The following is a 169,772-nucleotide window of genomic DNA, read 5'->3' as shown; positions in this document are numbered from 1 at the left end:
TGCCCTGGAGACGGGGTGGGAGAGTAGGTCGCCGCCGGACAACCATTCACCAAAGGCCCACCCCACACGGGGTGGGCCTTTGGCATACCCCCAAAATCCAGCCCCGAGCACACCTGTGCCCGGGGCATCTCCATGCTCAGGCGTTCTCACGACCAACAGGCTCGCCTTCGCCGCCCGGGTGTGACCAGCGTTTCGAGGCTCGTCGAGCGCCCGGGTGCGGCCGGCATCACCGAAGGCGCTCAGCTCCACCCGTACCCCGCGAGCCACCTCGTGATCTCGCGGTAGAAATGTGCCCGTGGCGCGGGACCTGACAGCGTGAGGTCATGGATCCCGCCGGCGATCCGCGCGATCGTCACCACGGGACCGAGGTGTGGAGCGCGTCGGGCGAGGAGCTCGACGTCGAGCACGATGTCCGCTTGGCGCATGTCCTCGCTCCAGCGAGGGCTGATGATGGTCCGGTCGGACATGAGGACGATGATCGGACAGCTCACGGCGAGTCCCGCCGCCACCGTCGCGTGCCCCTCGATGATCCCTCGGAGCCATCCCGCCCGCACCGGGAAGGACGGGACGGGGCGCCACTCGGGGTTGAACTCCCACCCGCCGCTCTCGAGATCCCGGAGCGTCCTGGCGTAGTAGCCCGCGTCGATGTTCGGCAGCGGCGCCTTGGGCTGGAAGCGTGCGAGCTGCCGGATCGCCGGCGCCGACACGGTCCGTACGGTCGACGAGCCCTGCAGCTCGAGCCACGGGCTGTTGAGGACGAGCCCACGGAGCCGTCCGGGGTTCCGGTTCGCCCAGAGGACGCCCGTCAGTCCGCCGGTCGAGTGCCCCAGCAGCATGACCGCCGCATGGGCCCCGAGCTCGGCATGGATCGTCGCGAGCGCCGTCTCGAGGTCCTCGTCGTACTCGGCGAGGTGCTCCATGTACCCAGGGGTCTGGTGGGGGCGCAGGCTGCGCCCGTACTTGCGCAGGTCGACGGCATAGAAGGCGGCTCCCTGGCCGTGCCAGTACTCGGCGAGCTCGGTCTGGAAGAAGTAGTCGCTCCATCCGTGCACGTACAGCACGGCGCGCGCAGGGCGCACGGCCTCCTCGGTCGGTGGGTCGTAACGGACCAGGGTCGCGACGACCTCGCCCTCGTCGTCGGGCGTGAGCTGGAGGGTGAGCTGCCTGTAGTCCGGCCCGAGGACGTCCTCCTGCCAGCGTCCGCGCTGCGGCCGGAAGCGCGGCTTCCGTGCTGCCGCGCCGCCGCGGCCGGCCAGGGGGGCAGGAGGTGAGGCGACGACCTCCGCCGCCTGGCGGAGCGCACCCAGGGAGACGGTCCGAGAGCTCACCGCCCGGGTGCGGCGTCGGACCGCGGCGATGCGTGGAGACCCTGTCCAGGCCTGGTCGCCGGCCGACCCGGACACCGGCCGTGCGGACCCCGCGCGCCCCTCGGCGGGCGTCCCGCCCCCCGACGTCGCGCTCGCGTCGCCGCTCGGACCGCCGCCCGAGCCCGCGCCTCCGGCCTCGTCGCTCATGTCGTCAGCACGATCTTCCCGTACTGCTCCCCGGCGTCGAGCCGCGCGAGGCCGGCAGCGGCCTGCGCCAGGGGAAGGACCTCGTCGATCGTCGGACGCACGTCGGTCCGCGCGAGGAACCGCAGCAGGGCGGCGAGGTCCTCGCGCGAGCCCATCGTGACGCCTCGGACGGTGATCTCCTGGAAGAAGATGCGCGAGAGCTCGGCAGGGCTCGCGTCGCCGGAGGTGGCCCCCGCGACGACGACCGTCCCGCCCGGTCGGACCGAACGCATCGAGTGCGACCACGTGGCCTGGCCGACGGTCTCGATCACGGCGTCGACCCGCGCGGGGAGCCGTGCCCCGGGTTCGAAGACCGCAGAAGCACCGTTCTGCAGGGCTCGCGCCCGCTTGGCCGACGAGCGCGAGGTCACGAACACCTCGACCCCGGCCGCGCTCGCGAGACGCGTCGCCGCGCTCGCGACGCCGCCGCCCGCTCCTTGCACGAGCACCCGGTCGCCCGGCGCGAGCCCCGCGACCGTGAAGAGCATGCGGTACGCGGTGAGCCACGCCGTCGGGAGGCACGCCGCCTCGACGAACGTGAGCTCGGGCGGCTTGGGGACCAGGTTCTTGGTGGGGACCGCGACCTGCTCGGCGAGCGTCCCCGCGTACTTCTCCGACAGGAGCGTCCGGGACTCGGACGGCCCCACACCGTGACCGTCGGCGCCGATCACGCCGTGGACGACGACCTCGGTCCCGTCGGGTGCGATGCCTGCGGCGTCGGTGCCGAGGATCATGGGCAGCTGCTCGGCCCGGAGCCCGACGCCCCGCAGGGACCACAGGTCGTGGTGGTTGAGGCTCGCGGCCCGGACGTCCACCACGGACCAGTTCTCCCGCGCCTCGGGGGCGGGCAGGTCTCCCACGGTCAGTCCTGCGAGCGGGTCCTGCTGGTCGAAGTGCGTCACGTAGGCGGCAAGCATGTGTCCAACCTACGGTCTCCCCGCGTGGAGCGCGTCCGAGCCCGGGGCGGGTCCGCTCCCCGTCCGCCCCGTGAGAAGGCGGGGCCCCGCGCGGCGTGGCGCGAGGCGGCGGTGCAGGTCAGCGGTGGATGCCGCCCGGCACAGGATGCCACCGGGGCCCGTAGCGCCGGGTGAAGACCGCGCCGCTCACCTCGACGAGAGCCCCCGCCGCTGCCCGCACGGCGCGGGCGGTCTCGGCGGCCTCGTCGTCGTCCTCGGCGAGGTAGCGCACCGTGACGCGGGCCTCGCCGCTCACGATCCCCAGGTCGTAGGACTCGACCTCGGTCCGCTCGCGCGCAGCGGCGGCGGCCGCCGGCAGCACGGCTTCCGGGGACGCGCCTGGACGCAGCATCCCGACGACGAGGCTCACCCGGTACGAAGTCACCGCTGCACCTTCGCACAGGCGGGGCCCGGGGGCCGAACCCGCGGCCGGTGGCGTCGCGCACGTCACTTCACCCGATAATCCTGCGGGATCGGAAACACGGCCTCGGCATACTGTGCCCATGCGCATCACCGCCAAGATCGACTACGCCGTCCGTGCGTGCGTGGAGCTCGCCGTCGCCTACGACGAGGGTTTCGTGACCGCCGAGCGGGTCGGGAAGGCGCAGGGCATCCCGGGGTCGTTCCTCCTGGGCATCCTCAACCAGCTGCGCAGGTCGGGGCTGGTCGAGAGTCGCCGCGGTGCGGACGGCGGCTTCCATCTCGCGGCGGACCCGGCGCGGATCGCGGTCGCGGACGTGATCCGCGCGATCGACGGTCCGCTCGCGAACATCGCGGGGGTCCAGCCCGAGGACACGTCGTACGCGCCGTCCGCGGCGACGCTCCAGCAGACGTGGGTCGCGCTGCGCGTCGCGATGCGTTCGGTCCTGGAGCACGTCACCATCGCGGACATCGCGTCGGGCGAGCTGCCCGACGACGTCGCGCGCCTCGTGGGGGACTCGGAGGCCTGGGTCACGCGCCCGTTCGGTGACGAGGTCGAGCTGCGTGGTGGGGGAGACGCCGAGCATCGTGGGTGATGCACGCGCCTGCCGGGGGTGACGGGCCAGGCCGCCGGCGGTTCGCGCGTTAACACTGCGCAACCTTGTCTCAGCCACCAGCCCAATCTGGACCGTTTCGGTCTAGTTCAGCTACCGTCGCTCTCATGCACACCGAGCTGACGCACCGCGCGCTCCGCGCCGCCGCGCCGGGCTGTTGCTGTCGTCCCGTCTGACCCGACGACACAGCCCCCGCGCCGACCCCACCGGCGCCCCGTGCACCCGCGACCACGTCGCGGCCCCCGAAAGCGACCCTCATGGTTGTGCCCTCTTCCGCACCCGCCACCGTGCACGCCACCGCGCCCACCGCGTCCACAGCGCCCACAGCACCCACCGGCTCACCGTCTCCCCGGCCCCGAGCGACCCGGCGCGCCCCCCGTCCCACGCTCGTCGAGGACTCGGCCGAGCACCTGCTCCTGCACGCCGACGTCCTCGTGATCGGCGGCGGCCCGGCAGCGACCTGGTCCGCGATCGCCGCGACCGAGCAGGGGGCGAGCGTCGTCCTGGTCGACAAGGGCTACTGCGGCACGAGCGGCGTCGCGGCGACGGCCGGCGTCGGGCACTGGCTCGTCCCGCCCGACGCCGACCGCCGCGACGAGGAGATCACGCCGCGCGAGGAGCAGGGCGGCTACCTCACCGACCGCGACTGGACCAACGACGTCCTCGACGAGGCCTGGTACCGCACCGCACTCATCGACGGCTGGGGGTACGAGCGCACGCGCCGCTCGCGCCCGGCAAGCACCGGCACCCGCGGCGGAGCCGGCGGTCCCGCACCCGCCCCGAACCCCTTCGCGCGCCGCCCCGGCGAGCGGTCCTTCTCGGGATCGTCGCCCGACTACCTGCGCTTCCTGCGCGGCAAGGTCAAGAAGAACGGCGTCACGGTCCTCGACCACAGCCCCGCGCTCGAGCTCCTGGTCGACGGCGCGGGCGTCGTCTCGGGCGCCCAGGGCTACCAGCGCCAGACCGGACGCGCCTGGCGGGTGGCGAGCGGCGCCGTCGTGCTCGCGACGGGCGGCACCACCTGGAAGTCCCACTCCTTGGGCGGCGACGTCGACACGGGCGAGGGCCACCTGATGGCCGCCGAGGTGGGCGCTCACCTGTCGAGCATGGAGTTCTCCAACTTCTACGGCATGGTCCCGTTCGGGACCTCGATGGACAAGAACGGCTTCTTCGTCACGGCCTCCTACTGGGACCACGAGGGGGTGCCCATCGCCTACGAGAACCTGCACAAGAGCCGCGCCGAGCTGCTCGGCGCCTCGCTGCGCGGCACGATCACGGCCCAGTTCACCCAGTTCCCGCCCGAGGTCCGCCCGACCCTGCGCGCGGCCATGCCCAACTTCTTCATGGTCACGGACAAGCTGGGGGTCGACCCGTTCACCGAGCGCTTCCCCATGGACTGGGTCCAGGAAGGCACGGTGCGTGGCACGGGCGGGGTCCACGTGCTCGACCGCGACGCGTGGACGGGCGTCCCGGGCCTGTTCGCGGCGGGCGACGTCGCGGCGCGAGACCGTGTGGTCGGTGCGGCGACCGGCGCGGGCGGACCCAACCTGGCGTGGGCCGTGGCGTCGGGCACGTGGTCCGGTCGGGCGGCGGCCGCCCTGGCGGCGGACCGCGGCCCGTCGTCCCGCGGGCAGCGCCTCGAGCCCACGGGCACGGTGGGGCTGCGGCCCGACGGCGGAGCGCACCTCCCACGGTCCGCCCCGGCCGGGGAGGGGGCATGGCGCGAGATCACGGCCGCGGTCCGCGACGAGATGCTCCCGATCGACAAGTCGGTCTTCCGTCACCACCAGGGGCTCGTGCGGTCGCTCGACACGCTCGACGACCTGTGGGACCGCGCGGGCACCGAGCTCGTCCCTCCGGACGTGCGGGGCGCCACGGCGATCCGCACGCGCGAGACCGCGGGGATGCTCGCGATGGCGCGCTGGGCCAACCGCACCGCATTGCACCGCACGGAGACCCGCGGCATGCACACGCGCACCGACTTCCCCGACACCGACCCGCAGCAGGCCCGACGCCTGCTCACGGGAGGGCTGCGCGACCTGTGGGTGCTGCCGGACCCGGAGCCGCCCGTGACGGGCGCCGCCGGGGCGCCCTACCCGGGCAGCACGAGCGCCGGGGCGCCCGGGAGCGCGGTCGGCGCCGGTGCGCCCGGCCGGACCACCCCACCGACCAGGACCGAGGAGGCGTCATGATCGAGATCCTCAACGCCGCGCGCTGCACGTCGTGCGACATCTGCGTGCGGATCTGCCCGACCAACGTCTTCGAGTCCGTCGACGGCGGGGTGCCGACGATCGCGCGGCACTCGGACTGCCAGACCTGCTTCCAGTGCGAGGCGTACTGCCCCGAGGACGCGATCTTCGTGTCCCCGTCGCGCACACCCGAGCCGGCCGGGTCGCCGTTCCTCGACGAGGCCGACCTGCTCGACCGCGACCTCCTGGGTCTCTACCGGGACCGGGTCGGGTGGCGGCGGGCGCCGCGTGGGAGCAGCTCCGGTGCCGGAGAGAGCACCGACGCGCCGACCGACACCGTGGCCGGCGCCACCGCGCAGACCGTCCTGTCCTCCGACGTCGACTACCACCGCGCGGCCGCGCTCGCCCCGACCTCGGGATCGCGCGACCACGCCGACGGCACGACACCGGCCGGCACCCCCGCCGACGGTGCACGCCCCCACACCTCCGTCCACACCGACAGCACCACGACCCACCTCCAAGGAGCCCCCTCATGAGCCGGAACCGCACCTTCGCCGCCCTGGCGTCCGTCGCCCTCGTCGCCGCGCTCGCGGCCTGCTCCACGTCCGAGGCCGCGACGCCGTCGGGCGACGGGGCGAGCGCGGGCGCCGAGCTCGCACCCCTCACGACGGGCGGCCCCTGGAACGGCGTGGCAGGCAAGACGCCCGTCGCGACCGGGCCGTTCGGGTACGCGGTCGAGACCGGGATCGCCGACGCGATCCTCGCCGAGCACGGGTACGAGTACGAGGGGTTCGTCGGTTTCAACAACGGGCCGCCCGTGGTCCAGGCCCTCCAGACGGGCGACATCCAGGTCGGCTTCATCGGCGACACCCCGGCGACGCAGGCCAAGGCGAGCGGCCTCGACGTCCCGGCGCTCGTCATCGCCAAGCCGTCCTCCGACATCTGGTTCCTCACCCGGACCGGCGGCGTCACGACGATCGACCAGCTCGCGGGCAAGAAGGTCGGGCTCCAGTTCGGCTCCAACTTCGACAAGTACGGCCGCGCGGTCCTCGAGCGCGCCGGGGTCCTGGGCGACGTCGAGCTCGTCAACCTCCTGTTCGCCGACGCCCTGCCCGCTCTCCAGCGCGGCGACATCGACGCCGTGCCGGTGCCCGCGACCACGGCCGGGATCTGGCGCCTGCAGAACGACTTCCCGGTCCTGTCCAAGGCGAGCGTCGACGACCCCGACCTGCTCGCGACGAGCGTCTCGCTCACCTCGCGCGAGACCTACGAGGCGAACCCCGAGCTCGCCGCGGCGGTCTGGGAGGTCACCGAGGCCGGCGTGGCCAAGATCGAGGCCGACCACGACGCCTACGCCCAGTGGGTCTTCGAGGCCACGGGCTCGCCCGTCGAGGTCGTCAAGGAGGCCGAGCTCTGGCAGTACGGCACGCAGGCGATCGACCCGGACGGGCTCAAGACCGTGCAGTCGACGCTCGACTTCCTCGTCGGCTCCGGCGCCGCCCCGAAGGCGTTCGACGTCAGCACGTGGGGTGTCGAGTGACCACCGGCACGACGACGTCGCGCGCCCGCGCGGAGGCGTCCCCGGTCGGTGCAGCGACAGCCGTCGGTACGGTGCCGACCACGGCGCCGGGGGCGGCCGGGGCGCGGACCGGTGCGACGTCGTCGGGCAGGAAGCGGCGCTCGCCGCGCGACGTCCTGCTGCGCGCCTCGGTGCCCACCGCGATCCTCGCGCTCTGGTTCCTCGGCTCGGCCCAGGGGTGGATCGACGAGAAACAGTTCCCCGCGCCCTGGCAGGTCGCCGACGCGTTCGTCGAGCTCGTGAGCACCGGCGTGCTGTGGGAGAACCTGTCGGTCTCGCTCGGGCGCGTGGCCGTGGGCTTCGCGATCGGCGGGCTGCTGGGGCTCACGCTCGGCGTCGTCGCCGGGTTGTTCCGCCTGGGCGACCAGCTCCTCGACCCCACGCTCCAGATGCTGCGGACGATCCCGTTCCTCGCGATCGCGCCGCTGCTCATCCTCTGGTTCGGGATCGACGAACGGCCCAAGATCATCATCATCGCGGCCGCTGCGCTGTTCCCGCTCTACCTCAACACCCACAGCGGCGTGCGCAACGTCGACCGCAAGATCCTGGAGGCGGGCAAGGTGTTCGGGCTGCGCGGGCTGGGGCTCGTGCGGCACCTGATCCTGCCCGAGGCCATCCCGTCGGTCCTCGTCGGGCTGCGGGTGTCCCTGTCGGTGTCGCTGCTCGCGCTGATCGTCGCGGAGATGTCCAACGCGCCGCGCGGCATCGGGTTCCTCATGGTCTCCGCGCAGCAGTACTTCCAGATGGACGTGCTCGTCGTGTGCGTGCTGATCTACGCGGTGTGGGGGCTGTCGGTCGACCTGGTCGTGCGGCTCCTCGAACGCGTCCTGCTGCCCTACAAGCGACTCGGGAGAAAGCCATGAGCGTCCGGACCGTGCACGACCCTGCCGCGCCGGCCGTCCGGGTGCAGGACGTCACCAAGTCGTACGGCGACCGGACCATCCTCGAGGACTTCTCCCTGACGCTGCGTCCGGGCGAGTTCGTCGCGCTGCTCGGGGCCAGCGGCTCCGGCAAGACGACGCTGCTGCGCATCCTCGCCGGGCTCGAGGAGCACGACACCGGGACCGTCGAGGCCCCCGCCGAGCGGACCGTGGTCTTCCAGGAGCCGCGGCTCGTCGCGTCGAAGCGGGTCGGGTCCAACGTGATCCTCGGGCAGCGCTCCACGCGCGACCGGCGCGCCGCGGCCTCGGCCGCGCTCGCCGAGGTGGGCCTCGGGGGCCGTGAGGCCGCCTGGCCCACGACGCTCTCCGGAGGAGAGGCGCAGCGCGTCGCGCTCGCCCGGGCCCTCGTGCGCAACCCGCGCCTGCTCCTGCTCGACGAGCCGTTCGCGGCGCTCGACGCCCTGACCCGCATCAGGATGCAGGCGCTCGTGGCCGAGCTGTGCCACGAGCACCAGCCCGCCGTGCTGCTCGTGACGCACGACGTCGACGAGGCGATCCTGCTCGCCGACCGCGTGGCCGTGCTCCAGGACGGGAAGGTCGGGGTCGAGCTCGAGGTGCCGTTCGACCGGCCGCGACGGCGTGGGGTGCCGGGGTTCGGGGACTTCCGGCGCCGGCTGCTGCTCGAGCTGGGCGTCGAGGAGGCGATCGGGGCGGCGTGAGCCCGGTGCCCCGGGCCTGGCGCCCGGGCCTGGCGCCCAGGTGCCGGGCCCCCGGTCCCCCGGCCCAGGCCCGTGTCGCCCGGCCGTCCTCGAGGTCCGCCGCAGGGCGCTCGAGGGGGTGCTCAGGGGCGTGCGTCCGCAGTACCCAGGGCGCTACTCAGGCGGTGCGTCCACCGGGCTGGGGGTCGGGTGAGAAATTGCTCAGCACCTCATCCTTACCGCGTGGTGAGTATTCAGTGCACTCCTAGCGTCGTCGTCATCAGCCCCCGGGACACCTCCCGGGACGACCCACGGGTCGACTGGCGACCACCCCGTTCCTGGAGGAGCACCCCTCGTGAGCACCACGGCCAAGAGCAGCACCCGGAAGAAGACCCTCTACTCGATCGGCGCCCTCGTCGGTATCGGCGCGCTCGCCACCACGGCGGCCTTCACCGACTTCGCGAACCTGAACCTCGGCGGTGGCACGGACGGCTCCGGGATCGGCGCCGGTGCGTTCAACATCCAGGTCGTCGGGACCGACGTGGACGGCATCCCCGTCCCGGGCACCTGGCAGGAGGCCGACACGGCCGAGGGCGTCGACATCGCCGTGCCCGGCGCCGACACCATCACCCCGGGCGACACGATCTCCGTCGCGCTGCCCTACAGGAACGACTCGGAGAAGCTCGGCGCCGACCTCCGGCTCTGGATCAACGAGGTCCCGGGCAAGACGTCCGACCCCGCCTACCTCGCCGCGCTCCGCTTCTCGGTCGCGGGAAGCGACGGCGTCGCGATCGTCAGCGGCCTGACGTTCGACCAGTTCGACGAGCTGGCCGAGTCCGCGGCCCTCACCCCCGTGACCCTGGCACCGGGCGCGTCCGACCAGCTGACGCTCTCGATCACGCTGGCCGACCAGGGCACGGAGGGCAACGCCGCGCTCAACGGCGGCGTGGCCTACGTGCAGGCGCACTTCGACGCCGCATCCGTCGTCCTCCCGTAGCGAGCCCGCACGACCGGCCGGTGGCGCAGGCCACCGGCCGGTCCGCTCTCGGAAGGAGGGTCACGATGCACCGCAAGATCTGGTCCTGGGGCGCGCTGCTCGGCGTGGTGACCCTCGCGACGTCCGCCATGGTCGTCGACTCCGACACGGTCGACGTCCGGTTCGCCCAGGGCGACGACTTCGACATCATGGTCGCGGGTTCGCTCGAGCCCGGCTGGACGCCCCACCCGGCAAGCTGGGGGCACGGCAACCCCGACGCGTACGACGTGGTCCTGGGGGCCGACCCCGGCTCCGACGCACGTCCCGGTGGCCCGCAGGTCATCGGGCCGGGCGGGCAGCTGACGTTCCGCGTCGCAGCGCTCAACACGTCTCCCGGCCTGCCGGCCCGTGTCGCTCTCACGGTCACCGACCCCGACGACCGCTCGGGCACGACGGACCCGGCGACGGGCCGCCCGGTCGAGCTCTTCGGCCAGCTCCGCTTCACGATCGTCGAGGACGGCGAGGTGCTGGTCGACGACCTCGACGGTCCCGCCCTGGCGGCCGCCACCCACGAGTGGACCGAGCCTTGGGCCCCCGACGAGATGCACCTCCTGGAGGTGACGGTCGCGCTGCCCGCCGACCTCGACAACCAGTGGCAGGACGCGACGTCCGCCATCCAGCTCCGATTCGAGGCCCAGAATGACTGACCGGAACGCATCAGGCGCGCACCGGGCCGCCGGTCGTCCGACCCGTCGTCCGCGTCCCGCCCTGATCGCGTTCGTGGGGGCCGGAGCCGGCGCGGTCCTCGTGGGCTCGATCGGCGGGACCGTCGCGGGCTTCACGGACGAGGCCTCGGCCGTGATCGAGACCGGCGGCTCCTACGACATCTCGCTCGAGACCCTCAGCCCCACGGGCGACGTGACCACCGGCCAGGGCAGCCCCGACGCGCTCGTGGTCGAGACCACGCACGGCACGTTGAGCCGGACGGTCCCTGTCGAGTGGCGCGTCGACGTCGTGAACGACGCGGCGCCCGGCGCGGTGCACCTCACGCTGTACGACCCCCTCGACGAGCCGTTCGTGCTGGGCGCCCAGCAGTACCCGGACGTGTACTCCCGCCTGCTCGTGACCGTCGCCGTCGCGGGGGCCGTCGTGGCTCGCGACGTCCCTGCGGCCGACCTCGCGGTCGACCTGGGAGCGCTCGGGACCGACGAGCACCGCACCGTGCACGTCTCCGCAGTCCTGTCCCCCGACACCCGATCGGTCTACCACGGTAGGTCGACCAGCGTGGGCATGGCCTTCACCGGGAGCACCTCATGACCGGCAGGCCTCACCGCACGATCCTCCTCGCCGTGCTCGCGTTCGTCCTCACCACACTGTGCCTCGCCGTGACGTCGCAGCCCGCGGCCGCAGCTGGCGACCTGATCGAGGTCGACCCGGACAGCGTGGTCGTCGAGGCCCCCGCTCCGGGCCGCTCGGTCGAGTGGACCATGACCGCCAGGAACGTGACCGACCGCGCCGTACCGCTGACCCTCACGGCGGCCGGCCTCGGGGGAGCGCTCTTCGAGGGCGAGCACCCGCTCGACGTCCTCGTGGTCGGGCCCGAGGGCGACGTGCTCCTCGAAGGAGGCGACGTCGTCGGGCAGGGCGACCTGACCGTCGACCTGCCCGAGCTGCCCGCCGGGGGCGAGTACGTCGTCCACGGGCGGGCCGCCATGCCCGCCGAGGCGGGCGACGAGTACCGCGGCGCGGAAGGGGGCGTCACGCTCCGCTTCGTCGCGACCGCCCAGAGCGAGGGAGAGCCCGGGGCACCCGGCATCCCCGGTGGCGGCCTGGCCGCGACCGGAGCGGGCGTCATGCTCCTCGCCACGCTCGCCGTCGTCCTGATCGGTGCAGGAACCACCGCCTACGTCTCCACCCGGAAGAGGAGGACCCCATGAACGCCGCCACCCGCCGCGTCGCCGCCGCCACCGGCGCGCTGACCCTGGTCGCGACCGCACTGCTCGGGACCGTCCAGCTCACCACGGCCGCCTACACCGACGAGGCCCGGGCCGAGACCGCCGTGCTCACCGCGGACGTGCCGCCCGTGGTCGCCGCGATCCGTCAGGCCAACGCGGTCGACACGACGGCCGCGATCGTCGAGGGACGGCTCTACCTGTGGGGCTTCTTCGGGGCAGGTGCGAACCCTGGGGGCGGTGCGCTCGGTGCAGGTGAGGGGGCCGTCCGGACGCCCTCGCTCTTCAGGCCGTTGACCGACGTGGTCGACGTGAGCGCCAACGCGTACGGCTACAAGGCGATCGACGCGAGCGGCCGGCTCTGGACGTGGGGCACGAACGGCTACAACGAGAACGGCGGGCTCCCGGGCGCCGTGCCCGCGTCGTGGACGCCGCTCGACACCGACGTCCGGTCCGTGGCGTCGAGCGAGTACGCCAACGCCTGGCTCAAGGCCGACGGCTCGGTGTGGACCACCGGGACGCCCGCGTTCGGCCAGCGCGGGAACGGCAACAGCCTGCCTCAGGTGAACCCGACGCGCGTGACCTTCCCGGCCGGAACGGGCGCGCTCGTCTACGTCGGTGCCGCCTACGAGGGCTTCTACGCGGTCGACGACGCGTCGCGCGTCTACTTCTGGGGTCGCGACTACCGCGGCGGGGCCGGCAACGGGCTCCACGGGGACCGCTACGTGACCACGCCCGTCGAGGTGCCCGCGCTCACCGCGCTGGTCGCCTCGGAGGGGCTCGCCTACCTGGGCGGTGGCTACGCGTTCGGGACCCTGCTCACCGAGAAGGGCGACGTCTACACCTGGGGCTCCGCCGAGAACAACGCGCACGGCGGCGCGCCAGGGAGCTGGACCGCGCTCGACGGTCGCGACCTGGGTGCCCCCAAGCTCCTCCTGACAGGTGTCGAGGACGTCGCGGTGAGCTTCCAGACGGGCCGCGCCCTCATGGCCGACGGCACCGTCCAGGCCTGGGGGGCTCGGCTGTGGGGCGGAGCGTTCCGGCTCCCGAGCGGTGCGATCAACTCGACCAACGCCCTCGCGGTGGTCTACGACGGCGGCAAGGGCCCAGCGGTCGAGGTCGGCGGGTCCAAGGACGTCGGCTCGTACACGCTCGCGGACGGCACGCTGTGGACCTGGGGCGAGAACGGGTTCGGCGCCGCGTGCGGTGGGCTGACCTACGCCGCGTGCGCTCGCTCGGTCACGTCGACCGGAGCGACCAACGGCCTCTACGTCTGGCCCGCGCACCAGGTCGAGGTGACACCGTGACCGGCGTCGGGCGCACTGCGCGCACCTCGGTCGCCGGTGCGGCGACACGTGCCGACCTCCGTGCCACGCGCGGTCGACGCCGTCGGGCCGCCCGCACGCTCGGCGCGCTCGCCGTCGTCGGTGTCGCCGGTGCTGGTGCCTTCCTCGTGGGTGGCTCGGTGGGGGCGACGGGCGCCTCGTTCCAGGACGTGGCGAACGTGAACGTCGAGTCGCGCGGTGTCGGCAACCCCGAGGCGTTCGACATCGCGCTCGTCCGCGACGGCGTGCTGCGTCAGGCCGACGGTGACGGGCTCGCGTGGGCCGTCGACGGGGCCGGGACGTTCCTCCCGGGCACCGTCCTGGAGACGGTGGTCCCCGTGGTCAACAACGGGCCGTACGACGCTCTGGTCTCGTTCCGGGTCGAGGACCTGCACGACGAGGCCGCGACCGGGGGCAAGGACCCGATCGGCCTGTACCGCTGGACCGTGCTCGATGCCGACACAGGCGAGGTCCTCGCAGGCGACGGTGCGGACCCGATGGCCAGCGAGGTCACGGCGGACGGCCTCGCGGCGGCGACGGCCCCGTTCGCCCTGGCCGCCCGTGGCACGTCCGCTCTCGCGGACGGCTCGCCGTGGGCTCCGGGCGTCGACGGCAGCGTGCGCACACTGCGCGTGCTCGTCGCGTACCCGGACACGCCGGAGAGCGAGGGCTACAACGGCGGGACGTCCCGGATGCGCCTTGCGTTCGGCGCCGAGTCGGTCCCGGCCACAGGTGCGGCCGGCCAGGAGGTCGCGCCATGAGAGCACTCGTGTGGTTGCGCGACGCGGTCCTGAGCGTCACCGCGGTGATCGGCGTCGTGTGCGTCCTGCTGCTGGGCGCGTCCTTCGCGTTCGACGTGAAGTCGCTCGTGGTCGTCTCGGGCTCGATGGAGCCCGGCATCCCGACCGGCTCCCTCATCCTCAGCCGGATGACCCCGGCGAGCGAGATCGTGGTGGGCGACGTCGTCACGGTCCCCAAGCGCACGGGCGCCGAGCTCGTCACGCACCGCGTGGTCGAGGTCGCCCCCGTCGAGGGCGTGCCCGAGGGGCGCGAGCTCACGCTCCGCGGCGACGCCAACGACGTCGACGACCCGTACACCTACGGCGTCACGGTGGCCGGCAAGCACCTCCTGACGATCCCTGGCGGCGGCTACGTCGTGAGCTTCTTCCAGTCGCGGGACGGTGTGGTCGCCACGGGCGCCGCGATCCTCGTGGTCGTCGTCCTGCTCGTCGGGACGCGGGGCGAGACGCGGCAGTCGGTGCGGCGCGCGCGCCGGGGAACCCCCCTGCCCGACGGCGCTGCTCACCCCTCGGTACCGGCGTCCGGCCGCGCAGCTCACCAGGGTGAGGACGCGCGGTGCGCGTCCGACGACCCCGAGCGCGTGGAGTCACGGTAGTGCCGCTCGCCTCGCCCGAGGCGCGTTCCGGGGGCATAGTCCGAAGGGTGGCGGTATCGACCCGTGCGCCCGCCGGGTTGGGGGCCGTCACGTCGTGACGGACCTGATCCCGAGGAGAGCCACCGTGTTCGACGACGAGGTGCAGAGCGCTGTCGACCACCTGCGGAGCGGGATGTCCGTCGAGGTCGTGGGTCAGCGCGGGATCGGCCGCACGACCCTCACCCGCCGGGTCGTGGCCGAGCTCGAGCGGACCGGTGCGAGCGTCCTGTCGCTGACCGGGCTGACGGGCACCGTGCCCGAGCCGTACGTCTCGCTCCGGCTCGCCGGTGTCGAGACACCCAAGGACGGTCCGACGCTCTACGGGTTCGTCGACCGTGTGGCGCGCGAGCTCGCGCGCGGGTCGAGCGCGTACGTCGTCCTCGACGACGTCCTGACGATCGACGAGGACTCCCTCGCGGTGGTGACGGTCGCGCGCGAGCGCTTGGACGCTCCCGTGCTGGTGACGTCGCTGCCGTTCCGTCGCGGTCTGACCTCGGCGCAGCGCTGGTTCCCTGCCGAGAAGGGGGTGCGGATCACGCTGGGCCCGCTGTCCTACGAGGAGACGAGCGCGCTGGTCCACCGTCTGCTGGGCGGCCGCGTCGCGTCCGACGTCGTGGCGCACGTCTACGCGAAGTCCTCCGGGATCACGAGTCTCGTCCGCTCGATCGTGCACACCGCGACGTTGAGCCGAAGGATCGAGGAGAGCGACGGCGTGTGGCGCATGGCCGGGGACACCTTGTGGAACCCGCACCTGCAGACCGTGATCGAACAGCTGCTCGCGGGGCTCGACGACGAGGACTTCCGGACCGTCTACGAGCTCGCGCTCCTCGGCTCGGCCACGATGGAGCAGATCACGGTCATCGACCGTGTCGCCTCGGTCGAGAGGCTCGAGGAGCGCGGGCTCGTGAGCGTCGTGGGGCAGCAGCCCCTCAAGGCGCTCGTCTCGCTCAACCCGCTCGCGATCGTCGACTACTTCCGGAAGCGCCCCCTCGACGTGGCGGGCATGGTGCACTCCCGGCGGCTCAGCGAGCTGCTCCAGGTGCCTGAGTCGAAGCTCTTCCAGGCGGCGCGGCAACGCATCCAGAGCGCGGCGGTCTCGGCGCTCCCCGCACCGCCCGAACCCGGCGGCTTCCCGGTGCTCGCGCGCTACTTCACCGACCGGATGGCCCTGGAACGGGTGGCGCACGAGGAACGGGTCGCGACCGACCCGTCGCTCGCGAACATCCTGTCCTACCTCGGCGCGCTCCTGGAGTGGCAGGACGACCCCCAGCGCATCGAGGCGCTGTTCGAGCAGACGGACCATCGCAGCGACGGCGCGACGCGCGGCGACCTGGTGCTCTACGGGGTGGTCAAGGCCCTCTGGTACGGGCTCGCCCGTCACGACGCCCGCGCCGTCGCACGCGCGCTCACGTGGATGGTCCAGGCCACGGGCGATGCCGACGGGGAGGCGCAAGCGATCAAGGTCTTCCTGCGGGTGGTCAGCACAGGTGTCCGGCCAGACGACCTGGACTGGCTTCACCAGGAGGTCCGGCGTCGTCAGGACTGCTGGGTCTCGCACGTCGTCCTCGCCGCCACCCTGACGATCCACGGCGACCCCCGGGGGGCGCTCGCGGCGATGGAGGACAGGCCCGCCACCACGCCGGCCATCATCGAGCGGTACCTCGACTTCTTCCGAGCCGTCGCGCTGGTCGACGGAGAGGACGGGGCTCTCGCGACACGCACGACCACCCGGTACCTCCGGGAGTCGCAGCTCGAGCTCGACCGTCCTCGGGTGACGTTGTTCGCGTACGCAGCCGCGCTCCGGACCTTCGTCGAGGGGAGGTGGGAGGAGGGGGTCAACCTGCTGAGCGAGATCTTCACGCTCGGAGCGCCCGGTGAGATCTCCCGTGGTGTGCACGGAGCGATGCTCCGGCTCGGTGCGGACCTGATGTTCCGGACGGGCCGGGGAGACGTCGCCTCGTCGTTCCTGATGGAGACCGAGGGCGTCCCGGACGGGCCGCTGCCGTGGATGCAGCGCCGTGTCGACGACGCGATCCGTGCGCTCATGGCGGGCGACGTCGGGCAGGCTGCGGACATCCTCACGACCATCGGACGAGAGGCCGAGCCCAAGGGCTACTGGTCCGTCGTCCGGGCCGCGCTCCAGGTCGCGACGGCGCTCGACCCGACGCTCGTCCGTCTCGACGTGCTGGACCGGGCTTGCGGGCTGTCGCCCGAACCGCAGGCACTCTTCGGGTATCGGGCCACGGTGAGGCGGGTGCTGACGGACCCGCTCGGCATCGAGCAGCACCTGGCCACGTACGAGCACGGCCGGGACGACTACTTCCTGCTGCGGACCCTGGTGTCCTTCGCCCAGCGCAGCGACCCGGGGCTGAGCGAGCACGTCACCGCGGCCGCTCGGCAGCTCGAGGTCCGTCTCGGGCGGACGCCGCTCGTCGTGCGGCAGGTCGAGGACACGAGCCCGTCGCTCACGGCTCGTGAGCTGGAGGTAGCCCTGCTGGTGGGCGCGCACACGAGCGCCGAGGTCGCGTCGGCGCTCGGGATCAGCCGGCGGACGGTCGAGAACCACATCTTCCGCGCGCTCAAGAAGACCGGTGCGTCGTCTCGGGCAGAGCTCGCCGAGATCGCGGTCAGAGCGCGGGTCGAGGTCGCCGGGTAGGCGCTGCGCTACCTGCTCGACGTACCCGAGGGGGTGCGTCCGGCCTCGGGCCGGAAGTCCCCGTAGCGTGCCCACGTCACCGTGACCCGGACGAGGACGATCCCGTCCTGCGCGAGCGAGCCGGCGAACTCGGGGAACCTCGCGGCGTACGCCGCCGCGCAGCGCTCACGCTCGCGCCCCTCGGGCAGGTCGGCGACCCCTTCGCACTGCAGTGTCGTCCCGTCGGCGCCTCCGACGGCCACCGCGATGCGCGGGTCACGGCGAAGGTTGGCGATCTTGCGTGAGCTCTCGCGGGCGTCGAGCACGAGCTCGCCTCGATCGGTCGCGGTGAGAGAGAGGTAGGCCGCCTGAGGGCTGCCGTCCGGGCCGAGCGTTGCGACGACTCCTGCCCCCTGAGCGCGGACGTACTCGACGAGCTGCTGGTCCATGGGGAGATCCTGGGGTGCTGTCGGGGCGTTGTCCAGGATCAGCGGTTCGCGAGCTCCGCACGTCGTGGCGGGTTCGCACCAGCGCGCGACACGGTGATCGCGGCCGCTGCGACGCACTGCTCGAGCACCTCGCTCAGCGAGGCGAGGTCGATCGCACGCAGCGCCTCGCGCCGGTCGGCACCCAGGAGGTCCTGCTCCCAGAGCCCGTCGATGAGCGCTCCCATGAAGGTGTCGCCTGCACCGACCGTGTCGACGACCTCGACGCGCGGCGCAGCGACGCGGACCTCGCCCGCAGGGCACACCGCGACCGCACCCTCCCCGCCGAACGTCACGACCACGATCGCGGGCCCTCGTGCAGCCCACGTCCGGGCGACCTCGACCGGGTCGGTGCCGGGATGGAGCCACTCGACGTCCTCGTCGCTCACCTTGACGACGTCGGCGGCCGCGACGAGCGGCTCGATCCGGGCGAGCGCGGCCTCGGCCGTCCCCATGAGGCTGGGCCGGGCGTTGGGGTCGTACGTGATGGTCGAGCGCTCGCGCGCTGCGAGCACCAGGTCGTGGACCGCGCTCGCACCGGGCTCGAGCACGGCGGCGATCGACCCGGTGTGGACGGCGATCGTCGAGTCGTCGGCCCCGGTCCCGGGGGCCACGTCCCAGGTGATCGCGAAGTCGTACGTCGCGGCCCCCGACCCGTCGAGGACCGCTCGCGCCACGCTCGTGGCGGCTGCGCCGTCGGACCCCGGGGTGAGGGTGACGCCCGAGTCGGCGAGCCAGGCGCGCAGCGTCTCGCCGTGCGCGTCCTGACCGAGGTGGGCCGCGAGCAGCGTCTCGCGCCCCAGGCGGCCGAGCGTCAGGGCGACGTTGGCCGGGCTGCCGCCGGGGTGCTCGTCGGTCGTGCCGTCGGGGCGTCGGACCTCGTCGATGAGGGCTTCGCCGACGACGAGGACGTGGGGGGACCGGTGCGGCATGAGAGCTCCAGAGCAGGTGAGAGGTTGCGACGGTGCAGCGTCGTGAAGAACGATCCTGCACCGATGACAGCGTTGTCAACCGCACGGGCGTGCGGCTGGTGGCACGCGACGAGCGGGTGCCGCCTCAGGGAGGTGGCACCCGCTCGTCGACCGCTACCTCAGGTACGGACCTGCTTCACCGACCTTGCCCGGCGCCGGGTTGCCGGGCAGCTCGAGCACGTAGGCGCGCATGTTGCCCTTGCCGCTCACGGACACCGCGAGCGATCCGCCGGTGACGACCTTGCGGTCGCCCGTCACGGCGTCGACGTAGGTGCCGTTCGGGATGCCCGAGAACGTCGCCGAGCCGCTCACCGCGACCAGGACGAACGAGTCCACGGGCCCCTCGGTGAACCGCTTCTTGTATGCGATCCCACCCGAGACCCCCTCGGTCGAGTACTGGCCCTTCTGGAGCGCCGGGATCGCCCGGCGGATCTGGTTGAGGCGCTGGACGTGCTTGACCAACGGCTGCTGGAGCGTCGTCGCGACGGCCCCGGTGGCCGACGTGACGACGCCGAAGTCGTTCGCCACCACTGTCCCCGCGAGGTGGTCGCCGTAGTAGGCGCGCCCCGTGGTGGCGAGCGGGCAGGTCGGACCGCAGTCGATCTTCTTGCCCGCCTGGAACTCGATCTCCGAGCCGTAGTAGAGCGTCGGGATGCCGCGGAACGTCCACATGAGGCTCATGTTCTCGGCCCACGCGTCGGTGCCCCCGGCGAACCGCGTCTGGGACTTGCCGGGCCCGTAGTCGTGGCTGTCCACGTAGACCGTGTTGTACGTCGCGTCGTTCGTGACGTCGTCGGAGTCCTTGCCGGACCAGAAGGCGTTCGAGGCGTCGTCGAAGTTCATGTGCATGCGCATGTCGATGATGTTCATGCCCGACGCCTTGGAGTGGTCGGGCGCGTGGTACGTGTTCCCGAGCAGGGTCGCGTTGGTGCTCGTCGGCTGGTTCGCCGGCCCCATGAGGTTCTCGTACTGGAACTGCTCGGCCGCGGCGACGACGTCGTCGAGCGAGTACTCCTTGCGCTCGTCCCAGGTGTAGAACGGTGCGGAGTGGTTCACGGACCCGCGGTTCCACTTGTCGTGCACGAACTGCGCGACCTCCCCGAACACGTAGAAGTCCTTGCCCTTCTCGCCGTGCGTCGCGACCGCGTGCTCCTGGATCGCGGGCAGGAAGACCCGGTTCCACGTGACGCGGGGGATGTGGACCGCAGTGTCGATCCGGAACCCGTCGACGCCCATGTCGATGTACTTGTTGTACGCGCCGATCAGGTAGTCCTGCACCTGCTCGTTCTCGGTGTTGAAGTCCGCGAGGTCCTCGTGGATCCAGCAGTCCTGGGCGTCCTTGCCCTCCCAGTTCCCGATCCAGCAGGGGTGGTAGAGGTTCGAGGGGAACATGCCCGACGTCGCGTTGGGCCACTGGCAGCTGTACGTCCTGTAGCCCTCGGCCGAGTAGCCGACCGGGACACCCCAGCCGGCACAGTTCTGGCCCGCGGGCTGCGTCGAGGACCACAGGTCACCGTTGTACGTCGAGCCGTCGGCGTCCTCCTCGAGCGGGTCGTACTCCTTGCCCGCGACGGGCTGGTCGTAGTACCAGCTCCACTGCGCGTCGCGCGCGCCATACACGGTCGGGGTGAACAGCCCCTCTGCTCCCCAGCGGGACGAGTGGTTGTACACGACGTCCTGGTAGATCTTGATGCCCTTGGCGTGCGCCGCGTCGATCAGGTCCTGATAGCTCGCGCCCTCCGACTCGAGCCGCGGGTCCACGCGGTAGAAGTCCCACCCGTGGTAGCCGTGGAAGTCGTAGTCGGACCGGTTGAGCACGACGGGCGTGATCCAGATCGCCGAGAACCCGAGGCCCTTGATGTAGTCGAGCTTGTCGACGATGCCCTCGAAGTCGCCCCGGAACATGGGGTCGTCGTTCGCGGCGTTGCCCGACTTCACGTCCATCGAGCCACCGCGGTTGTTGGTCGCGTCGCCGTCGTTGAAGCGTGCGGTCATGACGAAGTAGATCGAGTCCTCGCGCGGGTCGCCGCCGAGCGGCTCACCGGTCGTGGCGGGGGGCGTCGTCGGCTTGGTACCGGTCGTCCTCGAGGCCGTCGTGCTCGCCGCGGAGCGGTTCCCGGCCGCGTCGAACGCGGTCACGGAGTACGAGTACGCCGTGTTCTCGAGGAGGTTCGCGTCGGTCGCGGACGTGCCCGTGACGTCACGCGTGACGGTGCCCGCGCCGCCCGTGCGCGTCACGGTGTAGCCCGCGACGGCCGTGTCGTCGGTCGACGCGGTCCAGCTCGCGGTGAGGCCGATGCCCGTACCGGTCACGGCCAGGCCCGAGGGGACCGACGGGGCCGTGGTGTCGGGGACCTCGGGGACGACGGGCGGGCACGGGTCGGTCGCGTTCGCCGTGAGCGCCCCGTTCTTCACGGTCGAGATCCCGGGGCCGTAGGCGTAGTCCTTGCCGCCGTTGTTGTCCCACGTGCCCGAGCCGTTGGTGAAGACGACCTTGCCGCCGCTGGCGGCTCCCAGGTCGACGGTGAACCGGAACCACCCGGTGCACGCGGCCTCCATGGCCTTGCCCGGCGCCGTGGTCCAGGCCGCGGTCGTGGTGTTGAAGTGGATCTTCGGGGCGGTCCACGTCGTCGAGTAGTAGAGGGTCGCCGAGCTCGTGGGGGTCTCGGTCGGCGTGGGTTCGGGCGTGGGCTCAGGGTCCGGCGTGGTGGCGCAGGGAGACGTCCCGGTCGTGACGGCGCCGTCCTTGACGACCACGATGCCCGAGCCGACCGTGTAGTTGCGGCCGCCGTTGTTGTCCCAGGTGCCCGACCCGTTGTTGAACGTGAGCTGGGCCCCGGCGGCCGTCCCGAGCGGGATGGTCCGGCTGAGCCAGCCGTCGCACGCGGGCGCCATGGCGACGCCGGGGACCGTGGTCCACGCGCCGCCCGTGACGCCGTAGTGGACGTTGGTCGTGGTCCAGCCGGCTCGGGCCGGGTAGTAGACCGTGGTCGAGGCCTCGCCGCTGGTCGCGCCGGCGGCCGACGTGGCCACCGAGGTGACGGCGAGCGGGCCCAGGAGCCCGAGGCCGAGGAGGAGGGCGACGGGTCGTCTCCACCGTGCGAACGTCGTTGATCGCATGATCTTCCTTCATCAAGGGGGCACCGCCGAGAGTCACGACGGTGTGACTTCTGCAAGGTTGCGTAACGTTGCAGCCTTCCTTGCGGGAACATACAGGACATCCACAGGACTGACCAGAGGTGTGGGAGGCTCGACTCCGGCGCGCGGACGCGCGACGAAGCGACCCGGCGCACTGGCGCCGAGCGGGGTGGACGATGGACATGATCAAGCCGTGGCACGTCGTCACGCTCGTCTGCGTGCTGGCCCTCGTGGTCTACGTGGTGGTCGTCGCCAGGGCGTTCCTGAGCGGGGTGCGTGGCGAGGAGCGCGGCCTGCGGCGTCGTCGCCGCCCCCGCACCTGAGCTCCGAGGTCGGCACGGCGCTGCTGACGCCTCAGCGCACGGACGCGAACGCCGCTCAGCGCACGGACGCGAACGCCGCTCAGCGCACGGACGCGAACGCCTCTCAGCGCACGGACGCGAACGCCTCTCAGCGCACGGACGCGAACGCCTCCAGGACCCGGTCGACGCTCGACCGCAGTCCCCAGCGCGAGGCGAGCGCGTCGAGGGCCGCAGCGTCCGCGGGGGCGGACGGGACGTCGTCGGGCACTGCGGGCAGGGGGGCGTCGCGCGCGACCTGGACCACGAGCGGGGCGACGTCCAGATAGTCCGCGGCCTCGGACAGGCGGCGTCGCTGCGTGGGGCTCAGGCCGGGGTCGCCCTCGTCGCGTGCGCGCAGGATGCCCGCAAGGTCGCCGTAGCGGGCGAGCAGTCCCGCGGCCGTCTTCTCGCCGATGCCCGCGACGCCCGGCAGGCCGTCGCTCGGGTCGCCGCGCAGCGCGGCCATGTCGGCGTACGCCTGGCCCGACGCCACGCCGTAGCGCTCGGCCAGACGCTCGACGTCCACGACGTCGAGCTTCTTGAGACCCCGAGCGGTGTACAGCACGCGCACTGGCACGTCGTCGTCGACGAGCTGGAACAGGTCGCGGTCTCCCGTGACGACCTCGACGGGCCCGACATCAGGCCCACGGGAGTCGCTCGCACCGATCCCTTCGCCCGCCTCGCGCAGGGCGCGCCGCCGGGCCGACTCGCGCTCGACGAGCGTGCCGATCACGTCGTCGGCCTCGTAGCCCGGGCAGCCGACGCGCGCGATCCCGAGGGCCGCGAGAACCTCGACGATGACGGGGACCTGGGTCGTCAGGGCCTCGGGGACCTCCTCGATGCCCGTGGTCCCGGGCACCTCGGTCGCGACCCGGTGGGCCTTGTAGGACGGGATCGCGTCGACGCGGAACGCGGGGCGCCAGTCGTCGTCCCAGCACGCCACGAGGCGCGCGGGCCGGCGCTCGGTGACGAGCACCGCGATGGTGTCGAGGAAGCCGCGCACGGCGTTGACGGGCGTGCCGTCAGGGGCCCTGACCGAGTCCGGGACCCCGAAGAACGCACGGAAGTACTGCGACGCGGAGTCGAGCAGCAGCAGGCCGCCGTGGCCGGGGAGCTGGGTGTCGCGCAGGGGAGCGGGCGTCGCCGGGTCCGTCATGCCACCCAACGTACCGGCGGCCGCCCACGCGGGCCGGTCCACGGCCCGGGTGCCGCGCGCCCCGACCGGTGCGACGCCCCGACACCCGGCCGCGGAGGTCCCTGATCTGACGCTGCGAGGAGGGATGTGTCACATCCGATTCGGGACCTTTGGCCGGGCTCTTCCGCAGGTCACGTGCCTAGGGTGGAAGTTGCCCCGGGCATCGAGGCGACCCGTCCGGGGTCGCCTGTCAGGAACCCAGCGACCAACGAGAGAAGGCGTGGCGAGGATCATGAAGGCTGCACGTTTCCACGGACGAGAAGACATCCGCATCGAGGACGTCCCGGCCCCCGAGCTGCGGCCGGGCGCGGTCGCGATCGACATCGCCTGGTGCGGGATCTGCGGTTCGGACCTGCACGAATACCTCGACGGCCCCATCTTCACGCCCGCCAAGGGCCGCCCGCACCCCCTGTCGCACGAGGAGATCCCCGTGACCATGGGCCACGAGTTCTCCGGGACCGTGACCGCGCTGGGCGAGGGCGTCGACGACCTGACGATCGGCGAGTCCGTGGTCGTCGAGCCCTACTTCGTGTGCGGCGAGTGCGCGCAGTGCGAGGCCGGCAACTACCACCTGTGCGTCAAGATGGGCTTCATCGGCCTGGCCGGTGGCGGCGGCGGGCTCTCCGAGAAGGTCGTCGTCGACCGTCGTTGGGTCCACCCCGTGGGCGACATCCCCCTCGACCAGGCCGCGCTCATCGAGCCGCTCTCGGTCGGCCACCACGCGGTCGTCCGCTCGGGCGCCCAGGCCGGCGACGTCGCGCTCGTCGGAGGGGCGGGACCCATCGGGCTGCTCACGGCCGCGGTCCTCAAGGCGCGCGGCGTCACGGTCATCATGTCCGAGGTCTCCGAGGCCCGGAAGACCAAGGCTCGCGAGACGCACGTCGCCGACCACGTCGTCGACCCCACGCAGGACAACCTCATCGCCCGCGTCCGCGAGATCACGGACGGTCGCGGCGTCGACGTGGCCTTCGAGTGCACGAGCGTCAACGCGGTCCTCGACCAGCTCTTCGACGCGGTCCGCCCCGCGGGCGTGATCGTGGTCGTGTCGATCTGGGGCAAGGCCGCCGCGGTCGACATGCAGAAGCTCGTCCTCAAGGAGATCGACCTGCGCGGGACCATCGCCTACGTGCGCGACCACGCCGAGACGATCAAGCTCGTCCAGGAGGGCAAGATCGACCTCGCCCCGTTCATCACGGCGAAGATCCCGCTCGAGGACCTCGTGACCGAGGGCTTCGACACCCTGATCCACCGCAACGAGACCGCGGTGAAGATCCTCGTCCACCCGTGACGGGCTCCCGGCCCGACGCCGGAGCGCACCCTCGACGCGGAAGGTGCGCTCCGCCGTCGGGCCGGGTTCTTGGGCGCTGAGTGCATGGTTGCGCTGCGAAACGCCCGGCGAGTCGCAGCGCAATCATGCACTCGGCGGAGACCGGACGGCCTGCCGCCGCTCAGCGGACCGTCGCGAAGAACTCCCGCACGTCGGCGACGAACGCCTCTGGTTCCTCCATCGCCGCGAAGTGGCCCCCGCGACCCTCGACGTCGGTCCACCGTGTGATCCGGTGCTGGGCCTCGGCGTACCGGCGGATGCCGACGTCGTGCGCGAACACGATGACGGCCGTCGGGACGCCGGTCGGGGGCTTGGGCGCGTCCCACGCGCTCTCGCTCGCGTACGCCATGTACGCCGACGACCCGGCCGTGCCGGTCAGCCAGTAGATCATCACGTCGGTGAGCATCCGGTCCCAGCCGAGCACCTCGTGCGGCAGCTCGTCCGCGGGGAACGTCCAGGCCTTGAGCTTGTCGAGGATCCACGCGAGCTGCCCGACGGGCGAGTCCGTGAGCGCCGCGCCGATCAGCCCGGGGCGCGTGCCCTGGATCGAGACGTAACCGAGCTCCTCGGTCATGAAGCGCCCGATCCGGCTCAGACGGTCGCGCTCGAGCTCCGTGAGGCTCGCGAGCTCGTCCTCGCCGATCTCGTGGAACGCCATGCCGATGTTGCCGTTGAGGTGCACGCCCACGACCGGTCCTGTGGTGCCGTCGCTCCCGGTCGCGCGCGCGACCTCGGGCGAGACCCCCGCGCCCACGTCGCCGCCCTGCACGCCGTAGCGCTCGTAGCCGAGCCGGCGCATGAGCTCGGCCCACGCGACCGCGATGCGAGCACTGTTCCAGCCGGCCTCGGTGGGTCCTGAGAAGCCGAAGCCCGGGAGCGAGGGGATCACGACGTGGAAGGCCTGCGCGGGGTCGCCGCCGTGCGCGCGCGGGTCCGTGAGCGGCCCGATCACGTCGAGGAACTCGGCGAACGACCCCGGCCAGCCGTGCGTGAGCAGCAGCGGGAGCGCGTCGGGCTCGGGCGAGCGGACGTGCAGGAAGTGGACCCGCTGCCCGTCGATCTCGGTGAGGAACTGCGGATGGGCGTTGATGGCGGCCTCCTGCGCGCGCCAGTCGTAGGACGCGCGCCAGTGCTCGACGACCTCGCGCAGGTAGGAGACAGGGACTCCCGTGTCCCAGCCGTCGCCCGGCAGCGGGGCGGGGAACCGGGTCCGCGCGAGACGGTCGGCCAGGTCGTCGAGGTCCGCCTGCGGGATCTCGAGGCGGAAGGGGCGGATCGTGGAGCTCGTCGTCGTGTCCATGTCCTCGACGCTACGCGCGGTAGCGGTCAGCCTCTGTCCGCTATTCCTGCCCGACGCCGGAGCGCACCCTCGACGCGGAAGGTGCGCTCCGCCGTCGGGCTGGGTTCGTGGGCGCTGAGTGCATGATTGCGCTGCGAAACGCCCGGCGAGTCGCAGCCGAATCATGCACTCAGCGGGGCTGCCAGACTCACCCCATGACCGACCTGCGCTGGAGCGACGTGATCGATGCCCTCGACCCGGAGTGGAACGGGTACCTGCCGGACGTCGTGGTCGGCGAGATCGGCCTCGAGGACTGGCAGTCCCTCCTGGACCTCGTCGAGGAGCAGGGGTGGCCCCACGAGGTGGCGCACGCCAAGGGGGCTCCCTGGCCCCGCGCGGCAGCGCTGTTCCCCGACGGGCGCCCGCTGGACGAACCCCCGACCCTGAGTGTGCGGCCGTTCGCGGGCGTCCAGGTCAACGTCTACCCGCACGCGGTCGACGAGATCGCGTTCGACGTCGACCTGCGCGAGCTCGAGGGGCAGGTGGGGATCGACCGGTTGTGCGGGCTGCTGCGGCTCGTCGGCAGTCGGCTGTCGCGCGACGTCCCGCTGTACGCGGAGGGGGACCCTGCTGCTCCCGTCCTGCGCTACGACCTCGCGACCGACACGTTCTGGCACGTCGAGGTGCGGTGAGTGCGGAGCAGTTGTCGTCGATCGGGCCCATCGGCGACAACTGCTCCGCACTCAGCGGGAGGCCGCCGCGCGCGCCGACGACCCGTCGTCGTCCACCAGGCCCTCCTCGCGCGCCCGCACGATCGCCGCCGCCCGGTCGCGCAACGACAGCTTGGCGAGCACGCCCGCGACGTAGTTGCGGACCGTCTTGGTGCTCAGGGACAGCCGCCGCGAGATCGCGGTGTTGTCGAGCCCCGCGGCGACGAGCGCGAGCACCTCGCGCTCCCGGTCGGTGAGCTGGGGGAACGGCACGGCCGTCCGCGAGCCGCCCAGGACGTTGGCCACGGCGCGTGCCGCGACCCCCGGTGCGAGGATCAGCTCGCCGTTCGCGACGGCCCGCACCGCCCGCTCGACCTCGTGCGGCGACGCCGACTTCACGAGGTACCCGCGCGCCCCGGCGCGCAGGCAGGCCGCGACCGAGTCGTCGTCCTCGTGCATCGACATGACGAGCACGGGCACGTCCGGGCGGTCTCGCGCCAGGTCCCGCGTGAGCTCGACGCCCGACCCGTCACCCAGGTCGAGGTCCATGACCACGACGTCGAGCCCCTCCGGTGCGCCCAGCACGGCTCGGGCCTCCGCGGCGCTCGCGGCCTGGGCCACGACGTTCACGCCCTCGAGCGAGTCGAGCAGCGCCGCCATCCCGATGCGGAAGACGGGGTGGTCGTCGACGAGGGCCACGCGGATGGGGCTCACAGCACGACCTTCCGGGGGAGGACGGCCCGCACGCGCGTGCCGCGCGGTGCGAGCGGGGTGATCTCCAGCGTCCCACCGAGCTCCTCGGCGCGCTCCCGCATGGACCGCGTCCCGACACCGGCCTGCGCGTCCTGCCCGACGCCGGAGCCCGCGTCGTCGCACGTCACGACCAGGTGCGTCCCCGGCTCGGGGACACCGGGCGGGTGCGCGGCGACCTCGACGCGACAGCCCGCGGCCCCGCTGTGACGGGACGCGTTGATGACCGCCTCGCTCGCGATCGCGTAGGCAGCGGCGGCGATGCGCGTGTCGAGGTCGTCGCACGGCCCGCACAGGAGCTCGACCGCGAAGCCGTCGGCGTCGTGGTGGTCGGCGAGGTCGTGCAGCGCGGCCTCGAGACCGGCCTCGTCGAGCGCGGGGGGCAGCAGGCTGCGCGAGAGAGTGCGCACGTCCCCGACCCGTTGCTCGACCTCGTGCTGGAGAGCCTCGAGCACCGCGGCCGCGGCGGCGGGGTCGGTCGCGAGCGTGTTGCGCGCACCCTGCAGCCCGAGCCGCAGCCCGTTCAACCACGGCCCGACGCCGTCGTGCAGCTCCCGACGGATCAGTCGCCGTTCGGCGAGACGCGCCCGGGTCACGGCGTCCTTGGCACGCTCGAGGTCGCGCGCGCCGCTCGCCAGGGCGAGGCCTGCGGCGACGACCGGCACGAGCTGGGCGAGCGCGTCCCGGGTGCGTGCGTCGAGGCGCTCGCCGGCGCGGGGTGTCACGGCGAGGTCCCCGAGGACCTGGCCGCCGTGCTCGACGGGCACGTGGGTCACGTGGACCGAGGTGGGGGAGCCCCACGACGCCTCGACCGTCCCGGGTGGCGCCCCGGGGACCGTGCTCGCCGACCCGGAGCCCGTTCGTGCGGCCGGGGCGCCGCCCGCGAGCGAGGCGGTGCGGGAGGACGCCGCCGCGCCCGCTAGGCCCCCACCGCTCGTGAGCGTGACCGACTCGAGCCTGAGCGACTCGCCCGTCGAGGCGACCAGTCCGTGGAGCAGCTCGTCCGCGGTCGCGGCGACCCCGAGCTGGCGTCCCATGCGCAGCACGGCCCGTCCCGGGTCGGTCGTCTCGCCGTAGACGAGGGTGCGGACGCGCCGCCGGAGCCAGGTGCGGGCGGGCTGGACCGCGAGCACGACACCGACCGCGGCGAGCACCTGGGCGAGCGGCCGGTTGCCGACGAGAGCCGTCACGGCGACGACGAGCGCGACGTAGACGACGACCAGCGCGAGGGTCAGGAGCGCGCCGATCGTCGCGCGGCTCAGCGCGAGGTCCAGGCCCCAGAGCCGGTTGCGCAGGACCGAGACGAGCAGCGCGGCAGGGAACAGGGCCTGGCACGCGAGATGGGTCAAGGGCAGCGCGAGGATCGCGTCCGGCGAGTCCCACGTCCCGAGAAGAGGGAGGAACGACAGCGCCATGATCGCGGCGCCCAGGGCCAGGAGCCCCAGGCCGCGGCGTTCCTCGGGAGGCCCGTGCCGGTGCCGCCACCACGTCGCGGCCGCGGTCACGAGCCCCATGACGACGACGCCGAGGATCGCCGGCCGTGGGTCGTCGACCGGTGCGAGCAGGAAGAAGAGGATCGAGCCGACGCCGCCCGCGACCCCGAGCCACGCGCCCACGGACAACGGGTGGTCGCGCACGAACCACGGCACGAGCACGAACAGCCCGATCGTCCCCGGGACCCACGCGAGACCGTATGCCGCGGCGAGCGGTTCGAGCGGCGGCAGGTCCGGGTGCGTGCTCGCGAAGCTGCGCCACGCCCCGCCGAGCGCGGCCAACCCTCCGCCGATCCCCGCGAGCGAGACGAGCCAGCCGACGACGTGCCGCCGGCGCGACAGGATGATCGCCCCGACCGAGCCGTAGACGATCGCGACCATGGCGTCGACGACCACGAACAGCAGGTCGCCGAGCAGCACGCCCACACCCGAGGTGAGCTGGAGCACGAGCGCCGCGATGCCCAGGAGCCACGAGACGATCGCGATGGCGAGCGCCGTCCGCGGCAGTCCCGCGCTACCTAGGCTCGCGCGACCGAACGCCGATCTGCGCGAGGGCACGGCAGGACCGCCGGAGGACTCCGGTGGAACGTCCCCTGCGTCTGCGCCCACAGCGCCACGGTAGGGGGCGGGACCGGCCGCGCGACAGAGGGCGGGAACGATTCCACCCGCACGCCGGGCTGCACGGCCGCGACCGGCCCCGCCCCCGGAGAGGGGGACGGGGCCGGTCGCGCTGCCCGGGACGACCCGGGCGCTCGGTGACGTGAACCCGACGGTGCCGTGCGCCGTCGGGCAGGTCAGCGACGGTCGCCCAGCGCGAAGCCGAGCGCTGCGACCGTGAGCCACAGCGGACCCACGAACCCTGCCATGTACTGCAGGGGCGAGACGCCCACGAGCAGCGTGAGCCCGCCCAGGAGCAGGCTCACGACCCCGATCCAGCGCGGTGCGGCGCCGTGCCGCAGCGACGCCACGGCCACGGCGACCGCGGTCAGGCCCGCGCCGACCCACAGCCAGGGGATGGTCGCGGTCCAGTCGGCGTAGAACGCGCCCGACTCGGGGACGATCTTGTCGAGCTCGGCGAACCCGAACATGAACTGGGTGTCGAGCCCCGAGCCCATGAGCGCCGCGACCGAGGTCAGGACGAGTCCCGAGCCTGCGACCGTCGGCAGGAGGCTGCCCGCCGGGGCCTGGACGTCGAGGCGTCGCTTGAGCCCTGCCGCGAAGACCAGGACGAGGATCGCGACCAGGACGGTCGCGGTGTGGAAGACGAGGAGCGTGGACGTCTTGCCCGCGAGGTCGGCGACGATCGCGTCGGCGTCGCCTGCCGTCTGCTCCCAGTCGGCGCCGAGCGCCATGGAGGCCTGGATCGAGACGATGCCCAGGACGCCGGCCGCGACGCCGGTCCACGCCCAGGCGCGGGACGTGCGGGCGGGGTGCCCGTGGGCGAGGGCGGCGTCGGACGTGACGGGTGCTGTCGGTCGTGCGGTCATGGTGGACCCCTGCGTGTCGGAGGGCCGGCCCGGCGGGCGGCGGCCGTGGGTGGTTGACACGACGAGCGTGGGGCGGGAGGCGTCCCGGGCGGCAGGGGCGGATGTCCTGGGAGGCTGGGCGGTTCGGCGGGCGCCGAGTGCATGTTCGTGCTGCGACACGCCCGGCGAGTCGCGGCCGAATCATGCACTCAGCGGGCGACCGCCTGGCTCAGCCCGACGTGTGCTTCGCCAGGAACTCCAGGCTCCGGTCGAGCGCGACCTGCCCGGCCTCGGTCGAGAGGTCGAACTGGTACTCGTGGCCCAGGCCGGGCTCCTCGCCGTCGGGCTGGAAGATCGCGTCGACCTCGACGCCCTCCTCCGCGAGCCGCGCGACCAGAGCCCTGCCCTGCGGCGTGAGCGGGTCGGCGTTGCCGCCCGTGAGGAACGCGGGCGGGAAGTCCGCGGTCACGTGGTCCGTGACCGACGCGGCCGCGAAGCGCGGGTCGTCGGCGAAGTCCTTGGTCCCCGAGTACGACCACAGCACGGTCTCGAGGAACCAGGCGCTCGCGCCGCCCTTCGAGGTGTCGACGAGCCCGATGTCGTACGCACCGCAGTGCAGCACCACGGCTGCGAGCTGGTCGGGCCCGATCGCAGGTTCGAGACCCAGCTCCCGCGCGTACGCCGGGCTCGTGACCGCGCCCGCGACCTGCGCGCTGATCTGGGACCCGGCCGAGTCTCCCGCGAGGACGATCCGCCCGGGGTCCACGCCCAGCTCGTCGGCGTGCTCGGTCACGTAGGCGAGCGCGTCGTTGAGCTCGAACAGCGGCGTGGGGTAGGTCGCGCCGGGCGCGATCGAGTAGTCGATCGCGACGACCGTGTACCCGTGGCTCGCGACGATCTTCGCGTAGCTCGCGACCTGCTCCTTGGTGCCCGAGACCCACCCGCCGCCGTGCGTCCACACGACCGTGGGCAGCGGACCCTCGGCGCTCGCGGGACGGTGCACGTCGAGGAGCGCGTCGGGGTCGTCGGCGCGGTAGGCGACGTCGGTCGTGCTCACGACGCCGGACGGCACGAGCGCCGAGAGCTTCTGGTCGGTCTCGTGGCCGCCCTTGTCGAACGCGTACCGGATGAGGAGGGCCGACGGCCACGGGCTGACCTGGAACGCGACGAACGTCCCGATCGCCACGACCCCGAGCGACGCGCCGACCCAGGCGAGCACCCGGGGCCAGCGGCGACGCCGCACCGCGGGGCTGTCGGCTGGGGACGCCGGGGACGTCGGGGAGGGGGAGACCATGCCCGGAGCCTAGCCAGGGGGACGGGTCGCAGCGCGGCAGCGCACGTGCCGTCCCGGGTGGCCCGGGCGTCCGCCGCTGCCTGCAGCCGGGGACGGTTCAGTCCCCGGCGGTGTCCTCGGTGCTCTCCTGGCTGGGCGGCGGGAGCACGGGCAGCACGACCACGGGCCGGTGCTGCAGGTGGGAGAGCCGGCCGGCGACCGAGCCGCCGAGGGCCTCGTTGCGCCACCCGTCGGCCCCCGAACGATGGGCGCCGACCACGACGATCGCGGCGTCGTGCGTCACTGCGGCCTCGTCGAGCTGCCGGGCCACGTCGCCGTCGCCCGCGACCACGAGGCTCCACGCGACGCCGGTCCCGCGCAGCGCGCGGTCGAGCTCGGTCGTCAGGCGTCGCTCTCCGGAGCCGTCGTCCGCCACGGGCCCGACGTCGACCCACACGCACACGAGCGACGTCCCCAACGCGTGGGCGAAGCCGGCGGCACGCTGGACGATGTCCGGGTGCTGGCCCGGGTGCACTCCGACGAGCAGGGGTCGGATCATCTGTCCATCGTGCCACGGGCGCGCGTGACCGTCGTGCCACGGGCGCGCGGATCGGTCGTGCGGTGTGCACAGGCCCGACGGCGCCGCTCACCTCGCGCTCCCGGGCCCGCCCGGGCGCGACGTCAGCCGAGCGAGCGTTGGAGCAGCACGGTGTCGAGCCACCGGCCGTGCTTGAAGCCGACCCGTTCGAGCCGACCGACCTGTCGGAAGCCCAGCTTCTCGTGAAGGACCACCGACGCGGGGGACTCGGCGTCGCTCACGACCGCGACGACCTCTCGGACCCCGGCCGCACGCGCCTCGTCGAGGAGCCTGGACAGCAGCGCTCGGCCCAGGCCTCGACCTTCGCTGCCCGGAGCGAGGTAGATGGTGTCCTCGGCCGTGGCCGCGTAGGCGGGCCGCTCGCGCCAGGCGCCCACGTACGCGAACCCGGCGACGTCGTCGGGCAGGCCGGAGCCGTCCGCGACCGTGACGACCAGGAAGGGACGGCCCGCCGCCCGCAGCGACTCCCACCGCTCCTCCCAGCCCGCGAGCGTGAGCGGCTCGGTCTGGAAGGTCGTGACCGTGTGCAGGACGTAGTGCGCCGCGATCTCGGCGATCGCGGGCAGGTCCTCACGGGTCGCGCGGCGGACGGTCACGGTGGGTGCGTGGGTCATCCCGGCACGGTACAGCGTGCACCACGACGCACAAGGCCCCGCCCGTCCACGCGGCACCGCTGCCGAGCCTGCCGGTCACGGAGCCGACGTCGTCGGGATCCTCACCGGCCCGTCCCGTGCGAGGGCTACTCGATGCCGTCGGCGTGGCGCTCGTCGACCGTGCGCGCGGCCTCGCGCGCGGCCTTCCGGTTGGCCCGACGACGTCGCGCGAGCCCGCCGCCCCCGTCGCCCTCGTCGTCGGTCGGCTCGTCCTTCTCGCGGCCCGGGTCGTGCAGCATGTGCGAGTCGACGAGCTCGTGCCGCTGGAGGTAGGTGTTGGCGACGGCCTGGATGGTCGCGGCGATCGGGAGCGAGAGGAACGCGCCCAGGGCACCGAACACCGCGCCGAACGCGAGGACCACGACGAACGACACCGCGGGGTTCATCTCGAGGGCACGGGCCGAGACCTTGGGCGAGAAGTAGAGGTTCTCGAGCTGCTGGTACGCCACGATGAAGATCAGGACGGCCAGCGCCTGGGGAAGCCCCTGCGACGTGAGGGCCACGATCACGGGCAGCGCGCCACCGATGTACGTACCGATCGTGGGGACGAACTGGGACACGACGCCCACGAACACCGAGAGCGGCAGCGCGTAGTCGGTGCCGAGGATCAGCAGGAACACGAACGTGAAGACGCTCGAGAGCGCCGCGAGGACGATGCGCGAGTTGATGAAGTCGGAGACCTTGACCTGGGTGATCTCCCAGAGCCGCAGGACCTCCTGCTGGCGGTTCGGGGTCAGCCACCGGCAGATCGCGGCACGGAACTTGGGTCCTGCGGCCAGGAGGTAGTAGGTCACGAGCATGATCGTGAGGAACGCGAAGATCCCGCCGACGATCGTCGTCCCCACGACGAGCGCGCCCGACGCGACGTCCTCGCCGAACTCGTTGAAGCCCTGCTTGAGCAGGACGTCCGAGCTCGGCATGTCGATGTCGAACCGCTCCTGGACGAACTCCTGGATGTTCGTGTAGAGCGCCGGGATCGACTGGACGAGCTGGACGAGCTGCTGCACGAACAGGTTGCCGAAGAGCGCGAAGATCCCGATCACGACGACCAGGCCACCCAGCAGAGCCGTGGCCGCTGCCCCGCCGCGCTTCCAACCGTGGCGGACGAGCCAGACGACGATCGGCTCGAGCGCGAGCGCGATGAAGAACGCGATGAGGACGTTGACGCCCAGGCTCTTCAGGGTGCCGAGCGCGTACCAGACGAAGATGCCGACGAAGATCGTGACCACGATCATGAACAGCGCACGGGGGAGCCATCGCGGGGGCTTGCGCGGGTCGTCGGGGGCGAGCGCGACGAAGTCACGGGGCGCGACCGTGTCGGCGCTCGGGGGCGGCGGGGAGTGCGGGCCGGCGTGGTCGCCCGGCGTGGTCGCGTCGCTCGTCATGCGCCGAACGTAGCGAACGCCTGGACGTGCGAGGTGAGCCCACGCCGTCGGGCCCGAAGGTGCACGTCACACGCCGGCGCCGCGCCCGGGCCCACCGGTCACCCGGACGTGCGCTGCTCGGCGAGCGGGACCCCGTCGTCGTCCAGGTGCTCGGGGCCCTCGGACCGCACGCCCAGCCGCGCGGCGACCCACGGACCCGTCAGCCCGTAGATCACGGCCGTCAGGAGGATGACGCCGAACACGACCGGCACGAGCTGCTCGAACGGCTGGCCGTCCTGCTCGAACCGCAGCGCGAAGACCGACGCGGTCGAGGCCGCGACGATCCCGCGTGGCGCCATCCAGCCGACCATGACCCGTTCTCGGCTCGACAGCACGCTGCCCGTGGTCGCGATCGACGCGACGAGCGGGCGCAGGACCAGGACGAGCAGCGCCACGATCGCGAGCGTCGCCAGGGCGTAGGTCGCGAGCGCGTCGAGGTCGACCCGGGCCGTGAGCAGGATGAAGAGAGTGCCGATGAGCAGGAGCCCGACGTGGCTGCCGAACTCGTGCAGGGGCTCGATCCGGGCCCACCGCTGGTTGGCCAGGACGATCCCGAGCGTCGTCGTCGCGAAGAGCCCGGCCTCCTCGTGGAACGCCTCGGCGATCGCGTACGTGGCCAGTGCCGTCGCGAACGCGAGCGAGACCTCGGCCGCGGCGGGCACCCTGCCCCAGCGCACGGCCACGACGTAGACGGCAGCGGCGACCGCTCCCGTGAGGATCCCGGACAACGCGGTCGCGCCCAGGTGCTCGGGGGCCGCGTGCAGCGCGACGTTCGCCATGGCGAGCGCGACCGTCGCGCCGATCGGGTCGATGAAGATCCCCTCGAACGCGAGCACCGACTCGAGGGGCTGCTTGGGACGGATGATCGCGAGCAGCGGCCCGACGACGGTCGGTCCCGACACGATGAGGATCGCCCCGATCACGGCCGCCCGGGACAGCGGCAGGTCGAGGACCCACCAGCAGATGGCCGTGGCACCGATACCGGTCAGGACCGCACCGACCGTCACCAGCAGCGCGACCGGTCGCCGCGCCCCGCCCTTGAGCCGGGTCATGTCGAGCTTGAGGGACTCCTCGAACAGCAGGATGCCCACGGCCATCGAGACCAGGGGGAACAGGTCCTTGCCCAGGAGCGCGTCGGGGTCGACCAGGCCCGTCACGGGCCCGGCGACCAGCCCGAGAGCGAGCAGCAGCAGGATCGACGGCACCTTGAGCGCCTTGGCCGCGACCTGACCGACGACCCCGAGCAGCACGACCAGGGCGATCCCACCCGTGAATCCCAGTTCCATGGACCCATAGTGGTGCGGCCCGCGCCTTCGCGCAGCGGATGCCGTGACGAGCGGGCGGTGCCACGATCAGGGGAGCACGACTTCCGGGACGGCTCCGGGCCGACGACGACGTCGGGCGATGCCGTCCGTCCACCGCGCGCGAGGAGAGAACATGGCACGGTCATCGCAGGTCACGGCATGGGTCGGCTGGGTGTGGTTCGCGGGCGTCGTCCTGCTGGTGCTCGGGCTGTTCAACGCGATCAGCGGCCTGGTCGCGGCGTTCTCCCCGGAGAAGCTCGTCGGGCTGGGAGAGCAGGGGATCGTCGTCCTCGACGTGTCGACCTGGGGATGGGTCCACCTCGTGGTCGGGATCCTGCTCGTGATCGTGGGCTTCTCGGTGCTCTCCGGCCGGGGTTGGGCGCGCCTCGTCGCGATCGTCCTGGTCGTGCTCAACGTCCTGACCCAGTTCGTCGCCCTGCCCGCCAGCCCGTGGTGGTCGGTCGTCACGATCATCCTGGGGCTGTTCGTGCTGTGGGCGCTCGTCGTCCACGGCGACGAGGCCGAGCGCGCGTCCGCCTCGGCGTCCCACCTGCCCTGACCTCACCCACCAGCAAGGAGCGCCACACATGCCTTCAACCACCTTCGGTCCGGTCGAGTTCGTCGCGATCGCCTTCCCCGAGGAGCGCGTCCCCGACGCGGTCAAGATCGCGATTGCGGACCTCCTCGGGTCCGACGTCGTCAGGCTCCTCGACCTCACGGTCGTCCGCAAGGGCCTGGGCGGGGAGATCGACGTCGTCGAGGTCGAGGACCTCGGTGACGAGCTCGACATCACCGAGACCCAGCTCGGCAGCTCGGGCCTCGCCGGTCAGGAGGACATCGACGACGTCGCCGCGAACCTCGAGCCCGGGACGTCGGCGCTCGTGCTGATCGTCGAGCACTCCTGGGCCCGCGAGTTCGTGGGGGCGGTGCGCGACGCGGGGGCCGCGGTGATCGCCCAGGAGCGGATCCCGGCCGAGGTCGTCAACGAGATCGTCGAGCTCGCGGAGCTCGTCTGAGCCGACACGAGTCACGTCGCACCGCACTTCCCAGCACAGCACGCACACGGACTGCACGACGAACGGAGAACACCATGCCACTACGACGCGTAGGACGCCCCGGCCTCCTGGGGACGATGGCCCGCACCGCGGTCATCGCCGGGACGGCATCTGCCACGGCGGGCGCCGTCCAGCGACACCAGCAGGGAAAGGCCGAGCAGCAGGCCGAGGCCCAGCAGTACCAGGCTCAGCAGCAGGCCGAGCAGCAGCAGATGTACGCGGCCCAGGCCGCCCAGGCGCAGGCTCCGGCCGCCGCGGCACCCGCAGGCGGCGAGAACGATCTCCTGGCCCAGCTCGAGAAGCTCGGTCAGCTCAAGGCGGCAGGCGTCCTCGACGACGCCGAGTTCGCCGCCGCCAAGGCCAAGCTGCTCGCCTGAGGGAGGAATCATGACAACTTTCACCGTCTGGTCGTTCGACACCCCGGGGGGCGCCGAGGTGGCGTCCGGCGTCCTGCGGGACGCGGCCTCCGAAGGCCTCATCAAGATCGTGGACCGCGCGATCGTGAGCTGGCCCGAGGGCGCCAAGAAGCCCACCACGCGTCACACGCACGAGGACGAGTGGCGCGGCACGGGATGGGGCGCGTTCTGGGGGCTCCTGTTCGGAGCGCTCTTCTTCGTGCCGGTGATCGGGGTCGCGGCAGGTGCGGCTCTCGGTGCGATCCACAAGTCCATGGAGGCCGTGGGGCTCAACAAGGACCAGCTGGACCGGATCCGTGCGCAGGTCACCGAGGGCACCTCCGCGCTGTTCGCCGTGACCGAGGACGGGAACCTGGACCGTGTCGGCGAGCGGTTCCACGGCCTGCACGGCGAGCTCATCGCGACGAACCTCACCGACGAGGAGCGTCGGCTGCTCCTCGAGACGTTCGACTGACCTCGTCCCGGGACGTGACCAGCGGGGTGGGCCGGTTCGCTGGCCCACCCCGCTGTGCGTGAGACCTCAGGCGTCCAGGTGGAGCGGCAGGCCGAACAGCGGGTACCAGGCCTCGACGTCGAGGAACGCGTTGATGCCCGTGACCTTGCCGTCCACGGTGTCGATGACCTGCAGGGCCCACGCGTCGTAGCCGCCGTCCGGGGACACCCGGTACTGGCCGAACCCGAACGTCCCGTTGGCCTGCACCGGCACCATGCGCGAGCCGCGGCACTCCGCGCCGGGACCGACCATCCACTTCTCGATCTCGACGGGCCCCTGCATCCACAGCGCGTAGGGCGGCATCGAGAGCGTGGCCTCGTCGTGGAGCAGCGCGACGAGCGCGGGCATGTCGTAGCGCTCGAACGCGTCGAGGTACTTCTCGAGGAGCTCGTTCTTCACGTCGTCGGCCGGGACCGTGGGGAGGTTGACACCGTCGGTGCCCGGTCCCGAGCCGTAGTGCGCCTGGGCCGAGAGCGTCGCGCGCGCCCGCTGGAGTGCGCTGTTGACCGACGGTACCGACGTCTCGAGGAGCTCGGCGACCTCTGACGCCTGCCACCGCAGGACCTCGCGCAGGATGAGGACCGCTCGCTGCTTGGGCGGCAGGTACTGCAGCGCCGCGACGAACGCGAGCCGGATGGACTCGCGCCCCACCGCGACGTCCGCTGGGTCCCCGTCCCGAGGCAGCACGCGGTCGTCAGGGATGGGCTCGACCCACGTCTCCTCCGAGAGCTGCTCGCCCAGGTTCCGCTCCTCGGCGGACTGCGCAGCGCCCAGCCCCATGGGCCGCTCGCGTCGCTTGCGCTGCGCGAGGTGGTCGAAGCAGACGTTCGTCGCGATCCGGTAGAGCCAGGAGCGCAGCGCGGAACGTCCCTCGAAACGGTCGTAGGACCGCCAGGCACGGACCATGGTGTCCTGGACCGCGTCGTCGGCCTCGAAGGACGAGCCGAGCAGGCGGTAGCAGTAGCCAGTGAGCTGCGACCGGTACTGGTCCAGCAGCTCCCCGAGGTCCTCGTCCGCGACGGTCGCTGTGCGTTCGGTCATGGTGTCCTCTCGTGGCACGCCGCTGTGCGCGCCGTGTTCCACGTTAGCGCGACCCGCCGACACGTTCAGGGGAGAGGGCGTCGTCGCGTGCGAGCTCGAACCACACGGTCTTTCCCGGACCGTCCGCGGCACGGTGCTCGACGAACCAGCGGTCCGCGAACCGGTCGAGGAACTGGACGCCCCGGCCTCCCGTCTCGTGCGGCGCGGGGTCGTGGAGCGTCGGTTCGTCGGGGGACCCGTCGCGGACGCCGACCCGGACGAGCGTGTTGCTGACCTCGACGATCGCCTCGAGCGGTCCCACCGCGTGCTGGACGGCGTTGGTGAGCGTCTCGCTCGCGAGCAGCATGATGGTGCGGCGCTGGTCGCGGCTGATGCCGCAGCTCTCGAGGATGTCGTCGACCCAGCGGCGGGCGGGCGAGATGGCGCCGGTCGTGTGCTCGACGCTGCGGGAGACGCGGGTGGGGCACGCGGGCGTGGGGTGCGAGTTCACCGCAGCGCGGACCCGCACCGCGAGGACCGCGATGTCGTCGCGCTGGTCGCTGCCGACCAGGCGTTGGACCAGGGCGTTGGGCAGCGCGAGCGTCGAGCCGTGGCGCAGCGCGACGAGCGCCTGGGCCAGGCCCGCGAGCCGAGTGCTCTGGGCGACGCCGCGCCGTTCGATCAGGCCGTCGGTGTAGAGCAGCAGGGTGTCGCCCGGCCCCAGGTGGGTCATGTGGTCGCTGCGCGGGGCGTTGGGGACGAACCCGAGCATCATGTCCGGCCGGGCGTCGAGCATCTCGACGCTCCCGTCCGAACGGAGGACCAGGGGTGGAGGGTGCCCGGCGTTCGACCACGACAGGTCGAAGAAGTCCCCGCGACGGTCGAGCCGTGCCACGACCGCGGTCCCGCTCGCGTGGAGCGCGAGCCCGGAGTTCGCGCGGTCGAGCAGCCGCAGCAGCGCGGACGGGGACTCGTCGTGGCTCCACGCGAACGTGCGCAGCATCGAGCGGAGCTGGCCCATCTCGGCGGCGGCCCGCATGTCGTGACCCGTCACGTCGCCGATCATGAGGACCGAGGCGTCCTCGTCGTGCACCACCGCGTCGTACCAGTCCCCGCCGACCTGGTCGGTGAGCGTCGCGGGCGAGTAGGTCGAGGCCAGCTCGAGGTGCGGGATGTCGGGGAGCTCGGTGAGCATCGCGGCCTGGAGCGTGGTCGCGGCGTCGCGGCGCTCCTCGAGCAGCCTGACGCGTTCGAGCGCGTGCGCGACGAAGCCCGCGAGGCCGGCTCGGGACAAGGACTCGTCGTCGGCGATCTTGCCGTGCTCCCACGCGAGGAAGATGACCGCGAGCAGCGAGGTGCCGGAGACCACGGGCAGGAGCGCGCGCGAGCCGACCGTGTCGTCGATCGCGTCCGAGACCGTCGGGAAGGACGCCAGGATGTCCGCCTGGTCGCGGAAGAAGAGGGCCTCCTGGGTGCGCGCCACGTACGACACGACCCGGTCCGGGTCGTCGATCCGCGCGTAGCGGTAGGAGGGGGCGAGCCCGGGCTCGAGGTGGTCCATGCTCGTGTACGTCAGGCTCTTGCGCGACGGGTCCACCACCGCGAGCCCCGCGTACCGGGCACCGATCGCCGAGGAGGCGACGTAGGCGAGGGTCTCGCCGACGTCCTGGACCGAGGTCGCGTCCGCGAAGGCCTCGCTCAGCATGAGGAGCAGGCGGTTGCGTCGCGTGGCCTGGATGGCGAGGTTCTGCATCCGGGTGGCCCGCTCGTGCGCGATACGCAGCCGCAGCTCGGACGTGCAGGCGGCCGTGAGGTCGGCGAGGGTCGCGAGGTCCGACTCGGTCCAGTCGTGCGGTTCGTCGTCCATGGCGCACAGGGTCCCGACGACGCGGCCGCGCTGGTCGAGGATCGGGAAGCCTGCGTAGGCCAGGACGCCGAAGTCGGGGATCGCGGGGTTGTCCCAGACCCTGCTGTCCTTGCGGGTGTCCGGCACGACGAGCGGTTCGCGGTCGTTCGTCACGTGCTGGCAGAACGAGTGGGTCAACGGCATGCGCCGGCTCGCCTGGATGTCCTCCGGCAGCCCGTGGGCCCCGGGGTAGACCTGTTCGTCGGCGAGGACCAACGACACCGCGGCGGTCGGGACGCCGAGCTGGCGCATGGCCAGGCGCGCGAAGCGGTCGAAGGACTCGTCGGCGGTCGGGGAGCCGAGCCCCGCCTCGACCAGCTCGAAGATCGCCTGGGCCTCGGTCACCGCTTCAGTATTCCTCGGGGCCCGCTCCACGTCGCGGTCTAGATGGGGTGAATCGGGCACGGCGGGCATGTCGTCGAGCATCCCACGGGTGCCACGGTGGCGCTGGGTGTGTCGGAGGGGACACGAGGCGGGTGTGCGCACGGCGCGCCGCCCGGGGTGGGTGGCGCGCCGTGGTGGGTGGGTGGGGTGGGTCAGCAGGTGGTGGTCGTGTGGTCGATCTGCTGGGTGTGGGTGGTGCCGTCGGTGCGGGTGGCGGTGACGGTGGTGGTGCCTGCGGTCAGGGTCTGGGCGCGGGCGGAGAAGGTCTGGCTGGCGGACTTTCCGGGGGCTACGGCCTGGAAGGTCTTGGTGCCGAGGGGGGTGGTGAGGGTGATGTCGAGCGGGGTGTCGCTGGTGTTGACGGCTCGCACGGACAGGGTTGCGGTGCGTCCGGTGCACTGGGCGCGCACGGTCGACTCGACCCCCAGGTCCGCCTCGGTGTCGACCGGCTCCTGCGAGACCATGACCCAGCTCAGCTGGATGTCGGGCGAGCGCGTCGGGGTGATGCGCAGCTCGGCCCGTCCGTCCGCGCCGACCTCGACCGTGTACCGCCCGGCCGCGGGGTCGGCCGTGAACAGCCGGTTCTCCTCGACGACCGTCCCGTTCAGGCTGACCCGGGCGGCGCGGTTCGCCTGCGGCCACGGGTCGTAGAAGCCCGCATGGACCGTGGCGGTCCCGGGCTCGAGCCCCTCGAACACGTAGACCAGGTCCTGGTGGTTCTTGCCGTAGCGCAAGCTCTGGTAGATGTCGCCGCCTGAGCGCAGGGCACTGTCTGCGGGCGAGCTGCTGAGCCCCCACCGGACCCCCGTCGACGGGTCTGCGGCGAGCTGCTGCTCGGGGACCGACCCGAGGAGCGGGACGCCGTGCTCCGCCTCGGCGGCGGACCTGATCGCGGACCAGTCCGAGGTGGTCTCGCCGCCTGCGTTGACGACGTACCGCAGGTCGTGCGGCACGGCCAGGACGTCGCGCGTGAACGTCCGCCCGTCGGCCAGCGTGCCCCGGAGGGAGACCTGACCCGGCCGGGAGATCGAGGCGGCGTCCCATGCGACGGCGACCTGCGTCGTCGTCCCGGCCTGGGTCACCTCGACGGTCGAGGGGAGCGTGCTCGTGTCGTCCAGCCACACGTGGCCCGGCAGGTCGGCGCGGACGCTCCAGCTCCCCGAGGGGACGAGGTCGTCGAGGGTCCACGGGCCCGGGTTCGTGAGCGAGAGCGTGCCGTTCTCACCGAGCGTGATCGGGAGCCACACGTACGGAGCGTTCTTGAGGTCGCTCGGTGTCCAGCGGTCACCCATGTAGATGAACTTCCCCTTCTCCGGGTCGACCGGGATGACCGAGGTGCTCTGCGACCCGAACGTCGTCGACGCGCCGCTGCCGGAGACCGGGTTGCCGTGGTCGGTCCACTCTCCGAGGATGTCGGTCGCCGTGGCGTACTGTGCCGGGTTCGGGTCCCACCCCGTGGCCCCCGAGGTGATCAGGTAATAGGTGTCGCCCTGCTTGAAGAGCGCAGGCGCCTCGCGGTGCGCACCGATGTACGGGCGGGTGAAGTCGACGCCCTTGACCGCCTCGGACGGCGGCGTGGCCAGCTGCGTGTACGTCTCGTCGAGGCGCGAGATGAACAGCGAGTAGTTCTCCTCCGACGAGTAGATGATGTATGCCGTGCCGTCGTCGTCGACGAAGAGATTCATGTCGCGCGCCATGCCGGGGCTCGACGGCATGTGGTTCGGCTCTCCCTCGGGAGCGACGTGCAGCCGGTAGGAGTCGATGTACCGGAACGGACCCGTGGGAGAGTCGGAGACCGCGACCCCCGCGTTGGCCTTGGCGTACTGCGCGTTCGAGGTCTCGGACGGTCCGTCGGCGTGGACCCACAGGACCCACTGGCCGGTCGACTCGTTGTACACGACCTTCGGGCGTTCCAGGATCGCGGCGTTGACCGCAGGGTCGGTCTGGACCGTGCCCAGGTCGCGGTACACCGCTGCCCGCTCCGCGGCCGAGTAGTCCGCGTAGAGCTCGGCGAAGTAGGGGTCGGACTCGAACTGGTCGGCCGAGGACATGGCGCGCAGCGCGAGACCTCGATCGGTCCAGTTGTAGAGGTCGTACGACGAGTAGACGTGCACGCCCGGGCTCGATCCGTACCCGTTGCTGCGGTCCTCGCCGTACCAGTAGTAGATCCGCTCGCCCGCGTCGTCCGTGGCCGGCAAGACCTGGCCGCCGTGGGCCTGGATGACACGACCCTGGTCGTCCTTCCACGGCTCACCGGGGCGGAACGAGTCGTAGGTCTCGACCGGACGCAGGGCGTCGTACGCAGCCTCGATCGCCTCGAAGGCCGCCCGGATCGCGGCGGGGTCCTCGCTCCCCGCGACGACGAGCGCCTGTGCGGCGTCGAGGGCAGCATCGAGCGCGAGGACGGTCTCCGAGGCGAACCCGCGGGCCTCCTCCGGGGAGAGGGTCGATGTGGTGACCTTCGCCCCGAGCGTCTCGACCGTCCACGACGGCAGCGCGCGGACCTGGAGGTAGTTGACCGCAGGGTCGGCCCAGGCGCCGTTCCGGTCGGCGGGGCTCGCGACCGAGGTGTTGAGCGTGCCGTCGGTGACGCTCACGGTGTAGGTCTTCTCGAGCGCCGAGGTGCCCGTGTCGAACGTCTCGAGGGCCGTCCCCTCCGCGCGGGCGACGACCGTGCGGCCTCCCCACCCGGACGGGATCTGGAAGCCGAACGTGAGCTCGTAGGTGCCGTCGGGCAGGTCGAAGTCGTAGGCGACCTCCCGGCTGGGCAGATGGGCTCCCGTGGGCTCGGCGTCGTAGCGCAGCGACGCGCCTCGGGTGTTGCCCGTGCTGTCGTTGGCGACAGGGTTCGACGTGGAGCTCACGACGTAGCCCCACGAGCGTCCCGTCGCGGCGTCCGGTCCCAGCTTCTGGTCCGTGCGGGTCTGGTAGAGCCCCAGGTGGTCGCCGGCTGCGACCGAGTCCGTCACGGTCGTGCCGGCGTTGGCGAAGTACAGCACGAAGTCGTTCTCGACGAGCTGCTGCGTGGACAGCCCGGGCCAGCCGTCGGGGGCGGCGGCCTGCGGCGGAGGCGCAGCGGCACCGGCCGTCGAGGCCGGGAGGACGAGCGCACAGCTCGTCAGGAGGGCGGTCACCGTGGCGGCCGAGCGCCACGTTGCTCTCGGTTCGTGGGATCTCACTGGAGGGACCTTTCGAATGGTCGGGGGTGCGGGTGTGCGCACGGCGCGCCGCCCGGGGTGGGTGGCGCGCCGTGGTGGGTGGGTGGGGTGGGTCAGCAGGTGGTGGTCGTGTGGTCGATCTGCTGGGTGTGGGTGGTGCCGTCGGTGCGGGTGGCGGTGACGGTGGTGGTGCCTGCGGTCAGGGTCTGGGCGCGGGCGGAGAAGGTCTGGCTGGCGGACTTTCCGGGGGCTACGGCCTGGAAGGTCTTGGTGCCGAGGGGGGTGGTGAGGGTGATGTCGAGCGGGGTGTCGCTGGTGTTGACGGCTCGCACGGACAGGGTTGCGGTGCGTCCGGTGCACTGGGCGCGCACGGTCGACTCGACCCCCAGGTCGGCCTGGGTCACGAACGCGATCGTCGAGGTCGACGTCGTCCCGTCCTCGGCCGTCACGTCGACCGTGGCGGTCGCGGTGGAACCGGCCGCCACCTCGGCGGGCTGTCGCACCGTGACCACGGCGTACGGGTCGGCCGCGACCGCGGCCACGACGGGCGTCGCGCCGGCCTCGGTCAGCACCTGGTAGCTCGTCGTCGCGGGGTCGAACCCGGCGATGGCCTCGCCGTCGACCGTCAGGCCCGACAGCGCGGCGTCCGAGGACGTGCCCGGCGCCTTGGCGAGGACCTGCACCTCGCTCACGACCATGTGGGTGTTGGGCCGCGCGGTCATGACGACCCGCACGGCCGAGGTGCGCACGTCCACGGGGACGTCGACCACGGGGGCGCGGCTCGTGTCGCCGCTGACCGCGACCGACGCGCTGACGTCCTTCCAGGCGCCGTCGACCAGGGCCTGGACCCGAAGGCTCTGGGCCCAGCTCGCGGTCGAGCCGTCACGGTAGAAGGTCGTGACGACGTGCGTGACGTCGCGGTCCGCGGGAAGCGTGACCGTGAGGGTGTCGGTCGCGTTCTTGTCCGAGGACTTCCAGTTGGACCACGCCTTGTCCGTGGTGCTGCCGTTGACGATCCCGGAGGCCGAGTAGCCCGGCTCGGTGAAGGTCGCCGAGGCGGTCGTCCCCGGAGCCGACGTCGCCCCGTCGTCGACGGCTGCCGTGACCTGGACGCGGACCGTCGCGGGCAGGACCTCGCCCAGCCCGGAGTCCGCCGTCCCGCCGAGCTCGACGACGCCGACCTCGGCGAACGCGCCCGCAGGCGCAGCCTCCCAGGTCACGGGCCGCTCGACCTGGCGGCCGCTCGCGGTGACCGCGGGGACCGTGGCGGGAAGGACGGGCGTGCCGCCCGCGTACGCCTTGGCGCGAGCGGGCAGCGTCGCGGTCAGGGTGTCGACGACGACCTCCGCGGTGGCGGTCACGGGACCCCCGGGGGTCGTGACGGTGCCCTGGACCTCGACGGTCCCGGCCGTGGCCCAGGCCGACTCGGCCGGGAGGTCCCACGTCACGGGCAGGGTGCCGCGGGCGCCGTCGCGGTAGACGGGCACGACCGTGGTCGGCAGGGTCGGGACGGTCCCCGGCACGGTGAACGCCTCGACCGGGGTCGTGCCGACCACGGTCTCGTCGGTCAGGCGCCAGCGCTGGTTCTGGCCCGAGTTCGCGGTGTACGTGGACACGGGAGCGCCGTCCGTCGAGGACTGGCCGCCGACCTCGAGCACGCGCCCGCTCGCGGCGTTGACGAGCGTGTAGGTCTCGTCGCCGGTCGTGGAGAGGATCCACTGCGCGGTCGTGGCGGGCTGCGCCGCCGCGTCGACCAGGACGGCCGTGCCGTCGGGGACGACTGCGAGCTGCTTGCCGTTCGCCGCGGACGCCACGGCGTAGCGGGTCGTGTGCGAGCCGGAGCCCTCGGGGGCGCCGAGCGGCGTGAGCTCCCACACCTGGGCCGAGGCCGCCGCGTCGTTCGTGCGGATCACGACGCCCGAGCCGCTCGCCGCGGGGGCGAGGGACTTGCCGGACTGGACGCCCTGGAGGCGGTAGACGTGGCCGTCCTGGACCAGGGCGGCGTCCTGCGCGACCCCCGAGACGCCGTCGACCACGAAGGTCGTGACGGACTCGGCCGGGACCGTGAGCGTGGCCGTTCCCGACCCCACGACGACCGGGGTGCCCTCGACGAGGGTCCCCGCGGTGCTCGTGACGAAGGGCGTGACGGTCGCGCCGTCCTCGATGCTGCCGAACCCGGACAGGTCGAGCGTGACGGCGCGCTCCGACGTCGTGCTGTTGACGTGGACCACGGTCGCGGCGTCGCCCGAGGCGGACACGGCTGCCGTGCTGCTGGTGTCATCGACCCCGATCAGGTGGTCACCGGGAGCGATGAAGTGCGTGAAGTTCTGCGTCGTCTGGTACTTGGTGTTGGTGTAGATCGGGCACGTCTCGAGCGTGTCCTCGGCGGTGCAGTCGAAGGGGATCTGGATCTCGCCCCAGTTCGCGCCCTCGGCGCTCTCGCCGCCGGGAGCCATGTTGGTGTAGTCCTCGACGGGCTGCCAGAACACCCACGCCGAGGGCTCGAGCTCGCGCAGGTCGTCCGCGATGTGCTGGGCGCTGCCCAGGCCGGACTCCATGCTCACGAAGTCCTGCCCGGTGCTGCTCCAGGACCCGCCGACCTCGCTCATCCACAGGCGCTTGCCCTCGCCCTTGGCGATGTCGCGCACCGCGGTGCGCTGCCCCGTGCCGTACGTGTGGACGTTGAGCTGGTCGACCTTGGCCTTGACGTCGGCCGGGTACGCGTTCCAGTTGGTCGTGAACGTCCCGGGGTTGGTCTCGTCCATGGCCGCGATGCCGGCCGAGGTGTCGGCTCCCTCGAGCGCCGCGTCGAGCGCGTTGATGACCTTCTGCTGGAGCGCGGGGCCCATGTGGGCACCCTCCTGGCGTCCACCCGTGGGCTTGCCCGAGGAGTCCAGCGTGGTCCGCCAGTAGTTGGTGTTGGGCTCGTTGAACGGGTCGATCGTGCCGACCTCGATCCCGTGCGCCTTCTCGAGCCGCTCGGTCACACCCACCATGTACGCCGCGAAGTCGTCGATGCTCTCGGTCTTGAGCTGGTCGTCGGTCGCGTTGAAGCTGCCCGAGACGTAGCCGTTGGGCGTCATGAAGTAGGGCGGGGAGTTGCTGAACGTCTCCCAGGTGTCGACGTCGTCCTTGATGCGGTCGACCCACCAGCGCTGGGTCGCGTCGGCGTCCTCGTTCCAGTCGGCCGGGTCCTCGGGGTCCCACCAGTCGACGTCGTTGCGGGTCGTGCCCTCGGGCGCGTTCCACCACCCCTCGACCGCGCCGCCCGCGCGCAGGTAGTCCGTGACGTCGGGCGCGTGCCCGCCGCCCACGTTGTAGCGCGCGATGTTGAGGTTGAGCCCCTCGTCACCGAACACCATGTCCGCGAGCTTGTCGCGGACCTCGTCGGGGTAGTCGCCCGTGGCGTTGGCGAACCAGACGAGGCTCGTCCCCCACCCCTCGAAGGCCTTGCCGGCGTAGCTCGGGTCGGGGCGTACGGTCACGCCGGGTACAGCGGCAGTGTCCGCGGCGGCTGCGGTCACGCCCGTGGCGAGCGCACCGCCCGACGGCGCCGCCTGGGCCGTGGCGCTCAGCGCACCACAGCTCAGGGTCACGGCGGCGACGCTCAGTGCGGCGAGCCACCTCCTCGATGCTCCTGCGTTCATCCTTGAACTGCCTCTCTCTCGCTTCTCTGCGAACCTGGCGTCGTGCACGCCACGGGCCGGCGCCTGCCGGGGTGCGGCAGGCGCCGGTCGTGGACGCGGGGGTCGTGCTGGTGGTGCGGGTCGTGCGTCGGTGCTGGTCGTGCTGGTCGGGTGGGGCGCCCGGCCCTCAGCCCCTCGGGCGGCGCAGGACGGCCACGCCGCGCGGTGCGAGGACGACCGTCGCGTCCGGTGCTCCGCCCGAGCGTCGGCCGACGAGAACGTCCCCCGTGACGCCGTCGACGTCCACCTGCTCGGCCGTGCGGTTGATGAGGAACCAGAACTCGTGCTCGTCGGTCCCGCGGACCGCGAGCTCGACCTTGCCGCGGACCGTGGCGGGCAGGTCGCCCGGGAGGTGCGCGTCGTCGAGGAGCGAGCGCACGAGCGGCTCGAGGCCCGTGCCCAGGCGCGTCGAGACGTAGGTCGCCGAGCCCGAGCCGACGGGCCGGCGCGTGATGGCCGGGCGCCCGCCCTGCTCGCCGGTCTTGTACCAGGCGAGAACCTCGACCGAGGAGTCCGTGACCGTGATCGGCTCGGACCACAGCGAGCCCTCGTTGCCGTCGTCGAGCAGGACCGTCTCGCCCTCGAGCAGCGGGGCGAACTCCTCGACCCGGATGCCCAGGAGGTCGGAGAACGCGCCCGGGTAGCCGCCCAGGTGGATGTGGTCGTTCTGGTCCACGATGCCCGAGAAGTAGGTCGTCACCAGGTGGCCGCCCCCCTCGACGAAGGCCTGGAGGCGCTCGGCGAGAGCGCCTGGCACGACGTGCAGGACGGGGGCGACGACGACGTCGTACCCCGAGAGGTCGGCGCGGGCCGGGACGACGTCGGCGCGCACTCCCGCGGCGAGGAACGCCGAGTACCAGTCGAGGGCTTCCTGGCGGTACCGGAGGGAGTTGTTGGGGTGCGAGTCGAGCTCGCTCGTCCACCAGGACTCCCAGTCGAACAGGATCGCGGCACGCGCGGGGACCTGCGCCGAGCCCGCGATCTCCGCGAGCGCGCCCAGCGTCGCTCCGAGCTCGCGCACCGTGCGGTGCACCTCGCTGTCCTCGCCGGCGTGCGGGACCATGCCCGAGTGGTACTTCTCCGCGCCCGCGCGGGACTGGCGCCACTGGAAGAAGCAGACCGCGTCGGCGCCGTGGGCGACGTGGGTCAGGGAGTCGCGGACCAGGTCGCCGGGCTTCTTGGCGACGTTGATCGGCTGCCAGTTCACGGCGCTCGTCGAGTGCTCCATGAGGAACCACGGCAGACCGCCCGCGATGTGGCCCGTGAGGTTCGCGGAGAACGACAGCTCGTCGTGGGCCTGGACGCCCGGCAGGACGTAGTGGTCGTTGGACACGAAGTCGATCTCGTCGGCCCAGTCGACGTAGTCCATGCCCTTGGTCTCGCCCATGACCATGAAGTTCGTGGTCACCGGGACGTCGGGGGTCAGCTCGCGCAGGACGTCGCGCTCGGCGCGCAGGTACGACTTGAGCGCGTCGGACGAGAAGCGCTTGAAGTCGAGCTGCTGCGTGGGGTTGGGGTGCGAGGCAGCAAGGCGCGGGGGCAGGACCTGGTCCCACGCGCTGTAGCGCTGCGACCAGAACGCGGTGCCCCAGGCGTGGTTGAGCTCGTCGAGCGTGCTGTAGCGCTCGCGCAGCCAGTCGCGGAACGCGCCCGCCGCGTCGTCGCTGAAGTCGTAGACGTTGTGGCAGCCCAGCTCGTTCGACACGTGCCATGCGGTGAGCGCCGGGTGGTCGCCGTAGCGCTCGGCCATGGTGCGCACGAGCCGCAGCGCGTGCTCGCGGAACACGGGGGAGGTGGGGCGCCAGTGCTGGCGCGCTCCGGGCCACAGGGTCTCGCCGTTCGCGGTCACGGGCAGGATCTCGGGGTGGGCGGTCGTGAGCCACGGGGGAGGGGAGGCGGTCGCGGTCGCGAGGTCCACCGCGATGCCGTTCGCGTGCAGCAGGTCCATGATCTCGTCGAGCCAGGCGAAGTCCCAGGTGTCGGCCGTCGGCTGGAGCCGGGCCCACGAGAAGATCGCGACCGAGACGATGTTGACCCCGGCGGCCCGCATGAGCCGCACGTCCTCGGCCCACACCTCACGGGGCCACTGCTCCGGGTTGTAGTCCGCTCCGAAGCCGAGGCGCGGCGTCGCGCGGTCCTCGGGCCACCGCAACCAACGGTGCGGTGTGGGGGTCGATGACATGGGTGCTCCTCGATCTCTCGTCGACCGGGGCGGCGTCTCTCGCGCCCCGGAAGGGGGACGCCGGCGTGCGTCGTGCTGCGCACGCCGGCGTCGGGTCGGTGGGCCGGGCTGCCTGCCCGGCCCACCGGGCAGGTCAGTCGTTCGTGACCTTGAATCCCTGCCCGTTGCCGTACGTGGTGATCTGGTCCTGCCAGGCCGTCAGGCCGTCGGCGATGGGCGTCGCGTTGCTGAACGCCTGGCCCGCGGTGTCACCGAAGACCGAGTTCGCGTAGACCTGGAAGGGCAGGTACTGCCAGCCAGAGCTGACGTCCTTGGACGCCTGGACGAAGACCTCGTTGACGGCCTGGCCGCCGAAGAAGTCGGACGTCGCGCCGAGGAAGTCGGTGTCGGCCATGATCGAGCTCGTCGAGGGGAAGAGGCCCGCGTCGACCTGGGCCTGGACGGCCTCGGAGTCCGTGCTGAGCCAGCGGGCGAAGGCCAGGGCCGCCGCCTTGTTCTCGCTCTTCGCGAGCACTGCCGTGCCCGAGCCGCCGTTCTCGGCGTTGGCCGGGGTGCCGGCCTCCCACACGGGCATGGTCGCGGCCTTCCAGCTGCCTGCCGTGGAGGGGACGTTGGTCTCGAGCGAGCCCGGAGCCCAGGCGCCCGTCATCCACATGGCGTAGCGGCCCGAGTCGAGCGAGCGCCAGAACGCGTCGTTCCAGCCGCCCGCGACGTCGACGAGCTTCTCCGAGATCAGGGTGTCCCAGAGCTCGGTGAACTTCTGCGTGCCCTCGTCGCCGAACGAGATGTTGACGTCCGTGCCCTCGACCGAGAACGGACGGCCCTCGGCCTGCCAGATCAGCGAGTCCACGCCGCCCGCGTCACCCGGGTCGATCGACGCGATGAAGTTCTCGGGGTTGTCGGCCTTGATGGCGCGCGCGACCGTGAGGAACTCGTCCCACGTCGTCGGGGCCTCGACGCCCAGGCGCTCGAGGATGTCCGCCCGGTAGAACATGACCATGGGGCCCGTGTCCTGGGGGAACGCGAAGTGCCCGTCGCCTGCGGCGACCTGCTCCCACGCGGAGGCCGTGAAGTCGGACTCGAGGTCGGACAGGCCGACGTCGTCGAGGCTGACGAGGGACTCGCCCAGCGCGAACTGGGGGAGCGCGAAGTACTCGATCTGCGCGAGGTCCGGTGCGCCGGAGCCCGCCTTGATCGCGTTCTGCAGCTTGGTGTACTGGTCGGCCGACTGACCGGCGTTCGTCAGCTCGACCTGGATGTTCGGGTGGGCCTCGTTCCACAGGTCGACCGTGGGCTGGAGGTTCGGGACCCAGCTCCAGTACTGCAGGGTCGTGGTGCCCTCGGCGTCGAGGGCTGCGTCGATGTCGGCGGCCGTGACGTCGCCGCCACCGCCGCCGCCGTCCGTGCTGCCTCCGTCGCTGCCGCCCGAGCAGGCGGCGAGCGTGAGCGTGAGGGTGAGTGCTGCAGCGGTGACCGCGGCTCCGCGGGCGCGGGTGATCCTCATGGGGTGACTACCTTTCACTTCGGTGTGGAGAGGGGTCCGTCGGGGAGCCGACGTGGGGGTGGTGCTACTGCTTGACCGCACCGGCCGCGAGGCCGGACTGCCAGTACCTCTGGAGGAAGAGGAAGACGATGATCAGCGGGATGATCGCGACGAGCGACCCGGTGAGCACGAGGTTGTAGACCGGTTCGCTCGCTCCGGAGGAGCCTGCCTGCGCGCTCCACTGGTTCAGTCCCACCGTGAGCGGGTAGAGCTTGGGGTCGGTGAGCATGATGAGCGGCAGGAAGTAGTTGTTCCAGGTCGCCACGACCGTGAAGAGCAGCACGGTGATGAAGCCCGGGGTCAGGAGCCGCAGCGAGACCGACAGGAAGGTCCGCAGCTCGCTCGCGCCGTCGAGGCGCGCGGCCTCGAGCAGGGACTCGGGCACCGAGTCCTGCGAGTAGACGTACATGAGGTACAGGCCGAACGGGCTCGCGAGCGCGGGGATGATCACGGCCCAGGCCGTGTTGACCAGCCCGAGGCGGGAGAACATCAGGAACGTCGGGACCGCGAGGGCCGTGAGCGGGACCGTCATGGCACCGATCACGCCGGCGAGCACCCACTTGCGACCGGGGAACGAGAACTTCGCGAGCCCGTAGCCGCCGAGCGTGGCGAGGATCGTGGCTCCGACCCCGCCGACGCCCGCGTAGAGCACGGTGTTGAGGAGCCAGTTCGAGTAGATGCCGCCCTGGTAGGAGAACAGCTTGGTGAGGTTCTCGCCGAGCGCGAAGTCGTCCGCGAACCACAGGCCGAACGAGTTGAACAGCCCGCCGTTGGTCTTGGTGCTGTTGATGACGAGCCAGAGCAGCGGCACCACGGCGTAGAGCAGCATGAGCGTCATGAGGATGGACAGGGTGGGCGAGGTGCGTGCCCGGGACGAGGAGGCGGGGCGGCGGCGACCGGTCCTGGTCTTCTTGACCGGGGCCTCCTGCGACGCCTGCACGGTGCTGGTCTGCGTCATCACTTCTCTCCTGCTCGGCTCAGTCGTTGCGCGAGGGCTGCGACGACGACGGTGACCGCGCCGACGATGATCGCCACGGCGGCCGAGTAGTTGTACTGCTGACCGTTGAACGCCAGGTTGTACGCGTACATGTTGGGCGTGAAGTAGCTGCTGATCGTGGTGGGGGCCAGGGCCCGCAGGACGTTGGGCTCGTTGAAGAGCTGGAACGACCCGATGACCGAGAAGATCGTCGTCAGGAGCAGCGCGGGGCGCAGCGCGGGGAGCTTGATCGAGAAGGCGGTCCGGATCGCGCCGGCTCCGTCGATCTCCGCGGCCTCGTAGAGCTCGGTGGGGATCGAGCGCAGCGACGAGTACAGGATCAGCATGTTGTAGCCCACGAACGACCACGTGACGATGTTGCCGATCGCGACCAGGACCCACGACGCGGACAGCAGGTCCGGGGTCGCGAGGCCGATCGCGTCGCCGATCTGGCGGATGAGCCCGAACTCGTTGCCGTACATGTAGCCCCACATGAGGGCCGCGACGACCGAGGGGACCGCGTAGGGGAGGAAGAGCGTGATGCGGAACGCGCCCTTGGCCCGCAGCCGGCCCGAGTCGATCGCGAGGGCCGCGAAGAGTCCGAGGCCGAGCATGATCGGGACCTGGACCGCGAAGAACAGTAGGACCCGCCCGAGGCCGACGTGCAGCAGGGGGTCGGTCAGCGCCTGGGCGTAGTTCGCGAAGCCGGCGAAGAAGGAACCTCCCACGAGCCGGTCCTGGAAGAACGAGAGGTAGACCGCGTAGAAGAGCGGCGCGACGATCGCGAAGACGAACACTGCGAGGAAGGGGAGGACGAACGCGAGTCCTGTCCACTCTCGTCGTTCGGGGGGAGCCTTGGCGCGCCGGGCCTTGCGGGGCGGCGCGCTGGTCGTCACGGACGTCATCGTCATCTTCCTCGATTCGGGCAATCATGTTTGCGCAACCATGCGCTTGGTGCCCAGCATCACACGGGATTTCCGAGCGGTCAAGCCGCTTCGGCGTCGTGCACAGAAGGGGAGTGGGCGCTACAAGGCGTGACGAATGGTTGCGCAACCGTGATGTCGGCTACAGTTCTGCCCACAGGTCCGGAACGAAGGAGTGCGACCCTCATGACCGATTCACCCGCGACGAGGCACGGCAGGGTGCCGACCATGGTCGACGTCGCAGCGGTCGCGGGCGTCTCGCCCCAGACGGTCTCGCGCGTCTCGAACGGCTCGCCGAACGTCGAGGCGTCGACCCGCACCAAGGTCCTCGAGGCCATGCGCTCCGTCGGCTACCGGCCCAACGCCGCCGCCCGGGCCCTGACGACGGGACGCTTCGGCGCGATCGGCGTCGTCGCGTTCTCGCTCTCGCGCTTCGGCGACGTCAAGACGGTCGAGGCGCTCGCGCTCGCGGCCAAGGCGCACGGGTACTCGACCAACCTCATCTCGCTCGACAGCCCGACGGCGGGCGGCGTGAGCGCAGCGATGGCCCAGCTCGCCGCGCAGAACGTCGACGGGCTGATCGTGGTCGAGAGCGAGATCCTCGAGCGCTCGTCCGTGATGTTCGCACCGGGCGTGCCCGTGGTCGTGACCGACGACGTCCTCGAGACGTCCTACCCGCTCGTCATGACGGACCAGGCCAGTGGCGTGACCAAGGCCGTCGAGCACCTGCTCCGGCTCGGTCACAAGACCGTGTGGCACGTCGCCGGCCCGCCCAACGGCAACGCGACCCGTGTCCGCCGCGACGCGTGGGAGGCCGCCCTCGTCGCGAACGGCGCCCCCGTCCCGCCGGTCTACCACGGCGACTGGACGCCGGCCTCGGGCTACCGCCTGGGAGCGGTCCTCGCCGACAGGATCCCGGACGAGATCACGGCGATCCTCTGCGCCAACGACCAGATGGCGATGGGGCTCATGCGAGCCTTCCAGGAGCGGGGCATCTCGATCCCCGGAGACGTGTCCGTCGCGGGCTTCGACGACATCGACGTGGCCGAGTACGTGTGGCCGCCCCTGACGACCGTCCGTCAGCACTTCGACCAGGTCGGCCAGCTCTGCGTCGACCTGCTGCTCGAGCAGATCGCCGGCCGCCGGCCGACCCCCGGAAAGGTCCACGAGGTCTCGGTCGAGCTCGTGGTCCGCGCCAGCACCTCGGTGCCTCCCGGGCCGCGTTCCTGACCCGTCGGGCCGGACGGTCCGCCCCTGCACCCTTGTGCCCTATCCCTCGTCCCGAACGGAGTTCCCCCATGCTCGCCGGCCGAATGGTCCTCAACCCCGACTTCCGGGTCGCGCCCGTCTCGCGCCGCACGTTCGGCTCGTTCGTCGAGCACCTGGGGCGCTGCGTCTACACCGGGATCTACGAACCGGGGCACGCGACCGCGGACGCCGACGGCTTCCGCGGGGACGTCCTGGACCTGGTCCGCGAGCTCGGGGTCTCGACCGTCCGGTACCCGGGCGGGAACTTCGTCTCGGGCTACCGGTGGGAGGACGGTGTGGGGCCGGTCGAGGACCGCCCCGCGCGGCTCGACCTGGCGTGGCACACGCTCGAGCCCAACACGTTCGGGCTCCACGAGTTCCTCCGCTGGGCGGACAAGGCCGAGATCGAGCCCATGATGGCCGTGAACCTGGGGACCCGAGGCGTCCAGGAGGCCCTCGACCTGCTCGAGTACACCAACATCGCGGGCGGTACGGCGCTCTCCGAGCGACGTCGTGCGAACGGCGCCGACGAGCCGTTCGGGATCACGATGTGGTGCCTGGGCAACGAGATGGACGGTCCGTGGCAGGTCGGGCACAAGACGGCCTCCGAGTACGGGCGCCTCGCGTCCGAGACGGCCCGCGCGATGCGCCTCGTGGACGACCGCCTCGAGCTCGTCGCGTGCGGGTCGTCGGCTCCCGACCTGCCGACGTTCGGCGAGTGGGAGCGCGTCGTCCTGACCGAGACCTACGACGAGGTCGACTACATCTCGGTGCACCGGTACTACGAGATCAAGGGCGACGACCTGCACTCGTTCCTGGGTTCCGTGGTGGACATGGACCGGTTCGTCGACTCGGTCGTGGCGACCGCAGACCACGTCAAGGCCGTCAAGAAGTCCGACAAGCAGATCGACCTCTCGTTCGACGAGTGGAACGTCTGGTACCAGTCCCGTGCGGCGTCGGTCCCCCCGCAGGGCGCGGACTGGCCCGTGGGCCCGGTGCTCCTCGAAGACCGGTACTCGGCGGCCGACGCGGTCGTGGTCGGCAACATGCTCGTCTCGCTGCTGCGGCACAGCGACCGCGTGACCTCGGCCAGCCAGGCGCAGCTCGTCAACGTCATCGCGCCGATCATGACCGAGCCCGGCGGGCGGGCGTGGCGCCAGACGATCTTCTACCCGTTCGCGCAGGCGTCGGCGCTCGCGCAGGGCACGGTCCTGCGCGTCGAGCCGGTCTCGCCGACGTTCCCGACCGCGCAGCACGGCGACGTCCCCTCGGTCGACGCGGTCGCGACGTGGGACGAGGAGGCCGGGCGGCTCGCCGTGTTCCTGGTCAACCGCAACCCCACGGAGCCCGTCACCGTCGATGTGGACCTCGCCGCGTTCGGAGCGCTCGTGGTGTCCGAGGCCTCGACGCTCACGAGCGAGGACCCGTACGACGCCAACACGGCCGACGAGCCGGACCGCGTGGTGCCCGTCGCCCGGGAGGACCTGTCGGTCGAGGGCGGCGTCCTGACGGTCGAGCTGCCCGCGGTCTCGTGGTCCACGGTGCTGCTCGTCGCTCGCGAGGCGCAGGGCTGACCCAGCGGTCGGTGGCGGGAAAGTCCCGCATGCGGGGGAGTCGGCAGGTCTGAGCGAGTTCACCCGGATTCGACGTCTCTTCACCGCGCGCGCACAACGTCCCCTCAGTAGCCTGACGTCAGCGTCCTCGCGCGCCGCGAGCGCTGACGGCACTCCGAACGGGGCTTCACATGGATTTCTGGGACTTCTTCTGGCTGCTCATCTGGTCCTTCGTCTTCATCGCCTACCTGATGGTTCTGTTCCAGATCCTCGGGGACCTCTTCCGTGACCACACGCTCAACGGGTGGTGGAAGGCGCTGTGGATCGTCGCGCTGGTCATCTTCCCGTTCCTCACGGCGTTGATCTACGTCATCGCCCGCGGCAAGGGCATGACCGAGCGACAGCTCGCCGCTGCCAGCGCCGCCAAGGCGCAGGCGGACTCGTACATCCGCGAGGTCGCGACGGGTGGTCAGTCACCGACCGACCAGATCGCCACGGCCAAGTCGCTGCTCGACGCGGGCACCATCACGCCCGACGAGTTCGCGTCGCTCAAGGCCAAGGCGCTCGCCTGACCTTCGCACCACGGGCTCGCCCGCTGCGGCGCGAGCAGCAGCACCACGGACCGGTCGTCAGAAGTACCCCGGGGTTCCACCCGGCTCACTTCTGACGATCGGTCCGTGCTGCGTCCAGGTACGCCCAGGAGGCTCGCGTACCCTCGACGCGTGGACGAGGAACTGGCGACGGGCGACTCGCGCGATCTCCCGGCCGGCCACCCGACGCGTCCCCCGACCCTCGACGAGGGCGACCGACCGTCGCGCTCGGTGCGTGACGCCGTCGGGCAGGACGCCGCGCGACGTGGTTTCTCCCTCGATCCCGGCCAGGCTCCCGCGGTCGAGGCACTCGACGCCCTCGCGGCCCGGCTCGCCGACCCTGCCCCTGGCGGGCTGAACGGGCTCTACCTCTGGGGGCCCGTGGGCCGGGGCAAGACCTGGCTCATGGACGTGTTCCACGCGACCGTGGGTCGGCTCGCCCTCGGCAGCGGCAGCGGTAGCGGTCGCGGCCCCGGCACCCGCGCGGTGCGCGTGCACTTCCACGACTTCCTGCGCCGCCTGCACGGCGAACGCTTCCACCGCGGGTCGATCGACGCCGCGCTCGACGCGATCCTCGGGGACGCCGACCTGGTCTGCTTCGACGAGTTCCACGTGCACGACGCGGGCGACGCCATGCTCGTCGCGCGCGCCGTGCGGACGCTCGACGCGCGCGGCGTGCGGGTGGTCCTGACGTCGAACTACCCGCCGTCGGGCCTCATGCCGAGCCCCGCGTACCACCACCTGTTCGTCCCGACGATCGACCTGCTCACCGCGAGGCTCGACGTCGTCGAGGTCGGCGGGCACCGCGACCACCGGCGAGCGCCGAGCGAGGACGTGGCCGGCTTCCGGGGCGGCTCGTTCGTGTGGCCCGCCACGGATGCCCGGCTCGCGGCCGCGGGGCTCGACCGCCCTGGGCCGGCAGAGGCGACGACGGTCCGCATCGGCTCGCGCGAGCACCCGGTCCTCGCCGTCCGGGGGGACGTCGCGTGGCTCGGGTTCGGGCACTGGTGCGCGGGGCGCACCGCGGTCTCGGACGTCCTGTACCTCGCAGAGCGCTTCGGGACGGTCGTGCTCGACGGCGTCCCCGCCCTGGGCGCGCAGGCCCCCGACACGGGGCAACGGTTCGCGAACCTCGTCGACGTGCTGTGCGACCGTGACGTGCCGCTGCACGTCCTGGCCCACCAGGATCCCGACGAGACGCTCCGCCGCCACGGCGAGGAGGGCGTGGCGCTCGACGTCGAGCGGACCGCGAGCCGCCTCGCGCTGCTGCGGCGGCTGGGGCCGGTGGCTCCCGGGCGGTGAGGGGGACCGCGGGACCGGCGGTGCACGACACCCGGCACGTGTGGGTGTCCTGCGCGATGATCGGGGAGGCGGCGCCGCCCCGGCGCCAGCGACCGGAGGGAACCCGCACATGGCCGAGGTACTGCTCTTCCACCACTCGCTCGGACTGACGCCCGGGGTCGAGGCGTTCGCCGAGACCCTCCGCGAGGCGGGCAACACCGTCTACCTGCCGGACCTCTACGAGGGCAGGACGTTCCCCGACATCGACAGCGGTATGGCGTACGTGAGGGAGATCGGGTTCGACACGATCCGCAAGCGCGGCGTGGCCGTGGCCGACGGGCTGCCCGAGGAGCTGGTGTTCGCAGGGTTCTCGCTCGGCGTGGTGCCCGCGCAGATGCTCGCCCAGACCCGCGAGGGCGCCCGGGGCGCGCTGCTCTTCTCCTCGTGCGTGCCTACGTCCGAGTTCAGCGACGACGGGTGGCCGCTCGGCGTGCCGGTGCAGGTCCACGGCATGGACGCCGACCCGTTCTTCGTGGACGAGGGAGACCTCGATGCGGCCCGCGCCCTGGTCGAGGCAGCACCGGGCGAGGCCGAGCTCTTCCTCTACCCGGGGGACCAGCACCTGTTCGCCGACGCGAGCCTGCCGTCCTACGACGAGCACGCGGCGCGCCTGCTCACCGAGCGGGTCATCAGGTTCCTCGACGGGATCGGGGCCTGACGAGCCCCGGGCGGTGACGGCCCCGCCGGTCCGCTGCGGCCTTGAGCCGCGCGTGCCTCGAAGAGCACGGCCGAGCGCACCGCAGGCAGGGTCGCACCTCGCTCCCTATGGTTGATCGATGAGCGCACCCGTCTCTCGCGCGCCCGTCCTCGACGTCGTCCGCCGCGCGGTCGAGGCCGGGACGTCCGTCACCGTGGTCGGGCTCCCGGGGTCGGGACGCTCCACGCTACTCGCGCAGGTGCGGGACGCGGCGGACGACGACGGGTGGAGCGTGGTGTCGGTCCCCGGGCTCGGCGGAGGCGCCGAGCGACCTCTCGAGTCGCTCGTCCTCGCAGGCTTCGTCACCGGTCCCACGGGCTCGCTGGGCGCGATGGCGGCCGCGGTCGACGGGGTGACCCGGGCGGCCTCGGGCGGGCGGACGCTCTTCCTGCTCGACGACGTCGAGGCGCTCGACGACGCGTCGGCGGCGGTGATCGGCGCCGTCGTCGCCCGTCGAGGTGCGAGCGTCGTGGCGACCGTGCGCCCGCCGTTCCCTGGGACAGGACCGGTCGAGCGCGTGCTGGCCGGGCGCGAAGCCACGGTGCTGGGGATCCCCGTGCTGCCGTTCGAGGAGGTGCACCGCCTGATGTCCGAGCTGCTCGGAGGGCAGGTGGACTCCGACGTGGCGGGCCGCGTCTACGCGTTGTCCGGGGGCCTGCCCGGCATCGCCCGGTCGATCGTGCTCGAGGCCCGACGGGCCGGGCACCTGACGAAGCAGTCGGGAGGATGGGTCTCGCGGCGTGACCTGTGGACCCCGGCCCTTGCCGTGACCGTCGAGCGCCTGCTCGACGGTCTGGGGGACGACGAGCGCGACGGGCTGCGGATCCTCTCGGTCCTCGGGCCGTCAGAGGTCAGGGCTGTCCGGCGGCTGCTCCCGTGGTCGGTCGTGGTCGCTCTCGACGACCACGGGCTGGTGCGCTTCGTCGAGGAGGAGGACAGGTCCCTCGTCGTGCTGTTCCCTCCGCTGCTGGCGGAGCACCTTCGCCACATCGGGCACGACGCGCGAGGGGCCCGTGCTCTGGACGCGATCGGAGCCACGCTGGACCCGGGGGGCGACGTCGAGGCGACGTTCCGGCGCCCCGTCCTCGGGTCGCCGATGCGCTGGTCGTCGTCGCCCGAGTCCTCGGCGATCCTCGGCCGGATCCTGCGCGAGCGGTCTGCGACCCGTCTCCTCGTCAGCCGCGACGCGTGGCGGCACGAGCCGACGAGCCGGAACACCGTGCTGTACCTCGACGCGCTCCTGACCGACGGCGCCCCGCCGGGCATCCTCCGGGAGGTCCTCGACGAGTCGCGGCGGGACGACGGGACCGAGCCCCGCCGGTACGTCGCGTTCGTGCGGGCCTGGGAAGCGGGGTACCAGGCGCTCGTGCTCCACGACCCGGAAGGGGCGCTGGCGGATCTCGCCCGGCTCTCCGAGTCTGTCGAGGAGCGCGAGTCCTCGCTCTTCGACGCGATCGCCCGGCACGTCCTGCTCGTCGTCGCCCTCGAGCGGCCGGGCGACGCGGGACCGGAGGTGCCGGGTCATGGCAGCTCTCCGACGGGGTACGAGGCCGCTCCTGCGCCGTACCCGGTGGACGACGAGTCCTTGGCAGCACCGGGTGGGATCCTGACCCAGGTCGCCGACGTGGTCCGGCTCGTCCGGGGCGAGTCGCTCCTCGCGCAGGGACGCCCCGTCGATGCCTGGCAGGAGTTCTCCGCAGTGTCTCTGCCCGAGACGTCGCCGCGGCAGGACACCGCGTCGCTCGTGCCTCAGGCTCAGCTCGTCTCGGGCGAGATCGTGATGGCGACAGACCGGTCAATGCGCCTCCTCGACGAAGCGCGCGGGACGCTCGAGCCGGGACAGATCGAGCCGCAGGGCTACGTGGTCGCGCTCGGGCTCTTCCTGCAAGGACGGCTCACAGCCCTGCGCGAGCACCTGACGAGCATCTTCGCGATCGGCGCTCCCGCGCCGCTGCGACCGACGACCCGGGCCGGCCTGCTGGCCCTCGCATCCGCTCTGTCGCTCCTCGAGCGGAACGTCCCCAGTGCGCGGTCGCTCGTCTCCCAGCTCGATGCGATGCGGCTCGAGGCAGCGTTCTCCCCCCTGGCGCGCCCGGCACCACTCCTCGTCGCACTGGCCTTGGAGTCGGGTCGCGACGCGCGAGAGGCCGGGCGATCGGCATGGGATCACGTCTCGTCGCTCGCCGATCGCGGCTATGTCCTCGCGGCGACGTTCGACGCGGCGATCCTCGTGGACCTCTGGCCGGACGCCGGTCGTGCCGAGCGGGTCGCCGGGCTCGCGGTCGAGGCGCAGGGGAGTCTTCTTCCCGCGCTCGGACGCTACCTGCGGGCCGCGGCCGACCGCTCGGTCGAGAAGCTCCTGCTCTCGGTCGACGAGCTCTTCGAACGACAGCTCGTCACCTTCGCCGTCCGCGCCCACGTCGTCGCGATCAGGATCCTCCGCGCGGACGGAGCGACGGCGCGGGTGACGGAGGAGTCGTCCCGGCTGCGAGCCCGGGTGGCGAGCGCCGGAGAGGAGCTGGACCTGCTGGTCTCCGCGCTCACCCCCACCGAGGAGCTCAGTGCGCGGGAGCTGGAGGTTGCTCGGCTCGTCGCGGCAGGACTGAGCAACCGCGAGGTGGCCGAGCAGCTCGTGGTCAGCGAGAGGACGGTCGACAACCACGTCTACCGGATCTTCCGCAAGCTCGGTGTCGGCTCACGCGAGGAGATCGGCGGGCTGCTCTAGCCGCTCGGTCCGGGAGTGCAGCTGCCCCGCGGGCGTCGGGCACGACGCGTCTCGGCGTCTCGTCCGGGGCCGGTCCCTACGCCCCGCGTCTCGCGTACCCCACGGATCGAGGCGGCGTGCTCACCGTGCCGTCCCTGTCCGCTCAGACCGTGCCCGGACCGCCCTGAGCCCCGCCTTCGCTCGGGCACGGTGGTTCCACCAGCCAAACAACGGAGGTGGAACCATGTACCAGCTCGGTACGACCCAGGCAGGAACGGCGCTCGCGGCCACAGGAGCGATGGCCACCGGGTACACCGTGGTGGGCGCCTGGACACTGATCGTGGCAGGCCTCGCCCTCGTGACGACCGCGCGCGTGCTGCACAGGCGGCACGCCTCGCAGCGATGAGCCGGCCGGCTCCGCGAGTCGTCGCCCTCGTCCCCGCGCACGACGAGGCCGAGGCGCTCCCCGCGACCCTGGCCTCGTTGCGGGCCCAGACGCGTCCCGTCGACCGCGTGCTCGTCGTGTCCGACAACAGCACCGACGGGACCGTCGAGGTCGCACGAGCGCTAGGGGCGGACGTCATGGAGACCGTGGGCAACACCGGCCGCAAGGCCGGGGCGCTCAACCAGGCCTTGTCCGCCGTGGACGCGGAGAACGTCCTGGTCCTCGACGCCGACACCTCGATCGCCCCGACGTTCGTCGAGAAAGGGCTCGCACTGCTCGACGGACGTCCCGACCTGGGCGCGGTCGGAGGGGTCTTCCGTGGCACGCCTCCGCGGTCCCTGCTCGAGCAGCTCCAGTCCAACGAGTACGAGCGCTATGCGGTGCAGATCGACGTGACCGGGCGGACCGCGGTGCTCACGGGGACGGCCGCGCTCATCCGGACCGAGGCGCTCGCCGACGTCGCACGGCACCGTGGGGCGCGGCTTCCCGGTCCCCCGGGGGCCGTCTACGACCCGGGAGCCATCACCGAGGACTCGGAGCTGACGCTCGCGCTGCGCACCCTCGGACACGGTCTCGCCTCCCCGACGAGCATGTCGTGCACGACCGAGCTCATGCCGACGGCTCGGGACCTGCACCGCCAACGGGTGCGCTGGTACAAGGGGATGCTTGACAACCTTCGTGCCTACGGGTTCACCCGGGTCACTGCGCGGTACGTGGGGCAGCAGGCGATGATCGCGCTCGGGGCGCTCATGCTCATGAGCCTCGTCGTCCTCACCGCCCTCACGGTGGCGGCCGGGGCCTTCCGGTTCGTCCCGTTCTGGCTCGCGGTGGGCGGGGTGCTCGTGGCTGAGCGACTCGTGACGGTCTGGGGCGCCGGGCCGCGTGCGCGCGTGCTCGCGTCGCTCGTGCTGCCCGAGCTCGGCTACGACCTGTTCCTGCAGCTCGCGTTCGTCCGTGCCTGCTTCCTGGCCGCGACCGCTCGAGACGCGGGATGGCACCACGTCCAGCACACGAGCGCCGCTCCTGCAGGGACCTGAACCTAAGTACCCGACGCCGTAGGGGGCCGGCGTCGTCGGCCGACCCGTGAAGAACAAGCAGAGAGGACAGGCCGTGAGTGCCTGCCGAGGAAAGGAGAAGTCGTGGACGTCCAACCCGTCGTCGTCGGGATCGATGGTTCGAGCACGAGCAGGGACGCCTTGATCTGGGCGGTGCACGAGGCCCGCCTGCGCGGGGCGCCGCTGCATGTGATCCACGCCTGCCCGCACCCCACCTACGACCCGGTCTTCGCGGGCGGCTTCTGCCTGCCGCCGATCGCTCTCGAGGAGGAGGCCGACGTCGCACTCGACTGTGCGGGTGATCTCGTGCGAGAGACGGCACCCGAGGTCCCGGTCGAGACCTGGGCCTGCAAAGGACCTGCGGCCTCCGTGCTCCTGGACCAGGCGCAGGACGGGGCCGGGCTCGTCGTCGTGGGCTCACGAGGACTGGGAGCGTCCGGTGCACTGTTCCTGGGGTCGGTCAGCACCCGGGTAGCCGCTCGTTCGACGGTGCCCGTGGTCGTGGTCCCGCCGGGGACGGAGCACTCCACCGCCGGGCCCGTCGTCGTCGGGGTCGACGGCACCCCGCACTCGATGGCCGCGGTGCGCGCGGGTACGCGCGAGGCAGTGCTTCGGGGAGTGCCCCTCGAGCTCGTCTCGGCGTACCTCGTCCCGGCGGATCTTCTGGTCGGCCCCCTCGCACCACCGGTCGACCTTCGGCCGGCGTACGTGGAGCGCGCCGAGCGAGTCGTCGGGGAGGCGGCTCGGACGGCCCGCACCATGGGGCCGCACCTGGAGGTTCGCACCCACGTCGTCGAAGGGGTGCCCACCGACGCGATCGCTCAGGTCGCCGGGTCGACGGCGTCGCTCGTCGTGCTCGGCTCGCGGGGCCACGGCAGGGTGCTGGGGCCGGTCCTGGGCTCGGTCAGCCAGTCGGTGCTGCACCGCGCGACCGGGCCCGTCATGGTGGTGCACGCCCAGGACTGATGGTCGTCCTGCCGCTCGCGCGCCGGACCTGTGCTCGGCCCTGCGGGCGCTCTCACACATGAGGAGGAGCCGACCATGAAGAGCTCGACCATCCCGGCAGCAGCCCTGACGCTGCTGCTCACCACGGTGCCCGCCGTCGCGCAGGCCGTCCCCGAGGACGTGGCTGTCCCGTCGTCCCCCCTCGCCGGGGTCGCGGCGACACCCGTCGCCGACGAGCCGGCGCCGGACGTCGACCCCCTGGGTCCCGACGAGCCGGCGCCGGACGTCGTTCTCGGCGACGGTCTGGCGGGGACGGGCGCTGGGGCGGCGGCCACCGCCGCGGCGGCGCTGGGCACGCTCGGTGCCGGAGCCGGTCTCCTGGCCCGTTCGCGGCGTCGCGGCTCGCAGTAGGCGCGGTCAGCGCCAGACGACGTCCAGGCGCTGCGGCACGTCCCAGCCGGCTGCCACGACGGGCTGCTCACCAGCGGGGGACACCGCGCGCCCGGCTCACCACGACAGGATCCCGTGGACCGCGTCCTCCAGTCGCGAGGACAGCGTGGTGTCGGCGACGACGGCGTCCCGCTCCTGCGCGGCCCGTTCCGGGAGATCCGTGATGATCCCGTCGACCCCCTCGCGCACGTAGCCGCGCATCGCGGCGGGCTCGTCGACCGTCCAGACGAACACCTTCGTGCCTGCCGCGTGCGCCTCGGCGAGCAGCGACGGCGTGAACGACGACTCCTCGACCGCGACGAAGTCGGCGGTCGTCGCCGGCAGCCGCCCGAGGTTCACGGGGAGCACGTATCCCGTCCCGATCTCCGGGGCGAGGGACTCCACCTGCTCGACGACGTCCTTGTCGAGCGACTGCACCAGGTACGTGCCGGCGACGCCCTTGGCCTGGAGCAGCGCGACCACGTCCTCGACGTACCCGGGGGACTCGCGGCCGTGGGGCTTGATCTCGACGAGGAGCGGGACGCCGAGCTCCTGGGCGCGGTCGACGAACGCCTCGAGCGTCGGGATCGACGCCTCGTGCCCCCGGGCCCGGACGGTCGTCGCGGTGAGCTCGGGAGTCGTCAGGTCGTAGACGTCGCGGTCGACGCCGGCGAGGCGCGCGAGGTTCGTGTCGTGGACGACGACGATGCCGCCGTCGGCGGCCTGCTGCACGTCGATCTCGACGTACGCCGCGCGTGCCTCGGCTGCCGCCTCCAGGGAAGGGATCGTGTTCTCGACGCCGCGTGACGGGTACCCGCGGTGCGCGATCACCTGCGTCTCGCTGCGGTTGCCGATGTCCGTCATGACCGACGTGTTGTGGACCGAGAGGACGGCGAGGGCGACGACGCCCGCGATCCCGACGACGACACGCACCCATCGCGGTCCGTGCAGGCGGGCCGCGACCGGCTCGGCGGGCGCGGAGTGGATCGCTCCGCCGTCGGGCCCCTCGCCCTGGCGGACGCCCAGCGCGACCACCACGACCTGGGCGAGCATTGCGGCAACGAAGCCCGTCACGACGAACACCGCGATCTGCACCACCGCGAGCGAGAACCCCGCGACGAGCGGGGACGCGTCGGGTGCGACGCGGTCGGTGAAGCGCGTCGGGGCCAGGCCGACGTTCACGACGCCCACCAGGAACGTCGCCGCGACCGCGAGCACGATCCCGAAGAGCACCACGAACCGCCACGTGTGCCAGCGCGTGAGGCGCCAGCTCGTCGCCATCGAGGCCGCGACCGACGCGTCGCTCGTCACGAACACCGCGAGCGTGAGCACCAGGCGCAGGTTCAGGTAGAGCACCACGGCGAGGAAGCCGTAGTAGAGCCACGTCCCGGCGTCGGTCTCGAGCAGCGAGCCCACGACGAACCGCGGGATGCGGATCCCGCGCACGACCGTCGCCACGATCCCGACGTTGCCGAGCGGCAGCACCACGAAGAAGTAGGGCACGAACAGCAGGACCTGCGGGCTGAGGAGCTTGCGCGCCGCCACGAGCAGGTCGCGGGCGACCGTGCGGACCGTGACCGGCTCGCGGTGCGCGAGGCGGTGGGCGATCACGAGCAGCGCCCCCACCTGGACGAGCACCACGAGGCACGCGAGGGCTGCGATGAGGAGGATCAGCAGGTCGGTCGCGGGCGAGCGCAGGACCTGACCGAGCGTCCGCTGGGTCACGGCCTCTACCCCTGCCTGGTCGAGCGCGAGCTCGAACAGCCAGGCGAGCGCCGGGAAGACGAGCAGCACGCTCACGCCCTGCAGCAGCAGGATCGCCTTGAGGTACGTGCCGAACGAGGTCCCGAGGTAGGTCAGCGCGGCGCCCAGGGTCGGCCAGGTGCGCACGGTCCTCACCCCGCGAGCCTAGGCCACAGGAGGCAGCGGGCTGGCAGGGGGGCCTCCCGCGACCGCCACCCGCCGGGCCGTGGGAAGGAACTCCACGGAGCCGGGCTTCGTTGTGCAGTACCACGTGCTCATGACCCGCCCACGAGCTGAGAGAGACGGCCCATGGACTCCGGAACCTGGCTCAACATCGGGCTGGTCCTCGTGTTCGTGCTGGTCGGAGGCGTCTTCGCCGGGACCGAGTTCGCACTGGTCTCGTTGCGCGACTCGCAGATCAAGCAGCTTGAGCAGCAAGGGCCGCGGGGCAAGCGGGTCGCCGGGGTGGCCCGCGACCCCAACAGGTTTCTCGCCGCTGTCCAGATCGGCGTGACGGTGGCCGGCTTCCTGTCTGCGGCCTACGGCGCGTCGACCCTCGCCCCGGACTTCGTCCCGGCGCTCGAGTCGCTCGGGCTGCCGACCGGGCTCGCATCGACCGTCTCGCTCGTGGCGTTGACGCTCGTCATCTCCTACCTGTCGCTGGTGCTGGGCGAGCTGGTCCCCAAGCGCATTGCGCTCCAGCGGTCCGCCCAGGTCGCGGTCGTCGTCGGGCCGCCGCTCGACCGGTTCGCGACCGCGATGCGGCCGGTCATCTGGCTGCTGTCGCGGTCCACGGACCTGGTGGTGCGCCTGCTGGGCGGCAACCCGACCGCGCGGAGCGAGCAGATGACCGAGGAGGAGCTGCGGGACCTCGTGATCGCGCACGAGGCCTTGCCCGAGGACGAGCGGAAGATCCTCACCGACGTGTTCTCGGCGGCCGGACGGTCGGTCGTCGAGACCATGCGGCCACGCGGCGAGGTCGTCTTCCTGTCCGCCGACCTCCCGCTCGTCGAGGCGGCCACGGTCGTGCGGACCCAGCCCTACTCGCGCTACCCGGTCACGGGAGAGGACTTCGACGACGTCGTCGGGTTCCTGCACGTCCGCGACCTCCTCGACGCTCACGACGACGCCCCGACGGGCGTGCCGCGGACCGTGCGCGACGTGACACGTGCCGTGCTCGAGCTGCCCGGCACGAACCAGCTGCTGCCCTCGCTGTCGCTCATGCGGCGGACCGGGGTCCACCTCGCGATCGTCGTCGACGAGTACGGGGGAACGGACGGGATCGTCACGCTCGAGGACCTGGTCGAGGAGCTCGTCGGGGACATCCGCGACGAGTACGACCTCGCCCACGAGCCCCTGGCCCGGGGGAGCTTCGACGCGGGCCTCACGCTCGAGGCGTTCGCCGACCAGAGCGGCATCCGGCTCGCCGACGGCCCGTACGAGACCGTCGCCGGGTACGTCATCGCGCGTCTGGGGCGTCTGGGTGCGGTCGGAGACGCCGTCGACCTGCCCGGGCACCGGTTGACCGTGAGCGCGGTCGAGGACCGGCGCATCCGTCAGGTGACGGTCACGGCGCTATCGGAGAGGGGCCTGGAGGATTGACGTGGGCGCGGGCCGGGCGCAGGGGCAACGACGCCTCCTGGTGACGGCGGTGCGGCGCGCGCCCCGGGTGTGCTCGGGGAACGCGCCACGCCACCGGAGGGCTACGGCGCTTCCGCGATCCTGCGGATCGTGTCGAGGCGCCGCTCCCACGTGGCGCCGATCGCGTCGAGGGCTCGGGCCGTCTCGGTGAGGCGGGACCCGACGGCCTGGTAGCGCACCTCGCGACCGACCCGCACGGGCTCGACGAGCCCGGCCTCGGCGAGGACCGCGAGGTGCTTGGCGATCGCCTGCCGGGAGATGGGCAGGCGCGACGCCAGTGCGGAGGCCGAGAGGTCCGCCCGCCCGAGCTCCTGGAGCAGCTGCCACCTGGTGTCGTCGGCGAGCGCGGCGAACACGGGGGCCAGTGACGAGGTGCTCATGCCGTCCGTCCGTCGGGGACGGCCTGGTGGGCGCTCTCGAGGAACGCGACGAGCTCGTCCAGCTCGCCGGTCCACCCGGAACGGTTGCTCTCCATGGCGTGGGCGGATCCCTCGCCGAGGCGGTCGAACCCGGACTCGACGACGCTGAGCAGCGTCCCCGGCCCGTCGGCCGCGAGGGTGAACCGGACCTGGGTCGAGTTGTCGTCGCGCAGGGGCGTGCTGGGCTGGTTGGTCCACGTGAAGGCGAACGCGACCGGCTCGTCGTACTCGTCGATGCGGACGGCGAACTCGCCGAACCCGTCGAAGCCGAACGACCCTTCGCCGCCCACGCGCAGGTCGGGCAGCGAGGCCCTCTGGCCGAACCACTGGGCGATGAGGTCGTCGCGGGTCAGTGCCGCCCAGACGCGGTCGGGGGTCGCGTGGACGAGGACGGTGCGCGTCACCTGGAACTTCTCGGGGTCGATGACAGCCTGCTGGTCGATGGACGTCATGGTCGTTCCTCTCGAAGGGTTCATGTGCAACTTCAGAGTTGCACATGGAGACCCTGAGTGCAACCCCTAGGTTGCAGATGGGTCGCTCGGTGCCGCGATCCCCAGGAGCTCGCGCGCGACACCCTCGGCCGCGCCCGGTACCAGCGCGTAGTAAGCCCAGACCCCACGCTTCTCGCGATGCAGCAGTCCGGCGTCGACGAGGATCTTGAGGTGGTGGCTCACGGTGGGCTGGCTGAGCCCCACGGGCTCCACGAGGTCGCACACGCACGCCTCGCCGCCTGCCGAGGCTGCGACGATCGCGAGCAGGTGGACGCGCGTCGGGTCGCCGAGCGCCTTGAAGGTTCGGGCGAGGTGCTCGACGTCGGCCGGACCTGCCGACGTGCCGTGTGCCGCGGTGCCCTCGGTCTCGTCCGGTCCGCAGCACGCCGCGGCCCGGGTGTCGGCGGGGGCGATCGAGGTCGTCATGCCCACATCTTGCCACGCATCGACATTCTTCGATACGTTCAGGCATCGAAGTTTGTCGATCCCTGTGCCTGGTGCCCGGTGGGTCGCCCGAGGAAGGAGAGGCCATGGCCGTTCACGAGGAGCTGCCCGTCGTCGTCGTGGGAGCCGGACCGGTGGGGCTCGCTGCCGCCGCGCACCTGCTCGAGCGGGGGATCGAGCCCCTGGTCCTGGAGGCCGGCGGGTCGGCGGGGTCCGCGGTCGCCGCGTGGGGCCACGTGCGACTGTTCTCGCCGTGGCGCTACGACGTCGACGCCGCCGCGCGCCGCCTCCTCGAGGCCACGGGGTGGACCGCCCCGGACCCCGACGCCCTGCCTACGGGATCCGAGCTCGTCGAGCGCTACCTGACCCCGCTCGCCGCGACGCCGCAGATCGCGGCCCGCCTGCGGACGTCGTCGCGCGTGGTCGCGATCTCGCGCGAGGGCGCGGACAAGACGCGTTCGCTCGGACGGGAGCGGCTCGCGTACCGGGTCCGCGTCCTGGGGCCCGACGGCGCCACGCACCACGTGCGCGCCCGTGCGGTCCTCGACGCGTCCGGCACGTGGGGGCAGCCGAACCCCGTCGGCACGGGCGGGCTGCCCGCCCTCGGCGAGGTCGGGTCGTCCGCCGTGACGGGGCCGCTGCCCGACGTGCTGGGCACCGACCGTGCGCTCTTCGCGGGCCGCCGGACGCTCGTCGTCGGGATGGGGCACTCGGCCGCGAACACGCTCCTGAGCCTCGTCGAGCTCGCCCGCGACGAGCCCGGCACGCGCATCACCTGGGCCGTCCGGGGCGGGTCTCCGCGTCGTCTCTACGGCGGCGGGACCGACGACGAGCTGCCCGCGCGCGGGCTGCTGGGGACCCGGCTGCGCGACGCCGTCGAGTCGGGGCTCGTCACGCTGGCGACGCGCACCTCGATCGAACGGATCGAGCCGGTCGAGCCCGCGGGTGGGAACTGGCCCGTCGGCACGTCCAGCACCGTCGGCACGGCTGACGCTCCCGTGCGGTCCGCTGCGCCGTCCGATGTGCCGACGGCGACCGGCCCCGTCCGGGTCCAGGGCGCCACGCGCGACGGGGAGCTCGACCTCGAGGTCGACACGGTCGTCGGCGCGACCGGCTTCCGACCCGACCTCGACATGCTCCGCGAGGTCCGGCTCGACCTGGACCCGGTGGTCGAGTCGCCCCGCGCTCTCGCCGACCTGATCGACCCGAACCACCACTCGTGCGGGACCGTCCCGCCGCACGGCGAGGCCCTGCTGACCCACCCCGACACCAGCTTCTACGTCGTGGGCATGAAGAGCTACGGCCGGGCGCCGACGTTCCTTCTCGCGACGGGCTACGAGCAGGTGCGCTCGATCGCCGCGGCGCTCGCGGGCGACCGGGAGGCCGCGGACCTGGTCCAGCTCGACCTGCCCGCGACCGGGGTCTGCTCGACCGACCTCGCGCTCGACCCGGTCTCCGGCGAGACCGCCGAGGTCTCGTGCTGCGGCACGTCCCCGGCGTCCCCGGAGCCCGTGCTCGTCACGTTCGGCGCCCCCGCCGGTAGCCTGGGATTCGCGACCGGTACGGCCCACGGCCGGTCGGCCGACGAGCAGGAGGACCCCCGATGAGCGCGCCCCGATCCGTCCTGTTCGTGTGCGTCAAGAACGGTGGCAAGTCGCAGATGGCCGCAGGGCTCGCGCGGCAGATCGCGCCCGACGTCCAGGTCGACTCGGCGGGCACGTCACCGGGGTCGAGCCTCAACGCGCTCTCGGTCGAGGCGCTGGCCGAGGTCGGCGTCGACCTGTCGGGCGAGCGCCCTCAGCCCCTCACCCCGGAGCTGGTCGCCGCGGCGGACGTCGTCGTCGTCCTCGGGCGCGACGCCCAGGTGACGACCGACGACGGGACGCCCGTCGTCGTCTGGGACACCGACGAGCCGTCGCTGCGCGGCATCGAGGGCATGGAGCGCATGCGGCTCGTGCGCGACGACATCGCGGCGCACGTGCGCGACCTGCTCGAACGCTGAGGGCGGCTGGGGCCCGCACCACGGCGGGCGCAGCTGCCCCCGGAGACAGCACGAGGCACCTCCCGGTCCGGGAGGTGCCTCGTGCCGTCTGGAGAGGACGCGGTCAGGCGGTCGGGGCCGCGCCGCCCGTGGGGTGGGAGCCGTCTCCGTCGGTCGGCTTGCCCAGCACGTTCTCGCGGACCACGCGGCGCAGCACCTTGCCGATCTGCGAGCGCGGCAGGTCCGGCACGACGAACAGGTGCTTGGGCAGCGCGTAGCGGGCGAGCTTCTGCTCGCCCCAGGCGCGCACGGCCGCGAGGTCGACGGGCAGGCCGCTCGCGGTCGTCTCCGACTCGTCGAGCACGATCGCCGCCGCGACGCGCTCGTCCGAGCCCTCGCCCGGCAGGCCCACGACCGCGACGTCCCGGATGCCGGGCATGAGGCGCAGGTGGTCCTCGACCTGCGACGGGTAGATCTTGAACCCGCCCGTGATGATCATCTCCTTGATGCGGTCGACGAGCGTGACCACGCCGTCCGCGTCCACGGTCACGACGTCACCCGTGCGGAGCCAGCCTCCCTCGAGCAGCTGGTGGGCCGTCTCCTCGGGGCGGTTCCAGTAGCCCTGGAAGACCTGCGGCCCGTGGATGAGCAGCTCGCCGCGGACCGTGCCGTGCTCGTCGGGGACGACGTCCTGCGTCGGGTCGTCCTGGTCGACGACGCGGATGTCGGTGCTCGGGAAGGGCAGGCCCAGGGTGCCGGGGCGACGGCCGGCCGAGACGGGGTTGCCGAGCGCCACGGGGGACGTCTCGGTCATGCCGTAGCCCTCGATGAGCAGACCGCCGGTCGCCTCTTCCCAGGTGCGCGCCGTCGTCGGGCTGATGGGCATGGCCCCCGCGAACGCGAGCCGGATCGAGTGCAGGTCCACGGGCTTGCCCGCCGCGCGGGCCTTCGCGGCAGCGGCCGCGACGCGGTCGAACATGGGGGCGACGCCCGGGAGGAACGTCGCGGGGCGACGCTTCTGCGCGGCCAGGACCGAGTCGGCGTCGAACTTGGGGAACGCGACGAGCGTCGCGCCGATCCGCGCCGGGAGCGTCAGGCAGAACATGAGGCCGAACGCGTGGAAGAACGGCAGGACCCCGTAGACGGTCTCCTCGCCCTCGCGGAACGACGCCCACGCCTGACCCTGCACGGTGTTCGCGACGAGGTTCCGGTGCGTCAGGACCGCGCCCTTGGGCGTGCCCGTGGTGCCGCCGGTGTACTGGAGGAGCGCGACGTCGTCGGCCGTGGGCTGCGGCGTCGACGGGTCGAGCGGGCCGGCCGCGGCGACGAGACGGTGCCAGTCCGGCACCCCTGCCGAGGCAGGGCCGCGGAGCGCGGCCTTCTGGGTGCGCGCCGCCTCGACGGGCAGGTGCAGCGCGAGGCGCTTGACGAAGGGCAGGTCACGGGCGACGTCGACCGACACGACCGTGCGGAGCCCGGTGTGCGGCTGGGCCGACAGGACCGCGGGGACGGCCTTCTGCCACACGAGCGCGACCGTGGCGCCCGAGTCCGCGAGCTGGTGGGCCAGCTCGTCGGACGAGTAGGTGGGGTTGTGCTCGACGACGGTCGCGCCCAGGCGCAGCGCGGCGTAGAACGCGACGAGGTGCGACGTGCAGTTCGGCATGACGAGCGCGACACGGTCTCCTGGGCCGACGCCCAGGGTGGACAGGGCGCTCGCTGCGCGGTCCACCTTCTGGGCGAGGCGCGCGTACGTGATCGTGGCGCCGAAGAAGTCGACCGCCACCCGGTCCGGCCAGCGTGCAGCGGCTCGGGCGAGCGCCGCGGTCACGGGCTCGTCGGGGACGTCGACGGTTGCGGGAACCCCTGGGGAGTACCGACTCAGCCAGGGCTGCTTTGCCAAGGTGTTCACTACTACACCGTAACTTACGGATGCGTAGGTTATGTGTGCGCTGCGTGCGAGGAACCTCGGCGTGGCCTGGGAGAACCCAGGATGTGAACTGATTCCCACCCGGGGGGAACCTTCGGGGGAGGAGCTGCGTGTTCCGTTCGTGAGGACAACGTACCGACCCCCGCCGAGCAGTTCCGGCGCACGGGTCGCAGGGGGCAGCAGCACGTCGTCCGGACCCGCGCCTGCGAGGTCTCGAGCCGTCAGGGGGCGGCTGCGGGACCTCGTGGACAGTGGGCCGGCGGGGTCGGTCGGGGTCGTGGTCGGAAGCGTCGGGGCATCGCTCCTCGCGGTCGGCCTGGCCTGGTCCTCACCCCAACCGATGCTCGGCATGGTCCTGCTCGCGGTCGCGCTGCCCGTGTGCGCCATCATCGTCTGGTGGTCGATCGTGCCGCGGCACGTCGCAGTACGCGGAGCTCGCGTCGTGACCACCGACGACGACAGGGGGTGGCTGGTCGTGCGCAGACCGCTGGGCAGGGTCGTGCTGGACGGGTCGCGCTTCGGCGTGCTCGACGCCCAGCGGGCGCTCGCGGACCGCGTCGTGGCCGTGCACGTGTCGGGCCGCGCCGAACAGGACGAGATCCTGAGGCTCCTCGACCGCGTCGTGGCGCTCGACCGGCTGGAGCACGGCGCCTCGGGGGGATCCGAGGCGGGCGGCCGGAGCAGGTTCACCCCCGAGCAGCGTTCGCTCCTGACCCGGCACGTGCGGGACGCCCTGGTGCGGGACGTCGAGCTGCTCGAGTCCCGGTCGGCAGGGCTTCCCGCCCGGGGCTCGTACCCGGTGCGCCCCGCACCTGCGGGGGTACTGCCATGACGGCGGTCCTGCCGCTCGTGGGGGGCGGCGGCACGATCGACGGCCCGCGACGAGTGCCCGACGGCGACGCAGCGGAGCCGCTCGACCCGGACTTCGACGGTGACCACGCCGCGCAGGACGTGGTGCTGCACGCGACCCGGAACGCCGAGTTCACGGTCTTCATGGAGCAGGCCGTGGGCCCGCTGCACCGCATGGCGTACCTGCTGTGCGGCGACCAGCACCGCGCCGAGGAGCTCACGCAGCAGACGTTCGAACGCACCTACCGGGCATGGTCCAGGGCGCGCGACGGAGACCCGCTCGTCTACGCGCGTCGCATCCTCGCGAACCTGCGGGTCGACACCTGGCGCCGGACCCGGCGCGAGGTGCTGTCCGGGCCCGAGGACCTCCAGGGGCACGTCGAGGAGCTCGCGGTCGCCCCGAGGGGCGGTGGCCCGGTGAGAACGGCTCCGGCCGGTGTGGACGACCGGGACCTCGTCGTCCGAGCCCTGCTCCAGCTCCCGCTCAAGCAGCGCCGTGTCGTGGTCATGCGACACCTGCTCGACCTCTCGGAGTCCGAGGTCTCGACCGAGCTCGGTCTACCGGTCGGCACCGTGAAGTCGACCGCGTCCAGGGCCCTGGCCCGCCTCCGCACGATCCTCGACGACTCGCCCGGAAAGGGTGGCACCTCATGAACGTCCCGACCGACGACTTCTTCGACCGGCTGCATTCCGCTGCGGACGCGGTCCCCCCGTCCACGCTCGACCTGCCCGTGGTCCTGGCGACCAGCCGCCGCAAGGCCACGACGCGCCGGGTCCTGACGGGCGCCGCAGCATTCACAGCGGTCGCCGTGGTGGGCGTCGGGGTCGCGACGGGCCTGCCGGGCGAGCTCGCGCACGAGCTGGCCCCCGCCGCGGGGTACGAGACGCTGAGCACCGAGGTGGTGCACCAGGAGGTGGCACCGGGGATCACGGCCGTGGCCGAGGCGGCGACCTACGAGCTCCCGGACGGGACCGTCGTGCTCGACACAGGGATTGAGACCGGCGCGCACGGGGACCGGTTCCTGATCGTCTCGACCGTCGAGGTCGGCGCGGACGGCTACGACATCCAGGTCGACCCGGAGACCGGTGAGGTCCTCGAGACGCAGGAGGGCAGCGACCCGGCACACATCCAGAAGATGATCGACCTCGGCTACGCGCCCGCCGAGGTGCAGCACGTCCAGCTGGTGGTGGGGGACGACGGCGAGCTCGGACGCCTCCGTGAAGGGGCCGTGCCGGCCCACGTCGTCCTCGACGAGGTGGGCTCGGCCGTGCTCACCTCGCCCTCCGGCAGGGACCTTCTGGTGGGCCTCACCGAACCGACCGGAGGGTGGGCCGAGACGACGACCTACCTGGCGACCTGGGAGCCCATCGCCGGACCGGAGAACCGCGAGATCACCTCGGTCGCCGTGCCGACGCTCCCGGTGGCCGGTGACGGGTTCGAGCTCTACGTGGTCCAGGCCGACCCGCCGGGCGGCCGGCTGTCCTTCCGTGGCGCGCTCGCGGTCACGAACCACAACGAGGTCGTCACGACCTGCGGACCCCAGGCCTCCGCGTGCGAGCTGACGTTCGACCCGAAGACCCGTGAGGTCGGAGCCGGCTCGACCGACCCGAGGACCGAGACCCCCGAGGACTCCGTCGCGACCGCACTGGACGAGATCGCGCCGGGCGCAGACCTGATGTCGGTGTGCCTCGAGCTCCGAGGTCAGGGCGCCGTCGCCGTCACCGAGATGGGCGCCAAGGCCCCCGAGAAGCTCGGTGTCGACCCCGACACCTGGAGGCGCTGTGTAGTCGACCGGTCGTACGCCTGGGGCTGAACAGCCCGACGGCCACGGCTCACGTCCCGCCGCGCTGCTCCAGGTCGGCCAGAGCCGCCTCGGCGCGGTCCGCGTCGAGGTAGCGGCCGCCGCGGTGCACCGGGACCAGCGACGCACCCGGGCGGGACTTCCCGCCCGGGTGCGCTCCGCCGTCGGGCGTCTGGCGCGTGAAGCGGTGGACGAGCGGGATCCCTGTGGGGACGTTGAGCACCTGGACCTCGGGGGCCGTGAGGCGGTCGACGAGCATGACGAACGCCCGCAACGAGTTGCCGTGGCCCACGACCAGCAGGTTCTCGCCGCGATCCAGAGCCTCGCGCGTCGCCTCCCACAGGGGTTCGAGCCGGTGGACCACGTCAGCGAGCGACTCGGTGTCGCGGCGCATGCCCGAGCGGGCGGCGTCGGGCAGACGGCCGAACGTGTCGGCGACGCGGGCCGCGGCCTCGCTGCCCTCCTCGACGGGCGGGGGACGGTGGTCGAACGACCGGCGGTACTCCCAGTAGGCCGTCTCGCCGTACTCGGCCCGGACGGACTCGCGCAGGTCGTCGGTGAACGCGCCGTAGTGCCGCTCGACCAGGCGCCACTCGGGGACGAGCGGCGGCGGGCCCGGCAGGGCCGCGGCGACGATCGCCGCGGTCGCCGAGGCACGCACGAGCGGTGAGGTGAGGACGCGGTGCGGCGCGAGCGACGGGTCGTGCGCGCACGCTGCCGCGAGCTGGGCGCCCGCGAGCTCGGCCTCGTGGACGCCGCGGTCGGAGAGGTCGACGTCGAGCAGCCCCGTGAACCGGTTCTCCGCGTTGTAGACGCTCTCGCCGTGGCGCAGCAGGACGAGGGTTCCGGGTGCTGGGGCGCTCATGGCGTCCAGCGAACCACACCCGCGGTCAGACCTCGATCAGCCCTCGCTGGTGGGCGATCGAGACGGCCTCGGTGCGCCCCGACGCCCCGAGCTTGGCGAGCACGTTCGAGACGTGGACGCTCACGGTCTTGCCGCTGATGAAGAGGCGCTCGCCGATCTGCCGGTTGGTGAGGCCCTGGGCGACCAGCAGCAGGACCTCCTCCTCGCGGTCGGTCAGGACGGACACGGCTCCACGACGCAGCCCCGGAAGGTCCAGGCGCCCGCGGCGTGCCAGGTCGCGCAGGGCGCTCGTGAGCGGCCCGGCGCCCATGTCCTCGGCGTCCTCGAGTGCCTGACCGGCCTGGGTCGCGGCCTCCTCGCGGTCGCCCACGCCGAGCAGCGCCTGCGCCCACCGCCAGCGGGACCGGGTGGCCTCGTAGCGGTAGCCGTAGTCGAACGCGCTGGTCGCCTCTGCCCAGAGCGTCGGGTCGTCGGTCCCCGTGAGACGGCTGTGCTCCGCCCGGGCCCGCACGAGCCACGCGACCCCCTCGGGTCCGAGGCGGCCCCCGCGCGGCCGACCGCGCAGCGCCGTGGTCTCGGCCTCCGCGAGCAGCGCGTCGCCGTGCGACTGCAGGTCCGCCGTGGTGGCTCCGACGAGCCTGCGCGCCTCCGCGGCGTCGGCCAGCGCGGCCAGGGCGAGGGCCGAGATCCAGATCCGGCCCAGGAAGTAGTCGCTCCAGGTGCGCCCCAGGTAGCCGATGAGCTCCTGCGCGAGCGTCAGGGCCTCGTCGCGGTGCGCCGACCAGACGAGCGCGTCGATCATGCAGCCGCCCGCGATGAGAGCGATCTGCCCGTCGCGCTGCCACTCGGGGCGGAGCCCACGGGCGCGCTCGATCACGTCCTCGTCGCCTCGGGCGACGGCCGCGTAGAGCTGGACCGCGGCGAGCGCGGCGACCGCGCTGGGCGGCGGTGGTTCGGGCGCCGACGGCGGTGGGCGCAGGTCGCCTGTCGCGTACCGGACGAGCTCGCCGAACAGGCGCAGCTCGACCCCGTACCCGTTCCATCCGAGGCCCGCGGCGACCGCGTGCTCGAGGCCCGTGTGCGCCTCGACGAGAGCCTGGTCCAGGTCGCCCGAGTAGTACCGGTTGGCCGCGATGTTGTACCAGCACCGCATCTCGGTCAGGAGGTCGCCCGCGGCCTGTGCGCGCTCGCGGGCCGTCGCGAGGAGCGAGGCCGCGCGGTCCGCGTCGTCGACCTCGAGGACCGCGAGCGTGGTGAGCGCGTCGGCCTCGACGTCGGGGGCGTCGATCGCCCGGGCGACCGCGATGGCCTCCTCGGCCGTCTCCTGCGCGACGACGTCCATGTCGACGCGGTCCAGGTTCATCGCGGCGCGGGCGCGCGTGGCGAGGGTCCAGGCCCGGTCGCGCGACGGGGGCTCGGTCGGCAGGACCTCGAGCGCAGCGGCCGTGTGCTCGATGACCTCCTCGACACGCTCGATCCCCAGCAGGTGCAGCGAGAGCACGTGGCGCAGCGAGGCCTGGCGCAGCGGGTCGCCCGCGGTCGACTCGACGACCTTGCGGGCGATCGCGACCGCTCGGTCCGGCTCGCCTGCGCGGCTCGCCGCGGCCGCTGCCGCGACGGCCACGTCGACACGGTCCTCGCCCAGAAGCTCCGCGGCGTCGGGGACCGCGTCCCACAGGCGCAGCACCTGCTCGAGGTGCCGCAGCTCCTCGGCGGGGGCCAGGACGCGCGCCGCTCGGCGGGCGGCCTCGCGCGAGGCGACCAGGGCGGTCGTGGTCTCGTGGGCCGAGAGAGCGTGGTGGGCCCGCTGCGCGGGCGAGCCCAGCGACGGGTCCTCGGTCAGGGCTGCGAGGTAGGCGCGGTGCAGCGCGGCGAGCTCTCCGGGCAGGAGGTCGGCCGAGATGGCCTCGGCCAGCAGGGCGTGGCGGAAGGCGATGCGGCCCGACTCGATCGTCAGCACGTGGTGGGCCACGGCCTCGCGGAGCGTCGCGTCGAACGCCTGGTCGCACGCAGCGCGGGTGGCGGGGGTCCCTGGCGTGCGCAGCCCGCCGAGCGAGAACACGCCCAGGTCCTGCCCGACGACGGCCCGCAGCAGCGGCTCGGCGACCACGCGCCCGGAGAGCGACGCGATGCGGGCGAGCTGCTGGACGTCGGGCTCGAGCTGTTCGAGGCGGGCGTGCAGCACGTCGGCGAGGGACCAGGGCAGGGCGTCGGCCTGGGGCCCGGCTTCGACGAGCTCCTCGGCGAAATAGGCGTTGCCCTCCGACCTCTTCATGACCCGTTCGAAGTCGTGCTTGGGCAGGACCTTGCCGGCGACCGCGGTCGTGAACTGCCTCAGCTCGGCGGGCGTGAACGGGGCCAGGTCGAGGTGCTCGACGCGCGGGTGCCGGCGCAGCTCGGCGAGCACGGGGCGCAGGGGATGGCGGCGATGGAGGTCGTCGGCGCGGTAGCTCGCGACCACGAGCAGGTGCTCGGCGCGCAGCCGGGCGAGGACGAAGCGCAGGACGTCGCGCGTCGACGGGTCGGCCCAGTGCAGGTCCTCGATCACGAGGACGAGGGGCGCCCCGGGGCGCCCGGGGGCAGTGATCGCGGCGGTGATGGCCTCGAAGAGCTGGAGGCGCCCGGCCTGGTCCTCGCCGTTGCCCTCGAGGGCCGAGGGGCCCGCGTCGAGGAGCCGTCCCAGCGCGGGGCGCCCGTCGATGGTCCGGTCGACGACCTCGTGCGCCGCGCGGAGCTCGGACAGCGCCTCGGTGAACGGCAGGTAGGGGAGCCCGACGTCGCCCAGGTCCACGCAGTGGCTCACGACCACGGTCGCCCCGGCCTCGCGCGCGAGCTCCGCGGCCCGGACGAGGAGGCGTGACTTGCCGACCCCGGCGTCGGCTCCGAGCAGGATCGCGCCCGGGTCCCCGGCGGCAGCGCGGCTCACCGCTGCGGCGATCACGTCGAGCTGGTGCTGTCTTGCGACGAAATGAGCCTGGGAGGGGCGCGGCATACGGCCCATCCTTGCAGTGGCCACAGACGGCTGCCACGAAGTTTCCTGATACTCCGCACCCGGTGTGACCAAGTCCTCCTCCGGACCGTCCGCGAACGGTGTGCTGGGTGGTGCCGAGGGCGGTCGTCGTCCCCGGCTCACCCGTCCGGAGGAGGGCTCCGTCATCCGCCCTGACCCGTGGTGCTCGCGTGCTGACTGCCGACGTGGCTGCGGAGCCACCGCAGGAGGACGTTCTCCCCGGGCGCGAAGTCCGCACGGACCAGCTGCTGGTGGTAGCGGAAGTCCGTCTCGAGAGACGGGCCGTTGAACTCGTTCATGATGCTCCCCGTTCCGGCAGACCTGGCGTCCGCCTGACCCTCACTCTGGTGCTGAGGCGCGAGACGGCGTATCGGTCGACCGGGCAGGTTCTCGGCACGCACCACCTCAGGCCCGACGGCGTATCTCACCTGAGGTGGTCTGAGGTGCCTTAGGGGGGTTCGGGACGATGTGCCCGCGCCCCGCAGGGGGCGAGCCGAGCCGCTTGACGGGCGCTCCGCTGTCGGGCCGTCCGGGAGGAGGTGCCCACCCGTTGCCAACTCCGGGAGGCGGTCGCAGACTGGAATGGACCGGACCCCTTGATGGAGGTGCCCTCGTGACATCGACGTACGACGTGCTACCGATGCTAGGACGCGGCAAGCACCGCAACCCGAAGAAGGGCGCGTGCTTCATGGAGCTCGCGTCGTACCTGGCCGGCGAACGCTGGAGCGACCACCCCCAGTGCACGCACCCGCTCGTCGCGATGCTCGCGCGAGCGGTCAACGACCTCACGAGCGACACGGCCCGGCCCCGCCTGGCCCTGCTCATCCCGTCCGTGATCGGGCTGCGCAGCGACGACCCGCGCTGGAGCGTGTGGATCGCCCTGGGTGCCGCGCAGACCGCCCTGCCCGTCGCCCCGAGCGACCGCCAGGACGTCCTCGCTGTCGCGATCATCGCGGGCGAGCGCATGCTCGACCAGCTCGAGGACCGCGAGCCCGGCACCCGGACGCAGGCCTCGGTCGAGGCGCTGGAGAAGGTGCCGCGCACCGCGGCGTGGGCCGAGTCGTTCTGCAAGGGGTCGCGCCTGCGCCCCGCGCGGTTCGCCCGTGACGCGGCGCCGAGCATCGTCGCGGCAGCCGTCCAGGGCATCGCCGAGGCCGGGTCCCGGGACGCCGACGACGCGCTCTACGAGCTGCTCTCGTCGACGATCGAGGCCGCACGCGGATGGGCGGCCGCAGAGCCCGCCGAGCCCCTCGACCCCAAGGACTGGGAGCCGGTCGTCCGGAGCGTCGGGGCCCAGGTGTGACGGCGGCCGAGAGCGGCGGCCCGCCCAGCCTCGAGGAGTCCCTCGACCTGACGGTGCCGCCGAGCGGTCCTGGGTGCGCCGAGTGCGAGCAAGCCGCGGGCTGGTGGGTGCACCTGCGTCGGTGCGCGGAGTGCGGCCACGTGGGGTGCTGCGACACGTCTCCGTCGCAGCACGCGACCGCGCACTTCGCCCAGACCGGGCACCGGCTCATGCGCAGCTACGAGCCGGGCGAGGACTGGTACTGGGACTACGTGACGGCGCAGGCGTTCGACGGGCCCGAGCTCGCGCCCCCGCTCGCGCACCCCGAGGACCAGACGACCCCGGGGCCCGCGAGCCGCGTGCCCGCGAACTGGCGAGAACTGATCCATTGAGCCGTGAGCGACAGCCCGGCCTCGACGAGATCGAGGCTCGGCTCGTGGGACTGGTCGACGGGTCCATGACCCGCGACGAGGCCGATCGATGGGCCGGGCGGTGGTACACCGACGACAGCCTCGACTGGGACGACGTCTCGCTCTGGGCCCTCGAAGAGCTGTTCGGGATCGATCTCCAGCAGACCGACGAGCACGGGACACCGGTGGGCTATCTCCAGCCCGACGACGGCGTGGCCGAGCTCCTCGACGAGTTCCGGCGGCGTCGCGGGGACCGGGCGTGCCGCGCCGGTTCCGCCGAGAAGTGGGGTGTGGGGCCCGGGCGCGGCGCCGCCGGGGGGGCGACAGCCCACAAAGGGCGGGGGGGGGGCCGCCCGGGCCGCGGCGAGCCCCCCCCCCCGCCCGGGGCGGGCGGGGGCGGGGGGCCGGGGGCGGCCCCGCCGGCCCCCCCCAACCGGTCGGGGCCCCCCCCCCCCCCGCGGGCCCCGGGCCCCACACCCCACTTCTCGGCGCGCTGGGGGCCCGCCGGGACGCTCAGTCCCGGACCACCCGTGCCAGCGCGTCGAGCGCCGCGAAGGGGTCGTCGGGCCGGGCCGGGTCGGGGCTCGTCGGCACCACGACCACGCTGCTGACCCCGTTGGCCCCGAGCGCGGAAAGCCGCGCCCGGACCACGTCGGGGGGCCCGACGATCGCGAGCTGGTCGACCCACTCGTCGGGCAGAGCCCGGGAGAACTCCTGCGGTGTCGGCGTCGAGTCGCGCAGTTCCCGGAACGCTGCCGCGAACGGGAGCGGGTCGATCTGCGCGGTCCAGTCCGCGGCGCCGAACGTGGCCAGCGCGGGCCGGACGATCTCGCGGGCCGTCGCGACGTCGTCGTGCACCACGGCGAGGCTGAACGCGACGAGGGTGTGCTCGGGCGGGGCGCTCGTCCCCGCCGAGGCCCGGCCGCGCTCGACCGCCGCGCGGACCGTCCCCAGGTACTCGGGGGTCACGGGCATGTCGAGGATCGTGCCGTCGGCGACGCGGCCGGCGACCTCCAACGATCGAGGTCCGCGCACCCCGTTGAGGACGGGCGGTGCGACGGCCGGAGGGCTGTACAACGCAACGTCATCGAGATGTACGTAGCGTCCGTCGACGCTGAGCCGCTCGCCGTGCAGGAGGGCGCGGACCGCGCCCGTGGTCTCCTCGAGCAGCGTCAACGGGCTCTTGGGCCACACGCCGATCTGGCGCATCCACTCGGGCATCCCGTGCCCGATCCCCAGCAGCAGCCGCCCGGGATGGAGCTCGGCGAGCGTCCCCGCCTCGAGCGCCGTCATGGCCGGGCTGCGGACAGCGGCCGGCAGGATGCCGATGCCCACGTGGATCGCCTGCGTCCGAGCCAGGATCGTCGCGGCCTGCGCGATCCCGCCCCGGAAGAAGCAGTCCTCGACCACCCAGATCTCGTCGAGGCCGATCTCCTCGGCACGCAGGGCGAACGGGAGCAGGTCGGCGATCGGCAGGTCGCGCGGGACGATCACGCCGAGGCGTGGACGGGGCATCGTGGTTCTCCTTCGAACGGTTCGGTTCCTTGGTGGGGTCAGGGGGCGACGAGCCAAGCGGGGGAGTCGTCGCACCCCGCCGTGCGCGGGCACTCCGTCAGTCGAGCGAAGCGTCGAAACCGGTGGTGCGCAGGATCCTCGCGGGAACCCCCGCGACGATCGTGTCGGCCGGGACGTCCTTCGTCACGACCGCCCCGGCGCCGACGATCGCACCGTCACCGATCGTCACACCGGGGATCACCGTGACCGCGGCCCCGAGCCAGACCTTGCGCCCGATCCTGATGGGCGACGGCATCATGTCCGCCCGGCGGGCGGGGTCGACGGCATGGTTCAGGGTCGTCAGGGTGCACCCGTGCCCGACGAGGGTCCCGTCGCCGATCGTGATGCCCCCGGTGTCCTGGAAGCGGCAGCCGCTGTTGAGGAACACGTCCTTGCCCAGGGTCAGGTTCTTGCCGAACTCGCAGTAGAACGGCGGGAAGACCGTGACCGACTCGTCGACGACGACCCCCGTCAGCCGGGAGAGCAGCGCGCGCACCTCGTCCGGAGTGCGGTACCCGGAGTTGAGGTCGGCGACGACCTGCAACGCCTCCTGGGCCGTCCCGTGCATGAAGGCGTGCTGCTCGGACCCGCCCTCGATGAGCTCGCCGCGGTTCACGTGGTCCAGAAAGTCCTCGAGGTCCATCCTTCGATCCTGCCACGCCTCGAAGGAGCAGGAATTGCCCTGGCCCGCCCCTGCCCGGCGGGCCTACCGTCGAGGGCATGACCCTTACCCCCGCGGCCTTCTCCGCGCTCGACGACCACCTCCGGCACGCGGCGGCGCGGGACGAGTTCTCGGGGGGCGTGCTCGTGTCCCAGGACGGCAGGACGCTCTTCGAGGGGGCCTACGGCCTGGCCTCGCGGCGCTGGGGCGTCCCCGTCAAGGCCTCGACGCGCTTCGACGTCGCCTCGGTGACCAAGCTCTTCACGTCGGTCGCGGTCCTCCAGCAGGTCGCCGCGGGGACGCTCGACCTGGACGCCTCGATCCATGACGTCGTCGACCTCGACGGGACCCTCATCCCGCGCGAGGTGACGCTACGGCACCTGCTCTCGCACACCTCGGGCATCGCGGACGACGCCGACGAGGAGGCCGGCGAGTCCTACGAGGCCCTGTGGGTCGACAAGCCGAGCTACTCGGTCACCCGGACCGCGGACTTCCTGCCGCAGTTCGTCCACAAGACCCCGACGTTCCCTGTGGGCGAGGAGTGCCGCTACTGCAACGTCGGCTACGTACTGGCGGGCCTGGCTCTCGAGCACGCCACCGGCCTCACCTACCGCGACTACGTCCGCGAGCACGTCTTCGCGCGGGCGGGCATGACGTCGTCGGGCTTCTTCGACATGCGGGAGGCGGTGCCGGACGTCGCGGAGGGCTGGGAGCCCGTCCGCGCTCCCGTGCCCGACGACGGCGCGCCCGACGACGGTGCCCACGCCGGGGAGCGCGACGCACCCCCGATCGTGGGCTGGCGGCAGAACATCTACAGCTACCCGCCCATCGGCTCGCCCGACGGCGGCGCGCACGTCACCGCGGCCGATCTCGTCCGCTTCCTCGACGCCGTCCGCGCGGGCGAGCTCCTGCCACCCGACCTGACCCAGGCGTTCCTGACCCCGCAGGTCCTGCACCACGAGATAGAGGGTGCCGGGCCGGGGCAGACGGCGGCCGTGCACTTCGCGTTCGGCCTCGAGATCGAGGTGACGGCGGACGGGACGGTCCGGTCGTTCTCCAAGGACGGGATCAACACGGGGTCGAGCGCGATCGTGCGGCACTATCCCGGGCGAGACGGCGAGCCCGGCGTGACGCTCGTGGTCGTGTCCAACAGCGAGGACGGCGCCTGGGGCCCGATCAGGCGCCTCGACGCGCTGATCACCGGGGCGTAGCCGGCAGGGTCTGGACCGCGTCGACCGCCGCGTCGACGCTCGGCAGGAGCCGCCCGTCGGCCACGAGCGCGGCGAACCAGGGCGAAGCCATGGCGCGGTCGGTCGTCGCGCGGGGGACCCGTGCGAGCAGGAGCGTGCAGCCGATCCCGGCGAGCTGCCGGTCGAGGTCCGCGAGACCGTCGAGCACGGTCGACGTGACGCCGCGCTGGGCCCCCGACTCCAGCACGACGGCGCGCGGCGTCGGGCTGCTGGCACGGGCCAGGGCGAGGACGCGCTCGACCGTGGGCCGGGTGTTCGCGGTGTAGAGCCCCGCGTCGAGGTGCAGGACCAGGACGCCGGGCGCGACGCCCGACTCGAGCGCCGCCTCGCGCGCGACCTCGCGGGCCACGGCCGCGTCCTCCGCGGAGTCGTCCCCCGCAGCCGATCCACGGTCCACAGGCGCCCAACCGCCCTCGGGAGCGCGGACCAGCGGCACGACGCGCGGCCGGTCGAGCTCGCGCAGCACGAGCAGCAGCGTGAGACCGACGCCGACGCCGACCGCGGGCAGCAGTCCCGCGACGAGCCCGATCCCCGTCGTGACCACCGCGACCGCGAACTCGACCCTGTTGATCCGCCACAGGACCACGAAGTCCCCGACCTTGATGAGGCTCACGGTCGCGACGACGACCATCGCGCCGAGCGTCGCCTGCGGCAGGTCGTCGAGCACGGGGGCAAGGAACAGCGCGACCAGGACGGCGAGGGCCGCGGTCACGAGCCCCGCGGCCTGGGTGCGCGCCCCCGCGCGCAGGCTGACCGCGGTCTGCGAGAACCCGCCCGCGGGCGGCATGGCCCGGAAGAACGCCCCGACGACCGCCGCGACGCCGTTGGCCAGGAGCTCCTGGTCGGGCGAGATCTGCGGCTCGTCGGGCCGGCGCACCCCGCGGCCCACCGCGACGGTCTCGAGGAACGCCATGATCGCGATCGCGCTCGCCCCCGCGAGCATCGAGCCGACGAGCGACAGGTCCGGCAGGACGGGCAGCGGCAGCCCCGGCGGGACCGGCTCGATGACCGCGACGCCGTGGTCGGTGAGCCCCGCGAAGGCCACGAGCAGGATGCCCGCGGCCACCACGACCAGCGGCGCCGGCACCCTCGGAGCGAGGCGGCCGAGCAGCACGAGGACCGCGATGCTCCCGACCGAGAGCACGACCGTCGCGGGCACGGCCTGGTCGAGCCGGCCGAGCGCGGACCCCACGACACGGAAGAAGCCGGTCGCGTCGGGGTCGGCGGGCACCCCGAGCAGGTGCGGGAGCTGGGCCGCAGCGACCGTCGCGCCCACCCCGGCCTTGATCCCCACGAGCGTGGCCTGCGAGATGTTCTCGACGAGCGACCCGAGGCGCAGGACCCGGGTGAGGAGCAGCAGGGCGCCGACGAGGAGCGTGAGCGTGGACACCGCGCGGGCCGGGTCCTCGGCACCGGCCGCGACCCCGGCCGCGAGCAGCGTCGAGGCCGACAGCGTCGCGATCGTCGACGTCGTGCTCATGCTCAGGGCGCGTGACCCGCCGAGCAGCGCGTACACGACGAGCGGGACCATGCACGTGTACAGGCCGAAGCTCACGGGCAGGTCCGCGATGGTCGCGTAGGCCATGGCCTGCGGCACGACGACGGCGCCCGCCGAGAGCCCGCCCACGACGTCGCGGCGCAGCCAGGCCGCGCGGTACCCCCGCAGCGTGGGGAAGAGGTCGACGCCGAGCGTCCTCGAGCGCGTGGGCCGTGGCGCTGCGGGCGTCGACGTCACGGAGCCTCCGCCCCGTCCTGCGCGACGGCTCGCGGGGCACCGCCCGTCGACCGGCCCAGGGGGTCGGTCGACGGGACGGGGAACACCTGCGACCAGTCGTCGCGCACGCTCACCACGGTCCAGCCCTTGTCCGCGGCGACGGCGAGCGCCTGCTCCGCACCCGTGTCGTACGGCAGGTCGCCGCGGTGCGGGTCGTCGTGGTGGATCAGGACCGCCATGCCGTCCGGGTGCGCGGCCGCATACCCGAGCATGGGCAGGTCGCCGTTCGAGTTGCCGACCGCGAGCACGGGCCGCCGCCCGACCCGGCTCCAGATCCGCACGGGCTTCTCCGGCCCGTCGTCCATGAACGAGAACGACGAGCCGTAGACCACGTCGCCCGTCTCCTCGTCGTACGTCAGACCCAGGCTGGACCCCACGACCTGCTCGGGGGTCACGCCGTAGTAGTCCTCGGTGAACGGCCGCATGAAGTCGCGGTCGCCGCCCGAGGTGATGTAGGTCGAGAACCCGTGGTCGCGCAGGTGGTCCAGCAGCTCGCGCATGGGCTGGTACGTCGCGAACCGGTACGGGGTGCCCAGCGCCGGGTGCGTGGCCTCGTCGAGGAAGGTCCGGACCGCGTCCGCGTAGGTCCCGACCGACCGCCCGGCCTGGGCAGCCACGACGGCCTTGATCAGCACTCCGAGGTCCGAGTCGTCGCCCGCGTAGTGCTTGTCGACCGCGTTCCCCAGCCAGGACAGGTCCCCGCTCGCGGCCGCACGGTAGGGCTGGTGCTCGGCCAGGGCCGGGTCGGCGGCGGCGGCCCGGGCCCACTGCTCGACGAGGAAGTGCAGCTGGACCGGCATGGGCTTCTCGGTCCACAGGGTGCCGTCGTTGTCGAAGACCGCGACGCGCTCGGCCGGGGGCAGTGCGTCGGGACCGACGGCGACGCGATCGACGAAGCGAAGGATCGCCTCGCGCGCGCCGCCGCCGACCCAGGACGGCAGGGGGCCGGGCACTGGCTACTGCTTCATCATCGCGACGTCGAACTTGTGCTCGTCGCTGATGAGGTGGCTGTGGTCGTCGTCGCCGAGGTCGATCCGCACACGGTCGATCGTCCCCGTGAACTCGTTGCCCGTGGGGCCGTAGTCGCTCGAGACGGGCGAGGCCAGGTCCTGGCCCACGTCGACGGTCTCGTCGAACGTGAACTGGAAGGGGATCGTGCGCTCGACGCGGCCCGCGCCGATCTGCTGCTCGCCCACGAACAGGGTGACGTCACCCCCCTTGCCGAGACCTCCGCCGTCGTACGCGAAGTGCACGCGGAGCTCCTGCTCGCCAGCCGGGACCGGGGACCCGGAGCGCACGACGTCCGTGTGGATGCCGAGCAGGTTGTACGCGAACGCGAGCCTGCCCTCCGTCACGTAGAACGACCAGCCGCCGTACGCCCCGCCCTGGGCGATGAGGACCCCCTCGGCGCCGGTCTCGGGGACCTCGACCTTCGCGGTGACCGTGAACGACTTGTTCTTGATGTTGATGGCCGAGTTCTCGCTCAGCCGCCGCATGCCCCGGTAGAGCGTCTGGCTCTGCGCCGTGATGAGCGACGGGCGCCCAGCCAGGTCGGGGTTGAACCGCTCGGCCGTGCGGATGTCGAGCGGCAGCACGTTGAAGCGCGCGGCCTGGATGAGGAACAGGCGCTGGAGCTCGGCGAGCTTCTCGGGCTGCTCAGCGGCGAGGTCTTGCGACTGGGTCCAGTCGGTCTCGACGTCGTACAGCTCCCACCGGTCCTCGTCGAGCCCGTGGTCGGAACCCAACCACGGGTCCTTGTGCTTGGCGACGGCGGTCCAGCCCTTGTGGAAGATGGCCCGGTTGCCCACCATCTCGAAGTACTGGGTCACGTGCTGCTCGGGCGCGGCCGCGTCGTCGAACGTGTAGTTCATGGCCGTGCCCTCGTAGGGGCGCTGCGTCACGCCGTGGACCGTCGAGGGCTCGGGGATGCCCGCCGCAGCCAGGACCGTGGGCGCGACGTCGATCACGTGCGCGAACTGGTTCCGGATCCCGCCCTTCTCGACGCCTCCGTTCGGCCAGCTCACGATCGTGCCGTTGCGCGTCCCGCCCCAGTGGCTCGCGACCTGCTTGGTCCACTGGTAGGGCGTGTCCATGGCGTGCGCCCAGCCCACCGCGTAGTGGTTGTACGAGCGAGGGGTCCCGATGTCGTCGATGTGCTCGGCGACGTACTCCTCGGTCTCGATGTCGTTCATGTGGTTGATCGTGAAGCCCTCGTTCGTCGTCCCGTGCATCGACCCCTCGGCCGACGCGCCGTTGTCGCCGATGATGACGTAGACCAGCGTGTCGTCGAGCTCGCCCATGTCTTCGAGGGCATCCAGCAGCCTGCCGACGTGGTGGTCCGCGTAGGCGAGGAAGCCCGCGTAGACCTCCATCTGCCGGGCGAGCGCGGGCTTGATGGTCTCGCTCATCTCGTCCCAGGCCGGGATGCCGGGGCTGCGCGCGGTCAGCACCGCGTCCTGCGGGATCACGCCCAGCTCCTTCTGCCGCGCGAAGGTCTCCTCGCGCACCGCGTCCCACCCCTGGTCGAACGCGCCCTTGTACCTGTCCGACCACTCGGTGGGCACGTGGTGCGGGGCGTGCGTCGCGCCCGGCGCGAAGTACGTGAAGAACGGCTTGTCCGGGGCCAGCGACTTCTGCTGGCGCGTCCAGTCGATCGCCTTGTCGGTCATGTCGGCCATGAAGTGGTAGCCGTCCTCGGGCGTCCCCCACGGCTCGACCGGCGAGGTGTTCTCGTAGATCGCCGGGTACCACTGGTTCGTCTCGCCGCCGATGAACCCGTAGAAGTACTCGAACCCGCCGCCCGGGTGCGGCCAGTGGTCGAACGGCCCGACGGCGCTCGCCTCCCACACGGGAACCTCGTGGCACTTGCCGAACTGGGCGGTGCTGTAGCCGTTGAGCTTCAGGGTCTCGGCCAGCGGTGCGCAGCTGTTGGGTCGCAGCGAGCTGTACCCGGGCGCGCTCGTGGCGATCTCGGTGATACCGCCCATCCCGACGGAGTGGTGGTTGCGGCCGGACAGCAGCGCGGCCCGGGTGGGGGAGCAGAGCGCCGTGGTGTGGAAGCGCGTGTACTTCAACCCCTGTGCGGCGACCCGCTCGAAGCTCGGGGTCTGGACCGGGCCACCGAACGCGCTCGACGCGCCGAACCCGGTGTCGTCGATCAGCACGACCAGGACGTTGGGCGCGCCCTCCGGAGGCAGGAGCCGCTCGATGGGCGGGTAGTGCGTGTCCGGGTCGGTCGCGTCGTACGTCACCGTCCCCGTGTAGGCCAGGTCCGGGATGGGAAGAGCGCCGCGCTGCCGTGCGTCCTGTGTCATGTCATGTCCTCCGGGGTCGCCGTCGCTGGTCCGGGGGACGGCAGGCGGCGCCGTGCACCGGACCGGGTGGTCGGGTCGTGCGGTACGTCGAGGTACTGCTGGAGCGGACGTGCAGAGGGCTCCGGCATCCGTGCCGAGGCCCCGGTCACACACGCTAGGCCGGGACGCCCGGGCGCGCTCGGCGAGCGGCCCGGGTGAACTCGCGTCCCAGGGGCCGTCCGCATTTTTCGGGAAGGTCGGGCGTCCGCTAGCGTGACCCGGCCAGCCGCAGCCCAGGGAGATCACGTGCCGACCGATCAGGTCAACCGCAACCTCGTCTACGTCTTCGACGTCTCCGGAGGCGACCCCGCCCTCCTGGACGACGAGACGACCGTCCGCACCTGTATCGCCCAGGTCGTCGACCGTGCAGGGCTGACCCCGCTCGGCGAGACCTCGCACCGGTTCGCCCCGCAGGGGTTCAGCATGGCGACGCTCCTGGCCGAGTCCCACCTCGCGGTCCACACGTGGCCCGAGGAAGGCACCGCCTACCTGACCCTCACGACGTGCCGCGCTCCGTCGTCGGGCAGCTTCGAGGAGGAGACGCGCAGCCTGCTGCGCGAGACCTTCTCCGCCGCCGGCGTGACCGTCCGGACCCTCCTCTGATGGCGCCCCGGCCCAAGGCGCGCATGACGCTCGGCAAGCACCTGATCGGCGCGCCGCCGTGGCGCTCGCTGCCGCAGGGCGTCGTCGTCTACGGCGAGCAGGACCCCAGCGACGGCGTCACGTACTACTGGGAGGAGTGGGAGGTCCTCGGGTACGAGAACCTCGACTTCTGGGTCGAGTACGACCACTACACCAAGGCCGTGACCCTCTACCGCCCGGCCGAGAGCGCCGAGCGCCTCGACCCCTCGCGCCTGCGCAAGGGGCAGGTCGTCAACGTCACGCTGAGCGGCCGGACCTACCGGACCACGGTCACCGAGGCGGGCGTCGGGACCATCCGGTCGCTCGACGGGTCGTTCACGTACGACCTGTCGATCGGGCAGCCCGTCGCCTACGCCGAGCTGCGGACGAACGACATGGTGCTCTCGCTCGAGAAGTTCGACGACCGCATCATCGACCTCTATCACGGCACCGTCCTGGACGTCGCGGGGCAGAAGGCCCACTTCGGCAAGCGCATCGCGCCGCGGAACGTGTCGGTCAAGCTCGTCGGCGCGTTCCTCGTGATCGGGGTCCTCGCGACGATGCTCTTCAGCTCGTGCGGCCCGCGCAACGACACCTACTGCACGCCGCGTTCCGTCGAGCAGGCCGCGCCGTCGGACCAGGTCGTCTCCCAGGACGACGACCAGACCTGCTACCGCCGCTCGGTCTACGGCGGCGGCGGTGGCGGCCTCGGCAAGTAGCCCGGCCCGCAGACCGTCCGGCCCAGAGCGCGCCGGCACCCGAAGCCCTTCAGCACGACCCGTCCTCACCGACCACCCGACCGCACCGCGACCCACCTGGAGCAACCATGAGCATCCTCGACCAGCTGCGCCTCGACGCCTTCCTGTCCACGATCGTCTACTCGGTCCTGGGCATCGTCCTGCTCGTCCTGACGATCGTGATCGTCAACTACCTCTTCAAGCTCAACCTGCACCGTGAGCTCGTCGACGAGCACAACACGGCCTTCGGGATCATGATCGCCGGGCTGGCCATCGCCATCGGGATCATCATCGCGGGGACGATCCTCTCCTGACCGTGGCCGGCGAGACGCAGACGGAGACCGCGCCGCTCGCCGGGGGCGAGCCGCTCCCGGGCGACGCGCCGCCGTCGGGCGACGCTCCGCTCCCGGGCGACGCGCCGCCGTCGGGCCGCAGCATGGACAAGCCGACCGTGTTCGCGGCGGCGCTGCTCGTCGCGGTCGGCGGGATCATCTACGAGCTGATCCTCGGCACGGCCGCGTCCTACCTGTTCGGCGACTCGGTCGTCGCGTTCTCGGTCGCGACGGGCCTGACGCTGTTCGGCATGGGGATCGGCTCGCTCCTCGCGACGCGCCTGGCCACGAACCCCGGCCTGAACTTCGTGCGCAACGAGGTCGCGCTCGCCCTGCTGGGCGGCAGCTCGGTCCTGATCCTCTACGCCGCGTTCAGCCTGACCCAGGTGTACTGGCTGGTCTTCGTGCTGCTCTCGCTCGCGATCGGTGTGGGGATCGGCGTCGAGATCCCGCTGCTCGTCGCGCTGCTCAAGGAGCACGGGCGCGACGAGTCGGTCGGGCTGCTGTCGAAGGTGCTCGCGGTCGACTACTTCGGCGCGCTCGCCGCGTCGCTGCTCTTCCCGTTCGTCATGCTCCCGTACCTGGGGCTCATGCGGACGGCGTACGCGGTCGCGCTGCTCAACGTGCTGGTCGCGGTGTTCATGCTGCGGCGCATGGGGCGGCGCACGCGCTGGACGTGGTTCAGCTGGGCGACGGTGGTCCTCCTCGTGGTGTGCTTCGCGGCGTCGAACGCGATCGAGGGTGCGATCAACACGAGGCTCTACCAGGACCCGGTGGTCCACTACGAGTCGACGTCGTACCAGAAGCTCGTCCTGACGACGTTCGGCGACGACGTCCGGCTCTACCTGAGCGACCAGCTCCAGTTCTCGTCGGTCGACGAGGCGAGGTACCACGAGACGCTCGCGCACGCGACGCTCACGTCGGTCGCCGCGCCCGCGTCCGTGGCGATCCTCGGGGGAGGGGACGGGCTGCTCGCGCGCGAGGTCCTGCGCTACCCGAGCGTCCGGGAGGTCACGGTCGTGGACCTCGATCCGGCCGTGACCGAGCTCGCCCGGACCGACCGACTCGTGAGCGAGCTCAACGAGCACTCGTTCGACGACCCGCGCGTCACGGTCGTCAACGGCGACGCGTTCCGGTTCATGGACACCACGGACCAGACGTTCGACGCGGTCCTGATCGACCTGGTCGACCCGTCCAACGAGCGCATCGCCAAGCTCTACTCGACCGAGTTCTACGCCATGGTCGCGAACCACCTGCGGCCCGGGGGCGTGTACGCGACCCAGGCGACGTCGTCGTACTTCACGCCGAACGCGTACTGGCAGGTCGCGGCGACCGTCCGTGCGGGCTCGCCGGGCCGGACCGTGGTGCCGCTGTCGGTCAACGTGCCGTCGTTCGGGGAGTGGGGCTTCGTCCTGTCGCTCCCGGCCGCGCCGGGGCAGGGTGGGTCCGCGGCGGACGGGACCCTCGGGCCCGACGGCGGAGCGCGCCTCTTCGGCGCCACGCCCCTCCCGGAGGGGCTGCGCTTCCACACGCTCGACTCGCTGCGGGCCACCGCGACGCTCGCGGGCGACCACCCGGGACCCGAGGTCGAGATGAAGGCCTCGACGCTGCTGTCGCCCCTGATCTACCGGACGTACCAGCAGGACATGTCGCGCTGGCGGTACTGAACGGCGCCCGCCGCTGAGTGCGGAGTTCTTGCGCGAAACGCCCGGCGTGTCGCACAAGAACTCCGCACTCAGCGGCAGTCCTGCACGCCCCCCACACGTGACACGCCCGGGTTCGAATTGTCCGGTCCTCGCCGTCTACAGTCTGCGCATGCCCTTCTCGATCCTTCCCGCCGACCTCGTGCACGCGGCCGCCGCGAGCGAACCCGACCTCGGGGGTGTCGCCGGGTGGGCCGTGTCGCTCATGGAGACGCTCGGCGTGTTCGGCGCAGGGCTCGCGATCGCGCTCGAGAACCTCTTCCCGCCGCTGCCGAGCGAGGTCATCCTGCCGCTGGCCGGGTTCACGGCGAGCCGGGGCAGCTTCAACGTCTTCGCGGCGATCGTCGCGACGACGATCGGCTCGCTCGTGGGCGCGATCGCGCTCTACTACGTGGGCGTCCTGGTGGGCCGTGAGCGCACGCGCAAGATCATCGGCTGGCTGCCCCTGGTCAAGCTCAAGGACGTCGACCGCACCGAGGCCTGGTTCCACAAGCACGGCAGCATGGCCGTGTTCTTCGGCCGGATGATCCCGATCTTCCGGAGCCTGATCTCGCTCCCCGCGGGTGTCGACCGCATGCCGCTCCCCAAGTTCGTGGTCCTGACGACCGCGGGCAGCCTCATCTGGAACAGCATCTTCGTGGGTGCGGGCTACGCGTTGGGCGAGAGCTGGCACCTCGTCGAGGAGTACGCGGGCGTCCTGCAGAAGATCGTCATCGCGGCCGTCGCGGTCGCGGTGCTCGTGTTCGTGGTGCTGCGGGTGTCCAGGGCGGTCTTCGGGGGAGCGCCGCCCGCGCACGCGCGCGGCCTCGCCCCGGACGCGCCCGACGACGACGCGCCCGTCCCCGAGCCGGGTGCGGTCCGGCGCACCAAGACCCCCACGACGACGCTCGCGCTGCCCAAGGGCGTGTTCGAGCGGGCCCGGGCGGGCGCGGGGCGCGGCACGGACGGCTGAGCGGCCGACGCGGGCCGCGCCAGGGCGTGCGGCGGTTCGGCGCGGGGTGCGGACCGGGTGGTCAGCCGAGGCGCTCGGGAGCCGGACCGTAGCCCTGCGCGTCGCGCGGTCCCTGGACCTCGTACGCCGCACGCATCGCTGCGGCCTCGCGGGCCCTGCGCTCGGCGAGCACGCTCCGCAGGAGCTGGATCGTGAGCACGAGGGCCCAGATCACGAGGACGGCCACGGCGGCGATCACCACGACGTAGAGCAGGATCAGGACGGAGTAGAAGCCGAGGGAGCCCATCCGGGCAGCGTAGCGGGCCACGGCAGGCTGGTACCAGGTCGGCGCAGGGGCCTCGACGTAGGCTCGATCCGTGACCACCTCACCCTTCGCCACCGACAACCCGCTCGACGCCCTCACCCAGGACGAGCTCCGCCGTCGGACCAGCCTCAAGTGGCGCGCCTACGCGCCCGACGTCCTGCCCCTGTGGGTCGCGGAGATGGACGTCGAGCTCGCGCCGCCCGTGGTCGAGGCCGTGACGGCCGCGATGCGCTCGGGCGACACGGGCTACGACTACGGCAACACCTACGCCGAGGCGCTCGCCGAGTTCGCGAAGCGCCGCTGGGACTGGTCGTTCGACCCCGAGGGTACGCGCATGGTGCCCGACGTGATGCTCGGCCTCATGGAGATCCTCAAGGTGCTCACCGGGCCGGGGGACGCGGTCGTGGTCAGCCCGCCCGTCTACCCGCCCTTCTTCGGGTTCACCCAGAACGAGGGACGCCGCATCGTCACCGCGCCGCTCACCGCGGACTTCCGGCTCGACCTCGACGCGCTCGACGCGGCGTTCGCCGACGCGACCGGCGCGACCCTCAACGGGACCGGCCCCGGCAGCGGGCGCCGCGCGGTCTACCTGCTGTGCAACCCCCACAACCCCACGGGCACGGTCCACACGCGCGCCGAGCTCGAGGGCCTCGCCGCCCTGGCCCGCCGCCACGGCGTGCGGATCGTGTCCGACGAGATCCACGCGCCCATCACCGCGCCCGGCGTGGCCTACACCCCCATCGTGACCGTGGCCGGGGCCGAGGGCTCGATCGCGGTCCTGTCGGCGTCCAAGGCCTGGAACCTCGCGGGCCTCAAGGCCGCCGTCGCGGTGGGCGGACCCGAGGCGGCCGCCGACCTGCGGCGGATTCCCGAGGAGGTCGTGCACGGCGTCGGGCACCTGTCCGTGATCGCGCACGCCGCGGCGCTCACGCAGGGCACGGTGTGGCTCGACGCGGTCCTGCGCGGCATCCGCCGCAACAAGCTGCTCCTGACCGATCTCCTCGAGGAGCACCTGCCCCAGGTCCGCTACGAACCCACGCAGGGCACCTACCTCGCCTGGCTCGACGCGTCGTCCGTCGCGGACGACCCCTACCGGTTCTTCCTCGACCGGGCCAAGGTCGCGCTCAACGACGGGAGGCACTTTGGTCCTGGCGGAGCGGGGCACGTGCGCCTCAACCTGGCGACGAGCCAGGAGGTGCTCACCGAGGCCGTGCGTCGCATGGGCGAGGCCGCGAAGGGCGGCCCGGCCGGACGCTGAACAGGCGCGCACGGTGCCGGCGCGGCGTCCGCGGGGATCGTGTGGAGGCTCGGGGTTGCAGTGGTGCAGGGCCATGCCCGACGACGACGGTCCGGGCCGGGTGGGCTAGCCTCGCTCCCGGGCGACGACGCCCGGATCGCCGTTTCTGTCGGTCTGCGACCGGCACACCGTGAGGGGGAGCACGTGAGTCTCGACCAGCACCGCCGGAGCACGAGGTCGACCGGAGGGCGGGGGTCCGTCCGGGTCGGTGCCCTCCTCCTCCTCCCCACCCTCGCACTGGTCCTCACGGCGTGCACCGAGGAGCCTCCCAGCGCCGAGGACGCGGCCGCGGCGCTCGCGACCGCGATCTCCGAGGGAGACTTCGAGGGCGTCACGTTCACGCGGGCCACCATCGACGTCGCGGCCCACCGGGATGCGGTCCTCGAGCCCCTCGCGGAGGTCGAGCACACGGTCACGGTGGCCGACGTCGACGTCGTCGCCGAGGGCGACGACAAGGGCAAGGCGGCCACCGCGACGCTCGCGTACAGCTGGGACGTCACCGACGCCACGCCCTGGACGTACGAGACGACCGTCGACCTGGCGCTCCAGGAACCCGCGAAGGGCGAGGACGGACCCGCGCGGTGGGCCGTGGCCTGGAAGCCCGACGTCCTGGTCCCGGACCTCGCCGACGGCGACCGGCTGGCCGTGACGCGCGTGCGCGCCGACCGCGGGCAGATCCTCGGCGGCGACGGCATGCCGATCGTCGAGCCGCGGCCCGTGCACCGGATCGGCGTCGACAAGATGAACCTCGACCCGGCCCGGCAGGACGGGGTCGCGCGCGAGGTGGCCACGGCCGTCGGGATCGACGTCGAGGCGTACGCGCAGAAGGTCGCAGGGGCGGGCGAGAAGGCGTTCGTCGAGGCGATCGTGGTCCGTCAGGACGACACCGCGGGCATCGACGTCGGGGCGGTCGAGGCGATCGACGGGGCCTCGGTGATTCCTGGGACCCTCGACCTCGCGCCGACCCGCACGTTCGCGCGCGCCATCCTGGGCCGCGTCGGGGACGCGACCGCGGAGGCCGTCGAGGAGTCGGAGGGCAGGGTCGTCGCGGGGGACACCGTCGGGCTGTCGGGTCTCCAGCGGCAGTACGACGTCCAGCTGCGAGGGAACCCGGGGATCACCGTGAGCATCGTCGCGGACGGGAGCGCGGGCGAGGACACGGGCGAGGACGCCGACCTGGACGGCGAGCCGGACCCCGTGGAGAACGTCACCGACGTCTTCACGGTCGAACCCGTCGCGGGCGCGTCGCTCGCCACGACGCTCCGCCCCGACATGCAGGTCGCGGCCGAGTCGGTCCTGGCCGGGGTCCCGTCGGCGAGCGCGATCGTCGCGATCGAGCCCTCGACCGGCAACGTCCTGGTCGCGGCGAGCGGCCCGGGCGGCGACGGGACGTCCACGGCCACGACCGGCAAGTACGCGCCCGGCTCGACGTTCAAGGTCGCCTCGGCGCTCGCGATGCTGCGCACGGGGCTCACCCCCGAGTCGGTCGTGTCGTGCACGCCGACCCTCTCGGTGGACGGGCGCGAGTTCCAGAACGTGCCGGGGTACCCGACGTCGGCCCTGGGCGAGGTGCCCTTCCGTACCGCGTTCGCCAACTCGTGCAACACCGCGATGATCTCCCAGCGCGACGCCGTCTCGCAGCAGGCTCTGCACGACGCGGCCGCGGACCTCGGCCTGGGCGTCGAGTCCGAGCTGGGCGCGCCCGCGTTCTTCGGCTCGGTGCCCGCATCGGCCGAGGGGACCGAGCACGCCGCCTCGATCATCGGCCAGGGCAAGGTCGAGGCGTCGCCGCTCGGCATGGCGACGCTCGCCGCGAGCGTCGCCCACGGCGCGCGCGTCTCGCCCGTCCTGGTGCGCCCCGAGGTGACCGCCGTCGCCGACGAGACCCCGGCGCCGTCGTCGCTCACCGCGGACGAGGCCGCGACCCTGCTCAGCCTCATGCGGTCGGTCGTGACGGACGGGAGCGCGGTCGCGCTCAAGACGCTGCCCGGGGACGTCGCGGCCAAGACGGGCACGGCCCAGTACGGCGACGGCAGCCAGGCGCACGCATGGATGATCGCGATCCAGGGAGACCTCGCGGTCGCGGTGTTCGTCGAGACCGGGGACAGCGGGTCGGGCACGGCGGGGCCGCTCATGCAGGCGTTCCTCGAGGCGCCGGACACGGAGGAGTAGCCCGGGGCGGCCGCGGTGCTCACGGCACCGCGCCTCTGTCCACGCACGCTCCTGCACGAGCGTCCGTCGGCTGACTCACACGAACAGATCGGGCCGGTCCAGCGTGGCCGAGGGATCAGGGTGATCCGGGCACGTAGCCGTCCGTGCTGCCGTTCTCGTGGACAGGGAAGTGCTCGAGGAGCTCGTTGGTGTCAGCGTCGAGGATGACGATGGAGTTCGCCGGCCAGGTCGGATCCGGTACGGGAACGTAGTTCTCGATGGGGTCCTGGGCGATGAGGTCGAAGGTCTCGACGAGGGTTCCGGTGCGCGTGTTGTAGGTGGCTGTGCGGGGATGGTCGCGGTTCTCCTGAGGCCACTGGTCGAAGGGAAGGACGCCTCCCGTGTCGCCGGCCGGGGTGCCGTTCCACCACCCCTCGTATCCGCCGACGATGCTGGAACCGAGCAGCTCAGGGTCGATCTCGCGACCGGGGGTGCCGACAGGTTCTTCTGTCCGCTCGTTCGTGGTGGGCGCTGGGGTGGGAGATGGAGCGGGAGCGGACGCTGCGGGGTTCGTCTCACGAGGTGAGGAGGGGGCCGCGGGTCCGAGGCTCGTGGCGATCCCCACCAGTGCGAGAGCCGTCACGCCCGCGCCCGTCAGGCGCCGGGTGCGCTGCCGCGAACGCACCCGGGCCGTCACGGCCTCTGGAGCGAGCGGGGAACGGACCGGTGCGGTGTCCACGGCCTGTCGCAGCGTCGCGGCGAACTGTTCATCACTCATGGGTAGGTTCCCCTCCTAGGGCTCGACGCAGTGCGCTCAGGCCTCGCGACGCGTTGGACTTCACCGTGCCGCGGGCAACACCCAAGATCTCGGCGGTGTCGGCCTCGGACATGTCCAGCAGGTACCGCAGGACCACCGCTCGGCGCTGCTTCGGTGGCAGGGCTGCGACGGCCCGGGTGATCCGGTCCCGTTCCGCGACGGCGACCTCAGCCCCGGCGACCGGTTCACCCTCGATCCGGGCGAGCAGCACTTCGCGGCGGGTGCGCCGCCAGCCGTCGATGCGTAGGTTGAACAGGGTCCGCCACGCGTAGCCGACGGGATCGCCGACGGTCGCCCAGTCCCAGCGGCGCCAGACCCTCTCGTAGGTCTGCTGCACCAGCTCCTCGGCACGATGATGGTTGCCGGAGAGCAGATGAGCACTGCGGTAGAGGGCGTCGTTCGTCGATGCGACGAACGAGGTGAACGCCGCAGCCTTGGTGGCATCAGTCACCACAGCCAAGGGCCTCGTGTCCTCGTCCTCGAGCGTCGTGTCGATCGTCCTGCCCTCCGTCGTCAGCATGGTCTCTCCACCTCAAGACGCACGACGCCCGTCCGAGGTTGCATCCGGACCTGCACCAATCGTCGGTCTTCACGGCGGCGTCGAGATGCGCGACCACGCTCGGTCGTGGGGTCATGCAGGTGCCCGGTGGAAGATCGTCGTCCTCACATCTCGTCAAGCGCGCGTGAGCATGCGACTTCACGTCCGAGCTGACCGTTGTCATCGAGGAGCTGGACCTGTTGCGTCCGTGAGAGGACCGTCGCGAGCTTCTCACGATCGGCCGGTTCGAGTCCGAGCTCTTGCCAGAACGCACCGGACCGGCGGGATCGGGTCTCGAGAATGTCACCGTCCAGGTCAAGGGCACCGATCTCAGAGTGAAAGACTCTCCTGATGCTTGGCCGAAAAGGGGTAGCCGAGATCGCCGATCTCTCTTCGACCAGCGTCACTGCGATACCGGGCAGCCGCTCAGGCGTGGGCCGGCCAGGAGTACGTGGGATCGGCTCATGGGCCCGCCGACCGCGCCCTAGAGCCACCGTCTCCACTTGAAGACTCCCCACAGGCCCACCCCGAACCCGACCATGAGTGTGAGCGCGAAAGGGTAGCCCCAGGTCCAGTGGAGCTCGGGCATGTGGTCGAAGTTCATGCCGTAGATGCCGGCGATGAGGGTCGGAGTGAACAAGATCGCGGCCCAGGAGGAGATCTTCTTGACCTGTTCGCCCTGGTCGATGGTCTCCTCCGCGAGGCGGCGGCTCTCCTCGCCCTGGGCGAGGCTCGCGCTGGACATGCGGCGCATGGCGTCGTTCTGCTCGAGCGAGACGAGCGTGGAGTGCACGGTCAGGGCGTTCTCGAGCAGAGACCGGGAACCGTCGATGCGTTCGGTCACGCGGAGCGTGTGGTCCAGGACGTTGCGCAACCGGTTCTGCACCTCGTCGCCTGTGCCGTAGCGGTCTGCCCCGCGCAGCAGTCCTTGCACCATGTCCGGGAGTGGGCCGATCGCCCGCTGGAGGGCGATGACCTGGGAGAGCAGGTTGTAGATCCGCTTGGACAACGCGGGATCCACGTTGCCCCGGCCGAAGAGGCTGTCCTCGACCTCGTCGATGTCGTTCACCAGGCCGGCGACGACGGGCGCATAGCCGTCGACGATGGCGTCGAGGAACGCCGTGAGCATCGCCTCGGGTCCTCGGCCGAGGAACTCGGGTTCGGCTTCGAGCGCGTCGCGAGCCGCTGTCAGGTCCAGTCGGTCGCCGTGTCGGACGGTGATGACGAACCGGGGCCCGACGAACAGGTGCACCTCACCGATGTCGACGCGCTCGGCCCGGTCGTCGTACCAGGCGGGGCGGATCACGACGAACACGGTCTCGCCGTACCGTTCGAGCTTCGCGCGCTGGTGCCCCTTGTGGGCGTCCTCGACAGCCAACGGGTGCAGACCGAACCTCGCCGCGACGGTCTCGAGATCGTCCTCGCTCGGGTCCAGCAGCCCGATCCATGCGACGCCCCCCGAGCGCTCCAGGTCGTCGGCGACGTCCTTGAGGTCAGGTGGGGACGCGGTGCGGTGTCCGTCGACGTAGATGCGGCTGTCGATCGTCGTCATCGGTTCATCCCTTTGTCGCACGGGTCGTCGACCTCGTCCTCTTCCCCGTCATCGACGGCCGCAGGTGCCGGGGCGAGCATCGCCTGCACGGCGGGACCGACGAGGGCGACCAGCGTCTCACGGTCTGCCCGCGCCAGCGTGGGGACGCCGACGATTCCCCGTCCCACCACGAGCCCGACCAGCATCGACGATACGAGCCCCGCGCGGAGCGTCGCGTCCTCGACGTCGCGGGACGCGACGGCGTCGACAAGGAGGCGCTCCTGGAGGAACTCGCGCAGCTGGGCACTTGCCTGATCGTTGACGATGGCGCCGCGCAGCATGGCCATCAGCGGGGCAGCGCTGTGGGAGTCCTCCTCCCAGATACCGAGGAAGGCCCGAACCACCCGTTCCCCGAGGCCGCGATCGGGCCCCTCGAACGCCGCGCTGAAGCGCGAGAGTGCGCCTGTCGGCACGGACATGACGGCCGCGAAGAGCTCGTCCTTGGACCGGAAGAACTGCATCACGAGCGAAGCGTCGACGCCGGCGTCGGATGCGACGCGGCGGATCGTGGTCGCCGTGAAGCCGTCGGCCGCGAACCGGGCGCGAGCCGCGTCGAGGACGGCTTGCCTGGTCGAGGTCGCACCTGGTCGACGCCCGCGCCGCGCCGGGGAAGCCGGGCTCGTGTGTGTGGTCATGCTCCGAAGGTACCGGTCCACAGCCTTCATCTCAACAGGTGTTGAGTTTTCCGTCCAGCGGTCGTACGGTCGAGGAGTTGGCAGAGCCCGTCCCGGGCTCGACAGAGACGAGGAGCTCACGATGAGCGTCGACCAGAAGGTGTATGTGCCGTCCCAGCCCCTGGAGCCGGGTCCCCGGTACGGGATCCTGAGCGGCTACGAGCCGGGGACCCGGACACTCGCGGCGGGGTTCCAGATCGCGCCGCCGTTCAAGCCTCTGCCGGTCGACGTCGTGCTCGACAAGGACGTGCCCGTCATGCTGCGCGACGGGGTGACGATCCACGTCGACGTCTTCCGGCCCGCCGGGACCGAGCAGGTGCCGGTCATCGTGGCGTGGAGCCCCTACGGCAAGGGCCAGGGGACCTCGGCGAGCGTGATGGGCATCTTCGGCATGGTCGGGCTCGACAACGGCACCGTGTCCGGGCTCGAGAAGTTCGAGGGGCCTGACCCCGCGTACTGGTGCGCGCGCGGCTACGCGGTCTGCAACCCCGACATCCGGGGCGTGGCCGAGTCCGAGGGGGACAGTGTCATCTGGGATCGCCAGGAGGGCCGCGACGCCTACGACCTGGTCGAGTGGCTCGCCGAGCAGGACTGGTGCTCGGGCAAGGTCGCGATGAGCGGCACGTCCTACCTCGCTGTCTCGCAGTGGTTCACCGCGGCCGAGCAGCCCCCGCACCTCGCTGCGATCAACCCGTGGGAAGGCGTGAGCGACGTCTACCGCGACCTCGTGATGCGCGGCGGGATGCCCGACACCGGGTTCGCCGAACAGCTCCAGGACAACAGCTACTGGGGGAAGGGCCGTCGCGAGGACATCCTCGCCGAGGCAGCCCGGTACCCGCTCATGGGCGAGCTGTGGGAGGACAAGATCCCCGACTTCGACAAGATCACCGTGCCTGCGTACGTCGTCGCCTCCTACTCCAACACCCTGCACACCCAGGGCACGTTCCGTGCCTGGCGCCGCATGGCCTCGCAGGACAAGTGGCTACGCATCCACAACAGCCAGGAGTGGCCCGACTACTACGACGAGGCCAACGTCGAAGACCTTCGTCGGTTCTTCGACCACGTCCTCAAGGGCCAGGACAACGGGTGGGAGCAGACGCCGCGCGTGCGCTACTCCGTGCTCGACCTGGAAGGCGGCGACCGGGTGGACGTCCCTGCCGACCAGTTCCCGCCCGCGGAGGTCACGTCCACGACGTACTACCTCGACGGCGCCGCTCGCACCCTGTCGACGACGCCGCCCGCTACGGAGAGCACAGCTGGCTACGCCGTCGGGGGCAACCCGGACGTGGTGTCGTTCGTGACGCGTTTCGCGACCGAGACCGTCCTCGTCGGATACCCCAAGGCGCACCTGTGGGTCGAGGCGCAGGGCTCCGACGACATGGACCTGTTCGTCCTCGTCCAGAAGCTCGACGCGCACGGCACGCCGCTGCAGGAGTTCACCGTGCTCAACCACGGCGCGATCGTCCACGACGTCACCGAGCGCGGAGCCTCGATCCTGCGCTACAAGGGCTCCGACGGGCGCCTGCGCGTCTCCCTGCGCCACCTGGACGAAGGGCTCTCCACCGACGACGTCCCCTCCCACACCTTCGACCGTGTCGCCAAGCTCGTGCCCGGCGAGGTCGTCGACGTCGAGATCGACCTGCTCCCCGTGGGCCTGGCGTTCCACCCCGGCGAACAGCTGCGTCTCGTCGTCAGCGGACGCTCGCTCCTGGGCACCATGATGCCCGGCAACCGCGAGTACACCTCCACCGTCAACGCAGGCAAGCACGTCGTCCACACCGGTGGACACCGGCCCTCCTACCTCCAGCTCCCGGTCCTGACCGTGTGACTCCACGTCCGCCCGCCTCACCTTCGGGCGAGGTGGGCGGACGCACGGCGTGGGTTGCGAGGTGCAACACGTACCGCCGGGTGGTGCGTCGATCGGTTGAGACCTCCGTCGGTACTGCGACGCAGCAGAACCTCGTCGAGAGCATCTTGTCTTCGCAAAGCGTGGGTGAAAAGGGTGTTGAGGATCCGTTGGTCGGGGCGCAAGTGCTCCCAGGATGGGCGGGTCGCTGCGAGACTCACGGGCATGGAGTGCGAGAGCGACCGGTCGGGCGCAGCGGACATCTCGTCCGAGCGGCAGACGGACGGCCACACGCCTGCGCTGAACAGGGACCTGATGACGTACCGAATGCCTCCAGGAGCCGAGCTCCGCGCGCGCAACGCACGCACCACCGCCGGAACTCTCGTGACCGTCCTCGGACTTCTCCTCGTCGCGGCACCCGCGCTCCTCGCGCTGCTCCTCGGGCTCGATTCCACCAGCGACACGTGCGAGGACGCCTTCGGAGGCCCGTGCGACGGAGCACCCCAGTATTTCGCCGCGACGGTGGGCCTCCTTGCGGCTCCCGTGCTTCTGGGGCTCGCGATGGCACGCCCTCGGCACGCACGTGCGTGGCTCGTCGCGACCCTCGTCGTCGCGCTCGTGCTCTTCGTCGCCCTGCTGTGCGCGACCTGACGCACTGCGATCCGGCAGGCTCGGGGCCAATACCTCATGGGGGTATCTTTGGCCGGTGCGAGGGAACGAGAGCAGGACCGAGGCCGACAGGACGGATCCTGGCGGGAGCGCGACGCGACGTCCTCGCAGGACCGTCCCCGGACTGACCGTGTGCCGCCTGTGCGTGGGCGAGACGCTCGGCGCGGGCGACCCACTCCCGGGCGGCCAGCTCGCGCGGGTCGAGGCGATCGCCGCGAGCGGCGACGCGGGCCTGACCCTGGTCGACTGTCTCGACGCGTGCGAGCGCGGGGACGTGGTCGTCGTGCGCCCCACGCCCGCCGCCCGGGTCGAGGCAGTCCCGGTCTGGTTCGAACGGCTGGCCGGCGACGCGTCGAGCGAGGCGCTGCACCGCTGGGTGCGGGCGGGCGGGCCCGGGCGGTCGCCCGTCCCCGAGGCCCTGGCCGGGCTTCGTATCGAGGCTCCGTAGCGGGTCCTGCGGAGACGCCGCCGCGTCCCAGGGAATACACCGACGGTCCGACGGCGTTCCTTCCTCGGCTACTATCGGTAGCCGCGGGCGACGATCGCCCGCACCGCCGGTCCTCGGGCCGGCCCGAACGGGAGTCGAATCCTTGCTGAACCGGTGGAACTTCACCGCGCGCCGTGACGTCGATCTGCGACGAGTCGCCAGCGCGCTCTGTTGTTGACCCACTGAACCGCTGGGCCCCGCGGCCCGCACAGCAGTCCTCCCCACCCTCCTGACCTCGGCGTGCCCGCCGCGAGCCCGTGCTGCACGGACCCGCTCCGGCTGCGCTGCGCACGAGGCGCGCGACCCGTACGGGCTCGCGTCCACGCGACCCCGACGTCGGGATCCTCCTTCCTCCGGGCCGGGACGACTGCACTCCCTCCCTCTCGCGATGCTCGCGATCCCTGGGCGCCCCACGCGCCCGTGACGAAGAAAGCAGAACCGTGCCCTCCTCCTCTTCCTCCTCGCAGGCCGTGGCTCCCGCCGCGCCGGAGAAGTCCGCGAACGGTGCCCCCGCGCCCAAGCGCCGCCTGAAGGCGCCGTCCTTCACGGTCCAGATCCTCGTCGCCCTCGTGCTGGGCGTGCTGCTCGGCTGGGCCGCGCTGTCGATGGGCCCCGCGTCCGGCGCCGGCACCCCCGACGAGGTCCCGAACTGGCTCACGACGACGCTCGCGACGATCGGCTCGTCGTTCGTGACGCTGCTCAAGGCGATCGTCCCGCCGCTCGTCTTCACGGCGATCGTCGCGTCGATCGCGAACCTGCGGAACGTGACCAACGCCGCGCGCCTCGCGGGCCAGACCATCCTGTGGTTCGCCATCACGGCGCTCGTGTCCGTGGTGATCGGGATCGGGCTGGGCCTCGTGCTCAAGCCCGGGGCGAACACCACGCTCTCGGCGGCCGACGGCAGCGAGCCGGGCGGCTCGGGCTCGTGGCTCGACTTCCTCAACGGCTTCATCCCGAGCAACTTCCTGGGCATCGGGGCGCGCACGCAGATCGAGCAGGTCGAGGGCGTCGTGAACGGCGCGAGCACGTCGATCTCGTTCAACGTGCTCCAGATCGTCGTCATCTCGCTGATCATCGGCATCGCGGCGCTCAAGTCGGGCAAGAAGGCCGACCCGTTCCTGGCGTTCAACCGCTCGGCGCTCTCGATCATCCAGACCGTCCTGTGGTGGATCATCCGCCTCGCGCCGCTCGGCACGCTGGGCCTCATCGGCAACGCCGTCGCGACGTACGGGTGGGACCTGCTGGCCCCGCTCGCGACGTTCGCCGCTGCGATCTACATCGGTCTCGCGCTCGTGCTGTTCGTCGTCTACCCCGTGATCCTGCGGACCAACGGCCTGAAGATCACGAGCTACTTCAAGGGCGCCTGGCCCGCGATCCAGCTCGCGTTCGTGTCGCGCTCCTCGATCGGCACGCTGCCCGTGACGCAGCGCGTGACCGAGCGGAACCTCGGCGTCCCGCGCGAGTACGCGTCGTTCGCCGTGCCGCTCGCCGCGACCACCAAGATGGACGGTTGCGCCTCGATCTACCCGGCGATCTCCGCGATCTTCATCGCCCAGCTCTTCGGGATCGACCTGTCCTTCACGGACTACCTGCTCATCGCGTTCGTGTCCGTCGTGGGCTCTGCGGCGACCGCGGGCCTGACCGGCGCGATCGTCATGCTCACGCTGACGCTGTCGACGCTGGGCCTGCCGCTCGCGGGCGTCGGTCTGCTGCTCGCGATCGACCCGATCCTCGACATGGGCCGCACCGCGGTCAACGTCGCGGGCCAGGTGCTCGTGCCGACGGTCGTGGCCAAGCGTGAGGGCATCCTCGACCTCGAGCAGTACGAGGGCGTGAACGTCGAGGACCTGTTCACGGACGACGAGGACGAGTCGAACGAGTCCGCGGTCGCCTCGGACGTCGACTCGTCGACCGCGAACGCGTCCGACAAGCCTGCGGCCTCGGCCGCCGACGAGGAGCTGGTCGGGGCGCGCTGACGCCACGTCCCACCGCCTCCCGCTGAGTGCGGAGTAGTTGTCGTCGATGCGACGTATCGACGACAACTACTCCGCACTCAGCGTTTCCCGGGAGGTCAGCGGTCCCGGGGCGTGAGGACCTCGAGGCGCTGGCGGTACTCCGTCTCGTCGATCTCTCCGCGTGCGTAGCGCTCGCCCAGGATCGAGACGGGGTCGTTGCCGCCGCGCCAGGCGCCCGGACCGCCGGGGTGCCCCCACGCCCCGCCGCGTCGCGCCCGGCGTGCGAACAGGAAGATCACGGTGGCGAACAGGGCGAACCACAGCAGCGGGAAGACGAACCACCACGGTCCCGGTCCCCAGCCCGCGCCGCCGTGGGCGAGGACGTCGGTCGTCGCGGTCGTGAGAGTGGTGAGCATGGGAGCCTCCTGGGTGGGCTGGTGACGCGCGGCGGGCGCCGCGTCCGGCCGCGGGGTGCGGGCCACGTCTCCAGGCTTCCGTCCGGGGCGACGTCCGTCGTCGGCCCGGGGATGTCTGTCGCGTACCCCGCTGGTACCGCGCGGGCCGGGGGAGGCCGGCAGGCTCAGCGCCCCTGGCCCCAGCCCGGGCGCACGATGCCCGCCTCGTAGGCCGCGACCACGAGCTGCGCCCGGTCACGTGCTCGCAGCTTGGTCATGACGCGCGAGACGTGGGTCTTGACGGTCGACTCCGACAGGTACAGCGCCCGCGCGATCTCCTCGTTGGACAGCCCGCGAGCGACCTCGACCAGGACCTCGTGCTCGCGCGGCGTGAGGTCGGTGAGCCCGGGCACGGGCGCGACGGTGCGCGTCGCGTCGGCCACGCGCGCGAGCAGCCGGCGGGTCACGGTCGGGGAGAGGAGCGCGTCCCCGCCCGCGGCGACCCGCACCGCGCGTACCAGGTCCTCGGGCTCGGTGTCCTTGACGAGGAACCCGCTCGCGCCGCTGCGGATCGCCTCGGTCACGTACTCGTCGAGCTCGAACGTGGTCACCACGACCACGTGCACGCCCGACGCCGCCGGGTCCGCCACGATCCGCCGCGTCGCCTCGAGCCCGTCGAGGCCGGGCATGCGGATGTCCATGAGCACGACGTCGGGCAGCAGGTCGAGCGCGAGCCGCACCGCGTCGTCACCCGTCGCGGCCTCGCCCACGACCTGGAGGTCCGGCTCGGAGTCGATCAGCGCGCGGAAGCCTCCGCGCACGAGGCTCTGGTCGTCGGCGAGCACGACGCGGATCATGGGTCCTCCTGGTCTGCGGGGGTGCGGTCGGTGGTGGGGTCCTCGTCCGGCCCGACGGCGCCGCGCGCCTCCCACGGGAGCCTCGCCTCGACGAGGAAGCCGCCCCGCGGTCCGGGGCCGGCCGTGAGGGTCCCGCCCGCGTCGGTCACGCGCTCGCGCATGCCCCGCAGGCCGTATCCCTCGGCGTCGAGCCGGTCGTCGTGCCCGCCCGACCGCGACGGGTCCGCCGGCCGGTCCGCGGGGGCGGCTCCGTCGTCGGACACCGTGACCACGAGGGTGCGGGGCAGGCCTGTGCGCGGTGTGGGGGCCGAGGCGTCGCCCGTGCCGACCACCCGGACCTCGACCGTCGTGCGCGTGGCGCCCACCGCGTGGCGCTGGACGTTGGTGAGCGACTCCTGGACCACGCGGTAGACGATCCCGGCCAGGCGAGGGGCGGCGTCGTGCGCTGCGTCCTCGACCGTGAGACCGACCGCGACGCCCGGGACCGACCCGACCAGGCGCGGTAGCGCCCCGAGGTCCCACGCGGGCGAGCGGGGGACCTCGCCGCCCTCGGCGCGCACGATGCCGAGCACGGTCCGGACCTCTTCGAGCGACTCGCGGCTCGTCGCACGGATCGCGGCGAGGGCCGCACGAGCCTGCTCGGGGTCGCGGTCCAGGAGGTGCAGCCCGACGCCCGCCTGCACGTTGATCGCCGACAGCGAGTGGGCCAGGACGTCGTGCAGCTCGCGCGCGATGCGCAGGCGCTCGGCCGTCACGGCGTTGACCTCGTGCTCGCGCCGGGCCGCACGGACCGCCGCCATGCGGGCGACGCGCCCCCTGGCGCCTCCGGCGGCGAGCAGGGCGACCGTCGTCCACGCGAGCCCTCCGAGCAGCGCGACCGTGGGAGGCCCGCCCCGCAGCGTCGCCGCCGTGGCCGTGATCCCCGCGAGCACCACGACGCCCGACCACGCGACGACGCGCCCGTGCGCAGCCGGTCCCGCGAGCATCACGGCCGCGAGGACCGCGACCGTCGGGACGAGCACGGGCCCCCACGGGTAGCCCAGCAGCAGGTAGGCGCCCGTCGCGGCGAGACTCAGGGTGGTGGCCAGGACGTGGCGGCGCGGGATGGTCGCGAGCACCAGGGGCGAGACCAGCGCCAGGGCGAGCGCGAGCGCGTCGAGGGGCTCGGCGTCGGGCTGGCCGTGCGCGGCGCCCAGGGTGCCGACGACCGCGACGAGCGCCGTGACGATCGCGAGGAAGAGGCGCGGACGGCGGCGGTCGAACGGTCCGGTGAGCTCGGCGGGGTCGGTCGGGTTGTCGCTCGGCCCGGCCCCGCTGCCGTCGTGCGACCAGGACCAGGGACCCGTCGGGCGGGGCCGCTCGCCATGCCACGGCGGGCCCCACGGAGTGCCCGGGGACCCCGCGGACCTCCCGTCGCCGACCATGCGGCCACGCTACGCCGAGGGGAGGGAAGGCGCGTCCGACCGGGGTGCCGTCGGGGGCGGTACGCGGGTGCCGGGGGCTGGCGGTGCCGGGGTGCCGCGAGCAGGGTGCTGGTGCCGAGGTAGAACGTGCTGCGCGAGGTAGAACGCAGCGCGTACTACCTCGCGCAGCACGTTCTACCTCGCGGGGAGTCCGGGGGATCGGGAGGGGGTGGCCCGAGCAAGACGTACCGCCGACGGTCCCGTCCAGACCGACCCTGCTACGACCGACGCCCCGACGACTGGCGCCCCGCTACGACCGACGCCCCGCGGGCGACCCCTCTGCCTCGAGCCGGGCCACGAGCCGTGGGCCCGCGACCTCGCGGTAGGACATGTCCAGCAGCTCGGCGACCTCTTGCCAGTCGACCGGTGCGGCCTCGAGGTCGAGCCCGAGCCAGCCGGCCGGCCCGTAGTAGGCCGGCACGAAGAAGCGAGGGTCCTGCGCGAGCGCGGCCTCCTCGGTGGGGTCCACCTTGACGAGGAGCGCGTCCGGGTACTGCCGGGCGGGCGACGTGGGGGTGGCCTTGGTCATGCCGCCGTGGACCGCGAACAGCAGGCGGGCCCGGAACGTCACGCGTCCGTGCGAGACCCGCTCCTCCGCGCCGGGGAAGGCCAGGGCGAGGCGACGCAGCTCGCCGAGGTGAGCGGCGTCGTCGGGCGTGGAGGCGGCAGGCATGGTTCCAGCGAACCATGCGGCACCCACGCGCGCTGCTGAGTGCGGAGCTCTTGTGCGACACGCCCGGCGTGTCGCACAAGAACTCCGCACTCAGAGCTGAGGGTGCGTCAGACCTCGAGCACGACCTTGCCGCGCACGTGCCCGTCCGCGACCTGCTGGACGGCCCACGCGGCCTCGGTCAGCGGGAAGCGCGCCGAGATCTCCAGGGTCAGCAGCCCGGCCTCGGCGAGCGCGAGCGCCTCGCGCAGCGCGCCCTTGCGGGACGTCTTGGTCGCGATGCCCGCGGCGAGCGACTCCTCGGTCTCCACGAGCGTCACGGCGCGCGGGCTGCCGTCGCGGGTCAGGCCGTCGGTTCCGAGGAGCTGGACGGTCTGGGCGACGGTCTCCGGCGACCCGACCAGGTCGACGACGGCCGTCACCTCGGAGAGCCCGTCCGGCAGGGCGCGGACCGCGTCGGTGAGCCCCGGGCCGTACGCCACGGGCGTCGCGTCGAGCCCGCGCAGGTAGTCGTGGTTCGCCGCGGACGCCGAGCCGACGACGCGCGCCCCGAGGGCCTTCGCGATCTGCACCGCCGCAGAACCGACCCCGCCCGACGCCCCGTGGATCAGCACCACGTCCTTGTCGCCGACGCCGGCCTGGGCCAGCGCCGAGAACGCTGCGGCTGCGGCGACGGGCAGGACCGCGGCCTGCTCGAACGACACGTTGGCGGGCTTGGCCCGCGTCTTGGCAGCCTGGACCACCGACCTCTCGCGCTGGGCCCCCGTGCCGCTCCAGACGACCTCGTCGCCCACCGAGAAGCCCTCGACGCCCTCGCCCACGGCCTCGACGACCCCGGCGGCCTCGAAGCCGAGCACCTGCGGGAACTCACCGGCACCGCCGAACTCTCCGGCGAGCTTCTTCACGTCCGCCGGGTTGACCCCGATCACGCGGTTGGCGACGACGAGCTCCCCGTCACCGGGCGCCGGCACGGGCTCGTCGCCGACGCGCAGGACGTCGACACCGCCGTGGCGGTCGTAGAAGATCGCGGTGCTCATGGGTCTACCTCTTCGAGATGTGGGGGCGCGGGGAGGAAGATGTGCGGTTCGCGCGAAACCGGTTTGCCACTCTTCCATCCCGGACGGAGTCCTGTCATGCCCGACGACGGTGGGTCGCGCTGCTGGTCAGGTGCGGTCGGGCGTCGCGAGCCCGGGCTGGGGGGCCGCCGGTGGGGCCTGCTCGCGGACCGCTGCGAGGACCACGGGATCTGCGCAGCCGCGCGCGAAACCGTTGATCCGCCGCTGGATGTCGCGGCTCAGGAGCCGCGACCCGATGTGCTCGGCCAGGGGAGCGAGCCACGCGGGGCGGCACGTGAAGCTGTACCGCCACACGGCTCTCGTCGCGGCGTGCTCGGGGTGTCCGACGTCACGGCCAGGGGCGGGTGAGAAACGCCAGCCGCCCGCCATGCTCGCGAAGAACCACGGGCCCTCGACCATCTTCATCCCGACGTTGGTCGGCGGGTTGTACGAGACGTACTCGCTGACCATCCGCAGTCCCGCACGGTGCCGGGTGAGGGTGCGGACCCCCTTGGCGGGGGCTGTCGCGTCGTCGAGGAACCGCTGGGAGTGGATGAACGGGTCCCAGCGCAGACGGACGTCGCCCGTGGTCTGCGAGACCGCGAATGCGGTGGCAGGGTCCACGGGGACGATCACGGACGACTCGACGACGGGCACGCTCCGATCCTTGCACGGGGGACCCACAGAGTCCCGGGGGAGTCGCCCGGGCGGGCGCCCGAGGTCGGCAGCGATGAGTTTCTCCTCCCGTGGCGGTCTCCCCACCCGACGACTTCGTCCACGACGCAGGAGGACCACGTGGCCCAGCTGGTGAGAGTGCAGAACTTCAACGTCTCGCGCGACGGGATCGGCGCGGGCGAGGACCAGACGCTGGAGCGGCCGTTCGGGCACGTCGACCCCGAACGGCTCTTCTCCTGGGCCGGGGCCACGGCGAGCTGGCCCATGCGCACCGAGCCCGGGGGCAGCCGCGGGCTGGACGACTACCTGACGCGCGACTACGCGCGCAACATCGGGGCCGAGATCATGGGCCGCAACAAGTTCGGTCCGCAGCGCGGCCCGTGGCAGGACCACGAGTGGCAGGGCTGGTGGGGCGACGAGCCGCCGTTCCGTACCCCGGTCTTCGTCCTGACCCACCACGCGCGCCCGTCGATCACGCTGTCGGACACCACGTTCCACTTCGTCGAGGGCGACCCCGCCTCGGTCCTGGAGCAGGCCAAGGAGGCGGCCGACGGCAAGGACGTCCGCGTGGGCGGCGGGGCCACGACGATCCGCCAGTTCCTCGACGCGGACCTCGTCGACACCCTGCACATCGCAGTCTCGCCCGTGGAGCTCGGCTCGGGGGTCCGGCTCTGGGAGTCGCCCGACGAGCTTCTCGACCGGTTCCACCTCGACGTCGTCCCGAGCCCGAGCGGGGTGGTGCACCACCTGTTCTGGCGGCGGTGACGGTCGACCGCGCGTGCTTCGCCGTCGGGCTCGCGGAGCAGGACCCGTGCCCGGCCGACCCGTGGTGCAATCGAGGGATGGACACCGGTGCCGCCCTCGAGCGCGTCGTCGCACGTGCGCTCGACGGTCCTCCTCTCCGTGACGCCGCACGGGGAGCGCTCCTGGGCGCGGACACCCCGGGACCACGGTGACGGGCGCACCCGAGGCGCGTGACGCCGTCGTGCGGGCGCGGTTGCTGGCGCTGCGCGACGAGGGCACGGCCCGTACCGAGGCCCTGCGCGGCGAGGTGGCCGGGATCGTCGAGGCGTCCAAGGACTCCAACGCCGACGACGAGCACGACCCGGACGGCGCGACCATCGCGTTCGAGCGAGCCCAGGTCGGTGCGCTGCAGCGGCTCGCCGAGCAGCAGGTCGCCGAGGTCGACGCCGCCCTCGCCCGGCTCGACGCAGGCACGTACGGCACGTGCGAGGCGTGCGGCGGGCCCGTGGGCGAGGCGCGGCTCGAGGCCCGCCCGACCGCGCGGCTGTGCATCGCGTGCGCGTCGGACGCCGGCAGGTCCGGACGCGAGAGGAGGTAGACCCGGGCGGACGCCTCGCCCGCCCGGGTCCACCGGACCGGCCGGTGCGAGGGCCTACTTGTGCGGGACCCCCGCGATGAGCCCGCCGTCGATGATGAACTCGGAGCCCGTCGAGTAGCTCGACTCGTCGCTCGCGAGGAACAGGACGAGCTGCGAGACCTCCTCGGGCTCGGCGGGACGGCCCAGGGGGATGGGCAGGAGGTCGTGGCTGATCTTCTCGGTCATGGGCGTCTTGATGAATCCCGGGTGGACCGAGTTGACGCGCACGCCCGAGGGGCCGAGGTCCAGGGCCACGGACTTGGTGAGCCCGCGGACGCCGAACTTCGACGCGACGTAGCCGTGCAGGCCCGCGCTGCCGCGCATGCCCTCGACCGACGAGATGTTGATGATCGACCCGCGCCCGGCCTTGGCCATGACCGGGGCGACGGCGTGGATGCCGAGGAACGTGCCCGTGAGGTTGATGTCGATGATCTTGCGCCACATGTCGGGCGTGAACTCGGTGATGGGGGCGGCGTTCGCGATCCCGGCGTTGTTGACGAGCACGTCGATGCGGCCGAACTTCTCGAGCGTGAAGGCGACGGCGGCGTCCCAGTCCTCCTCCTTGGTCACGTCGAGGTGGATGTACGCGGCGTTCTCGCCGAGCTCGGTGGCGAGCGCCTCGCCCTTGGTGTCGTCGAGGTCGGCGATGACGACCTTGCCGCCCTCGGCGACGAGCGCCTTGGCGTGGGTGACGCCCATGCCTCCGGTTCCTCCGGTGACGATGGCGACCTTGTTGAACACGCGGCCCATGGTGGGGCCTCCTTTCGGGTGTGCCCGGGGTCGGGGGAGCCCTCGTGGGGTGCCCGACGGCGGAGCGTGCGGTGTGCGGTGAAGCCCGCCTGAGCGGTGGGGCGCCGGGTCAGTTCGGCGCGGTCCACCAGGAGGCGAGCGAGGTGCGGGCGATCCGGGGGAAGAACTCCGGGTCACGCGGCACGGGGGTGGCGAGCCACGCCTCGAGGGCCCCGACCGAGCCGAGCCCGACGTAGCACGCGTAGGCGTGGGCGGCCTGCTCGACGTCCGTGGGCCCGGCGTCGTGGGCGACCGGCATGAGGTGCGGGTGGCTCACGAGGAAGGCTCGTAGCGTCTCGGTGAAGTGCTCGGCGAGCAGCCGGAACAGGGGCGCGCTGAGCCCGCCGTCGCGAGCGCGCTCGTAGATGTCGGCGTGCGCGTCGACGTGCCCGGCGACCGAGCGGGTGATGGAGTCGACGACCCGGCGGGGATCGGGGGGCGTGGCGGTGGCGGTGCTCGTCTCCGTGCCGGCTCGGGGTGCACCCGGGCCGGGCCCGCCCTCCTGGGCGGCTCCGCCGTCGGGCGTCACGCCGACGGCCGCGAAGAGCTCGTCGCGGATCGCATCGAGCTCGGTGCGCAGGATGCCCGTGAGGAGATCGGCCGGGCTGCTCGCGTGGTCGTAGAAGGTCGCGCGGTTGATCCCGGCGCGCGCGGCGACCTGGGACACGGTGACGTCGTCGATGTCGTGCTCGGTGGCGAGCTCGAGGACCGCGGTCCGCAGTGCTGCGGTCGTGCGTTCGATGCGGGGGTCCATGTCGCCTCCTCGGTGGGTGCGGGACGGGCCCGCGAAACGTGCTGACACTTCGACAGTACGCCCGGGCAACCATTTTGGCAACGCCTGTCGTCTAAGCGCGGCCGAGACGCGGAAAGGGCGGAAAGTCGGTCCTGTCGGCCCTGTCCCGAACGACCCGGACGCCTCGCCGGGCGGTCCTCCTGGCACGGACCTACCGTGGGAAGGTCGGGCGGATCGACCGACCCGCCCTCCCTCCTGCCAAAGGGACGAACATGTCCGGATCGAACCGTGGTGCAGAGTCCGAGGAGCGCGACGTCGTCGCCATGAACCCGCTGTTCTCCCGACCGGGAGAGGCGACCGAGCTGCCTCGCAACGTCCTGCCGCCGGGGGAGTCCTTCCCCGAGACGGCCTACCAGATCGTCCACGACGAGGCGATGCTCGACGGCAACGCCCGCCTCAACCTCGCGACGTTCGTCGGCACCTGGATGGACCCCTACGCGCAGAGGCTCAACGCCGAGACCGCCGACAAGAACATGATCGACAAGGACGAGTACCCGGCCACGGCCGCGATCGAGACCCGGTGCTGGAAGATCCTCGGCGACCTGTGGAACGCGCCGGACCCGGCGAGCACGATCGGGACCTCGACCATCGGGTCCTCCGAGGCCGCCATGCTGGGCGGGCTCGCGCTCAAGCGGCGCTGGCAGCACGCGCGCCGCGCCGCGGGGAAGTCGACCGAGAAGCCCAACCTCGTGCTGTCGAGCGCGGTCCAGGTCTGCTGGGAGAAGTTCTGCAACTACTGGGACGTCGAGGCCCGCTACGTCCCCATCTCGCTCGAGCACAAGGTGCTCGACGGGTTCGAGCTCGAGAAGTACGTGGACGAGAACACGATCGGGGTCGTCGCGATCCTCGGGGTCACGTACACCGGGGCCTACGAGCCGGTCGAGAAGATCTCGGCCGTGCTCGACGAGATCCAGGCCGCGACCGGGCTCGACGTCCCCATCCACGTCGACGGCGCGTCAGGAGCCATGATCGCGCCGTTCCTCCAGCCGGACCTGGTGTGGGACTTCCGGGTCGAGCGCGTGGTGTCGATCAACACCTCGGCCCACAAGTACGGGCTCGTGTACCCCGGGCTCGGGTGGGTCGTCTGGCGGGACAAGGCTGCGCTGCCCGAGGACCTCGTCTTCTCGGTGAGCTACCTGGGCGGTGACATGCCGACGTTCGCGCTCAACTTCTCCCGGCCCGGCTCGCAGGTCCTGCTCCAGTACTACCTGTTCCTCCGCCTCGGCTACGACGGCTACTACAAGGTGCAGAAGGCCTCGCAGGACGTCGCGCTCTACCTCTCGGGCGAGATCGCGAAGATGCCGCAGTTCGACCTGTGGAACGACGGGAGCGACATCCCGGTCTTCGCCTGGAGCCTCAAGAAGGGCTACACCGACAAGTGGACGCTCTACCACCTGTCCGAGCGGCTGCGGACCAAGGGGTGGCTCCTGCCGTCGTACCCCATGCCCGTGGACCTCGAGGAGCTGACGGTCCAGCGCATCGTGGTGCGCAACGGGCTGAGCCGCGACCTGGCGGCCAGCCTGCTCGGCGACATCCGGACGGAGATCGCGTTCCTCGACGCGCTCGAGTCACCCATGCCGGTCGAGGCCGTGAGCAAGGGGTTCCACCACTGAGGTGCGCGTGACCGGAGAGGTCAGGTCGACGCGGGACGCGAGGTAGAACGCGCTGAGCGACGTAGTGCTCGGCGGGTTCTACCTCGCGCAGCACGTTCTACCTCGTCACCGACGGACGGGCTGGGAGCGGCCGGCCCACCCCATGGGTCAGTCCGCGAAGCGCTCCCCGCGCTCCACGACCCGGCCCGCTCCGCGACCACCGGCCGCCGCACGGTCCCACGTGTAGACCTCGGTGCCGGTCACGAACACGTTCTCGGCGCGCGACGTCACGTCGAGCGGGTCGCCGGACCAGATCACGACGTCGCCGTCGAGCCCGGGGCGCAGGGAGCCGATGCGGTCGTCGAGCCCCAGGAACGCGGCCGGGTTGGTCGTGAGGGCCTGGATCGCGACCTCGGGGTCGAGCCCCTCCTTCACGGCGAGCGACGCCTGGTGCACCAGGAAGTTGATGGGCACCACGGGGTGGTCGGTCGTGATCGCGACGCGCACGCCCGCGCGGGCGAGCGCCCCGAGGCTCGCGATGTTGCGGTTGCGCAGCTCGATCTTGGAGCGCGACGTGAACAGCGGGCCGAAGATGACGGGGACGTCGTGCTCGGCGAGGACGTCGGCGACCGCGGCGCCGTCGGTCCCGTGGTTGATGACGAGCTGGTAGCCGAACTCGTCCGCGAGGCGCAGCGCGGTCGCGATGTCGTCGGCGCGGTGCGTGTGCTGGTCCCAGTAGAGCTCGCCCGCGAGCACGCGGCCCAGGGTCTCCTTGGCGAGGTCGCGCTCGAACGGCTCGCCCTTGGCCTGCGCCGCATCGCGCTTGGCGACGTAGTTCTGGGCGTCGACGAACGCCTTGCGGATGACGTTCGCCACGCCGAGGCGCGTCGAGGGGAGCTTCTTCTGGTCGCCGTAGACGCGCTTGGGGTTCTCGCCCAGCGCCGACTTCACCGACACGGCCTCGCGGATGACCTGCTCGTCGACGGTCCGCCCGCCCCAGGTCTTGATCGCGACGGTCTGGCCGCCGATCGGGTTGCCCGAGCCGGGCTTGATGACGGCCGACGTCACGCCGCCCACGAGCGCGTCACGGAAGCCCTCGTCCTCGATGTTGATGGCGTCCAGGGCGCGCAGCGCGGCGCCGTTGGGGTCGGTCATCTCGTTGGTGTCGTTGCCGGCCCAGCCCTCGGCCTCCTCCATGACGCCCATGTGGCCGTGCGACTCGACGAACCCGGGCAGGACCCAGCGGCCCCCGGCGTCGAGCGTGCGGACGCCGTCGGGCACGACGACGTCCTGGCCGACGGCCGTGATGACGCCGTCCTCGACGAGGACGGTCGCGTTCTCCAGGGGTGCGGAGGCGACGGGGACGACGTAGCCGTTCGTGATGGCGATGCTGTTGCGTGTGGTCATGCGCTCTATCCTCTCCCCGACCCGGCGGGCCCAGTACTCGGGGACGGGCCGTGCGCCCACCGGAAGCAGGATCAGACGCCGCGTCATGTCCCGCTAGGGTGGTCCCCGTGCTCACCCAGGTCGCCGGTCCGTTGCGCGTCGCGCGCGCCGGTCTCGTCGCGACCCTGGTGCTCGCCCTCGCGGCGCTCGCGCACCGCGTCGGCGGTGGCACGCTCCCGGACCCGCTGATCCTCGCGGCCCTGGCCGCGTTCACGATGGCCGGCGCGACGTTCGCGGCCCGCTTCCGCCTCACGTTCGCTCGACTGGTCGCGGTCCTCGGCACGGGCCAGGTCGCGCTGCACTACGGCCTGGGGTTCGGCGCGGGCGTCACGTGCGCCCCGGCGGCGGGCGCCGCGGCGGGGCACGCGGGGCACGGGGCAGCGGCTCAGGTGTCGGCGTGCGCCGCGGGCGCGACCCTCCTGCCCGACGGCGTCGCGCACCTCCCGCACGAGACGCCCGCGGGAGCGTGGATGGTCCTGGCGCACGTGCTCGCGACCTTGGTCGTGGCCCTGGTCGTCGCCCACGGCGAGCGGGCGCTCGGCCTGCTGCTGGCGTGGCTCGCCCCGCGGACGGCGCTCACGGACATGCTGCCGGCGCTGCCCGTCGCGCACCGGCTCCCGACCCCGGTCGTGGCGCCGTCCCGCGCGACGACGGTCCACCTGCGGATCCCGACGACGCGCGGGCCACCGCTGCTCGCCCGGCCCGTCGCCGTTCCTTCCTGACCCCGTCCGCGCTCGCGCGCGGACCATCGACGAGGCCGGCCGCCCCCTGGGTACCCCTTGCGCGAGCTCGTGCCGCGCCTCATCGAGAGCCTCTTCCATGCCTTTGCAGACCGACCAGTCCCACCCGTCCACGCCCACCGCACGCCGAGGGCGAGCGGTCGCCCTCGCACGCCCCGCACCCCTCGCCGGCCCGGCCCGTCTCCTGGTGGCGGTCCTCGCCGCCCTCGCGACGCTCGCAGCGACCCTGCTGCTCAGCGTCGGCGGTGCCGTCCCGGCCCAGGCGCACGACCGCATCATCAGCTCCGACCCGGCCGACGGCGCGCAGCTCGCCACGGCCCCCGCGGCACTGACCATGACGTTCAGCACCGAGCCGCTCGCGGTCGAGCCCCAGGTCGTCGTGACCGACTCCGCGGGGACCGTCGTCGCGCAGGGCAGCCCCACGATCGAGGGGACCTCCGCGACGTTCCCGTGGCCCGCCGAGCTGACCGGTGACACGTACACGGTCGCGTGGCGCGTCGTCTCGTCGGACGGCCACCCCATCGAGGGCACGTTCTCGTTCGCGGTCGCGGCGGCTCCCGAGCCTGCCCCGACCACGGCGAGCGAGGAGCCCTCGGCCGTGACGCCGTCGGCCACCGAGGACACGACGACCGAGGCGACCACGTCGGCAGTGCCCGAGGAGACCGACGACGAGGGCCGCTCGATCGCCCCGCTGCTGATCGGCATCGGGGTGCTCGCGGCCGCGGCCGTCGTCGTCGCGGTGCTGATCGTGCGCCGCCGCCAGCAGGACTGACAGACCCTCCACCCACTTCCCGGCGACTCGTCGCCCGGGCGTTCCCGCGACCCGTCGGTCGTGCGTCCCGTCCTGCCCCGGACCGCGCACGACCCGCGCCGCGGGCCGCCCTCGCGCGCCACGACGCCGGACCTCTCGAAGGAACCACCATGACTGCACGCACCACCACCCACCCCTCGTCCCGATCCGCTTCCGCCCGCCCGCGGCGTACGGCCCTGCTCGGCGCGGCCGTCACGACGCTCGCGCTGCTCGCGGTCGCGGGATGCTCGACGACCTCGGCCGACACCTCGTCCGGTGCGCCCGCGCCGAGCGCCTCGTCCGGCAGCACGTCGACGGGCACGGCAGCCGACCACCTGACCGCGACCGACCCCTGGATCAAGGCGGCCGACTCCGGGATGACGGCGGCCTTCGCCGTCCTGCACAACGACGGCGACCAGGACGTCACGGTCGTCGGCGCGACGTCCGACCTGTCCCCGGTCCAGATCCACGAGATGGCGACCGACGACTCGGGCGCCATGGTCATGCGCGAGAAGGAGGGCGGTCTGACGATCCCCGCGGGCGGCGAGCGCGCGTTCGAGCCGGGCGGCGACCACCTCATGCTCATGGAGCTCTCGTCACCGGTCGAGCCCGGGGCCGAGTACGACGTCACGCTCGAGCTGAGCGACGGCTCGACGCTCGTCGTCACGGCTCCGGCCCGCACGTTCGCGGGGGCCAAGGAGGACTACGACGAGGGTCACGAGGGTCACGACATGAGCCACGATGGCTGACCGCGCGTCCCGTACGGGCCTCGGTTCCGCCCCCGATCAGGAACCGACGCCGCCCGCCGACCCCACCCGGCGGGCCAGGGTCTCGCGCCGGGCGTTCCTGGTCGGCGGGGCCGCCGCGGGTGCGGTCGCGGTCGCCGGTGCGGGAGGTGCGTGGGCCGGGAGGGCCACGGCCCCCGCGACGGGAGCGGCGTCGTCGGGCACCGCAGGAGCCCTCGCGCTGCACGGTGACCTGCGCGTGCCCTTCCACGGCCCGCGCCAGGCGGGCGTCGAGACGCCTCCCCAGGCGTACCTGACGCTCGTCGCGCTGAACCTCGCCCCCGGCACCGACCGGGACGCGCTCGTGCGGCTCATGCGGATCTGGACCGACGACGTCGTGCGTCTCACCGAGGGGCGCCCGGGCCTGACCGACACCGAGCCCGAGCTCGCCGAGGTGCCCGCGCGCCTCACGGTCACGGTGGGCTACGGGGCCGCGGTCTTCACGGCCGCGGGCCTCGAGGACCGGCGTCCCGCCTGGCTGGGTCCGCTGCCGGCGTTCGCCGTGGACCGGCTCGAGGATCGCTGGAACGACGGTGACCTGGTGCTCCAGGTCTGCGCCGACGACGAGGTCACGGTCTCGCACGCGGTCCGGATGCTGCTCCGCGAGGCGCGGGACTTCGCGTCGGTGCGGTGGCTGCAGAAGGGCTTCCGGCGGTCGGTCGGGAGCGAGCGCGCGGGCCGGACCATGCGCAACCTCATGGGGCAGATCGACGGGACCCGGAACGTGGACCCCGTCGCGGACGCCCCGCTCGTGTGGTCGGACGGCACGGACGGGTGGCTCGCGGGCGGCACGTCGATGGTCGTGCGGCGCATCCGCATGGAGCTCGACACGTGGGACGAGGTCGACCGTTCCACGCGCGAGGCCGTCATGGGGCGTCGCCTCGCGGACGGTGCGCCGCTCACGGGCGAGAAGGAGCACGACGAGCCGGACCTCGAGGCGGTCGGTCCGCACGGGTTGACCGTGATCGGGCCTGCGGCGCACGTGCGGAGGGCTCGGACCAGCGACCCGGCCGAGCGGTTCCTGCGGCGCGCGTACAGCTACGACGACGCACCCGACGTCGCGACGGACCCTGGCGCGCTCAGCAGCTCGGGCCTGGTGTTCGTGACGTTCCAGGCGGACGTCGACCGGCAGTTCGTGCCGGTCCAGCGGCGGCTCGACGAGGTGGACCTGCTCAACGAGTGGACGACGCCGATCGGTTCCGCGGTCTTCGCGGTGCCTCCGGGCTGCGCCGAGGGCGAGTTCCTGGGACAGGCGCTGCTGGGCTGAGCGCGGCCGACGGGCCGCTCCGCTGCAGATGGTGACACCCGATGTCAGAATGTGATGCGGGTCACGTCGGCGTTCTGTATCAAAGGAGGAGGCCCCTCCTCTGAGTCATGTGAGTGCTCGGTCGTCGATGGGGGTCGTGACGAGCGCGAGGGTCGGAGGCGGCCCGTGGTGTGAGCGCTGCAGGGGGGCGCTCACGCGACGGGCCGCCTCCGGCGCGTCCGGGGTCGGAGGGTGGACCTTCGGCAGAGCGGGCTCGTGTGAGACAGCTGACCTGTGTCGCATTCCTCGGCCAAGCCCCCGTTGGCGATGCCTCGTCGCCACACGATGTCAAAAGGGTGCCACTGGCGGTACCCTTTTGACATGCCGCACGCTCGCGACCGCCTGCTCGAAGGGGCTTTCGACAGCCACGGGTTCGTCCGCCGCGTCGACGCGCTGCGCGAAGGGCACAGCCCGCACGCGCTCAAGCAGCTCGTCGCGCGCGGCTACCTGGAGAAGGTCGCTCATGGCGTCTACCGTGTGACCGTCGTCCCGGTGAGCGAGTACGACGACCTGCATCTGGCAGTGCTGTGGACTGGTGTCGACGAAGCCGCGTTGTCTCACGAGACCGCCCTCGATCTCTACGGGCTCAGCGATGTCAACCCCGACAGGATCCACGTCACCGTGCCCAGGCGTTGCCGAATCCGGCGTGCCGGCGCCGACGGGATCGAGGTCCACCACCAAGACCTCGATACCCGCCAGATCGGATGGTTCGAACAGATCCCGACGGTGACAGCCGCGACAGCGATCGCCCAGTGCATCGACACGGGCACCCCGACCTACCTTCTACGCCAGGCCCTGACGGCGGCCCGCGAGACAGGGCGCGTCACCCCAAGCGAAAGCGCTGACCTGCGAAGGAGACTGGCGAACCGTGACACAGCAGAGCGCTGATCTGCCCGAAGGTCTTGCCGAACTGCCTGCCAAGAACAAGGAACCCGCGTCGGTCACAGTGCTCAACTCTTGGCTCCTGCAGGCCGAGAAGCGCCTGGGGGGCCGCGGCGGCCGCCTGGCCTGGCTCGTTGCATCCACAGTTGTCATCGCGGCGCTACAGCGAGCCCTGGACACAACCGGCCAGCCGCTCTTCCTGCTCAAGGGCGGTACTCTGCTGCAGCATCGGCTTCCCAGCGCGCCCACGCGCGCGACCAAGGACGTGGACGGGCTCATCCGCGGTGATATCGATGACTTCCTTGCCACGCCGACGCAGCCGACATCCAGAGGGCGTACTTGACCATTCGTTCGATCACCAAGGCCTCGTCCCGCCCATGGCTCAGCGCGGCGGCGCCGTGCTGAGGCGCACCGCGAGCTCGGGCAGCACGACCTCGGGCTCGTGCACCGTCGTCGGGTCCGCGATGAGCGCGATCACGTGCTCGACCGCGAGGCGACCGGTCAGGTGGAACGGCTGGCGGACCGTGGTGAGCGGGGGAGCGCAGTACGCGGCGAGCGCGATGTCGTCCATGCCCACGACCGACACGTCCTCGGGCACGCGCCGACCCATCTCGGTCAGTCCGCGGATCAGCCCGAACGCCATCTCGTCGCTCGCGACGAACACCGCCGTGACCTCGGGCAGGCGGCCCAGGACCAGGCCGTTGCGGTACCCCGACTCGGGGCTCCAGTCGCCGTAGAGGACGGGGGGCTCGGTGCACCCCGCGTCCTCGAGCGCGGCCCGCCACCCGGCCGTGCGTCCGTTGGCGTCGTTCCACGACGCGGGGCCCGCGAGGTGCCACACGGTCTCGTGGCCCAGCTCCAGGAGGTGCTCGGTCGCCGCGCGCCCGGCCGCGACCTGGTCGACCGCGACGACCTCGGTCGCCGACGACTGCATGCCGTCCACGACGACCGTCGGGGTCCCGTGGATGAGGTCGCCGAGCGACTCGTCGTCGCGCACGGGCACGGCGATGACCAGGCCGTCGACGCCCTGGTCGAGGAGCCGCTCGACGGCCTGCGCGATCGACGCGGGCGAGAGCGACGCGGTGCTCGCGGTGCTGACGAAGTAGCCGCCGTCGCGGGCCGCGCGCTGCATGCCGAGCATCATGGCGCTGCCCGAGTAGAAGTCGGTCTCGTGCGTGATGACGCCGATGGTCTTGCTGCGCCCGGTCACGAGCGCGCGAGCGAGGCTGTTGCGGCGGTAGCCGGTCTGCTCGACGGCGGCACGCACCCGGCTGCGGGTGGTCTCGTTGACGTTGGGGTGCCCCGACAGGACGCGCGAGACGGTCTGCGCGGACACTCCTGCGACGCGGGCGACGTCGGCCATGGCGGGTCCGCGGCCTCGCGGGGGAGCGACCGTGGTGGTGCTCTGCGCCGGCTCCGACCGCTCGGACCGTGACGGTGGTTCCACGTGCTCTCCTTCGGGCGTGAGGGCCGCTCGCGGAGCGTCGGGCACCTCGGTGTGCGTGGCCACGGATGTGCTCCGCAGCGTAGTGGACGTCAACACCGCAGGCCTGCCTGGCCCACGTCGCCGTCACCCAACTGTTACCTGTGTTGACCATAACAGTCAGAACATGCAGCGAAAAGTGACGGATTCACGCAGACCGAGCATCCAGATGTTGCAAGGGTTGTGATCCATATCAACGGTGTGTCAGAGTGTGCCCCACGCAGACCGCGGCGCCGTCGCCGCTCCATCCTCAGCACAGTGTGGTCAGAAGGAGAGTCATGAAGTCATCGATCATCAAGGCAGCCGGGGTCGCGTCGATCCTCACCCTCACGGTGGGCGGCCTGACCGCCTGCTCGTCCGACTCGACGTCCGGCAGCGGATCGGCCGAGGGCGACGGCAAGGTCAAGGAGGTCGAGGTCTGGACCTGGGCCGCCGGGTACGACGAGGCCGCGAAGGCGTTCAACGCCGCGCACGACGACATCCAGATCAAGTACACGCAGATCGAGCCCGGCAACAAGGGCGGCTACGACAAGATCCGCAACTCGATCACCGCGGGCAACGCCCCGTGCCTCGCCCAGGTGGGCTTCGAGACCCTCCCCAGCTTCGTCGCCGAGGGCAACGTCGTGGACGTCACCGAGTTCGCCTCGGCCGACAAGGACCTCTATGCCCCCGCAGGCTGGGCCGGCGTCTCGGTGGGCGACAAGATCTACGGCGCCCCGCAGGACCAGGGCCCCATGGTGATGTTCTACAACAAGACCGTCTTCGAGGCGAACGGCGTGGCCGTGCCGACCACGTGGGACGAGTACCAGGCCGCGGGCGAGCAGCTCAAGGCCGCGGGCGTCAAGCTCACGGGCACCTACGAGGACTACGACTACTCGGGCTTCGCCTGGCAGGCCGGCGCCCCCTGGTACGAGATCAAGGACGGCGCCTGGTCCATCACGCCCGACTCGCCCGAGAACCTCGAGGTCGCGAGCTACTGGCAGGGCCTGATCGACGCCGACCTGATCGGTGCGGGCATCTGGAGCGACGAGTGGTCCGCGGGCCTCGGTGACGGCTCGATCGCCACGATCGTGGGCGCGGCCTGGTTCTCCGGCATCCTCAAGGACTCCGCGGCGGCCTCGGCCGGCGACTGGGCCGTGGCCGAGCTCCCGCAGTGGGAGGCCGGCGACGCCAAGACCGGCAACGTGGGCGGCAGCCTCTCCGCGGTCCTCAAGGGCTGCGACGACCCCGAGGCCGCCTGGACCGTGGCCAACTGGCTCAGCACCGACCCGGGCTCGGTCGACTCGCTCATCGAGGGCGGCGGCGTCTACCCGGCCTCGGTCGCGGGCCTCGAGTCCGAGCTCCTCACCTCGGGTGACGACTACTTCGGCGGACAGGTCGTCGCCGACGTCTTCAAGACCGCCTCGGGTCAGGTCAACGAGGACTGGGCCTGGGGCCCCGGCGTCTCGACCCTGGTCGGCACGCTCGCCACGGGCATGAAGCAGGCCTACGCCAAGGAGGGCGGCGCGACCGTCGCGACCGCGCTCACGGGCGCCCGCGAGGCGACCGAGTCCGAGCTCAAGCAGCAGGGCATCGCCGTCAACGAGTGACCTGACGGTCCCGCACGAGCGGTGCGACCCGGTCTCGACGGCCGGGTCGCACCGACCGGCACAGCATCACCCGAGCATCACCGCAGCAGAAGGCCCGACGACGCCACGCACCTCCGAGCACCGGTGCACCCAGGCGCGTGACGTCGTCGGGCACCACGACGCATCCCCCTGAGGAACCCACCATGACCACGAGCCTGACGTCGGCGGCACCGCCGCCGGTGGAGACCAAGCCCACGGCGGCCACGCCGCCCAGGCGGCCGCGCAGCCGGACCAGCCGGTACGCGATCTGGTTCGTCGGACCGTTCGTGGTGCTGTTCGTCGGGATGTACGTCGCACCGATCCTCTTCGCGCTCTACAAGAGCCTGTTCCGGATCCAGCGCGACGCGCTGGGCCTGGGCGGCACGCAGGAGATCTTCGACCCCCTGTTCAACTACGCGTACGCGCTGGGTGACGAGAAGTTCATCAGCTCGATCGGGCGCGTTCTCCTGTTCGGCGTGGTGCAGGTGCCCGTCATGCTGGTCCTCGCGCTCGGGATCGCGCTCCTGATCGACTCGGCCTCGGCCCGGGCCAAGGGATTCTTCCGGCTCTCGAGCTTCGCGCCCTACGCGGTGCCGACCGTGGTCTCGGCGCTCATGTGGTCGTTCCTCTACTCGCCCACGAACGGTCCCATGGGTCAGGTGCTCGGGTGGTTCGGGATCGAGGTCAACTTCCTCAGCCAGGACCTCGCGCTGTGGGCCGTCGCCAACGTCGTGACGTGGGGCTGGACGGGCTACAACATGATCATCATCTACGCCGCGCTCCAGGGGGTCCCGGGCGAGGTGCTCGAGGCCGCCAAGCTCGACGGGGCCTCGCCGTGGCGCACCGCGTGGAGCATCAAGATCCCGCTCGTGCGGCCCGCGATCCTCCTCACCACGATCTTCTCGATCATCGGCTCGGCGCAGCTCTACAACGAGCCGTTCGTGCTCAAGCAGAGCACCGGGGCGATCGACGCGAGCTACACGCCGATCATGGCCGCGCAGGCCTCGCTCCAGTCGGCCAACTACCCGTACGCCGCAGCCCAGTCGGTGCTCCTCGCCGTCGGCGTGGCCGTGCTGTCCGTCCTCTTCTTCCGTCTGACGTCCAGGAGGTCCTCGTGACCACGAGCAGCGTGCCCGTCGTGGCCGAGAAGACCGCGGGCAACCGCCTGCGCCGCAAGCGCTCCACCCCGAAGGGGACCCCGGACGGCCTGCGCAAGGACTCGATCGAGACCACGGCCACGAGCCGCATCGCGGTCACCGCGGTGCTCGCGCTGACCGCCGTGTACTTCCTGTTCCCGCTGTGGTGGCTGTTCGTCGCGGCGACCAAGGACGCCGGGTTCACGTTCTCGGGCAGCCCGTTGTGGTTCTCGAACTTCGACCTCATCGGGAACATCCAGGACCTGTTCGCGTACAAGGACGGGATCTTCGCCGTCTGGATGGCGAACTCGGCGCTCTACTCGATCGTCGGCGCGGGGCTCGGGACGCTCATCGCGGTCGCGACGGGCTACGCCCTGGCCAAGTACGAGTTCCGCGGCAAGGGCCTGCTGTTCGGCGTGGTCCTCGGTGCGGTCCTCATCCCCAAGGTGCTGTTCACGCTCCCGCTGTTCCTCATGTTCTCCGCGACGGGCATCGTCAACACCTACTTCGCGGTGCTCCTGCCGAGCATCGTGAGCCCGTTCGGCGTCTACCTGGGCCGCATCTTCGCCGCGAGCTCGGTGCCCGACGAGGTCATCGAGGCCGCGCGTCTCGACGGCGCGAACGAGGGCCGCATCTTCTTCGGGGTCAGCCTCAAGATGATGGCCCCCGCGCTCGTCACGATCTTCCTCTTCCAGTTCGTCGAGATCTGGAACAACTTCCTGCTCCCCTCGCAGGTCCTCATCTCCGAGAACCTGCGGCCCGTCACGGTCGGGCTGGTGAGCTGGAACGCCCTGGTCCAGGCCGGCCAGATCGAGCGGCACATGGTCATCATCGGCGCGTTCGTGGCGGTCGTCCCGCTCATCGTCGCGTTCCTCTCCCTCCAGCGCTTCTGGCGCTCCGGACTTGCAGCGGGGGCTATCAAGTGAGCCAGCACGACCCAGCCGACCGGGCCTCGAGCCCGGCCGGCGGCCAGACCCTGCGCGCCGACGGCGCGTTCCCGTCGACCCTGCGCGCCGACGGCGCGACCCTCGTGCGCGACGGCGTGCCGCACCGGATGCTGTCGGGCTCGGTCCACTACTTCCGGGTCCACCCGGACCTGTGGGAGGACCGCCTCCTGCGCCTGCGCGCCATGGGTCTCAACACGGTCGACACCTACGTCCCGTGGAACTGGCACGAGGCCGCGCGCGGCACGTTCGACTTCACCGGGTGGCGCGACGTCGAGCGGTTCGTGCGCCTCGCGGGCGACCTGGGACTCGACGTGGTGGTGCGCCCCGGGCCGTACATCTGCGCCGAGTGGGACAACGGCGGCCTGCCCGCGTGGCTCACCGCGACGCCCGGGATCCGGCTCCGGTGCAGCGACGAGGCCTACCTCGCCGCGGTCGCGGCCTGGTTCGACGAGCTGCTGCCGCGCATCGCGGCGCTCCAGGCGAACCGCGGCGGCCCGGTCGTGGCCGTCCAGGTGGAGAACGAGTACGGCAGCTTCGGCGACGACCACGCCTACATGGCGTGGGTGCACGACGCGCTCGTGGAGCGCGGCATCGACGAGCTCCTCTTCACGGCGGACGGCCCCACGGACCTCATGCTCGACGGCGGTTCGCTCCCCGGCGTACTGGCGGCGGCCACGTTCGGCAGCCGTCCCGGACAGGCGCTCGACAAGCTCACGGCCCGCCGCGGGGAGCAGCCGTTCGTGTGCGCCGAGTTCTGGAACGGCTGGTTCGACCACTGGGGCGACCCGCACCACGTGCGCGGTGCGGACAGCGCCGCGGCCGACGTGCGCGACCTCCTCGACCTCGGCGGCTCCGTGAGCCTCTACATGGCGCACGGTGGCACCAACTTCGGGCTCACGGCCGGAGCGAACCACGACGGGACCCGCCTGCAGCCGACGGTCACGAGCTACGACTCGGACGCCGCGGTCGCCGAGGACGGGAGCGTGACCCCCAAGTTCTTCGCGCTGCGCAAGGTCTTGTCCGAGCACGCCGCGCACGGGACCCGGATCCCCGAGGACGCCCAGGACGACCGGTGGATCGCGCCGTCGCCCAAGCTCGCCGCGCGCGCCCTGCCGCCCGTGAGCACGCGCCCGCTCCTGCCCGCGCTGCGGGCGTCGGGCGCTGCGGTCGTCCGGTCGTCGCCCCTGACGTTCGAGGAGCTCGGACAGAACGCCGGTCTCGTGCTCCACACGGCCACGCCCGTGCTCCCTCCGGGGGACAGCACGCTCTCGGTCCTCGGGCTGCACGACCGCGCGACGGTCTACGTCGACGGCCGGGAGGTCGGCGTGCTGGAGCGCGAGACCTCGCACCGCGGGCTCACGGTCCACGGGGAGGGCGTGCCCGTGCGGCTGGAGATCCTCGTGGAGAACCTCGGCCGCATCAACTACGGCCCCCGGCTCGGTGAGCACAAGGGGATCCTGGGCGACGTCCTGGTCGAGCGCCGGATCGTGCACGGCTGGACCTCGCGGTCGCTGCCGCTCGACCTGCTGCCCGTGGACGGGCTGTGGGCGGCGGGTGAGCCCGACGCCCACAGCGTGCCCCGCGACGCCGTCGGGCCCCAGGGCGTCCTGGCCCGGACGACCCTCGACCTCGACGAGCCCGCCGACACCTTCCTGACCCTGCCCGGCTGGACCAAGGGCTTCGTGTGGGTCAACGACGTGCTGCTCGGCCGCTACTGGGAGCGCGGCCCCCAGCACACCCTCTACGTCCCCGCGCCGCTGCTGCGCGCGGGGAGCAACACCGTCACGGTCCTCGAGCTGCACGCGGTCGGTTCCGACCTCGAGCTGACGGACGAGGCCGTCCTCGGCGAGCCCGAGGAGTACGTCGAAGAGCTGTGACGCCCGTCGGTCGGGGGACGGCCGATGAACTGCTATCGAAGGAGATCAGCACATGGTTCGACATTCCCCTGGCCCTCGGGCCGGTTCCCACCCGGGTGGCGCCTCGCGCCGTGCCCGCAGCCTCGTGGCGCTCGCGACCGCGGTGGTGGTGCCGTTCGCGGCGCTGCCCGCCGCGGCCGCGGCGGTCCACACCCCGGCGAGCAGCGCGACGTCGCTCTCGGCCCTCGGCCTGACGGCCGAGCAGGTCGCGGCCGCGAGCGTCGAGGGCGCGGCCACGCTGCGCTCGGCGCAGCTCGACGTCCAGGTCGCCGCGGACTTCCCGCGGGTCCTGAGCTACACCGACCGCGCGTCGGGTGCCTCGCTCGCGGGCAGCACCGCGACCGTCACGAAGGTGCGCCTCAACGGCACCGACCGGGCCGTCGCTGTCGAGGCGGGCGAGCCCGGCGAGACGAGCCGGGACTACCGCCTGACGTTCCCCGACCTCGCGGGCGTCAGCATCGACACGCGCCTCGAGGTCGAGGGCAGCGCCGTGACGTTCCGCGTCACAGGCGTGACCGACACCGAGGCGTTCCGCGTCGGGACCATCGAGGTCCCGGGCCACGACCTGCTCTCGGTCTCGTCGGCCGACCCGTCGGCCGTGGTCGCCTCGGCGGTCATCAGCCCGGACCGCGGCAAGGTCGGCGACACGTTCACGTCCGTCACGGGGCAGACCCCCGTCAACGCGAACCCGGTCGGGTCCGCGTACGCGATCGTGAGCACGAGCGCGCTGTCGGCCACGATCGTGACCAACAGCGTCTACGACGAGGCCAACGGCAAGGCCGCCGCGGACGGCAACCGCCTGCAGCGCCAGGCGCGCGCGGCCGACGGCGGCGTGCGCGTGGGCGTCTGGAGCGGCGCGTGGACCTACCGGGCCCAGGGCTCGCCGGTCACCGAGGAGCTCCCGTACGCGACCGTCGTCGTGACGGCCGACGCCAACGCCGACGACAAGGTCGACTGGCAGGACGGCGCGATCGCGTTCCGCGCGACCGCCCCCAAGGCGCTCGGCGCCGACCAGGTCGCCGACCGCGTCGTGACCCACATCCCGTTCAACTTCGCCTCGCAGGCCACGCACCCGTTCCTGCGCACGCTCGACGACGTCAAGCGCATCTCGCTCGCGACCGACGGCCTGGGCCAGATGGCGCTGCTCAAGGGCTACGGCTCCGAGGGGCACGACTCCGCGCACCCCGACTACGGCGGCAACTACAACGAGCGCGCGGGCGGCCTCGAGGACATGAACACGCTGCTCGCGCAGGGCGGCGACTGGAACGCCGACTTCGGCGTCCACATCAACGCGACCGAGGCCTACGCCGAGGCGAACGCCTTCTCCGACGAGCTCGTCGACCCCTCGGCCAAGGGCTGGAACTGGCTCGGCCAGTCGTACTACATCGACCAGCGCCGCGACGTGAACAGCGGTGACCTGGCCGCACGCATCGGCCAGCTCGCCGACGAGACCCAGGGCAACCTGGACCTCCTCTACGTCGACGTCTACTACAACTTCGGCTGGCAGGCCCGCGCCCTCGCGGATGCGGCCCGCGCCAACGACCTCCAGATCGCGACCGAGTGGTCCGACAAGTTCGAGGCGAACTCGCTGTGGAGCCACTGGTCCGCCGACGAGAACTACGGCGGCGCCGCGAACAAGGGCCTGAACTCCCAGATCGTGCGCTTCATCGACAACGCCGAGAAGGACACCTGGAACCCGCACCCGCTGCTCGGCAACGCGCGGCTCGTCGAGTTCGAGGGCTGGACCGGGCAGACCGACTGGAACGCGTTCTACAAGAACATCTGGACGACCAACGTCCCGACCAAGTTCCTCCAGCACCAGGAGATCGTGCGCTGGGGCACCGACCGGATCGACTTCACGGGTGACGTCTCGGCCCGCGGCACGACCGCGGCCGACCGGCAGATCCTCGTCGGGGACGCCGTCGTCGCCCAGGGCGGCACCTACCTCCTGCCGTGGAACGCGACCGACGCCCCCGGGCTCGAGGGAGAGGCTGCCGAGGGCAGCAAGCTCTACCACTACAACCCGGCCGGCGGCTCGACCACGTGGACCCTCACGGACGAGCTCGCCGGGGCCACGAGCCTGACCATGTACAAGCTCACGACCACGGGCCGCGAGAAGGTCGCGGACGTCCCGGTCACGGGCGGCAAGGTCACGGTCGACGCGACCGCGGGCCAGCCCTACGTGCTGTACCCGCAGGGCGTCGCGACCCCCTCGGCCGAGGACGTCGCGTGGGGCGCCGCGAGCGGCATCGCCGACCCCGGCTTCAACGCCGCGACGCTCGACGCGTACGAGACGACCGGCACCACGGGCATCGAGACGCTCGCCAACGGGCAGCGCGTCGCGGCGCTCGGTGCGGGCGCCTCGTCGCTGAGCCAGCAGCTCGGTGAGCTCTCGACCGGTACCTACGCCGTGAGCGCGTGGGTCGAGGTCCAGCCCGGGAAGTCCCGCTCGACCACCCTGTCCGTCTCGGGCGAGGGCGTCGCGCAGACCGCGAGCACCGTCGTCGAGCGCTCGACCGCCAAGAACCTCGTCGCGGCCGACGAGAAGAACAACCGCTACTACCAGCGGGTCCAGGTGCTCGTCGACGTCACGGGCCCGGCCCGCCCGACGCTGACGGTCTCCGCCTCGGCGGGCGACGCCGTCGTGCGGGTCGACGACCTGCGCGTCGTGAGCGCCACGCGCTCGGTGGCCCCGGCCGTCGAGGGCGAGACCGGCACGGTCGTCGCGTTCGAGGACTTCGAGAACGTGCCCCAGGGCTGGGGACCGTTCGTCAAGGGCGACGCGGGCGGCGTGACCGACCCGCGCACGCACATCGCCCAGCGCAACGCGCCCTACACGCAGGCCGGCTGGAACGGGAAGCTCGTCGACGACGCGCTGTCCGGCGACTGGTCGCTCAAGGCGCACGAGGAGAACAAGGGCCTCGTCTACCGCACCGTGCCCAGCACCGTGAAGCTCGAGGCGGGGCGTCAGTACCGCGTGAGCTTCGACTACCAGTCGGGCAACGGCGGCGAGTACCAGTGGGTCACGGGCTACGACTCGGTCGCGAGCGGCGCCCCGGCGTCGGTCGAGACCCACGCGACCCCGTTGGGGCAGCAGCGCACGACCGCGACGTTCTCCGAGGACGTCGTGGCCAGCGGCTGCGGCGACACCTGGGTGGGGCTGCGCAAGCTCACCGCGGGCGGCAACCAGTCCGACCTGATCCTCGACGACTTCCGCGTCGTGGACCTGGGTCCGGCCGAGGCCACCCCGGCCTGCGCGTCCCTGACGGTGTCCCCCGGACCCGTCGCGTTCGAGCCCGACGTCGCGAGCACCGTCACGACGCGCCTCACGGTCCACGAGCCCGTGGCCGTCGCGGACGTCGCGGTGACGCTCGACGTGCCCGAGGGCTGGGAGGTCGAGGCGACCAACGCCTCGACCGCGGCCACGCTCCCGGCAGGCGGCGTCCTGACCACGACGTGGCAGGTCACCCCGCACGGCAAGATCACCGCCGACGCCTACACGCTCACCTCGGGCGGCTCGTACACGACCACGGCTGCGCCCGTCGGCGAGCGGTCGGTCGAGGCCGGCCAGTCGGTGTGGGTCGTCGTGCCGCCGAACGGTGGCGAGAACTGGGTCAGCGACCTGCCGTTCGTCTCGACGACCAACGGGTGGGGACCGGTCGAGCGCGACCTGTCCAACGGCGAGCAGGGCGAGAAGGACGGCAAGCCGCTCTCGCTGCGCGGCGTCGCGCACGAGAAGGGCCTCGGCACGCACGCGAACTCGTCGGTCCGGGTCTTCCTCGCCGCGCAGTGCGACGCGTTCACGGCGACCGTGGGGGTCGACGACGTCCAGGGCACCAAGGGCACGGTGCAGTTCAAGGTCGTGGGTGACGGCACCCAGCTCGCCCAGACCGAGGTGCTCAAGGGCGGCGGCAAGACCGTCGACCTGGACGTGCCGGTCACAGGGGTCCGCTACCTCGACCTGATCGTGACCGACGGCGGCGACGGCAACGGCAACGACCACGCCGACTGGGGCTCCGCCAAGGTGTCCTGCGCCGACCCGGTCGAGCCCGAGCCCGAGCTCGAGGTCACCACGACGGCCAAGGCCCAGTGCACGGCCTCGCGCGTCCAGCTCGCGGTCCGCGCGGTCAACGAGGAGGACTTCCCGGTCGACGTGAAGATCTCCACGCCGTTCGGCACCAAGACCTTCCAGCAGGTCCAGCCGGGCAAGAGCGCCAGCCAGACGTTCGCGACCCGCAAGGACGCGATCGAGGCGGGCACGGCGACCGTGACAGCGACCGCCACGGTCGACGGCAAGGAGGTCACGACCACGATCGAGAGCGAGTACGCGGCCACGAGCTGCGGCTAGCCCGCGAGGCGTCCGCCGGGGGTGCTCCCGGCGGACGGTCGGCGGCCGGTGCGAGCCGGCCGTCGAGCACCACGAGCAAGGCCCCGGGACCCACGACGGTTCCCGGGGCCTTGCTCGTCGTCAGACGGCGTCGGTGCGCGCCCCGAGCCAGGGAGCGAGCACGTCCTCACGGCCGAGCCAGCGCAGCCCGCCGTCGGCGACCTCCTCGCGCGTCGCGAGGATCTCGGTGAACGCCGCGCGCAGCTCATCGCGGTCCCCGGCCGAGTCGGCCGCCCCCGTGAAGACCAGCCGGGTCCGGGGCGCGAGGTCCTCCCAGGTCCCGACCTCTCCGATGCTCAGCTGCCCGCCCGCGCCGTCCCACGCGCACATCGAGTCGGGCCGGTTGGGGACCCAGAACACGCCGCGGCTGCGCAGGCGCCCGGTCCCGAGGCGCCGGACCTGGTGCAGGAGGCGCTGCGGGTCGAACGGCAGGTCGGAGGACAGCTCGAGGGTCCAGGTCCCGGTCTCCTCGTCCTGCCCGACGACGGCGCGCGCCCCGAACGGGTGGGCGCGGCGCTCGGCGCGGGTCGCGTCGTGCGTCGCCGCGGACAGGTCCGCGAGATGCAGCCCGTCGAGGCTGTCGAGCCGGGTCGAGCCGTCGGCCCTGAGCCTGTCGACGAGGCCCGATCCCGTGCGTGCGCTCGCGTGCCGCCTGTCCTGTGCGGCGTGGACCGCCGGGGACGCGCCCGGGTGGGAGGCGCCGTCGGGCAGGGGGCGTGAGCCGGAGAGGTCGGGACCGCTCACGATGGCCGGGGTGGGCGCGCCCGTCGTGACCACGAGGTCGGCGTGCTCGACCTGGGCCGCGAGCACCTCGCCGACCGAGCGGTGGTCGGCGGCGGTGAGCGCGAGGCCGCGCTCCTCGAGCAGGTCGTCGTCGAGGAGATCGGTCTCGACCGCGGCGAGGTCGACGACCGTGAGGACCGTGGCGAGCCGTAACCCGTCGAGCGCGCCGCCGGGCCGGGTCGCGCCGCCCAGGGCCCGCGCGACCGGCAGCGGCTCGGCCGACACGGGCAGGGCGAGGAGCACCTGGTCCCAGCGTCCGTCGCGTGCGAGGCCGCGCAGCGTGGGGATCGCGTCCTCGCGGACCGCGCACGACAGGCACGCGTGCTCGAGGTCGACGAGCGTGTCCTCGACGACCCCGGTCGCGTCCACGACGAGGCGGCGCAGGGTCCCGTCCTCGGCACGGATGTCGTGGCGCAGGACGACCGACCGCGGGGTGTCGGTCACGAGCCCGAAGACCGTGGTGTCGCGCAGCACCGGGTCGATCGTGGCGAGCACGCTGAGCGGGACGCGGCCCGGCGGGCCGCCCGTGTCGGGGGCCGGGCCGCTGCTCGTCGGGGCCGGCGAGGCCGCGCGGCGGCTCGCGGCCGTGCCGGGGGCCCCGGGAATATCTGCGGGCATCTGGACGCTCCACCTCTACAGAGAACGGTTCTCATCAGTCGAGAGCATACCTCTTGACGAGAATCGTTCTCAGTAAGTACCGTCGGGTCTCCACGACCCACCGAAGGGAAGCTCATGTCCGCCGTCTGCCAGGTGCTCGGCACCTCGCCGGGGTTCGGCCGCTCGATCTCGCACTCGCACGTGCGGACCAGGCGTCGCTTCGACCCCAACATCCAGCACAAGCGCTACTGGGTGCCGTCACTGGGCCGGCATGTCAGGCTGAGAGTGAGCGCCCAGGGGATCAGGACGATCGACCGTCGAGGGATCGACGCGGTCGTCGCACGCATCATCGCTCGAGGGGAGAAGGTCTGATGGCAGCACGCACCGAGCTGCGTCCCGTGGTCACGCTGCGCTCGACCGCAGGGACCGGGTACACGTACGTGACCCGCAAGAACCGTCGGAACGACCCGGACCGGCTGACCCTGCTCAAGTACGACCCGGTCGCCCGGGCACACGTCGCGTTCCGCGAGGAACGGTAAGGGGAGCCGCATGGCCAAGAAGTCCAAGATCGCGCGCAACGAGCAGCGCGAGGTGATCGTCGCTCGGTACGCCGAGCGGCGCGCCGAGCTCAAGAGGATCATCGCGTCGCCCAGCGCCTCGGACGCCGAGAAGGAGGCGGCCGCGATGGAGCTGCGCAAGCAGCCTCGCGACGCGAGCGCGACCCGCCTGCGCAACCGCGACGTGGTCGACGGTCGTCCGCGCGCGTACAACCGGCGTTTCGGCCTCTCCCGCATCCGGCTGCGCGACATGGCGCACCGCGGGGAGCTGCCGGGCGTCACCAAGTCCAGCTGGTAGTCGACACCCGTCGAGAGCCCAGCAGTCGAGAGTCGTAGAGGAGCACCCATGAAGAAGGACATCCACCCCGAGTACGGACCGGTCGTGTTCCGCGACATCTCGGCCGACTTCGCGTTCCTGACGCGTTCCACCCTCGCGGGGACCAGCGCGTCGGGTCCTGGCCGTCCGGACAAGACGATCGTGTGGACCGACGGCAACACCTACCCGGTCGTCGACGTCGACATCTCGAGCGCGAGCCACCCGTTCTACACGGGTACCGCGCGCGTCGTGGACACCGCCGGCCGCGTCGAGAAGTTCCGTCAGCGCTACGGCAAGGGCGCCACGGGAGGTGCCGCGAAGAGCGAGGGCCGCTGAGCCGTCGCTCGTCGTCGGGCCGCGGTCGCCAGCTCGTGGCCAGGAGAGCCGCCCACCCCTCGGGGTGGGCGGCTCCGTGCGTACCGGGGCGTGCTGCAGCGCGCCGAGTGACGGCGAACGGGGCTGTGGGCGCGTCGTCGGGCGCCTCTCGCGTGTGCGGATCTTGTGCGCGTGGAGCTCCTCCGGGGGTCCCGGGGGCGCCAAGTAGGTCACATTCAGGGCAAAACGGGCAAGATTCCGCGTTCAGAGAAACACGTTCGGCGCGGAAACGCGCGGAAACCCCCGTAGATTCCTTAGTGTTGTCCACGAAGTCCCGCCTCACGGCTGGCAAACTGAGACCTCAACGTCGCGCGGTGCCCACCGCGAGGCGTGAACCGATGAAGGGATCCGCATGTCGCTCAACAAGTCTGAGCTCGTCTCGGCCATCGCCGCAAAGTCCGACCTGACCAAGGCTCAGGCCGAGAACGCCCTCAACGCGTTCCAGGAAGTCCTCGTCGAGTCGCTCGGCAACGGCGAGGCCGTCAAGGTCACCGGCCTGCTCTCGGTCGAGCGCGTCGAGCGTGCCGCTCGCACGGGCCGCAACCCCCGCACCGGCGAGGAGATCCAGATCCCCGCCGGCTTCGGTGTCAAGATCAGCGCCGGCAGCCTCCTGAAGAAGGCCGTCACCAAGTGATCCTCGCGGCGCGCTGAGGCGTGCCGCACCGCGGGGCCGCGCCCCGCACCACTGACACAGGCCCGGGTGCCCGACGACGTCGGGCACCCGGGCCTGTGTCGTGCCCTGGGTGCGTGGCGATCGGGCGTGGAGCGCTAGCGATAACTGTTCTCATTCTCTAAGGTGGGCGGGTCCAGGGCGTGCGCCCGACCCCGACCGGAGGGCACCATGAGCGTCCCGCAGCACCCGACGAGGCGAGCACGGCGAGCACTGAGCAGTCCTGACCGTGGCGGGCCCGCCCACGCGCACGCGCACGGCGACGGCCCGACGCCCCCTGCGAGCAGACGGGTCCGGCTCGTGCTCGCGGCGATCCTGGTCCCCGCGCTGGTGCTGACGATCGTCGGGCTCGTCGCGCTCTGGCCCCGCGGGGCCGACGTGCCGGACCAGATCCCGGTGACCGCCCAGGGCGCGTTCGTGGTGTTCGGCGAGGTGACCGGTGAGGCTGAGGTCGAGACCGGTCTGGTCCCCGTACGTCTCGACGACGGCACCGAGGTCGAGGTGGTCGCACCACCCGAGTACGTCCACCACGGCTTCGAGGTCGGCGACAGGCTCCGCCTCCTCCACATCGAGCAGGCCGCGGGGGACGGGGGGACCCCCTACGTCTTCCTGGACTTCGAGCGCGGCATCCCGATCGCCCTGCTCGCGATCGCCTACGCGGTCCTCGTGCTCGCGGTCGCCCGGTTGCGCGGGCTCGCGGCGCTCGCGGGGCTCGCCGTCGCGCTCGTCGTGATCGGGCAGTTCACGCTGCCCGCGCTGCTCTCGGGCCAGAGCTCCCTCTACGTGGCCCTCGTGACGTCGTCGGCCGTGATGTTCGTGGTGCTCTACGTGGCCCACGGGTTCACGGCCCGGACGTCGACCGCCATGGTCGGCACGCTCGTCGGTCTGGCGCTGACGGCCGTCCTGGCCGCGTGGGGCGCCCGGACCTCGCACATCACCGGGCTCACGTCCGAGGAGGCGCTCTGGCTCCCGTCCTACGCCCCCGCGATCGACCTCCAGGGCATCGCGATCTGCGGGATCGTCCTCGCGGGGATGGGCGTGCTCAACGACGTCACGATCACCCAGGCGTCGACCGTGTGGGAGCTGCGCGCGCTCGCGCCGGGCGCCTCACGGCGCGAGCTCTTCTCCCGGGCCATGCGGATCGGCCGCGACCACATCGCCTCGACCGTCTACACCATCGCGTTCGCGTACGTGGGGGCGGCCCTGCCGCTGCTCATGGCGGTCTGGCTGTCCGACCAGGCGCTCGGCGTGAGCCTGACCTCGGGGGAGATCGCCGAGGAGGTCGTCCGGACGCTCGTCGGGTCGATCGGGCTCGTGCTCGCGATCCCGCTCACGACCGCGATCGCTGCCGTGACGGTGCCGACGGGCGCGCTGGGCACCGTCGATGCCGCGGACGTGGTTCGTGCAGGCGCCGCGGGCGGGACGGTGGACCCGGACCGCGACGACGACCTGGCCCGGAGCACCCCCTTCACCTGATCGACACCGACACCCCACGGGACGGGCCGATGCCTGACCTGGGAGTTCGCCATGATGTGCGCATGAGCGAACAGTGGGTCGAGGTCGCGACGGAGCGGCTGCGCGACCAGCACGCGTGCCCCGGGTGCGGGACCGTCCTCACGTCGACCCGCTGCGAGGCGTGCGGCCTCGCCCTGTCGGGGCCGTGGGCGGTCGAGGTGCTGCGCGCGTCGCGCGACGCAGCAGCCGCGCTCGACCGGCGAGCCGCCGGTCTGCGCGCCCTGCGGTCCGCGGACGAGCGGCTCCGCGCCCAGGGGGCCCCGGCCCGCCCCCAGCCCTCCGTGCCCGTGGCGGGCGCAGCGCGCCGGCCGGCGTACACCGCTCCCGCGGCACCGGCACCGGCACCGGCACCGGCACCGACCCGGTCGAGCGTCGGCCTCCAGCCCATCCTCGCGAGCGCGGGGGCCGGGCTGCTCGCGGTCGCGACGATCGTGTTCGTCTTCTTCACGCTCGCGGACGACCTCGCGGTCCGGGCGCTCGTCACGGGCGTCGTCACGCTCCTCGCGCTCGGGGCCGCCGTGTTCCTGCGCCTGCGGGGCATGGGCGCCTCGGCCGAGTCGATCGGTGCGCTCGGCGTCGTCCTGCTGCTCGTCGACGTCGAGCTGTTCCTGAGCGCCGGGCTGCTCGGTGGCACGGACCCCGCGCTCGCGCGCGGCATGCTGCTGCTCCTCGTCTCGGCGGGTCTGCTGGTGGCCGGGCACCTGGTGCGCATGCGGACCTGGAGCGCCGCCGGGCTGATCCTCGCCCCGGTGGTTCCCGTGGTCCTCGCGGGCGCGGTCGCCGGGGGCTCGTCCGTGGACCTCGGGACGGAGTCCGGGGTGTACGCGGTCGGCATGCTCGCGGCCTGCCTCGTGACCCTCCTGGAGCTGCCGGTCGCGCGCGTCTCGGGTTCCAGGCTCGGATCCCGTCTGGTCGCGGAGACGACCGTGCTCCAGGTCGCGCGCTACCTCGTGTACCCGACCGCGCTCCTCGTCGGCATGGCCGTCCCGCCGGTCTCGTGGCTCCCCGGGTGGAGCGGCGCGGCCCTGGTCATGGTCGGGGGTGCGGCGACGGCCGCGATCCTTGCGCGGTGCACGGGGCAGCGGCTCTGGTGGTGGGTCACGGGCGCGGTGGCGGTCCTCGCGGCGGTGCTGCTCGGCGTCGGGCACTGGCCGTGGTCGATCGGCCTGGCCCCCGTCGCTGGACTCGCGGCCGGCGCCGTCCTGGTCGCGGCCGCGACGGCCGCGCGGGCCACGGCACGCTCCCGGGAGGCGCTCGTGACGGGCGCGCTCGCGGTCTTCGCGGTGGCGACCCTCCCGGCGGTCGGGTACCTGGCCGCGCGCGTGCTGGTCGCGCTGACATCGGTCCGGGCGGCAGGTCCGCAGTGGTCGTTCACGGACGTCCCGCTCGCCCAGGACGGCGTGTTCGACGACGCGACGACGACGGCCGCGCTCGTCGGGGTCGGTGCGCTCGCCCTGGGGCTCCTCGGCCTGAGCGTGCTCCGCCTCGGGACGTGGCTCGGCTCGGGTGCCCGGGCCGGCCTGCCGTGGGTCGTGCTCTTCCTGCTCACCGGGATCGCGCTGCACCCGGCGTGGGCCGCGGTCACGTCGTTCGGGCTGCTCGCGGCCCTGGCACTCGCGCTCTTCGTGCTCACCGACCAGTTGTCAGAAGCACGCCGGTCCGGGGACCGGCCCAGTTCTGACACCGGATCTCCGACGGTCGTCGTCCCCGGGGCCCTCCCGAGGTCCGTGAGGTCGGAACGTGCCCGCTGGGCCATGGCCGCCCTCACGGGCATGTTCGCCCTGACGGGCATGGCGGCCGTCGTCTCCTGGGCGGCGCGCCCGACCGCGGTCCTGGGCGGCGCCGTCGTGCTGGGGCTCCTGCTGCTCGCCCGACGGGTCGTGCCCGCGGGGGGCCGCCCGTACCTCGTGGGCCTCGGCTACGGGTACGCGCTCCTGGTCCTGGGCATGACGCTCGGGTGGGCGGGCCTCGCGGGGGTCGAGGCGCTCGCGGTCGTGTCGGTCACGGCCTCGGTCGTGGCGATCGTCGTGACGCGCCTGCGGGCCGTCGACCGTCCCTCGTGGTGGGCCGTCCTGGTCACGACGTCGGTGCCGTTCGTCCTGGGCGTGGCCTCGGTCCTCGAGGAGCGCAGCTACTGGTCGGCCGCGGCCGCCGCGACCATGCTCGCGCTCGAGGCCGTCCTGGTCCTGACGCGACGCCCCGGGATGACGCGCGCCGTGCGGGTCGCGGCGGCCGGGCTCCTGCTCCCGACGGCCTCGGTCGTGCTCGTGTGCCTGGGCGCGGAGCTCGTCCCGGGCAGCGGGTCGCCCGTCGTGCTCCCGCTCGTCGCGATCCTCACGGCCGGCGCGGCCGTGGCCGTCCCGCAGGCCCTCGCGTTCCTCGGCGCTCGCGGGCTCCCGGACACGCACACCGAGCCGGTCGGCGGGGCGGTCGAGGTCAGCACGCTCGTCACGGCCGCGGTCGCGGTCCTGCTCTCCCTGGTGCGCGTCTCGGCGGGGCCCGAGACCGCGATGATCGTGCTCCTGGTCCTGGGGACCGGCGCCGCGGTCGTCGCGGGTCGACCCGCCCGCCGCTGGACGTGGTGGCTCGCGGCCGTGCTGTGGGTCGGGGCGCTGTGGTCCTTGCTGAGCCTGCTCGGGGTCGGTCTCGTCGAGGCGTACACCGCGCCGCCCGCGCTCGCGGCGGTCGTGGTCGGCGGGATCCTCGCGCGTCGCGGACCGGGTGGGCGACGCCTGGTCGCGGGGGGCCTCGCACTGCTCGTGGTGCCGTCGCTGCTCGTCTCGATCCTCCTGCCCGACGCCGGTCCGTGGCGCAACCCCGTGCTCCTCGCCCTGGGGCTCGTGCTCGTCGTCGGTGGTGAGGTCGCTCGCCGGCTCGCGGCCCGCGGCACCCGCGTCAGCACCTCGTGGGCGAGGGATGCCGCGACGTACCTGTCGCTCGCGGCGGTGCTCGCGTCGGTCGGCGGCCTGGCCGCCGCGCTGCGGTTCGTCGCGGCCTCGGGGGCCGTCGGGGACGACCCGACGGCGACCTACCTCGGGGCGCTCGCCTGGTCCGCGGCCGGGGCCGCGCTCGCGGCGCTCGCGGGGCACCGGTTGGTGTCCGCGGCATCCATGGGGCCAGGGGCGACGGGCGCCGGGCCCGACGACGTCGCCCACCTCCCGCTCGCCCCCGCGGCCCGGCGGTGGTGGGCCGCGCCCGCGATGGTGCTCGCCGTCGTCGGGCCCGTGGCCGCGGTCGGCGAGAGCTGGACCGCGATCGTCCTGACCTGGTCCCTCGAGGTCGCGCTCCTGGTGCTCGTCGTGCACACCGTGCGCCAGGCGCTGCGCGCGACGGCGCCCGAGGACCTGCGCTGGCCCCCGGCCTGGTTCGTGTGGGGGCTCGCGCTCGTCACCGCGATCGGTGCCTGGTCCCCGCGCGAGCTGCGTGTCGAGGTCTTCTCGCTGCCCCTCGGGGCGGGCCTGCTGGTCGCGGGGTACCTGGCGTTCGTGGCGTCGTCGGGTCCTGCGCCTGCGCCGGGACGAGCGCCGGTGGCGCGGCTCGCGGACTGGCCCGTCGGGTTCGTGGGCTCGTGGCGCACGCTCGCGGTCGGGATCGCAGCGACGCTGGGCCCCTCGGTCCTCGCGACCTACACCGACGCCCGGACCTGGCGGGCCGTGCTCGTGGTCGGGCTCGCGCTCGCGGCCGTGCTGGTCGGGACGCGCCTGCACCTCGCGGCACCGTTCGTCCTGGGCGTCGTGGTGCTCCCGGTCGAGATCCTCGTGGTGTTCGTGAGCCAGCTCGGGACGGCCATCTCGGCCGGGCCGTGGATGCTCACGCTGACCGCCGCGGGCGGGCTGCTGCTGATCCTCGCGGTCTACTACGAGCGGCGCATGGCCGCGTTCGACGGCGCTGCGGCGTACCTGCGCGACCTGCGGTGAGGACGAGGGAACGGGTTGCCCCCCGCTGGCCCGGCCCATCGCGGGTCCGGGGGCTTGTGTCGGGGCTGTTCGGCTGACCGGGAGCGGCTCCTGCTCAGCGAACGCCGTTCCTGCCCAGCCGAACCTGCTCGTCAAGGACTCCGCCGCTCGCTGAGGCCCCCGCTGCCAGCCCCCGCCGCCGACCACTCCGCCGTCGACCTCTCTGCCGCTGGGTGAGCCCCCGCCCTCGTCAGAGGGTCTTGCGCGCCCGCTCGATCAGCGGCCGCACCCGGTAGGGGATGAGCTCGCCCATCGAGAGCGAGGTCTCGGTGCGCTCGACACCGTCGATCGCGAGGATCGCGGCGTCGATGCGGAACAGGTGGTCCGTGGTGCGGCACGCGACCAGTACCCGCAGGTCCGACGTGCCCGAGCGGCCGTGGGCCTGGAGGACTTCGGGGATCTCCGCGAGCGTCGCCACGATGCGGCTCAGCTCCTTCTGCTTGACCTCGACCTCGATGAACGCCGTCAGCGGGTGCCCCAGGAACTCCGGGTCGATGCGCCGGTCGAAGTCGAGGAACGCACCGGCCTCCTCGAGGTGGGCCATGCGTGCGTGCACCGTGTTCCGCGAGAGCCGCAGGCGCTCGGCGAGCGCGACGATCGTGCCGCGCGGGTCCTTCGCGAGCGCGACGAGGAGATCGAGGTCGACGGCATCGTAGCTGCGCACATCGTTCAGCCTATCCCTGTGACGCGCAGCACACTGCCCAGCCTTTCCGTGATGACTGGAGCCATGTGCGGGGTGGGGTTACGTTCGCGGTATCCGGTGCTCGACGAGGAGCGCCGGGGTGCTCGACGGTGAGCACGGGAGCAGACGCGAGGTGACGCGATGACGCCCAGCCAGGTGGACAGCCGGGTAGTGCGGGGAACGGGGCTGGACGCCGTCCAGCTGCTCGACGAGACCGGTGCACGGCACGGATCGACGCAGTACGACCGATGGCTCGAAGGGCTCGACGCGGACCCCGCGCTCGCGCTGCGCCTCTACGAGGACATGATCGTGGTGCGGCGCCTCGATGCCGAGGCCACGGCCCTCCAACGCCAGGGCGAGCTCGCGCTGTGGCCCCCGCTGCTGGGCCAGGAGGCCGCGCAGATCGGGTCGGGCCGGGCGCTGCACGCCGACGACTTCGTGTTCTCGAGCTATCGCGAGCACGCCGTGGCGTACACGCGGGGCGTCGCGCTCGTCGAGCTCGTGCGGGTGTGGCGCGGCGTGACGGCGTCGGGCTGGGACCCGTACGCGGTCAACATGGCGACGCCTCAGGTCATCATCGGCGCCCAGACCCTGCACGCGACGGGCTACGCCATGGGCGTCCAGAACGACGGTGCCGACGCCGTCGCGGTCGCCTACCTGGGCGACGGCGCCATGAGCCAGGGCGACGTCAACGAGGCGTTCGTCTTCGCCGCGACCTACGGCGCCCCCGTGGTGTTCTTCTGCCAGAACAACCAGTGGGCGATCTCGGAGCCCGTGACGCTCCAGACGACCGTGCCGCTCGTCGACCGCGCCGCGGGGTTCGGGCTCCCGGGCGTGCGCGTCGACGGCAACGACGTCCTCGCGGTCCTCGCCGTCATGCACGAGGCCCTCGACAGGGCCCGCACGGGCGGCGGCGCCACGTTCGTCGAGGCCGTGACCTACCGCATGGGCCCGCACACCACGGCCGACGACCCCACGCGCTACCGCGACCCCGCGGAGCTCGAGACCTGGGCGGGCCGCGACCCGATCTCCCGCTACCGGACCTACCTCACGGGGCTCGGCCTGCTGACCGCCGACGAGGAGGCCCGCGTCCAGGGCGTCGCCGACCGGGCCGCGGCCGAGCTGCGGGCCGGGTGCATCGCGCTCGAGGACCCGCCCGCGCTCACGATCTTCGACCACGTCTACGCCGAGCCGCACGCGGCGCTCGCGGCCGAGCGCGCCGCGTACGCGCAGTACCTCGAGGGGTTCGCCGACGGTGCGGACGGCGACGGGCCCGCCGACCCCGCCGCCGGCACCACCGACCCGGCCACCGGCACCGACGCACCGACCGGAGGCGTCCGATGACCACCCTGACGCTCGCCAAGGCCCTCAACGCGGGGCTGCGCCGGTCGCTCGCGAACGACGACAAGGTCGTCGTCATGGGCGAGGACGTGGGCCGGCTCGGCGGCGTGTACCGCGTGACCGACGGGCTGCAGAAGGAGTTCGGGCCGCGCCGCGTGCTCGACACGCCCCTCGCCGAGTCGGGCATCCTGGGCACGGCCGTGGGGCTCGCGTACCGCGGCTACCGGCCCGTGTGCGAGATCCAGTTCGACGGGTTCGTGTACGTCGCGTTCGACCAGATCGTGTCCCAGCTCGCCAAGATGCACGCCCGCACGGGCGGCGCGGTGCGCCTGCCGATCACGATCCGCATCCCCGTGGGCGGGGGGCTCGGCGCGGCCGAGCACCACTCGGAGTCGCCCGAGGCGTACTTCGCGCACACCGCGGGACTGCGCGTCGTGACCGTCTCCGACCCGCAGGACGCCTACACCGTGCTCCAGCAGGCCATCGCGTGCGACGACCCGGTCGTGTTCTTCGAGCCCAAGCGTCGCTACCACCTCAAGGGCGAGGTCAACGAGGCGGCCGACCTCCGCTCGGCGCCGCCCATGGACGCGGCGCGCGTCGTCGTGCCCGGCACCGACGTCACGCTGGTGACGTTCGGGTCGCTCGTGACGACGGCCCGCGACGCGGCCGTCGCCGCCGCCGACGAGGGCGTGTCGGTAGAGGTCGTGGACCTGCGCTCGCTCTCGCCCATCGACCACGCGACCGTGGCGGCGTCGGTCCGCAAGACGGGCCACCTGGTCGTCGCGCACGAGGCGCCGCACCAGGCGGGCCTGGGCGCCGAGATCGCCGCGGCGGCGACCGAGCGCTGCTTCGAGCATCTCGAGGCCGCGCCCTTCCGCGTCACGGGGCACGACGTCCCGTACCCGCCCGCCAAGCTCGAGCAGCACCAGGTCCCCGACCTCGACCGCCTGCTCGACGGCGTGGACCGCGTCCTGGGGCGCGGGGCGTACGACGAGTCCGACAGCCCGGCGTTCGAGGGGGCGGCACGGTGATGAGCACGCGCGAGTTCCGCCTGCCCGACCTCGGCGAGGGCCTCACCGAGTCCGACCTCGTGAGCTGGCACGTCGCCGCGGGCGACACGGTCGAGCTGAACCAGGTCATCGCGGAGGTCGAGACCGCCAAGGCGCTCGTCGACCTCCCGTCGCCCTACGCCGGGGTCGTCACGGTGCTGCACGCCGAGCCGGGGCAGACGGTCAACGTCGGGGAACCCCTCGTGACGTTCGAGGTCCCCGACGAGGGCGAGGCGCCGGGAGGCACGTCCTCGTCAGGCGGTTCCGCGGGCACGCGGCCCGACGGCGGTGCGTCCGTGGGGAGGGCGTCCGGCAAGGGTCAGGCGGGTCGAGCGCCCGACGGCGGTGCGTCCGCGGGCAGTTCGGCGGGCGCTGGTACGGCGGTTCGGGTGCCCGACGGCGCGGCTTCCGCGGGGGACTCGGCCGGCGGCGACGCGGAGGTCGCCGAGGAGGCGCCTCAGCCGAACCTCGTCGGGTACGGGGCGCGGCCGGAGCGGTCGGGCCGACCCGCGCGACGTGCCCGACGCGCTCCTGCTCGCGCCGCGATCGAGAACGGGCGTACGGGGGTCGAAGGCCCGGTCGGAACCCCCACCAGCCCGATCTCGACGGACGAGCCGGCGCCCGGCCAGCGTCCCGGCACCGGTACGGGGACCCTCGCGGGTGCGGGTGAGGCCGTCCCGGCCGAGCGACCGCGCTCGACGCCGCCCGTGCGCCGGCTCGCCAAGCTGCTCGGGGTCCACCTCGAACGGGTCGTCGGGACGGGGGCCCGCGGGCTCGTGACCCGCGAGGACGTCCTGTCGGCCGTGAGCTGCGCGCAGGCCGGGGCCAGGGACGGCACGGCTGCCGGGGCCGAACAGGCGACGGGCCACCGGACCGGGACAGGGACCGGCGCCCTGGCCGGTCGAGGAGCGGGGACGGGGCGCGAGCGCAACGGCGTCCACGGCCTGCCGAGCACGGCCGCCGCGGGCCCGCTGTCCCGAGGGTTCGTGACCGGCGACGTCGCCGACCGCGGCACAGCGGGCCACGACACCACCGGGACGGACGCCGACGGGGACGAGACCGCGCTCCGCACGACGGGGCGCTTCGCGCCGACCTCGTTGCGCGACATCCTCGGCCAGTCCGGGCTGGCCCGCGCGGCAGCCCGTCGTGCCGGCAGCTTCCCCCCGCCCGACGAGGACCGTGTGCCGGCCGCGCCCGACCATGGGGCGGGAGCGACGCCGTCGGGCCTGCGCGCCGACGGGACCCCCGGCCGAGGGACGGGCGACCCTGGTACCCGCGAGACGCGCACCCCCGTGCGCGGCGTGCGCAAGCACACCGCCGCCGCGATGGTCGCGAGCGCGTTCACCGCTCCCCAGGCGACCGTCTTCCTCACGGTCGACGTCACGCCCAGCACCGAGCTCCTCGACCGGCTCCGGAGCCACCCGCTCGCCCGCGGGACGCGCATCACGGTCCTGGCGCTCGTGGCGCGGGCGCTGTGCGTCGTGCTGCCGCGGCACCCGTCGCTCGCCAGCCGGTGGGAGGACCTGCCGGACGGGAGCGCCGAGATCGTCCACAGCCCGCGCGTGCACCTGGGGATAGCGGTCGCGACCGAGCGAGGGCTCGTCGTGCCGCACGTGCCCGACGCGCACACGCTCGGGCTCACGGGCCTCGCCGAGGCGCTCGCGGACCTCACCGCGACGGCCCGCAGCGGACGCACCGCGCCCGAGCGGCTGACGGGCGGGACCATCACGATCACCAACGTCGGGGTGTTCGGCGTCGACGCCGGGACGCCGATCCTGGTCCCGGGGGAGGCCGCGATCCTGGGCGTCGGGGCCGTGCGCCGCCGCCCGTGGGAGCACGAGGGCCAGGTCGCGCTGCGCGACGTCGTGACGCTGAGCCTGTCGTTCGACCACCGTGTGGTCGACGGCGAGCAGGGCGCCCGCTTCCTCGCCGAGCTCGGTGCGCTGCTCGCCGACCCGGCGCTCGCCCTGCTGCTCGCGGGGGACCCGGCCGACCCGGCCGACCCGGCCGACCCGGCTGACCCTGACGGCCAGGCCGCTCGCCGGACGGGCGGCGCGTCGTGACCGCGACCCTGCCGAGCACGCGCGCGCCGGGCGTCGGCGACGTCCTGGGGACGACCGTCGACCCGGCCTCCGCCACGGCCCTGGCCAACGACGCGGCCCAGCGAGCGCTCGTCGCGGGGCTGCGCGAGCGCACGGCCCGTGCCGCGCTCGGCGGCCCCGAGGCGTCCCGGGCGCGGCACGTCGCGCGCGGCAAGCTGCTGCCGCGCGAGCGCGTCGAGCACCTGCTCGACGAGGGCAGCCCGTTCCTGGAGATCGCGCCGCTCGCGGCCGAAGGGATGCTGGGCGGCGAGTGGCCCGGTGCGGGCGTGATCGCGGGGATCGGCCTGGTCGAGGGCCGCCAGGTGCTGGTCGTGTGCAACGACGCGACGGTCAAGGGCGGCACCTACCACCCGCTCACGGTCAAGAAGCACCTGCGGGCCCAGGAGATCGCGCTCGAGAACCGGCTGCCGTGCATCTACCTGGTCGACTCGGGCGGCGCGTTCCTGCCGCTCCAGGCCGAGGTCTTCCCCGACCGTGATCACTTCGGCCGGATCTTCTACCACCAGGCCCGGCTCTCGGCCGCGGGCATCCCGCAGATCGCGGCGGTCCTGGGCTCGTGCACCGCGGGCGGCGCGTACGTGCCCGCGATGAGCGACGAGACCGTGATCGTGCGGAACCAGGGCACGATCTTCCTGGGCGGGCCGCCGCTCGTGAAGGCCGCGATCGGCGAGGTCGTCACGGCCGAGGAGCTGGGCGGCGGCGACCTGCACGCGCGCCGCTCGGGCGTCACGGACCACCTCGCGGAGGACGACGAGCACGCGCTCGCGATCGTGCGCCGCATCGTCTCGACGCTCCCGCCGGACCCCGCGCCCGCGTGGGCCGTGCGAGAGAGCGTCCCGCCCGCCGTCGGGCAGGACGAGCCCGGCGGGCCGGGCGAGAGCCTGTACGGTGCGGTCCCGGTCGACGTCCAGGCGTCCTACGACGCGCGCGAGGTCGTCGCGCGGCTCGTCGACGGCAGCGTGTTCCACGAGTTCAAGCGCGAGTACGGCGACACCCTGGTCACGGGGTTCGCGCACCTGCACGGGCACCCCGTGGGGATCGTCGCGAACAACGGGGTCCTGTTCAGCCCGTCGGCGCTCAAGGGCGCGCACTTCGTCGAGCTGTGCGACCAGCGCGGCATCCCGCTCGTGTTCCTGCAGAACATCTCGGGGTTCATGGTCGGCACGGACGCCGAGGCCGGGGGGATCGCCAAGGACGGCGCCAAGATGGTCACGGCCGTCGCGACGACGCGCGTGCCCAGGCTGACGGTCGTGGTCGGCGGGTCGTTCGGGGCGGGCAACTACTCGATGTGCGGGCGCGCATACTCGCCGCGCTTCCTGTGGTCGTGGCCCGCGAGCCGGATCTCGGTCATGGGCGGCCCGCAGGCCGCGTCGGTGCTCGCGACGGTCAAGGCCGACCAGCTCGCGGCGCGGGGCGAGCAGTGGGCGCCCGACGACGAGGCCGCCTTCCGCGAGGACATCCGCTCGCGCTACGAGGAGCAGGGCGACCCGTACTACGCGACGGCCCGGCTCTGGGACGACGGCATCATCGACCCCGCCGACACGCGCCGCGTGCTGGGACTCGCGCTCGACGTGTGCGCCCGCACGCCTCTGGCCCCGACCGAGGGCCCGCGGTTCGGGCTCTTCAGGATGTGAGGGCCATGCTCCCGCAGCACACCGACCAGTTGTCAGAAGCGAGCCGGGCTATGCCCCGGCCCAGCTCTGACAACTCGTCCGCGGGGCGGCGCCCCTTCGGCACGGTCCTCGTCGCCAACCGCGGCGAGATCGCGTGCCGCATCATCGCCACGCTGCGGCGCCTCGGCATCCGGTCGGTCGCGGTCCACAGCGACGCCGACGCCGGCGCGCGCCACGTGTCCCTCGCCGACGTCGCGGTGCGGATCGGCCCGGCCCCCGCGGCCGAGTCGTACCTGAGCGTGCCCGCGATCATCGACGCGGCCCGCGCGACGGGCGCCGACGCGGTCCACCCCGGTTATGGCTTCCTGTCGGAGAACCCCGAGCTCGCGCGGGCCTGCGCAGACGCGGGCATCGTGTTCGTCGGGCCCAGCGTCGCGGCGCTCGAGGCCATGGCCGACAAGATCACGGCCAAGGAGATCGTCGCGGCGCGCGGGGTCCCGGTCGTGCCGGGCAGCACGGGCCGCGACCCCGCGACGGGCCGAGCGCTCGACGACGAGGCGCTCGCGCGGGCCGCGCGCGACGTCGGCTTCCCGCTGCTGGTCAAGCCCTCCGCGGGGGGCGGCGGCAAGGGCATGCAGGTCGTGACGTCGGCCGACGACCTCCCGGCTGCGCTCGCGAGCGCCCGACGCGTCGCGACCCGGTCGTTCGGCGACGGCACGCTGCTCGTCGAGCGCCTGGTCGCCCGGCCGCGCCACATCGAGGTGCAGGTGCTCGCGGACTCGCGCGGCGCCGTCGTGCACCTGGGGGAGCGCGAGTGCTCGCTCCAGCGCCGCCACCAGAAGGTGGTCGAGGAGGCGCCGTCGCCGCTGCTCGACACTGCGACCCGTGCCCGGATCGGGGCCGCCGCGTGCGAGGTCGCGCGCAGCGTGGACTACGAGGGCGCCGGGACGGTCGAGTTCCTCGTGCCCGCCGACGACCCGACCACGTTCTTCTTCATCGAGATGAACACGCGCCTGCAGGTCGAGCACCCTGTGACGGAGATGGTCACGGGCCTCGACCTGGTCGAGGCCCAGCTGCGCGTCGCGGCGGGGGAGGCGCTGGGGATCGCGCAGGAGGACGTGGTCCTGCGGGGCCATGCGATCGAGGCGCGGATCTACGCCGAGTCCCCGGCCCGCGGGTTCCTGCCCGCGACGGGCGAGGTCCTCGCGCTCACCGAGCCCGACGGCGAGGGGTGGCGTCTCGACAGCAGCCTCACCGAGGGGCTGCGCGTCGGGGGCGACTACGACCCGCTGCTCGCGAAGGCCGTCGCGCACGGCGCCGACCGCGACCAGGCGCTCGACCGCCTCGACCGCCTGCTCGCGGAGACGCTCGTCCTGGGGGTCGACACCAACATCGGCTTCCTGCGGGCACTCCTCGGGGACCCGGACGTCCGGTCCGGCGACCTCGACACGGGGCTGATCGAGCGGTTCGTGGCGGCGGGGGGAGTGCCCCCGGGGACCGCGACCGAGGACGACCTCGTGGCCGTCGCGCTGTTCTCGCTCGCGGCGCGCGCACTCGGCTCCCGGGGCGCGACGCCGCACGCGACCGGCCCGTGGGGTGCCGACGACGGCTGGCGTCTCAACGCCGCGCCGCGCCCACGCAGGGTCACCCTGGTCGACACGGCGCCCGGCACCACGACCCCGACGCGTGCACCCCGCGAGGTGACCGTGACGGGAGATGCGAGCGACGCCGTCGTGCACGTGGACGGGGACCCACGGCCGGGGTCAGCCCGGCGGACCGCGCTGACCCCCGTCGCGGGGAGCGCGCACGCGTGGCGCTACGTCGTGGACGGGGTGGGAGAGACCGTGGACGTGGCGGCCGACCCCAGGGACGCGAGCGTGTGGCTCGCGCGCGGGGGCCAGGTGGTCCAGGTCGCGGTCCCGACGCGCGCCGAGCTCCTCGCCCTCCGCGCCGCCGCCCGCGGTGCCTACGCCGACGGCGCCGACGTTCTCACGAGTCCCGACGTCCGCGCGGGCATGCCCGGCACGGTCGTGACGGTCGCGGTCGCGGACGGCGAGACCGTCGCCGCGGGCGCGGTCCTCGTCACGGTCGAGGCCATGAAGATGGAGCACGCGCTGAGGGCCCCGCACGCGGGCGTCGTGCGGCTCACGATCCGCCCGGGAGACCTGGTGCGCCGCGACGAGGTGGTCGCGCGCGTCGACCAGGTGCCCGACGACGTCGCTCCCGCCCCGGCGGACGGGCCCGCCCCCGCGGTGGTCACGCCGCCCTCGCACGTCCCCACCCAGGCCGGTACCCCGGCCGTCCCCGTCCCCTCCCACACCCCAGGAGCGCCATGAACACCGAGCTCACCGACGAGCAGCGCAAGCTCAGCGACACCGTGCGCGAGTTCGCGGACACCGTCGTCGCGCCCGCGGCGTACACGTACGACACCGAGCGCCGCCTGCCGCTCGACATCATCCGCGAGATGGGCGACCTGGGGCTGTTCGGCCTGCCCTTCGCCGTCGAGCACGGCGGCCAGGGCAAGGACTACCTGTCGCTGTGCCTCGCGGTCGAGGCGCTCGCGCGCGTCGACCAGAGCATCGCGGTCACGCTCGAGGCCGGCGTCGGGCTCGGCATCATGCCGATCGTCCGGCACGGGACCGCCGCGCAGCGCGAGCGGTGGCTGCCGGACCTGGTCACGGGACGGGCTCTCGCGGCGTTCGGGCTGACCGAGGCCGAGGCGGGCTCCGACGCGGGCGCGACGCGCACGACGGCACAGATCGAGACCGGGCCCGACGGCGGCGCCGGGGTGTGGGTCATCGACGGCAGCAAGCAGTTCATCACCAACTCCGGGACGCCCATCACGAGCGTCGTCACCGTCACCGCGGTCACGGGCGAGGAGACCCGGGCCGACGGGACCGTGAAGAAGGAGCTGTCGAGCATCCTCGTGCCGTCGGGGACGAAGGGGTTCACGGTCGGGCCGGCGTACGACAAGGTCGGGTGGCACACGTCCGACACCCACCCGCTGACCTTCGAGGACGTCCGGGTCCCCGAGGCGAACCTGCTGGGCGAGCAGGGGCGCGGGTACGCGAACTTCCTGCGCGTGCTCGACGAGGGCCGCGTCGCGTTCGCGGCGCTCGCCACGGGGGCTGCCCAAGGGTGCTTGGAGGAGGCGCTGCGGTACGCGCGCACGCGCAACGTGTTCGGCCGCGACATCGGCTCGAACCAGCACATCGCGTTCACGCTCTCGCGCATGGCGGCCCGCGTCCACCAGGCACGGCTCTGCTACTACGACGCGGCGTCGAAGCTCGCGAACGACGCGCCGTTCAAGGTCGAGGCGTCGATCGCGAAGCTCGTGGGCAGCGAGGCGGCCATGGCCAACGCGCGCGACGCCGCGCAGATCTTCGGCGGCTACGGGTTCCTCAACGAGAACCCCGTGGCCCGCCACTACCGGGACTCCAAGGTGCTCGAGATCGGGGAGGGGACGACCGAGGTACAGCTCATGATCATCGCGCGCGGGCTGGGGCTCACGGCGTGAGGACGTGGCCGGGGTGACGGTGACGACTTAACCCCGGGTTAACCCCTGTCGACCGTCGAACCGTCGACGGGCCCGGGGCCGAGAACGGGGTTCCGCGCGGTCGAGAACGAGGTCGTGGTCGGTATGCCGGCCAGAACGACCGCAACCTCGTTCTCGGCACCCGGGACACACACCAGACCAGCAGGAAGGAGCGCAGGATGCGGGAGATCGAGCAGCGCGGGCTCTACTACGACGAGCTCGAGACCGAGGTCCGCTACGTCCACCGCCCAGGGCGCACGCTGACCGAGGCCGACAACGTCCTGTTCACGACGCTGACCATGAACACCCAGTCGCTCCACCTCGACGCCGCGTGGGCCGCGACCCAGCCGTTCGGGCAGCGCCTCGTGAACTCGATGCTCACGCTCTCGACGCTCGTCGGGGCCTCGGTCGCGCAGCTCACGCAGGGCACGATCGTCGCCAACCTCGGGTTCGCCGAGGTCGCGTTCCCGCACCCGGTGTTCCACGGCGACACCCTGTACTCCTCGACCGTGGTGCTCGAGAAGCGGCCGTCCGACTCGCGGCCCGGGCAGGGCGTCGTGACGTTCGAGCACCGCGGGCACAACCAGGACGGCGTGCTCGTGGCCCGGGCCGTGCGGTCGACGCTCGTGTGGACGCGCGCCGCGCATGAGACGGCCGTCGCGACCACCACGGAGGGTGGGCCGGGCGCGGGGGCTCGTGACGCCGTCGGGCAGGAGGGCGACCCCTCGTGACGACCTTCGACCTGGGGCCCGCGCTCCTCTTCTGCCCCGCCGACCGGCCGGACCGGTACCGCAAGGCGCTCGATCGCGCCGACGCCGTGATCCTCGACCTCGAGGACGCGGTCGCGCCGGACCGCAAGGCCGCTGCCCGCGACGCGCTGCTCGCCGTACCCCTCGACCCGGCGCGGACGATCGTGCGGGTCAACGCGGTCGGGACCCCGGAGCACCTCGCCGACCTGGCCGCGCTCGCCCGCACCGCCTACCGGACCGTCATGGTGCCCAAGGCCGACGAGCGGCTGCCGCTCGACCTCGGCGGGCTGCGCGTGGTCGCGCTGTGCGAGACGGCCGCGGGCGTGCTGGCTGCGCCCGAGCTGGCCCGCCGGCCCGGCGTCGTGGCCCTCATGTGGGGGGCCGACGACCTGGTCGCCTCGCTCGGCGGGACGTCGAGCCGGTTCCCCGACGGGGGCTACCGGGACGTCGCGCGCGCCGCGCGCTCCGCGGTGCTGCTCGCCGCGGGGGCCGCGGGCGTCGCCGCGGTCGACGCGGTGCACCTCGCGATCGAGGACCTCGACGGTCTGCGCGACGAGGCGCTCGACGCCGCGGCCGTCGGCTTCGCCGCGACCGCGTGCATCCACCCGTCGCACGTCCCCGTGATCCGGGCCGCGTACGCGCCCCCGCGCGCCGCGGTCGAGGGCGCCCGCACGCTGCTGGCCGCCGCACGCGGGCACGACGGCGTGTTCGTGCACGACGGCGTGATGATCGACGGCCCCTCGCTCCGGCACGCCGAGGCCGTGCTGCGGCGGGCCGACGCGGCCGGGCAGGCTGACGAGGCAGGCGCGGCCGGGTCGGCACGGACCGCCGGATCGTTCGAGACCCCGGACAGCACCGGGCGCACGGCCCCGGACGTCCTCCGCACAGGAAGCAGGCCGACATGACGACCGACGGAACCCGGCCGGTGAGCGACGACGCCCCGGCCCGACGCGCCGCGAGGAGCGACCCGCAGGGCGCCAAGGGCTACCCGGACGCGGCCACCGCCCTCGACGGGCTGCTGCGCGACGGGATGACGATCGCCGTGGGCGGGTTCGGGCTGTGCGGCATCCCGGCCGACCTCATCGAGGCCGTGCGCGACTCGGGCGTGCGGGGCCTGACCGTGGTGTCCAACAACATGGGCGTCGACGGCAAGGGGCTCGGGCTGCTGCTCGAGAGCGACCAGGTCGACAAGGTCCTGTCCTCCTACGTGGGGGAGAACAGGCTGTTCGCGCAGCGGTACCTCGACGGCGACCTCGAGGTCGAGTTCGTGCCGCAGGGCACGCTCGCCGAGCGCCTGCGCGCCGGCGGAGCAGGGATCCCCGCGTTCTACACGGCCACGGGCGTCGGGACACCGGTCGCGGAGGGCAAGCCCGTCGAGGAGTTCGACGGGCGTCGCTACGTCCTCGAGCGCGGCATCGTCGCCGACCTCGCCCTGGTGCACGCGCACCGGGCCGACGCCTACGGCAACCTCACCTACCGGTTCACGGCGCGGAACTTCAACCCGCTCGTCGCGACGGCCGGCCGCGTCACGGTGGTCGAGGCCGAGATCCTGGCCGACGAGCCCCTCGATCCCGACGTCGTGGTCACGCCCGGGATCTTCGTCGACCGGCTCGTGCCCGCGCGGCCGCGGGTCAAGGACATCGAGCAGCGCACCGTGCGGGCTCGCGGGGCGGCGCCGGGGACTGCCGCGCCCGCGGCGGGCGGGGACGGCGCGGGACCGAGCACGGGTGCCGAGGCCGCCGCCCCGGTGCCCGCCGCAGGAAAGGAGGCCTGACATGCCCTGGGACCGGGACCAGATGGCCGCGATCGCCGCGGCCGAGCTGCAAAACGGCGACTACGTGAACCTCGGGATCGGCATCCCCACGCTCGTCGCGAACCACCTGCCGCCCGGAGTCTCGATCACGCTGCAGAGCGAGAACGGGATGCTGGGGATCGGGCCGTTCCCGCTCGACGGCGAGGAGGACGCCGACCTCATCAACGCCGGCAAGCAGACCGTCACGGCGCTGCCGGGCGCGAGCTACTTCGACTCCGCGACGTCGTTCGCCATGATCCGGGGCGGGCACGTCGACATCGCGATCCTCGGTGCGCTCGAGGTCTCCGAGACGGGTGACCTCGCCAACTGGACCGTGCCCGGGAAGCTCGTCAAGGGCATGGGCGGGGCCATGGACCTCGTCGCGGGCACGCCGCGCATCGTCGTCCTCATGGACCACGTGGCGCGCGACGGGTCGCCCAAGCTCCGGCACGTGTGCGGGCTGCCGCTCACGGGGCAGGCCGTGGTGGACCGGATCATCACGGACCGCGCGGTCTTCGACGTCGTCGACCTCGCGCCGCCCGCATCCCCCGGGGGCCCGACCGCCACGGACTCGTCGTCAGAAGGTGGCCGGGGTATAGCCCGGCCACGTTCTGACAACGCATCGGGACCAGGAGGACCCGGGGCCTCGCGCCGCGGCCTCGTGCTCCGCGCCGTCGCGCCCGGCGTGACCCTCGACGAGGTGCGCGACGCGACCGAGGCGAGCTACGCCGTCGGGCTCGAGGAACCGCGGCCCGCGGCCGGGGCGACCACCCGCACCCAGATCCGCCCAGGACACCAGGAGGAAGCATGACCGTCATCGTGGGGTACGCGCGCACCCCGTTCGTGCGTTTCAACGGTGCCTTCGCGACCGTGCCCGCCGCGACGCTCGGGGCGCACGCGCTGGGCGCGGCGCTCGCGGACGCAGGACTGGTGCCCGACGACGTCGAGCTCGTCCTCGCCGGACAGGTGCTCCAGGGCGGGGCCGGTCAGAACCCCGCACGGCAGGCCGCCGTGGGCGCGGGCGTGCCGTACTCGGTGCCCGCGATGACGCTCAACGCGGTGTGCTTGTCCGGCATGGAGGCCGTGGTCCAGGCGCACCGGCTCATCACCGCGGGCGAGGCCCAGGTCGTCGTGGCCGTGGGGCAGGAGTCCATGAGCCTCGCACCGCACGCATGGGTCGGGTCGCGGGCGGGCCAGAAGCTCGGCGACTTGACCCTCGTGGACACGCTCGCGCACGACGGGCTGCGCGACGCGTTCGAGCGGGACTCGATGGGGCTCAGCACCGAGCGCCACGGCGAGGGGCTCGGGATCAGCAGAGCGGCCCAGGACGCGTTCGCGGCGTCGTCGCACGCGCGGGCAGCCGCGGCAGCCGACTTCCTGCGGGGCGAGATCGCGCCGTTCCAGACGCCCGGGCGGGGCGGGCGCCTGGTCGAGGCCGACGACGGCGTGCGCGTCGACACCACGGCCGAGGTCCTGGCGCGGCTGCGTCCCGCCTTCCGCGAGGACGGCACCATCACGGCCGGGAACGCCTCGCAGATCTCCGACGGCGCCGCGGCGCTCGTGCTCGTGAGCGACGAGGAGGCGGAGCGGCGCGGACTGACCGGCGCCCGCATCCTGGGTCATGCGCTCGTGGCGGGGCCCGACGTCTCGCTGCACGCGCAGCCCGCGAACGCGATCCGCGCGGCCAGCGCCCGGGCGGGTCTCGAGGTCGGCGAGCTGTCCGCGATCGAGATCAACGAGGCCTTCGCGGTGGTGGCCCTCGCGTCGACGGACCTGCTGGGCGTCGACCCCGCGATCGTCGACGCCAACGGCGGAGCCATCGCGCTCGGGCACCCCATCGGGGCGTCGGGCGCGCGCATCGTCGGCCACCTGGCGCGGCGGCTCGCAGCGCTGGGCGGCGACGCCGTGGGGGCGGCCGCGCTGTGCGGAGGCGGGGGACAGGGCTCGGCGGTGGTGCTGCAGGGGTAGGTGATCCGGAGCGGCTGAAGGAGCTCGCGCGCTAGAGGTCGCCCTTGCGCTGCAGGAAGCGCATCGCGGCCCAGCCGATGGGGATGCGGGCCCAGTAGGTCGCGACACGGAACAGGATCGTGGCCGAGGTGGCGATCGCTGGCGGGATGCCCGCGGCGGTCAGGCCGGCGGTCAGGGCGATCTCGATCGTGCCCAGGCCGCCGGGGGTCGGGACCGCCGCGCCCGCAGCGTTGCCGACCAGGTAGATCACGGCCACGTCGACGAGCGCGAGCTCCTGTCCGAACGCCGCGAGGGCCGCGTCGAACGCGAGCACGTAGCCGAGCGTCATGATGATGTTCCCGCCGAAGCCGAGGGCCAGGCGTCCCGGCTGGCTGAGCATCTCCGACAGTCGCGGCCAGACCTGCTGGACCGTGGGCCGGATCTTGGCGAGCACCCAGCGCCGGACGGCCGGGACCAGCAGCGTCGCGATCACGGCGAGAGCGACGCCCGTGATCGCGAGCAGCACGGTGGTCGAGGGCAGCTTGATCAGACCGCCCGACCGGGCCGTCATCGACAGGACGACCAGCAGCAGGATCGTGATGACGAACTGCGACACCTGGACCAGGGCCACGGTCGCGACGGCCATGGGGGTCGACACGTTCCGCTTGGTGAGCATGCGCAGGTTGAGCGCCGCAGGGCCGATCCCGGCCGGTGCCGCGAGGGCCACGAACGACCCGGCCATCTGGGTCAGCGTCGCGCGGATCATGGGCAGCTTCACGGGCGAGAACGCCACGAACGTCAGGGCGGCGCCGAACCAGGTGAGGATGCCCAGCGCGAACGAGATGACGGCCCACCAAGGGTTGGCCTGGGAGACGGCCTCGGTGATCTGCTGGAAGTTCATGGTCGTGACGACCACGGTCACCGCGACGATCGTCAGGGTCAGCGTGATGATCGTCCGGGCCCCGAAGCGCGTGATGCGCTGGGGCTCGACGTCCGTCTCCGGCAGGCGCTCGACGAGAGCGGCCCGCAGGTCCTTGAAGAGCTCCTTGTTGGCGCGCATCTCCTCGCGCGTGCTCACGGGCAGCGCGATCGACTGGAGGAGCGGCCCGATCGCCGCGATGTCCTCGTTGGGCAGCACGTTCACGGCCGAGGCCACGGCGCGCTGCGCGCCCACGCGCAGCGCGAGGAGCGCGACCATCTGCGTGAGGTCCATGCGGCGCGACAGCTCGGACGACGCGATGTCTCCCTGCTCCCACCCGGTCAGCCAGACCTTGACCTCGGAGTCGTCGGGGCCGGCCTCGGCGCCCTCGGGGCGGAGGTCGACGGTCGCCGACGCGGGGTCCGTGCCCGTCCCCGCCGGGTGCGTCGAGGCGCCCCCCGGCTCTCCCCGGCTCACGAGCATGACGTCGGAGGTCAGTGCGCGGTGCGAGAGCCCGGCGTCGTGCGCGAGCTGGATCTGGTGCCAGGCCTCGGTGAGGACGGCGTCGGTGACCTCGTCGTCGGGCAGGTCGCGCAGCGAGACCGCGCCGACCGCGTGCTCCTGGACCAGGATCATCGAGTCGTCGGCCTCGGCCACGCCCAGCAGGCGCGGCGTCCGGACCCCTGCGGCGCGGGCCGCGTAGGCGAGCAGCGCGGTGCGCTCGGCGACGGCCTTGAGGGAGATCGCGGCGCGCCCCTCGATGCCTCGCAGGCGCAGCGAGCGCCAGAACCGCGTGATGAAGCCGACGACCTGCCGGTCGCCGTCGAGCACCACGACGTCGCGCCGCACCCCGTCCTCGGTGAACATCGCGTAGACACGGTTGTCCCCGGAGCGGGTCAGCGCGATGGCCGCGGGGTCCGACGGGGCCTCGGCGGGCTCGCTGACGCCGTCGCCCAGGGCGCCGGACAGGTGATCGCCCGTGATGCGCGCGTCCGCCGTGAGCGCCGAGTCCTCGTCCGTGCCGGCGATGCGCACGACGCCGACGTGCACCTCACCCGTGATCTCGCCGTCGGCGTTGACCTCGGTGATGGGGTCCTCTGCCGCCTCGGCGAGCTCTGCGGGCTGGGACACGTCGCGCACGCGGACGAGGGCGGTGGGCGAGTACCCGGCCCGCCGCACGCCGTCGACCAGGTGCGGTCCGTAGGCTCGCTCGCTGCGCACCCCTGACACCCACCGGACGGCGTTGCCGGCGATCCGGCCGAGCAGGAGCGTGATGATCGCGCCCGGCAGCGAGACCTGGGCCGTGATGAGGACGACGCCGAGCGCGATGAACAGCAGGTTCCAGGACCAGGCGACCGTGCGGCGCCGGGTGCGGGGGCCGGCCGCGGTGAGCAGGCCGCTGATCGCGGCGACGTAGCCGGGGATGCTGAGCTGCCACTCGCCGCGGATGCGGACCGACAGGCCCTGGATCAGGTCGGCCGACCCGAACGTCAGCACCGAGTAGGTCATGGCGATGCCCAGGAGCATGCCGATCGCGGCCGCGGCGATCGACTCGACGACCTGGCGTCCGAGCTTGCGGATGCCGAGCTCGATGAGGACGGCCGTGGGGATCGCGAGCGTCACGAGGCCCTCGAGGACCGCGACCGGGATGAAGAGGATCCTCGCGAGGAGGTCGGAGAACCCCTGGACGTCCTCGGCGACGCCTGCCGTGGTGCCGTGCGCGTACACGGACATGAACATGACGAGCGCGACGCCCAGGGCGCACAGCACGATCCCGACGAGGTCGCTCGGGTGGCGCACGCGCGCCTCGGGGGTGTCGACGATCTGGACCGTGGGGTCCGTCCCGTCGCCGACGGCGCGCGGGGTCGCGAGGAACGCCCGGAACGAGCGGGGGTCCGGGGCCTCGTGCTCGGTCGTCTCGAACGACCCGACCTCGTGGACCTGGGGGCGTGGCTCGGCCGTCGCCGGAGGACCGGCCGGGTCGTGAGCACGCGCAGACATGCTTGCGAGTCTAGGGCGGGAGGTCCCGAGAGGCGCGGTATTACGCCACTTTCTGCCGGGTGATTTGCCCGCTTGCTCCCGTTGTCCGACATGCTTCGCCGGGCGAGTGTGACCAACCTCCAGCAGGATGAACGCAGGTAGCGCTCCCATCCCGGCAGGCGCGCCGAGGGCGATCGCCCTGGGCGCGGGGCAGGGTGCACGGCGCACGACGAACGGTGGTGGCGCATGGTCCGGAGCAGGCGCAGAGGGCGGGACACGGTCGAGATCCCCGAACCGCTCAACGCGTTCAAGAACGTCTGGTGGCTCCCCGTGGTGCGCGGGCTGCTCCTGGTAGTGCTCGGGCTGCTGCTCATGATCCAGCCGCTCGAGGCGTTCGAGACGCTGCGCTGGGTCTTCGGGATCTTCCTCGTGGCCGACGCGGTCCTCGTCGCGGTCCAGGGCCTGGCGCACCGCAAGCAAGTCGGGTGGACCTGGTGGCTCGCGCAGGCCGTCGTCAACCTGCTCTTCGGCGCCGCGGTCATGTTCTGGCCGGACCTCAGCGTGACCGCGCTCTACTACGTCCTGGTCGTGTGGGTCCTGGTCCTGGGGGTCACGGCGATCGTGGGTGCGGCCGGGCTCGTGCGCAACAGGGACCTGGGGTGGCCGTGGCTGCTGACGTTCGGCATCGTCTCGACGCTGTTCGGCCTGCTGCTCGTCACGCGCCCCGTCGACGCCGACGACGTCCTGAGCCTGACGGTCGTCGTGTTCGGCCTGTACGCGTTCGTCGCGGGGGCGATCCACGTGGTCTCGGGCTTCGGGGTCCGGTCGGTCGCGCGCGAGCTCGCTGACCTGCGTGCGCAGGCGGTCGCGGCGGGCGTGGTCGTCACGGGCGGGTCGGTGCTGGGCGCGGGGGCCACGGCCCCGGTGGTCGCGGAGGCCGCGGCGACGCCCGCTCCGGAGGGCGTACCGGCGCCGGGCCCGACGGCGGAGCTCACCGCGGGCGGTGAGGTCACCGGGACGGCGGCTGGGTCGGGCGGGCCGGCCGGGTCGGGCGGGCCGGCCGGGTCGGGCGGGCCGGCCGGGTCGGGCGGCGAGCTGTCGCTGGCTCGCCCGGTCGAGGAGCTCGGCGGCGCCGGCGCCGGGAGCGTGCCGGACGTCCCTGCGGAGGAGCGCCTGCCGACCCCCGCTCCCGACGAGGTGACCGGGCCGCGCGAGCCGGGCTCCGACGTCGGGCAGGAGACGCCCGGGCGCTGAGCGTGCGCTGCCGGTGACAGCGCTGGCGGTCCCGAGCGGGCGAACCCGCACGGCGGCGGTCCAGCGCCACGAAATGGCCGTGACGCACCGGAACGTACTCCTCGGTAACTTCACGACTGTGATCCGTCTCACCATGTGGCGGCGGGGGTTACGACCCGGTAACAAGATGCTCGGAACCGCCGTGCTGAGCCGTTCCGGGGTGCTTGACCGAAACAACAGTGTGTTAGACATCACGGACCTTGGTCGCAGAACCAGGCCGTGGGAGCGCCACCGCGCACCCACCTCATGACCCCGAAGAAGAGGTGTGACGGATGACGACCGTTTCGAGGAAGCGGCTCCTCGCCGCAACGGCAGGCATCGCCGTCGTGACGTTCACGCTCACGGCGTGCGGCAGCGGCAGCGGGACGAACGAGGACGGCGGCAGCAGCAACGCGAGCGCAGGAGGCGCGCTGACGATCGGCACGACCGACAAGGTCACGACGCTCGACCCGGCCGGCTCCTACGACAACGGGTCGTTCGCGGTCATGAACCAGGTGTTCCCGTTCCTGCTCAACACCCCCTACGGGAGCCCGGACGTCGAGCCCGACATCGCGGAGTCCGCCGAGTTCACGGCGCCCACCGAGTACACCGTCAAGCTCAAGCCGGGCCTGAAGTTCGCCAACGGCCACGACCTCACGTCCTCCGACGTGAAGTTCACGTTCGACCGGCAGGTCGCCATCAACGACGAGAACGGCCCCGCCTCGCTGCTCTACAACCTGGAGAGCGTCGCGACGCCCGACGACACGACCGTCGTCTTCACGCTCAAGTCGCCCGACGACCAGGTCTTCCCCCAGATCCTGTCGAGCCCTGCCGGCCCCATCGTCGACGAGGAGGTGTTCGCGGCCGACGCGCTCACGCCCGACGCCGACATCGTCGCGGGCAAGGCGTTCGCCGGGCAGTACTCGATCGCCAAGTACGACTTCAACAACCTGATCTCCTACGAGGCCAACCCCGACTACCAGGGCGTGCTCGGCGAGGCCAAGACGGCGAAGGTCAACACCAAGTACTACACCGACGCCTCCAACCTGAAGCTCGACATCCAGGAGGGCAACATCGACGTCGCCTTCCGCAGCCTGTCCGCGACCGACATCGACGACCTCCGGGGCAACGACAAGGTCAAGGTCGTCGACGGCCCGGGCGGAGAGATCCGCTACATCACGTTCAACTTCGACTCCCAGCCCTACGGCGCCAAGGCCGAGGGCGCGGACCCGGCCAAGGCCCTCGCCGTGCGCCAGGCCGTCGCGGACCTGATCGACCGCGAGGAGATCGCGACCCAGGTCTACAAGGGCACCTACACGCCGCTGTACTCGTACGTCCCCGCGGGTCTGACCGGCGCGGTCGAGCCGCTCAAGGAGCTCTACGGCGACGGGCAGGGCGGGGCCGACGCCGACAAGGCCAAGGCCACGCTCGAGGCCGCCGGGGTCACCGTCCCCGTGGTGCTCGACCTGCAGTACAGCAACGACCACTACGGGCCGTCCTCCGGTGAGGAGTACGCGCTCATCAAGGACCAGCTCGAGAAGAGCGGCCTGTTCACGGTCAACCTGCAGACCACCGAGTGGGTCCAGTACGCCAAGGACCGCACGGCCGACGTCTACCCCGCCTACCAGCTCGGCTGGTTCCCGGACTACTCGGACGCCGACAACTACCTCACGCCGTTCTTCCTCCAGGAGAACTTCCTCGCGAACCACTACGACAACCAGGAGGTCAACGACCTGATCCTCCAGCAGGCCGCCACGCCCGACGCGGCAGCCCGCACGGCCCTCATCGAGGAGATCCAGGAGAAGGTCGCCGCCGACCTCTCGACCGTCCCGTACCTCCAGGGCGCACAGGTCGCGGTCGTCGGCACGGGCGTCGACGGGACCGAGGACACGCTCGACGCGTCGTTCAAGTTCCGCTACGGGGCGCTCTCGAAGAGCTGATCCCCGAGGACGCGGGGTGGCCCGACCGGCGACGGCCGGGCCACCCCGCCCCGACGGCTCTCGGCGGGCCGTGCGAGCGACCTCCGCCGAGCGCCCGCAGCACCGCAGGCAACCGAGCAGCGTGGCTCGGACCACGACGAACGGACGACATGACCACGACGACCGACCAGGTGACCACGGCCGACCCGCCAGGCGCCAGGACCCCACGCCCCACCACCCCGCGGCCCAGGACGTCCGGAGGAGGTGGGCTCGGGCGGTACGTCCTGGTCCGGTTCCTCCTCATTATCCCGACCGTCTTCATCCTCGTGACGACCGTCTTCTTCGTCATGCGCGCGACGGGCGACCCCATCACCGCGGCGCTCGGCGGCAGGCTCCGGGCCGACCAGCTCGCCGAGCGCATCCACGCGGCCGGCTACGACCGCCCCATCATCGTCCAGTACCTCGAGTACCTGGGCGGGATCCTGCGCGGCGACTTCGGCACCACGATCAGCGACAACCGCCCGGTCTCCGAGATCCTCACGACCTACGGTGCGGCGACGCTCGAGCTCGCGGTCTACGCGCTGATCATCGCGTTCCTGGTCGGCATCCCGCTCGGGCTGCTCGCGGCCCACCACCGCGACCGGGTCCCCGACGCGTTCCTGCGCGTCTTCGCGATCCTCTGCTACGCGACCCCCGTGTTCTTCGCGGGCCTCCTGCTCAAGCTGATCTTCTCGGTCGGTCTCGGCTGGTTCCCCGTCGCGGGCCGCGCCTCGACCGGCGCCGAGCTGCAGATGCTCTCGCTCCCGGACCCGTCGGGCTTCTACGTCGTGGACGCGATCCGCACGGGCGACCCCGCCGTCCTGGGCGACGTCCTGATGCACGCGGTCCTGCCCGGGGTCGCCCTGGGGCTCCTGACCGCCGGGGTGTTCCTGCGTCTCGTCCGGACCAACGTGATCGGGACGCTCGCGACCGACTACGTCGACGCGGCCCGCTCGCGCGGCGTCTCGGAGCGTCGCCTCGTCCGCACGCACGCGTGGCGCCCCGCGCTCATCCCGATCATCACGGTCATGGGCATGCAGATCGCGATGCTCCTGGCCGGGGCGGTCCTGACCGAGACGACCTTCGAGTGGAAGGGCCTCGGCTTCATGCTCTCGCAGTACCTCCAGGCCCGTGACTTCGTCGCGGTCCAGGGGATCGTCGTCCTGCTGGCCGTGATCGTCGCGATCACGAACTTCCTCGTGGACGTCCTCGCGGCGCTCATCGACCCGAGGGTGAGGTACTGACATGGCACGACGACTCTCCTGGGGACGCCTGCCCGTGGTCCACCAGCTCCGCCAGAGCGTCGGGCTCCAGCGCGGCATGCTCGTCGCGGGCCTGATCATCACGGGGCTCTTCCTCCTCACGGCCCTGGCCGCGCCGCTGCTCGCGCCCTACGGGTACAGCCAGCTCCGCAACGCGGACGGGGCGTTCGGCGCGCAGCAGCCGCCGTCGGCCGAGCACCTTCTCGGCACGACCGTGGGCGGCTACGACGTCCTGTCGCGCGTGATCTGGGGTGCGCAGACCGCGGCCCTGGTGATCGTGGTCGCGATCGCGGCGTCGATCGTGATCGGCATCCTGCTGGGCCTGGTCTCGGGGTACTTCGGCGGCTGGCTCGACCGCGTGCTCGTGGTCCTGTGCGACGCGATCTACGCGTTCCCGTCGCTGCTCCTCGCGATCCTGCTCGCGATCGTCATCAGCGGAGGCCAGTCCAAGCTGTGGGGCGGCATCCTCGCGGCCGCGCTCTCGATCACCGTGGTCTTCATCCCGCAGTACTTCCGCGTGATCCGCGCCGAGACCGTGCGGATCAAGGCCGAGGCGTACATCGACTCGGCGCGCGTGATCGGCACGCCGCACCGCCGGATCATGGGTCGGCACGTGCTGCGCAACGCGACGCGCACGCTCCCGCTCATCGTGACGCTCAACGCGTCGGAGGCGATCCTCACGCTCGCGGGGCTCGGGTTCCTGGGCTTCGGGATCGAGCCGACGGCCGCGGCCGAGTGGGGCTACGACCTCAACAAGTCGCTGTCCGACGTGACGAGCGGCATCTGGTGGACCGCGCTCTTCCCGGGCCTCGCGATCGTGCTCGCGGTCCTGGGCATCACGCTCGTGGGCGAGAGCCTCAACGACCTGGCCGACCCCCGCCTGCGCAGCCGCCGGGCGGCGGCCGTCGGTGCGGGCGAGGTCGCGGAGACGTCGGTCGTGCCGGGAGGCTCGCTCGTGGCCGGCCCGGCGGGCCTGGGTGGTCTGGAAGGTTCGGGGACGCTGGGCGACGAGGGAATCGAGGTGCGCCCGTGAGCGCGCAGCAGGCAGCAGGCGAAGGCCCGACGACGTCGCGCGAGCAGGGCGCGGTCGTCACCATCCGGGACCTCACGGTCTCGTTCGCGACCGACGCCGGACCGATCCTGGCGGTCGACGGGGTCGACCTCGAGGTCGCCCCGGGGGAGGTGCTCGCGGTCGTCGGCGAGAGCGGCAGCGGCAAGACCGTGACGGCCAAGACGATCCTCGGTCTGCTGCCGGAGACCGCGACGGCGCGTGGCGCCGTCGTGCTGTCGAACAAGGAGGGGACGGGCGGGTCCGACGTCGTGAGCCTGACCCGGTCCCAGCTCCGGGCCGTGCGCGGCACGGACGTCGCGATGGTCTTCCAAGAGCCGTCGGCCGCGCTCAACCCCGTCTTCACCGTGGGGTGGCAGATCGTCGAGGGGCTGCGCGCGCACCGGCGCGTGCGCCGTGCGGAAGGGCGCCGGCAGGCGGTCGACGTGCTGCGCAGGGTCGGGATCCCCGACCCCGAGACGGCGGTCGACAAGTACCCGCACCAGTTCTCGGGCGGGCAGAAGCAGCGCATCGTCATCGCGATGGCGCTCGTGCTCGACCCCGGGCTCATCGTCGCGGACGAGCCGACGACCGCGCTCGACGTGACCGTCCAGGCCGAGATCCTCGACCTGCTGCGGCGCTGCCGCGACGAGTTCGGGACCGCGATCGTGCTCATCACGCACAACATGGGCGTGGTCGCGGACCTCGCGGACCGCGTGGCCGTGATGTACCAGGGCAAGGTCGTCGAGCAGGCCGACGTGCGGTCGCTGTTCGAGGACCCGCAGGCCGAGTACACGCGCGCGCTCCTGGACGCCGTGCCCCGCGTCGGCGGGGGCGTGGTCAACGCGGCGGCCCGGGTCGAGGCCCGCGCCGACGGCTGGGCCGAGGGGGAACCCGTGGTCGTGGCCCAGGGGCTGCGGATCGAGTACCCGGGGCGGTTCCGCAAGCCCGCGTTCGTCGCGGTCGACGGGGTGGACCTGTCGATCCGCCCCGGCGAGGTGCTGGGGCTCGTGGGCGAGTCGGGCTCGGGCAAGACGACGATCGGCCGGGCCATCGGCGGTCTCACGCCCGTGACGGGCGGGTCGCTGTCGGTGCTGGGCGTCGAGATGCGGGGCGCTCGGGAGCGCGAGGTGCGGCCCGTGCGGCCGCGCATCGGGTTCGTGTTCCAGGACCCGGCGTCGAGCTTCAACCCGTTGCTCACGATCGCCGAGTGCGTGGCCGAGCCGCTCGTGGTGCACGGGCGGGCTGCCGACGCGGGGGACGCCCGGGGACGCGTCGACGAGCTGCTCGAGTCGGTCCAGCTCCCGCGCGCGTACGGCGACCGCTACCCGCACGAGCTGAGCGGCGGCCAGCGTCAGCGCGCGAGCCTGGCCCGCGCGCTCGCGCTCGATCCCGAGCTGCTCGTCGCGGACGAGCCGACGTCTGCGCTCGACGTGTCGGTCCAGGCGCGCGTGCTCGAGCTGTTCGCCGAGCTCCAGCGCGAGCTGGGGTTCGCGTGCCTGTTCATCAGCCACGACCTCGCGGTCGTGGACCTGCTCGCCGACCGGATCGCTGTGCTCTACCGGGGCAGGCTCGTCGAGGAGGGCACGTCGGCCGAGGTGCTGGGCGCGCCGCAGCACACGTACACCAAGCAGCTCCTGGCCTCGCTGCCCGTGCCGGACCCGGTGCTCCAGGCCGAGCGCCGGGAGGAGCTGGCGGCGCTGCGGGTCTGACGGTCCGGCTGCGGCTCTGACGGTCCGGCTGCGGGGCCTGACGGTCCGCTGAGTGCGGAGTTCTTGCGCGACACGCCGGGCGTGTCGCGCAAGAGCTCCGCACTCAGCGATGTGCCACTACCCGACGCCCAGCGCCTCGAGCCACTCGCGCGGCAGCAGGGCGTAGCCCACGAACGCGACCACGTCGAGGATCGTGTGGGCGATCACGAGCGGGACCACGCGGTGCCGCCCCCACCTGCTCGTGTAGAACCACGAGAACACGACGCCCATGACCACGTTCCCGACGAACGGCCCGATGCCCTGGTACAGGTGGTACGAGCCGCGCAGCAGCGAGCTCCACACGACGAACTTCACGCGGCCCCAGCCCAGGTCCTTGGTGCGCTCGAACAGGTACGCGACCGCGATGACCTCCTCGAGCAGGCCGTTCTGGAGGGCCGCGAGGATCAGGATCGGTACGGTCCACCAGTAGTCCGCGAGGTTGGCGGGGTTGACCTCGACCGTGATCCCCAGGGCTCGCCCGGCGACGTACAGCCCCAGGCCCGGGATGCCGATGACCGCAGCGAGCGCGACGCCCCAGCCCGTGTCGCGCCACGGCCGGCTGCCGTCGAGCCCGATCGCCCGCGTGACCGACCGACCGCGCGCCGAGAGCAGGTAGAGCGCGAGCGCGACCGGGATGAGCGCGAACCCGATGCTGAGGATCTGGTAGGTCAGGTCGAGGTAGGGGCGGGGCGACTGGCTGTTGTTGAGGCTCGCGCTCTGCTGGGCGAGCGGGGTGCCCTCGGTGAGGCGCGCGACGATGTTGACGACCGCGTAGACCCCGGACCGGCCGAGGCTCAGTCCCAGCAGGATCCAGATCTCGGCCCCGATGCGGCGGCGGGTCTCGGGGCGGTCGGCCGTCGTGGGGGCCCAGCGCGACCGCTTCCCGCCCCCGGCCTCGCCTGTGGGTGCCACACCGACCCCCGCTGTTCCGGGCTCGCGCGGCGTGCCGGTCGGTGCTGCTGGCTCGGCGCCAGAGCCGGGGGGAGTGCCGGGAGGAGTGGTCACCTGGTCGTTATAGCACCCCGTGCGAAGGCGCGCCGAGCGGTCTTCACACAATCCTCGTGGGTTGGTCAACAGGCGTCCGGGGGGCGTGCAGACCCGTTTCCTACGCTGGGAGGACCGTGACTTCGAACAGACCCCCCTCCATCAGCCCGGCCGCCCGAGACGACTCCGCAGCACCGAACGACCCCGCCGACGACCTCGACGAGAAGCCGCCAGGCATCAGCGTCACGCAGGTCGTGGCGAGCGCGCTCGCTGCGGTGAGCTCGACGGTCCTGCTGTCGTACCTGGGGGTCGCCGGGACGATCATCGGTGCGGGCATCGCCTCGGTCCTGACGATCGTCGGGAACAACATCTACACGCGCTCGATCCTCAAGACGCGACGCCAGATGAAGGCGGCCCTCCAGGCGGGCGTGGTCCTGCCGGTCGGCAAGAACGGGCGCAAGGTCCTGCTGCCGACGCTCGCGGGGTCCCACGGACAGGGCGCCGGGGGCTCGGACGGCTCCGCCGGTGGGCCGGGCGAGGGCACGGACGCGACCGGGAGCGGCACCGCGGTGCTCCCCGCGGTCGGGGACACCGCGCGGCTCGGCGACACGGCGGTGCTGGGCCCCGACGACCTCGAGGGCACGCACCTCGACGACCTGCGCACCGCGGCGGGCGCGCAGGCAGGGGACGGGCCCGACGGCGCCACGGACCTCCCCGACGACGGCGACGCCTCGGGCGACGGGGCAGCGGGCGATGACACGGCGGACTCGCGCCGGCCGAGCCGGCGGACCCTGATCCTGTCGACCGTCGCGGTGTTCGTGGTGCTCCTCGTGGGCGTGACCCTGGTCGAGGTCGTCGCCGGGCGGCCGCTGAGCGAGATCCTGCGCGGCGAGGAGGGCTCGGGGACGACCATCAGCCACGTCGTCTCGCGCGAGCCCGCGTCGACCGGCGACACCGGCGACACCGGCGACACCGGCGACACGACGGGTGGCACGACCGACCCCTCGACCGACACGCCGAGCTCGGGCACCACGCCCAGCCCGGCGCCGAGCGAGAGCGTGCCGGCCCCTGCGCCGACCGACCCGCCGACCACGGTCCCGGACCCCGAGCCCACCACGCCGGTCACGCCGGCACCGGACCCGACGCCGGGGACGGGCGGGGACACCGGCGGCTCGGGCTCGGGAGGCACCGACCTCGAGCAGCTGCCCGGTACGGGGACGGGCGGCGGCACCGGGAGCGGCACTGGTGCCGAGGGTGCCCCGGGGACCGGGACCTCGGGCTCGGCGACGTCCTGACACGCACCAGGTCCGTACCTGTCGCCGCCGAGAAGTGAGTAGATGCCCCTGATCCACGCGGATCAGGGCGCACCATGGCACTGACCCTCATCACGGGTGGCACCGTCGTCGGGCCCACGGGGCGCTCGCG

The 169,772-nt window shown here is 72.6% G+C and carries 145 protein-coding genes; 89 read left to right on the top strand and 56 right to left on the bottom strand.

Annotated elements, in window-relative coordinates; translation table 11 throughout:
- Window positions 1–239: 239 nt before the first annotated feature.
- The 3 genes from ACIPWA_RS20145 to ACIPWA_RS20135 all read right to left on the bottom strand — a co-directional run bounded on the left by ACIPWA_RS20145 (window position 240) and on the right by ACIPWA_RS20135 (window position 2,894).
- Entirely contained in the window at window positions 240–1,514 is a 1,275-nt protein-coding gene (locus tag ACIPWA_RS20145; protein WP_400292397.1) for an alpha/beta hydrolase, read from the bottom strand.
- Window positions 1,511–2,470, bottom strand: a complete 960-nt coding sequence (locus ACIPWA_RS20140) for a zinc-binding dehydrogenase (RefSeq protein WP_068627783.1) — start codon at window positions 2,468–2,470, stop codon at window positions 1,511–1,513. Before ACIPWA_RS20140 ends, ACIPWA_RS20145 begins: the two co-directional genes overlap by 4 nt.
- A 118-nt stretch (window positions 2,471–2,588) precedes the next feature.
- Entirely contained in the window at window positions 2,589–2,894 is a 306-nt protein-coding gene (locus tag ACIPWA_RS20135) for a hypothetical protein (protein ID WP_191805831.1), read from the bottom strand.
- Window positions 2,895–3,012: 118 nt separating this feature from the next.
- Here ACIPWA_RS20135 and ACIPWA_RS20130 point away from each other — a divergent pair, with 118 nt between their 5' ends.
- From ACIPWA_RS20130 to ACIPWA_RS20065, 14 genes are all read left to right on the top strand, one after another.
- The gene (locus ACIPWA_RS20130) at window positions 3,013–3,525 is read left to right on the top strand and encodes an RrF2 family transcriptional regulator (RefSeq protein ID WP_400292395.1); all 513 of its coding nucleotides are present in this window, start codon (window positions 3,013–3,015) and stop codon (window positions 3,523–3,525) included.
- A 281-nt stretch (window positions 3,526–3,806) separates the two neighbouring features.
- The gene (locus ACIPWA_RS20125) at window positions 3,807–5,735 is read left to right on the top strand and encodes an FAD-binding protein (RefSeq protein ID WP_400292394.1); all 1,929 of its coding nucleotides are present in this window, start codon (window positions 3,807–3,809) and stop codon (window positions 5,733–5,735) included.
- A complete protein-coding gene (locus ACIPWA_RS20120; RefSeq protein ID WP_400292393.1) occupies window positions 5,732–6,268 on the top strand; it encodes a 4Fe-4S dicluster domain-containing protein in 537 nt (178 codons plus the stop codon). The genes ACIPWA_RS20125 and ACIPWA_RS20120 overlap by 4 nt, the downstream gene beginning before the upstream one ends.
- Window positions 6,265–7,272, top strand: coding sequence for an ABC transporter substrate-binding protein (locus ACIPWA_RS20115; RefSeq protein ID WP_400292391.1), 1,008 nt, complete (start codon window positions 6,265–6,267; stop codon window positions 7,270–7,272). The genes ACIPWA_RS20120 and ACIPWA_RS20115 overlap by 4 nt, the downstream gene beginning before the upstream one ends.
- Window positions 7,269–8,174 carry an ABC transporter permease gene (locus ACIPWA_RS20110; RefSeq protein WP_400292390.1) on the top strand — a complete coding sequence of 302 codons (906 nt, stop codon included), beginning with the start codon at window positions 7,269–7,271 and terminating at the stop codon, window positions 8,172–8,174. The genes ACIPWA_RS20115 and ACIPWA_RS20110 overlap by 4 nt, the downstream gene beginning before the upstream one ends.
- The gene (locus ACIPWA_RS20105) at window positions 8,171–8,911 is read left to right on the top strand and encodes an ABC transporter ATP-binding protein (protein WP_400292388.1); all 741 of its coding nucleotides are present in this window, start codon (window positions 8,171–8,173) and stop codon (window positions 8,909–8,911) included. The genes ACIPWA_RS20110 and ACIPWA_RS20105 overlap by 4 nt, the downstream gene beginning before the upstream one ends.
- Window positions 8,912–9,245: 334 nt before the next feature.
- Window positions 9,246–9,887, top strand: coding sequence for a hypothetical protein (locus ACIPWA_RS20100; protein WP_068627598.1), 642 nt, complete (start codon window positions 9,246–9,248; stop codon window positions 9,885–9,887).
- 65 nt (window positions 9,888–9,952) lie between these two features.
- Window positions 9,953–10,573, top strand: coding sequence for a hypothetical protein (locus ACIPWA_RS20095; RefSeq protein WP_400292386.1), 621 nt, complete (start codon window positions 9,953–9,955; stop codon window positions 10,571–10,573).
- Window positions 10,566–11,183 carry a hypothetical protein gene (locus tag ACIPWA_RS20090; protein WP_400292385.1) on the top strand — a complete coding sequence of 206 codons (618 nt, stop codon included), beginning with the start codon at window positions 10,566–10,568 and terminating at the stop codon, window positions 11,181–11,183. The genes ACIPWA_RS20095 and ACIPWA_RS20090 overlap by 8 nt, the downstream gene beginning before the upstream one ends.
- Window positions 11,180–11,803: a hypothetical protein gene (locus tag ACIPWA_RS20085; RefSeq protein WP_056761668.1), complete on the top strand. Its 624-nt coding sequence runs from the start codon at window positions 11,180–11,182 to the stop codon at window positions 11,801–11,803. The genes ACIPWA_RS20090 and ACIPWA_RS20085 overlap by 4 nt, the downstream gene beginning before the upstream one ends.
- The gene (locus ACIPWA_RS20080) at window positions 11,800–13,125 is read left to right on the top strand and encodes an RCC1 domain-containing protein (protein WP_400292382.1); all 1,326 of its coding nucleotides are present in this window, start codon (window positions 11,800–11,802) and stop codon (window positions 13,123–13,125) included. Before ACIPWA_RS20085 ends, ACIPWA_RS20080 begins: the two co-directional genes overlap by 4 nt.
- The gene (locus ACIPWA_RS20075) at window positions 13,122–13,904 is read left to right on the top strand and encodes a hypothetical protein (RefSeq protein ID WP_400292380.1); all 783 of its coding nucleotides are present in this window, start codon (window positions 13,122–13,124) and stop codon (window positions 13,902–13,904) included. The genes ACIPWA_RS20080 and ACIPWA_RS20075 overlap by 4 nt, the downstream gene beginning before the upstream one ends.
- Complete coding sequence (locus tag ACIPWA_RS20070; protein WP_400292378.1) at window positions 13,901–14,539, top strand: signal peptidase I; 639 nt, start codon at window positions 13,901–13,903, stop codon at window positions 14,537–14,539. Before ACIPWA_RS20075 ends, ACIPWA_RS20070 begins: the two co-directional genes overlap by 4 nt.
- Window positions 14,540–14,663: 124 nt before the next feature.
- A complete protein-coding gene (locus tag ACIPWA_RS20065) occupies window positions 14,664–17,234 on the top strand; it encodes a helix-turn-helix transcriptional regulator (RefSeq protein WP_400292376.1) in 2,571 nt (856 codons plus the stop codon).
- Window positions 17,235–17,242: 8 nt separating this feature from the next.
- On the opposite strand, the gene ACIPWA_RS20060 is transcribed toward ACIPWA_RS20065, so the two are convergent.
- The 3 genes from ACIPWA_RS20060 to ACIPWA_RS20050 form a co-directional block, all read right to left on the bottom strand.
- A complete protein-coding gene (locus ACIPWA_RS20060) occupies window positions 17,243–17,662 on the bottom strand; it encodes a pyridoxamine 5'-phosphate oxidase family protein (protein WP_400292374.1) in 420 nt (139 codons plus the stop codon).
- A gap of 38 nt (window positions 17,663–17,700) precedes the next feature.
- On the bottom strand, window positions 17,701–18,630 hold the full coding sequence (locus ACIPWA_RS20055) for a carbohydrate kinase family protein (RefSeq protein WP_400292373.1): 930 nt from the start codon (window positions 18,628–18,630) through the stop codon (window positions 17,701–17,703).
- A gap of 153 nt (window positions 18,631–18,783) precedes the next feature.
- The gene (locus tag ACIPWA_RS20050; protein WP_400292371.1) at window positions 18,784–21,789 is read right to left on the bottom strand and encodes a carbohydrate binding domain-containing protein; all 3,006 of its coding nucleotides are present in this window, start codon (window positions 21,787–21,789) and stop codon (window positions 18,784–18,786) included.
- A 200-nt stretch (window positions 21,790–21,989) separates the two neighbouring features.
- Between ACIPWA_RS20050 and ACIPWA_RS20045 the strand changes: the two genes are divergently transcribed.
- Window positions 21,990–22,130, top strand: a complete 141-nt coding sequence (locus tag ACIPWA_RS20045; RefSeq protein ID WP_191805822.1) for a hypothetical protein — start codon at window positions 21,990–21,992, stop codon at window positions 22,128–22,130.
- Between the two features lie 127 nt (window positions 22,131–22,257).
- Here ACIPWA_RS20045 and ACIPWA_RS20040 read toward each other — a convergent pair whose 3' ends face one another.
- Window positions 22,258–23,304 (bottom strand): 5'-3' exonuclease, encoded by a 1,047-nt coding sequence (locus ACIPWA_RS20040; protein ID WP_400292367.1) that lies wholly within the window; start codon window positions 23,302–23,304, stop codon window positions 22,258–22,260.
- A gap of 271 nt (window positions 23,305–23,575) precedes the next feature.
- On the opposite strand from ACIPWA_RS20040, the gene ACIPWA_RS20035 reads away from it, so the two are divergent.
- Entirely contained in the window at window positions 23,576–24,631 is a 1,056-nt protein-coding gene (locus tag ACIPWA_RS20035) for a 2,3-butanediol dehydrogenase (protein ID WP_068625081.1), read from the top strand.
- A gap of 160 nt (window positions 24,632–24,791) precedes the next feature.
- Here the strand turns inward: ACIPWA_RS20035 and ACIPWA_RS20030 are convergent, their stop codons facing one another.
- On the bottom strand, window positions 24,792–25,970 hold the full coding sequence (locus ACIPWA_RS20030) for an epoxide hydrolase family protein (RefSeq protein WP_400292365.1): 1,179 nt from the start codon (window positions 25,968–25,970) through the stop codon (window positions 24,792–24,794).
- A gap of 194 nt (window positions 25,971–26,164) precedes the next feature.
- Between ACIPWA_RS20030 and ACIPWA_RS20025 the strand changes: the two genes are divergently transcribed.
- Entirely contained in the window at window positions 26,165–26,641 is a 477-nt protein-coding gene (locus ACIPWA_RS20025) for a hypothetical protein (protein WP_400292363.1), read from the top strand.
- A gap of 51 nt (window positions 26,642–26,692) precedes the next feature.
- Here ACIPWA_RS20025 and ACIPWA_RS20020 read toward each other — a convergent pair whose 3' ends face one another.
- The 8 genes from ACIPWA_RS20020 to ACIPWA_RS19985 all read right to left on the bottom strand — a co-directional run bounded on the left by ACIPWA_RS20020 (window position 26,693) and on the right by ACIPWA_RS19985 (window position 35,602).
- Window positions 26,693–27,373, bottom strand: a complete 681-nt coding sequence (locus tag ACIPWA_RS20020) for a response regulator (RefSeq protein WP_400292361.1) — start codon at window positions 27,371–27,373, stop codon at window positions 26,693–26,695.
- On the bottom strand, window positions 27,370–29,460 hold the full coding sequence (locus ACIPWA_RS20015) for a sensor histidine kinase (RefSeq protein ID WP_400292360.1): 2,091 nt from the start codon (window positions 29,458–29,460) through the stop codon (window positions 27,370–27,372). The genes ACIPWA_RS20020 and ACIPWA_RS20015 overlap by 4 nt, the downstream gene beginning before the upstream one ends.
- A gap of 236 nt (window positions 29,461–29,696) precedes the next feature.
- Complete coding sequence (locus ACIPWA_RS20010; RefSeq protein WP_400292357.1) at window positions 29,697–30,389, bottom strand: hypothetical protein; 693 nt, start codon at window positions 30,387–30,389, stop codon at window positions 29,697–29,699.
- A 208-nt stretch (window positions 30,390–30,597) separates the two neighbouring features.
- Entirely contained in the window at window positions 30,598–31,662 is a 1,065-nt protein-coding gene (locus ACIPWA_RS20005) for an alpha/beta hydrolase (RefSeq protein WP_082849040.1), read from the bottom strand.
- Window positions 31,663–31,759: 97 nt separating this feature from the next.
- The gene (locus ACIPWA_RS20000) at window positions 31,760–32,200 is read right to left on the bottom strand and encodes a universal stress protein (RefSeq protein ID WP_068625062.1); all 441 of its coding nucleotides are present in this window, start codon (window positions 32,198–32,200) and stop codon (window positions 31,760–31,762) included.
- Window positions 32,201–32,322: 122 nt separating this feature from the next.
- On the bottom strand, window positions 32,323–32,853 hold the full coding sequence (locus ACIPWA_RS19995) for a GNAT family N-acetyltransferase (RefSeq protein WP_400292354.1): 531 nt from the start codon (window positions 32,851–32,853) through the stop codon (window positions 32,323–32,325).
- A gap of 125 nt (window positions 32,854–32,978) precedes the next feature.
- Entirely contained in the window at window positions 32,979–34,277 is a 1,299-nt protein-coding gene (locus ACIPWA_RS19990; protein ID WP_231907774.1) for an AI-2E family transporter, read from the bottom strand.
- Between the two features lie 98 nt (window positions 34,278–34,375).
- On the bottom strand, window positions 34,376–35,602 hold the full coding sequence (locus tag ACIPWA_RS19985; RefSeq protein WP_068708931.1) for a cation:proton antiporter: 1,227 nt from the start codon (window positions 35,600–35,602) through the stop codon (window positions 34,376–34,378).
- Window positions 35,603–35,753: 151 nt separating this feature from the next.
- Here ACIPWA_RS19985 and ACIPWA_RS19980 point away from each other — a divergent pair, with 151 nt between their 5' ends.
- The 4 genes from ACIPWA_RS19980 (at window position 35,754) to ACIPWA_RS19965 (ending at window position 37,545) form a co-directional block, all read left to right on the top strand.
- A complete protein-coding gene (locus tag ACIPWA_RS19980) occupies window positions 35,754–36,179 on the top strand; it encodes a DUF7144 family membrane protein (RefSeq protein ID WP_068625060.1) in 426 nt (141 codons plus the stop codon).
- Window positions 36,180–36,207: 28 nt separating this feature from the next.
- A complete protein-coding gene (locus ACIPWA_RS19975) occupies window positions 36,208–36,636 on the top strand; it encodes a DUF6325 family protein (protein ID WP_068625059.1) in 429 nt (142 codons plus the stop codon).
- 74 nt (window positions 36,637–36,710) lie between these two features.
- Window positions 36,711–37,052, top strand: coding sequence for an SHOCT domain-containing protein (locus tag ACIPWA_RS19970; protein ID WP_068708935.1), 342 nt, complete (start codon window positions 36,711–36,713; stop codon window positions 37,050–37,052).
- A gap of 10 nt (window positions 37,053–37,062) precedes the next feature.
- Window positions 37,063–37,545: a DUF1269 domain-containing protein gene (locus ACIPWA_RS19965; protein ID WP_068625057.1), complete on the top strand. Its 483-nt coding sequence runs from the start codon at window positions 37,063–37,065 to the stop codon at window positions 37,543–37,545.
- Between the two features lie 66 nt (window positions 37,546–37,611).
- Here ACIPWA_RS19965 and ACIPWA_RS19960 read toward each other — a convergent pair whose 3' ends face one another.
- The 8 genes from ACIPWA_RS19960 to ACIPWA_RS19925 all read right to left on the bottom strand — a co-directional run bounded on the left by ACIPWA_RS19960 (window position 37,612) and on the right by ACIPWA_RS19925 (window position 53,344).
- Window positions 37,612–38,625: a sigma-70 family RNA polymerase sigma factor gene (locus ACIPWA_RS19960; protein WP_068708936.1), complete on the bottom strand. Its 1,014-nt coding sequence runs from the start codon at window positions 38,623–38,625 to the stop codon at window positions 37,612–37,614.
- A gap of 43 nt (window positions 38,626–38,668) precedes the next feature.
- Complete coding sequence (locus ACIPWA_RS19955; RefSeq protein WP_068708938.1) at window positions 38,669–40,855, bottom strand: SpoIIE family protein phosphatase; 2,187 nt, start codon at window positions 40,853–40,855, stop codon at window positions 38,669–38,671.
- A gap of 191 nt (window positions 40,856–41,046) precedes the next feature.
- Window positions 41,047–44,028, bottom strand: a complete 2,982-nt coding sequence (locus ACIPWA_RS19950) for a family 43 glycosylhydrolase (protein WP_068708940.1) — start codon at window positions 44,026–44,028, stop codon at window positions 41,047–41,049.
- Window positions 44,029–44,165: 137 nt separating this feature from the next.
- Complete coding sequence (locus ACIPWA_RS19945) at window positions 44,166–47,699, bottom strand: RICIN domain-containing protein (RefSeq protein ID WP_400292350.1); 3,534 nt, start codon at window positions 47,697–47,699, stop codon at window positions 44,166–44,168.
- Window positions 47,700–47,865: 166 nt separating this feature from the next.
- Window positions 47,866–49,920: a beta-galactosidase gene (locus tag ACIPWA_RS19940; protein WP_400292348.1), complete on the bottom strand. Its 2,055-nt coding sequence runs from the start codon at window positions 49,918–49,920 to the stop codon at window positions 47,866–47,868.
- Between the two features lie 133 nt (window positions 49,921–50,053).
- Window positions 50,054–51,424: an extracellular solute-binding protein gene (locus ACIPWA_RS19935; RefSeq protein ID WP_400292346.1), complete on the bottom strand. Its 1,371-nt coding sequence runs from the start codon at window positions 51,422–51,424 to the stop codon at window positions 50,054–50,056.
- Between the two features lie 64 nt (window positions 51,425–51,488).
- Window positions 51,489–52,421 (bottom strand): carbohydrate ABC transporter permease, encoded by a 933-nt coding sequence (locus ACIPWA_RS19930; RefSeq protein WP_056761632.1) that lies wholly within the window; start codon window positions 52,419–52,421, stop codon window positions 51,489–51,491.
- Complete coding sequence (locus ACIPWA_RS19925) at window positions 52,421–53,344, bottom strand: carbohydrate ABC transporter permease (protein WP_056647553.1); 924 nt, start codon at window positions 53,342–53,344, stop codon at window positions 52,421–52,423. The genes ACIPWA_RS19930 and ACIPWA_RS19925 overlap by 1 nt, the downstream gene beginning before the upstream one ends.
- Window positions 53,345–53,548: 204 nt before the next feature.
- On the opposite strand from ACIPWA_RS19925, the gene ACIPWA_RS19920 reads away from it, so the two are divergent.
- The 10 genes from ACIPWA_RS19920 (at window position 53,549) to ACIPWA_RS19875 (ending at window position 64,351) form a co-directional block, all read left to right on the top strand.
- Window positions 53,549–54,592 (top strand): LacI family DNA-binding transcriptional regulator, encoded by a 1,044-nt coding sequence (locus ACIPWA_RS19920; RefSeq protein ID WP_082849041.1) that lies wholly within the window; start codon window positions 53,549–53,551, stop codon window positions 54,590–54,592.
- Window positions 54,593–54,660: 68 nt separating this feature from the next.
- The gene (gene arfA / locus ACIPWA_RS19915) at window positions 54,661–56,184 is read left to right on the top strand and encodes an arabinosylfuranosidase ArfA (RefSeq protein WP_068708950.1); all 1,524 of its coding nucleotides are present in this window, start codon (window positions 54,661–54,663) and stop codon (window positions 56,182–56,184) included.
- Between the two features lie 170 nt (window positions 56,185–56,354).
- Complete coding sequence (locus ACIPWA_RS19910) at window positions 56,355–56,735, top strand: SHOCT domain-containing protein (RefSeq protein WP_056647432.1); 381 nt, start codon at window positions 56,355–56,357, stop codon at window positions 56,733–56,735.
- A 150-nt stretch (window positions 56,736–56,885) separates the two neighbouring features.
- Window positions 56,886–58,055, top strand: coding sequence for a cell division protein ZapE (zapE, locus tag ACIPWA_RS19905; protein WP_200955897.1), 1,170 nt, complete (start codon window positions 56,886–56,888; stop codon window positions 58,053–58,055).
- Window positions 58,056–58,164: 109 nt separating this feature from the next.
- Window positions 58,165–58,752, top strand: coding sequence for a dienelactone hydrolase family protein (locus tag ACIPWA_RS19900; RefSeq protein ID WP_400292345.1), 588 nt, complete (start codon window positions 58,165–58,167; stop codon window positions 58,750–58,752).
- Window positions 58,753–58,870: 118 nt separating this feature from the next.
- Window positions 58,871–61,516: a LuxR C-terminal-related transcriptional regulator gene (locus ACIPWA_RS19895; protein WP_400292343.1), complete on the top strand. Its 2,646-nt coding sequence runs from the start codon at window positions 58,871–58,873 to the stop codon at window positions 61,514–61,516.
- Between the two features lie 223 nt (window positions 61,517–61,739).
- Window positions 61,740–61,901: a hypothetical protein gene (locus tag ACIPWA_RS19890; protein WP_157257401.1), complete on the top strand. Its 162-nt coding sequence runs from the start codon at window positions 61,740–61,742 to the stop codon at window positions 61,899–61,901.
- The gene (locus ACIPWA_RS19885) at window positions 61,898–62,977 is read left to right on the top strand and encodes a glycosyltransferase family 2 protein (RefSeq protein ID WP_056761621.1); all 1,080 of its coding nucleotides are present in this window, start codon (window positions 61,898–61,900) and stop codon (window positions 62,975–62,977) included. Before ACIPWA_RS19890 ends, ACIPWA_RS19885 begins: the two co-directional genes overlap by 4 nt.
- A 102-nt stretch (window positions 62,978–63,079) precedes the next feature.
- Complete coding sequence (locus ACIPWA_RS19880; RefSeq protein ID WP_056761617.1) at window positions 63,080–63,961, top strand: universal stress protein; 882 nt, start codon at window positions 63,080–63,082, stop codon at window positions 63,959–63,961.
- A 75-nt stretch (window positions 63,962–64,036) separates the two neighbouring features.
- Window positions 64,037–64,351, top strand: a complete 315-nt coding sequence (locus tag ACIPWA_RS19875; protein ID WP_400292342.1) for a hypothetical protein — start codon at window positions 64,037–64,039, stop codon at window positions 64,349–64,351.
- A 96-nt stretch (window positions 64,352–64,447) separates the two neighbouring features.
- Here ACIPWA_RS19875 and ACIPWA_RS19870 read toward each other — a convergent pair whose 3' ends face one another.
- Window positions 64,448–66,268, bottom strand: coding sequence for a glycerophosphoryl diester phosphodiesterase membrane domain-containing protein (locus tag ACIPWA_RS19870; RefSeq protein WP_400292340.1), 1,821 nt, complete (start codon window positions 66,266–66,268; stop codon window positions 64,448–64,450).
- A gap of 153 nt (window positions 66,269–66,421) precedes the next feature.
- Between ACIPWA_RS19870 and ACIPWA_RS19865 the strand changes: the two genes are divergently transcribed.
- The gene (locus tag ACIPWA_RS19865) at window positions 66,422–67,714 is read left to right on the top strand and encodes a hemolysin family protein (RefSeq protein WP_400292338.1); all 1,293 of its coding nucleotides are present in this window, start codon (window positions 66,422–66,424) and stop codon (window positions 67,712–67,714) included.
- 101 nt (window positions 67,715–67,815) lie between these two features.
- Here the strand turns inward: ACIPWA_RS19865 and ACIPWA_RS19860 are convergent, their stop codons facing one another.
- The 3 genes from ACIPWA_RS19860 to ACIPWA_RS19850 all read right to left on the bottom strand — a co-directional run bounded on the left by ACIPWA_RS19860 (window position 67,816) and on the right by ACIPWA_RS19850 (window position 69,089).
- Window positions 67,816–68,133: an ArsR/SmtB family transcription factor gene (locus ACIPWA_RS19860; RefSeq protein WP_200955896.1), complete on the bottom strand. Its 318-nt coding sequence runs from the start codon at window positions 68,131–68,133 to the stop codon at window positions 67,816–67,818.
- Window positions 68,130–68,624, bottom strand: a complete 495-nt coding sequence (locus ACIPWA_RS19855) for an SRPBCC domain-containing protein (protein ID WP_056647405.1) — start codon at window positions 68,622–68,624, stop codon at window positions 68,130–68,132. The genes ACIPWA_RS19860 and ACIPWA_RS19855 overlap by 4 nt, the downstream gene beginning before the upstream one ends.
- Before the next feature lie 66 nt (window positions 68,625–68,690).
- Entirely contained in the window at window positions 68,691–69,089 is a 399-nt protein-coding gene (locus tag ACIPWA_RS19850) for an ArsR/SmtB family transcription factor (protein ID WP_056647403.1), read from the bottom strand.
- 104 nt (window positions 69,090–69,193) lie between these two features.
- Between ACIPWA_RS19850 and ACIPWA_RS19845 the strand changes: the two genes are divergently transcribed.
- Together ACIPWA_RS19845 and ACIPWA_RS19840 are read left to right on the top strand one after the other, a co-directional pair.
- A complete protein-coding gene (locus ACIPWA_RS19845) occupies window positions 69,194–70,714 on the top strand; it encodes an FAD-dependent oxidoreductase (protein ID WP_400292335.1) in 1,521 nt (506 codons plus the stop codon).
- A complete protein-coding gene (locus ACIPWA_RS19840) occupies window positions 70,711–71,109 on the top strand; it encodes an arsenate-mycothiol transferase ArsC (RefSeq protein ID WP_068708974.1) in 399 nt (132 codons plus the stop codon). Before ACIPWA_RS19845 ends, ACIPWA_RS19840 begins: the two co-directional genes overlap by 4 nt.
- A 103-nt stretch (window positions 71,110–71,212) precedes the next feature.
- On the opposite strand, the gene ACIPWA_RS19835 is transcribed toward ACIPWA_RS19840, so the two are convergent.
- On the bottom strand, window positions 71,213–72,997 hold the full coding sequence (locus tag ACIPWA_RS19835) for an AMP-binding protein (RefSeq protein WP_400292333.1): 1,785 nt from the start codon (window positions 72,995–72,997) through the stop codon (window positions 71,213–71,215).
- Window positions 72,998–73,292: 295 nt separating this feature from the next.
- Here ACIPWA_RS19835 and ACIPWA_RS19830 point away from each other — a divergent pair, with 295 nt between their 5' ends.
- From ACIPWA_RS19830 to ACIPWA_RS19820, 3 genes are read left to right on the top strand one after another with little or no spacing between them, the layout of a single operon-like run.
- Window positions 73,293–73,847, top strand: a complete 555-nt coding sequence (locus tag ACIPWA_RS19830; protein ID WP_056761583.1) for a hypothetical protein — start codon at window positions 73,293–73,295, stop codon at window positions 73,845–73,847.
- Window positions 73,844–74,518: a SigE family RNA polymerase sigma factor gene (locus ACIPWA_RS19825; protein WP_400292330.1), complete on the top strand. Its 675-nt coding sequence runs from the start codon at window positions 73,844–73,846 to the stop codon at window positions 74,516–74,518. Before ACIPWA_RS19830 ends, ACIPWA_RS19825 begins: the two co-directional genes overlap by 4 nt.
- The gene (locus ACIPWA_RS19820; RefSeq protein WP_400292328.1) at window positions 74,515–75,678 is read left to right on the top strand and encodes a hypothetical protein; all 1,164 of its coding nucleotides are present in this window, start codon (window positions 74,515–74,517) and stop codon (window positions 75,676–75,678) included. Before ACIPWA_RS19825 ends, ACIPWA_RS19820 begins: the two co-directional genes overlap by 4 nt.
- A 19-nt stretch (window positions 75,679–75,697) precedes the next feature.
- Here the strand turns inward: ACIPWA_RS19820 and ACIPWA_RS19815 are convergent, their stop codons facing one another.
- From ACIPWA_RS19815 to ACIPWA_RS19805, 3 genes are all read right to left on the bottom strand, one after another.
- Complete coding sequence (locus ACIPWA_RS19815; protein WP_400292326.1) at window positions 75,698–76,531, bottom strand: 2,3-bisphosphoglycerate-dependent phosphoglycerate mutase; 834 nt, start codon at window positions 76,529–76,531, stop codon at window positions 75,698–75,700.
- A gap of 25 nt (window positions 76,532–76,556) precedes the next feature.
- Entirely contained in the window at window positions 76,557–79,523 is a 2,967-nt protein-coding gene (locus tag ACIPWA_RS19810; RefSeq protein WP_400292325.1) for a helix-turn-helix transcriptional regulator, read from the bottom strand.
- A 161-nt stretch (window positions 79,524–79,684) separates the two neighbouring features.
- Window positions 79,685–79,840 (bottom strand): hypothetical protein, encoded by a 156-nt coding sequence (locus tag ACIPWA_RS19805; protein ID WP_157516402.1) that lies wholly within the window; start codon window positions 79,838–79,840, stop codon window positions 79,685–79,687.
- Window positions 79,841–80,154: 314 nt separating this feature from the next.
- On the opposite strand from ACIPWA_RS19805, the gene ACIPWA_RS19800 reads away from it, so the two are divergent.
- Both ACIPWA_RS19800 and ACIPWA_RS19795 read left to right on the top strand, forming a co-directional pair.
- On the top strand, window positions 80,155–80,844 hold the full coding sequence (locus ACIPWA_RS19800) for a hypothetical protein (RefSeq protein WP_400292324.1): 690 nt from the start codon (window positions 80,155–80,157) through the stop codon (window positions 80,842–80,844).
- Window positions 80,841–81,215 (top strand): UBP-type zinc finger domain-containing protein, encoded by a 375-nt coding sequence (locus ACIPWA_RS19795; RefSeq protein WP_056647374.1) that lies wholly within the window; start codon window positions 80,841–80,843, stop codon window positions 81,213–81,215. The genes ACIPWA_RS19800 and ACIPWA_RS19795 overlap by 4 nt, the downstream gene beginning before the upstream one ends.
- A gap of 531 nt (window positions 81,216–81,746) precedes the next feature.
- Here the strand turns inward: ACIPWA_RS19795 and ACIPWA_RS19790 are convergent.
- The gene (locus tag ACIPWA_RS19790) at window positions 81,747–82,748 is read right to left on the bottom strand and encodes an LLM class flavin-dependent oxidoreductase (RefSeq protein ID WP_400292323.1); all 1,002 of its coding nucleotides are present in this window, start codon (window positions 82,746–82,748) and stop codon (window positions 81,747–81,749) included.
- A gap of 97 nt (window positions 82,749–82,845) precedes the next feature.
- Complete coding sequence (locus tag ACIPWA_RS19785; RefSeq protein ID WP_400292322.1) at window positions 82,846–83,430, bottom strand: sugar O-acetyltransferase; 585 nt, start codon at window positions 83,428–83,430, stop codon at window positions 82,846–82,848.
- Between the two features lie 77 nt (window positions 83,431–83,507).
- Here ACIPWA_RS19785 and ACIPWA_RS19780 point away from each other — a divergent pair, with 77 nt between their 5' ends.
- Window positions 83,508–84,659, top strand: a complete 1,152-nt coding sequence (locus ACIPWA_RS19780) for a serine hydrolase domain-containing protein (protein ID WP_400292321.1) — start codon at window positions 83,508–83,510, stop codon at window positions 84,657–84,659.
- Here ACIPWA_RS19780 and ACIPWA_RS19775 read toward each other — a convergent pair.
- The 3 genes from ACIPWA_RS19775 to ACIPWA_RS19765 are packed head-to-tail and all read right to left on the bottom strand — an operon-like array spanning window position 84,646 to window position 89,786.
- Window positions 84,646–86,433 carry a SulP family inorganic anion transporter gene (locus ACIPWA_RS19775; protein WP_400292320.1) on the bottom strand — a complete coding sequence of 596 codons (1,788 nt, stop codon included), beginning with the start codon at window positions 86,431–86,433 and terminating at the stop codon, window positions 84,646–84,648. The two genes, ACIPWA_RS19780 and ACIPWA_RS19775, sit on opposite strands and share 14 nt — an antisense overlap.
- Window positions 86,430–87,425, bottom strand: coding sequence for an HAD family hydrolase (locus ACIPWA_RS19770; RefSeq protein WP_400292319.1), 996 nt, complete (start codon window positions 87,423–87,425; stop codon window positions 86,430–86,432). Before ACIPWA_RS19770 ends, ACIPWA_RS19775 begins: the two co-directional genes overlap by 4 nt.
- Before the next feature lie 3 nt (window positions 87,426–87,428).
- Window positions 87,429–89,786: a sulfatase-like hydrolase/transferase gene (locus ACIPWA_RS19765; RefSeq protein WP_400292318.1), complete on the bottom strand. Its 2,358-nt coding sequence runs from the start codon at window positions 89,784–89,786 to the stop codon at window positions 87,429–87,431.
- A 285-nt stretch (window positions 89,787–90,071) separates the two neighbouring features.
- Between ACIPWA_RS19765 and ACIPWA_RS19760 the strand changes: the two genes are divergently transcribed.
- From ACIPWA_RS19760 to ACIPWA_RS19740, 5 genes are all read left to right on the top strand, one after another.
- On the top strand, window positions 90,072–90,428 hold the full coding sequence (locus ACIPWA_RS19760) for an S-adenosylmethionine decarboxylase family protein (protein ID WP_056647356.1): 357 nt from the start codon (window positions 90,072–90,074) through the stop codon (window positions 90,426–90,428).
- Window positions 90,428–91,165, top strand: coding sequence for a DUF4178 domain-containing protein (locus ACIPWA_RS19755; protein ID WP_068625054.1), 738 nt, complete (start codon window positions 90,428–90,430; stop codon window positions 91,163–91,165). The genes ACIPWA_RS19760 and ACIPWA_RS19755 overlap by 1 nt, the downstream gene beginning before the upstream one ends.
- A gap of 107 nt (window positions 91,166–91,272) precedes the next feature.
- A complete protein-coding gene (locus ACIPWA_RS19750) occupies window positions 91,273–91,497 on the top strand; it encodes a DUF350 domain-containing protein (protein WP_056647350.1) in 225 nt (74 codons plus the stop codon).
- A 2-nt stretch (window positions 91,498–91,499) separates the two neighbouring features.
- Window positions 91,500–93,182, top strand: coding sequence for a polyamine aminopropyltransferase (locus ACIPWA_RS19745; protein WP_400292317.1), 1,683 nt, complete (start codon window positions 91,500–91,502; stop codon window positions 93,180–93,182).
- A gap of 148 nt (window positions 93,183–93,330) precedes the next feature.
- On the top strand, window positions 93,331–94,170 hold the full coding sequence (locus tag ACIPWA_RS19740) for a DedA family protein (RefSeq protein ID WP_068708998.1): 840 nt from the start codon (window positions 93,331–93,333) through the stop codon (window positions 94,168–94,170).
- 61 nt (window positions 94,171–94,231) lie between these two features.
- Here ACIPWA_RS19740 and ACIPWA_RS19735 read toward each other — a convergent pair whose 3' ends face one another.
- Window positions 94,232–94,534 carry a hypothetical protein gene (locus ACIPWA_RS19735; RefSeq protein WP_400292316.1) on the bottom strand — a complete coding sequence of 101 codons (303 nt, stop codon included), beginning with the start codon at window positions 94,532–94,534 and terminating at the stop codon, window positions 94,232–94,234.
- Between ACIPWA_RS19735 and ACIPWA_RS19730 the strand changes: the two genes are divergently transcribed.
- Together ACIPWA_RS19730 and ACIPWA_RS19725 are read left to right on the top strand one after the other, a co-directional pair.
- Window positions 94,527–95,732, top strand: coding sequence for a MalY/PatB family protein (locus ACIPWA_RS19730; RefSeq protein WP_400292314.1), 1,206 nt, complete (start codon window positions 94,527–94,529; stop codon window positions 95,730–95,732). The genes ACIPWA_RS19735 and ACIPWA_RS19730 overlap by 8 nt on opposite strands.
- Window positions 95,733–95,915: 183 nt before the next feature.
- Window positions 95,916–97,943, top strand: coding sequence for a penicillin-binding transpeptidase domain-containing protein (locus ACIPWA_RS19725; RefSeq protein ID WP_400292312.1), 2,028 nt, complete (start codon window positions 95,916–95,918; stop codon window positions 97,941–97,943).
- Between the two features lie 115 nt (window positions 97,944–98,058).
- Here the strand turns inward: ACIPWA_RS19725 and ACIPWA_RS19720 are convergent, their stop codons facing one another.
- From ACIPWA_RS19720 to ACIPWA_RS19705, 4 genes are all read right to left on the bottom strand, one after another.
- On the bottom strand, window positions 98,059–98,700 hold the full coding sequence (locus ACIPWA_RS19720; RefSeq protein WP_400292310.1) for a hypothetical protein: 642 nt from the start codon (window positions 98,698–98,700) through the stop codon (window positions 98,059–98,061).
- On the bottom strand, window positions 98,693–99,259 hold the full coding sequence (locus ACIPWA_RS19715; RefSeq protein ID WP_400292309.1) for a SigE family RNA polymerase sigma factor: 567 nt from the start codon (window positions 99,257–99,259) through the stop codon (window positions 98,693–98,695). Before ACIPWA_RS19715 ends, ACIPWA_RS19720 begins: the two co-directional genes overlap by 8 nt.
- Window positions 99,260–99,761: 502 nt before the next feature.
- Window positions 99,762–100,829: a magnesium and cobalt transport protein CorA gene (locus ACIPWA_RS19710; RefSeq protein WP_068709009.1), complete on the bottom strand. Its 1,068-nt coding sequence runs from the start codon at window positions 100,827–100,829 to the stop codon at window positions 99,762–99,764.
- Window positions 100,826–101,503, bottom strand: a complete 678-nt coding sequence (locus tag ACIPWA_RS19705) for a TetR/AcrR family transcriptional regulator (protein WP_082849059.1) — start codon at window positions 101,501–101,503, stop codon at window positions 100,826–100,828. The genes ACIPWA_RS19710 and ACIPWA_RS19705 overlap by 4 nt, the downstream gene beginning before the upstream one ends.
- Before the next feature lie 121 nt (window positions 101,504–101,624).
- On the opposite strand from ACIPWA_RS19705, the gene ACIPWA_RS19700 reads away from it, so the two are divergent.
- The 4 genes from ACIPWA_RS19700 to ACIPWA_RS19685 all read left to right on the top strand — a co-directional run bounded on the left by ACIPWA_RS19700 (window position 101,625) and on the right by ACIPWA_RS19685 (window position 106,520).
- Window positions 101,625–103,370, top strand: coding sequence for a CocE/NonD family hydrolase (locus tag ACIPWA_RS19700; RefSeq protein WP_400292307.1), 1,746 nt, complete (start codon window positions 101,625–101,627; stop codon window positions 103,368–103,370).
- A gap of 243 nt (window positions 103,371–103,613) precedes the next feature.
- A complete protein-coding gene (locus ACIPWA_RS19695) occupies window positions 103,614–104,039 on the top strand; it encodes a hypothetical protein (protein ID WP_400292305.1) in 426 nt (141 codons plus the stop codon).
- 55 nt (window positions 104,040–104,094) lie between these two features.
- Window positions 104,095–104,505, top strand: a complete 411-nt coding sequence (locus ACIPWA_RS19690; protein WP_400292303.1) for a hypothetical protein — start codon at window positions 104,095–104,097, stop codon at window positions 104,503–104,505.
- A gap of 509 nt (window positions 104,506–105,014) precedes the next feature.
- A complete protein-coding gene (locus ACIPWA_RS19685) occupies window positions 105,015–106,520 on the top strand; it encodes a dicarboxylate/amino acid:cation symporter (protein ID WP_068709017.1) in 1,506 nt (501 codons plus the stop codon).
- Window positions 106,521–106,615: 95 nt separating this feature from the next.
- Here the strand turns inward: ACIPWA_RS19685 and ACIPWA_RS19680 are convergent, their stop codons facing one another.
- The 6 genes from ACIPWA_RS19680 to ACIPWA_RS19655 all read right to left on the bottom strand — a co-directional run bounded on the left by ACIPWA_RS19680 (window position 106,616) and on the right by ACIPWA_RS19655 (window position 111,596).
- Window positions 106,616–106,915 carry an SHOCT domain-containing protein gene (locus ACIPWA_RS19680; RefSeq protein ID WP_400292301.1) on the bottom strand — a complete coding sequence of 100 codons (300 nt, stop codon included), beginning with the start codon at window positions 106,913–106,915 and terminating at the stop codon, window positions 106,616–106,618.
- 164 nt (window positions 106,916–107,079) lie between these two features.
- Window positions 107,080–107,751: a response regulator gene (locus ACIPWA_RS19675; protein WP_400292299.1), complete on the bottom strand. Its 672-nt coding sequence runs from the start codon at window positions 107,749–107,751 to the stop codon at window positions 107,080–107,082.
- Complete coding sequence (locus tag ACIPWA_RS19670) at window positions 107,748–109,175, bottom strand: sensor histidine kinase (RefSeq protein ID WP_400292296.1); 1,428 nt, start codon at window positions 109,173–109,175, stop codon at window positions 107,748–107,750. The genes ACIPWA_RS19675 and ACIPWA_RS19670 overlap by 4 nt, the downstream gene beginning before the upstream one ends.
- 289 nt (window positions 109,176–109,464) lie before the next feature.
- Complete coding sequence (locus ACIPWA_RS19665; protein ID WP_400292293.1) at window positions 109,465–109,887, bottom strand: MmcQ/YjbR family DNA-binding protein; 423 nt, start codon at window positions 109,885–109,887, stop codon at window positions 109,465–109,467.
- A gap of 107 nt (window positions 109,888–109,994) precedes the next feature.
- Window positions 109,995–110,921, bottom strand: coding sequence for a quinone oxidoreductase family protein (locus ACIPWA_RS19660; protein ID WP_400292291.1), 927 nt, complete (start codon window positions 110,919–110,921; stop codon window positions 109,995–109,997).
- 126 nt (window positions 110,922–111,047) lie between these two features.
- Window positions 111,048–111,596 (bottom strand): type II toxin-antitoxin system RatA family toxin, encoded by a 549-nt coding sequence (locus ACIPWA_RS19655; protein WP_400292289.1) that lies wholly within the window; start codon window positions 111,594–111,596, stop codon window positions 111,048–111,050.
- Window positions 111,597–111,734: 138 nt separating this feature from the next.
- On the opposite strand from ACIPWA_RS19655, the gene ACIPWA_RS19650 reads away from it, so the two are divergent.
- Both ACIPWA_RS19650 and ACIPWA_RS19645 read left to right on the top strand, forming a co-directional pair.
- Complete coding sequence (locus tag ACIPWA_RS19650) at window positions 111,735–112,379, top strand: dihydrofolate reductase family protein (protein WP_068625047.1); 645 nt, start codon at window positions 111,735–111,737, stop codon at window positions 112,377–112,379.
- 187 nt (window positions 112,380–112,566) lie between these two features.
- Window positions 112,567–112,956: a TraR/DksA family transcriptional regulator gene (locus ACIPWA_RS19645; RefSeq protein ID WP_400292286.1), complete on the top strand. Its 390-nt coding sequence runs from the start codon at window positions 112,567–112,569 to the stop codon at window positions 112,954–112,956.
- A gap of 54 nt (window positions 112,957–113,010) precedes the next feature.
- Here the strand turns inward: ACIPWA_RS19645 and ACIPWA_RS19640 are convergent, their stop codons facing one another.
- Both ACIPWA_RS19640 and ACIPWA_RS19635 read right to left on the bottom strand, forming a co-directional pair.
- Window positions 113,011–113,745 (bottom strand): glucose 1-dehydrogenase, encoded by a 735-nt coding sequence (locus ACIPWA_RS19640; RefSeq protein WP_400292284.1) that lies wholly within the window; start codon window positions 113,743–113,745, stop codon window positions 113,011–113,013.
- A gap of 109 nt (window positions 113,746–113,854) precedes the next feature.
- Window positions 113,855–114,538, bottom strand: a complete 684-nt coding sequence (locus tag ACIPWA_RS19635; RefSeq protein ID WP_400292283.1) for a TetR/AcrR family transcriptional regulator — start codon at window positions 114,536–114,538, stop codon at window positions 113,855–113,857.
- A 251-nt stretch (window positions 114,539–114,789) separates the two neighbouring features.
- Here ACIPWA_RS19635 and ACIPWA_RS19630 point away from each other — a divergent pair, with 251 nt between their 5' ends.
- Window positions 114,790–116,190: a glutamate decarboxylase gene (locus ACIPWA_RS19630; protein WP_056644395.1), complete on the top strand. Its 1,401-nt coding sequence runs from the start codon at window positions 114,790–114,792 to the stop codon at window positions 116,188–116,190.
- 147 nt (window positions 116,191–116,337) lie between these two features.
- Here ACIPWA_RS19630 and ACIPWA_RS19625 read toward each other — a convergent pair whose 3' ends face one another.
- On the bottom strand, window positions 116,338–117,576 hold the full coding sequence (locus tag ACIPWA_RS19625; RefSeq protein WP_068709027.1) for an amidohydrolase: 1,239 nt from the start codon (window positions 117,574–117,576) through the stop codon (window positions 116,338–116,340).
- 107 nt (window positions 117,577–117,683) lie between these two features.
- Here ACIPWA_RS19625 and ACIPWA_RS19620 point away from each other — a divergent pair, with 107 nt between their 5' ends.
- The 6 genes from ACIPWA_RS19620 (at window position 117,684) to ACIPWA_RS19595 (ending at window position 122,461) form a co-directional block, all read left to right on the top strand.
- Window positions 117,684–118,337: a hypothetical protein gene (locus ACIPWA_RS19620; RefSeq protein ID WP_068625079.1), complete on the top strand. Its 654-nt coding sequence runs from the start codon at window positions 117,684–117,686 to the stop codon at window positions 118,335–118,337.
- 97 nt (window positions 118,338–118,434) lie between these two features.
- Complete coding sequence (locus ACIPWA_RS19615; protein WP_083201250.1) at window positions 118,435–119,127, top strand: copper resistance CopC family protein; 693 nt, start codon at window positions 118,435–118,437, stop codon at window positions 119,125–119,127.
- A gap of 149 nt (window positions 119,128–119,276) precedes the next feature.
- Window positions 119,277–119,894: a copper chaperone PCu(A)C gene (locus ACIPWA_RS19610; RefSeq protein ID WP_400292282.1), complete on the top strand. Its 618-nt coding sequence runs from the start codon at window positions 119,277–119,279 to the stop codon at window positions 119,892–119,894.
- A complete protein-coding gene (locus tag ACIPWA_RS19605) occupies window positions 119,887–121,197 on the top strand; it encodes a Dyp-type peroxidase (RefSeq protein ID WP_400292279.1) in 1,311 nt (436 codons plus the stop codon). Before ACIPWA_RS19610 ends, ACIPWA_RS19605 begins: the two co-directional genes overlap by 8 nt.
- 360 nt (window positions 121,198–121,557) lie before the next feature.
- A complete protein-coding gene (locus ACIPWA_RS19600) occupies window positions 121,558–122,124 on the top strand; it encodes a type IV toxin-antitoxin system AbiEi family antitoxin domain-containing protein (protein WP_082608331.1) in 567 nt (188 codons plus the stop codon).
- Window positions 122,105–122,461: a hypothetical protein gene (locus ACIPWA_RS19595; RefSeq protein WP_400292275.1), complete on the top strand. Its 357-nt coding sequence runs from the start codon at window positions 122,105–122,107 to the stop codon at window positions 122,459–122,461. Before ACIPWA_RS19600 ends, ACIPWA_RS19595 begins: the two co-directional genes overlap by 20 nt.
- A 39-nt stretch (window positions 122,462–122,500) precedes the next feature.
- On the opposite strand, the gene ACIPWA_RS19590 is transcribed toward ACIPWA_RS19595, so the two are convergent.
- On the bottom strand, window positions 122,501–123,565 hold the full coding sequence (locus ACIPWA_RS19590; RefSeq protein WP_400292273.1) for a LacI family DNA-binding transcriptional regulator: 1,065 nt from the start codon (window positions 123,563–123,565) through the stop codon (window positions 122,501–122,503).
- Window positions 123,566–123,879: 314 nt separating this feature from the next.
- On the opposite strand from ACIPWA_RS19590, the gene ACIPWA_RS19585 reads away from it, so the two are divergent.
- The 5 genes from ACIPWA_RS19585 (at window position 123,880) to ACIPWA_RS19565 (ending at window position 133,555) form a co-directional block, all read left to right on the top strand.
- On the top strand, window positions 123,880–125,190 hold the full coding sequence (locus ACIPWA_RS19585) for an ABC transporter substrate-binding protein (protein ID WP_056644416.1): 1,311 nt from the start codon (window positions 123,880–123,882) through the stop codon (window positions 125,188–125,190).
- 182 nt (window positions 125,191–125,372) lie between these two features.
- Window positions 125,373–126,326, top strand: a complete 954-nt coding sequence (locus tag ACIPWA_RS19580) for a carbohydrate ABC transporter permease (RefSeq protein WP_056761102.1) — start codon at window positions 125,373–125,375, stop codon at window positions 126,324–126,326.
- Window positions 126,323–127,270 carry a carbohydrate ABC transporter permease gene (locus ACIPWA_RS19575; protein ID WP_400292271.1) on the top strand — a complete coding sequence of 316 codons (948 nt, stop codon included), beginning with the start codon at window positions 126,323–126,325 and terminating at the stop codon, window positions 127,268–127,270. Before ACIPWA_RS19580 ends, ACIPWA_RS19575 begins: the two co-directional genes overlap by 4 nt.
- Window positions 127,267–129,168: a glycoside hydrolase family 35 protein gene (locus tag ACIPWA_RS19570; RefSeq protein WP_400292270.1), complete on the top strand. Its 1,902-nt coding sequence runs from the start codon at window positions 127,267–127,269 to the stop codon at window positions 129,166–129,168. Before ACIPWA_RS19575 ends, ACIPWA_RS19570 begins: the two co-directional genes overlap by 4 nt.
- Before the next feature lie 52 nt (window positions 129,169–129,220).
- Complete coding sequence (locus ACIPWA_RS19565) at window positions 129,221–133,555, top strand: endo-alpha-N-acetylgalactosaminidase family protein (protein WP_400292269.1); 4,335 nt, start codon at window positions 129,221–129,223, stop codon at window positions 133,553–133,555.
- A 120-nt stretch (window positions 133,556–133,675) separates the two neighbouring features.
- On the opposite strand, the gene ACIPWA_RS19560 is transcribed toward ACIPWA_RS19565, so the two are convergent.
- Window positions 133,676–134,995 (bottom strand): CobW family GTP-binding protein, encoded by a 1,320-nt coding sequence (locus ACIPWA_RS19560; protein ID WP_400292268.1) that lies wholly within the window; start codon window positions 134,993–134,995, stop codon window positions 133,676–133,678.
- A 114-nt stretch (window positions 134,996–135,109) separates the two neighbouring features.
- On the opposite strand from ACIPWA_RS19560, the gene rpmB reads away from it, so the two are divergent.
- The 7 genes from rpmB (at window position 135,110) to ACIPWA_RS19525 (ending at window position 142,324) form a co-directional block, all read left to right on the top strand.
- Complete coding sequence (gene rpmB / locus ACIPWA_RS19555) at window positions 135,110–135,346, top strand: 50S ribosomal protein L28 (RefSeq protein ID WP_056644422.1); 237 nt, start codon at window positions 135,110–135,112, stop codon at window positions 135,344–135,346.
- Entirely contained in the window at window positions 135,346–135,513 is a 168-nt protein-coding gene (gene rpmG / locus ACIPWA_RS19550; protein ID WP_056644425.1) for a 50S ribosomal protein L33, read from the top strand. Before rpmB ends, rpmG begins: the two co-directional genes overlap by 1 nt.
- Before the next feature lie 10 nt (window positions 135,514–135,523).
- Window positions 135,524–135,829, top strand: coding sequence for a 30S ribosomal protein S14 (rpsN, locus tag ACIPWA_RS19545; RefSeq protein ID WP_400292267.1), 306 nt, complete (start codon window positions 135,524–135,526; stop codon window positions 135,827–135,829).
- A gap of 48 nt (window positions 135,830–135,877) precedes the next feature.
- Window positions 135,878–136,183 carry a type B 50S ribosomal protein L31 gene (locus ACIPWA_RS19540; protein WP_056644431.1) on the top strand — a complete coding sequence of 102 codons (306 nt, stop codon included), beginning with the start codon at window positions 135,878–135,880 and terminating at the stop codon, window positions 136,181–136,183.
- A 391-nt stretch (window positions 136,184–136,574) separates the two neighbouring features.
- Complete coding sequence (locus ACIPWA_RS19535; protein WP_056644436.1) at window positions 136,575–136,856, top strand: HU family DNA-binding protein; 282 nt, start codon at window positions 136,575–136,577, stop codon at window positions 136,854–136,856.
- Window positions 136,857–137,063: 207 nt separating this feature from the next.
- On the top strand, window positions 137,064–138,368 hold the full coding sequence (locus tag ACIPWA_RS19530; protein ID WP_400292266.1) for a YibE/F family protein: 1,305 nt from the start codon (window positions 137,064–137,066) through the stop codon (window positions 138,366–138,368).
- 62 nt (window positions 138,369–138,430) lie between these two features.
- A complete protein-coding gene (locus ACIPWA_RS19525; RefSeq protein WP_400292265.1) occupies window positions 138,431–142,324 on the top strand; it encodes an SCO7613 C-terminal domain-containing membrane protein in 3,894 nt (1,297 codons plus the stop codon).
- A 229-nt stretch (window positions 142,325–142,553) separates the two neighbouring features.
- On the opposite strand, the gene ACIPWA_RS19520 is transcribed toward ACIPWA_RS19525, so the two are convergent.
- Window positions 142,554–143,027 (bottom strand): Lrp/AsnC family transcriptional regulator, encoded by a 474-nt coding sequence (locus tag ACIPWA_RS19520; RefSeq protein WP_056644442.1) that lies wholly within the window; start codon window positions 143,025–143,027, stop codon window positions 142,554–142,556.
- Between the two features lie 159 nt (window positions 143,028–143,186).
- On the opposite strand from ACIPWA_RS19520, the gene pdhA reads away from it, so the two are divergent.
- From pdhA to ACIPWA_RS19465, 11 genes are all read left to right on the top strand, one after another.
- On the top strand, window positions 143,187–144,389 hold the full coding sequence (gene pdhA, locus ACIPWA_RS19515) for a pyruvate dehydrogenase (acetyl-transferring) E1 component subunit alpha (protein WP_400292264.1): 1,203 nt from the start codon (window positions 143,187–143,189) through the stop codon (window positions 144,387–144,389).
- Window positions 144,386–145,417 carry an alpha-ketoacid dehydrogenase subunit beta gene (locus ACIPWA_RS19510; RefSeq protein ID WP_056644448.1) on the top strand — a complete coding sequence of 344 codons (1,032 nt, stop codon included), beginning with the start codon at window positions 144,386–144,388 and terminating at the stop codon, window positions 145,415–145,417. The genes pdhA and ACIPWA_RS19510 overlap by 4 nt, the downstream gene beginning before the upstream one ends.
- A complete protein-coding gene (locus tag ACIPWA_RS19505; RefSeq protein WP_400292262.1) occupies window positions 145,417–147,498 on the top strand; it encodes a dihydrolipoamide acetyltransferase family protein in 2,082 nt (693 codons plus the stop codon). The genes ACIPWA_RS19510 and ACIPWA_RS19505 overlap by 1 nt, the downstream gene beginning before the upstream one ends.
- A 44-nt stretch (window positions 147,499–147,542) precedes the next feature.
- Window positions 147,543–149,171 (top strand): carboxyl transferase domain-containing protein, encoded by a 1,629-nt coding sequence (locus ACIPWA_RS19500; protein ID WP_400292401.1) that lies wholly within the window; start codon window positions 147,543–147,545, stop codon window positions 149,169–149,171.
- Window positions 149,172–149,221: 50 nt separating this feature from the next.
- Window positions 149,222–151,486, top strand: coding sequence for an ATP-binding protein (locus ACIPWA_RS19495; protein WP_400292399.1), 2,265 nt, complete (start codon window positions 149,222–149,224; stop codon window positions 151,484–151,486).
- Window positions 151,483–152,667 carry an acyl-CoA dehydrogenase family protein gene (locus ACIPWA_RS19490; RefSeq protein ID WP_056761088.1) on the top strand — a complete coding sequence of 395 codons (1,185 nt, stop codon included), beginning with the start codon at window positions 151,483–151,485 and terminating at the stop codon, window positions 152,665–152,667. The genes ACIPWA_RS19495 and ACIPWA_RS19490 overlap by 4 nt, the downstream gene beginning before the upstream one ends.
- A gap of 197 nt (window positions 152,668–152,864) precedes the next feature.
- Window positions 152,865–153,416: a MaoC family dehydratase gene (locus ACIPWA_RS19485; protein ID WP_400292259.1), complete on the top strand. Its 552-nt coding sequence runs from the start codon at window positions 152,865–152,867 to the stop codon at window positions 153,414–153,416.
- Window positions 153,413–154,339: an HpcH/HpaI aldolase/citrate lyase family protein gene (locus ACIPWA_RS19480; RefSeq protein WP_400292257.1), complete on the top strand. Its 927-nt coding sequence runs from the start codon at window positions 153,413–153,415 to the stop codon at window positions 154,337–154,339. Before ACIPWA_RS19485 ends, ACIPWA_RS19480 begins: the two co-directional genes overlap by 4 nt.
- Window positions 154,336–155,208: a CoA transferase subunit A gene (locus tag ACIPWA_RS19475; RefSeq protein ID WP_400292256.1), complete on the top strand. Its 873-nt coding sequence runs from the start codon at window positions 154,336–154,338 to the stop codon at window positions 155,206–155,208. The genes ACIPWA_RS19480 and ACIPWA_RS19475 overlap by 4 nt, the downstream gene beginning before the upstream one ends.
- 1 nt (window position 155,209) lies before the next feature.
- Entirely contained in the window at window positions 155,210–156,037 is an 828-nt protein-coding gene (locus tag ACIPWA_RS19470; RefSeq protein ID WP_400292254.1) for a 3-oxoacid CoA-transferase subunit B, read from the top strand.
- The gene (locus ACIPWA_RS19465) at window positions 156,034–157,194 is read left to right on the top strand and encodes an acetyl-CoA C-acyltransferase (RefSeq protein WP_400292252.1); all 1,161 of its coding nucleotides are present in this window, start codon (window positions 156,034–156,036) and stop codon (window positions 157,192–157,194) included. The genes ACIPWA_RS19470 and ACIPWA_RS19465 overlap by 4 nt, the downstream gene beginning before the upstream one ends.
- 31 nt (window positions 157,195–157,225) lie before the next feature.
- Here ACIPWA_RS19465 and ACIPWA_RS19460 read toward each other — a convergent pair whose 3' ends face one another.
- The gene (locus ACIPWA_RS19460) at window positions 157,226–160,093 is read right to left on the bottom strand and encodes a flippase-like domain-containing protein (RefSeq protein WP_400292250.1); all 2,868 of its coding nucleotides are present in this window, start codon (window positions 160,091–160,093) and stop codon (window positions 157,226–157,228) included.
- 225 nt (window positions 160,094–160,318) lie between these two features.
- On the opposite strand from ACIPWA_RS19460, the gene ACIPWA_RS19455 reads away from it, so the two are divergent.
- The 5 genes from ACIPWA_RS19455 (at window position 160,319) to ACIPWA_RS19435 (ending at window position 167,324) form a co-directional block, all read left to right on the top strand.
- Window positions 160,319–161,326, top strand: coding sequence for an HdeD family acid-resistance protein (locus tag ACIPWA_RS19455; RefSeq protein WP_400292248.1), 1,008 nt, complete (start codon window positions 160,319–160,321; stop codon window positions 161,324–161,326).
- 311 nt (window positions 161,327–161,637) lie between these two features.
- Complete coding sequence (locus ACIPWA_RS19450; RefSeq protein WP_056761078.1) at window positions 161,638–163,284, top strand: ABC transporter substrate-binding protein; 1,647 nt, start codon at window positions 161,638–161,640, stop codon at window positions 163,282–163,284.
- A 149-nt stretch (window positions 163,285–163,433) separates the two neighbouring features.
- On the top strand, window positions 163,434–164,546 hold the full coding sequence (locus ACIPWA_RS19445; protein WP_082618128.1) for an ABC transporter permease: 1,113 nt from the start codon (window positions 163,434–163,436) through the stop codon (window positions 164,544–164,546).
- Window position 164,547: 1 nt separating this feature from the next.
- Complete coding sequence (locus tag ACIPWA_RS19440) at window positions 164,548–165,597, top strand: ABC transporter permease (protein ID WP_056644471.1); 1,050 nt, start codon at window positions 164,548–164,550, stop codon at window positions 165,595–165,597.
- Window positions 165,594–167,324, top strand: coding sequence for a dipeptide ABC transporter ATP-binding protein (locus tag ACIPWA_RS19435; protein ID WP_400292245.1), 1,731 nt, complete (start codon window positions 165,594–165,596; stop codon window positions 167,322–167,324). Before ACIPWA_RS19440 ends, ACIPWA_RS19435 begins: the two co-directional genes overlap by 4 nt.
- 117 nt (window positions 167,325–167,441) lie before the next feature.
- On the opposite strand, the gene ACIPWA_RS19430 is transcribed toward ACIPWA_RS19435, so the two are convergent.
- Window positions 167,442–168,191 (bottom strand): CPBP family intramembrane glutamic endopeptidase, encoded by a 750-nt coding sequence (locus tag ACIPWA_RS19430; RefSeq protein ID WP_068625072.1) that lies wholly within the window; start codon window positions 168,189–168,191, stop codon window positions 167,442–167,444.
- A gap of 293 nt (window positions 168,192–168,484) precedes the next feature.
- Between ACIPWA_RS19430 and ACIPWA_RS19425 the strand changes: the two genes are divergently transcribed.
- On the top strand, window positions 168,485–169,642 hold the full coding sequence (locus tag ACIPWA_RS19425; protein ID WP_400292243.1) for a hypothetical protein: 1,158 nt from the start codon (window positions 168,485–168,487) through the stop codon (window positions 169,640–169,642).
- Window positions 169,643–169,772 lie beyond the last annotated feature (130 nt).

This window comes from Oerskovia enterophila, from assembly GCF_044748475.1.
GTDB classification, from domain to species: domain Bacteria; phylum Actinomycetota; class Actinomycetes; order Actinomycetales; family Cellulomonadaceae; genus Oerskovia; species Oerskovia enterophila.
This window is presented reverse-complemented; position numbering and strand designations above follow the sequence as displayed.

Excerpts from the sequence above, each read along its gene's own strand:
- ACIPWA_RS19925 (WP_056647553.1), bottom strand. The coding sequence starts at position 53,344 with ATGACGTCCGTGACGACCAGCGCGCCGCCCCGCAAGGCCCGGCGCGCC.
- ACIPWA_RS19530 (WP_400292266.1), top strand. The coding sequence starts at position 137,064 with ATGAGCGTCCCGCAGCACCCGACGAGGCGAGCACGGCGAGCACTGAGC.
- ACIPWA_RS19810 (WP_400292325.1), bottom strand. The coding sequence starts at position 79,523 with ATGCCGCGCCCCTCCCAGGCTCATTTCGTCGCAAGACAGCACCAGCTC.
- ACIPWA_RS19710 (WP_068709009.1), bottom strand. The coding sequence starts at position 100,829 with ATGACGACGATCGACAGCCGCATCTACGTCGACGGACACCGCACCGCG.
- ACIPWA_RS20060 (WP_400292374.1), bottom strand. The coding sequence starts at position 17,662 with ATGGACCAGCAGCTCGTCGAGTACGTCCGCGCTCAGGGGGCAGGAGTC.
- ACIPWA_RS19470 (WP_400292254.1), top strand. The coding sequence starts at position 155,210 with ATGCCCTGGGACCGGGACCAGATGGCCGCGATCGCCGCGGCCGAGCTG.
- ACIPWA_RS19825 (WP_400292330.1), top strand. The coding sequence starts at position 73,844 with ATGACGGCGGTCCTGCCGCTCGTGGGGGGCGGCGGCACGATCGACGGC.
- ACIPWA_RS19785 (WP_400292322.1), bottom strand. The coding sequence starts at position 83,430 with ATGGACCTCGAGGACTTTCTGGACCACGTGAACCGCGGCGAGCTCATC.
- ACIPWA_RS19855 (WP_056647405.1), bottom strand. The coding sequence starts at position 68,624 with ATGACGTCCATCGACCAGCAGGCTGTCATCGACCCCGAGAAGTTCCAG.
- ACIPWA_RS20055 (WP_400292373.1), bottom strand. The coding sequence starts at position 18,630 with ATGCCGCACCGGTCCCCCCACGTCCTCGTCGTCGGCGAAGCCCTCATC.
- ACIPWA_RS19930 (WP_056761632.1), bottom strand. The coding sequence starts at position 52,421 with ATGACGCAGACCAGCACCGTGCAGGCGTCGCAGGAGGCCCCGGTCAAG.
- ACIPWA_RS19450 (WP_056761078.1), top strand. The coding sequence starts at position 161,638 with ATGACGACCGTTTCGAGGAAGCGGCTCCTCGCCGCAACGGCAGGCATC.
- ACIPWA_RS19615 (WP_083201250.1), top strand. The coding sequence starts at position 118,435 with ATGCCTTTGCAGACCGACCAGTCCCACCCGTCCACGCCCACCGCACGC.
- ACIPWA_RS19845 (WP_400292335.1), top strand. The coding sequence starts at position 69,194 with ATGGCCGTTCACGAGGAGCTGCCCGTCGTCGTCGTGGGAGCCGGACCG.
- ACIPWA_RS19490 (WP_056761088.1), top strand. The coding sequence starts at position 151,483 with ATGAACACCGAGCTCACCGACGAGCAGCGCAAGCTCAGCGACACCGTG.
- ACIPWA_RS20115 (WP_400292391.1), top strand. The coding sequence starts at position 6,265 with ATGAGCCGGAACCGCACCTTCGCCGCCCTGGCGTCCGTCGCCCTCGTC.
- ACIPWA_RS19990 (WP_231907774.1), bottom strand. The coding sequence starts at position 34,277 with ATGACGAGCGACGCGACCACGCCGGGCGACCACGCCGGCCCGCACTCC.
- ACIPWA_RS20120 (WP_400292393.1), top strand. The coding sequence starts at position 5,732 with ATGATCGAGATCCTCAACGCCGCGCGCTGCACGTCGTGCGACATCTGC.
- ACIPWA_RS20080 (WP_400292382.1), top strand. The coding sequence starts at position 11,800 with ATGAACGCCGCCACCCGCCGCGTCGCCGCCGCCACCGGCGCGCTGACC.
- ACIPWA_RS20030 (WP_400292365.1), bottom strand. The coding sequence starts at position 25,970 with ATGGACACGACGACGAGCTCCACGATCCGCCCCTTCCGCCTCGAGATC.
- rpmG (WP_056644425.1), top strand. The coding sequence starts at position 135,346 with ATGGCAGCACGCACCGAGCTGCGTCCCGTGGTCACGCTGCGCTCGACC.
- ACIPWA_RS19780 (WP_400292321.1), top strand. The coding sequence starts at position 83,508 with ATGACCCTTACCCCCGCGGCCTTCTCCGCGCTCGACGACCACCTCCGG.
- ACIPWA_RS19605 (WP_400292279.1), top strand. The coding sequence starts at position 119,887 with ATGGCTGACCGCGCGTCCCGTACGGGCCTCGGTTCCGCCCCCGATCAG.
- ACIPWA_RS19715 (WP_400292309.1), bottom strand. The coding sequence starts at position 99,259 with ATGCTGACGACGGAGGGCAGGACGATCGACACGACGCTCGAGGACGAG.
- ACIPWA_RS19985 (WP_068708931.1), bottom strand. The coding sequence starts at position 35,602 with ATGGAACTGGGATTCACGGGTGGGATCGCCCTGGTCGTGCTGCTCGGG.
- ACIPWA_RS20070 (WP_400292378.1), top strand. The coding sequence starts at position 13,901 with ATGAGAGCACTCGTGTGGTTGCGCGACGCGGTCCTGAGCGTCACCGCG.
- ACIPWA_RS19960 (WP_068708936.1), bottom strand. The coding sequence starts at position 38,625 with ATGACCGAACGCACAGCGACCGTCGCGGACGAGGACCTCGGGGAGCTG.
- ACIPWA_RS19525 (WP_400292265.1), top strand. The coding sequence starts at position 138,431 with ATGAGCGAACAGTGGGTCGAGGTCGCGACGGAGCGGCTGCGCGACCAG.
- ACIPWA_RS20010 (WP_400292357.1), bottom strand. The coding sequence starts at position 30,389 with ATGACCGCACGACCGACAGCACCCGTCACGTCCGACGCCGCCCTCGCC.
- ACIPWA_RS19695 (WP_400292305.1), top strand. The coding sequence starts at position 103,614 with ATGGAGTGCGAGAGCGACCGGTCGGGCGCAGCGGACATCTCGTCCGAG.
- ACIPWA_RS19885 (WP_056761621.1), top strand. The coding sequence starts at position 61,898 with ATGAGCCGGCCGGCTCCGCGAGTCGTCGCCCTCGTCCCCGCGCACGAC.
- ACIPWA_RS19850 (WP_056647403.1), bottom strand. The coding sequence starts at position 69,089 with ATGACGACCTCGATCGCCCCCGCCGACACCCGGGCCGCGGCGTGCTGC.
- ACIPWA_RS19585 (WP_056644416.1), top strand. The coding sequence starts at position 123,880 with ATGAAGTCATCGATCATCAAGGCAGCCGGGGTCGCGTCGATCCTCACC.
- ACIPWA_RS19460 (WP_400292250.1), bottom strand. The coding sequence starts at position 160,093 with ATGTCTGCGCGTGCTCACGACCCGGCCGGTCCTCCGGCGACGGCCGAG.
- ACIPWA_RS19895 (WP_400292343.1), top strand. The coding sequence starts at position 58,871 with ATGAGCGCACCCGTCTCTCGCGCGCCCGTCCTCGACGTCGTCCGCCGC.
- ACIPWA_RS20035 (WP_068625081.1), top strand. The coding sequence starts at position 23,576 with ATGAAGGCTGCACGTTTCCACGGACGAGAAGACATCCGCATCGAGGAC.
- ACIPWA_RS20095 (WP_400292386.1), top strand. The coding sequence starts at position 9,953 with ATGCACCGCAAGATCTGGTCCTGGGGCGCGCTGCTCGGCGTGGTGACC.
- ACIPWA_RS19540 (WP_056644431.1), top strand. The coding sequence starts at position 135,878 with ATGAAGAAGGACATCCACCCCGAGTACGGACCGGTCGTGTTCCGCGAC.
- ACIPWA_RS19755 (WP_068625054.1), top strand. The coding sequence starts at position 90,428 with ATGGCGCCCCGGCCCAAGGCGCGCATGACGCTCGGCAAGCACCTGATC.
- ACIPWA_RS20025 (WP_400292363.1), top strand. The coding sequence starts at position 26,165 with ATGACCGACCTGCGCTGGAGCGACGTGATCGATGCCCTCGACCCGGAG.
- ACIPWA_RS19630 (WP_056644395.1), top strand. The coding sequence starts at position 114,790 with ATGTCCGGATCGAACCGTGGTGCAGAGTCCGAGGAGCGCGACGTCGTC.
- ACIPWA_RS19720 (WP_400292310.1), bottom strand. The coding sequence starts at position 98,700 with ATGAGTGATGAACAGTTCGCCGCGACGCTGCGACAGGCCGTGGACACC.
- ACIPWA_RS19510 (WP_056644448.1), top strand. The coding sequence starts at position 144,386 with ATGACCACCCTGACGCTCGCCAAGGCCCTCAACGCGGGGCTGCGCCGG.
- ACIPWA_RS19445 (WP_082618128.1), top strand. The coding sequence starts at position 163,434 with ATGACCACGACGACCGACCAGGTGACCACGGCCGACCCGCCAGGCGCC.
- ACIPWA_RS19940 (WP_400292348.1), bottom strand. The coding sequence starts at position 49,920 with ATGTCATCGACCCCCACACCGCACCGTTGGTTGCGGTGGCCCGAGGAC.
- ACIPWA_RS19910 (WP_056647432.1), top strand. The coding sequence starts at position 56,355 with ATGGATTTCTGGGACTTCTTCTGGCTGCTCATCTGGTCCTTCGTCTTC.
- ACIPWA_RS19970 (WP_068708935.1), top strand. The coding sequence starts at position 36,711 with ATGCCACTACGACGCGTAGGACGCCCCGGCCTCCTGGGGACGATGGCC.
- ACIPWA_RS19635 (WP_400292283.1), bottom strand. The coding sequence starts at position 114,538 with ATGGACCCCCGCATCGAACGCACGACCGCAGCACTGCGGACCGCGGTC.
- ACIPWA_RS20050 (WP_400292371.1), bottom strand. The coding sequence starts at position 21,789 with ATGCGATCAACGACGTTCGCACGGTGGAGACGACCCGTCGCCCTCCTC.
- ACIPWA_RS19805 (WP_157516402.1), bottom strand. The coding sequence starts at position 79,840 with ATGAACGAGTTCAACGGCCCGTCTCTCGAGACGGACTTCCGCTACCAC.
- ACIPWA_RS19790 (WP_400292323.1), bottom strand. The coding sequence starts at position 82,748 with ATGCCCCGTCCACGCCTCGGCGTGATCGTCCCGCGCGACCTGCCGATC.
- ACIPWA_RS19740 (WP_068708998.1), top strand. The coding sequence starts at position 93,331 with ATGCCCTTCTCGATCCTTCCCGCCGACCTCGTGCACGCGGCCGCCGCG.
- ACIPWA_RS19920 (WP_082849041.1), top strand. The coding sequence starts at position 53,549 with ATGACCGATTCACCCGCGACGAGGCACGGCAGGGTGCCGACCATGGTC.
- ACIPWA_RS19465 (WP_400292252.1), top strand. The coding sequence starts at position 156,034 with ATGACCGTCATCGTGGGGTACGCGCGCACCCCGTTCGTGCGTTTCAAC.
- ACIPWA_RS19670 (WP_400292296.1), bottom strand. The coding sequence starts at position 109,175 with ATGGTCGGCGACGGGAGGTCCGCGGGGTCCCCGGGCACTCCGTGGGGC.
- ACIPWA_RS19815 (WP_400292326.1), bottom strand. The coding sequence starts at position 76,531 with ATGAGCGCCCCAGCACCCGGAACCCTCGTCCTGCTGCGCCACGGCGAG.
- ACIPWA_RS19820 (WP_400292328.1), top strand. The coding sequence starts at position 74,515 with ATGAACGTCCCGACCGACGACTTCTTCGACCGGCTGCATTCCGCTGCG.
- pdhA (WP_400292264.1), top strand. The coding sequence starts at position 143,187 with ATGACGCCCAGCCAGGTGGACAGCCGGGTAGTGCGGGGAACGGGGCTG.
- ACIPWA_RS20005 (WP_082849040.1), bottom strand. The coding sequence starts at position 31,662 with ATGGTCTCCCCCTCCCCGACGTCCCCGGCGTCCCCAGCCGACAGCCCC.
- rpmB (WP_056644422.1), top strand. The coding sequence starts at position 135,110 with ATGTCCGCCGTCTGCCAGGTGCTCGGCACCTCGCCGGGGTTCGGCCGC.
- ACIPWA_RS19875 (WP_400292342.1), top strand. The coding sequence starts at position 64,037 with ATGAAGAGCTCGACCATCCCGGCAGCAGCCCTGACGCTGCTGCTCACC.
- ACIPWA_RS20040 (WP_400292367.1), bottom strand. The coding sequence starts at position 23,304 with ATGACGGACCCGGCGACGCCCGCTCCCCTGCGCGACACCCAGCTCCCC.
- ACIPWA_RS19640 (WP_400292284.1), bottom strand. The coding sequence starts at position 113,745 with ATGGGCCGCGTGTTCAACAAGGTCGCCATCGTCACCGGAGGAACCGGA.
- ACIPWA_RS19675 (WP_400292299.1), bottom strand. The coding sequence starts at position 107,751 with ATGATCCGCGTCGTGCTCGCCGACGACCAGAGCCTCGTGCGCGGAGGC.
- ACIPWA_RS19865 (WP_400292338.1), top strand. The coding sequence starts at position 66,422 with ATGGACTCCGGAACCTGGCTCAACATCGGGCTGGTCCTCGTGTTCGTG.
- ACIPWA_RS19440 (WP_056644471.1), top strand. The coding sequence starts at position 164,548 with ATGGCACGACGACTCTCCTGGGGACGCCTGCCCGTGGTCCACCAGCTC.
- ACIPWA_RS19680 (WP_400292301.1), bottom strand. The coding sequence starts at position 106,915 with ATGCTCACCACTCTCACGACCGCGACGACCGACGTCCTCGCCCACGGC.
- ACIPWA_RS19600 (WP_082608331.1), top strand. The coding sequence starts at position 121,558 with ATGCCGCACGCTCGCGACCGCCTGCTCGAAGGGGCTTTCGACAGCCAC.
- ACIPWA_RS19610 (WP_400292282.1), top strand. The coding sequence starts at position 119,277 with ATGACTGCACGCACCACCACCCACCCCTCGTCCCGATCCGCTTCCGCC.
- ACIPWA_RS19900 (WP_400292345.1), top strand. The coding sequence starts at position 58,165 with ATGGCCGAGGTACTGCTCTTCCACCACTCGCTCGGACTGACGCCCGGG.
- ACIPWA_RS19965 (WP_068625057.1), top strand. The coding sequence starts at position 37,063 with ATGACAACTTTCACCGTCTGGTCGTTCGACACCCCGGGGGGCGCCGAG.
- ACIPWA_RS19475 (WP_400292256.1), top strand. The coding sequence starts at position 154,336 with ATGACGACCGACGGAACCCGGCCGGTGAGCGACGACGCCCCGGCCCGA.
- ACIPWA_RS20105 (WP_400292388.1), top strand. The coding sequence starts at position 8,171 with ATGAGCGTCCGGACCGTGCACGACCCTGCCGCGCCGGCCGTCCGGGTG.
- ACIPWA_RS20045 (WP_191805822.1), top strand. The coding sequence starts at position 21,990 with ATGATCAAGCCGTGGCACGTCGTCACGCTCGTCTGCGTGCTGGCCCTC.
- ACIPWA_RS19980 (WP_068625060.1), top strand. The coding sequence starts at position 35,754 with ATGGCACGGTCATCGCAGGTCACGGCATGGGTCGGCTGGGTGTGGTTC.
- ACIPWA_RS19995 (WP_400292354.1), bottom strand. The coding sequence starts at position 32,853 with ATGACCCACGCACCCACCGTGACCGTCCGCCGCGCGACCCGTGAGGAC.
- ACIPWA_RS19455 (WP_400292248.1), top strand. The coding sequence starts at position 160,319 with ATGGTCCGGAGCAGGCGCAGAGGGCGGGACACGGTCGAGATCCCCGAA.
- ACIPWA_RS19565 (WP_400292269.1), top strand. The coding sequence starts at position 129,221 with ATGGTTCGACATTCCCCTGGCCCTCGGGCCGGTTCCCACCCGGGTGGC.
- ACIPWA_RS19700 (WP_400292307.1), top strand. The coding sequence starts at position 101,625 with ATGAGCGTCGACCAGAAGGTGTATGTGCCGTCCCAGCCCCTGGAGCCG.
- ACIPWA_RS20090 (WP_400292385.1), top strand. The coding sequence starts at position 10,566 with ATGACTGACCGGAACGCATCAGGCGCGCACCGGGCCGCCGGTCGTCCG.
- ACIPWA_RS19495 (WP_400292399.1), top strand. The coding sequence starts at position 149,222 with ATGCCCCGGCCCAGCTCTGACAACTCGTCCGCGGGGCGGCGCCCCTTC.
- ACIPWA_RS20000 (WP_068625062.1), bottom strand. The coding sequence starts at position 32,200 with ATGATCCGACCCCTGCTCGTCGGAGTGCACCCGGGCCAGCACCCGGAC.
- ACIPWA_RS19860 (WP_200955896.1), bottom strand. The coding sequence starts at position 68,133 with ATGAGCACCTCGTCACTGGCCCCCGTGTTCGCCGCGCTCGCCGACGAC.
- ACIPWA_RS19560 (WP_400292268.1), bottom strand. The coding sequence starts at position 134,995 with ATGCCCGCAGATATTCCCGGGGCCCCCGGCACGGCCGCGAGCCGCCGC.
- ACIPWA_RS19665 (WP_400292293.1), bottom strand. The coding sequence starts at position 109,887 with ATGCCTGCCGCCTCCACGCCCGACGACGCCGCTCACCTCGGCGAGCTG.
- ACIPWA_RS19840 (WP_068708974.1), top strand. The coding sequence starts at position 70,711 with ATGAGCGCGCCCCGATCCGTCCTGTTCGTGTGCGTCAAGAACGGTGGC.
- ACIPWA_RS19935 (WP_400292346.1), bottom strand. The coding sequence starts at position 51,424 with ATGAGGATCACCCGCGCCCGCGGAGCCGCGGTCACCGCTGCAGCACTC.
- ACIPWA_RS19485 (WP_400292259.1), top strand. The coding sequence starts at position 152,865 with ATGCGGGAGATCGAGCAGCGCGGGCTCTACTACGACGAGCTCGAGACC.
- arfA (WP_068708950.1), top strand. The coding sequence starts at position 54,661 with ATGCTCGCCGGCCGAATGGTCCTCAACCCCGACTTCCGGGTCGCGCCC.
- ACIPWA_RS20140 (WP_068627783.1), bottom strand. The coding sequence starts at position 2,470 with ATGCTTGCCGCCTACGTGACGCACTTCGACCAGCAGGACCCGCTCGCA.
- ACIPWA_RS20130 (WP_400292395.1), top strand. The coding sequence starts at position 3,013 with ATGCGCATCACCGCCAAGATCGACTACGCCGTCCGTGCGTGCGTGGAG.
- ACIPWA_RS20145 (WP_400292397.1), bottom strand. The coding sequence starts at position 1,514 with ATGAGCGACGAGGCCGGAGGCGCGGGCTCGGGCGGCGGTCCGAGCGGC.
- ACIPWA_RS19660 (WP_400292291.1), bottom strand. The coding sequence starts at position 110,921 with ATGAGCACCGCGATCTTCTACGACCGCCACGGCGGTGTCGACGTCCTG.
- ACIPWA_RS19505 (WP_400292262.1), top strand. The coding sequence starts at position 145,417 with ATGAGCACGCGCGAGTTCCGCCTGCCCGACCTCGGCGAGGGCCTCACC.
- ACIPWA_RS19535 (WP_056644436.1), top strand. The coding sequence starts at position 136,575 with ATGTCGCTCAACAAGTCTGAGCTCGTCTCGGCCATCGCCGCAAAGTCC.
- ACIPWA_RS19765 (WP_400292318.1), bottom strand. The coding sequence starts at position 89,786 with ATGACACAGGACGCACGGCAGCGCGGCGCTCTTCCCATCCCGGACCTG.
- ACIPWA_RS20085 (WP_056761668.1), top strand. The coding sequence starts at position 11,180 with ATGACCGGCAGGCCTCACCGCACGATCCTCCTCGCCGTGCTCGCGTTC.
- rpsN (WP_400292267.1), top strand. The coding sequence starts at position 135,524 with ATGGCCAAGAAGTCCAAGATCGCGCGCAACGAGCAGCGCGAGGTGATC.
- ACIPWA_RS19750 (WP_056647350.1), top strand. The coding sequence starts at position 91,273 with ATGAGCATCCTCGACCAGCTGCGCCTCGACGCCTTCCTGTCCACGATC.
- ACIPWA_RS19945 (WP_400292350.1), bottom strand. The coding sequence starts at position 47,699 with ATGAACGCAGGAGCATCGAGGAGGTGGCTCGCCGCACTGAGCGTCGCC.
- ACIPWA_RS19975 (WP_068625059.1), top strand. The coding sequence starts at position 36,208 with ATGCCTTCAACCACCTTCGGTCCGGTCGAGTTCGTCGCGATCGCCTTC.
- ACIPWA_RS19580 (WP_056761102.1), top strand. The coding sequence starts at position 125,373 with ATGACCACGAGCCTGACGTCGGCGGCACCGCCGCCGGTGGAGACCAAG.
- ACIPWA_RS19625 (WP_068709027.1), bottom strand. The coding sequence starts at position 117,576 with ATGACCACACGCAACAGCATCGCCATCACGAACGGCTACGTCGTCCCC.
- ACIPWA_RS19705 (WP_082849059.1), bottom strand. The coding sequence starts at position 101,503 with ATGACCACACACACGAGCCCGGCTTCCCCGGCGCGGCGCGGGCGTCGA.
- ACIPWA_RS19890 (WP_157257401.1), top strand. The coding sequence starts at position 61,740 with ATGTACCAGCTCGGTACGACCCAGGCAGGAACGGCGCTCGCGGCCACA.